This is a genomic window from Lysobacter sp. 2RAF19, assembly GCF_052115395.1.
Classification (GTDB): domain Bacteria; phylum Pseudomonadota; class Gammaproteobacteria; order Xanthomonadales; family Xanthomonadaceae; genus Noviluteimonas.
Genome location: NZ_JBFRGO010000001.1, coordinates 447850 through 676559, shown reverse-complemented (window position 1 = coordinate 676559; position 228710 = coordinate 447850). Strand labels below are relative to the sequence as shown.

Genomic DNA, 228710 nt, shown 5'->3' with positions numbered 1-228710 from the left:
TCGCGTCGAACTGACCCGCAAGCTCACCGCGCGCGGTGTCGAACGCGAAGACGCGGTCGCCGCCATCGACAAGCTCGAGGCGGCTGGCTGGCAAAACGACGCGCGTTTCGCCGAACTCCTGGTGCGCAGCCGTGCGGCCACCGGCTACGGGCCGGTCCGCATCCGCGCGGAGCTCGGCATGCATTCCCTGGGCCGCGAGGCCGTCGCCACCGCCATGGAAACGGCAGAGGTGGATTGGGAGGCGCACGCACGCGACCTCGTGCGCCGCCGCTTCGGCGAGGACCTCGCGGGCGACCGCGACCGCCAGCGCAAGGCGGCCGATTGGCTCCTGCGTCGAGGTTTCACCGGCGCGCACGTGCGCGCGGCCACGCGATTCGATCCTGAAGACTGAGGCGCGCCGGCGCGGTTGAATCCCCGGCGCACGGCCCATACGCCTGCGGACACTGCTGCGCACGGCCTGATACGCTTGGCGCCTTCGGGAGCGCCGCTTCCGCGAGCGCCGGTCCGGCCACGCGGGGGCAGGTGCGTCCGCCGGAAACGTCCCGGCCCCTTTCCCCCGGTTGCCTCATGAATTCGCCAAACGCCATCCGCACCACCGATCAGATCCGGTCCGATTTCCTCGCGTTCTTCCGCTCCAAGGGGCACACCGTCGTTCCGTCCAGCCCGCTGGTTCCGGGCAACGACCCCACGCTGCTGTTCACCAACGCGGGCATGGTGCAGTTCAAGGACGTCTTCCTCGGCGCTGAGAAGCGCAGCTACACGCGCGCGACCAGTTCGCAGCGCTGCGTGCGCGCCGGCGGCAAGCACAACGATCTCGACCAGGTCGGCTACACCGCGCGCCACCACACCTTCTTCGAAATGCTGGGCAACTTCAGCTTCGGCGATTACTTCAAGCGCGACGCGATCGCGTGGGCGTGGGAGTTGCTGACCCAGGTGTGGAAGCTGCCGCCCGAGCGCCTGCTCGTGACGATCTACCACACCGACGACGAAGCCTTCGACATCTGGAACACGGTCGTCGGCCTGCCGCCCGATCGCATCATCCGCATCGGCGACAACAAGGGCGCGCCTTACGCGTCGGACAACTTCTGGCAGATGGCCGACACCGGCCCCTGTGGCCCGTGCACGGAAATCTTCTACGACCACGGCGCGCACATCCCCGGTGGCCCGCCGGGTTCGCCCGATGAAGACGGCGATCGTTACATCGAAATCTGGAACAACGTTTTCATGCAGTTCGATCGCCAGCCCGACGGCACGCTCGTGCCACTGCCGGCGCCCTGCGTGGATACGGGCATGGGCCTGGAACGCCTCGCGGCCGTGTTGCAACACGTGCACAGCAACTACGAGATCGACCTGTTCCAGCACCTGATCCACGCCGCGGCGGAGATCACGCACACCGCCGATCTCGAACACAAGTCGCTGCGCGTGATCGCCGACCACATCCGCGCGTGCAGCTTCCTCATCGTCGACGGTGTGTTGCCTTCGAACGAAGGCCGCGGCTACGTGCTTCGCCGCATCATCCGTCGTGCCGTCCGCCATTTCTGGAAGCTCGGCGCGCTGCAGGCCGATGGCGCGTTCTGGCGCATGGTCGCGCCGTTGTGCGAAGCGATGGGCGCGGCGTATCCGGAACTGATCGCCAAGCGCGATCTGGTCGAACGCTCGCTCAAGGCCGAAGAAGCCGCGTTCGCGCAGACGCTCGATGCGGGCATGCAGCGCCTGGAGGGCTACCTGCATCAATCCGACGGCGCGCTCACGGGCGAACAGGTCTTCCAGTTGCACGACACCTACGGCTGCCCGCCGGATCTGATCGCCGACATCCTGCGCGAGAAGGGCATGACGCTGCCTGCGCAAACGACGGCCGAGTACGAACGCCTGATGGAGCAGCAGCGCGAACGCGCGCGCGCCGCGGGCAAGTTCGGCGGCGGCATCGCCTTGCCGGGCGAATTGATCGCGCAGCTCTCGCCGACGCAGTTCGAAGGCTACGACCACACCGAAGAAGACGGTCTTCTCGTGCAGGCCATCGTGCGCGACGGACGTCCGGTCGACGCGCTGCGCGCGGGCGAAGAAGCGGTGATCGTGCTCGATCGCACGCCGTTCTATGCCGAGAGCGGTGGCCAGGTTGGCGACACGGGCCAACTCGCGTCTGCGAACGCGCGCTTCGACGTGCGCGACACGCTCAAGCTCGCGGGCCAATTCCACGGCCACGTGGGCACGCTCTCCGCGGGCGAAGTGAAGGTCGGCGACCGCATCAGCGGCAGCATCGACACCCAGCGCCGCGCCGCCACCGTCCTCAACCACAGCGCGACGCACTTGCTGCACGCGGCGCTGCGCACCGTGCTCGGCACGCATGTCACGCAGAAGGGCTCGCTGGTCGCGCCCGATCGCCTGCGCTTCGACTTCTCGCATTTCCAGCCGGTCACCGCGCAGGAGCTGGCGACGATCGAGCGCATGGTCAACGCGGAAATCCGCGGCAACCACGCGGCCGACATCCACCACATGGGGATGCAGGAAGCGCTGGATTTCGGCGCGATGGCGCTGTTCGGCGAAAAATACGGCGAGCGCGTGCGCGTGCTGCGCATGGGCGAGACCTCCACCGAGTTGTGCGGCGGCACGCATGTCTCACGCACCGGCGACATCGGGCTGTTCAAGATCGTCTCCGAAGGGGGCGTGTCCGCCGGCGTTCGCCGCATCGAAGCGGTGACCGGGCAGGGGGCGCTCGACTACGTCACGGACGAGGAGCGCCGCTTGAACGACGCCGCCAGGCTGCTGGGTGGAAACGCCAGCGATGTGAACGAAAAACTCCGCGCACTGCTCGATCGGCAAAAGAAGCTGGAGCGCGAACTCGAACAAATGAAGGCGAAGGCCGCGTCGGGTGCGACGTCGGACCTCGCCGGCGGCGCCGTGGACGTGAACGGCACGCGCGTGCTCGCCGTGCGCCTGGAAGGCTTCGATGCCAAGGCGCTGCGCGATGCGATGGATCGTTTGAAACAACAGCTCGGCGACGCGGTGATCGTCCTGGCCGGTGCGAGCGAAGGCAAGGCCGCGCTGGTCGCGGGCGTGAGCGGTTCGGCGGCCGGAAAGGTCAAGGCCGGGGAACTGCTGGCGCATGTCGCGAGTCGTATCAACGGCAAGGGTGGTGGGCGTCCGGACCTCGCGCAGGGCGGGGGCGACGACGGCCCTGCATTGCAAGCGGCGTTGGAGGCGGTTCCGCAGTGGGTGGCCGAGCGCCTACACTGATTGAACGGGCCCCGGCGTCTGTTTCCGGGGTGCATGACGAGTTGCGGTTGTGGGTGAACGTGGCCCGCGACTATGATCGTTCAGCTTCGAGCACCAATGGATGTGCCCCTCCGCACGGTTTGTGCGGCGGGCTGGCCCAGCGGGATGGCCGCTGGCGAAGGAGACTCAACATGTTGATCCTCACCCGACGCGTCGGCGAAACACTCATGATCGGCGACTCGGTCACCGTCACGGTGCTGGGCGTCAAGGGCAACCAGGTCCGCATCGGCATTACTGCGCCGAAGGACGTCGCCGTGCATCGCGAAGAGATTTACCAGCGCATCCAGCGCGGCGAAGAACCGGGCGATCCGGGCAAGACGGGTTTGCCGGACGCAGGCTGAATCTGTAGACTTCGCCGCTCTCCGGAGACGTGCCCGAGAGGCCGAAGGGGCTCCCCTGCTAAGGGAGTATGGGGTCAAAAGCTCCATCGAGGGTTCGAATCCCTCCGTCTCCGCCAGTTGCAACGGGTCACGCGTTGCAACGATGGAAAAGAAAAAAATTCGTTGACGAAGCAGCGACACGTTCTTCATAATTCCGCTCCTGCGCCCGTAGCTCAGCTGGATAGAGCACCAGGCTACGAACTTGGTGGTCGGGAGTTCGAATCTCTCCGGGCGCGCCATCCAAATAAAAAGGCCGATGCTTGAACGCATCGGCCTTTTTATTTGCTGGCGCTAAAGCGCGTCATGCCAATTTCCCCGCGCTGTCGCGCGCGCCCTTTTACTAAAAGGGGGCTCTTCCACCAGAGGGATTCGTCGCGGGGCTTCGCTTCGCTCGCCTGCCACTATTCGTTGGGCTGCGCTGCTTCTGTGGGAGCGGTGGTTGCGTGTTTGCGCAGCAGCGTTGCTTCGCGGTGTGCGATGTAGACGTTCGCGCCGAAGATGATGCTTGCGCCCAGGACGGTGTAGCGGTCGAGGGCTTCGCCGAAGAGGAGCCAGCCGGCGACGGCAACCACCGGCAATTGCATGAAGCTGATGGGCGTCAGTGCGGAGACGTCGCCGAGTTTCAGGCCGCGGGTCCACAACAGGTGCGCGCTCGTGCCCAGGACGCCGGCGGCGGCGACCCACAGCCACGTGATGCCGTGCGGCCATTCCCACACGAACAAGGCCGGCAGCAGCGACATCGGCACCCACAGGCCCGTCGTGTACAGCACGATGCGGTCGGCCGGTTCGGTGCGCGAGAGTTGCTTGATCTGGATCGCCACCAGCGCGCTCAACACCGCCGCGCTCAGTGCGACCAGCGTGCCCAGGGTGAAGTTCGCGCTGCCGGGGCGCACGATGATGAGCACGCCGATGAAGCCGACCAGCACGGCCGCCCAGCGTCGTGCGCGCACGTGTTCGCCGAGCATCCACACGGCCGCGACGGTGACGAACAGCGGCGTGGAATACGACAGGGAAATCGCCTGCGCGAGCGGCAGGTGGCCGATGGCCCAGAAGCCACAGAACATGCCGAGTACGCCGATCACGCAGCGGAGGATGTAACGGGGGAATTGGGTCGTGCGCAGGATCTGCGTGCCGTGGCGCGCCAGCAGCGGCGTGGCCGCGAGCAGGCCGAAGAAGTTGCGGAAGAAGGCGATCTCGAAGGTGTGCAGCGTCTTCGAGGCCAAACGGATCGCCACCGCCATCAACCCGAAGAGCAGGGCGCTGCCGAGCATCAGCGAAGCCGCGCGCCAGTACCGTGCACCGTGATCGGCCTGGGCGGTCACCAACGTGCGCCGATGATGCGGGGTTCGGGTTCGATCGCCACGCCGAAGCGTTCTTCCACCGACGCGGCGATGCGCCGCGCCAGCGAGAGCAATTCGGCGCCGGTCGCGCGCCCATGGTTGACCAGCACCAGCGCATGCGACGGCGCCACGCCCGCATCGCCTTCGCGGAAGCCCTTCCATCCGCATTGATCGATCAGCCACGCGGCCGAGAGCTTGCGTGAGTCGTCGTCGGCGCCGCGGAACACCGGTGCGTGCGGATGCGCTTCGACAAGCGCTTCGGCCTGCACGAACGGCACGATCGGATTCTTGAAGAAACTGCCCGCGTTGCCGATCACCGCCGGATCCGGCAGCTTGCGGCGGCGAATGCGGCACACCGCTTCGGCGACTTGCGAGGCGCGCGGCGATTCGATGCCCATCGCGGCCAGTTCGTCGCCGACGCCCGCGTAGTCGACCCGCACGCGCGTGGCGCGCGAAAGGCGGAAGTCGACGGCGGTGACGACGTAACGCTCGGGGTCGTGCTTGAACACGCTGTCGCGGTAGGCGAATGCGCAGTCCGCCGCCGTGAGCGAGATCACGCCGCGCGTCGTGCGATCGAAGGCATGCACCGCGTGGATCGCCTCGCGCACTTCCACGCCGTACGCACCGATGTTCTGGATCGGCGCCGCGCCGACCGTGCCGGGAATGAGCGCCAGGTTTTCCAGCCCCGCCAGGCCGTGGCCCAGGGTCCACAAGACGAAGGCGTGCCATTCGACGCCGGCATCGGCGCGCACGATCGCGGTGTCTCCATCGTCCTCGACCAACGCGATCGATTGCGCCGTCAACGCAAGCACCACGCCTTCCGGATCGCCGGCGAACAACAGGTTGCTGCCGCCGCCGAGCACGAGCACCGGCCCGTCGCGCAACATCGCGTAGCCGAACAACTCGGGCAGGGCCTGCGTGTTCGCCACTTCGACCAGCATGGGCGCGCGCGCGGCGACGCCGAAGGTGTTGCGCGCACCGAGCTTCGCGTTCTCCACGATGCGGTACTGCGACGACAGGGACTCACCCATTCGGCGGCAGGTTCCCGCGGCTCGGTGCTTCCTTGCGCCGGCGCAGCGCATCGACGCACTCGCCGATCAACGCCGGCCCGCGATACACCAGGCCCGTGTACATCTGCACGAGCGAGGCGCCCGCGGCCTGCTTGGTCGCCGCATCGGCGCCCGAGAGGATGCCGCCCACGCCGATCATCGGAATGTGCTCGGGCAGGCGCGTGCGCAGGCGGCGCAGCACCAGCGTCGACTTGCCCATCAGCGGCTCGCCCGACAACCCGCCGGCTTCGTTCGAATGCCGCACGCCTTCCATGCCGAAACGGCCGACGGTCGTATTCGTCGCGATGACGCCGTCGACTTCCAGATCGGAGAGCACGCGACCGGCGGCATCGATGTCTTCGTCCGACAGGTCCGGCGCGATCTTGACCAGCATCGGCGCACGCCGCCCGTGCTGCGCGGCCAGGCGTTCCTGCGCTTCGCGCAGGGTGCCGATGAGGCGGCGCAGTTGTTGTTCTTCCTGCAACTCGCGCAGACCCGCGGTGTTGGGCGAGGAAATGTTGACCGTCACGTAATCGGCGACCGGATACACGCGCTCCAGGCAATACAGGTAATCGGTCTCCGCCGAGTCGTTCGGCGTGTCCTTGTTCTTGCCGATGTTGATGCCCAGCACGCCGCGCCGCCGCGCACGTTCGACATTCTTCACCAGCGCATCGACGCCGGTGTTGTTGAAGCCCAGGCGGTTGATCACCGCGCGCTGTTCCGGCAGGCGGAACATGCGCGGTTTCGGATTGCCTTCCTGCGCGCGCGGGGTGGTCGTGCCGATTTCGACGAAACCGAAGCCCAGCGCGAGCAGCGCATCGATGTGCTCGCCGTTCTTGTCCAGGCCCGCGGCCAGGCCGACGGGATTGGGGAACTGCAGCCCGAACACCTTCGTGGGCAGCGGCCTGGGCGCGCGCGACACCAGCGGATTGACGCCGCTGCGATACGCGGCCTCGAGCGCGGCGAGCGTCACGTCATGCGCGCGCTCGGCGCTCAGGCCGAAGAGGAAGGGGCGGGCGAGTCCGTACATCCGTGTCAGTGGCCCGTGGTCACAGGTCGAACTTGATGCCCTGCGCCAGCGGCAGCGCGTCGGAGTAGTTGATCGTGTTCGTCTGGCGGCGCATGTAGGCGCGCCACGCGTCCGAACCCGATTCGCGACCGCCGCCGGTTTCCTTCTCGCCACCGAACGCGCCGCCGATCTCCGCACCCGAGGTGCCGATGTTGACGTTGGCGATGCCGCAGTCCGAACCGGAGGCCGCGAGGAAGCCTTCGGCCGCCTTGAGGTCCTGGGTGAAGATCGCCGACGACAGGCCCTGCGGCACGGCGTTCTGCATCGCGATGGCCTGATCGAGCGTGGAGAACTTCATGACGTACAGGATCGGCGCGAACGTCTCGTGCTGCACGATCGGCGTGTCGTTGGTCAGGCCCGTGATGATCGTCGGCAGCACGAAGTTCCCCTTGCCTTCGATTGCGGAACCACCGGTCTCGACCTTGCCGCCGGCCGCCTTCGCCTTGGCGATGGAATCGAGGTAGGCCTCGACCGCATCGCGGCTGTTGAGGGGCCCCATCAGGTTGGCCGGATCGGTCGGATCGCCGATCTTCTTCTCCACCTGCTTGTACGCGGTGATCAGCTTCGACAGGACATCGTCGTGGATCGATTCGTGCACGATCAGGCGGCGCGTGGTCGTGCAACGCTGGCCCGCGGTGCCCACCGCGCCGAACACGATCGCGGGGATGGCGAGCTTCAGCTCCGCCGACTTGTCGACGATGATCGCGTTGTTGCCGCCCAGTTCCAGCAGGGAGCGGCCCATGCGCTGCGCGACGCGTTCGCCGACCATGCGGCCGACCTTGGTCGAACCGGTGAAGGAGATCAGCGGGATGCGCTTGTCGTCGACGAAGGCCGAGGCCAGGTCGCTGCCCGCATCGTTGAACAGGAAGAAGATGTCGGGGAAGCCGCCCTTCTTCAGCGCTTCGTTGCAGATCTTCATCGCGGCGATCGCAGACAACGGCGTCTTGGGCGAGGGCTTCCAGATCGCGACGTCGCCGCACACCGCTGCGATGAAGCTGTTCCAGGCCCACACCGCGACCGGGAAGTTGAAGGCGCTGATGATTCCCACGATGCCGATCGGATGCCACTGCTCGTACATGCGGTGGCCCGGGCGTTCGGAATGCATCGTCAGGCCGTAGAGCTGGCGCGAGAGGCCGACGGCGAATTCGCCGATGTCGATCATCTCCTGCACTTCGCCGTCGCCCTCGGGCTTGGACTTGCCCATCTCCAACGCGACCAGCGAGCCCAGCGCGTCCTTGTGCACGCGCAGCGCTTCGGCGCACAGGCGGATGGCTTCGCCGCGGCGCGGCGCCGGCGTGGTGCGCCACACCTTGAAGGCCTGCTGCGCACGCTCGACGATGGTGTCGTAGTCGGCCTGCGAGGTCGCATGGACCTTGGCCAGCACGCTGCCGTCGGTGGGGTTCACCGGTTCGATGACGCCCGCGTCCGTGGTCTTGGACCACTCGCCGTTGCCGAGGTAGGTGCCGGATTCGGTCTGGTTGAGGCCGAGCGCTTTGAGGACAGGATGCATCGCGAAACTCCAGAGGGGGGAACGGCCCCGACACGATTCGAACGTGCGACCTGTCCCTTAGGAGGGGACCGCTCTATCCAACTGAGCTACGGGGCCAAAAGGCTGCCGGATTATCGCAGAGGAAACGACCGCGCGGCCCACTACAGGTGGGTCAGCTGCCCCCGGCCGATCACGAATCCCGAGGGTTGGCCCGTCTTCGAGCCGCCCGGTGGCTCCATCGACACCGCGAGGGTCTGGTCGTCGCGCAACAAACGTGCGCGCAGGGCGTTCGGAACGGTCATCGATTGCAGCGGCGCGTCGTTGCCCACGCCCAGCGATTGCGCGGCGCCGTCGCTGGAGACCAGCCACACCTGCGGCACTTCGCCCGGCGACGGATCCTTGACCAGCGGCATCAGCACCAGCGTGCAGGCATCGTCGTCGACGGCGGCCATGTAGGTCGTGCGGCCCTTGCCGTCGCTCATCGTGGTCATCAGGCGCACCGGATGCGGCAGCGCCGAATGCACGGGCGCCGGCACGGCGGTGTCGGGCGTGCGGGGCAGGGCGACGAGCGCGATCACGCACGCGGTGGTCGCGGCCAGGCCGGCCATGCTCGCGCCGCGCCAGAACGCGATGCGATCCCACCAGTGCGTCTGTTCGACATCGGGCTTCGGTGGCGCGTCGATCCCCGAACGTACGCGCACGCGCGACCACAGAGACATCGGCGGCACCACCGGTTCGATTTCCTCCGCGAGCGGCGCCAGGCGCATGCGCCACGCATCGATCGCGCGCGCAAGCTCCGGTTCGCGCGCGATGCGCGCGGCGAAGGCCTCGCGCGCGGCGGTGTCCATCGTGCCGAGCACGTATTCGGCCGCGACGATGTCGTCGCCGCCCGGTCCGTAGATGTCGTCGATCGTGCTCATGATTCCAGACACGTGCGCAATTGGATCAGGCCGCGGCGGATCCAGCTCTTCACCGTGCCGATGGGGGTGTCGGTGCGGCGCGCGAGTTCCTCGTACGTCGCGCCTTCGAAGAAGGCCGTGCGGATCAGCGTGCGCCGCCGTGCTTCGAGTTGGTTGAGGCAGCGATCGAGCTGGCGCGTTTGTCCCGCGTGTTCGGCCAGCGCCGGTGCGGTGGGTGCGCTGTCGCTCACCTCGGAGGCGAATTCGATCGGCACCGTGTTGCGCGCCGTGCCATCGCTGCGCAGGCGATCGACCGCCTTGTTATGCGCGATCATCGCCAGCCACGAAATCGGGCTCGCGATCGACGCGTCGTATTGCGCGGCCTTGCGCCAGATCGCGGCGTAGGCTTCCTGCACCGCGTCTTCGGCTTCGTCGCGATCGGCCAACAGGCGCAGGCACACGCCGAACATCTTCGCGGAGGTCGCGTGGTACAGGCGCTCGAAGGCCTGCGCATCGCCCGCGGCGACGGCGGCGAGCAGCCGTTCCAGGCCGCTTCGGTCCATCGGTGGGTCTGCAGCAGCATTGCGAAGGGCGAGGGTGTCTTCCATGCACGGTTCCACGCGGGGGCGCGGGTCGATCCTACGCCCAACCCGGCAGATACGCGTCGAACCCGACAGCGGATGCAGTCAGCGCAGCAGCGCCTCGACGGTCGCGGCCGGATGCTTCATCCAGTGGTAGTGATCGGCACGCACGCCGGGCGCGGCGACCTCCAGTGCGGTGATCTCGCCGGGGGCTTCCGGCATTTTCGCGAGCAAGGCCTGCAGCGACGATGCCGGGGCGAGCCAGTCGTGCACCATCCGCACCGCGTGGATCGGCACGGTGACGCGACGCAGGGCGACTTCCAGGTCCACCGCCAGGTCCGCGGCGGCGTAGCGGCCGGTCAACCCGCTGCGCGACCAATCCGCCATCACGCCCCGCGCTTCCTGCCCACCGAACCCGAGCCGACGGCCCGGCAGTTTGCCCGCGACGCTGGCGATGCCGTTCAGCAGCCGATACGCCGTCGGCAACCACCAGCGCGAGCGCGGCGGGAATGCGCGCGAATCCGGCGTGCCACTGGCGACCAACCACACGGCCTGCGCGTTGCCCGGGACGAGGCCGGCGCGCACGCACGCCAGTTGCCCGCCGAGGCTGTGGCCGCCGACGATGCGCGCCATGTCGGGCAGCGCATGTTCGATGGCGGCTTCGCACGCGGGCAAATCGGTCATGAGCAATTCGCGATACCCCCAGGTCACGCTTCGCGACGCGCGCACGCTGCTGCTGCCGAGCCCGCGCCAATCGGCGGCGAACACCGCGATGCCGCGCGTCGCCAGCGCATCGGCGAAGGGCATGTAGTGCCGCGCGGCGATGCCCATGCCGCCCAGCCACAGCAGGCTCGCGCTCGGTTGGGATGGAATGCGCGCGGACAGGACGAAGCGATGGCCGTCCTTCGCGACGACGGGCACTTCCATCGATCGCACTGTCATTGCGCGGCCCCGAAATGATCGAGCACGACGATGTCGCTGCGCCCGGGGCGATAGCCGCCCGACAACGCGCGATGCACGTAATCGGAAGCGGCGATGCACGCAGCGCGCACGTCGTCGCCGAGCGCGATGCGCGCGGCGATCGCCGAAGCGAGCGTGCATCCGGTGCCATGCGCTTCGAGCGCGAGGCGCGGGTGGGTGATCGCGTGCGTCCCGGAGGCATCGACCAGGATGTCGACGACGTCGGCGCCACCGTGCAGGTGCCCACCCTTGAGCAACACCGCATCCGCGCCGCTTGCGCGCAGCGCGCTTGCGGCCTCGCGCATCGCTTCGATGGACTCGATCCGCGTGCCGAGCAGCAACTCCGCTTCGGGCAGGTTCGGCGTCGCGATCCTCGCGCGCGGCAGCAATCGCGTGCGCATCGCGTCCAGCGCGTCGTCCGCGAGCAACTTCGCGCCGCTGGTGGCCACCATCACCGGATCGAGCACGACCGGAACATCAGGGCGTTCGTCGAGCAACGCAGCGACGGCATCGATCACCTCCGCCGTCGCCAGCATCCCGAGCTTCACCACGCGCACGTCGAAATCGTCGAAACACGCCTGTACCTGCGCACGCAGGAAGGCGATGTCCGGCACGTGCACCGCGGTGACGCCGCGGGTGTGCTGCGCCGTCAACGCGGCGATGGCCGACAGGCCATGCACGCGATGCGCGGCAAAGGTCTTCAGGTCCGCCTGGATGCCGGCGCCACCGCCGGAATCGGATCCGGCGATGGTCAGCGCGGCGCGCGTGGTCACAGCACTTCGGACGCGTAGTCGGCCAGGCGCGAACGCTCGCCGCGACGCAGGGTCACGTGCGCGCTGTGCGACCAACCCTTGAAGCGATCCACCGCGTAGGTCAGGCCCGACGTGGTTTCGGTGAGATAGGGCGTGTCGATCTGTTCGACGTTGCCCAGGCACACGATCTTCGTCCCCGGGCCCGCGCGCGTGATCAGCGTCTTCATCTGCTTGGGCGTGAGGTTCTGCGCTTCGTCGAGAATGAGATAACGCGACAGGAACGTGCGGCCGCGCATGAAGTTCATCGAGCGGATCTTGATGCGCGAGGCGAGCAGGTCGTTGGTCGCCGCGCGGCCCCAGCTGCCGCCTTCCTGGTTGTGCGTGAGTACTTCCAGGTTGTCGGTGAGCGCGCCCATCCACGGCGTCATCTTTTCTTCCTCGGTGCCCGGCAGGAAGCCGATGTCCTCGCCGACGCTGACCGTCGCGCGGGTCATGATGATTTCGCGGTAACGCTGCTGGTCCATCGTCTGCGCCAGGCCCGCGGCGAGCGCGAGCAGCGTCTTGCCCGTGCCGGCGGTGCCCAGCAGCGAAACGAAATCGATGTCCGGGTCCATCAACGCGTTGAGCGCGAAGTTCTGCTCGCGATTGCGCGCGGCGATGCCCCACACCGCGTGCTGGGTGTGGCGGTAGTCGTCGACGATCTGCAGCACGACCTTGGCGTCGTTGACGCGCGCGACCTTCATCTCCGCTTCTTCTTCGCCCGGCAGGAAGAGGAATTGGTTGGGATACCAGTCGTCGTCGTCGCGGCGCGCGATCTCGTAGAAGGTGCGGCCCTTCTCCGTCCACGACTTGAGTTCCTTGCCGTGGATCGACCAGAAATCTTCCGGCAACTCGGTGGCGCCGGTGTAAAGCAGGCTGAAGTCGTCGAGCGCGCGGTCGTTCTCGTAGTCTTCCGAGTCGATGCCCGCGATCGCCGCCTTGATCCGCAGGTTGATGTCCTTGGAGATGAACACCACCGGCGTGCCCGGTTCCTCGTCCTTCAGCGCGAGGATGGCACCGAGGATGTGGTTGTCCGGAATCACCGCGCCGAAGCGCTTGCCCGCGTCGAAATTGGCGATCTGGAAGCGCAGGCGCCCGGCGGCTTCCTTCCCGCGCAGTTGCAGCCCGTTGGGGTTGGCCAGCGGAATGCCGGCGGCGATGTCCTTGACGCCCTGCGCTTCGATCAACTCGTTGAGGAAGCGGCTGACCTGGCGCGCGTTGCGCGAGGGCTCGGATGTGCCTTTCTTCGCGTTGTCGAGCTCCTCCATGACCTGCATCGGCAGGTACACGTCGTGCTCCTCGAACTTGAACAGCGCGGTCGGGTCGTGCATCAGCACGTTGGTATCGAGCACGTAGATCCGCGGGCTTCGGGTCATCAAGGCTTCCTGTGCGAGGTCAATGCATCGAGCACGGCCTGGGCGTGGCCGGGGACTTTCACGCCGCGCCAGCTTTGCGCGACGCGGGATTCTGGATCGATCAGGAACGTACTGCGTTCGATGCCGATGTACTTGCGGCCGTAAAGCTGTTTTTCCTTGATCACTTCGAACGCGTTGCACAGCGCTTCGTCGGGATCGCTCACCAGTTCGAACCCGAAGCCCTGCTTGTCGCAGAAGTTCTGGTGCGATCGCGCCGAGTCGCGCGAGACGCCGAGGACGTCGGCGCCGAGCTTGCGGAATTTCGGGAGGAGGGCGGCGAAGTCGCGGCCTTCGGTGGTGCAGCCGGGGGTGTTGTCCTTCGGGTAGAAGTACAGCACCAGCCAGCGGCCGGCATGGTCGGACAGCGTCGCTTCTCGCGTGCCGTCCTTGCCCGCGAGCGCCAGCGGCGCATCGAGGACCTTGCGGGGCAGCGGTTTGGCGGTCGCCATCAGAACTTCATCGGATCCATGATGGCGTCGAGGTTCAGGTGGTCGCAGAACTCGAGGAAGTCGTCGCGCAAGGCCGCGATGTGCATGTCCGACGGGATCCCGATGGTGACCTGCGCGGAGAACATGTCGGCGCCGGTCTGCATCGCACGGTAGCGCGAGCAGTGCAGGCTTTCGATGGTGATGCCCTGGCGGTCGAAGAAATCGGCCAGCTGGAAGAGGATGCCGGGCTTGTCGGCCGCCACCACTTCCACGATGTAGGGCAACAGGTTGGACTGCACCTGCTTGGGGCCGGTGCGATAGAACACCAGCTTCAGGCCTTCCTCGCGTTCGAGGCGGCCGAGCATGGTTTCGAGTTTGGCGACGGCATCCCACGACCCGGTGGCGAGCGCCGTGACCGAGACATCGCGCCCCACGGTACTCAGGCGCGCATCGACCAGATTGCAGCCGCTGTCGGAAATGCGGCGGGTGACCGCGAGCAGGGGCGACTGCGGGTGCGTCGTGTACGCGTTGATGAGCAGGTGGTTCTCGTTCGGCGCAGGACGGGTGGGGGTTTCGGTCAAGGCGGCCTTCCGAGGTCTGAACGAGTCCCCGAAAATCCTCCGGGGCCGCGGCCAGCATACTTGCCGCTGGTTTCACGCCGCAAGTAAGATCGCGACGGGCGGCGACGCTTCCGCTCATCCGTTGCCGTGCAAAACACGCGCAATGCCGGAGGATTTCCGGCATCTTTGTCCACTTCACCCAAGAGCCCACCGTCTTGCGACCGACCGGCAGCATCACTGCGCTCGCCACGCCCTTCACGGCGAAAGGCGAACTCGACCTCGACGCCTGGCGTCGCCTCATCGATCTCCAGCTCGCCGGCGGCACGCAAGCCGTGGTCGTGGCCGGTTCGACGGGCGAAGCGGCGGCGTTGTTCGACGTGGAATACGACGCATTGCTGCGCACCGCGGTGGAACGCATCGCCGGGCGCATTCCGGTGCTCGCCGGCACGGGCCAATCCAATACCGAGAAGACCATCGAAGCCACGCGCCGCGCGAAGGCGCTGGGCGCCGACGCCGCGCTGGTGGTGACGCCCCCCTACGTGCGCCCGACGCAGGCCGGCCTGGTCGCGCATTACCGCGCGGTCGCCGACGACGGCGCGCTGCCGATCGTCCTGTACAACGTGCCCGGGCGCACCGGCTGCGACATGCTGCCCGAGACCGTCGCCGCGCTCGCCGGCCATGCGCGCATCGTCGCGCTGAAGGAAGCGCGCAGCGATGTCGAACGCATGGAGGCGCTGCTGCCGTTGCGCAGCGCGTCCTTCGCGATCCTCAGCGGCGACGATCCCACCGCCTGCCGCGCGATGCTCGCCGGCGCCGATGGCGTGATTTCGGTCGCTTCCAACGTGTTGCCGGCCGCTTTCCGCCGCTTGTGCGACCTGGCGCGCAAGGGCGATCGCGACGGTGCGCAAGCGCTCGATGCGCGCCTGCGCGATGCCAACGATTTCCTCGGCGTGGAGCCCAATCCGATTCCCGTCAAGGCGCTGCTCGCGCACATGGGCATCGGCCACGGTCTGCGCCTTCCCTTGTTGCCTCTTTCCGCGACACATGCCGTGCGTACGCCGGTCGTCGCCGCGGCCATCCTCGAAATCGAAAACGCGATCCGCGACGCGCTCGCGGCCTGACAGGAGTTTTTCCAATGCGCCTTACCCCCATGTTCCTCCGTTCGGCCGTTGCCGCCGCGCTGCTCGTCGGCCTGCTCGGTGGCTGCCACTGGTTCAAGAAGGACAGCGAGCTGTACAAGGAAGATGTCGCCGCGCGTCCGCTCGAAGTGCCGCCCGACCTCGACAAGCCGGCCGTCGACGCCGCGATGAAGATGCCGCCGACCGCTTCGGCCGCGGCCGCCACGCCGGTCGCCGGCGCGGGCACCACGCCGCTGGGCTTCACCGTCGCCGGTGAGCGCGATGCGGTGTTCGCGAAGGTCGGCGACGCGCTCGGCGGCATCGCGGGCGCGACCATCGCCAGCCGCGCGCAGCTGCTGGGCACCTACGACGTCGACTTCGAAGGCGCGAAGTTCCTGATCCGCGTGACCAAGACCGACGCCGGCGTGTACGTCAGCGCGGTGGATCCGCGCGGCCTGCCCGCGACGGGCGAAGCGCCGGTGAAGCTGATGGCGTCCCTGAAGACCGCGCTCGGCGGCTGATCCAGGCGCCATCGCCGGAAACGAAACGGGCGCCCTGGGCGCCCGTTTTTTTTACTTCTCGAGAAGCGGCAACTTGTCCGGCTTGCCTTCCCAGTCCTTCGCATCGGCCGGTGCGTCCTTGCGCACCGTGATCACCGGCCAGCCCTTCGACAGTTCGGCGTTGAGCTGCACGAACTGCTCCTGGCCCGCGGGGACATCGTCCTCGGGGTAGATCGCGTTCACCGGGCACTCGGGCTCGCAGAGCGTGCAGTCGATGCACTCGTCGGGGTCGATCACCAGGAAGTTCGGGCCCTCGTGGAAGCAGTCGACGGGACACACCTCCACGCAGTCGGTGTATTTGCACTTGATGCAGTTTTCGGTGACGACGAAGGGCATGGGCGCAGGCAAAGGCGATTTCGGAGGCGGAAGTGTAGCGGCTGCGCACGCATGAGGGCGTCCGACGTACGGTCACCCCGCAGTGCACAACGGCGTTACTGTTGGGCTCGGCCTGGGGGGCAGGCCGACTACGCAAGGGGAAACACCATGAGTCATGAGCCCGGTTCACCGGATGCGTTCGCGCAGGCGATGCTCGAGCGTGCGCAGGATCCGTCCATCGCCGCCCGGCCCGAGAAGGGCATGCCGATGGAAATGCTCGCCGCCGCGCTCGTCGCGGTCGCGCTCGCCGGCCTGGCGTACGCACTGGCGACTTGATCGGCGCTGATCGCGCGGGCCTGGCCCGCGCGGTCGGACCCGAAGCTCCCACGAGGTGGGGGTAGGGGGACCGTTCCCTTCGTGTTTGGTACTCCCAACGGGATTCGAACCCGTGTGTCCACCTTGAGAGGGTGGTGTCCTAGGCCTCTAGACGATGGGAGCGTAGGGGGTGCGAGGGCGCCTTTCCGTGTGCAAACAAGGCCCTGCGCGAAGGCTTGCTACTATACGGGCCGCCGTGGCCCCAGGCAACGGAACGTCCTTCCACCGGCCCTGAATGTCTACCATCACCGTTTCTCCTCCCGCCGCCATCGCCGTGCATGCGCGCAGCATCGCGCGCGACGCGCATCCGATCTCGCGCAAGGACATCAGTCCCAACGCCCTGCGGGTGCTTTATCGCCTGCGTGAAGGCGGCTTCGGCGCCTATCTCGTCGGCGGCGCCGTGCGCGACCTGCTCGTCGGCGGGCATCCCAAAGACTTCGACGTGGCCACCTCGGCCACGCCCGAGCAGGTCAAGGCGCTGTTCCGCAATTGCCGCCTGATCGGCCGGCGCTTCCGGCTCGCGCACGTGGTCTACGGGCGCGAAATCATCGAAGTGGCGACCTTCCGCTCCAATGCCGACGACGGCAGCGGCGACCGCGAAACCCACGAAGGCGGGCGCCTGCTGCGCGACAACGTCTACGGCACGATCGAGGAAGACGCGATCCGCCGCGACTTCACCGCCAACGCCCTGTACTACGCGATCGAGGATTTCTCGGTGCGCGATTTCGTCGGCGGCTATGAAGACGTGCAGGCGCGCGTGCTGCGCCTGATCGGCGATCCGGAAACGCGTTATCGCGAAGACCCGGTGCGCATGCTGCGTGCGATCCGCCTGGCGGCGAAGCTCGATTTCACGATCGAAGAAAACACCGCCGCGCCGATTCCCGCGCTGGCGCCGCTGTTGCGCGAATCGGCGCCGGCGCGCCTGTTCGAAGAATCGCTGAAGATGTTCCTGTCGGGGCATGCGGTGGCGAGCTTCGAACGCCTCGAACAACACGGCCTGCTGCCGGTCTTCCTGCCCGAAACGGCGAAGGCGCTGGCGTCCAACCGCAGCGGCGCATTGCGTCGCATGCTGATCGAAGGCCTGCGCAGCACCGATATGCGCGTGGCCAACGACGAACCGGTCTCGCCCGCGTTCCTCTTCGCCGTGCTGCTGTGGCCGGCGTATTGCCGCGACCTGATGCAGTTGCAGGCGCAGGGTGTGCACGCGGCCGAAGCGCAGCGGCGCGCGGCCGATCGCGTCACCTTGCACCAACTCAACACCATCGCATTGCCGCGTCGCTTCTCGCTGCCGATGCAGGAAATCTGGATGCTGCAATCGCGTTTTTCGCAGCGCCAGCGCAAGCGCGTGTTCCGCCTGTTGTCGCATCCGCGCTTCCGCGCGGCATTCGATTTCCTGCAGTTGCGCCAGTTCGCATCGCCCGAACACGCCGAGGACATCGCGTTCTGGGCGGACGTGCAGACGCAGCCGGGCGAAATGGTCGCCGCGCAGCTGGAGGCCCAGGCCATCGAAGCGGCCGAAGGCGAGGCGCCGCGTCGCCGTCGCCGTCGCCGGCGTCCCACCAACGGCGGCGGCGCGGCCGAGTGATCGGCCGCGTGCAGGCGTGCGTCGGCCTCGGCGCCAACCTCGGTGATGCCCTTGCCGCCGTGCAGGGCGCATTGCAGGCGCTGGACGCTCTGCCCGACACCCGATTGCTGCACGCCTCGCGCCTGTACCGCACGCCGGCCTGGGGCAAGACCGACCAGCCGGCGTTCGTGAACGCGGCCGCCGTGCTCGAGACCACCCTGGATGCACGCGCCTTGCTCGATCAGATGCTCCAGATCGAACGCGATTGGGGACGCGACCGCGCCGGCGACGGCAGCGACCGCTGGGGCGCACGCACGCTCGACCTCGACCTGTTGCTCTACGGCGATGCGGTCATCGACGAACCCGGCCTGCGCGTGCCGCATCCGCATCTCCACGAACGCGCCTTCGCGCTGGTGCCGCTGGTCGAAATCGCGCCCGACATCGTGATCCCCGGCCACGGCCGAGCCGCCGACATCGTCGCGGCGATGGTCACGGGCGACATTCATGCCCTGTGACATTCATGCGACGTCCGCGCACCGGGCCGACGCGCTACGCTAGCCATATGTATACGAGCACCGACGCCAAGCCCTGGACCGTTCCCATGCTCGCCGACGCCAAGCGCGACGGCCGCAAGCTGGTCATGCTCACATGCTACGACGCCGGTTTCGCGCGCGTCATGGACGACAAGGGCGTGGACCTGGTGCTGGTCGGCGATTCGCTCGGCATGGTGGTGCAGGGCCACGACAGCACGCTGCCGGTCACCGTTGCCGACGTCGCCTATCACGTGGCCTGCGTCGGTCGCGGCTTGCAACGCGCGCTGCTGATCGCCGATCTGCCCTTCGGCGCCGACGCCACGCCCGAGCGCGCCCTGGATGCATCGCTGAAGTTGCTGCAGGCGGGCGCGGCGATGGTCAAGCTCGAAGGCGCCGACCACAAACTCGACGTCATCCGTTTCCTCGTCGATCGCGAGATCCCGGTTTGCGCGCACCTGGGCCTGACGCCGCAATCGGTGCTGCGCCTGGGCGGTTACAAGGTGCAGGGGCGCGAAGACAAGGCGGCGAAGAAGATCTGCGAAGACGCGCTGGCCGTCGCGAAAGCCGGCGCCGCGTTGCTCGTGCTCGAATGCGTTCCCTCGTCGCTGGCCGCCGCCATCACCGTCGCCAGCCCGATTCCCACCATCGGCATCGGCGCGGGCGCCGCGTGCGATGGCCAGGTGTTGGTGCTGCACGATCTGCTCGGCGTGAACACCGGGCATCGCCGTCCGAAATTCGTGAAGGACTTCCTCGCCCAGGGCGGTTCGATCGCCGGTGCGATCCAGGCCTTCGCCGACGACGTGCGCAGCGGCGCGTTCCCCGACGCCGCGCACGCCTACGAATGACGCTCGAGGTCGCCACCGGCCTCGACGAGCTGCGCGCGCACGTCGGTGAGTGGAAGCGCGCGGGCCTGCGCGTGGGTTTCGTGCCGACGCTCGGCAACCTGCATGCAGGCCACTATTCGCTCGTCGAACTTGCGCGCAGGCACGTCGATCGCGTGGTCGCGAGCGTGTTCGTCAATCCGACCCAGTTCGGGCCGAACGAAGACTTCGCGCGTTATCCGCGCACGCCCGACGCCGATGCCGCGGGCCTGGCGGCCGCCGGTTGCCATCTGTTGTGGATGCCCGAGGTGGCGACGATGTACCCCTACGGGTCGGACAACGCGGTGCGCATCCGCGTGCCCGGCGTGACCGAGGTGCTGGAAGGCGCGCATCGCCCGGGGCATTTCGATGGGGTGGCGACGGTGGTCTCGCGCCTGTTCCTGCAGGTGCAGCCGGACGTGGCCGTGTTCGGGCGCAAGGATTACCAGCAGCTCGCCGTGATCCGCTACCTGGCGCGCGACCTCGCGTTCCCGATCGAGGTGCTGGCCGCCGAGACGTTCCGCGAGTCCGACGGCCTGGCCATGAGCTCGCGCAACCAGTACCTGTCGGCGGAAGAACGGCCGGTGGCGGCGACCATCCACCGCACGCTGTTGCGCATGCGCGAGGCCACGCTGGCCGGAACACCGCGTTCCGCAGTCGAGGGGCAGGCGAGGGAGACGCTCACGGCGGCTGGCTTCGACGTCGACTACGCTGTCGTACGCACACCGGAACTGCTTGAACCACAAGACATTCCCGGTCCGCGCGTGGCGCTGGTCGCGGCCCGACTGGGCCGCACCCGCCTGATCGACAACCTCGAATTCTGAACGCAGGGCCCGTCGCCGGCCCCCTTTGTTGCGGCGCGGAAAACCCCTATCTAGACTGCGCACCTTTCCCGGGCCCCACGCCCGGCCTTCCCGCGGAGCCGTTCCATGCAGCTCAACCTGCTCAAAGCCAAGATCCACCGCGCCACGGTCACGCATGCCGAGCTGCATTACGAAGGCTCGTGCGCGATCGACGGCCGCCTGCTCGACATCAGCGGCATCCGCGAGTACGAACAGATCCACATCTACAACGTCAACAACGGCATGCGGTTCGTGACCTATGCCATCCGCGGCGAAGAAGGCTCGGGCGTGATCTCGGTCAACGGCGCGGCCGCGCACTGCGCCTCGCCGGGCGACCTGGTGATCATCTGCGCCTACGCGTCGATGGACGAAGCCGAAGCGGCGAAATACAAGCCGACCTGCGTCTACGTCGATCGCCACAACGCGCTGACGCACACCAATCACTCGATGCCGAAGCAGGCTGCGTGATACTGGGGCGCATGGACGCCAGCCCCTTCAAGCAGCACTTCCAGGCCCTGCGCGCGCACGCCGCGCGCCTGGGCGCCACGCCGATCCGGACGCTGGTGCAGGCGCCGGGCCGCGCCAGCGACCTGGCATTCCGCGTCGGTCCGGTCTATGCGAACTTCGCGCGCCAGCGGTACGACGCCGCGGCGATCGATGCGTTGTTCGAACTCGCCGATACGGCGCAATTCCCCGAACGCGTGCGCGACCTGTTCGACGGCAAGCGCGTGAATCCGACCGAAGACCGCGCCGCATTGCACACGGCCTTGCGCAGCGCATTGAGCGATGCGCCCATTGCGGTGGCCGCGCATGAACAAGCGCAGGCCGCGCTCGCGCGCATGCGCCGCGTGGTCGATCTGTTGCAGGACACGCCGGTCACCGACGTCGTCAGCATCGGCATCGGTGGATCGGATCTCGGTCCGCGCCTGGTCGTCGATGCCTTGTCGCCGCCGAAGCCCGGTCGCTTCCGCGTCCATTTCATTTCGAATGTCGACGGCGCCGCCGCACAGCGCGTGCTCGCCGGCCTCGATCCGAAGCGCACCGCGGCCATCATCGTTTCGAAAACCTTCGGCACGCAGGAAACGCTGCTCAACGGCGGCATCGTGCGCGAATGGCTCGGCGACGACACGCGCCTGCTCGCGGTCACCGCGAACGTCGCGCGTGCGGCAGAGTGGGGCATTCCCGAAGCACGCATCCTTCCGATGTGGGATTGGGTCGGCGGCCGATATTCCCTGTGGTCGGCGGTCGGCTTGCCGATCGGCCTGGCGCTGGGCATGCCGGCGTTCGAAGCGTTGCTTGCCGGCGCGGCGGAGATGGACGCGCACGTGTTGCAAGCCGCGCCGCGCGAAAACCTCGGTTATTGGCACGCCTTGACGGCGGTGTGGAATCGCAACGCGATGGGCTTGTCCTCGCACGGCGTGTTCCCGTACGACGATCGCCTGAAGCTGCTGCCGGCGCACCTGCAACAGGTGGTGATGGAAAGCCTGGGCAAGTCCGTGCGACTCGACGGCACGCCCGTCGCCGAGCGCACGGTGCCGGTGTGGTGGGGCGGTGCGGGCACCGATGTGCAGCACAGCTTTTTCCAGGCGCTGCACCAGGGCACCGACATCATTCCCGGCGATTTCGTCGGCACGCTCCAGGCCGACCACCCGCATCGCGAAAGCCACCGCGCCTTGTTCGCGAACCTGCTCGCGCAGACCGAAGCCTTCGCCAACGGGCAGGACAGTGAAGATCCGCATCGTCGCTACGCGGGCAATCGCCCGAGCACGATGGTGTTGCTCGATGCGCTGACGCCGCGTTCGCTCGGTGCGCTGATCGCGCTGTACGAGCACAGCGTCTACCTGCAATCGGTCGCGTGGAGCATCAACGCCTTCGATCAATTCGGCGTCGAATTGGGCAAGCAGGTCGCAAGCAGCCTGTTGCCGGCGATGCGCGGGCAGAAGGCGGAGATCGCCGATCCGGTGACGCAGGCCTTGCTGGACCAGATCCTGCGCGACTAATGCGCATGGCGCGCGAGCGCCCATTCCACGTGCTCGCGCACGACCGGATCGTCGATGTCCCTGCGCGCGTCCAATGCAGCCAACACCTGCGGCGTGGTCGGCGCATTGCCCAGGGCCACGGCGATGTTGCGTAGCCAACGCGAATAACCGCTGCGACGGATCGCCGAGCCTTCGGTGCGCCGGAGGAATTCGTCTTCCGTCCACGCGAACAGATCCGGCAAGGTCGCCGTATCCAGGTCGTTGCGTGCGCGGAAATCCGGTTCGTCGGTGCGCCGCGCGAACTTGTTCCAGGGGCAGATCAACTGACAGTCGTCGCAACCGAAGATGCGATTGCCCATCAGCGGGCGCAACTCGGGATCGATGCTGCCTTCGTGTTCGATCGTCAGATACGAGATGCAGCGCCGCGCATCCAGGCGATTGGGCGCGATGATCGCCTGCGTCGGGCAGATGTCGATGCAACGCGTGCACGTGCCGCAATGCGCGCTCGCAGGTTCGTCGACGGGCAAGGGAATGTCGACGAACACCTCGCCGAGGAAAAACCACGAGCCCGCGTCGCGATCGATCAGGCAGGTGTTCTTCCCGATCCACCCCAGTCCTGCGTTGCGCGCCAGCGCGCGTTCGAGCACCGGCGCCGAATCGACGAACACCCGATGTCCGAACGGGCCCACGAGCGCGGCGATGCGATCGGCCAGGGTCTGCAGCCGATTGCGCATCAGCTTGTGGTAATCGCGGCCCAGCGCGTAGCGCGCGACGTAGGCGCGCTCGCCATCGTCCAGCGTCTGCCACGCGAAGGCGTCGTCCTGCGCGTAATCCAGCCCGACCGAAATCACCCGCACGGTGCCCGGGACGAGTTCGCCGGGGCGCGACCGCTTGTCGCCGTGGCGCGCCATCCAGTCCATCGACCCGTACAGGCCCTGCATCAGCCAATCGCGCAGGTGGGCCTCGTCGGCGCCCAGCTCCACGCCCGCGATGCCCACGCGCTGGAAGCCCAGTTCGTTGGCCAGCACACGGATCTGCGCGGCCAGGACATTGCCCTCGGGTGCAGGATGCGACGGCGTTGGCGTCTGGGAGGCCATCTGCCAAGTATAGAATCCGACGATGCTTGCGACCCTTGCGCTGTACGACACGAAGGCCGCGCGCGCGCTCGATGCGCGCGCCACGGCCGAAATGGGCGGCGACGCCTTCGAACTGATGCGACGCGCGGGCCGCGCGGCCTGGCACTGCGCGCTGCGCCACTGGCCGCAGGCGCAACGCATCGTGGTGGTCTGCGGCCCGGGCAACAACGGTGGGGACGGGTACGTCCTCGCGCGTCTTGCGCTGGAAGCGGGCCGCAACGTGCGCGTGGTGCGCCTGCCGGAGCATTCGCCCACCACGCCGTCCGCGCAGCGGGCACGCGACGAATTCCGCGATCGCCAGGGCCGCGTCGAAGCCTTCGTCGACACGCTTCCGCCGGCCGACCTGATCGTCGACGCCTTGTTCGGCATCGGCCTGACGCGTGCGCCCGAGGGCGCCGCGAAGACGCTGATCGACGCGATCAACGCGCAGGGCGCGCCGCGTCTGTCGATCGACGTGCCCAGCGGCATCGACGCCGACACCGGCGGGATGCCCGGCGTGGCCGTCGCCGCCACGCGTACGCTGGAATTCATCGTGCCCAAGCCCGGCTTGCACACCGGCCCGGCGATGACGATGCGCGGCCGCCCGGAGCTGGCCGAACTGTCGATGCCGCCGCACATGTTCGATGGCATCCAACCCCATTCGGCCTTGTTGTTGCCCGAATCCCTGAAAGGCGCGCTGCGTCCGCGTGCCCGCGACGCGCACAAGGGCGATTCGGGGCGCGTGCTGTGCCTGGGCGGCGACCATGGCAGCGGGGGCGCGATCATGCTGTGCGCCGAAGCCGCGTTGCGCGCCGGTGCAGGGCTCGTGGATGTCGCCACGCGCGAGGAATACGTGGGTGCGTTGCTCGCACGCCGGCCCGAAGCGATGGCGCGCGCGGTGGAACGCAGCGAAGACCTCGCGGGCCAATTGGAACGCGCGGATATCGTCGCCGCCGGGCCCGGCTTGGGGCAGGGCATGTGGGGGCGCGTGTTGTTCGGTGCGGCGCTGGGGTCGGGCAAACCGCTCGTGCTCGATGCCGATGCGCTGAACCTGCTCGCCACGCGCGAATCCGTCGCATTGCCGCCGGGCACGATCCTCACGCCGCATCCGGGCGAAGCCGCGCGCCTGCTCGGTGTCGCGACGGCGGAAATCCAGAACGATCGCTACGGTGCGGCGAATGCGATCGCGGAAAAATTCAATGCCGTGGTCGTGTTGAAGGGCGCGGGCACCGTCGTGGTCGAACGCGGCCGGCGCACGGGCGTGATCGGCGCGGGCAATCCCGGCATGGCCGTCGGCGGCATGGGCGATTTGCTCACCGGCGTGATCGCGGCCTTGCGTGCGCAGGGCATGTCGGCCTTCGACGCTGCGTGCATCGGTGCATTGCTGCATGCCAGCGCCGGCGACGAAGCCGCACGCGATGGCGGCGAGCGCGGTTTGTTGCCGTCGGATTTGCTGCCGCGCCTGCGTCGCCTCGCCAATCCCGACGCCGTGCGTTGATGCGCGCCTTCCTGCCCACGCCCGACGATACCGATCGCATCGCCGCGGTTTTCGCGCGCACGCGTCCGCCGCGCGCGGTCGTGCATTTGCGCGGCGACCTGGGCGCGGGAAAATCCACGTTCGCGCGCGCGTTGTTGCGCACGCTCGGCGTGCGCGGTGCAATTCGCAGTCCGACCTACACGCTCGTGGAGCGTTATCCGCTCGACGAGGGTGGCGATGCCTTGCACCTGGACCTGTATCGCATCGGCGATCCGGGCGAACTCGAATTCCTCGGCCTCGACGCGGGCGAAGGCGCACTCTGGCTGGTGGAGTGGCCTGAGCGCGGAGGGCGGGCCCTGCCGCCGGCCGACCTGGACCTCCTGCTGGCCCTGGAAGGCGACGGGCGGTCGCTCGATGCCGTCGCGGGGTCCCCGGTGGGCGACGAGTGGTTGCGCCGTTTGGCCGGTTTACCCGACTTGCATGCGTTTGTTCCCCCTCGCTGAGAACAAACGACGGCAGGTGCCGGATAGTTAAGGGAAAAGTGGTTGCAAATCCTTGCGGCCGGTGCTTAACTCCCGGCCATGCGTATCAAGGGGGCCACCGTGCAGCAATGGGCACTCGGCGCAGCGCTGATCTTCGCGCTGTGCTGGAACATCGCGCGCGCCGGTGAAATCAAGGGCCTGACCATCGACGAAGGCGCCACCGGCACCCGCGCCGAACTGCTGCTCGATGGGCCCGCCAGCTACTCGACCCTGACCCTCGCCGGCCCCGACCGCCTGGTCGTGGACCTCCCGTCCTCCAAGCTCGGCCGCTTCGCGCTGCCCGAGGGCGCCGGCGTCGTGAAGTCGGTCCGCACCGGCCAGCCGGTGCCGGGCACGGTGCGCGTGGTGTTCGACCTGGCATCGCCCGTCGTCGGCCTGAAGCCCCGCATCGAAACCACCGACGGCGTCACCCGCCTGGTGCTCGAGTGGCCGGGCGACGGCAAGGCCGTGGCGGCGACCGCAGTCGCCGCTTCGCCTGCGCTGGTCTCGAAGCCCATGGTCGACGATCCCATCGGCGCCTTCGCCAACAAGCCCGAAGAACCCTCGCCGCAGGAAACCGCCGCGCGTTCGGCCGAAGCCACCTCGCGCCTGGTCGCCAGCTTGCCGAGCGGGCAGGTCGCGTCGATCAGGCCCGCGACTACGGTGCCGACCACCGCGTCGACGCAGCTTCCGAAATACACCGTCGTTCCCGCGCCGATCGCCTCGCCCACGCCGCCGCCGGGCGCGACCAAGTCGATGCAACAGTTGCGCGGCAGCGGCATGCGCGAGTTGGTCATTGCCATCGACGCCGGCCACGGCGGCCAGGATCCCGGTGCGCGCGGCGGCAAGGGCACGCGCGAGAAAGACGTGACGCTCGCGATCGCGCGCGAACTGGCGCGCCAGATCAACGCCACGCCCGGCCTGAAGGCCTACCTCACCCGCGACACCGACGTGTTCATCCCGCTGGCGCAGCGCTACCAGAAGGCGCGCGCGGCGAAGGCGGACATGTTCGTGTCGATCCACGCCGACGCCTTCAACAATCCCGATGCCAGCGGCTCGTCGGTGTTCGTGCTGTCCCAGCGCGGCGCCTCGTCGCAGGCCGCGCGCTGGCTGGCGAACCAGGAAAACGCAGCCGACCTGGTCGGCGGCGTGCGCCTGCAGGACAAGGACAACACGCTCGCCTCGGTCCTGCTGGACCTGTCGCAGAGCGCGACGATGAAAGCCTCCGAAGACATCGCCGGGCACGTGCTGGTCGGCCTGAAGAAACTGGGCCGCACGCACAAGGCCGGCGTTGAGCGCGCGAACTTCGTCGTGCTGCGCTCGCCCGACGTCCCCTCGATGCTGGTCGAAACCGCGTTCATCACCAATCCGGAAGAAGAACGCCGCCTCAACGACCCGCGCCACCAGGGCGAACTCGCGCGCGCGATCCTCGATGGGGTCAACACCTACTTCACCCGCCAGCCGCCGCCGGGAACGCTGTATGCCGCGCGTGCGGAGGCTGCGGAGAATCCCACGGCGAGCGCCGCCGGCAGCCGCTGACGGCGGGTATGATCGGCGCTGCTCTTCCGTGCAGCGCCGCGCAGTGCCCATCCGCCAACTTCCCGACACCCTGATCAACCAGATCGCCGCAGGCGAGGTCGTCGAACGGCCCGCGTCGGTGGTCAAGGAATTGGTGGAAAACGCGCTGGATGCCGGCGCCCGCCGCGTCGAAATCGACCTGGAAGAAGGCGGCATCCGCCTGATCCGCGTGCGCGACGACGGCGGCGGCATCGCACCGGAGGAACTCGCGCTCGCCGTGCAACGGCACGCGACCAGCAAGATCGCTTCGCTCGACGATCTGGAAGCCGTCGCCACGCTCGGTTTCCGTGGCGAAGCGCTGCCGTCGATCGCCTCGGTCAGCCGCTTCATGCTCGCCTCGCGACGCACCGACGCCGACCATGGCGCGGCCCTGCAGGTCGACGGCGGTCGCTTCGGCGACGTCGCACCGAAGGCGCATCCGCACGGCACGACCGTCGAGGTGCGCGACCTGTTCTACAACGTCCCCGCGCGTCGCAAGTTCCTGCGCGCCGAACGCACGGAGCTGGGCCACATCGAGGAGTGGTTGCGTTCGCTCGCGCTCGCGCGCCCCGATGTCGAACTGCGCGTCTCGCACAACGGCCGCCCCGCGCGTCGTTACCGCGGCGACGGCATGCTCGCGTCCACCGACCGCCTGTTCGAAACCCTGGGCGAAGAGTTCGCGAAGCATGCGCTGCGCGTCGAACACGCAGGCGCCGGCTTGCGCCTGCATGGCTGGATCGCGCAACCGGTGTACAACCGCGCGAGCGCCGACCAGCAGTATCTCTACGTCAATGGCCGCAGCGTGCGCGATCGCAACGTCGCGCACGCGGTGAAGCAGGCTTACGCCGACGTATTGTTCCATGGGCGCCAACCGGCGTACGTACTGTTCCTCGAGCTCGATCCGCGCACGGTCGACGTCAACGTGCATCCGGCCAAGCACGAAGTGCGTTTCCGCGAATCGCGCCTGGTGCACGACTTCGTCTATCGCACGCTGCATGCCGCGCTGGCCGAGACGCGCGCGGGTTTGACCGCGGAAACCGCGGCACCGGCCGTTTCCGAATCGGCATCGCGCACCTGGGTCGGCCCCTCGTGGACCGGCGCGGATCAGTCCGGCCTGTCGCTGCGCGTGGGCGATGCGCGCGCGGCGTACGCGGCGCTGTACGCGAACGACGAGGTCGCGCTCGCCCAAGCCCCGCGTTCGATGTCGATGCCCGACGCGCGCGACGACGCCGCGCCACCGCTCGGATTCGCCATCGCGCAACTCCATGGCATCTACATCCTCGCCGAGAACGCCGAGGGCCTGATCGTCGTCGACATGCACGCCGCGCACGAACGCATCGGCTACGAAAAGCTCAAGGGCGCGCACGACGGCGAAGGCCTGCGCACGCAACCGCTGCTGGTGCCGATGAATGTCGCGGTCTCCGAACGCGAGGCCGATGTCGCCGAACGCGAGGCGGGCACGCTCGCCGCGCTCGGTTTCGAACTCACGCGCAGCGGCCCCGGTTCGCTGTTGTTGCGCAGCGTACCGGCCCTGCTCGTCGACGGCGACGTGGAAGCCTTGCTGCGCGACGTGCTCGCCGACCTGCGCGAGCACGGGGAATCACGCCGCATCGCGGCCGCGCGCGACGAGCTGTTGTCGACGATGGCCTGCCACGGCGCCGTGCGCGCCAACCGTCGCCTCACCATCGCCGAGATGAACGCGCTGCTGCGCGAAATGGAAGCGACCGAACGTTCCGGCCAGTGCAACCACGGACGTCCCACGTGGACGCGTTTTGCATTGGCCGACATCGACAAATGGTTCCTGCGAGGGCGTTGAACATGGGGAAGGGGAAGCAATTCGCGTTGGCCCTGTTGGCCTGCACGCTCGTCCTGGGCGGCTGCGGCAAGGGCAACGACGAAGCCGCGGCGAAAGCGGCGGCACAAGCGCGCGCGCGTGCATTCGCCGCATCGGAAAAGCCGTGGCGCGATGCGCGCGTGGCCGAGTTGACGGCGCCCGATGGTTGGACGTCGGTCGTCGGCCTGCACTGGATCGACCCCGGCTCGCATTACGCCGGCACCGCGGGCAGCAACGGCCTGCGCATGACGATGGGCCCCGAACACCTGGGCATGTTCGTCCTCGGCGCCGATGGCCACGTCACCTTCGTGCCGGACAAGAGCGTGGCGGTGACGCTCGATGGCACGCCCTTCGTTGGCGCGACGGTGCTGAAGACCGATGCGGACGAGGGTGGCCCGGACAAGATCGGATTCGATGGCGGCAAGGGCGTGGCGACGATCATCAAGCGCGGCGATCGCGTCGCGCTGCGCGTCAAGCACAGCGACGCCGCCGCGCGCCTGCATTTCGCGGGCCTGCAGTTCTGGGCCGGTGGCCCCGAATGGAAGGTCGCCGGGCGCTTCGTCCCGCATCCGGCGGGTACGACCTTGCCGATCGTCAACATCGTCAACATGGTCGAACAAGTGCCCAATCCCGGCGCCGTGGAGTTCGTGCAGGGCGGCAAGACGCATCGCCTGGAACTGCTGGACCAGGGCGAGCCGACGCTCTTCCTCGTCTACGCCGATCGCACGAGCGGGCACGGCAGTTATCCGGCGGGGCGCTATCTCGATCTCGCGCGTCCCACCGCCAACCGGCAGATGACGATCGACTTCAATCGCGCAGAGAATCCGCCGTGCGCGTTCACCGCGTTCGCCACCTGTCCGTTGCCGCCGGTCACCAATCGCCTCGACCTGGCGGTCGAAGCCGGCGAACGCGTCTACGAAAAGCATTGACCAAAGGATCCTCCATGCGTCGCACCTGGCTGCTCGCCGCAACGCTCGCCTTCGTTTTCCCGTCGTTCGCCGCGGACAACATCGCGCCGGTGGCGAAGTCCTCGGCGCCGGTGCCCTTGTTGTGGAAGGTGTCCGACAAGGACAACACCGTGTACCTGCTCGGCTCCTTCCACATGCTGACGAAGGACGACTATCCCTTGTCGAAGGACATCGACGCGGCCTATGCCGACGCCGAAGAAGTGGTGTTCGAACTGGCGCCGGAGGAAATGTTGTCGAAAGACCTCGGCCTGGCGATGACGCAGGCCGCGCTGCGCACCGACGGCAGCAAGCTCGACGATGATCTTTCGCCCGCGTTGCGCGCGCGCCTGGCCACGTGGCTGCGCGAGAACGACCCCACGCTCCGGCAGATGGGCCTGCAGCCGGAGATGTTCCAGTTGGTCGATGCCTGGTACGCCAGCCTGCTGGTGACGATCGCCGAAGCGCGCACGGCGGGCTTCGATTCCGAACTCGGCCTCGACGCGCACCTGGGCAAGCAGGCCAAGGCCGACGGCAAGCGCATGCAGGGCCTGGAAGGTGGCATGAAGCAGCTGGCGATGTTCGAGAACATGGGCAAGGCCGAGCAATTGCAACTGATGGCCGAATCGCTCGACGAGAAAGAGGGTGGCCCCGAGGCACTGCGGGAACTGCACGTGCTGTGGCGCAGCGGCAATGTCGACAAGTTGTGGAACAAACTCGGCGTCGAATTCCGCGATGAATACCCGGGGCTCTACAAGACGATCAACAGCGATCGCAATGCGGCGTGGGTGCCGATGCTCCGCAAGCGCCTCGATACGCCGGGCACCGACGACACGCTCGTCGTGGTCGGCGCGCTGCACCTGCTCGGCAAGGACGGCGTGGTCGAACGCATGAAGGCGCAGGGCTACACGGTCGAGCGCGTTTGCTCGGCCTGCGCGAAGTGACCCGCATGGCCACGCTCACGCCCATGCTGCAGGTGCCCGACATCCGCGCGACGATCGCGTGGTACCTCTCGGTCGGGTTTACCTTGCTCGAGTCGGCGGAAGAAGAGGGCGAACTGACCTGGGCGCTGCTCGGCTACGGCGAGGGCCGCGTGATGTTCAACTGTGGCGGCCAAGCGAGCGATGCGCCGCGTCGCGACGCGGACCTGTACCTGCAGGTCGAAGACGTGGATGCGCTCTACGAATCGCTTCCCGGCGGCATCAACGTGTTCGAGGCGCCGCACGACACCTTTTACGGGATGCGCGAGTTCATCCTGCGCGACAACAACGGCTTCTGGTTGACCTTCGGCGAACCGATGCGCCGGCACTGAGCGATCGTCAGGGCGCGATCATCACGATGCAATCCACCGGGCATGCGGGAACGCAGAGTTCGCAACCGGTGCACAGCGGCTCGATGACGGTGTGCATGCGTTTGCTGCCGCCGACGATCGCATCGACCGGGCAGGCCTGGATGCACTTGGTGCAGCCGATGCAGTCGGGTTCGACAATGTAGGCGAGCAGCGGCGGCTTGTGTTCGCCGCGCGCGCGATCGAAGGGGACGGGCGCGACATCGAGGATCTTCGCGAGCGCACGTGCGCCGGCATCGCCGCCGGGCGGGCATCGTTCGACACCGGCTTCGCCGCGCGCCATCGCTTCGGCATAGGGCCGGCATCCGGCGAAGCCGCACTGGCCGCACTGCGTCTGCGGCAGGACGCGATCGAGACGTTCGACGAGATCGATCGCGGTCACCGGTCCCACATCACTTCACGGGCGAACCCGCGGGCGCGCCCGGTGCGTCGAGCAAGTGCAGGCCGCCGCCATCGGCACCGGCGGACAGGATCATCCCTTCGCTCACGCCGAAGCGCATCTTGCGCGGCGCGAGGTTGGCGATGAACACCACGTTGCGACCGACCAGCGCCGCCGGATCGGCGTAGGACGCGCGGATGCCGGAGAAGATCTGGCGCTTGCCCAGTTCGCCCGCGTCGAGTTCGAAGCGCAGCAACTTGTCGGAGCCTTCGACGAACTCGCAGGCCAGCACCCTCGCCACGCGCAGGTCGAGCTTGGCGAAGTCGTCGATGCCGATGTGCGCAGCGTCTGCGGCCACGGCCTTCGGCGCCTCGGGCTTGGCGGCGGCAACGGCGACGGGCTGCGGCGCGGTCGGCGCCATGGTGTCCTTGCTGGCTTCGGTCATTTGGTCGATGTGCTTGGGGTCGATGCGGGTGAAGAGGGGAACGTAAGCGTCGATGCGATGCGCGAGCAGCGGCTGCGCCAGGTCCTGCCAGCCTGCGACGGGCGCGCGCAGGAAGCCTTCGGCGCGCTGCGACAGCAAGGGCAGCACCGGCTTGAGCATCGCGGCGAGCACGCGGAACAGGTTCAGGCCCTGCGTGCACACGGCCTGCAGCTGCGCATCGGCGCCTTCCTGCTTGGCGAGCACCCAGGGCTTGGTTTCGTCGATGTAACGGTTCGCTTCGTCGGCAAGCGCCATCGCGTGGCGCAACACGGCGGCGGGCTGGTTGGCTTCGTACGCGGCGGCGACTTGCGGGATCGCGTCGACGAAGCGCGCGTACATCGCCGCATCCGGCAACGCATCGGCGAGCTGGCCGTCGAAACGCTTCTCGATGAAACCGGCGCAACGACTGGCCAGGTTCACGAACTTGCCCACCAGGTCGCTGTTCACGCGTGCGACGAAGTCGTGCAGGTTGAGGTCGAGGTCGTCGACACCGCCGCCGGATTTGGCCGCGAAGTAATAGCGCAGCGCTTCGGGTTCCAGGCCGGCGTCGAGATACGTGCGGGCCATGACGAAGGTGCCGCGCGACTTGGACATCTTCGCGCCATCGACGGTGAGGTAACCGTTGACGTGCAGCTTCGTCGGCGCGCGGAAGCCCGCGCCGTGCAACACCGCCGGCCAGAACAGGCCGTGGAAGTTGACGATGTCCTTGCCGATGAAGTGGTGCAGCTCCGCTTCGCTGTCGTGCGCGAGGTACTGCATGAAGTTCGCGCCGTCGCGTTCGCACAACACCTGCAGCGCCGAGAGATAACCGATCGGCGCGTCGAGCCACACGTAGAAATACTTGCCCGGATGCCCGGGAATTTCGAACCCGAAGTAGGGCGCATCGCGCGAGATGTCCCACGCGCGCAGGCCGCCTTCGGCGTCGAGCCATTCCAGCAGCTTGGCGCGCACGCCGGGGACCGCGACGTCGCTGTCCAGCCATTGGCGCAGGAAGTCGCTGAAGCGGCCGACTTCGAAGAAGAAGTGATCCGAATCGCGAAGTTCCGGCGTGGCGCCACTGAGCACCGAGCGCGGTTCCTTCAAATCGGTCGGCGCATACGTCGCGCCGCAGTTCTCGCAGTTGTCGCCGTACTGGTCGGGCGTGCCGCAATTCGGGCAGATGCCCTTGATGTAACGGTCGGGCAGGAACATGCCCTTCGCCGGATCGTAGAACTGCGCCACGCTGCGCCGCGCGATGTGGCCGCGTGCATCGAGCGCGGCGTAGATCGCTTCGGTCAGTTGGCGGTTGGCCGGCGAGTTGGTCGAATCGTAGTGGTCGAAGGCGACGTGGAAGGCGGCGAAGTCGCGCTCGTGCTGCGCCTGGATCGCGGCGATGAACGCCTCGGGCGTCGTGCCGGCCTTCTCCGCCGCGAGCATGATGGGCGTGCCGTGCGTGTCGTCGGCGCACACGAAGCGCACCGCGTCGCCGGCCATGCGGCGCGCGCGCACCCAGATGTCGCCCTGGATGTAGCCCACCAGGTGCCCGAGGTGGAGCGGGCCGTTGGCATAGGGCAGGGCGCAGGAGACGGCGACGTGGCGGGGCATGGCGCGTGTTTCGAACAGGGCCGGCGATTATGGCACGGACACGAAAAAGCCCGGCTTGCGCCGGGCTTTTGCGGCCGATCGCGTGGACGCGAACGTCAGTCGGTGCGTTCCCACTTGCCGGTGCGGCAGAACACGAACTTGCAGCCGGTGATTTCCAGGTGCTTGCCGTCGGCCGAGGCCTTGACGCTCTTGACCTTGAAGTGTTCGCCGGCAGAAGGCTTGAAGCCCTGGCCGCCGCCCCACACGCCATCGGTCTGCTTCACGTCCCAGAACACCAGCATGCCGGTGACCGGCTTGCCCTTGTCGGCGCCGTCGCACTTGTCGCAGGTGGCGTTGGGCTTGTTGAGGGTTTCGACGACCTTGGCCGCGATGCCGCCGTTCTTGGTGCGATACACCTCGGTGATCGACATGGCCTTGCCGGTCTCGTCGTCGAAGGTCTTCCACTTGCCGATGACCGGATCGGGCGTCTGGGCCGACGCGGCAAACACAGCGGCGAGCAGCGGCATCGCCAGCACGGACGCGAAGAACTTGGTGCGCATGGGTCCCCTCCCAGGGATCGTTGAACATGCCCGCACGAATCCGGCGGACTGGCGGCTTTATACCGCATCCGGGTGCGTACGGAATCCGGGGTCGCGCCGCGGTTCAGCCTACAATGCGCGCCTTCCCCCGCAGTGCCCGCCATGACCCCGCTCGAATCCCGGATCGCCGCCCTCCGCGACCCCGCCGCGGGCCTGACGCTCGCGCAAACCGGTGCGCGCATCCGCGCCGCCGTCAGCGACGGCCAGGCCGCCGTCGCCGTCACGCTGGGCTATCCGGCCGCGAGCTGGCACGAGGTGCTGCGCGCGCAGGTCGCCGAAGCGGTCGCGGCCGAAGGCCTGAAGCTCGCCAGCCTCGAACTGCAGACGCGCATCGACGCGCACGCGCCTCAAGGGACGCTCGCGCCGCTGGCGCGCATCCGCAACGTCATCGCGGTCGGCTCGGGCAAGGGCGGCGTGGGCAAGTCGACGACCACGGTGAACCTTGCGCTGGCGCTGGCCGGCGAAGGCGCGCGCGTGGGCGTGCTCGATGCCGACGTTTACGGCCCCAGCATCCCGACGATGCTCGGCCTCACCGGCCGGCCCGACAGCCCCGACGGCAAGGCGATCGAACCGATGCACGCCCACGGCGTGGAAGCGATGTCGATCGGCCTGATGGTCGAGCAGGACACGCCGATGATCTGGCGCGGCCCGATGGCCACCTCCGCGCTGACGCAGTTGCTCGAGCAGACGCTGTGGGGCGGCGAAGGCCAGCTCGATTATCTGTTCGTCGACCTGCCGCCGGGCACGGGCGACATCCAGCTCACGCTCGCGCAGAAGATCCCCGTCGCCGGCGCCGTGGTGGTCACCACGCCGCAGGACGTGGCGACGCTGGACGCGCGCAAGGCGCTGCGCATGTTCGAAAAAGTCGAAGTGCCGGTCCTTGGCCTGGTCGAGAACATGGCCGTGCATACCTGCTCCAACTGCGGCCACGTCGAACATGTGTTCGGCCATGGCGGCGGCGAGCGCATCGCCGCGCAGTACGGCACCCCCTTGCTCGGTTCGCTGCCGCTGGAAATCGGCATCCGCCAGCAGGGCGACGCCGGTACGCCGATCGTCGTCGCCGTCCCCGATTCGCCGGCGGCCGCGGCCTACCGCGCCGTCGCGCGCCGCATGGCGGCGGAACTGGCGAGCCGCCCGCGCGCGCCGGTGTCGCTGGGCGCGCAGCTGCTGTAGAACGCCCTACAATCCCGAAATATCGCCAACCCGCACGAGACCGCATGAGCATCAAGAGCGACCGCTGGATCCGCCGCATGGTCGAACAGCAGAAGATGATCGAGCCGTTCGAACCCGGTCAGGTCAAGCACGCCGCCGATGGCCACCGCATCGTCAGCTACGGCACCTCCAGCTATGGCTACGACGTGCGTTGCTCGCGCGAGTTCAAGGTCTTCACCAACATCAACTCCACGATCGTCGATCCCAAGCATTTCGACTCGGGCAGCTTCGTGGACATCGAATCGGACGTGTGCATCATCCCGCCCAATTCCTTCGCGCTGGCGCGCACCGTCGAATACTTCCGCATCCCGCGCGACACGCTCGTGGTGTGCCTGGGCAAGAGCACGTACGCGCGCTGCGGCATCATCGTCAACGTCACGCCGCTGGAACCGGAATGGGAAGGCCACGTGACGCTGGAATTCAGCAACACCACGCCGTTGCCGGCGCGCATCTACGCCAACGAGGGCGTGGCGCAGATGCTGTTCTTCCAGTCCGACGAAGTGTGCGAAACCTCGTACAAGGACCGCGGCGGCAAATACCAGGGGCAGACGGGGGTCACCCTGCCGCGGACGTAAGTTCCAACATCCACCAGGGGAAGGGGAAAACCGATGGACGACAATCCGTATCAGGCGCCCAGCGCCAACGTGGCAGAGCCTGTCGAAGAAGCACTCGCCAGTCGCGGTGAACGTTTCCTCGCGGCCTTCATCGACGGCATCATCCTGCTGGCGATCATGCTGCCGGTGATGTTCTCCACGGGCTACTTCACCCGGATCCAGGGGGGCGTTTCGCCGGGCATCTCGGTCCTGCTCGGCTATGCGTTCGCAGGCTTCCTCGTGTTCCTGATCGTGCAGGGCTGGCCGCTGTCGCAGACCGCGCAGACCTGGGGCAAGAAGATCATGAGCATCCGCATCGCGCTGCTCGATGGCACGCAGCCGGCCTTCGGTACGCTGATCCTCAAGCGTTACCTGCCGGTGCACGTCGCAGGTTCCATCCCGGTGCTCGGCACCGTGCTCACCCTGATCGACGTGTTGCTCATCTTCCGCGCCGACCGCCGCTGCGGCCACGACCTGATCGCGGGCACGCAGGTGTTGAAGGGTTGAAGATCCACATCCTCCGCCGCGTGCGCGGCGGAGGATGCATTCGCGATCAGGGCTTCTGGTAGGTCACGAAGAAGCCCTGCAGGTCGCCGTTCTCGATGTACGGCTCCACGCTCTGCACCTTGTAACCGCGCGTGGCGAAAGCCTGGTGCGCGCGGCTGAGCGCATTGGCCGCACCCTGGTTGCGGAACCCCCAGGTGGCATCGACCCAGATCGTCACTGCGATCAGGTTGTTCTTGACCGCTTCGTTCGCGACGTCGTCGGGCTTCTTGTCGAACAGCCCCGCTTGCGCAGGCAGGGCGAGGACGGCCAGCGCGGCGGCCAGGAACAACTTGCGCATTGCGAACTCCGGAGGGGTCAGGGACGTTCGCCGATTGTCGCGCGCAACAGCTGAATCCGCTCGATCAGCAACTCCGGTGCGTAGGGTTTCGCCGCCGCCATGCCCCAGACCGGGCGCGGCCAGGCGATGTCCTCGCGGTAGCGGGCGATGACGTGGATATGCAATTGCGGGACCAGGTTGCCGAGTGCGGCCACGTTGAGCTTGTGCGGACGGAACACCTGCAACGCACGGCACGCGCGATCGATCTCCTGGACCATCACCAGTTGCTGCGGCGGTGCCAGGTCGGTGACCTCGGTCGCTTCGGCGATGCGCGGGACGAGGATCAACCAGGGGTGGTTGGCATCGTCCATCAGGCGCACTTCGCACAGCGGCCAGTTCGCGACCGGATGCGTGTCGTCGGCCAGTTGCGGGTGCAGGTGCCAGGCGTCGAGGTTCATCGCAATTGCGCCTCGAGGAAATCGCAGGTGCGTCGCCAGGCGAGCTTCGCCGCGTCGGCGTCGTACACCTTCGGGTCCACGTCGCGGTTGAACGCATGGCCGGTGCCTTCGTAGACGAAGGTCTGCGCCTGCGGTTGCTTCTGCCGGTGCAGCGCGACGTCCTGCGGCGGAATGCTGTTGTCGTTCGCGCCGAAGTGGAACATCAGCGCGGCCCCGGCCTTCTCGTCGAGGAAAGGCACGCTGCGCGCGCCGTAGTAACCCACCGCGGGCAACGAAAGTCGTGTCGCGCACAGGAAGGCGAGGGTGCCGCCCCAGCAGAACCCGACCGCGCCCACGCGCAAGCCTTCCATCTGCAGTTTTTCGGCGGTCGCGTTGACCACATCCATCGCGCGCTCGGTGCCCAGCGCCGAAACCAGGGCGCGGGCGCGCTGGATGCCTGCATCGTCATAGTCCAGCTCGACCCCGTGCTCGACCGGATCGAACAGGGCCGGCGCGAGCGCCACGAAGCCGGCATCGGCCAGCCGGTCGGCGACGCTGCGGATGTGCGGGTTCACGCCGAAGATTTCCTGGATCACCACCACCGCGCCCTTCGAGGGGCCTGCCGGCTCGGCGCGCCAGCCGCGCACCGGCCCGTGCGGGGTCTCGATATCGATCCATCCGTGCATGGCGCGGGCCTCCTGGCGATGGGCACGGGGGCATCGTACTCCTTGGAAAATGGCTGAATCATCAAGCGCGGATCGATGGACAAGCGGCCGTAGGGACCCGCCCCGCCTCTATAATCCGCGACCTTCCGCAGCCCCCCGGTCCGCCCCGCGATGTCCACCGCCACCAAGCCCAAGTCCGCCAGCCAGGGAGGCAGGGTCGGGTTCGTCAGCCTCGGGTGCCCGAAGGCGCTCGTCGACTCCGAACGCATCCTCACCCAGCTCAAGGTGGAGGGCTACGACATCGTGCAGACCTACGACGATGCCGACATCGTCGTGGTGAACACCTGCGGCTTCATCGATTCGGCGGTGACCGAATCGCTCGAGGCCATCGGCGAAGCCATCGCGGAAAACGGCAAGGTCATCGTCACCGGCTGCCTGGGCAAGAAGCCCGAACAGATCCGCGAAGCGCACCCGGGCGTGCTGTCGATCAGCGGCCCGCAGGATTACAAATCGGTGATGGAAGCGGTGCATCTGGCGCTGCCGCCGTCGCACGATCCCTTCGTCGACCTGGTGCCCGATTACGGCCTGAAGCTCACGCCGAAGCATTACGCGTACCTCAAGATTTCCGAAGGCTGCAATCACCGCTGCACCTTCTGCATCATCCCCTCGATGCGCGGCGACCTGGTCTCGCGCCCCGTCGACGATGTATTGCGCGAAGCCGAAAAGCTCGCGATGGGCGGCGTGCGCGAGTTGCTCGTGATCTCGCAGGACACCTCGGCCTACGGCGTCGACGTGAAGTACGCCGAGCGCACCTGGCGCGGCAAGGCCTACCAGACGCGCATGAAGGCGCTCTGCGAAGGCCTGTCCGAGCTCGGCATCTGGACGCGCCTGCATTACGTGTATCCGTATCCGCACGTCGACGACATCATTCCGTTGATGGCCGACGGCAAGTTGCTGCCTTATCTCGACATTCCGTTCCAGCACGCCGCGCCGCGCATCCTCAAGCTGATGAAGCGCCCGGGTGCGGTGGAGAAGACGCTCGAGCGCGTGCACAAGTGGCGCGAGATCTGCCCGGAACTGGCGATCCGTTCGACCTTCATCGTCGGCTTTCCCGGCGAGACCGAAGCCGAATTCGAAACGCTGCTGGACTTCCTCGATGAAGCGCAGCTCGACCGCGTCGGCGCCTTCGCCTACTCGCCGGTCGACGGCGCGACGGCGAATGCGTTGCCCGATCCGGTGCCCGAAGACGTGAAGCAGGACCGCCTGGCGCGTTTCATGGAGCGGCAGGCCGCCATTTCCGCCTCGCGCCTGGAGGCGAAGATCGGGACGACGCAGCGCTGCATCGTCGATGCGATCGACGGCGACCTGGCGATCGCGCGCTCGCGTTTCGACGCGCCGGAAATCGACGGGCTCGTGCAGATCCAGGATGGTCGCGAAGCGGGCCTGAAGCCGGGCGATTTCGTCGACGTGGAGATCCTCGGCTCCGACGAACACGACCTCTACGGTGAAGTGAACTACGCCGAGGGTTAGTACGTCACCTCGACGATGAAATAGCGCGCGACGCCGCCCGGCAGCGTCGCTTCGAATTCATCGTCCACGCGTTTTTTCAACATCGCGCGCGCCAGCGGCGAATCCACGCTGATCCATCCCAGCTTCGCGTCGGTCTCGTCCGGACCGACGATGCGGTAGCGCTGCGTTTCGCCGGTGGTCGCATGTTCGATCTGCACCTGCGCGCCGAAGAACACCGCCTCGCGATCGGCCGGTGCGGTGTCGACCACCCGCAAGGACTCCAGCCGCTTGGACAGGTAGCGCACGCGCCGATCGATCTCGCCGAGCTGCTTCTTGCGATACGTGTATTCGGCGTTCTCGGAGCGATCGCCCTCGGCCGCGGCGGCGGCGAGGGCCTTCACCACTTCCGGCCGGCGCACGCGCCACAGGTCATCGAGTTCGGCCTTCAGGCGCGCATGGCCCTCGCGCGTGATCAGCGCGGTGGCTTTTTCCCCGGGTGGCCGCCAGCGTCCCATCGCGTTACGTCAGGCTCAGCGCCGCGTCGATCTTCTGCAACAGCGCCGGATCCTGCGTGCGCGTACGCGCGCGTTCCAGCAAGACCTTCGCTTCGGTCGGGCGGTTGAAGCGCTCCAACAGCAACATCGCCGCCGTGAGGCCCCACTGCGCCGACGCCGGATCGCCCGGATGCGCGTTGAACAGCGCATGGAGCGCGTCGACCGCCAGTTGCGCCTGACCGCCGAGACGGGCCTGTTCGGCCAGGCGTGCGCCGTGTTCGGGCAACAGCGTGACGAAGGCCGGATCGGCGTCGAGGCTTTCGCGCAACAAGGGCAGGGCCTTGCGGTCCTGCTTTTCCATCATCAGCTGATGCACGAACTGACGCGCGTGTTCCAGCACCACGCGGACATCGCCGGCCTGCTGCAACAGGCGGCGATACAGCTCGTGCACCTCGACCGAAACCGCGCGCGTGCGCACTTCGGTCCGCAACAGCGCGATCGCATCGGTAATGCGTCCTTCGCGGATCAGCGGCTCGGCCTGGGCGATCACCGGATCGGTGGCGCCGCCGCCGATGGCCGGTCGCGCGGCATCGGGTTGCAGCGTCGCGGGCGCGTATCCGAGTTCCTCGTGCGCCTGGAAGATCAGGTAGCCCATCAGGTGGAACGCACAGAACAAGCCCCAGAACCCCAGCACCGTCGCCAGCCAGTTCGCGACGAACGACGGCATGATATGGCCGAACCACGCGCCGGCCATCACCGCGCCCAACTGGATGACGAACAGCGCGCCGACGACGGCCAGGTACGGCCAGCCGATGCGCGCGACGACCGAAAACGACGTCGCCGGATTCAGGGCCGCCGACAGACTGCCGGTCATCGCCAGCGTCATCGTCAACGCCGGTTGCAGGAACACCAGCAAGGCCAGGCCGCCGACGATCAGCAACACGTGCTTGGTGAGGATCAACGCGAAGAAGAGCGCACCGAGCAGGATCTGCAGCGCGAGGAAACGCCACACCACGCCGTTGTCGACGGTGAGGATCACTTCCGGCGATTCCATGTCGCCGTCCGCCGAGCGCCGCAGGATCTCGAAGGCGTACTTGTAGGCGGCCAGCCACATCGCGATGCCGATCAGCCACCCGATGAAGGGGAGCACGCGCGCGAGCGCGAGCAACGCGAGCATCACCAGCGTGACGAATGCCGCGCCGCGGACCGGATACAACGCGATCGCGGAAATGCGTTGCCAGAACGGTTCCGGCGCTGCCGCGGCGCGGGGCGCCGTATTCATTGCGCGATGCCTGCGCGACGCAGTACCTGCGGGCCGTTCGCGGCCTTGAGGTGGTCGTTGTCGACCAGTTCGTACACGCGGTCGTCCTCGGACTTCGCGTTCGGGTCGAGGCGGATGTGGCGCGCGTCGGGTTCGAGCGACCACGTGCCCGTGCTCGCCTGTGCCGCATGCGAGTTCAAGGTGTACGTGCCGTCGGCGGCGAACGCCACGTCCATCCCCTCGCTGGTGAAGGTGCCGGCGAAGGCTTTCGCATCGAAGGTCGTGTGTTCGCCCGGTGCCGGCGATTCGGAGACGCCCATCGCGGGCGCGACGGTCGCCGGCGCCGGCGCCGGCGCCTGCAGCGTCGCGGGTGCGGCGAGGGTGGCGGCCGGAGCGATCGGCGCGGCTGGTTCGCGCTTGCACGCCGACAAGGCGAGCAGGGCGAGGACGGGCAGCAGGAGGCAGACGGACTTGCGCATTTCAATTCCCCCGAAAAAGTGGATCGTGCGTTGTCGTTCTTGTTTTCGAATCAGCGGCGCGAGCCGCCGAAGATGCTGCCCAATACGCCGCGCAAAATCTGCCGGCCGATCTGGCTGCCGACGGTGCGCGCGGTCTGCTTGGCCATGGTTTCGACCATGCCCTGTCGCCGCTTGGTGCCGAAGACAGCGTCCTTCACCGCCTGGCCGACGCCGGGTTCGTCGCGTTCGTCTTCCTCGCGCGACTTCGCCTTCGGTGCATCGACGCGCTCGGCGGCGGCCTGCGCGTGTGCGGCGAGTTTTTCCGCCGCCGACTCGCGGTCGATGCGCGTGTCGTACTTCGCGCCGACGGGGCTGCCCGCGCGCACCTGTGCGCGTTCGGCATCGGTGATCGCACCCATCCGGCAGTGCGGCGGCGCGATGAGCGTGCGTTCGACGGGCATCGGCACGGCGCGCGCACCGTCGTTGTCGTGCAGCGTGGAGACGAGCGCTTCGCCGACGCCGAGCGCGGAAATGGTCTTGCTCACGTCGAGATTCGGATTCGCCACGAAGGTTTCGGCGGCGGTGCGCACGGCCTTCTGGTCGCGCGGCGTGAACGCACGCAGCGCGTGCTGCACGCGGTTGCCGAGCTGGCCGAGGATCTGGTCGGGCACGTCGTCGGGGAACTGCGAGCAGAAATACACGCCCACGCCCTTGGAACGGATCAGGCGCACGACCTGTTCGACACGCTGTTGCAAGGCGGGCGGGGCGTCGTCGAACAGCAGGTGCGCTTCGTCGAAGACGAACACGAGCTTGGGTTTGTCCAGGTCGCCCACTTCCGGCAGCGTTTCGAACAATTCCGACAACAGCCACAACAGGAAGCTCGAATACAGCCGCGGCTTCAGCACGAGCTGCGAAGCGGCGAGGATGCCGATGACGCCGCGGCCGTCGGGCGTGGTGCGCATCAGGTCGGCCAGCTCCAGCGCCGGCTCGCCGAAGAATTGTTCGGCGCCGTCCTGTTCCAGACGCAGCAATGCGCGCTGGATGGCGCCGATCGATTGCGTGCTGACCAAGCCATAGGACGTGGAGATGTCCTTGCGCTCGTCGGCGACCACGCCGAGCAGGGCGCGCAGGTCTTCCAGGTCGAGCAACAACAGGCCGCGGTCGTCGGCCAGTTTGAAGACGATGTCGAGCACGCCCGACTGCGTGTCGTTGAGCTCCAGGATGCGCGCGAGCAGGGTGGGGCCCATTTCGCTGACGGTCGTGCGCACCGGGTGTCCGAGTTTCCCGAACAGATCCCAGAAGATGACCGGATTGGCGGCGGGCGCGTAATTCGCCACGCCGATCAGCGCCGCGCGATCGAGCACCTTCTGGTCCGGCATGCCGGCGACCGCGAGTCCGGCGACGTCGCCTTTGACGTCGGCGAGGAACACCGGCACGCCCAGCCGCGAGAAGCCTTCGGCGAGCGTCATCAGCGTCACCGTCTTACCGGTGCCGGTCGCGCCTGCAACCAGGCCGTGGCGGTTGCCGTACTTGGGCTCCAGCACCACCGCGCCACCCTGGGGCGTGGTGACCGACTTGCCGACGAGGATGGGATCCATGGGAGCGCCTGTTCAGAGTCGGTCGGTAGGTCGGGAGATTCTAGCCGTGCGTCGGCCACGCGAGGGCATTCCACCAACGGGTCCGCAGTTTCACATCGCCGATGGGTTGCAGTGCAGCACGCGCGCCGATACCTTCGACCGCACTTTCGTTCGTAAAGCCCCCATTTCGATGTCCGATCCGGTTTTCCCGCGCCTTGCCGCACTCTGCTTCGCCACCACGCTGGCGCTGGCCGCCGTCGTTTCGCCCGCGCATGCCGCATCCAAGCGGGACCAGGCCGCCGCCGAGGCGTTGAACGCGCGCATGGCCGCCGCCGAGCAGCGCTATCGCGCCGCGCTGGTGCGCATCGGCAACGCCGATCCGGGCGGCACGGCGGAAAGCGATGCCGCGCTGGAGGACATGGAGGATGTCATCGCCGCCTGCATGCAGCTCAAGGGCTGCTCGGTGCCGACGATGCTCGCCACCTACAAGCGCCTGCTGAAGTCCAAGGCCGACAGCGAAGCCCAGTCCGCCGACGACGACGTCGCCGCCGACGACGAGGGCGACGACCATGCGATTTCGTCGGTCGCCACCGACGTGCCGGAGGCCGCGCGCGCCGCGCAGCTGTTGTCGGACGACCACCGCTTCGACCAGATGGTGCAGTACAACCCGGCGGTGCAGGCCGGTATCCGCAAGTGGTTGACCGACATGCGTCCGGCGCTGATCGGCAGCTACGAGAATTACCAGTACATGCGCCACCTGATGTGGCCGGAGTTCCAGCGCGCGGGCCTGCCCGAGGCGTTGTTGTTCGGCATCATGGCGAAGGAATCCAACGGCAAGGTCCATGTCAGTTCGCGCGCGGGCGCGGCGGGGCCGATGCAGTTCATGTACAACACCGGCAAGCGCTTCGGCCTCGGGCCGGACGGCACGGGCTTCGACACGCGCTTCGATGCGCGTTCGTCCGCCGAAGCCAGCGCGGCCTATCTCAACGAGCGCATGTCCCAGCTCAATCGCAGCATCGAGCTGGCGCTGGCCGCCTACAACGGCGGCGAAGGCCGCGCGTTGCGCGTGTTCAACAGCGCGAACGGGCAGGGGTTCTGGGACGCGTCGGTCTACAACCAGTTCCCGGCCGAGACGCGCGATTACGTACCGATGGTGGTCGCCGCCGCGTGGTTGTTCCTGCATCCGAAGGAATACGGGCTGACGTTCCCGAAGGTCGATGCGAAGCCGGCGATGCTGAAGTTGACGCGCGCGGCGTCGATCTACGAGTTGACGATCTGCCTGGGCAACGGTGGGACGCGCGACGGGTACATGCGTGCGTTGCGCAATCTCAATCCGCGTTACGAGGCGGACAGTTGGTTGCCGGCGGGTGCCACGCTCAATGCGACGACGAAGATCGTCGGTCTGTACGGTCGTCATTGTGCGCAGGGGGCGCGTGCGGATCTGGCGCATCAGTTGGTCATGAGTGATGCGGCCTCGGCGGTGCGCGGTGCGGCCGCGGTGGCGAGCATCGACGACACGCCGCGTCCTACTCCGGTCGCTTCGGCCGAGACGCCCAAGCCGGCGAAGGCCGCGAAGTCGAGCAAGTACAAGGTGCGCGGGGGCGAGACGCTGACGGCGATCTCGAAGAAGTTCTCGTGCGACATGCGGGAGTTGGCGCACGCCAACAGCATCAAGGCGCCGCGGTATGCGATTCGGCCTGGACAGACGTTGAAGCTGGAAGGGTGTTCGGCCGACTGAGGTGGATTGCACCTCCCCTCCAGGGGAGGTCAAAAAGAAGCCCGCCGCATGGCGGGTTTCTTTTTGGGTGGGGTAGAGCGGGGTGCGCAGGATTGTCGTCGTGTTGGTGGGTGCTGCGACTCCATCCGGGCGCAGCGGCACGCCGCATTGAAGGCCACATTGCTCCGCAAGGGCGCACGCTCCGCAATGTGGCCTTCAACGCGACGACCGCTGCGCTGGCGGCTGGTGGTTTCGCGACAGCACTTGGGGAAGGTGCCCGTCGCGGGTTGATCGATGCGCGCCGACTGCCAGCACACCAGATGGACGGAACGTCGCCCACCTCGGCGCTCGCGCCGTCGCACATGGTCGCCTCTGGCAGGCGACGTTCCTCGCAGCGATCTGATCGGAAGGCGGATTGCACTTCCCCTCCAGGGGAGGTCAAAAAGAAGCCCGCCGCATGGCGGGTTTCTTTTTGGGTGGGGTAAAGCGGGGTGCGCAGGATTGTCGTCGGCTGTTTGGGTGCGCCTCCACCAGGTGGGCGCAGCGGCACGCCGCATTGAAGGCCACATTGCTCCGCAAGGGCGCACGCTCCGCAATGTGGCCTTCAACGCGACGACCGCTGCGCTGGGGGCTGGTGGTTTCGTGACAGCACCTGGGGAATGTGTCCGTCGTCGTTGATCGATGCGCGCCGACTGCCAGCACACCAGACGGACGGAACGTCGCCCACCTCGGCGCTCGCGCCGTCGCACATGGTCGCCTCTGGCAGGCGACGTTCCTCGCGGCGATCTGAGCGGAAAGCGGGGCCTCTCCCTCCGGGAGGGGCGTTGGGAGCGGGCTCGGGGTTGGAGCCGCCATCGATGGCGTTCTCAATGCAACTGGTTGCCTCGCAATCGGCATCAACGGCGCTTTTCGACGCCACGAGTTGCGTTCGAACGGGCATCGATGGGGTTCTCAACGCAACGAATTGCGTTGGCGCCGGAATCGATGGCGCTCCCAACGGCACGCGTTGGCCTGGAACGGGTATCGATTGCGCTTTTCGATGCCACGAGTTGCGTTCGAACTGGCGTCGATGGCGTTCTCAAGGCCCCGAGTTGCGTTGGACCTGGCATCGACGGCGTACTCAACGCCATGAGTTGCGTTGGCGACGGGACCGATGGCGTTTCCAACGCCTCAAGTTCTGTCCGCACGGCCAATAACCGTGATTCCGTTATGGCGGAAGACGTTCCAAGTGCATGCCCAGAACCCGCTGACCGCATTTGCGCCGCTGTCTCGTATGCGTTCGCATCTGGACAGGGCACGCTGGACACCGGAGATCAAAAACCTCCACATACACGCGATACGCCGCAAGGCAGTTGGCCGACGTGATCCACGTTGGGAGGGTGGCTAATACAAGACCCCGCAAGGGGAAATACCCACATCCGTGCGTGTACGGGTTTTTGCCTCCTGACACCCTCGCGCCACTGGGCGCGAGGGCACCCCGGATCATGGAGGTCCCAATGCGCCAGAAGAAGAGAACAAAACGCCCACCCGCGGTCTATGCGCTTCCCGAGAAAGCGCATCTCGAGTTAGTTGAACTGCGCGAACATATGCGCGTCATGGGGCGACTCGCAGAGCCCGGCACCGAGGCATCCAGCGGCTACGACAAACTGCTGCGCTCGCATTCGTTTGCATGGATCTTCAAGCGCATCGGCCGCGACATCACCCGCGTCCTCGATTCGACGTACTGGTCCGCCGAAGTGCAGAAGCGCGCGCGCTGAAGCGCCGGACCTACTCCCCCCAACGCCTCTCCGGGGAGGGAGAGGCCCCGCTTTCCCATCAGATCGCCGCGAGGAACGTCGCCTGCCAGAGGCGACCATGTGCGACGGCGCGAGCGCCGAGGTGGGCGACGTTCCGTCCGTCTGGAGTGCTGGCAGTCGGCGCGAATCGATCAAACCGCGACGGACACACGCATCAAGTGCTGTCGCGAAACCACCAATCGCGAGCGCAGCGGTGCGTCGTGTTGGAGGTCCTTTTGCGGAGCGTTGCTTTTCAGCGGAGTCAAAAGGACCTCCAACACGGCGTGCCGATGCGCCCATCTGGTGGCAACGCACCCAAAACCACAACGCTAAATCAGCGTAGCCAACCTCTCCCCCAACAACACAGCCCCCTGCGGCCGCAACCCAGGCGCCAACGCCGCCACACCCTTCGGCAACAACACGATCACCGTCGACCCGTAATTGAAACGCGCCATCTCCGCGAACCGCTCCAGAACGACCCCTTTCCCGCGCCAATCCTTGCGCACGATCGGCCCACCGTAAGGCGGAATCTCCACGCCACTCCACACCGTCTCCACCCCCGACACCAACAACGCCCCAACCATCACCAGCGTCATCGGCCCGAAGTCCGTCTCGAAATGACAGACCAACCGCTCATTGCGCGCGAACAACCGCGACACATTGCCGACCGCATCCACCCCGACACTGAACAACCGCCCCGGAATGTGGACCGTCTCCACCAACGTCCCCGTCCACGGCATGTGCACCCGGTGATAGTCGCGCGGCGACAGATACACCGTCGCGAACGCACCACCGACGAAAGCCTTCGCCTTCTCCGCATCGCCCAGCAACTGCGCCGTGCTGAACCCGTGGCCCTTCGCCTGGAAAATATGGCCCGGATCCTCGTGCTCGGCCTCGCCCGCGAACCCGATGTGCCCGCATTCGCTGATGCGCCCGTCGGCCGGCATCGCCAACGCGCGCGGATCGGCATCCGGCGTGCGCACACCCGGCCGCAATGCACGCGTGAAGAAGGCGTTGAACGACGCATAGCGCGTCGCGTCCGGTTCCATTGCTTCCGACAGATTCACGTCGAACTTGCGCACGACGGTGTCGATCAACCACTGCTTCGTGCGCGGATTCGTCGAATAGGCCAGCTTGCGCGCCAGCGACGAGACGAACCGGTGCGGCAGGACGTAGGTGAGGGCGGTGATGAGCTGCATCGGCCTACCGTGCCACGGCCGACGTGAGCATCCGGAAATCGGCGGCGATCTCCTGCGGCACCAGCGGCGGCGAAATGATGCCGGCCATGCGCCCCTTGGGGTCGAGCACGGCGAGGACGGCGCTGTGGTCGACGTTGTAGCGATCCTCCGGCTGGCCCGGCTCCGCCGGCACCTTCATGAAGACCAGCGACAGGCTGCGCGCGAAGCCTTCCAGCGCGGGCAGGTCGCCGGTGGCGGCGAGCGTGTCGCGATGGAAGGCGTGTGCGTACTCGCCGGTGCGGATGGCGGTGTCGCGCTCGGGGTCGACGGAGACGAACAGCACGCGCGGGCGCACCGAGTCGGGCATCGATTCCCACTGCTTCTGCGCCACGCCGAGCTCGGCCAGGGTGGTCGGGCACACGTCCGGGCAATGCGTGAAGCCGAGGAAGACGATCGTCCAATGCCCCTGCAGTTCGCCGGGCACCAGGCGCGTGCCGTCGGACTGCTGCAGCGAGAAGGCCGGCAGCGTGCGCGGCGCGGGGAACAGGCGCACGGCCTTGGTCTGCGGCAGCGCGGGGGCGGCGGGGCGGGTGAACCAGCGATGCCCGGCCCACAGGCCGATGGCGGCGGCCAGCGCGACCACGAGGATCCAGGCGGTGGTGCGGTTGAACATGCGTGGGCTTCCGTCGGGCGCCGCGAGGTGCGGCGCGAAGCGGTGGATGATACCGGGCGCGCTATCATGCACGGCCCCTTCGAACCGCGGCCTCGCCGCTGCGCCGCGCCCATGACCGACGAGTTGGCCACGATCATCGACCTGATCCGCTACGGCGCGAGCCGTTTCAACGCGGCCGGCCTGACCTTCGGGCACAGCTACGACAACGCGCTGGACGAGGCCACGCAGCTCACGCTGCATGCGCTGCACCTGCCGCACGACCTCAGCCCGGTGTACGGCAACGCGCGCATCACCGAAGCGGAGAAGGAAGAAGTCCTCGGCCTGTTCCTGCGCCGCATCGAAGAACGCATGCCGGCGGCCTATCTCACCGGCGAGGCGTGGTTCGCGGGCCTGAGTTTCAAGACCGATCGCCGTGCACTCGTGCCGCGTTCGCCCATCGCCGAGATGATCGAGCACGGCTTCCAGCCCTGGCTCGGCGATCGCGAAGTGCGCCGCGCGCTCGACCTGTGCACCGGTTCGGGCTGCATCGCCATCGCAATGGGCCACTACAACCCCGACTGGCACGTCGACGGCGCCGACATCTCCGACGACGCGCTGGCGCTGGCCAACGAAAACAAGGCGCGCCTGCACGCCGACAACGTCCGCCTGCTGAAGTCGGACTTGTTCTCCGGCCTGCAGGGCGAGCATTACGACCTGATCGTCACCAATCCGCCCTACGTCACCAACGACGAGACCGACGCGCTGCCGAAGGAATACGCCTACGAGCCCGACCTGGGCCTGCGCGCCGGCGACGACGGCCTGGATCTTGCGTTGCAGATCCTGCGCGATGCACCGCTGCACCTGGACCGCGACGGCCTGCTGGTCTGCGAAGTCGGCGAATCCGAAAAGGCGCTCTCGCAGCTGCTGCCCGAACTCCCGCTGGCCTGGGTGGAATTCAAGGTCGGGCAGATGGGCATCTTCGTCGCCGAATGCGCCGACCTGGTGCAGCACAACGCGCGCATCCGCGAACTCGCCGACCTGCGCCGCCCGAGCCGCTGATCTCGTGAACACCTTCGGCACGCTGCTGCGCGTCACCACCTTCGGGGAGTCGCACGGCCCGGCGATCGGCTGCGTGATCGACGGTTGTCCGCCGGGCATCTCGATCGCGCCGGAGGATTTCGTCGACGACCTGGCGCGCCGCGCGACCGGCCGCACGCGCCATACCTCGCAGCGCCACGAGTCCGACGTCGTCGACATCCTCAGCGGCGTCTACGAAGGCCGCACGACGGGCACGCCGATCGCGCTGGTGGTGCGCAACACCGACGCCAAGTCGAAGGATTACGACAACATCGCGCAAACCTTCCGCCCCGGGCATGCCGATTACACGTACTGGCAGAAATACGGGCATCGCGATCCGCGCGGTGGCGGTCGCTCGTCGGCGCGCGAAACCACGATGCGCGTGGCCGCCGGCGTGATCGCCAAGCGCTGGTTGCGCGACAAATTCGGCGTCCGCGTGCGCGGGCACCTGGCACAGATCGGCGATGTGGTGCCGCGCGGTTTCGATTGGGATGCCGTCGAAGGCAATCCGTTCTTCTGGCCCGATGGCGCGCAGGTCGTCGAACTCGAGACCTACATGGATGCCCTGCGCAAGTCCGGCGATTCGGTCGGCGCGCGCATCACCGTCGTCGCCGACGGCGTGCCGCCGGGGTGGGGCGAGCCGATCTACGGCAAGCTCGATGGCGAACTGGCCAGCGCGCTGATGTCGATCAACGCCGTCAAGGGCGTGGAAATCGGCGATGGTTTCGCGGTCGTCGCGCAGCACGGCAGCGAACATCGCGACGAGATCACGGCCGACGGCTTCCAGTCCAACCACGCCGGCGGGATCCTCGGCGGCATCTCGACGGGGCAGCAGGTCATCGTGTCGGCGGCGTTCAAGCCGACCTCCAGCCTGCGCTTGCCCGCGCGCAGCCTGGACCTGGACGGGCAGCCGGTCGAAGTCGTCACGCATGGTCGCCACGACCCCTGCGTCGGTATTCGCGCCACGCCCATCTGCGAAGCGATGGTGGCGCTGGTGTTGATGGACCAGGCGCTGCGCCATCGCGCGCAATGCGGCGACGTGGGCGACGTCACGCCGCGCATCAAACCGGGCAAGGCCAAACGCTGAGCCCGCTCCTGCTTTTTTCGAACCACGAATCACGAACCCGGATCACATGACGAACAACTCCCTCAAGGTCGCCATCGTCGGCGCCACCGGCGCCGTCGGCGAAACCATGCTGTCGATCCTGCACGAGCGCAATTTCCCCGTCGGCGAACTGATCGCGCTCGCCAGCGCGAAATCGGCGGGCTCGCGCGTCAAGTTCGGCCATCGCGACGTCGTGGTGCAGGACCTGGCGACCTTCGATCCGGCCGGCGTGGACATCGCGCTGTTCTCCGCGGGCGGTTCGACGTCGAAGGAATACGCGCCGAAGTTCGCCGCCGCCGGTGCGGTGGTGATCGACAACTCCTCGGCCTTCCGTTACGACGACGACGTGCCGCTGGTGGTGTCGGAAGTGAACCCCGAGCAGGTGCGCAACCGCCCGCGCGGCATCATCGCCAACCCCAATTGCTCGACGATGCAGATGCTCGTCGCGCTCGCGCCGATCCATCGCAAGGTGGGCATCGAACGCATCAACGTGGCGACCTATCAGTCGGTCTCCGGCGGCGGGCGTTCGGCGATGGAGGAACTGGGGCGCCAGACCGCGGGCATCCTCAACTTCCAGGACCCCGAACCGCAGCGCTTCCCGGTGCAGATCGCCTTCAACCTGATCCCGCACATCGACGAGTTCCAGCCCAACGGCTACACGAAGGAAGAGATGAAGCTGGTGTGGGAGACGCGCAAGATCCTCGGCGACGACAGCGTGCGCGTGAACCCGACCGCGGTGCGCGTGCCGGTGTTCTTCGGGCACTCCGAGGCGGTGAACGTCGAGACCCGCGAGAAGATCACGGCCGCCGAAGTGCGTGCGATGCTGCTGACCGCGCCGGGGGTCGAGGTCGTCGACCAACCCGTGCCGGGCGGCTACCCGACGCCGGTGACGCACGCCTCGGGCCGGGACCCGGTCTACGTCGGGCGGATCCGCGACGACGAATCGCACCCGCGCGCCGTCAATCTGTGGATCGTTTCGGACAATATCCGCAAGGGCGCCGCGCTGAACGCGGTGCAGATCGCCGAACTGGTCGCTGACGAGCGCTGATTGCGTTGTAAGGCAGGGAGGGCCGCGCCACGCATTGCCAGTCGCAAGCGTGCGCGGCTACAGTCTTCGCAGGCCTGAGGGGAGAAGGGCATGACACTTCGACGCATCGCGCTGGCGATCGCCCTGGCCATTGCGGCCGGGCCGGCCGCTGCGCTGGGCCTTGGCCAGATCCAGGTGAAATCCAGGGTCGACCAGCCGTTGCTGGCCGAAATCCCCATCGTGTCCAGCGATCCGGCCGAACTGGAGCAGCTCCAGGCGCGCCTGGCCTCGCCGGAAACCTTCCGCCGCATCGGCCTGGAACCGCCGAGCGGCGCCGCCGCCGACCTGCAGTTCTCCGTCGCGCTGGACGAGCGGGGCCGCCCCGTCATCCGCGTGACCAGCAACGCGCCGGTCAGCCAGCCGTTGGTGACCTTCCTGGTCGAAGTCGACTGGGGCAGCGGCCGCCTGGTCCGCGAATATTCGGCGCTGCTCGATACGCCGCGCACCGTGGCCGCGCCCGCGCAGCCGCCGATCCAGGCGCCGACCGTCGCGCCGTCGAACGTGATCGAGCGCCCGGTGGCCGCCGCGCCGCCGCCGCAAGCCGCGCCCGAACCGCCGCCGCCGGCCGAGCACGCGCCCGCCGAACCGGCGCCCGCCGACGCGAATGCCGTCGCGACCCAGCCCGAACCGAAACCCGAACCCGCGCCGGTCGCCGCACCCGCACAGGCGCCGGCGCCCACGCCGGCCGACCGCATCGCGGTGCGCGACGGGCAGACGCTCTCGGCGATCGCCGGCAAGGTCGGGCAGCGCGGTTACACGCTCGACCAGACCATGCTCGCCTTGTTGCGCGCCAACCCCGACGCCTTCATCCGCGGCAACGTGAACCTGTTGAAGGCCGGCGCGGTGCTTCGCGTGCCGCCCGCGCAGGATGCCGCGCAACTGGCCCCGGCCGAAGCCGCCGCCGTGGTGCGCGACCATCTCGAACAATGGCGCGCGCTGAACGCGCCCGCGCCGCAACCGGCGAACGTCGCGGCCGACGCCGCGCCGGCGAACACCGCGAAAACGGCGGGCACCCCGGCCAAGGGCGCGCCCACGCGCGTGGCCGGTGCACGCCTCGAAATCGTGCCGCCCGTCCAGGCCGGCGCGAAAACCCCGGGATCACGATCCGGCGCAAGCGCCGGAGGCGAGGGCGACATGCTGCGACAGCAGGAACTGAACCAGGCGAAGGAAGACCTCGCAGCGCGCGATGCCGAAGTGCAGGAGCTCAAGTCCCGCGTCGCGGAACTGGAGAAGCTGCAGAACGACCAGGCGGCGCTGATCGCGATGAAGGACAGCAAGCTCGCCGCGGCCGAACAACGCCTCGCGCAATCCAACGCCGCCGCGACGAAGGTGGCCACCACCGCCTCGACGACCACGCCGGCGCAACAACAACCCGCGCAACCGTCCACGCCCGCGTGGCTGTGGGGCGGCGCCGGCCTGGTCATCCTCGGCGTGCTCGCCTGGTTGTTCACCCGTCGTCGCACGTCCAGTGCGCAACCGCGCCGCGTGTACGACACCGAAGCGCTCGCGGCCGGCATTCCGACCTCCGATGACGTCGCGCCGCGCGCGCCTGCGTTCGAGAAGCCCTCCGAGCCCGAGCCGGCGCCGACCTTCTCCGAGCCGGCACCGCGCACGAAGGCGCCCGCGCCGCACTGGACCTCCGCGCCCGCGACGCTCGGCACCGCGCCGACGTGGCATGGCGGCGCGCAGGCCGACGACACCGCCGTCGCCGAACCGCAGACCGCCAAGCAGCAGCTCGAACTCGCGCGCGCCTACCTCGACATGGGCGACGACGACGCGGCGCGCGTGATCCTGCGCGACGTGCTCGACGGTCGCGATCCGGCCGCGCGCGACACCGCCGCGCGCATGCTGCGCGAGCTGTGATGCGCGCGCGCCTGTCCTGATGTCGGTCGCGTAGTGGCGCGTTTCGCGCTCGGCGTCGAATACGACGGCGGTCAATTCCTCGGCTGGCAACGATTGAGCAAGCCGGGCGTTGCCGGCGATGAAACCGTGCAGCAGGCGCTGGAAACCGCGCTGTCCTTCGTCGCGAATACGCAGATCGACACGATCTGCGCCGGACGCACCGATGCCGGCGTGCACGCGGCCTGCCAGGTCGTGCATTTCGAAACGGATGTGCAGCGTGCTCCTCGCGCCTGGATGCTCGGCGCGACATCGCGCTTGCCGCCCAGCGTGAGCGTGCGCTGGTGCGTGCCGGTGCCGGACGATTTCCACGCGCGCTTCTCCGCGGTCGCGCGGCGCTACCGCTATCGCATCCTCAACCGCGCCGTGCGCCCGGCGATGGGCCGGCAATACGTGACCTGGGAGCGCTTGCCGCTCGACGTGGCCGCGATGCACGCCGCGGCCCAGGCGCTGGTCGGCGAACACGATTTCAGCGCCTTCCGCACCGTCCACTGCCAGGCGCCCCATGCGCGGCGCGACCTGCAATCGATCGCCGTCGGGCAAGCGGGCGATGAGGTTTGGATCGATGTGAGGGCGAATGCATTCCTGCATCACATGGTCCGCAATATCGTCGGCTCCCTGACCCTGGTCGGACGCGGCGAACAGCCGCCGGCCTGGATCGCCGAGTTGCTGGCCGGACGCGACAGGACAGTCGCCGGTCCCACCGCGCCGCCCACCGGGCTGTGCTTCCTCGGTCCCGTGTATCCCGGCCTGTTCGGCCTGCCCGACGAGGTGAGCGCTTGAGCAAGACGTTGTTCCGCACGCGCATCAAGTTCTGCGGCATGACCCGCCCGGGAGACGTGCGCCTGGCCAGCGAGCTGGGCGTGGACGCGGTCGGCTTCGTGTTCGCCGAAGGCAGCCCGCGCCGCCTGCAGCCCGAGGAAGCCCGCGCGATGCGCAACGCGATGGAACCGCTGGTCGATGCGGTCGCGCTGTTCAAGGACAACACCGCCGACGAGGTCCGCGCCGTCATCAAGCAAGTGCGCCCGAGCCTGCTGCAGTTCCATGGGGCGGAAGACGACGCGTTCTGCAAGGGCTTCGGCGTGCCCTACATCAAGGGCATCCCGATGCGGGGCCTGGACCCGGCCCAGCGCGCCCAGCACGCCATCCAGTTGTTGACGCGGTTCCCCGGGGCCTCGGCGTTCCTGTTCGACGGCCATGCCGAGGGGCAGCAGGGCGGCACCGGCGAGGTCTTCGACTGGTCGACGGTGCCCACCGGGCTCGGCAAGCCCTTCGTCCTGGCCGGCGGATTGCGGCCGGACAACGTGTTCGATGCCGTGATTTCGACGCTGCCGTGGGGCGTGGACGTGGCTTCCGGGATCGAAAGCGCCCCCGGGATCAAGGACGGCGATAAGATGCGTCGTTTCGTCGAAGAAGTCCGTCGTGCCGACTGCCACCCAGACTGAGCCCGCATCCCCCGGCTCCGCGCTGATCGATTTCAGCAACACGCCCGATCCGACCGGCCATTTCGGCCGCTTCGGCGGTCGGTTCGTGGCCGAAACGCTGATCGGCCCCCTGGATGAACTGGCCGCCGCCTACGACGCGGCGCGCGTGGATCCGGCCTTCATCGCCGAATTCGAACACGACCTCAAGCATTACGTCGGCCGCCCGAGCCCGATCTACGAAGCCCGGCGCCTGTCGGAGGAAAACGGCGGCGCGCGCATCCTGCTCAAGCGCGAAGACCTGAACCACACCGGCGCGCACAAGATCAACAACACCATCGGCCAGGCCTTGCTGGCGCGCCGCATGGGCAAGCCGCGGATCATCGCCGAGACCGGCGCGGGGCAGCATGGCGTCGCTTCGGCGACGGTGGCCGCGCGGCTTGGCCTGGAATGCGTCGTGTACATGGGCGCGACCGACATCGAGCGCCAGAAGATCAACGTGTATCGCATGCAGTTGCTCGGCGCGAAGGTCGTGCCGGTGACGAGCGGTTCGCAAACGCTGAAGGACGCGCTCAACGAAGCGATGCGCGACTGGGTGACGAATGTCGCCGACACCTTCTACATCATCGGCACCGTCGCCGGTCCCGACCCGTATCCGCGCATGGTGCGCGATTTCAACGCCGTGGTCGGTCGCGAAGCGCGCGCGCAGATGCTCGCCGATTACGGTCGTTTGCCGGATGTGGTCACCGCGTGCGTCGGCGGCGGCAGCAATGCGATCGGCATCTTCCACGCCTTCCTCAACGACCGCGACGTGCGCATCGTCGGCGCCGAAGCGGCGGGCGAGGGCATCGAAACCGGCCACCACGCCGCGTCGCTCGCAGCCGGGCGCCCGGGCGTGCTGCACGGCAACCGCACCTACGTGCTGTGCGACGACGACGGCCAGATCATCGAGACGCATTCGGTGTCGGCGGGCCTTGATTATCCGGGCGTCGGCCCCGAACACGCATACCTGAAGGACACCGGTCGCGCGGAATACGTCGGCATCACCGACGATGAAGCGCTGTCGGCCTTCCACCAACTCGCGCGCACCGAGGGCATCCTCGCGGCGCTCGAATCCAGCCACGCCGTCGCGCAAGCCCTGAAGCTCGCGCGGGAAATGCCACGCGATGCGATCGTGCTGTGCAACCTGTCCGGCCGCGGCGACAAGGACGTGCACACCATCGCCGCGCGCGACGGTCTTACTTTCTGAACCTTGCCAGGAGCAAACACCCCATGACCGACGAAACCAACACCGACGCCCAGGCCCAGGCCGACGAGCAGCAGAACCAGCTCGACCCGGGTTTCTTCAAGGTGGTCAACGAATACCTCGAACTGACCAACAAGCAGTCGAAGGAACACGGCCTCAAGCGCATCAGCATGGCGTCGCTGTACGCCGCCGCGCGCTTCAACGTGCATACCTTCATGGGCGCCGCGGGCGCCAGCGTCGCCGACGAGCGCCAGGACTTCCTGAACTACATGACCAAGCTGTACCGCACGATGCTCAACGAGCATCTGGACGGCCTGGGCCAGGAGCGCGGCATCGACGTCGGCCCTTCGGAACTGCAGGCCGAACTCGCGCGCCAGGCCGCTGCCCGGGCCGCCGCACAGGACGCGTCTGCGCAGAACCAGCCGAGCGCGTGAGCCGGCTGCTCGACACGTTCGAAGCCCTGCGCGCGCGCGGGCGCAAGGCACTGGTGCCGTTCGTCACCGCGGGCGATCCCGCGCTCGAGGCGACGGTACCGGTGCTGCATGCGCTCGTCGCCGCGGGCGCGGACGTGCTCGAACTCGGCGTGCCGTTCTCCGACCCGATGGCGGACGGCCCCGTGATCCAACGCAGCTCCGAACGCGCGCTCGCGCGCGGTGCGGGGCTGTCGTACGTGTTCGAAACGGTGCGTGCATTCCGCAAGACCGACGCGACCACGCCGGTGGTCCTGATGGGATACCTCAATCCCGTCGAGATCCGCGGCGCCGAGCGCTTCGCAAGCGAGGCATCCAACGCGGGCGTCGACGGCGTGTTGCTCGTCGACCTCCCGCCCGAGGAAGCCGGCGATCTGCGCGCGGCCCTGGATGCGCACGGCGTCGCGCTCATCCTGCTGGCCTCGCCGACCACGCCCGAAGCGCGCCTGCGCCGCTTGTGCGACGACGCGCAGGGCTATCTGTATTTCGTGAGTTTCGCCGGCGTGACCGGCGCCGACCGGCTCGATGCGGGCGCTGCGTCCGAACGGCTGCACGCGCTGCGCGAGCAGGCGAAAGTGCCGGTGCTCGCCGGTTTCGGCATCAAGGACGCCGCATCGGCGGCCGCGATGGCCGAACACGCCGACGGCGTGGTGGTGGGCAGCGCGCTGGTCGCCGCGCTTGCCGGCGCCACCGATCCGCCGGCCGAAGCCACGCGTTTCCTGGCACCGCTGCGCGCCGCGCTGGACGCAATGCCCGGTGCGCGGGCCGCATAGTCCCTCGCATTGCCCTCGCGGGGCGCTGCGCTAGACTGCCGCGCCTGCGGGACCGCAAGTCCCCCATCCATCCCCAGCACCACAGAAACGGGAAGATCGCCACGTGTCCTGGCTGAAGAAATTGATGCCCTCGCGCATCCGCACCGAAGGCGGCAACAAGCGCTCCGTGCCGGAAGGCCTGTGGGAAAAGTGCGACAAGTGCGGCTCGGTGCTGTATCGCCCGGAGCTGGAGGAAAACCTCGAGGTGTGCCCCAAGTGCGGTCACCACATGGCGATCCGCGCGCGTGCGCGCCTGGCCTCCCTGTTCGATCCGGGCGCGGCGACGTTGGAGATCGGCGCCGAGCTGGGCCCGACCGACGTGCTGAAGTTCAAGGACCAGAAGAAATATTCCGACCGCATCAAGGCCGCGCAGAAGGCGACCGGCGAGCGCGATGCGCTCGTGGCGATGGAAGGCAAGCTCAAGGGGCGCGACCTGGTCGCCGCTTCGTTCGACTTCGCCTACATGGGCGGCTCGATGGGCTCGGTGGTCGGCGAGCGCTTCACCCGTGCGGCCGAACGCGCGCTGGCCCTGCGCGCGCCCTTCGTGTGCTTCTCCGCCAGCGGCGGCGCGCGCATGCAGGAAAGCCTGTTCTCGCTGATGCAGATGGCCAAGACCTCGGCCGCGCTCGCGCGCCTGCGCGATGCCGGCGTGCCGTACATCTCGGTGCTCACGCATCCGACCACCGGTGGCGTGTCGGCGTCCTTCGCGATGCTGGGCGACATCAACATCGCCGAACCGGGCGCGCTGATCGGCTTCGCCGGCCCGCGCGTGATCGAACAGACGGTGCGCGAGAAACTGCCCGAAGGCTTCCAGCGCCCGGAATTCCTGCTCGACCACGGCGCGATCGACCAGATCTGCGACCGACGCGAAATGCGCGACCGCATCGCGCACCTGGTCGCGATGCTGCAGAAGCAACCCGAACCGGCGAACGATCCGGAGACCATCGCTTGAGCCGCCGGTATTTCGGCACCGATGGCATCCGTGGCCGGGTGGGCGAGGGTGTGATCTCGGCGGACTTCGTGATGCGCCTGGGCAATGCCTACGGGCTGGCCCTGCGTGAATCGCAGCGCCTTTCGCATCGCGAATGGCGCAAGCCGGTGGTGATCATCGGCAAGGACACGCGCATTTCGAACTACATGTTCGAAGCCGCGCTGGAAGCCGGCCTGGTGGCCGCGGGCGTCGACGTGCAACTGATGGGCCCGATGCCCACGCCGGCCGTCGCGCACCTGACGCGCTCGTTGCGCGCCGATGGCGGCATCGTGATCTCCGCCTCGCACAACCCGCACCACGACAACGGCATCAAGTTCTTCTCGGCCGAGGGCGAAAAGCTCGACGACGCGACGGAGCTCGCGATCGAAGCCGCGCTCGACCAACCCTTCACCACCGTCCCGTCCGAACGCCTCGGCAAGGCGCTGCGCACGCGCGGCGCGGTCGAGCGTTACGTCGAGGCCTGCAAGAATTCCGTGCCCAAGGGCTTCGACCTGACCGGCGTGCGCATCGCGATGGATTGCGCCAACGGCGCGACCTACCAGATCGCGCCGCTGGTGTTGCGCGAACTCGGCGCGCGCGTGGATGCGATCGGCATCGATCCGAACGGCCTGAACATCAACGATGGCGTCGGTTCGACGCATCCCGAAGCGCTGGTCGCGCACCTGCACGCGACGAATGCCGATCTCGGCATCGCCTTCGATGGCGACGGCGATCGCGTGCTGTTCGTCGCCGACGACGGCACGGTGTGCGACGGCGACGACCTGCTGTACATCCTCGCCACCGATTGGCAGGACAGCGGCCGCCTGCGCGGCCCGATGGTCGGCACGCTGATGACCAACTACGGCCTGGAACGCGCGCTGGGCGAACGCGGCATCGCGTTCCTGCGCTCGAAGGTCGGCGACCGCTACGTGCACCAGATGCTGGTCGAACACGAAGGCGTGCTCGGTGGCGAAGCATCGGGCCATTTGCTGTGCCTGGACCGCGCCAGCACCGGCGACGGCATCGTCAGCGCGTTGCAGGTGCTCGAAGTGCTGCGCCGTCGCGGCCTCACGCTGCGCGAAGCGATCGCCGGCATGCGCAAGGTGCCGCAGAAGACGGTCAACGTGCAGCTCGCGCCGGGCGCCAAGCCGGTCGAGCATCCCTCGGTGCAGGCGGCGCTGGCCGATGCGCAATCGGCGGTCGCCGGTCGCGGTCGCGCGTTCCTGCGGCCCTCGGGCACCGAGCCGGTCGTGCGTGTGACGGTCGAAGCCGACGACGACGCCCTGATGCGCAACACCCTGGACAAACTGGCCGACGCCGTGCGCGCGGCCGCGCAGTAATCAACGAACGACAGATGACTTCCGAAATCCGTATTCCCACGCTCGACATCGCGCGCTTCACCCATCCGAAAAGCCCCGAAGACCGCGACGCATTCGTCGCGGAACTGGGCAACGCCTATCGCGAATGGGGCTTCGCCGGCATCCGTAACCACGGTATCCCGCAGGAGCTGATCGACCGCGCGTACGACTTGTTCCAGCGCTTCTTCGACTTGCCCGAAGACACCAAGCGCCAGTACCACGTCGCCGGTGGCGGCGGCGCGCGCGGGTATACGCCCTTCGGCGTGGAAACCGCGAAGGGCGCGCAGCACCACGATCTCAAGGAGTTCTGGCACATCGGCCGCGAGATCCCGCGCGACCATCATTGCGCCGACGTGATGCAGGCCAACCTGTGGCCGGATGAAATCCCGGAGTTCCGCGACGTCGGCTACGGCCTGTACCAGGCGCTCGACCAGCTCGGCGCGCAGGTGCTCGCGGCGCTCGCGCTGCACATCGGCTTGCCGGAAGACTATTTCGTCGACAAGACGCACTACGGCAATTCGATCCTGCGGCCGATCCACTATCCGCCGATCACCACGCACGACATCCCGAACGTGCGCGCCGGTGCGCATGAAGACATCAACCTGATCACGCTGCTGGTCGGCGCGAGTGCGGCCGGGCTGGAAGTGAAATCGCGCACGGGCGAGTGGGTGCCGTTCACCTCGGACGCCGACACCATCGTCGTCAACATCGGCGACATGCTGCAGCGCCTGACCAACCACGTGTATCCCTCGACGACGCATCGCGTGGTCAACCCGCCGGGCGAACTCGCGCGCCAGCCGCGCTACTCCACGCCCTTCTTCCTGCACCCGAATCCGGATTTCCTGATCGACGTGCTCGATTCGTGCGTGGGCGCCGACAATCCGTCGCGTTATCCCGAAGCGATCACCGCACAGGGCTATCTCGAAGAACGCCTGCGCGAGATCAAACTGAAATAAGCGCGTCGCCTACGCCTTCGCCATCCAGAAAAACACCGCCGCCATGCGCTTCTCCGCAAGCGTGCGGCCGTGATACGCCGTGGCGCTGTGCATCAGGTTCGCGCGATACAGCAGCAACCGATTGAAGCGATGCGCGACGGCGATGTCTTCGGCGAACGACTCCGGCGGCACGAAGCGCGTGCCCAGCGCCTGCACGAGCGTCTGGTGCGGCGGCATCACGATGTTCCCGCCGCGTTGCCCGCCGGCCAGGCGCTGGCGGTAGAAGGTCGTGCCGCAGTCGTCGGGGACGTTCGGGTTGAGATAGAGCACGGCGGCGAAACGGCACAGGGCGCGCGAGTCGGTGTGCGGCCGCGTCTCGCATTCCTCGGCGCCGACGACCTGGATGCAGTTGTGGTTGAGGTGCGCGCCGTCCGGTGCCGATTCGACCCAGAGCTTGTCGACGCCCGTGGCCTTGCGCACCAGGGTTTCGACGATCGCCAGCTCCTCCGGCGACAGGCCCGGCATCACGCGCATGCCCGGCCACGACTCGGGTTTGTGCGGATAGCCCTCGATCCAGTCGGTGCGCGCGAGCGTGCGGGTTCGCACGGCGTCGGGATCGGGCAGGACGTCGTCGAACACCCAGTAGTCGCGTCCCTGCGTGGGCTTGCGATAGGGCAGGACGGGGAGCGTCGGGCGTGCGGGCGGGCGGAGCATCGACATCGCCCGATCATAGCCTTGCCCCGGTTTGCGCTGCGATAGACTTGCGCGCTTGACGGTTCATTCCCGGAAGGCAGCACATGCGTCGCAAGATCGTGGCGGGCAACTGGAAACTGCATGGCGATCGCAACTTCGCCTGCGGGCTCGTGGAAGAGATCGCCAGCGTCGCGCCCGCGGCGGGCGTGGAGCGCGTGGTGCTGCCGCCGCTGCCCTACCTGGGCGAGTTGGTCGAACACTTCGGCGAGCGCGGGGTGTCGTTCGGGGCGCAGGACGTGAGCGTGAACGAGAAGGGCGCCTACACCGGCGAGGTCTCGGCCGCGATGCTGCTGGATGTCGGCGCCAAATACGGCCTGGTCGGGCATTCCGAGCGCCGGCAATACCACGGGGAATCCAGCGCCCTGGTCGCACAGAAGTTCTTCGCGGCCAAGCGGGCGGGGCTCATTCCGATCCTCTGCGTGGGCGAAACCCTCCGCGAGCGGGAAGCCGGCCAGACCGAATGGCGCATCGAAGAGCAGCTGGAGGCGGTGTTCGCCCTGGGCGGCAAAGAGGCCCTGGACGGCGCGGTCATCGCCTACGAGCCGGTCTGGGCGATCGGAACCGGCCGTACGGCCAGCCCGGAACAGGCGCAGGCGGTCCACGCCTTCATTCGTGGCGAGGTCGCTTCGCGCTCTGCTAACATTGCCGGCTTGCTGCCCATCCTCTACGGGGGCAGCGTGAAGCCCGACAACGCGAAGGCGCTGTTCTCGCAGCCCGACGTCGACGGCGGGCTGGTGGGCGGCGCCTCCCTCGTCGCCCGTGATTTCCTGGCCATCGCAGACGCGGCGGCCTGAGCCAAAGGCAGAGTTCCCTCCCGATGTTGATGACGATCCTCAACGTGCTGTACGTGCTCATCGCGGTCGCGATGATCGTGCTCATCCTGATGCAGCGCGGCGCGGGTGCGCAGGCCGGTTCCGGTTTCGGCGCGGGTGCGTCGGCGACGGTGTTCGGTTCGCGCGGCGCGGGCAACTTCCTGTCCAAGAGCACAAAGTGGCTCGCGATTTCCTTCTTCTGCATCGCCCTGTTCATGGGCTGGCACTTCACGCACAGCGTGAAGGCGCCGGCCGAAGCGCAGAAGGCGCAGGCGGACCTGGGCCTGATGTCGGGCGTGCCGTCGGCCCCGGCCGCGCAGCCGCCGGCCAACACGGCCGTGCCTGCCGCGCCTGCCGCCAACACGGCAGCGCCGACGGCGAACGGCGCAGTGCCCGCGGCACCGGCGGCGGCGACGACGAAATAACGGCGCGAGTCTTCGCACCACGATTGTTACGACATACAATGTCGAACTCCGCAGCGCGCGATGCGCGATGCGGGACCTGATTGCCCAGGTGGCGGAATTGGTAGACGCACTACCTTGAGGTGGTAGCGGCTTCGGTCGTGGGGGTTCGAGTCCCCCCTTGGGCACCAAACAAAACAACCCGCCTCGCGCGGGTTTTTTTGTACTCGAGAGTCCACAAGGCTGGTTGTCCTCGTGCGTGCCCCGTTACAATAGCCGGCTCGTGCGAGCCCCCTGCCCACGAGCGAATCCAGAGGTGCGAGCGTGCTGGCTGAATATCTGCCGACCCTGCTGTTCCTGATCGTCGCCCTTGGCATCGGTGTCGCCCTGATCGTCGTGGGCAACGTGCTCGGGCCCAAGCGCCCCAGCGCCGAAAAGCTTTCTCCTTACGAGTGCGGCTTCAACGCATTCGAAGACGCGCGCATGCAGTTCGACGTGCGTTATTACCTCATCGCGATCCTGTTCATCGTCTTCGACCTGGAAATCGCGTTCGTCTTCCCCTGGGCGCTCGTGTTCCGCGAGCTCGGCGTGTTCGGCCTGGTGGAGATGGGCGTGTTCCTCGCGCTGCTGGTGATCGGTTTCGTCTACGTCTGGAAGAAGGGCGCACTCGAATGGGAGTGATCCAAACTGTTTCGGGGTTGATGCACAACCCGCTGCCGGACGATCGCGTCGGCGACATCCTGCGCCCGGAAGGCGAGAACCCGTTGCTCGAGCAGGGCTTCGTCACCACGAGCTTCGACGCGCTGTGGAATTGGGCGCGCACCGGTTCGATGTGGCCGATGACCTTCGGCCTGGCGTGCTGCGCGGTGGAAATGATGCACGCCGGCGCCGCGCGCCTGGACCTGGACCGCTACGGCGTGGTGTTCCGTCCTTCGCCGCGCCAGTCCGACGTGATGATCGTGGCCGGCACGCTGGTCAACAAGATGGCGCCCGCGCTGCGCAAGGTCTACGACCAGATGCCCGACCCGAAGTGGGTCATCTCGATGGGCAGCTGCGCCAACGGCGGTGGTTACTACCACTATTCCTACGCCGTCGTGCGTGGTTGCGACCGCATCGTGCCGGTCGACATCTACGTGCCGGGTTGCCCGCCGACGGCCGAAGCGCTCGTCTACGGCATCCTGCAATTGCAGAAGAAGATCCGCCGCAACGAATCCTCGCCGTTCACCGGCCCGCGCACCGACATCGCCGGCAAGCAGGGCGCCACCGCATGAGCACCGCCTTCGTCGAGCGCCTGCGCGCGCACTTTTCCGACGCGCGCTTCGATGGCGCGGTGGTCAGCGTCGCCGCGCCGCGCAACGAAATCACGCTCGAAGTGCCGCCGACGGCATGGCACGCCGCGTGCACCGAGCTGCGCGACACCTTCGGCTTCGAACAGTGCATGGATGTGTGCGGCGTGGACTACCTCGGTTTCGGCAACGACGAGTGGGACACCACCGACGTTTCGTCCGAAGGCTTCAGCCGTGGCGTCGAAGGCCGCGGCCCGGGTCGCTTCAAGTGGGGCGAACAACCCAGCGGCCTGCAGGAAGAACCGGCGCCGAACCGCCGTTTCGCCGCCGTCGCGCACCTGATGTCGATGCAGCACAACCAGCGCCTGCGCGTGCGCACCTTCGCCGCCGACGACGCCTTGCCGGTCGTGCCTTCGATCGTCGACCTGTGGCCGGGCGTGAACTGGTTCGAACGCGAAGCCTTCGACATGTTCGGCATCCTGTTCGAAGGGCATCCGGACCTGCGCCGCATCCTCACCGACTACGGCTTCGTCGGTCATCCGTTCCGCAAGGATTTCCCGCTGATCGGCAACGTCGAAGTCCGTTACGACAACGAACGCCAGCGCGTGGTGTACGAGCCCGTGACGTCCGTCGAACCGCGCGTGGGCGTGCCGCGCGTGATCCGCGACGACGCGCGCTATGCCACCGCCGCCGGCGAAGAGAAGGAGGCGCGAAAGTGAGCGCCCAGATGCTGCCGTCCGTCACCAACACCTCGGGCCTGAACAACGCCGAGATCCGCAACTACACGCTCAACTTCGGCCCGCAGCACCCGGCCGCGCACGGCGTGCTTCGCCTGATCCTGGAAATGGATGGCGAAATCGTGCAGCGCGCCGATCCGCACATCGGCCTGCTGCATCGCGGCACCGAGAAGCTCGCCGAATCCAAGCCTTTCAACCAGTCGATCGGTTACATGGATCGCCTGGATTACGTCTCGATGATGTGCAACGAGCACGCCTACGTGCGCGGCATCGAAACGCTGCTGGGCATCGAGGCACCGGAACGCGCGCAGTGGATCCGGACGATGTTCGACGAGATCACGCGCATCCTGAACCACCTGATGTGGGTCGGTTCCAGCGCGCTCGACCTCGGCGCGATGGCGGTGTTCCTCTACGCATTCCGCGAACGCGAAGAGCTGATGGACGTCTACGAAGCGGTGTCGGGCGCGCGCATGCACGCCACGTACTACCGCCCCGGCGGCGTGTATCGCGACCTGCCGGACCACATGCCGAAGTACCGCGAGTCGCCGTGGCGAAAGGGCCAGAAGCTCAAGCGCTTCAACGAATGGCGCGAAGGCTCGCTGCTCGATTACCTGGATCGCTTCACCCAGGATTTCCCGAAGCGCGTCGACGAATACGAGACGCTGCTCACCGAGAACCGCATCTGGAAGCAGCGCACCGTCGGCATCGGCGTGGTGTCGCCGGAAGATGCGCTCGCGTGGGGCATGAGCGGCCCGATGGTCCGCGGTTCGGGCCTGGCATGGGACCTGCGCAAGAAGCAGCCCTACGCCAAGTACGCCGAAGTCGACTTCGACATTCCGCTCGGCACCAACGGCGACTGCTACGACCGTTACCTGGTGCGCGTGGCCGAAATGCGCCAGTCCAACCGCATCATCGCCCAGTGCGTGAAGTGGCTGCAGGCCAACCCTGGCCCGGTGATGCTGGACAACTACAAGGTCGCGCCTCCCTCCCGCGAGGAGATGAAGGACGACATGGAAGCCCTGATCCACCACTTCAAGCTGTTCACCGAAGGGTATTGCGTCCCGGCAGGGGAGACGTACTCGGCGGTGGAAGCACCGAAGGGCGAATTCGGCGTGTACCTGGTCAGCGACGGCGCCAACAAGCCGTTCCGCTGCAAGTTGCGCGCGCCGGGTTTCGCGCACCTCTCGTCGATGGACGCGGTGGTGCGTGGCCACATGCTGGCCGACGTCGTCGCGATGATCGGTACCTACGACGTGGTGTTCGGCGAGATCGACCGCTGATCGCACCGCGATCGGCAACACAGATGCGAGCAAGGCAGACCCGATGAGAGCGACCGGCAACTTCGAGAACGCGCGCAACGTCGATCCGCAGCAAGTGCTGTCGGACGCAACGCGTGCGCACATCGACCACTGGCTCACCAAGTTCCCGGCGGACCGCAAGCGGTCGGCCGTGCTGCAGGGGCTGCATGCCGCGCAGGAACAGAACGGCGGCTGGCTCACCGACGAGCTCATCGCCGCGGTGGCCAGGTACCTGTCGATCCCGCCGGTGTGGGCGTACGAAGTCGCCACGTTCTATTCGATGTTCGAGACCGAAAAGGTCGGCCGCAACAACGTCGCCTTCTGCACGAACATCAGCTGCTGGCTCAACGGCGCCGAAGACCTGGTTGCGCACGCAGAGAAGAAGCTCGGCTGCAAGCTCGGCGAAAGCACGAGCGACGGTCGCATCTTCCTCAAGCGCGAAGAAGAATGCCTGGCCGCGTGCTGCGGCGCGCCGATGATGGTGATCAACGGCCACTACCACGAGAAGCTCTCGACGCAGAAAGTCGACGAGCTCCTGGACGGCCTGGAGTAACGCATGGCAGGTCACGGTCACTACGCAGATCCCACCGGTCCCGTCGGCCCCGCGCCGCAGGAGCACAACGTCGTCTACACGACGCTGCACTTCGACAAGCCGTGGAGCTATGAAAACTATCTGAAGACCGGCGGTTACGCCGCGCTGCGCAAGATCCTCGAAGAGAAGATCGAGCCCGCTGCCGTGATCGAGATGGTCAAGGCCTCGGGCCTGCGCGGCCGTGGCGGCGCGGGCTTCCCGACCGGCCTGAAGTGGTCCTTCATGCCGAAGGGTCCGGGCATCAAGTACATCCTGTGCAACTCCGACGAATCCGAACCGGGCACGGCGAAGGACCGCGACATCCTGCGCTACAACCCGCACGCGGTGATCGAAGGCATGGCGATCGCCTGCTACGCCACCGGTTCGCCGGCCGCGTACAACTACCTGCGCGGTGAATTCCACCACGAGCCCTTCGAGCATCTGGAAGAGGCCACGCGCGAGGCTTACGCCAACGGCTGGCTCGGCAAGAACGTGCTCGGCAGCGGCGTGGACATCGACATGTACAACGTGCTCGGCGCCGGCGCGTACATCTGCGGCGAAGAAACCGCCTTGATGGAATCGCTCGAAGGCAAGAAGGGGCAGCCGCGCTACAAGCCGCCGTTCCCGGCCAACTTCGGCCTGTACGGCAAGCCGACCACGATCAACAACACCGAAACCTATGCGTCGGTGCCGGCGATCGTGCGCAACGGCGCGGAATGGTTCCTCAACCTGGGCAAGCCGAACAACGGTGGGCCGAAGGTGTTCTCGGTGTCGGGCCACGTGGCCAGGCCGGGCAACTACGAGATCCGCCTGGGCACGTCGTTCGCCGACCTGCTGCAGCTCGCCGGCGGCATGCGCGACGGGCGCAAGCTCAAGGCCGTGATCCCCGGCGGTTCGTCGATGAAGGTGTTGCCGGCCGACGCGATGATGGCCTGCACGATGGACTACGACTCGATCCAGAAGGCCGGTTCGGGCCTGGGCTCGGGTGCGGTCATCGTCATGGACGAAACCACCTGCATGGTGCGTGCGTGCCAGCGCATCGCGCGCTTCTACTTCAAGGAAAGCTGCGGCCAGTGCACGCCGTGCCGCGAAGGCACCGGCTGGATGTACCGCATGCTCACCCGCATCGTCGAAAAGCAGGCCACGCTCGACGACCTGCAGATGTTGCGCGCCGCCGCGGGCCAGATCGAAGGCCACACCATCTGCGCGTTCGGCGAAGCCGCCGCGTGGCCGGTGCAGGGCTTCCTGCACCACTTCTGGGACGAATTCGAATACGCGATCGTCAACGGGCGTTTCCTGGTCGACGACCAGCGCGCCGGCACGGTCGTCGCCAAGCAAGGTGTCGCCGCATGAGCGCTGTCGAAACCGACGTCACCAAACCCGTCGTGCCCGAAGGCCACGTCGCCATCGAGATCGACGGCGTCGCGATGACCGCGCCGAAGGGCTCGATGATCATCGCCGCCGCCGACAAGGCCGGCATTCCGATCCCGCGCTTCTGCTACCACGACAAGCTGAGCATCGCGGCCAACTGCCGCATGTGCCTGGTCGAAGTCGAGAAGATGCCGAAGCCGGCGCCGGCGTGCGCCACGCCGGTGATGGACGGCATGAAGATCGTCACGCGCAGCGAGAAGGCGTTGAAGTCGCAGCGCAACGTGATGGAATTCCTGCTGATCAACCACCCGCTGGATTGCCCGATCTGCGACCAGGGCGGCGAGTGCGAACTGCAGGATCTCTCGCTCGGTTACGGTCGTTCGGTTTCGCGTTTCTCCGAGCGCAAGCGCGTGGTCGCCGACGAAGACTTCGGTCCGCTCGTCGCCAGCGACATGACGCGCTGCATCCAGTGCACGCGTTGCGTGCGCTTCACCGCGGAAGTCGCCGGCACCTACGAGCTGGGCGGCATGATGCGCGGCGAAAACCTGCAGATCGGTACGTACGACGGCAAGCCGCTGACGACCGAGCTGTCGGGCAACGTCATCGACGTGTGCCCGGTCGGCGCGCTGACCAACAAGGTGTTCCGTTTCCGCGCGCGTCCGTGGGAGCTGGTGGCGCGCGAATCGCTCGGCTTCTCCGACGCGCTGGGCAGCAACCTGTTCCACCATGTGCGTCGTGGCGACGTGCTGCGTTCGGTGCCGCGCGACAACGAAGCGGTCAACGAATGCTGGCTGTCGGATCGCGACCGCTACGCGCACCAGGGCCTGTATTCGCAGGACCGTGCGGTGAAGCCGATGGTGCGCGACGGCAACGATTGGCGCGAAACCAGCTGGGAAGAAGCGCTGGCCAAGGCCGCGAAGATCCTGCGCGACAACGGCGGCGACCAGCTCGGCGTGCTCGTGCATCCGGCCACGTCGAACGAGGAGGGCGCCTTGCTCGCGCGCCTGTCCGACGGCCTGGGCACGGGCAACCTCGACCATCGCCTCGCGCAGCGCGACGTCTCCGACGGCGTGGTGTCCGAAGCCTTCGCGATGCCGGTCGCCGACATCGACAACGCCGACACCATCGTGATCGTCGGTTCGCACCTGCGCCACGAGTTGCCGCTGCTGCACCAGCGCGTGCGCAAGGCGCAGCGCAAGGGTGCGCGCGTGCACATGGTCAACCCGGTGGATTTCGACGTGGCGTTCGAAGTCGCTTCCAAGACCATCGTGCCGATGGCCGAGCTGCCGACGGCGCTGGCCGGCCTGGACATCGCGGGCGCACAGCGCGCCGTGGTGATCCTCGGTGGCGTCGCCGAACTGTCCGAACACGCCAGCGCGATCCGCGCGGCCGCGCGCGGGTTCGCTTCGGCGAACAACGCGCCGCTGTGCCGCATCCCGCAGGGCGCCAACGCACTCGGCCTGTCGCAACACGGCGTGCTGCCGGCGTCGCGCGGCACGCAGGCGATGCTCGCCGATGCGCGCAGCGCGTACGTGATCTACGGCATCGAACCGGGCCTCGACTTCGCCGACCAGGCGCTCGCGCTCAAGGCGCTGTCGGGCGCGCAGGTCGTCGCCTTCAGCCACTACGCGTGCGAATCCACGCGCGCGGTGGCCGACGTGATCCTCCCGATCGCGGCGCTGCCGGAAAACGAAGGCTCGCTGACCAACCTGGAAGGCCGCGTGCAGCACTTCGCCGCGGGCGGCAAGGCGCCGGGCGAAGCGCGTGCCGGTTGGCGCGTGTTGCGTGCGATCGGCGCCGACCTCGGCGTCGGCGGTTTCGACTTCACCGATTACGCGGGCATGCGCAAGGGCCTGTCGCTGCGCAACGTGGACGTGGCCAAGTCCGCCGCGCCGGCGCACGCCGCCGTGCATGGCGCCGGCCTGGCCATCGTCGCTTCGCAGGCGATCTATCGCAGCGACGCGACCGTGCGCCGCGCGGCCGCATTGCAGGCGCATCCGCTCACCCTCGGCGCGCGCATCGTGTTGCATCCGGCCGATGCCGGCGACGCGGGCGTGCACGCCGACGGCGTGGCGAAAGTGAAGAACGCCCTGGGCACGGCGACGCTGCCGGTCGCGATCAGCGACAAGGTCGCGCGCGGTTGCGCATGGGTGGAATCGGGGTATGGCGCGACCGCCGCGCTGCTCTCGGGCAACGTGGAGGTCAGCCGCGCATGATGTACGTCGACGCCTTCCGCGATTGGCTCGTGGCCTTCGGGCCGCTGGGCCTGCTCGCGTGGATCGTGCTGAAGATCCTGCTGATCGCCGTGCCGGTGATCATCAGCGTCGCCTTCTACGTGGTGTGGGAGCGCAAGCTGATCGGCTGGATGCACGTGCGCCACGGGCCGATGTACGTGGGCAAGGGCATCCTCCAGGCCTTCGCCGACGTCTTCAAGCTGCTGTTCAAGGAAGTGGTGCAGCCCACCGTGGCGCAGCCCTTCCTGTATCGCATCGCGCCGCTGATCACCCTGGTGCCTGCCTTCGCGGCGTGGGCGGTGGTGCCCTTCGATGCGAAGGTCGTGCTGTCCAATGCGAACGCGGGCCTGCTGTACCTGCTGGCGATGACCTCGCTGGGCGTGTACGGGATCATCCTCGCCGGCTGGGCGTCGAATTCGAAGTACGCCTTCCTCGGCGCGATGCGCGCCGCGGCGCAGGTGGTGTCGTATGAAATCGCGATGGGCTTCGCGCTGGTCGGCGTGCTGATCGCCGCCGGCAGCCTGAACCTGACGGACATCGTCATGGCGCAGGCGGGCGACGCGGGCCTGTTCGAATGGTTCATGTGGCCGCTGTTGCCGCTGTTCGTGATCTATTTCGTCTCGGGCGTGGCCGAAACCAACCGCGCGCCGTTCGACGTGGTGGAAGGCGAATCGGAAATCGTCGCCGGCCACATGGTCGAATACTCCGGTTCGCAGTTCGCGCTGTTCTTCCTGGCCGAATACGCGAACATGATCCTCGTCAGCTTCACGACGTCGATCTTCTTCCTCGGCGGCTGGCTCAGCCCGCTGCACGGGTTGGGGATCCCGTTGCTCTCCGTGGACGGCTGGTGGTGGCTGCTGGTGAAGGTGGTGTTCTTCGCGAGCTGCTTCATCTGGTTCCGCGCCTCGTTCCCGCGCTACCGCTACGACCAGATCATGCGACTGGGTTGGAAGGTCTTCATTCCGATCACGATCGCCTGGATCTTCGTCACCGCGTTGCTGGCGTACTTCAACGTGTTCACGCCGGGGCAGTGATGACTCGCTTGCTTTCCTATCTCAAGAGTTTGCTGCTGATCGAGCTGGCCCAGGGGCTGCTCCTCACCGGCAAGTATCTGTTCCGTCCGAAGTACACGCTGATGTACCCGATGGAAAAGACGCCGCAGTCGCCGCGCTTCCGTGGCCTGCACGCGCTGCGCCGCTATCCCAACGGGGAAGAGCGCTGCATCGCCTGCAAGCTGTGCGAGGCCGTGTGCCCGGCGCTGGCCATCACGATCGACTCCGAACAGCGCGAGGACGGCACGCGCCGCACCACGCGCTACGACATCGACCTGTTCAAGTGCATCTACTGCGGCTTCTGCGAGGAATCCTGCCCGGTCGATTCGATCGTCGAGACGCACATCCACGAATACCACTTCGACAAGCGCGGCCAGAACATCGTGACCAAGCCGCAGTTGCTGGCGATCGGCGACCGCCTCGAAGCCGAGATCGCCGCGCGCCGCGCGGCCGACGCACCGTATCGCTGAGGAACGCATGGATTTCCCGACCCTCACGTTCTACGCATTCGCCACGCTGGCCATCGCTTCGGCGATCGGCGTGATCAGCGTGCGCAACCCGGTGCAGGCAGCGTTGCTGCTGGTGCTGACCTTCTTCTCCGTCGCCTGCACGTGGATCCTGGCCGGTGCCGAGTTCCTGGGCATCGCGCTGATCCTGGTCTACGTCGGCGCGGTGATGGTGTTGTTCCTGTTCGTCGTGATGATGCTCGACATCGACGTGGCGCCTTTGCGCGAAGGCTTCGTGCGTTACCTGCCGATCGGGCTGATCGTGGCCGTCGTGATGCTGGTGGAGATCTGCCTGCTGATCGGCGTGAAGGTGCTCACGCAGACGCCGCTGGCGCCCGACGCCGCGGCCGCCGCCGACATCTCCAACACCACGTGGCTGGCGCGTGCGCTGTTCACGCAGTTCCTGCTGCCCTTCGAAGTGGCCGCGGTCATCCTGACCATCGCGGTCGTGGCGGCGGTGATGCTCACGCTGCGCCGCCGTGGCGGCGTCAAGCACCAGAACCCGGCCGACCAGGCGCGCGTGCGCGCTTCGGACCGCCTGCGCATGGTGAAAATGGACGCGACGCGGCCGGCCGCGACGCAGGAGGAGGGCACGCCATGATCGGAACGCTGTCGCTCGGGCATTTCCTCTTCCTCGGTGCCGCGCTGTTCTGCATCGCGGTGGCGGGCATCTTCCTCAACCGCAAAAACATCATCATCCTGCTGATGTCCATCGAGCTGATGCTGCTCGCGGTCAACATCAACTTCGTCGCGTTCTCGCGCGAGCTGGGCGATGCCGCGGGGCAGGTGTTCGTGTTCTTCATCCTGACGGTGGCCGCGGCCGAAGCCGCGATCGGCCTGGCCATCCTCGTCACGCTGTTCCGCAACCGGCGTTCGATCAACGTCGCCGAAATCGACTCCTTGAAGGGCTGACCGATGCCGCCCGTTGAATTCTCCCTCTCCAAGTCGATGCTCGTCGCGGTCGTCCTCGCGCCGCTGATCGGCGCGATCCTCGCCGGCCTGTTCGGCCGCCGCATCGGCCGTGCCGGCTCTCACACCGTGACCATCGCGGGCGTGGCGATCAGCTGCGCGCTGTCGATGTACGTGCTGTGGCAACTGGTGTGGCAGGGCGCCGCGCCGTTCAACCAGAACCTCTACACCTGGTTCGAGATCGGCGGCTACAACGCGCACGTCGGCTTCATGGTCGACAAGCTCACCGCGATGATGATGGTCGTGGTCACCTTCGTCTCGCTGCTCGTGCACGTCTACACGATCGGCTACATGTCCGAAGACCCGGGCTACCAGCGCTTCTTCAGCTACATCTCGTTGTTCACCTTCTCGATGCTCATGCTGGTGATGAGCAACAACTTCCTGCAGCTGTTCTTCGGCTGGGAAGCGGTGGGCCTTGTGTCGTACCTGCTGATCGGCTTCTGGTTCAAGCGCCCGTCGGCGATCTTCGCCAACCTCAAGGCCTTCCTGGTCAACCGCGTCGGCGACTTCGGCTTCCTGCTGGGCATCGCGGGCGTGTTGTACTGGTTCGGCACGCTGGATTACGCCACGGTGTTCGCCAACGCCGCCTCGACCATCGGCGCCGGCGAAGTCTTCGAATTCCTGCCCGGCCATGCCTGGTCGGTCGCGACCGTCATCTGCGTGTGCCTGTTCATCGGCGCGATGGGCAAGTCGGCGCAGGTACCGCTGCACGTGTGGCTGCCCGATTCGATGGAAGGCCCGACGCCGATCTCCGCGCTGATCCACGCGGCGACCATGGTGACCGCGGGCATCTTCATGGTGGCGCGCATGTCGCCGCTGTTTGAGCTCTCGCCCGCGGCGCTGGGCTTCGTGTTGTTCATCGGCGCGACGACCGCGTTCTGGACCGGCCTGATCGGCATGGTGCAGAACGACATCAAGCGCGTGGTGGCCTATTCCACGCTGTCGCAGCTGGGCTACATGACCGTCGCGCTCGGCGTGTCGGCGTACTCGGCGGGCGTCTACCACCTGATGACGCACGCGTTCTTCAAGGCGTTGCTGTTCCTCGGTGCCGGCTCGGTGATCATCGGCATGCACCACGAGCAGGACATGCGCCGGATGGGCGGCCTGAAGAAGTACATGCCCATCACGTACTGGACGATGGTGATCGGCACGCTGGCCCTGGTCGGCACGCCGTTCTTCAGCGGCTTCTATTCGAAGGACACCATCATCGAAGCGGCGGCCGAGCATGCGCACGAAGCGCACAACTGGGTCGCGACGTATGCCTACTGGGCCGTGTTGCTCGGTGCCTTCGTCACTTCGTTCTACAGCTTCCGCCTGCTGTACCTGACCTTCCACGGCAAGGAGCGCTTCCACGATCCGGTGCCGGACCACTACATCGCGCCCGAAGCGGATTCGAGCGAGCACGAAGATGCGATTTCGCACGCGCACGACGCGCACGATGCGCACGACGACGCGCACGGACACGACGACCACGCGCACACGCCGCACGAATCGCCGTGGGTGGTGACGCTGCCGCTGATCCTGCTGGCGATCCCGTCGATCCTCATCGGTTACTTCACCGCCGGCCCGATGTTGTTCGGCACCGACTGGCTCGGGCACGAAAAGATCGCGCCGTATTTCACCGGTGCCATCGAAGTGCTGCAGGAGCACGACGTGCTGGGCAAGCTGGCCGAGGAATGGCACGGCCCGCTGGCCTTCGCGCTGCACGGGTTCATGGCGCCGGCGTTCTGGCTCGCCTTCGGCGGCTTCCTGCTGGCGACGTTCCTCTATCTGTTCCGTCCGGAGTTGCCGGCCAAGATCGCGCACGCGCTGCGCTGGCCGGTCCGCGTGCTGGAGCGCAAGTACTTCATGGACGACCTGTGGATCGACGGCTTCGCCGGCGGCGGTCTCGCACTCGGCCAGGCTTCGCGCGCGGTCGACGCGAAACTGATCGACGGCGTCGCGGTGAACGGCAGCGCCCGCGTGGTCGGGCTGGTGTCGGGCATCGTGCGCCAGGTCCAGTCCGGTTACCTGTACCACTACGCCTTCGCGATGATCGTCGGTTTGATCGTGCTGCTGGCTGTGATCCAGAAGCTCTGGGTCTGACGACCCCGGGCCCACCAATTTTCATGGAATCGAACACGTGGCGAACGCGCCCCTGCTGAGTCTGTTGATCTGGCTGCCGATCCTCGGCGGCGCGCTCGCGCTGATGCTCGGGCAGCAACGCGCGCAAGCCGCGCGCTGGCTTGCGCTGGGTACGGCCCTGCTGTGCCTGGGGTTGTCGATCCCGCTGTTCAGCGGGTTCGACATGGCCAACGCGAGCATGCAGTTCGTCGAACAGCATGCGTGGATCCCGGCCTACGACATCCGTTATGCGCTCGGCGCAGACGGCATCTCGGTCGCACTGATCGGGCTGACGACGCTGACCACCGTGCTGGTGCTCATCGGCGCGTGGGGTTCGGTCGACGATCGCGTGAACCAGTACGTCTCGGCGTTCCTGATCCTGGAAGGCCTGATGATCGGCGTGTTCGCCGCGCTCGACGGCATGCTGTTCTACGTCTTCTTCGAGGCGATGCTCATCCCGATGTTCATCATCATCGGCGTGTGGGGCGGCCCGCGGCGCGTGTACGCGTCGATCAAGTTCTTCCTGTACACCTTCCTCGGGTCGGTGTTCATGCTGGTCGGCATCATCTACCTGTACCTCAAGGGCGGTAGCTGGCAGCTGGCGGACATGGCGGCGCTGCCGCTGACGATGCGCGAGCAGACCTGGTTGTTCTTCGCCTTCCTGGCCGCGTTCTCGGTGAAGGTGCCGATGTTCCCGGTGCATACCTGGTTGCCCGATGCGCACGTGGAAGCGCCGACCGGCGGCTCGGTGATCCTGGCCGCGATCATGCTGAAGATCGGCGGATACGGGTTCCTCCGTTTCACGCTGCCGATCGTGCCCGATGCGGGCCACGAGTTCGCGTGGGTGGTGATCGCGCTGTCGCTGATCGCGATCATCTACATCGGCCTGGTCGCGCTGGTGCAGGACGACATGAAGAAGCTGATCGCCTATTCGTCGATCTCGCACATGGGCTTCGTCACGCTGGGCACGTTCATCGCGTTTTCGCTGGTGCGCGACACCGGCAACCTCGACGCCGCGCGCCTGGGCCTGCAGGGCGGCATGGTGCAGATGATTTCGCACGGCTTCATTTCCGGCGCGATGTTCTCCTGCGTCGGCGTGCTCTACGACCGCATGCACACGCGCATGATCCGCGACTACGGCGGCGTGGCGAACACGATGCCGTGGTTCGCGATGTTCATGGTGCTGTTCGGCATGGCCAATTCGGGCTTGCCGGGCACCTCGGGCTTCATCGGCGAGTTCATGGTGATCCTCGCCAGCTTCCAGCAGCATCCGCTGCTCGCCTTCGGTGCGGCGACCACGCTGATCACCGGCGCGGCGTACACGTTGTGGCTGGTCAAGCGCGTGATCTTCGGCGAAGTGGCCAATGCGCACGTCGCCGAGCTGGAGGACATCAACATGCGCGAATGGATCGTACTCGGCACCTTCGCGATCGGCGTGCTGCTGCTCGGCGTGTATCCCAAGCCGCTGACCGACCTGATGGAGCCCTCCATCGCCCAGCTCGCGAGCCAGCTCGCGGCCAGCAAGCTTTGATCAGAGAGCCAGCATGACCCCGAATATGCCCACCGCCGCCGAACTGCTGCCGCTGCTGCCCGAACTGGTGCTGGTCGGCGCTGCCTTCGCGCTGCTGATGCTCGACCTGTTCCTCAACGAGCGCCAGCGCTGGATCACGCACGTGGCGAGCATCGCCGTGCTGGCCATCGTCGCCGGCATGATCGGCTTCGGCACGGGCGGGCAGGGCACGGTGCTCAACGGGATGTTCATCCGCGACATCGCGGCGGACGTCATGAAGTTCTTCACCTGCATCGTCGCGGCCCTGTCGCTGGTGTACATCTGGCCCTTCCTGCGCGAGCGCGGCCTGTACAAGGGTGAGGTGCCGATCCTGGTGCTGTTCGCCACCGCCGGCATGATGCTGATGGTGTCGGCGGGCAGCCTGGTGATGGTGTACCTGGGCCTGGAAATGCTGGCGCTGTGCCAGTACGCGCTGGTCGCGATCGATCGCGACAGCCCGCTCGCCTCCGAAGCGGCGATGAAGTATTTCGTCCTGGGTTCGCTGGCCTCGGGCATGCTGCTGTACGGCATGTCGCTGATGTACGGCGCGACCGGCACCCTCGACCTGATCGGCATCCGCGACGCGATGGGTTCGGCATCGCCCGGCCTGCTGCTGACGGGCATGGTGTTCATCGTTGCGGGCATCGCCTTCAAATTCGGTGCCGCGCCGTTCCACATGTGGCTGCCGGACGTCTACCACGGTGCGCCGACGCCCATCACCTTGTTCATCGGTTCGGCGCCGAAGATCGCCGCGTTCGGCATGGCCTACCGCCTGCTCGAACTCGGAGCCGGCCCGCTCGATGCGCAATGGCGCCTGCTGATCGCGGGGCTCGCGGTCGCCTCGCTGGCGATCGGCAACCTCATCGCGCTGGCGCAGAGCAACCTCAAGCGCATGCTCGCGTATTCGACGATTTCGCACGTCGGCTTCCTGTTCCTCGGCCTGGCCGGCGGCGGCCCGCAGGGCTTCGCTTCGGCGATGTTCTATGCGATCACCTACGCGATCATGTCGGCCGCCGCGTTCGGCGCGATCGTCGTGCTCTCGCGCAAGGGCTTCGAAGCCGACGAGATCGACGACTTCAAGGGCCTCAACGCGCGCAACCCGTGGATGGCCGGCCTGGTGCTCTGCGTGATGGCCTCGCTCGCGGGCATCCCGCCGTTCCTCGGCTTCTGGTCGAAGCTCGCCGTGCTGCGCGCCGCGTTGCAGGGCGGCATGTTGTGGCTGGCGATCGTGGGCATCGTGTTCGCCGTGATCGGCGCGTTCTACTACATCCGCGTGATCAAGGTGATGTACTTCGACGCACCGGTGGGCGAGGGCGTGCGCGAGCGCGAAGACCGCCCGCTCCGCGTGGTCTTCGGCGCCAACGCGCTCCTGCTGCTCGTGCTGGGCCTGTTCTGGAATCCGCTGATGGCGTGGTGCCTGGCGGCGTTCCGCTGAACCGAAGGAATCAATCGACAATCGCGGGTTGCATTCCCCGCATGGCTTCACCATAATGCGCGGCCTGATGCGGGGTGGAGCAGTCTGGCAGCTCGTCGGGCTCATAACCCGAAGGTCGCAGGTTCAAATCCTGCCCCCGCTACCAAACAACAACGGCGATCCGGAAACGGGTCGCCGTTTTTGTTTTTCGCATCAGTGCACGCCCGAGGCGATCCGCGTTGCGTCGAGCAACATGCGCGCCTGCTTGCACGCGCGATGGCTGCGCTGGTCCCACCAGCCCTTGCGAATGGCAGGCATCGATTCGTCCACCGATTCGGTTTCGTCGAGCACCCAGGCTTCGGCGATCAGCGGCCATGCGTCGCGCCACGCGTAATCGGGCAGGGCACGCGCGGCGCGCCTGCCGGTTTCGACGGCATGTGCGTATTTGGGTTCCATGCGGCCCATGCGCGAATTCAAGCGCGCACGCGGAATGGAGAGCGTGAAGAAACGACAGCAGCCGTGCGAGAAGCGTCTTTCAAGCAGTTTCCGAACCAGTTCCCGATCCGCGAATCGCGTGTCTTGCACGATGCGTGCACGACGCGTCGCCATGGAATGCGGTGTCTCCGATGGTTGACGAGATGTACTCCACGGGATACAGTGCATGCACGAGATCCGCACCACGACGGTGTTCGACGATTGGCTCGACGGTCTATCCGGCGACCGCGCATTGACCAAGGTGCTCGCGCGCATCGCGAACATGTCGGAAGGCAACTTCGGCGATTGCAAACCGGTGGGTGGCGGCGTCGTCGAATCGAGGGTCCACAGCGGGCCGGGATATCGGCTCTATTTCACGCAACAGGGCAGCACGGTCACCGTGTTGCTGATCGGCGGAGACAAATCGTCGCAGTCGCGCGACATCCTGCGTGCGCAGGCGATGGCCGCCGTGATCCACGGAACAAGGAGGATGCAATGACCAGCAACAGCCAAACGCTTCGCACCGCGCGTTTCGATGTCGGCCGCTACCTCGCAGGCGACGACGTCATGGCCAACTACCTCACCGATTGCTTCGAAGAAGGCGGCACCGCGCTCTTCCTCAAGGCGATCGGCGAAGTCGCCCGCGCACGCGGCATGAGCGAACTCGCCACGCGCACGGGGCTGACGCGCGCGAGCCTCTACAAGGCGCTCGCCGAAGATGGGAACCCCGCGTTCGACACGCTCGCGCGCGTGCTCGACACGCTCGGCTTCCGCCTGCAAATCGTCGCCAACGCGCCCGCGTCGTCGGGCGCTCGGGACAAGCGATCGGAGGCGGGGCGCGCGCGAGTCATGGAAGCGCCCGTGGCGTACGACACCCGCGCAACTGCAAGAACTGCGGCGACCAAGGCGAAGAAGGCGCGCAAAGCCGCTGCGAAAAAGCGCTGACGGCGGCGCGGCGCGGCCAGCGCCCGAAGCGCCCGCGTCCATGCCCGCATCCTGTTGCCCTTCGGGACGATGCACTTGGCGCATCGCACTCGATACATCTGCGGCATGCAAATCGATGCCGCCACTTCCGCTCTCTCCAACAGCGCCCGGCATGCCGGCGCCCGTCCCTTCGGTTTCCACGCGCCGCCCTGGGCGGAGTACGTTGGATGCGATTTCGACGGCATGGTCTGGGCCTTCCAGCACTGCCCGGTGGCCGACCCCCATACGCGCTCCTGGACCAGCGGTGCGATCACCGGCCGTTACGCCTTGCTGGGCTCGTGCCGGCAGGAAGTTCCGAACTGGCAGGAGGTGGTCCTTCGCCGCCACGGCGGGCTCTGGCGTTCGCTGCGCGCCGAGCTGGAGGAGGAGCGCGACGCGGATTTCCACAGCGCGACCTCGGGAACCCTCTGGGCCATCGCCTTGCTCTCGCTGCTGGTGATGGCGCTGATCGCCGTCGAATCGACCTTCTTCTGACTTTCCCGGGCGCCGGCTGAACCGGTGCGGCCGGCGGCCCGCGCGCCACGGCCGCTTGCGCTTGCCACCCCCGGCGTTCGGGCCTACACTGTGCGGCGTTCCAGGCGGCAGACCTCGTCTTCCGCAACCAGCGTCTCCGCTGGCGATCAAGGGCTCCTCGGAGCCTTTTTTCTTTCAGGGAGACCGCCGGGCTACTCGCTGGCTGCCCCGCATCGCGGGCGCGCCGCGCCGACATCCCAGTGGGGCCTGCATCCTTGCACGCTCCCGCTGCTGACAAGGGGCCCGACGGGCCCCTTGTTGTTTTCCGGCCCCGGCCGGACCCAGGGCAATTGGATTGCCGCGAGGATGGCCGCACTTTATGACCGACAAGGCGAACGAAATCTCGGCGCTGCTCGCCCCGACCGTAGCGTCGTTGGGCCTGGAGCTGCTGGGCGCCGAATACCTGCCTTCGCCGGGCGGGGCGGTGCTGCGCCTGTACATCGACGTGCCGCAGGCCGAGTCGGCCGAACGCAACGTGGGCATCGAGGAATGCGAAGCGGTGAGCCGCGAGGTGTCGGCGCAGCTGGATGTCGAGGACCCGATCAGCGGCAACTACACGCTGGAAGTGTCCTCGCCCGGCATCGACCGCCCGCTGTTCGCGCTCTCGCATTTCGCGCGCTTCGCCGGGCAGTCGGCGAAGGTCGGTTTGAAGCTTCCGCAGGAGGGCCGCCGTCGCCTGCAGGGCCGCATCGACAAGGTCGAAGGCGAGTCGATCGTCTTCGACGTCGACGGCCAGCCTGTCGAAGTGGCCTTCGACAACATCGACAAGGCCAAGCTCGTGCCCGACTGGGAAGCGCTGGGCATGGCGCCGAAGAAGCCCGGCAAGAAACAAGCGAACAAAGCGAACAGGAAGTAACGCGCATTGCGCGGGCTTCGATGAAAACGCTCCACAATTTCAACATTGACGCATAGAGACACACCAACATGTCGAAAGAACTCCTGCTTGTCGTCGACGCCGTCGCCAACGAAAAGGGCGTGCCGGAATCGGTGATCTTCGAGGCCATCGAGGCCGCGCTCGCGTCCGCCGCGAAAAAGCGCTACCACGACCAGGACGTGCTCGTGCGCGTGCAGATCGACCCGAAGGACGGCAACTACGAAACCTACCGCCGCTGGGAAGTGGTGGCCGACGACGTGGTCATGGAATCGCCCGATCGCCAGGTCCGCCTGATGGATGCGGTCGACGAAAGCGAAGGCGCCGAAGTCGGCGACTACATCGAAGAACAGATCGAAAATCCGGACTTCGGCCGCATCGCCGCGCAGGCCGCCAAGCAGGTCATCGTGCAGCGCGTGCGCGAAGCCGAGCGTGCGCAGGTCGTCGATGCGTGGAAGGATCGCGTGGGCGAGCTGGTCACCGGCATCGTCAAGCGCGCCGAGCGCGGCAACATCTTCGTCGACCTCGGCGGCAACGCCGAAGCCTTCATCCCGAAGGACAAGGGCATCCCGCGCGACGTGCTGCGCGCCGGCGACCGCGTCCGCGGCTACCTCTACGACGTGCGCAGCGAACCCCGCGGCCCGCAGCTGTTCATCAGCCGCGCCGCGCCGGAATTCATGATCGAGCTGTTCAAGCTCGAAGTGCCGGAAGTCGGCCAGGGCCTGGTCGAGATCAAGGCCTGCGCCCGCGACCCGGGCGATCGCGCCAAGATCGCCGTGCTCGCGCACGACCACCGCACCGATCCGATCGGCGCGTGCATCGGCATGCGCGGTTCGCGCGTGCAGGCCGTGTCCAACGAGCTCAACGGCGAGCGCGTGGACATCATCCTGTGGAGCGACAACAGCGCGCAGTTCGTCATCAACGCGATGGCGCCGGCCGAAGTGCAGTCGATCATCGTCGATGAAGAAAAGCATTCGATGGACCTGGCGGTGGCCGAAGACCGCCTCGCGCAGGCCATCGGCAAGGGCGGCCAGAACGTGCGCCTGGCCAGTCGCCTGACCGGCTGGCAGCTCAACGTGATGACGGCCGACCAGGTGCAGGCCAAGAGCGAAGCCGAGCAGACCAACGCGCGCCAGCTGTTCATGGACAAGCTGGAAGTCGACGAAGAGATCGCCGGCATCCTCGTGTCCGAAGGCTTCACCACGGTCGAGGAAATCGCGTACGTGCCGGTCGGCGAACTGCTGGCGGTCGAGGGCTTCGACGAGGACATCGTCGAGGAACTGCGTGCCCGTGCCCGCGATGCGCTGCTCAACGAAGCGCTCGCGGTCGAAGAGGAACTCGACGAACACCAGCCGGCGGAGGACCTGCTCACGCTGGCGGGCATGGACGAAGCCACGGCCTACGTGCTGGCCGCGCGCGGCATCCGCACGCGCGAGGACCTGGCCGAGATGGCGGTCGACGAGATCACCGACATCGAGGACATGGACGCCGAGCGCGCGGCCGCCCTGATCATGGAAGCGCGCAAGCACTGGTTCGAATGACGGCGCCGGGCCCTTGCGGGCCCACGCGCTAGAATCGCCCCCTTTCCAGCCCGGGGCTTGATTTCCCGGGCCACCAACGGACACCGAATGTCGCAGCAAACCACCATCCGCAAGCTGGCCGAACTGGTGAACACACCGGTCGAGAAACTGCTGGAGCAGCTGTCCGAGGCGGGCATGAGCTTCAACGGTCCCGACCAGGTCGTCACCAGCACCGAGAAGATGAAGCTCCTCGGTTTCCTCCGGCGCACGCACGGCAAGGGCGAGGCCCCTGCCGAGGAAGGCGACGCGTCGAAGAAGATCACGCTCAACCGCCGCAAGGTGCAGGAAGTGACGGTCGCCTCCGGCCGCACCAAGAGCACCGTGGCCGTCGAGGTCCGGCAGAAGCGCACCTACGCGCGGCCGGCAGACGGCGCCCCGGCGGTCGACAGCTCGCCCGCCGCGCAGGCCGCGATCGCCCAGGCCGATCCCGAGCGCGCCGAGATCCTGCGCAAGCTCGAGGAATCGCGCCAGCGCAACCTCAGCGAACAGCAGCGCCTCGCCGAGACCGACGCCAAGCGCAAGGCCGACCAGGATGAACGCCGCCGCCTCGAAGAGGAAGCCGCCGAGCGCGAACGCCAGGCTGCCGCCGCAGCCGCTGCCGCTGCCGCGGAAGCCGTCGTGGCCGAAGAATCGGCCAAGCCGAAGGCCGGCCACCATGGCAGCCACCATCCCAAGCCTGCCGCTCCGCGCGTCGACGACAAGGCCGCCGCGCACAAGGGCAAGGGCAACGCCGCTCCGAATCGCGGCTCGCACGCGATGGTCACGTCGATCGAAGACGACGACAACGCCGCGCGCTTCGCCGGCCAGCTGCACCTGAGCGCGCAGGAACGTGCGCGCCGCGGTGCCTCGCGTGGCCGTCCGAAGCAGCGCCGCTCGCTCGACCAGTCGCGCACCGGCACCGGCTTCACCCGTCCGACTGCGCCGATCGTGCGCGAAATCGCCATCGGCGACGCCATCACCGTGGGCGACCTCGCCCAGAAGCTCGCGCTCAAGGGCGGCGAGGTGGTGAAGCAGCTGTTCAAGATGGGCGTCATGGCGACGATCACGCAGACCATCGACCACGACACCGCGGTGCTGGTGACCGAAGAACTCGGCCACAAGGCCGTGCACGTGGATGCCGGCGACGTCGAAGACGTGTTGCTCGCGCACACCGAAGACCAGCAGGGCCTGCGTGAAGCGCGCCCGCCGGTGGTCACCATCATGGGTCACGTCGACCACGGCAAGACCTCGCTGCTCGACTACATCCGCCGCACGAAAGTGGCCGCGGGCGAAGCCGGCGGCATCACGCAGCACATCGGCGCCTACCACGTGCAAACCGCGCGCGGCACGATCAGCTTCCTCGACACCCCGGGCCACGCGGCGTTCACGCAGATGCGTGCGCGCGGCGCGAAGATCACCGACATCGTGGTCCTCGTGGTCGCGGCCGACGACGGCGTCATGCCGCAGACGATCGAAGCGGTGCAACACGCGAAGGCCGCGAACGTCCCGTTGATCGTCGCGGTCAACAAGGTCGACAAGCCCGGCGCCGATCCGCTGCGCATCAAGAACGACCTGCTCGCGCAGGGCATCGTGGCTGAAGAGTTCGGTGGCGATACGCAGATGGTCGAGCTCTCCGCCAAGACCGGCCAGGGCGTCGACGACCTGCTTGATGCGATTTCGCTGCAGGCCGAAGTGCTCCAGCTCACGGCCGTTCGCGAAGGCCGCGCCAGCGGCACGGTGATCGAATCCTCGCTCGACAAGGGCCGCGGCCCGGTCGCGACGGTGCTCGTGCAGCAGGGCACGCTCCGCAAGGGCGACTACCTGGTGTGCGGCATCCAGTACGGCCGCGTGCGCGCGCTGTTCGACGAAACGGGCAAGCAGGTGCCGGAAGCGGCGCCGTCGATCCCGGTGCAGGTGCTCGGCCTGTCGGGCGTGCCCGATGCCGGCGACGACTTCACCGTGGTCGAAGACGAACGCCTGGCCAAGGACGTCGCGCAGCAGCGCGACGCCAAGCGCCGCGAAACGCGCCTCGTCAGCCAGGCGGGCAACCGCATGGAAGACATCATGGCGCAGATGGGCGAGGGCGCTGCGCAGCAGACGCTCAACCTGCTGGTCAAGGCCGACGTCCAGGGTTCGGTGCAGGCCCTGCGCGAAGCGCTCACCGGCCTGTCCAACGCGCAGATCCGCATCAACGTGATCGGCGGCGGCGTGGGCGGCATCACCGAGTCCGACGCCACGCTGGCGGCGACCTCCAAGGCGACGGTCATCGGCTTCAACGTCCGTGCCGATGCCTCGGCGCGCAAGGTGATCGAATCCAACGGCGTCGACCTGCGTTACTTCTCGATCATCTACGACGTCATCGACCAGGTGAAGCAGATCGCCTCGGGCGTGCTCGGCAAGGAGATCCGCGAAGAGATCATCGGCATCGCGCAGGTGCGCGATGTGTTCCGCAGCTCCAAGTTCGGCGCGGTGGCCGGCTGCATGGTCATCGAGGGCGTGGTCAAGCGCTCCAAGCCGATCCGCGTGTTGCGCGACAACACCGTGGTCTTCGAAGGCGAACTGGAATCGCTGCGCCGCTTCAAGGAAAACGTCGACGAAGTGCGCAACGGCACCGAGTGCGGCATCGGCGTCAAGGCTTACAACGACGTCAAGGCCGGCGACCAGATCGAATGCTTCGAACGCATCGAGGTGCAGCGCACGCTGTAAGGCGTGCCTGCAGTCGCCATGGCGCAGAAAAGCTTCCATCGCACCGATCGCGTCGCTGCCCAGCTCCGTCGCGAGCTGGGCACGCTGGTCCACCACGCCGTGCGCGAGCACGGCCTGGGCTCGACCAGCGTCTCCGACGTGGAGGTCACGCGCGACATGGCGCACGCGAAAGTGTTCGTCACCGTCCTGCAGCCTGAAAAGGCGAAGGAAACGGTGAAGGCGCTGAAGGCGATCGCCCCGGAAATCCGGTACCAGCTGGGCCGCGCGATGAAGTTGCGCCACGTGCCCGAGTTGCATTTCCATTACGACGATTCGGTCGACAAGGGCGAGCGCATCGACCAGCTCCTGCGCGACGCCCCAACCACGGGCGACGAGGCCTGAGCCGCTTGAAGTCGCCGCCGGGTCCGAAGAAATCGTTTCGGAAGCTCGACGGAATCCTGTTGCTCGACAAGCCCCGGGGCCTGAGTTCCAACCAGGCCCTGCAGCGCGTGCGGCACCTGTTCAACGCCGACAAGGCCGGCCACACCGGCAGCCTGGATCCACTCGCCACCGGCTTGCTGCCGGTGTGCTTCGGCGAAGCGACCAAGATCGCCGGCGGCCTGCTGGGCGCGCGCAAGGCCTACGAGACCGTCGCGCACCTGGGCATCACCACCGATACCGACGACGCCGAAGGCCAGGCCCTGCGCGAGCGGCCGGTCCCCGACCTCACGATTGCGCAGCTCGACGCCGCGCTTCGCACGCTCACCGGCGCGCAGATGCAGCGCCCGCCGATCTATTCGGCGCTCAAGCGCGGCGGCGAGCCGCTCTACGCGCGGGCGCGCCGTGGCGAAGTGGTGGAAGTCGAGCCGCGCCCGGTCGACGTCCACGCCTTCGACCTGATTTCCTCCGCCGACCTGCTGCACGGCCAACTGCCGCTGCTGCGCCTGCACGTGGAATGCGGCTCGGGCACCTACGTGCGCAGCCTCGTGCGCGACCTGGGCGAAGCCCTCGGTTGCGGCGCCCACGTCGCGGAGCTGCGTCGCCTGTGGGTCGATCCCTTCCGCGACCCGCGCATGTGGACGCTCGAAGCCCTGCAGGAGCTCGCCGAGCGCGGCCAACGCATGCTCGATGCCTGCCTGCTGCCGATCGAAACCGGAATGGCCGCATGGCCGGGCCTGCGCGTCACGGACGCACAGGCCCATCGGCTCGCGCGTGGCCAGGCCGTCGAGGGCTTCCGTGCGATGCCCGGCAGCGTCGCGGTGTACGACGAGTCCGGACGGGCGCTGGGCCTGGGCGAACTCGATGGGGACGGGCGGCTGCGTCCGCAGCGCCTGTTCACATGGGCCGCGGCCCTCGGCCAACCCGCGGCGGGCGCGCCTAAACCCTTGTCCTGAAAGGCCCGCGAGGCTTACAATCCCGCGGCTATTCGATCCACCCGCAACACCACCATCGTCCCCACAACAGGCGGGCACGCGGTGCGCTCCGGTCGCGACATTCCGGGCGTTCCTGCAAGCCTCGCATCCAGGAGTTAGCAAGCAATGTCCATCGATTCCGCGAAAGTCATCAGCGAACACAAGCGCGGCGACAACGACACCGGTTCGCCGGAAGTCCAGGTCGCCCTGCTCACGGCCCGCATCGAGCAGCTCACGGGCCACTTCAAGACCCACAAGCAGGATCACCACAGCCGTCGTGGCCTGCTGATGATGGTCAATCGTCGTCGCAGCCTCCTCGACTACCTCAAGCGCAAGGACAACGAGCGCTACAAGGCCCTGATCGAGAAGCTCGGCCTGCGCCGATAAGCGATACCACAACCGCGGCGCAGCGATGCGCCGCGGTTTTGTTTTTGGCGCCGCCATGGCGCCAGCCGCAACCGGCAAGGGTCGGTTGAGGTCCATCCGCTAGCAACATCCAAGGAATACACCCGTGGCGAAAATCACCAAGACCTTCCAGTACGGCAAGCACGAGGTCACCCTCGAAACCGGCGAGATCGCGCGCCAGGCCTCCGGCGCCGTCGTCGTCAAGATCGATGGCACCGTACTGCTGGTCACCGCCGTCGCCGCCAAGTCGGCGCGCGAGGGGCAGGACTTCTTCCCGCTCACCGTCGACTACCAGGAAAAGTTCTACGCCGGCGGCCGCATCCCCGGTGGCTTCTTCAAGCGCGAAGGCCGCCAGACGGAGAAGGAAACGCTGATCTCGCGTCTCATCGACCGCCCGATCCGCCCGCTGTTCCCCGAGGAATACAAGAACGAAGTCCAGATCATCGCGACGGTGATGTCGCTGAATCCGGAAGTCGACGGCGACATCGCCGCGCTCATCGGCGCCTCGGCCGCGCTGTCGCTGGGCGGCACGCCGTTCCAGGGCCCGATCGGCGCCGCCAAGGTCGGTTACAAGAACGGCCAGTACATCCTCAATCCCTCGACGAGCGAGCTCGTCGATTCCGAACTCGAACTCGTCGTCGCCGGCACGTCCAACGCCGTGCTGATGGTGGAGTCCGAAGCGAAGGAACTCTCTGAAGACGTGATGCTCGGCGCGGTGATGTTCGGCCATCGCGAAATGCAGAAGGTCATCAACGCGATCAACGAGCTCACCGTCGAAGCCGGCACCAAGGCCTCGACGTGGACCGCGCCGGCCAAGAACGCCGCGCTGATCTCCGCGATCCAGGAAGCGTGCGGCACGCAGCTCTCGCAGGCCTACCAGATCCGCCACAAGGGCGAGCGCAAGGACGCGATCTCCGCGATCAAGAAGGACACGTGGACCGCGCTGACGGGCCGCGCCGAAGCCGAAGGCTGGCAGCAGGGCGATTTCGCGAAGGAATTCGGCGAACTCGAATACAACACCATGCGCAACTCGGTGCTGTCCTCGAAGGTCCGCATCGACGGCCGCGCGCTCGACACCGTCCGCCCGATCAACTCGCAGGTCGGCATCCTGCCGCGCACGCACGGCTCCTCGCTGTTCACCCGCGGCGAGACGCAGGCGATCGTGGTCGCCACGCTCGGCACCGCGCGCGACGGCCAGATCATCGATGCCGTCGCCGGCGAGTACAAGGAACACTTCCTGTTCCATTACAACTTCCCGCCTTACTCGGTCGGTGAAGCCGGCCGCATGATGGGCCCGAAGCGTCGCGAAATCGGCCACGGCCGCCTCGCCAAGCGCGGCGTGCTCGCCGTGATGCCGTCGATGGAAGAGTTCCCGTACACCATCCGCATCGTGTCGGAAATCACCGAATCCAACGGTTCCTCGTCGATGGCCTCGGTGTGCGGTTCCTCGCTCGCGCTGATGGACGCCGGCGTGCCGGTGAAGGCGCCGGTCGCGGGTATCGCGATGGGCCTGGTGAAGGAAGGCGAGCAGTACGTCGTCCTGTCCGACATCCTCGGTGACGAAGACCACCTCGGCGACATGGACTTCAAGGTCGCCGGTACGCAGAACGGTATTTCGGCGCTGCAGATGGACATCAAGATCCAGGGCATCACCGAAGAGATCATGAAGGTCGCGCTGGCGCAGGCGAAGGCCGGCCGCCTGCACATCCTCGGCGAGATGGCCAACGCCATCACCACGCCGCGCGGTGAGCTCTCGGAGTTCGCGCCGCGCCTGCTGACGATGAAGATCCATCCGGACAAGATCCGCGAAGTCATCGGCAAGGGCGGTTCGACGATCCAGGCGATCACGAAGGAAACCGGCACGCAGATCGACATCCAGGACGACGGCACGATCGTCATCGCATCGGTCAACGCCGCCGCCGCGCAGGCCGCCAAGTCGCGCATCGAGCAGATCACCTCCGACGTCGAGCCCGGTCGCATCTACGAGGGCAAGGTCGTCAAGCTGATGGACTTCGGTGCGTTCGTGACGATCCTGCCGGGCAAGGACGGCCTGGTCCATGTGTCGCAGATTTCCAACGAGCGCGTCGAGAAGGTCAGCGACAAGCTCAAGGAAGGCGACGTGGTGAAGGTCAAGGTCCTCGAAGTCGACAAGCAGGGCCGCATCCGCCTGTCGATGAAGGCCGTCGAAGAAGGCGAGGGCGTCACGGCCGAGTAATCGCCGCGCGCATCGCTGGAAAAGAAAACGGGCCCTTCGGGGCCCGTTTTCGTTGGTGCGTGGGCAGGCTTCACCCGCGGGCTTCGATCATCTTCCAGCCGTTGCCCGAGGGATCGCGAAAGCCCGCGTCGACGGCACCGTATTGTTCCGTGGGTTCCTGCGTGAATTCCACGCCCTTGTCGCGCATGCGCGCATGGGCCTTGCGGCAGTCGTCGACGACCAGCACCAGCGGCGGCATCGCGCCCTTCGCGACGATCTCGCGCACGCTTTGCGCCGTGGCTTCATCGAGCACCGGCGCCTGCGGTGCGAACAAGCCCAACTGGAACGACGGTTGCTCCGGATGCTGCACCGTCAGCCACCGATAATCGCCGTTGCGCGCATCGGTGTGCACGCGAAATCCGAGCTTGTCGACATAGAACTGCAGCGCTTCTTCCTGGTCGCGCACGTAAAGCCCAACGACTCCGACACCCTGGTTCATGTGACCTCCTTGGTAGGTGCGGCGATCCTACGGCCCGCCTCGCGGCGGCGCTTCTCCGAAACTGCGATCGTGAGCCCCGGCCGCTGCGCGGCCTTCAGATGACATACCGGCACCGCCTCCGGCGCATGCGACGCAGCCCGCTCCCGTAACCGCAGCGCCCCCGGGCTTTCCCCGGTGATGTCGCGGAACGTGCGCCCAAACGTCCCCAAGCTGCTCCACCCGGTCTGGAAGGCGATGTCGGTGATCGACAACTCCGTCTCGCGCAGCAACGCCGTTGCGCGCTCGATCCGTCGCGTCAGCAAATACCGATGCGGCGGGACCCCGAACGCTTCCTTGAACGACCGCGCGAAATGCGCCTCCGAAACCGCGCTGACCTGCGACAGCCGCTCCACCGGCCATTCCTCGTGCGAAGACGCGTCCATGCGGTCCTTCGCGCGCAACAGGCGGCGGAGCAGGTCGGGATCTTGGGGCGGGCGCAGCGGCATGGCTTCGGAGTTTATCGACAACGATCGGGACAGTGCGAAGCGCGCTTCGCACCGGCAAAACGAATGCCCGGGCGAATCCCCCAATCGAGAGCCAACGTTCGAAAGGTGATGCCCCAGCGTGAGTAGTTTCAAATTTTTTTCCCAAAAAAATTTGGAACTACTCACGTTCGGGCGACGCGCCAAGTGGTTTCGAGCAAGCGGTCAGTGCAACGCATCCAACCGAGCCAACAACAACCCAGGATCCACCGGCTTCACCAGATGCGCATCGAACCCACAAGCCGCCGACCGCAACCGATCCGCATCCGACCCCCACCCAGTCGTCGCCATCACCGCGATCTTGTCCCCATCCGGCATCGCCCGAATCTGCTGACACGTCTCATACCCATCCAACGTCGGCATCCCCAGATCCAGCAACACCACATCCGGCCGCCGCTCCGCGATCGCATCCAACGCCGCGCGACCGTCGTAGACCGTCCGCACATCGTGCCCCCGCATCTGCAGGAACAAGGCCATCGAATCGGCACTCTCGTGATTGTCGTCGGCCACCAGGATCGACATCGCATGCCGCTGCCGCACCACCGGCCACTCGCCCGTTTCCTCGATCCGCGAACCCGGCGCCAGAGGCAAACGCACGACGAACTCGCTCCCTTGCCCGAGCCCCGCGCTGCGCGCCTCCACCGTGCCGCCATGTTGCTCGACCAGGCTCTTCACCAGGGTCAGCCCGATCCCGAGCCCACCCTGCGAATGCGCGCGGCCATGCTCGCTCTGCGTGAACATGTCGAACACCTGCGTCAGCATCTCCGCCGCCAGCCCGATGCCATCGTCGCGAACACGCACCTCCACCATGTCGCCATCGCGCGCCGCGTGCAGCGTGATGTTGCCGCCGGCCGGCGTGTACTTCGCCGCGTTGTTGAGCAAATTGGTGAACACCTGCGCCAGCCGCATCGGATCGGCTTCGAGCGGCAGCGCCTCGGCGGTGGCTTCGACGTGGAAATGATGGTTCGCCTGTTCGAGCAGCGGCCGGCTGGTTTCGATGGCGCCTTCCAGGACATCGCGCATGGTCACGCGTTGCTTGCGCAATTCGATCTCGCCACGCGTGATGCGCGAGACCTCCATCAGGTCGTCGACCAGGCGGATCATGTGCGAGACCTGCCGCTCCATCATCCCGTGCAGTTTGTGCAGTTGCGCGTCTTCGCCTTCGGTCGCGCGCAGGATGTGCAGGCAATTGCGCAGGGGCGCGAGCGGGTTGCGCAGTTCGTGCGCGAGCGTGGCGAGGAATTCGTCCTTGCGGCGGTCGTTCGCGCGCAGGTCTTCCAGGGCCTGGCGGCGTTCGATCAGGTCGGCGGCCTGGCGCGCGAGGATGTCGAGCAGGCGCAGGTCGCGCTCGGCCGGCATGTGCGGGCGCGTCCAGTGCGTGGAAATCATGCCGACGATCTGCCCGTCGCGCGCGAACAGGGGCGTGCTCTGCACCGCGGCGATGCCCGTGCGGCGATAGCGGTCCAGGTCGGCCGAGCCTTCCATCGACGCCTTGTGCGCCACATCCTCCAGGACCATGCGTTGTCCGGCGCGCATCGCCTGCGCGCTGCAGCTCTGCGAGGCGGGGCCGGCGTCGATCCACGTCCACTCGGTCGTCGACTGCGGGGTGAAGCCGCGCGAGGCCAGCAATTCCAGCGCGCCGCCGTTGCCGCGTTCCGGATGCAGCCGCTGCAGCACGGCGAATTGCGAACGCATGATCGCCATCGCCGCGGAGACGATGCTTTCGTACAGCGCGTCTTCGCTTTCCTCGTGCACGAGTTCGGCGCTGATGCTCTGCAGCAACGTGGCATCGGCGAGTTCGGCATTCAGCCGCGCCTCGCTTTCGCGCACCGCGGCCTCGGCGCGGGCGCGCGCGATCGCGGCCCAGGTGCGCTCGGCGGTTTCTTCGATCAGCGCGATCTCGTCGCCGGCCCACAGCCGCGGCGTGGCCTGGTGCACGCTCAACAAAGCGGACAGGCGGGAACGCTTCACCAGCGGAACGCTGACGTGCGCGCGCACTTGCATGTGTTCGTAGGCATCGCGCTGCGGCTGTCCGAGCGTGCTGGAGGCATGTGCATCATCGAGCACCACCGTGCGGCCGGCGCGCAGGCGTTGGCCCGTCTCCTCGCCGAAGGCGGCGAGCGCATGGCCGTTTCCATTCGTCGGCACGCCTTCGAGGAAATGATCGGTGTGGACCTGCGCGATCTGACCGTCGTCCGACATTTCGGCGAACAGGGCGCGGTCCGCGCCGAGGTGTTCGCACAGCGCGGTCGCCGCCGTGCACTGGATCTGCGCCGGATCCGACAACGGCCGCAACAGATCGCTCAACGACACGCGGAACGCGGCGCGCGCCGCGGATCGGCGCATCAGGGCTTCGGCGCGCTTGCGTTCGGTGATGTCCAGCGCCATCGCGACCACGTAGCGGCGTCCATCTTTCAGCAGGCCGGGCGAGGAGGCATTGAGGCTCCACGTGCGCGGCTGGCCGTTGCGCGTGAGGATTTCGATGTCGGTCTGCACCATCGCATGGTCGGCGCCGAAGATGCGTTCGATCGCTTCGCGGAATTCGCCATCGCGGATGCCGTAGGCGCGACGCAACCATTCCTGCAGGACCGCCGGATCGTTCTTCGTGTAGCCGGTCAGCTCGGTCCAGTGGCGGCTGAGGTTGAGGATCTCGCCGTCCTCCGCGTGCAGGCACAGCGCGAGCGGCGCGTCCTCGACCGTGCGCCGCAACTGCGCTTCGTTTTCGCGCAGTCGGTCCATCGCGGCGCGGCGTTCGGTGTCGTCGAAGTTCACGCCCGTCATCGCCACCGCGCGTCCCTCGGTGTTGTAGACCGCGCGCCCGCGCGAAACGATCCAGTGCACGCTGCCGTCGGGCCACACCACGCGGAAGTCGGCGTCGTAGTCGGCGTGCGCGGTGATGGTTTGCGTCAGCGCCGCGCGCATCGCATCGCGGTCCTCGGGATGGATCAGCTCCTCGAAGGCGCGGTGGAAATTGAGGGTTTCGTGCGGCTGCAGGCCGAAGTTGGCCTTGCACTGGTCCGATGCCTGCGTTTCCAGAGTGAGCAGGTCCAGGTGCCAGGTGCCCAGGCGGCCGGTTTGCAGCGCCAGTTCGAGGCGATCGGCCTGGTCGCGCAAGGATTGTTCGAGGTGCTTGTGTTCGCCGATGTCGATGACGACGGCGACCAGGCCTTCGTATCGGCCATCCGGTCCGCGCATCGCACTCACGCTCGAGCTGCCCCACAAGGGCGTGCCATCCTTGCGGCGATAGCATTTCTCGATCGTGAGGCTCGGCATGCCGCCTTCCAGACGCCGCAGCGCCTCGTGCGTGCGGTCGAACGATTCGGGGTCGGTGATCTCCACCAGGTGCTTACCGATCAACTCCTCTTCGCGATACCCGAGCATCCGGCACCAGCACCGATTGACGTAGGTCATGCGTCCGTCGCTGTCGGCGACGAGGATGCCGGCGACGGTCTGGTGCAGGATCGTGCGAAGACGTCGCTCGCTGTCTTCGAGCTTGTCGGCGGCGTGCGCGCGTTCGATCCAGTCGGCGGCCTGGCGCGAGAGCAGGTCGAGCAGCAGCAAGTCGCGTTCGCCGGGCACGCCCTCGCGGTGGTGCGTGGTCAGCACGCCGAGGACGCGCCCGTCGCGCGCCAGCAAAGGCGCGGCCTGGATCGCGCGGATGCCGCTCGCGGCCAGGGCGCTGCGGGTGTCCGGGTCGAAGAAGGACGAGAGCACCACGTCGTCCACCATCAGCCGGCGCGCGGTGTGTGCGCACTCTTCGGCAAGTGCCCTGGCTTCGCTCGCGTGATGGAAGTCGGGGAAGCTGTCCTCGAAGCCATGGCTGGCGATCAGATCCAGCCCGCCGTCTTCGCGCACCATCCGCAGCTCGCCACTCTGCGCGCCGGCGACGAGCACCGCCGCGCCGAGGACGTCTTCGAGCAATTGATCTTCGTCTTCGTCATCGCGCACCAGGCGCGTGCTCAGTTTCTGCAGGCGGCGCAGGTGGTCGATCTCGGTTTCGTGCAACTGCAGCGCCGTGCGCAGCGCGTGCGGCCAGTTGGTCAGCGGCCCGAGCGGGGTCGCTGCCCAATCGAAGGCGTGCACGCGCCGCAGCCAGTTGCCTTCCCCGGCGGGTCGCTCGGCATCTGGTCCATGGGCGTCCATCGGGTTCGACGGTGAATCGCGGCTTCCTTCGTTACGAAGACCCTACTGCTTCGCAACGGAGGGAGATGTGGATGTCGGCCGCCTGATCAGTTCCAGGCCGGCGTAGGCGAGGGTGGCGACCATCAACGGTGCGAGGAAATAGCACGCGCGATACGCGATCAGCGCGCCGATCAACTGCGCCGGAGGCACGCGATCCCCAAGCACGGCGATGAAGACCGCTTCGGCGACGCCGATCCCTGCGGGAATGTGCGCGATCGCCGTGGCGACCGACGCAAGCAGCAATACCGCGATGACCTGCGCATCCCCCACATGGGGGAGGAAGCAGGCGACGGTGAGCCCCATCAGCGCCCAGTTCGTGGTCGCCATCGCGATCTGCAACAGCGCCAGGCGCGGTGTGGGAAACCGGAAGTGATGGCCGCGTACGTGGAAGATGCGTCCGTGCGTGGTGATGCACGCCACGACGTAGCCCACGGCGATGCCGAGCATCGCCACGCCCACCGCACGCAGGCCGGCACCGGTGCCCAATCCGAATGCATGCACGCGGAAATCGGCCGGCGGCACGATCGCACCGCTGGCGAACAACGCGCCTGCGAGTACGAAGTAGCCGATCCAGTTGGTGGCGATGCAGAACGCGATCACGCGCGTGATCCGTCCGAGCGGCACGCCCTCCCGCGCATACATGCGCAACCGGAATCCTGCGCCGCCCACTGCCGCGCCGATGTTCAACGCGAAGGTATAGGCGATGAAGGAGATCAACATGACGCGCCCGGTCGGTACCTCGTGCCCCGCGTAGCGGCGCGCCGCCAGGTCGTAGCCGGTGTAGAGCAGGAAGCTGGTGGCGGTGAGCGCGAGCGCGGTGGCGAGTGCGCGCGCATCGAGATTGCGCAGCACCACGCCGACCGCGCGCCAGTCGATCGATTGGGCCGCATGCCACAACAACCAGGCCACGCCGCACAGGAAGGCGACGAAGAGCACACGTTTGGCGCGCGCGAACCAGCGCCTGCGTCGCGTCACGGTGCGTCCACCGGCGCGGTGACGTGCACCAGTTGCGGCGTGTGCGCGGGCAACAGGCCCGCCCACCGCGGAAACCGGCGCAGCACATGGAACAACAGCGGCCGCGAGAGCCCGGTCCACCAGTTGCGTTTGCCGAGGGACGTGGCGTCGACCGTGTGGCATTGCCGTTGCCGCAATGCGTCCAGGCTTGCGCGCAGTTGCGCAGCGAAGGCTGCGTCGCGCACGAAGACGTTCGCTTCCAGATTCAAGGCCAGGCTCAGCGGATCGAGGTTGCTCGAACCGATGGTCGCCCACGTCCCGTCGATGATCGCGACCTTGCCGTGGAAAGGCCGCTCGCAATACTCGACGATGTCCACGTGCGCGCGCAGCAGATGGCGGTAGAGCGTGCGCGTGGCGGGGTGGGCGATGGGCGTGTCGGATTCGGCGGCGACGAGCAGGGTGACGTGCACGCCGCGGCGGGCGGCGCGGCGCAATTCGCGCAGGAAGCCCCAGCCGGGGAAGAAATACGCGTTGGCGATCAGGATCTCGTGCCTGGCTTCGCGGATCGCGCGCCGGTATTCGCGTTCGATCGAGGTGCGGCGTCGATGGTTGTCGCGCAGTTCGAACCGCACTTGCGCGTCGCCTGCGTGCGCTTGCGCCGGGTCGATCGCCGGATGCACCCAACGCTCGCCCGTGCCGTCTCCCGCGAGCGCGGCCTTCGCGAAGCTCAGGATGTCGCCGACGACCGGACCTTCGATCTCCACAGCGTAATCCTGCTTCCCTTCGGGATCGGTTTCCGCCAGATGGTCGACCGAATAGTTGATGCCGCCGATGAACGCGCGCGTGCCATCGACGATCAGCAGCTTGCGATGCAGGCGGCGGAACACGTTGACGCGCACGCCGAGCCAGCCCGGATGCGGATCGAACATATGCACGTGCACGCCGGCAGCCACCAGTTCGGAAAGGAAGGTCGGCGAGAAATCGGGCGAACCGTAACCATCGACGGTGATCTCCACGCGCACGCCGCGGTTCGCTGCCTGGATCAGCGCGCGTTGCAGGTCGTGGCCGATGCGATCCTCGAACAGGATGAAAGTCTCGACGATGACCTCGCGTTGCGCGGCGGCGATCGCCGCGAAGGCGCGCGGGAAAAACCCTTCGCCGTTCTCCAGCAGTTGCACGCGATTGCCGGGACGCCAGGGCCCCGGCGCGCGCGGCCTTCGCCACCCCAGGCTCACCAGGCCACCCGGGCCATCAATGGCACGTGGTCGGACAAGTGCGTCCAGGGTTTTCCGCCGAGGACTTTGACCTCGGTCGCGCGCGCGTTGCGCACATAGAGACGATCGACCGGCAACAGGGGCCAGCGCGCGGGGAATGTCCGCGCATGCTTGCCCTGCGAGGCGAGGAAGACTTCGGTGAGCCCGCAACTGTCGAGGACCGGATGGCCGCGGCCGCGCCAATCGTTGAAGTCGCCGGCGACGATCAGCGGCGCCGCGCGCGGGATCGCGTCGTGCACGATCTCGCAGAGCAGCCGCAGTTGCTTCTGCCGGTGCGCTTCGCGCAGGCCCAGGTGCACGCAGATCGCATGCAGGGAGAACGGGCCGTCGTCGACATGCAACTGGCAATGCAGCAGACCGCGTTCTTCGTGTCCGCTGATCGAGACGTCGCAATTGCGGAACGCGCGGATCGCGTACTTCGACAACAGCGCATTGCCGTGATGGCCATGCGGATAGACCGCGTTGCGCCCGTACGCCGAATGCGACCAGATCGAATCGGCGAGGAATTCGTATTGCGGCGTGTCCGGCCACTTCGCCTGCCGGCGCTTGTGCAATTCGTGCTCGCCGAGGACTTCCTGCAGGAACACCAGGTCGGCGCCCACCGTGCGCACCGCTTCGCGCAATTCGGGCAGCACGAAGCGGCGCCCGAACAAATCGAAGCCCATGTGGCAATTGAGGGTGAGGACGGTGACGGCCGGCACGAGGGATCGGGTTGAAGGAAGGTCCTGATTGTGGCGGCCGCGCCCGTGACGGTCGGGTCAGCCGAACAGATCGGTCTGCACGGTGGCCAGCCGGTCGGCGTCGATGAAGCCCGACAAGCCCACGCCGACGAGCCGATAACGCGTGCGTGAAGGCAGGTCCACGCGCTCACGCAGCGCGCACGCGATGTCGGCGACCGCTTCCAGCGACCCCGGCGGCTCGGGAGGCGTCAGGCTGCGCGTGAGGGTGCGGAAGTCGTCGGTCTTCAACTTGAGCACGACGGTGCGCGCGATGCGGCCGTGCGGCTGTGCGCGCTCGCGTTCGTAACCGCGCCAGGCTTTTTCGGCGAGGCGACGAATGTGGTCTTCCATCTCCGGCAGGCGCAGGTCGCGTTCGAACGTGTCTTCCGCGCTGATCTGCATCGTCGGGCGTTCGGATTGCACCGGGTGGTCGTCGATACCGTGCGCCAGTTCGTGCAGGCGCCGGCCCCATCGGCCGAAGCGTTGTTCGAGCGCCGCGGGGCCGAGGACGCGCAAGTCCATCACGGTCGACACACCGAGTTCGGCGAGTTTGGCTTCCATCACCTTGCCCACGCCCGGCAGCCGTCCGACGGGCAGGGGCGCGAGGAAGGCGTCGACCTGGTGCGGCCGGATCACGAACAGCCCGTCGGGCTTGTTCCAGTCCGATGCGATCTTCGCGAGGAACTTGTTCGATGCGACGCCCGCCGACGCCGTGAGTTCGGTCTCCTCGCGGATCTGCGCGCGGATCGCCTGCGCGGTTGCGGTCGCGCTCGGCAAGCCGGTGAAGGTGTGGGTGACGTCCAGGTAGGCCTCGTCGAGCGACAAGGGTTCGATCAGGTCGGTGTGGCGGCCGAAGATGTCGCGCACCTGCTTCGACACGGCCTTGTAGCGCACGAAATCCGGCGGCACGAACACGGCCTGCGGGCACAGGCGTTCGGCGCGCATCGCCGGCATCGCAGAACGCACGCCGAACTTGCGCGCCTCGTAACTGGCCGCGCACACCACCGAGCGCGCGCCCCGCCACGCGACGACCACCGGGCGGCCGCGCAGGGACGGATCGTCGCGCTGCTCGACCGACGCATAGAACGCGTCCATGTCGACGTGCAGGATCTTGCGCGGGACGGGGTCTTCGCTCACCGCCAGAACGGGATGAAGTCGGCGTCCGGCGCGGGGTCGTGACGGCCGTGTTGCGGCAGCGTGATGCCCAGAACATGGCGGCCCTGCGGCAGATGGCGCACATCGATCATGGCGACCATCGCAGGGCGATTGGTGCGCGCGTCTTCGCCGATGTCGAACACCGGTGCGATGAGCTTGCCGTCGAGCGTCACCGGACGCACGTGCTCGGCGTAGCACTTGATTTGCGCATCTTCGGGCAGCGTGCCGCAGCGCGCATCCAATGCCGGGCCGTCGCGATCGGGCACCCAGGGCACGATCAACTGCACGTAAGGGCCGATCACCACCATCGACTGGATGAAGGGCGTGATCGGGCTGCGCAGCGCGTCGCGGCGATCGTCGTAGTGCGAGGCGTCCACCGAGCGCGTCGGCAGTTCGTCTTCGTCGGGGAAGGAATCGTAGCTGCCGTAGGCATCGGGATTACGCGCGATGAAGTAGCTCGTCGACGCGGCGATCGTCGCGATCATGAAGATCGTGGCGATCAGCAGGATCGTCTTGCGCCGGCCCCGATGGCTCGCCAGCAACGCGAGCGCCGGGTTGTTCGCCATGCCCACGCCGATCCGGGAATAGAAGCCGAGCACGCCGCGCAGGACGCGCGTGCCGAATCGGCCGGGTTGCATGCGCTCGCCGAAGCGCCGGTCGACGGCGACCGCGAGCCCGTAGGGGACCATCGCGAACGCCGCCGTCCACATGATCCAGCGCGTATCGGCATGCACGCCCATGCGCGATTCCAGCAGCCACGAGACCGAGACCACCGAGCCGACGATCAGGGTGATCACGCACAGGATGGAGGCCAACACGACGCCCATCGCGAACACCATCGTCGCCTTGTTGTCCGCGCGATCGATCGCATCCTCCATGCGGCCCAGGCGCTTGCTTTCGAACTCGCGCGCGTTGGGCCCGAGGCGGAAGTTGTTCCAGTCCACGCCTTTGGGATAGATCGACCACATGCCGACCAGCGCGATCCAGCGCGCACGCAACAACAGGTGGATCACGAAGGTGACGGCCAGGATCAGCGCCGCGCTCTTGGCGTAGACGTAGATGACGAACAGCAGCTTGGCCCAGCGGTCGACCAGGCGCGGCGCCCAGTCGAGGATGTAGCCATCGAGCAGTTCGGGCAGTTGCAGCATCGCGAACACCGCGACGCCGGAGATCAGCAGTTCGACTTCCCACGTGGGCGTGGTGTGGCGGGGCAGCGTGGAGCCGCCGTCGTCGCGCGCGTCGTGTCCGGTCATGGCAAGCCCCTGCGGGAGTGCACGCAGGATGCCCGGAAACGATCCGTGCATAAAGCCGCGGCCCCGGGTTGGATCCGGGGCCGCGGGGTCACGCTGTGTACCTGCCTCGAATCAGGTCGGCGGAGGCAGGGAGAACTTGAACGGGCAGGGCGTGGGCTTGATCACCGTGACCGTGCCGCTGTTGATCTCCGTGATCCAGGCGAGCAGCTGCTCCTGCGCTGCGCGGTTGGGATCGCCCACGGGCGTGTTGCCGTCGGCAAGCAGGGCGGCATTGGCTTCGTTCAACAGCGCCGTGATCGACTCGTTCGCGGGCTTGTAGAAGTTCGCCCCGCCGACGTAGCCGGCGTCGAGGTTGAGCCGCAGGATCGCCAACTGGCGGGACAACGCATAGGCCATGTTGGTCGTGCTCGCGTTGTTGACCCAATTGACGAACGTCGTCCAGTTCTGCGCTTGCGTCGGCGTGGCCAGGTTGGTCGTCAGGTTCCAGTTGCTGCCGCTGGACGAACGCAGGTTCAACTGGTTGAGCGCGTTGAACTCGGGGTTCATCGTCGCGCCATCGTTGACCTTCGTCTGCCCGGCCGCGGTGATCCACCAGGACTTCGGCTTGCCGCCGCTCTTGCAGTCGCAGTAGTTGCCGAACTCCACGATGGTGGTCTGGCCCACGGTGAGGGTCAGGCCCGTGACCGGATTGGTCGGCGTGGCCGTCCCTGTTCCGTTGACGATGGAGGCGGACTGATGCCACGTGCCGCCGCCCAGGCCTTCGGTGACCGAGTAGGTCAGCGTCGGGTCCAGGCCGGTCACGCTCACGATGCCGTCGGGCGATTGCGTCAGCGCTGCGCCGGAGCCGCCGTTGCTGTCGCCGAGGGTCATCAACCACCCGAACAGCGGCACTTCATCCGCATCCCAGTCGCCGTTGCCGTTGGCGTCGTAGAACTTGTAGATGCTGATGTCGGCCGTCTCGGGTTGTTCGGCCGGCAGCTTGACGTGGAAGTTGTCGGTCTTGGTGTCGCTGGGCTTGAACGAGTTCCCGTTGGCCTCGTAGTCCGACTTGCGCGTGATCCAGACCTTGTAGACGCCACCGTTGTTCGGCGTGTTGTCGAAGGGTGCCAGTTGCACGCGGACGCCCGAGCAAGGCGGGTCGACCGTATCGACGGCGTGGTCGATCGCGGACTGGGCCACCCCGCCCACCACGGTGAACTCACGGTGGTCGATGGTGTCGCTACTCAGCAGCACCGTGCCGGACGGGTTGGTGACCTGGAAGACATAGGTGCCGTCGGGAATCGCCGCGGCATCGCAATTGGCATTGGTCGGCCCACCGTTGAGGTAGACGTCTTCCTTGGCGTCGTACTGGTTGACGTTGACGTTACCGTCGGTGTCCGTCGTGAAGATGGCGCCCTTGATCGCCGCGGCGAAGGCCGACGGTGCGAGGACGGCGGATAACAGGAAGACTGCGACGCGCTTTCGCGTGCGATGCGGATCGAGTGCCATGGTCGTGCCCCTACGGAGTGATCGCGACGGGAGTCGCAGCCAGTCGAACGGCACGATCGGCGCACGAAGGACGACCGTCCGTCGCGGTTTTCGGTGAATGGGGACGACCCTCAGGTTTGCGCGCCGGCCAGGCTCAGATGACGCAGCAATCGCGAGAGCGACACGACATCCTGGTGGTTGTGCGCAAGCACGCGGCGCAGCGTTTGCGCGCTTCCGCCGCGCAGGAACGACAACCATGCGGCCGGTGCTTCGGAACCGGGCAGGTCGTCTTCACGCACGATGCGGAGCACCTGGCGTTCGATCGTGGCCAGGCGGCAGTTTTCGTAGACGCCGCGATACCGACGACGCGTGGGATAGAGCAGGTCGACGTGGGCTAACCCGGCGAGGGGATTGCATTGGCGCGCGAGGCGATAACGCGTGGCGAGCAGGGGCGCGTCGTAGCACTTGCCGTTGTAGCTGACGAGCACCGTGTCGGGCGCGACCCACGCGCGGAACGCATCGAGCATCGCGGTCTCCGCCGCCATCGTGCGCATCGTGAGCTGGCGGATGCGCAGCGCGCCGTCGCACCAGTCGGCCGCGCCGATCATGAAGGCACGCGTGCCCGTGCCGCCGGCCAGGCCGGTGGTTTCGGTGTCGAAGAACAGCATGCGCGCGGGGTCGAGCGCGTCCTTCCGGTCGAAGGCGCCGCAGAACGCATCGGGGAGCGCATCGTCGGGGACGTGTTCTTCGCGCAGGTGCAGGCCGGGGGCGATTTCGATGCCGGGCAGGGTGCGGTCGACGGAAGGCGCGGGGCCGATCGGGGTCGGCGCGCGCACGCGCAGCAATCGCCGCAATTGTTCGATGGAAGCGTTGGCGTCGAGAACGCCACCCGAACCGCTCCCCGTGCGGGGAGTGGCTTGCGGTCGGGATGCGTCCGTTAGTGCCGGTTCGCGAGCTGCGATATCGCCACCGGCTTGGCGCTTGAGTCGTTGCAGCTTTTCGAGCGTGAGGCTCATGCCGCCTCCAGCGCGCCGAGCACGCGCAGCGCGAGCGCGCGTGGCGAATCGACGGTGGCTTCCTGCATTTCGAGGACGGGCCCGACACACGCGGGGCAGCCGGCCTTGCAATCGCAGCGTTCAATCAGTTCACGCGCGAGGACGACGAGCTCGTGCTGGCGACGCCACAGGGGTTCGCTCTGGCCCACGCCGCCGGGGTAGTTGTCGTAGAGATAGACCGTCGGCACGAAGCGATCGTGGACGTTCGGATCGGCGACGCTGCCATCGGTGCTGCGCAACTGCCCGCGCCCCCGGCCATCGGCGGTGGCGAACCACGCGCCGTCGCCGCTGCCGACGGCCTTCTGCAAATCGGCCGCATCGGCCATGACCGCGACCTTCGCGACGACATGCAATGCGTACGCCGCCCCCAGGAACCCGTCGAGCGCATCCTGCCGCGAGGCGAAACGCGCATCGAGGGTTTCCTGCGGCAACTGCCACCACAGCGCACTGGTGTGCATCTCCTGGTCGGGCAAGGTGACCGGCCCGTAGCCGATGTTCTCGTGCGTGTAGTAGCGGATCTTCTTGTAGCCGGCGACGCGACGCACGACGTGCACTTCACCGTGATGGCTCGTGCCCGCGCCCGCGATGCAGCCGTCGAAACGCTCGAGCACCTTGAGCTTGGTGTAGTCGATGGCGTCGGTGTAGTAATCCACGTGCGTGCGCGTGACGTAGGCCTTGCGGCCTTCCCAGTCGAGGCGTTCGACCTGGTAGGGCGTGGACTGCACCATGTGGATCGCGCCTTCGTACAACATCAACGGCGCGGAGGAATAATCGACTTCCGCGATGATCACCTGGCGCCCGTCGGTGCGATCGACGACGACGAAGTTGCCGTCGGCCACCGAACGCAGGCTCACTGCGTTGGCCGGATAACTGTCGGCGATCCATTCCCAGCGGCCGCCTTCGGCGTGCACGACGCCATCGGCCGCGAGCAGTTCCAGGTAAACCGCCGGATCGATCGGCCCGAAGCGTTCGCCTTCCAGGAAAGGCAGTTCGAACGCGGCGCAGCGAATGTGGTCGAGCAGGATCACCGGTTGGTCAGGCGCGATGCGTGCATGTTCCGGCGTGGAGGCCGAGAAGAATTCCGGATGGCGCACGACGTATTGGTCGAGCGGATCGGAACTCGCCACGAGCACGCCGACCGAGGCTTGCTGCCGGCGACCGGCGCGACCGAAGCGCTGCCACGTCGCAGCGACCGACCCGGGGTAACCGTTGAGGACGACGACATCGAGGCTGCCGATGTCGACGCCCAGTTCCAGCGCGGAAGTGGACACGATGCCATCGATGCGGCCTTCGCGCATGGCGCGTTCGGCTTCGCGGCGTTCGGTGGGCAGATAACCGCCGCGATAGGCGCGGATGCGCGCGGGCTTGCGGGGATCGTGATCGAAAACGTCTTTCAGATACTTGGTGAGCACCTCGACCATCGTGCGCGATTGCGCGAACACGAGCGTCTTGAGCCCGGCGCGGATCGCGGTGCGCGCGATCTTGTTGCTCTGCGAGCGGGCGGAAGCGCGCAGGCCCAGATCGGGATTGACCACGGGCGGGTTCCAGAGCAGCACGTGCTTGTCGCCGCTGGGCGCGCCGGAATCGGTGATTGCGGTGACGTCGCTTTCGATCAGCGTTTCGGCGTGGTCCTTCGGATTGCCGATCGTCGCCGAGCACAGGATGAATTGCGGGTTGGCGCCATAGAACGCGCAAACGCGGCGCAGCCGACGCAACACATTGGCCAGGTGCGAGCCGAAGACACCTCGGTAGCTGTGGATTTCATCGATGACGACGAACTGCAGGCCTTCGAAGAACTGCGCCCACTTGGTGTGGTGCGGCAGGATGCCCTGGTGGAGCATGTCGGGGTTGCTGACCACGATGTCGCCGTTGAGGCGAATGGCCTGGCGCTGGTCGCCAGGCGTGTCGCCGTCGAAGGTGGCGGTGCGCAAGCCGAGGTTGCCGGCGCGGTTGAGTTCGATGAGTTCGGCGACCTGGTCCTGTGCGAGGGCTTTGGTCGGGAAGAGGTAGAGCGCCTTGGCTTGTCTGGTCATCGCGGCGGCGACGACGGGCAGGGTGTAGCAGAGGGATTTGCCCGAAGCGGTCGGGGTTGCGATGACGAGGTGTTCTCCGCGTTGTGCGGCGTCCCATGCGTCGCGTTGGTGTGCGTAGAGGTTGGTGACGCCGCGGGTGCGCAGGGCGTTGGCCAGGGGTTCGGGGAGGGTGTCGGGGAGGTCGGCGTAGCGGCCTTCGCGGGCGGGGATCAGGAAGTGTCCGGTGATCAGTGCGGCGTGTTTGCCGGCGAGTTTGGTGGCGAGTACGCCGCCGTCGCGAATGCGCGGTGCGGGCGGTGCGGGGTGTTCGAACAGCGTCAGTGCCGACATCGAATGCGTCTCCTTGCGACGGTCGATGTTTTAGGCGGGTGTTGTCTCAAGGGGTGAGAAGGTGGAGCGGGGTGCGCTGAGTTGTCGTCGGGTTGGTGGGGTCGGCTCCACCAGATTGGCGCGGCGCGCCGCCGCATTGGAGGGCCTCATTGCTCCGCAAGAGCTCACGCTCCGCAATGAGGCCCTCCAACGCGACGACCACCGCGCATCAGGCGTCAGGTTGCGCTACAGCACTGTGGGGAATGGGGCGTCGCGAATTTAGGCCTGCGCGTGTACAGCCAGCACACCAGATGGGCCGGCGCCTTGCCCGTCGAGGACATCACGAATTGCGTGGGTGCTGGTCCTCGCAAGCGTGATGTCCTCTCTCGGGCATCGGCGCCTTCGCGGCGATCGGATAAGAGCGGCAGCGCTAGTGGACTGAGGCGTTCGCGCAAGCCGCAGAATTTCGACGGCGCCGCTCTTCGATCAAATCGCTGCGAGGAACGTCGCCTGCCAGAGGCGACCATGCGTGAAGACGCGAGCGCCGAGGTGGGCGACGTTCCGTCCGTCTGGAGTGTGGCAGTCGGCGCGCATCGATCAACGACGACGGACACATTCCCCAGGTGCTGTCGCGAAACCACCAGCCGCGAGCGCAGCGGTGCGTCGTGCTGGATGTCCTTTTGCGGAGCGTTTGCTTTTCAGCGCAGTCAAAAGGACATCCAGCACGGCGTGCCGATGCGCCCATCTGGTGGCAGCGCATCCAAAAGCACGACGCCAAACCAGCGTCGCCACCTTTACCCCACCCAAAAAGAAACCCGCCATTCGGCGGGCTTCTTTTTGACCTCCCCTGGAGGAGAGGTGACTTCATTCTTCAGATGCAGGCGCCGCCGGCATCTCGCCACCCAGCATCTGCTGGATCATCTCGGCGAGCTCCGATTCGCTGAAAGGCTTGGTGATGTAAGCCTTCGCCCCCTGCCGCATGCCCCACACACGATCGGTGTCCTGATCCTTCGTCGTCACCAACACGATCGGAATGTGCTTGGTCGTCGCCTCGCGCGTGATCGAACGCGTGGCCTGGAACCCGTTGAGGTTCGGCATCACCACGTCCATCAGGATCAGATCCGGCAACTCACGCTTGGCCGCCTCCACCCCCGCGGCGCCGTCCTCGGCCGTCAACGCCTCGTGGCCGAGCTTTTCGACGATGCGGCGAATGCCCATCAACTGGGAAGGCGAGTCGTCGACGATCAGGATGCGAGCCATGGGGGTCCCCGGAGATTCTCGGCGCATTCTAACGGGGCCGACCCGTCAGGCAAGCCGCACGACGTTGATTTCGATTACAGGCGCACCAGGGTGCGCCCGAGAGAGGCGCCCGCCAGCATCGTATCGAACACCACGGACAGCTCACCCAGTTCGACCTCCCGCGTGCAGATGCGCCCCAGGTCCGCCGGCTTCCAGCCGGAAGACAGGCGACGCCAGACCTCCTCGCGGAGATCGCGCGCCGTGCCCGCCGAGGCCACGCCCAACAGGGACACGCCGCGAATGATGAAGGGCATCACGGTTGCCTCCAGCGCGGGCGACGCGGCCAGGCCCGCGCTCGCGACGTTCCCGTAGGGCGCGGTCTGCGCGAGCAGGCTGGTGAGCATCGCGCCGCCGACATTGTCCAGGCCGCCGCCGAAACGCGCGGTTTCCATCGGTCGCGTCGTGGCGAGCGCATCGCGGCCTAGGACTTCGCTCGCCCCCAGGTCGCGCAGGTACGACGCCGCGTCGGGTTTGCCGCTGATCGCGTGGACGTCGTAACCGGCGCGCGAAAAGATCGCGATCGCCAACGAGCCGACGCCGCCCGTCGCACCCGTGACCGCGAGCGGCCCGAGCGCCGGCGTTTGCCGGTTGTCTTCCATGCGCAGCAACGCGAGCGCGGCGGTGAAACCCGCGGTACCCAGGATCATGCTCTCGCGCAGCGACAGGCCCTCGGGCAGCGCGATCGTCCACTGCGCGGGCAGGCGCACGTATTCGGAGTAACCGCCGTCGCGCGTTTCGCTCAGGCCGCTGCCGGTGGCGAGCACCGCGTCGCCTTCCTTGAAGCGCGAGTCGGTGGACGCGACCACGTGCCCCGCGACATCGATCCCGCCCACGAGCGGGAACTTGCGCAGGATCTTCCCCTTGCCCGTCCCCGCGAGTGCGTCCTTGTAATTGACCGACGAGAACGCGGTGCGAATCACGACTTCGCCGGGCGCGAGGGCGTCGAGCGCGATCTGTTCGATCCCGCCGCGATAGCCCGCGGCGTCGTCGTGGATGCGGAAGGCGTTGAACTTCGAGGGCACGGCGGTCATCAGCGAAGATCCTTTCGGCGTTTGTCGTCCATGTGTTTCGAAGCATGCGCCGGTTCGTAGGCGCGCATCCATGCGATCAGTGCGTCGAGGTCGTCGCCGTGCCACAGGTCGCGGCGTTGGTCTGCATGCAGGAAGCGCTCGGCGACCATGCGGTCCATCATCGCGGCGAGCGGTTCGTAGAAGCCTTCGACGTCGAGGAATGCGCAAGGTTTGTCGCCGAGGCCGAGCTGCCGCCAGGTGAGCATCTCGAACATCTCATCCAGCGTGCCGAAGCCGCCGGGCAGGGCGACGAAGGCATCGCTGAGGTCGAACATGCGCGCCTTGCGCTCGTGCATGTTGGCGACGACGTCCAGGCGCGTCAGGCCGCGATGCGCGACTTCCCAGCCGACGAGTTGTTCGGGGATCACGCCGATCACTTCGCCGCCGGCGGCGAGCGCGGCGTCGGCGACGACGCCCATCAGGCCGACGTTACCGCCGCCGTAAACCACCGCCAGGCCTTCGCGTGCCAGGCGCGTGCCCAGCGCCGTGGCTTTGTCTGCATATGCGGGGCGCGCGCCGTTGTTCGACCCGCAGTACACGCACACCGCGCGCATCAATCCGACTCCAGCAGCGCGATGCCGGACATGCGCAGTTGCGCTTCGCGCTGCTTCTGCGGCGAGATGTTCAGCAGGAAATTCCAGAAGGCCGCGCCCTTGGGCTTGCGATTCAGGCGCATCGCGTCGGTCCAGGTGGAATGCCATTCGCTTTCGCGCCAGCCGGCGTCCCTGAAGAACGCGGTGCCCTCGGCCGGGCCGAAACGGAAGGGTGCGTTGCCGCTCTTCAACGTCGGCGACCAGCGCTTTTCGAGGATCTTCAGCAGGCGCGGTGAAGCGAGGTCCATCAACCACCAGCGCGCACGCGCGACGTCGTGCAGGTCGTGCGCGAGTGCGGCGACGTCGCTGGCTTCCAGATAGATCAACAAGCCTTCGGTGATCGCGAACACCGGGCCTTCTTCGGCGGCCTTGGCGAAGACTTCGCGACGCGTGTTCGCATCGCGCAGATCGGCGGGGATGAATTCGAGCCGGCACTTCGGCGTTTCGCCGGCCATGCCGGTGCGGAAGTAATCGACCATCTCCGGCATGTCGACATGCAGCCAGCGCAGGTCGGAAGGGAGGTCGAGGCGATAGGGGCGTGCGTCGAGGCCGGCGGCGAGATTCAGGACCGTCTTCGCACCGCTGCGCACCAGGCGCAACACGATGTCGTCCATCACGCTGGTGCGAACGACCAGCGGCCAGCTCGTCTGCGATCCATCGGGCAGGGCTTCGACGATCGCCTGCCCACGTGCGCCGCCGAGGCGGCGCGCGTAGGGATCATGGAAGAGCGCATCGGCGCGCTCGGTTTCCATCGCGCGGTAGGTCGCGACCCAGAGCGCGGTATCGGAGACGTTGCGGATGGGGTTTGTATCGACCATCGCAACGCCTCCTTGTACGACTTAGTTCGCTTTATGAATCGCGCGCTTGTGAACTGCCATCGCCGCGTCGTGCACCGCTTCCGACAGCGTCGGATGCGCGTGGCAGATGCGGGCGAGGTCGTCGGCCGAACCGCTGAACTCCATCGCGAGCACGCCTTCGTGCACGAGCTCGGAGACATTCACGCCGACCAGGTGCATGCCGAGGATGCGGTCGGTTTCCGCGTGCGCGAGGATTTTCACGAAGCCCGCCGGTTCGGCCATCGCCACCGCGCGGCCCAGCGCCGCGAACGGGAAGCTGCCCGACTTGTACGGCGTGCCATCGGCCTTGAGCTGCTCTTCGGTCTTGCCGACCCAGGCGATTTCCGGCTCGGTGTAGATGACCCACGGAATCGTGTCGAGGTTGACGTGGCCCGGCAGGCCCGCGATCAACTCGGCCACCGCGATGCCTTCCTCGAAGCCCTTGTGCGCGAGCATCGGGCCGCGCACGCAATCGCCGACGGCCCACACGCCGTCCACGCCGGTGTGGCAGTGCTCGTCGACTTCGATCATGCCGCGCGCATCGAGCTTCACGCCCGTGCCTTCGGCGAGCAGGCCCTTGGTCGCGGCGCGACGGCCGACCGACACCAGCAGCTTGTCGACGGTGATCGTCTGTTCGCCCTTGGCGTCGGTGTAGGTGAGGACGACTTCGTTCTTCTTCACTTCGGCCTTCGACACCTTCGCGCCGAGGCGGATGTCCAGGCCCTGCTTCTTGAATTCGCGCGCGGCGGTCTTGGCGACTTCCGCATCGGCGGCGGCGAGGAAATCCGGCAGCGCTTCGAGGATGGTGACTTCCGAACCCAGGCGCTTCCACACCGAGCCCAGTTCCAGGCCGATCACGCCGGCGCCGATCACGCCCAGGCGCTTGGGCACTTCGGTGAAATCGAGCGCGCCGACGTTGTCGACGATCGTCTTGCCGTCGAACTTCGCGAAGGGCAGTTCGATCGAATCCGAACCCGCGGCGATGACGACGTTCGTGCCCTTGAGCTCGACGGTCGAACCATCGTGCTGCTTGACGGTGACGACGTTGCCCGGCTGCAGCTGGCCGAAACCGTAATACGGCGTGACCTTGTTCGCCTTGAACAACATCGCGATGCCGCCGGTGAACTGCTTCACGATCTTGTCCTTGCGACCGATCATCGTGCCGATGTCGATCGCCGGATTGGACGCGGTGATGCCGTGTTCGCCGAACAGGTGGGTGAGGTTCCAGTACTGGCGCGAGCTGTCCAGCAGCGCCTTGGACGGGATGCAGCCCACGCGCAGGCAGGTGCCGCCGAGGGCGGGCTTGCCGTCCTTGCCGAGCGCTGCGTCGATGCACGCGGTCTTCAGGCCGAGCTGCGCGGCGCGGATGGCGGCGTGGTAGCCCGCCGGGCCTGCGCCGATCACGATGACGTCGAAGTTCTCTGCCATGTCGATTACATCCCCAACAGCATGCGGTGCGGATTTTCGAGCTGGTTCTTGATGTCGACCAGGAAGAGCACCGCGTCCTTGCCGTCGATGATGCGGTGGTCGTAGCTCAGCGCGATGTACATCATCGGCGCGGCGACGACGGCGCCGTTCTCGACGATCGCGCGTTCCTTGATGGCGTGCATGCCGAGGATCGCGCTCTGCGGCGGGTTGACGATCGGCGTGGACATCAGCGAACCGAAGGTGCCGCCGTTGGTGATCGTGAACGTGCCGCCCTGCAGGTCTTCCAGCTTCAGGCCACCTTCGCGCGCGGCCTTCGCGTACGCCGCGATGCCCGCTTCGATTTCGGCGAAGCCCATGCGTTCGACGTTGCGCAGCACCGGCGTGACCAGGCCCTTCTCGGTCGACACCGCGATCGAGATGTCGGCGTAGCCGTGGTAGATCACGTCGTTGCCGTCGACCGACGCGTTGACGGCCGGGTGGCGCGCGAGCGCGTTGGCGGCGGCCTTGGCGAAGAAGCTCATGAAGCCGAGCTTGATGCCGTTGGCCTTCTCGAACTGTTCGCCCAGGTCCTTGCGCATCTGCATGACCTTCGCGAGGTTGACCTCGTTGAAGGAGGTCAGCATGGCGATGGAGTTCTTCGACTGCATCAGGCGCTCGGCGATGCGCGCGCGCATGCGCGTCATCGGCACGCGCTGTTCCGGGCGCGCGGAGGCGGCGACGGTGCCGCCGGCCTTCGCGTAGTTGACAAGGTCTTCCTTGGTCACCGCGCCGCGGCGGCCGGTGCCTTCGACCTGCGCCGGATCGATGCCTTCGGAGGCGGCGGTGAAGCGCGCGCCCGGCGGGAGTTCGCCGGTGGCGGCGGCCGGTGCCGGCGCGGCCTTCGCAGGCGCGGCGGGGGCGGCGGCAGCCTTCGGCGCTTCGGCCTTCGGGGCTTCGGCCTTCGGTGCTTCGGCCTTCGCCGGCGTGGCGGCGGCAGCGGCGCCTTCCTCGATCACGGCGATGACCTGTTGCGAGGTCACCGTCGCGCCTTCTTCGAACTTGATTTCCTTCAGCACGCCATCGACGGGCGAGGGGACTTCCAGCACGACCTTGTCGGTCTCCAGGTCCAGCAGGTTTTCGTCGCGCTTGACCGCCTCGCCGGCCTTCTTGTGCCAGCTGGCGATGGTCGCGTCGGAAACGGATTCGGGAAGGACCGGAACTTTGACTTCGATGGCCATATCAGGCGTCCTGGGTTCGATGAGGGGTGCGAGCGATCATTCCGGGCACGCGTCGCCATGCACGGGATTGACCAGTGCATCGGCGACGAGCGCGGTCTGCTCGGCGACGTGTTCGGCAAGATGGCCCGCCGCGGGCGAGGGCGAGCGCAGGCGGCCGGCGTAATTGAGCGTCTGCTTGGGCTGCAGGCAGAAACGCAGGTGGTGCTGGATCTGGTACCACGCACCCTGGTTCTGCGGCTCTTCCTGGCACCACACCACTTCGGTGGCCGACGGGAAGCGTTGCAGTTCGGCGGCCAGTTGCGCGCGCGGGAAGGGATACAACTGTTCGACGCGCACGATCGCCACGTCGGTGATCGCGCGCTTCTGCGCTTCTTCGATCAGGTCGTAATACACCTTGCCGCCGCACACGACGACGCGCTTGACCTTCTTCAGGTCGGCGGCCTTGGACGGGATGTTGCTGGCGGGAATGAGTTCCTGGAACTTGCCGTTCGCCAGTTCGTCCAGCGAGGACACCGCGAGCTTGTGGCGCAGCAGCGACTTGGGCGTCATGACCACGAGCGGCTTGCGCGTATCCATGCGCTGCTGGCGGCGGATCATGTGGAAAGCCTGCGCCGGCGTGGTCGGCGTGCAGACGACCATGTTGTCGAGCGCGCACAACTGCAGGAAGCGTTCCAGGCGCGCGGAGCTGTGCTCCGGCCCCTGGCCTTCGTAGCCATGCGGCAGGAACAGCGCAAGACCGCAGAGGCGGCCCCACTTGGCTTCGCCCGAGGACAGGAACTGGTCAATGACCACCTGCGCGCCGTTGGCGAAGTCGCCGAACTGCGCTTCCCAGATGTCCAGCGTCATGGGATCGGCGGTGGCGTAGCCGTATTCGAACGCCATCACCGCTTCCTCGCTGAGCAGCGAGTCGATGATCGCGACGTCCTTCTTGTCCGCGACCAGTTCGCGCAGCGGCAGGTAATAGGCGTCGGTGTTCTGGTCGTGCAGGATCGCGTGGCGGTGGAAGAACGTGCCGCGGCCGCAGTCCTGGCCGACCAGGCGCAGCTTGTTGCCTTCGGTGAGCAGCGTGGCGTAGGCGAGGTTTTCCGCGAAACCCCAGTCGCCCGGGAGTTCGCCGGCCGCCATCTTGCGGCGGTCTTCGTAGATCTTCGCAACGCGCGGATGCAGCTTGACCGTGTCGGGGATCGTGTTGATCTGCGCGGCGAGCTTGTCGATCTGCTTGCGCGCCACCTTCGTGTCGACCGGGTCGGACAGCTTGCCCTTGAAGCGCGACCAATCGACGGCGAACTCGTCGCTGGTGACCTCGACCACTTCGGTGGTGACTTCGCCGGCATCAAGCTTGTTGCGATACGCGTCGACCAGCGCCTGCGACTGATCGGCCTTGATGTCGCCCGCGGCGTCCAGGCGCGCGGCGTAGAGCTCGCGCGTAGTCTTCATCGCGCGGATCTTCTGGTACATCAGCGGCTGCGTGGCGGCCGGTTCGTCGGCTTCGTTGTGGCCGTGGCGGCGATAGCAGACCAGGTCGACCACGACATCCTTGAGGAAGCGCTGGCGGAAGTCGTAGGCAAGCTCGGCGACGAAGGCGACGGCTTCGGGGTCGTCGCCGTTCACGTGCAGCACCGGCGCGCCGACCATCTTGGCCACGTCCGTGCAGTACAACGTCGAGCGCGCGTCTTCGGCGGCGCTGGTGGTGAAACCGACCTGGTTGTTGATGACGATGTGCAGCGTGCCGCCGACGTTGAAGCCGCGGGCCTGCGACATCTGGAACAGTTCCATCACCACGCCCTGGCCGGCGAACGCGGCGTCGCCGTGCATCAGGATCGGCAGGACGGACTTGCGCTCGGTGTCCTTGCGGCGCATCTGGCGCGAACGCACCGAACCGACGACCACCGGATCCACGATTTCCAGGTGCGAGGGATTGAACGCGAGGGCCAGGTGCACCGGGCCGCCGGAGGAGGCGACGTCGGCGGAGAAGCCCATGTGGTACTTCACGTCGCCCGAGTGCGCGCGGTCGTCGTGTTCGAACTTGCCTTCGAATTCGTCGAACAGCTTGCGCGGCGGCTTGCCGAGCGTGTTGACCAGCACGTTGAGGCGGCCGCGGTGGGCCATGCCCATCACGACTTCGCGCACGCCGTCCCCGCCGCCGCGACGGATGATCACGTCGAGCATCGGGATCAGGCTGTCGCCGCCTTCCAGCGAGAAGCGCTTCTGGCCGACGTACTTGGTGTGGAGATAACGCTCCAGGCCTTCGGCGGCGGTGAGGCGCTCCAGGATCCGGGCCTTCTGCTCGGGCGTGCGGCCGTAGTTGCCGCCCGCGGTTTCCAGGCGTTCCTGCATCCAGCGACGTTGTTCGACGTCGGTGATGTGCATGTATTCCACGCCGATCGGGCCGGTGTAGGTGGACTTGAGCACGCCGACGATGTCGCGCAACTTCATGCGCGGCTTGCCGGCCAGGCCGCCGGTGGAGAACTCGGCGTCGAGGTCGCCTTCGGACAGGTGGTGGAAGCCCAGCGCCAGGTCGGGCGCATCGGGTTTCACGGCCATGCCGAGGGGATCGAGGTTGGCCTGCAGGTGGCCGCGCGAGCGGTAGGCGGTGATCAGGCGGCCGACCGAGCGCTCGCGGGCATCGCCCGCGCCGGTGGCGGCGGGTGCGTCGAGCAGGCCGCGCGCGGCGCGACGACCGGCTTCGGCGACCTGTTCCATCACCACGCTGTGGGGGACGTCACCGGCTTCGCGGCCCTTGAGGCCGTCGAAATACGATTTCCATTTCGGCCCGACCGACTCGGGGGAGACCAGGTACTGCTCGTACAGGTCCTCGAGATAGGCGGCGTTGGCGCCGAGTTGGGAGGACTGCGCAAACTGCTTCAGGAGACTGTCCACAATGCGGTCGGGAAGCTCTTCGATGGGGGCAAGCGGGCGCGCGCTCAAGTCCGATCAGGCGAACGAGGCGCGAAAGGCCGGGAATTATAGCCCTGCGAAACAGAGCCCTGCACCCAAATGAACACGATGGGACGCGTCAGATGCCCAATGCGCGGTACTCGCTCACCGGTCGCGCGCGTTCCCACACCGCCATGAACGCCCCGCGCAACTGCCGCGCGCGGCCCGGCGCATGGAGATCGGCCTCGCCGTCGAAGCGGTGGCCCAGGGCGCGGAAGTAATAACCGCCGAGGTCGTTGGCCAGGTAGGCGGAGGGGTAGGCCTTGTCGACCGGATCGTCGACTTCGCGGAACAGGAAGACGCTGGGCAGGCGCTGGGCCAGCGCGAGCAGCGGCGCGTGCCCGCGTTGCGGGGCGGCCGCATCCTGCAGCAGCACCCGCAGCTCGTTGCCGCGCCCGGCGGTGCCGAAGCGGCGCAGCGCGTCGATCACCGGCGGCGCATCGAACAGGCCCGGGTCCAGGTCGCGGGAGTAGAGCCACAGGCTGCGGCGGGCGTCGCGCACGATGTCCACGATGGTCTCGATCGCCGCATCGCGATGTTCCACCGCCGCCGGGCCGCCGAGCATGCGGCGCATGGATTGATGCTCGATGCCCGCTTCCCAGAAGCGCTCGCCGTAGGGCAGGAAGCCGTGGCGGAGGTAGAAGGGGATCGCCGGGGTCTGCGCGTGGAGGGAAATCTCGCGCCACCCGCGCTGCCTGGCCTGCTCGATCAGCGCCAGCAGCATCGCATCGCCCACGCCCTTGCCGCGCCATTCGCGCAGGACCGCCATGCGGCCGATCTTGTGCTCCGGCGTCAGGCGGCCGGTGCCGATGGGCGTGCCGTCGAGCGCGCGCGCGAGCACGTGCACACAGTGCGGGTCGAGTTCATCCCATTCCAGCTCGAGCGGGACCTGCTGCTCTTCGACGAACACGATTTCGCGCACCGCGCGCAGCTGGTTGAGGGCCGCTTCGTACTCGACGGCCTCGATACGGAAGGGTTGGCTGGGCTCGCTGTCCATGGCGGTCACTCGTCCTCGTCGATCAGCATCCGGTAGTGCCCTGCTTCCACCAACGCAAAGACCGCATCGCGTCCGGCCTGCGAGAGGGACGTGTACTGCCGGCCTTCCAGCGCGTCGGCGCCGGCCAATGTCTTCGCGTCCTTCACGGGCATCGCGAAGGCCAGGCCGCTGACGAACAGATGCGCGCCCTTGCCGGCGCGGCGCCACACCGCGCGGGACCACGGATGGCGCGACAGGCGTGCGCCCTGGCCCAGGTCCCACTCCAGTTCGATGCGCGAGGGCGTGGCGTCGGGCGGCTGCACTTCGCCGGCGGCGCGGTAGAGCGTGGCGAAACGCGCGAACCAATCGCCCAGGCGCTCGGGGTCGTTCATGCGCAGGGCATTGAGCGCGGCGACGGCGCGGTCCATCGCGGCGGCGTCGATTTCGTTCGGATCCGACGGGACGGCGAGGTCGGGATCGGCGTAGCGCAGCGATTCGTCGGCGTCGGCGGCGAGCGTGTCGACGAAATCGCCGAGCAACTCGGCCGTGGACGGCGCGCGCATGCCGATGGAGAAGGTCAGGCACGGATCCTCGGCCACGCCGTGGTGCGGTACGCCGGGCGGGAGGTAGAGCATGTCGCCGGGCGCGAGGATCCAGTCGTGCGTCGGGTTGAAATCGCGCAGCAACTTCAGTTCGACATCGTCGCGGAACGCGATGTCGGGTTTGTCGCCCGCATCGATCTGCCAGCGGCGATGGCCATGCGCCTGCAGCAGGAACACGTCGTACTGGTCGACGTGCGCGCCGACCGAGCCGCCGGTGGCCGCAAAGGACACCATGATGTCGTCGATACGCCAGCGCGGCAGGAAGCCGAAGGCCGGCAGCAAGGCCGCGACATCGGCGTCCCACTTGTCGACGTCCTGCACCAGCAAGGTCCAATCGTGATCGCCCAGTTGCGGGAACAATTCTTCGTCGAAGGGCCCGTGCCGCACCATCCACGAATCGCCGGCGCGGTCGTGCGCGATCAGCCGCGACAACGCCGCTTCTTCGCACGCCAGGCCCGCGAGGTCTTCCGGTGCGATCGGCGAGACGAAACCGGGAAACGCATTGCGGATGAGCAAGGGGCGTTTTTGCCAGTAATCGCGCAGGAACACCTCGGGCGGCATGCCCAGCGGCGGCTGATGCGTCCCATCAACTTCCAACGGCCGCACTCCCTCCCCTGTTTTGACAGGGGAGGGTCGGGGAGGGGTGCTCTTCGTGCGTTTCATTGCGTAGCGATCTCGTCGTAACCGCGGCCGAGGAATTGCAGCAGGCACCAACCGTGACCCCACGGATCGGCCAGTTGCACGATGCGTCCCCAACCGGCTTCGCGCACCGCGCCTTCCTGCACCGCGCCGGCGGCCACCGCGCGGATCAGTGCAGCGTCGAGGTCGTCGACCACCACGTCGACATGCACCGGCGTCCAGTGCCGCAGATAGTCGCGCGCCGCGGCACCGGCGCCGATCGTGCCGGCCGCCTTGTGGAGCAGGTAGATCGGGACGTCGCCACCGAGCAGTTCCAATGCGTCGTGGCCGAAACTGCGGCCGCGGCGCAGGCCGAAGGCTTCGCCATAGAACCGCTCGGCCGTGGCGATCTCGGGGACGTCGATGTTGACCAGCATCCGCATCGCGCCACCTCCCTTGTCGTCGATCAGATGTCCTTCGCCAGGCGTTGCGCCAGACCGATGTAGGTCGCGGGCGTCAGTTGCGCCAGACGCTCGCGAGCATCCTCCGGCAGGTCGAGCGAGGCGATGAAGGTCTTCATCGACTCGGCCGTGATGCCCTGGCCGCGCGTGAGCGCCTTGAGTTGTTCGTACGGATTGGGCAAGCCGTGGCGGCGCATCACCGTCTGCACGGCTTCGGCGAGCACTTCCCACGCGGCGTCGAGGTCGGCGGCCAGGCGGTCGGGATTCGTGCTGAGCTTGTTCAGGCCGCGCAGCAGTGCGTCGAAGCCGATCAGCGAATGGCCGAAGGCGGTGCCGAGCGCGCGCAATACCGTCGAATCGGTGAGGTCGCGCTGCCAGCGGCTGATCGGGAGCTTCGCCGCGAAGTGCTCGAACAGCGCATTGGCGATGCCGAAGTTGCCTTCGGCGTTTTCGAAGTCGATCGGGTTGACCTTGTGCGGCATCGTCGAGCTGCCCACTTCGCCGGCCTTCACCGCCTGTTTGAAGTAACCCAGCGAGATGTAGCCCCAGATGTCGCGGCACAGGTCGATGGCGATGGTGTCGATGCGCTTGCACGCATCGCACAGTTCGGCGACGCCGTCGTGCGGCTCGATCTGCGTGGTGTAGGGCTGGAAGTCCAGGCCGAGCGAGGCGACGAAGCCCTGCGCGAGCTTCGGCCAGTCGACTTCCGGATACGCGCTGACGTGTGCGTTGTAGTTGCCGACCGCGCCGTTGATCTTGCCCGGCATCGGCAGTGCGGCCAGCACGCTGCGCTGGCGGTCCAGGCGCGCGAGGACGTTCGCGATTTCCTTGCCCACCGTCGTCGGCGAAGCGGTCTGGCCGTGCGTGCGCGAGAGCATCGGCAGCGCGGCGTGCTCGTGCGCCATCGTGCGCAGCTTGCCGATCAACGCGTCGAGCTTGGGCAGCAGCACCGTGTCGCGCGCTTCGCGCAACATCAGGGCGTAGGAGAGGTTGTTGATGTCTTCGCTCGTGCAGGCGAAGTGGACGAACTCCAGCGCGGGGCCGAGGGCGGCATCGTCCTTCAGCGTTTCCTTGATGAAGTATTCGACCGCTTTGACATCGTGGTTGGTCGTGCGCTCGATTTCCTTGACGCGCGCGGCGTTGGCCACGGAGAAGTCGTCGGCCAGGGCCTGCAGGCGTTTGCGCGCGGTGGCGTCGAAGGCGGGCAGTTCCACGACGCCGGCTTCGTCGCCCAGCGCGAGCAGCCACTGCACTTCCACGCGCACGCGCGCCTTGATCAGACCGTACTCGGAGAAGATCGGGCGCAGCGCGTCGACCTTGCCCGCATAGCGGCCGTCGAGCGGGGACAGGGCGAGCAGCGGGGCGTCGGTCATCGAGGCGGTTTCGGGGCCAGGGAGCGCGCAAGTTTAAACGCTTGCGGGCGTATGCTCCCGCCGACCGCCCCCAGGAGCCCGAGATGGCGACGCGAAACACCCGATCGGCAGGCAAGCGCGGCGAGCGCATCGAACACGACAGCATGGGCGAACTCCGCGTTCCCGCCGACGCGCTGTGGGGCGCGCAGACCCAGCGCGCGGTGCAGAACTTCCCGATTTCGGGGCGCCCGATGCCACGCGGGTTCATCCGCGCACTCGGGCTCATCAAGGCCGCGGCCGCCGACGTCAACGCCGGGCTCGGCCTGCTGCCCAAGCGCCAGGCCGCGGCGATCCGCGCGGCGGCGCTCGCGGTGGCCGACGGCACGTGGGACGCGCATTTCCCGATCGACGTCTACCAGACCGGCTCGGGCACCTCGAGCAACATGAACGCCAACGAGGTGATCGCCGCGCTCGCCTCGCAGGCCGGCAAGGCCGTGCATCCCAACGACGACGTGAACCTCGGCCAGAGTTCGAACGACGTCATCCCCACGGCGATCCGCGTTTCCGCGCAACTGGCCGTGATCGACGACCTGCTGCCGGCGCTCGACCACCTGCGGCGCACGATCGAACGCAAGGGCCGCGCGAACGGCAAGGTCGTCAAGACCGGGCGCACGCACCTGATGGATGCGATGCCGCTGACCTTCGAACAGGAATTCGGTGCGTGGGCGGCGCAGTTGGCCTCGGCGCGCGAACGCCTGGTCGACGCCGGCAAACGCGTGCGACGCCTGCCGATCGGCGGCACCGCGATCGGCACGGGCATCAACGCCGATCCGCGCTTCGGCAAGCGCATGGCGAAGGCCTTGTCCGACTTGTCGGGGACGCGCTTCGAATCGGCGGCCGACAAGTTCGAAGGCATCGCCTCGCAGGACGACGCGGTCGAACTCTCCGGCCAGCTCAACACACTCGCCGTCGCGCTGATGAAGATCGCCAACGACCTGCGCTGGATGAACGCCGGTCCGCTCGCGGGCCTGGGCGAAATCGAATTGCCTGCGCTCCAACCCGGCAGTTCGATCATGCCGGGCAAGGTCAATCCGGTGATTCCCGAAGCCACGTGCATGGTGTGCGCGCAGGTGATGGGGCAGCACGCGACGGTGTCGATCGCCGGTGCGTCGGGCAACTTCCAGCTCAACGTGATGTTGCCGCTGATCGGCGCGAACCTGCTCGATTCGATCCGCCTGCTGTCGAGCGTGATGCGCCTGCTGGCCGATTCGGCGATCGACGGGCTCAAGGTGCGCAAGGACAAGGTCGACGAAGCGCTGGGTCGCAATCCCATCCTGGTGACGGCGCTCAACCCGGTGATCGGTTACGAGAAAGCCGCGGCGATCGCCAAGCGTGCGTATGCGGAGAAGCGTCCGGTATTCGATGTCGCGCTGGAAATGAGTGGTTTGCCGGCGGCGAAACTCAAGGCGTTGCTCGATCCGGCGGCGCTGACCAGGGGCGGCATCGGCGCCGGCGGCGCGGGCGGCGGCGGCTAAAAAAAAATGCCCCGGCGCGAGCCGGGGCGAGTGGGGGTGCAGCATCCTTTCCAGGGATCAGTTGTCGTCGCGCCAGCGGCGCAGGCGGATGGCCGCGACGATCATGGCGATGCCGACCGCGGCGCCGATCCACATCTGCAGCGTTCCGAACACCGAGTACATGCTCTGGATGTGCGACAGCGCGTCGAAGTCGGCCGGGTTGTCGATGTGCATGTTCTGCGCCGTCATCCACATGCCCGGGAAGACCGAAGTCAGCGAGCGAAGCACGATGTGCTGCCAGAACCAGCCGGTGTCGAGGTTGAAGAGGTTCATCACGTCGAACCAGGCCACGAAGATGCCGGCGAACACGGGGATCATCACCGCCCACAGGAAGGGCTTGGAGCGTGCCCACGCCGAGCAGAGCATCAGCCAGCCGACGGTCGGCAGGGCCCACACCGCGTACACCGGGATCGCGGCGACCAGCGTGCCGGCGACCTGCAGCGGATGGCCCATGCCCCAGTAGAAGGTGAAGGGGTTGAGGCCGTGCATCGGCATGACCAGCGTGACGACCAGGCCGAAGGCGAACATCGTGGCGATGGCGACGCCCGTGGCGATCACCGGTGCGACGACAAGCGCGCTGGCGGCCTTCGACAACACGGTGTCGCGATCGGACACCGGCAGCGATTTCCAGAACAGCACGCTGCGGTCCTTGCGCTCGTCGTACAGCGCGCCGAGACAGTAGAAGAACACCACGAAGCCCAGCACGATGAAGGGCCACAGCGAGGAGACGAGCAGCGAGGCATCGACTGCCTTGCTCCACTGTTCCAGGTCGCCCGCGCTCATCTTGTCGGTCAGGTGCGCGAAGTTCAGTCCGTTGATGTGGATGCTGTCGCCGTTGAGCTTGCCCGCGGCCAGCGCCTTGCGTGCGCCGACTTCGGCTACGAGCAGCGCCATCAGCGCGAGCACGACCGAAATGCCGCCGGCCCAGATCGGCGCCCAGAAGAACCCGCCCTTGTGCTCCCAGAACTCGCGGCGCAGCAGCAGCTTCAGCTTGTGGGTGGGGTGGGGCGCGGCCACGGGTGCGCGGCGCGGTTCGCCATCAAAGGTGGATGCGTTCATGCGTAGGTGCCCTTCATGGTGGCGACGAACAGGTCGGCGAGGCCCGGCGTGCGGGTTTCGCCCAGGCCGGCGAGGCGGTTTTGTTCGACGCCGTCGAACAACATCACCGTCTTGCCGAACGGCAGGCTGCGCTCGTCGATCGGGCGCAGGGTGCGTGCTTCCTCGGTGCGATCGGCGTTGACGAGCACTTCCACGTAACGCTCGCCCACCGCTTCCATCGGCGCGGACAACACGATCTTGCCGTCGCGGATGAACATCACGTCGGTGAGGATGTGTTCGATCTCCTCGACCTGGTGGGTGGTGATCACGATGGTCTTGTTCTCGTCGAAGTAGTCCTCCAGCAGGCGCTGGTAGAACTGCTTGCGATACAGGATGTCCAGGCCGAGCGTGGGCTCGTCGAGCACCAGCAGCTTGGCGTCGATCGCCATCACCAGGGCCAGGTGCAACTGCACGATCATGCCCTTGGACAGCTCGCGCACCTTCATGTTCGGCTTGAGCTGGGTGTTGGCGAGGAAGCGTTCGCAGCGTGCGCGGTCGAAGCGCGGATGCACGCCTGCGACGAACTCGATGGCTTCGCGCACGCGGATCCAGCGCGGCAGCACCGCGACATCGGCGATGAAGCACACATCGTTCATCAGCGCGTCGCGTTCGGTGCGCGGGTCGCGGCCGAGGACGCGCAGGTCGCCTTCGAACGGGATCAGGCCGAGCAGCGCCTTGAGCGCGGTGGTCTTGCCGGCGCCGTTGGGGCCGATGAGACCGACGATGCGGCCCTGCGGGATCTCGAACGCGGTGTTGTCCAGCGCGACCTTGTTCTTGTAGGCCTTGCGCAGGTTGCGTGCGCTGACGACGGACTGGGTTTCGACGGCGACGTTCATGCCTGGCCTCCGTTCGGGGCGGCGTTGCGCAACAGGCGATCCAGCGAGAGGCCCAGGCGCTGGATGCGTTCGAGCACCAGCGGCCATTCCTCGCGCAGGAAGCGCTCGCGCTCGCTGCCAAGCAGTTTTTCCGACGCACCTTCCGTGACGTACATGCCGAGACCCCTGCGTTTTTCGACGATGGCTTCGTCCGCGAGCTCCTGGTAGGCGCGCGAGACGGTGATTGGATTGAGTTGGTATTCGGCGGCCACCTGGCGCACCGAGGGCAGTGCGTCTCCCGGCTTCAGGATCCCGTCGAGCAGCATCGCCACGACGCGTTCCTTCAGCTGGCGGTAGATGGGAGCGCCGTCGCTCCATTCGATTGCGGTCATTGGCTCAGCCTCGCGGCGCAAAGGAGAAGAAGGGCATCGCGACCGACTGTCGGCCGAACGTCCGCTTGGGGGTGGGTTTGGCCTGCTCGGCGTCGGCCTGTTCGACCGCGGCCATCGTGTCCGGGTTTTCCATCCCGTCCATCGCGGCGGCGAGCGCGGCGAGCGTCGCGGCTTCGGCCACGAAACCGAAGACTTCGCCGACCGCCTGGCCGTCGTCCTTCGTTTTCGCAAGATTGGCTTGCAGCTGCTGGGCGCGCGCTTCGATGCGCTTGGCCGCAGCGGCGGCGTGGCGGCCTTCGGCGACGATCTTCGCCAGCTTCGCGTCGGCCGGCGCGTGGATCGCGGCCGGTTGCACGACGGGGGCGAGGACGTTTTCGCCGGCCGAGGGGGCGGGATTGGCCGCCATCAGGCTCAGCACGAGGAGCCCCGAGGTCGCGAACAGCGCGGTGACCGTGTTGTGGAGCTTGCGGTTCATGGTGGGCGTCCTGCTCTGGGTGATCGGTGTTGTAGGCAACTATAACACCACCATTCCCCCGGTCAACAAGCAATCGACCCAACTAAAGGCATAGGCCGACGACCGGCAGGGGCCGTGGGGCTGAACCATTGCCTTTGGGGTAGGTTTGCCGTGAAGACCCGCGGGCGCCGACAATGCGCGGCCGCCCGGCGCGCCCAGGGCGCGCGTCCCCCGGCACCACACGACAGGAGTTCCACCGGATGAAGGGTTTCGTGCGCGGCATCGCCGCGTTGCTGGCACTGATCGCACTGTCGGCGCATGCGCAGGACAAGACGAAGCTGGTCACCGAGCGCGACAAGGTGAGCTACATGGTCGGCATGGACATCGCCGAATCCAATGCGCCCATCGGTCCGGACGTGGACATCGCCGCGTTCGATCGCGCGCTGCGCAACGCGATGGCCGGCAAGCCCGCGTTGATCGACGAAGCCACCGCGCGCAAGACCGGTGAACAACTCATGGCGCGCGTCACCGCGCGCAAGCAGCCCGACGCCAAGCTTCCCGATGTTTCCAGGACCGACGTCGGCCTGCTCGTCGGCATCGAATGGGGCCGCCGCCTGGCGCCGTTCCAGGACGAGATCGACATCCCCGTCCTGTTGCAGGCCATGCGCACCGCGTTCTCGGGCGGCAAGCCGCTGATGAGCGCCGAAGAGGCGACCATCGTCCGCCAGGACTTCGACACCAAGCTCAATTCGCTCGCCGTGGCGCGTTCGCAGCAGGGCGCGACCGACAACCAGAAGGCCGGCGCCGATTTCCTCGCGAAGAACAAGACGCAAAAGGGCGTGTTCACGACGAAATCCGGCCTGCAATACATGATCCTGCGCCAGGGCGCGGGCCAGCGCCCGATGCCGGGCGACCGCGTGCGCGTGCTTTATCGCGGCACCTTGCTGGACGGCACCGAATTCGACAGCACGAGCGACGGCCAGCCGCGCACGTTCTCGCTTGCGCAGGTCATCCCCGGCTGGAGCGAAGGCCTGGCGATGATGCCGGTCGGCGGCAAGTACCGGTTCTGGATCCCCGGCGAGCTCGGCTACGGCGCAGCCGGCATGCCCGATGGCAACATCGGCCCGAACGCGACGCTCGTGTTCGATGTCGAACTGCTCGGCGTCGAATGACCCTTTCGATTTCTCCGCTTTTCCTTTTTTCCTTTCCCCGATCGATTTCCAGGAGCGCCCAACGATGAAGCTGTCCATGCGCCACGCACTCGTCCTCACCGCCGCCGCCGCCGCGGCCTTCGCCGCCGGCTGCAAACCGCCGGAAAAGACCGACGCCAACGCCCCCGCCGCCGCCTCCACGGGTGCCAAGAGCGCGCAGATCGCCGGCCTGCCCACCGAAAAGGACCGCGTGAGCTACATGGTCGGCATGGCGCTGGGCAAGCAGCTGGAGCCGATCAAGGATGAAGTCGACTTCGACGTCATCTCCAAGGCGGTCAAGTCCACGCTCAAGGGCGAGAAGCTGCTGATGACCGAAGACCAGGCGCGCCAGACCAGCGAAGCCTTCGGCGAGAAGATGCAGCAGAAGGCGGTGGCCAAGGCCGAAGCCGACGCCAAGAACAACCTCGAAGCCGGCAAGAAGTTCCTCGCCGACAACGCGAAGAAGCCGGGCGTGCAGACCACGGCCTCCGGCCTGCAGTACCAGGTCGTGACCGAAGGCAAGGGCCCGAAGCCGAAGGCCGGCGACGTCGTCCGCGTCCATTACAAGGGCACCACGCTCGACGGCAAGACCTTCGACAGCTCCTACGATCGCGGCCAGCCGGTCGTCTTCCCGCTCGACCAGGTCGTGCCGGGCTGGCAGGAAGGCATCCAGCTGATGCCGGTGGGCAGCAAGTTCAAGCTGTGGATCCCGGGCAACCTGGGCTACGGCGAGAAGGGCACGCCGGGCGGCCCGATCGGCCCGAACGCCACGCTGGTGTTCGACGTCGAACTGCTCGACATCGTGCAGCCGCCGAAGCAGTAAAGCGCCTGCAATGACGTGGTCACGCCGCGGTTTCACCGCGGCGTGACGATGGCGGCTGCGACCATGCCGCCCATTCAAGCTCATCAGGGAATTCCATGCGCGTCACCATCTTCGGTACCGGCTACGTCGGACTCGTCACCGGAACCTGCCTGGCGGAAGTCGGGCACGACGTGGTTTGCGTCGACATCGACCAGGCCAAGGTCGAGGGCCTCAACCGGGGCGTGATCCCGATCTACGAGCCGGGCCTGGAGCCGATGGTGAAGGCCAACCACGCCTCCGGCCGCCTGAACTTCACGACCGATGCCGCCGCCGCGATCGAACACGGCGACATCGTCTTCATCGCCGTCGGCACGCCGCCGGACGAAGACGGCAGCGCCGATCTCAAGTACGTCCTCGCCGTGGCACGCACCATCGGCCAGCACGTGCAGCGCGCGGTGGTGGTGGTGAACAAGTCGACCGTGCCGGTGGGCACCGCCGACAAGGTGCGCGCGGCGATCGCGCAGGAACTGGTCAACCGCCGCACGACGCTCGTCTTCGACGTCGTGAGCAATCCCGAATTCCTCAAGGAAGGCGACGCGGTCAACGACTGCATGCGCCCCGACCGCATCGTCGTCGGCACCGACAGCGCGCAGGCGCTGGAAAAACTCAAGCGCCTGTACGCCCCGTTCAATCGCAACCACGAGCGCATCGTGGCGATGGACGTGCGTTCGGCCGAGCTGACCAAGTACGCGGCCAACGCGATGCTGGCCACCAAGATTTCCTTCATGAACGAGATCGCGTGCATCGCCGAGCAGGTGGGCGCCGACATCGAACACGTGCGACAGGGCATCGGTTCGGACCCGCGCATCGGCTGGCATTTCATCTATCCCGGCGCCGGCTACGGCGGCTCGTGCTTCCCCAAGGACGTGCAGGCGCTGGCCTGGACCGCGCAACAGTACGGCTGCAATCCGCGCCTGCTCGATGCGGTGGAGGCGGTCAACGCCGCGCAGAAGCAGCACCTGTTCGAATTGATGCAACGCCATTTCCCCGACGGCGTGGCCGGCAAGACGGTCGCCGTGTGGGGCCTGGCGTTCAAGCCGAACACCGACGACATGCGCGCCGCTTCCAGCCGCACGCTGCTCGCGCAATTGTGGGAAGCCGGCGCGCGCGTGCGCGCCTTCGACCCCGAAGCCACGCAGGAAGCGCGCCGCATCTTCGGCAATCGCGACGACCTGCATCTGTGCGCGACGGCGAACGAAGCGCTGCACGAGGCCGATGCGCTCGTCGTCGTCACCGAGTGGAAACAGTTCCGCAGCCCCGATTTCGGCAAGCTGGCGAAGACGTTGAAGGACAAGGTCGTCTTCGACGGCCGCAACCTCTACAACCCCGAGGACGTCGAAGCCGCGGGCCTGCAGTACTACGGCATCGGGCGCGGTCGTTCCCTGCGCACCGAAGCGAAGGCCTGATTGCGATGACCCAGGGCGATGCGCTCGAAGCGCGCGTGGTGGAACTGGAAACGCGCATCGCCTTCCTGGAGGGCGCGCTCGGCGAAATGAGCGACGCTCTCGCGGCTGCCCGCATCGAAGCCAGCCGCAACGCCGAGTTGTTCCGACGCGTGCTCGAGGAAATGAAATCCTCGCGCACCAGCCAGATGGCCGATCCGGCGGACGAACCGCCGCCGCCCCACTATTGACGCGTCCGGGCTGCATCGCCGCGCGCGATGCGGCATATTTGGCGCCGTCCAACCGCACGTCCCCCACGCAGTCCCGAAATGAGCGAAACCCTGCGCGACCAGCTGCTCGGCCTGGGCTTCAAGCCCGCGCCGAAACCCGAGCGTCCCAAGCCCACGCCGCAAGCCGGCCAGACCAAGCCTGCGCACGGTGCGAAGCCGGGGCAGGGCGGCAGGCCCGCGCATGGCAAGCCGGCACAGGGACAAGGCCGTCCCCGGCACGGCAAGCCGGCGCAAGCCGATGCACGGCCCGCGCACGGCAAGCCGCGCACGCGCGAAGACATCGACCTTGCGAAGGCCTACGCGATCCGCGCGCAACGCGAGAAGGACGAGCGCATCGAGGCAGAGCGCCAGAAACAGGAAGCTGCGCGCCAGCGTCGCGAAGCGAAGGCCGCGCTGGCCGCGTTCCTCCAGGACAAGGCGCTCAACGTGGCCGACGCGGAAATCGCGCGTCACTTCGAATACGGCGGCAAGATCAAGCGCATCTACGTGACCGAAGCGCAATTGAAGGCGCTCAACGCCGGCGAACTCGGCGTGGTGCAGAACGATGGCCGTTATGTACTCGTCGATGCCGCGACGCTCGCGCAGGCGGAAAGCATCTTCGCGCCGGCCGTCGCGTTGAAGGTCGATCCCAACGCGCCCGCCAAGGACGATCCCTACGCCGATCCGCAATACCAGGTACCCGACGACCTGGTCTGGTAACGCCATGGCCGGTGCCCGCGCCCGTGGGCGTTGGCCCACGGCGTGGGCATCCGCGGACCGCTACGCACCGAACTGATCGTCGGGGTCACGAGCCATCGTGACCTGGACCCCGCGCAATTGCCGCAGCTGCGCGCGCAGGTGCGCGAGGCGCTCGCGGTCTTGCGCGAGCGCTATCCCGACCTCGCCCTCGTCGTGGTCTCCGCGCTCGCCGAAGGCGGCGACCGGCTCGTCGCGGAAATCGCACTGGATGCCGGCGCGCGCCTGGTCGTGCCCTTGCCGCTGCCGATCGACCTATATCGCGACGACTTCACCAACGCGCAATCGCACCACGATTTCGCGCGCCTGCTCGTCGACGCCGAAACGGTGCCGCTGAAACTGGTCGAGCCCGATCTGGATGTGTTGCGCAACACCGGGCCGGCGCGCGATAGACAGTACCTGCATGCAGGATTGTTCGTCGCCAATCATTGCCACGTGTTGTTCGCCCTGTGGGACGGGCGCGAAGAAGTCGGCATGGGCGGCACCGCGCAGATCGTGCGGTATTACCTCGGCGGCCCCGTGCCGGGTGCGCGACGCGCGACGGACAATCTTCGGCAAATGCTCGCCGGCGACGACGACAGCCTCGTGCTGCATTTCCACGTGCGGCGCAATGGCGGTGCAGCGCACGCCACTTCCGCCAAACGGCATCGTGCCCATCCGCCTGAACTGCCGGCGCGCCGCGGTCGCCGGAAGTCCCTGCCGGCCGGCGAGACCTGGGAACCGACGTGGCGGACCAGCGCAGGCCAGCGTGCGTTTTCCGCCGGGCCACCGCCGGAATACGACCGCATTTTCCGGCGCATGCAGGCCTTCGAGATTGATCGCAACACGCTCGACCCCCATGCGCTACCCGCGGCGAGCGAGGATCCGGCCGAACGCACATGGCGCGAAGCCGACGCACTCGCCGTGCGCTTCCAGCGCCGCACGCAGTGGGCGATGCGCGCGATCCATTTCCTCGCCGTCGCGATGGGCCTGTCGCTGCTGCTGTATTCCGATCTCGGTGCGCCGGACTGGATGCTGTGGGTGTTCCTGGGCTTGTTCGCGGTCGGCCTGGGCATCGCGCTCGCCGCGCACCGATGGGACTGGCATCGCAAGTACATCGACTATCGCGCGCTGGCCGAGGGCCTGCGCGTGCAGACCTTCTGGCGCCGCGCGGGCCTGACGATCACCGGCGATGCGGAATTCGCGCACGACAACTTCATGCAGAAGCAGGACGTGGAACTGGGCTGGATCCGCAACGTCATGCGCCAGGTGGGCCTGGCGCGCACGACGCCCTCGCAGGATGCCGCGGATGCGGCGCAAGCGGTCGCGGAAGTCATCGACGCCTGGGTCGGGCGCCCCGGGCAATCCGGGCAACTGGCGTACTACGAGCGCAAGTCGGTCTTGCGCGAACGCCACCATGTCCGCACGCGCGCACTCGGCGCTGCGTGCCTGTGGGCCGGCATCGGCATCAGCCTGATGCTCGCGCTGTTCCATCGGGGGTTCAGCGACGACACGCGCAGTCTGCTGGTGACGCTGATGGGCGCGCTTTCCCTGATCGCCGCAGTGCGCGAGGCCTATGCGTATCGCAAGGCCGACAAGGAACTGGTGAAGCAATACCGCTTCATGCATCGCATCTACCGCAACGCGCGCCTGGCGCTCGATGCGGCGGCGGGCACGCAGGAGAAACGCGAAATCCTGCGCGCCCTGGGCGAAGCGGCGCTGGCCGAGCACGCCGAGTGGGCGTTGATGCATCGCGATCGCCCGATCGAACACGGGCGGCCGTAATCGACCGTCGTTCGCGCGCGTTTCCTGCACGCAGGCGAGTCGGTTCCGCACGACAGACCACTTCCCTCCGATCGAACATCCGCACTCCCCGAGCGGAGTTTCGTATGCGCATCGTCCGTTGGCTGTTCGCGCTCTGCCTGTTGTTGGCGACCGCGGCATGCCTGGGCGGATGCGCGTCGTCGGCGCGTTCGCTTCCGCAGGAAGGCGGGCTGATCGCGGCGAGCGCGCTCGAGCAATGCAGTTTCGAGGCGGTGTTCGAGCCGGGCAACCCGTTCCAGCAACTGATGGACATCATCCTCGACTGAGCGTGCTACTCGGGGTCGTAGTCCAGGTTCGACGCCAACCAACGTTCCGCCTGTGCGAGCGAAACGCCCTTTCGCTTCGCGTAATCGGCGACCTGTTCGCGCGACAGGCGCCCGACCACGAAATACTGGCTGCGCGGATGGCTGAAGTAATAACCGGACACCGCCGATGCCGGATACATCGCGAAACTTTCCGTCAGCCGCACGCCCGCGTTCTTCTCCGCATCGAGCAGCGCGAACAGCGTGGCCTTCTCGCTGTGCTCCGGGCACGCCGGATAACCGGGCGCCGGGCGAATGCCGACGTACTTCTCGTCGATCAATGCCGCGTTGTCGAGCGTTTCGTCGCCTGCATAGCCCCAGGTTTCGCGCCGCACCTGTGCGTGCATGCGTTCGGCCAGCGCTTCGGCCAGGCGATCGGCGAGCGACTTGAGCAGGATCGCGCGATAGTCGTCGTGGTCGGCTTCGAAGCGCGCGACATGCGGCTCGATGCCGAGCCCGGCCGTCACCGCGAATCCGCCGATCCAGTCCTGCTTTCCCGAACTTTCGGGCGCAATGAAATCCGCGAGGCAGAAATCCGGGCGATCGGCCGGCTTCTCCACCTGCTGGCGCAGGAAGTGCAGCGTGGTGCCGTTCGCAAGCTTCACGTCATCGCCGACCGACTGTGCCGGCCAGAACCCGACGACAGCTTTGGCCTGCAACCACTTCTCCGCGACGATCTGCTTCAGCATCGCCTGCGCGTCGGCGAACAACTCGCGCGCCTGCGCGCCGACGACGGCGTCGTCGAGGATCGCCGGATACTTGCCCGCCAGCTCCCAGGTATTGAAGAACGGCGACCAGTCGATGTACGGCACCAGATCCGCGAGCGGCACGTCGTCGTACACCGTGACGCCGGGCTGGCGCGGGGCAGGGGGCGTGTAATCGTCCCAACCGCCGTCGAATTTTTGCGCACGCGCTTTGTCCAGCGACACCAGCCGCTTGGCGTCGCCGCGGTTGCGGTGGCGCTCGCGGATCTCCGCGTAGTCGGCATCGTTGGCCGCGACGAAAGCCGCGCGCAGATCGCCCGACACCAGCGACTGCGCGACACCCACCGCGCGCGAGGCATCCTTCACCCACACGGTCGGCGACTTGTACTGCGGGTCGATCTTCAGCGCGGTGTGCGCGCGCGAGGTCGTCGCGCCGCCGATCAGCAGGGGCAGTTCGAAGCCCTGGCGCTGCATTTCCGCGGCGACGTGGCGCATTTCTTCCAGCGACGGCGTGATCAGGCCGGACAGGCCGATGATGTCGGCGTTCTCGGCCTTCGCGCGGTCCAGGATCACCTGCGCGGGCACCATCACGCCCAAGTCGATGACCTCGAAGTTGTTGCAGGCCAGCACCACGCCGACGATGTTCTTGCCGATGTCGTGCACGTCGCCCTTGACCGTGGCCATGACGATCTTGCCGTTGTTCTTGCCCGCATCGCCCGTGCGCAGCTTTTCGGCTTCGATGTAGGGCAGCAGCCAGGCGACCGCCTTCTTCATCACGCGTGCGGACTTCACCACCTGCGGCAGGAACATCTTGCCCGCGCCGAACAGATCGCCGACCACGTTCATGCCCGCCATCAGCGGGCCTTCGATCACGTCCAGCGGGCGCGTGGCCTGCAGGCGCGCTTCTTCGGTATCGGTGTCGATGTACGCATCGATGCCGTGCACCAGCGAATGCGCCAGGCGATCGCCCACCGGCTTGTCGCGCCAGCGCAGGTCTTCGACTTTCTTCTCGCCTTTCTTGCCCTTGAAGCGTTCGGCGATCTCGAGCAGGCGCTCGGTGCCGTCGCTGCGGCGATTGAGCACGACGTCCTCGACGCGCTCGCGCAGCTCTGCGTCGATCTCGTCGTAGAGCGGCAACGCACCGGCGTTGACGATGCCCATGTCCATGCCCGCGGCGATGGCGTGGTAGAGGAACACTACGTGGATCGCCTGGCGCACGGCTTCGTTGCCGCGGAAGGAGAAGGACACGTTCGACACGCCGCCGGAGATGTGCGACAGCGGGAAGCGCTTGCGTAGTTCGCGTGCGGCTTCGATGAAGTTGACCGCGTAGTTGTCGTGTTCCTCGATGCCGGTGGCGATCGCGAACACGTTCGGGTCGAAGATGATGTCTTCCGGCGGGAAGCCGACTTGCGTGGTCAGCAGCTCGTATGCGCGCGAACTGATCCCGACCTTGCGTTCGATCGTGTCGGCCTGGCCCTGTTCGTCGAAGGCCATCACCACGACCGCCGCACCGTAGCGGCGCACCAGCCGCGCCTGGCGCATGAACTCGGCTTCGCCTTCCTTCATCGAGATCGAGTTGACAATCCCCTTGCCCTGCAGGCATTTGAGGCCCGCTTCGATCACCGACCACTTGGAGCTGTCGACCATGACCGGCACGCGCGCGATGTCCGGCTCGGCGGCGATGAGGTTGAGGTAGGTCGTCATCGCCAGCTCCGAATCGAGCAGGCCTTCATCCATGTTGACGTCGAGCACCTGCGCGCCGTTCTCGACCTGCTGGCGCGCGACGACGACCGCTTCGTCGTAGCGGCCTTCGAGGATCAGCTTCTTGAACTGCGCCGAGCCGGTGACGTTGGTGCGTTCGCCGACATTGACGAAGTTGCTCTGCGGCGTGATCTGCAGCGGCTCCAGGCCGCTGAGCCGGGTGTAGCGGGGCAATGCGTTGTTCATGCGGCTTCGGCGTTCGCGGATTCGGACAGGCGCGGCAGGGCGCGGGGCGGCAGACCGGCGACGGCCGCGCCGATGGCGCGGATGTGGTCGGGCGTCGTGCCGCAGCAGCCGCCGACGAAGTTGAGCAGTCCGCTGGCCGCGAACTCGCGCAGCGTGCCGGCCATGTCCTCCGGCGTTTCGTCGTAGCCGCCGAAGGCGTTGGGCAGGCCCGCATTGGGGTGCGTGCTGACGAACGCGTCGGCGACCTGCGCCAGCACGTCCACGTGCGCGCGCAGGTCCTTCGCGCCGAGCGCGCAATTCAGGCCGATCGACAAGGGCCGCGCGTGCCGCAGCGAATACCAGAACGCTTCGGCGGTCTGCCCGGAGAGCGTGCGGCCCGAGGCGTCGGTGATCGTGCCGGAGATCATCAGCGGCAGGCGCACGCCGAGTTCTTCGAAGACATCCTCGATGGCGAACACCGCGGATTTCGCATTGAGCGTGTCGAAGATGGTTTCGACCATCAGCACGTCGGCGCCGCCTTCGATCAGGCCGCGGGTGGCTTCGCGATAGGCTTCGGCCAATTCGTCGAAGGAAATCGCGCGGAAACCCGGGCGGTTCACGTCGGGGCTCAGCGATGCGGTGCGGCTGGTCGGGCCGAGCACGCCGATGACGAAGCGCGGCTTCGACGGATCGGCGGCCTCGGCGGCGTCGCATGCGGCGCGGGCGAGCTTCGCCGATTCGCGGTTCAACTCGCGCACCAGATGCTGCAATCGATAGTCGGCGAGCGAGACCGAAGTCGAGTTGAACGTGTTGGTCTCGACCATGTCGGCGCCGGCGGACAGATACGCGGCGTGGATGTCGCGGATGATCTCCGGGCGCGTGAGCGTCAGCAGGTCGTTGTTGCCTTTCTGGTCATGCGCCTCGCAGCCGCAGCCCGCGCCGTGCGCATGGCCGTCGGTGGAGAACAGCGCGTCGTAGCCGTGTGCGAATCGTTCGCCGCGGTAATCGGCTTCGGCCAGTTCGTGTTGCTGGATCATCGTGCCCATCGCACCGTCGATCACCAGGATCCGTTGCGCGAGCGCCGCTTCCAGCGCGGCCACGCGCGCGGGGACTTTCCAGGGCAGGGTCTTCGGATCGGTCACGGTTTGACTCCCAGCAACGACAGCACTTCGAAATGGGGTGGGCGGCGTTCGCGCGTCACGGTGCCGGCATTGGTGATGCCCAACCCCGCCTTTTCGGCGAAGCGGCGCAGCTCCTTTTCCGTGAAACCCAGGTTGGCGTGGCCGTAGGCCTCCACCACCGCCTTGTGTTCGTGGCGCGCCAGGCTCGACAGCAACAGGCGCCCGCCGCGGCGCAGGACGCGCGCGGCTTCGGCCACCGCCTGCGCGGGCTTGGCCGCATAGGTGAGGGCGTGCATCAGCACGACAAGGTCGAAGCTCGCGTCGGGGAAGGGCAGCGCATGCATGTCGCCCTGGCGGACTTCGACGTTGGCATAGGGCTTGAGGCGTTCGCTCGCCGCCGACACCACGCGCGGACTCGCATCGATGCACACGTAGCGCCGTGCGTGCGGCGCGAGCAGTTCGGCGAGCACGCCGTCGCCGGAGGCGATGTCGAGCACGTCGCCGGGACTCAGCAGCGGGAGCGCGGTGCGCGCGAGCGCTTCCCACGTGCGGCCGGGCGAATAGTGGCGTTCCATGTCGCCGGCCACCGAATCGGCCCAGTTCTGGTCGGCCGCGCGCGTGGCGAGCACGGCGGGCACGCGTTCGGCGTCCTGGCGGAGCAGGGGATCGTCGCTCCCGCTGCGCAGGGCTTCCCACAAGGACCGCTGCGCCGAATCCAGGCTGTCCTCTTCGAACCGGTAGTAGGCGCTCACGCCGGCGCGGCGGTCGCGCACCAGGCCGGCTTCCTTCAGCTTGGCCAGGTGCGTGGACACGCGCGGCTGCGCCAACCGGGTGATCGCCGAAAGCTCGGCGACGGTGAGTTCCTCGCGCTCGAGCAGCGCCAGCAGGCGCACGCGCGTGGCGTCGGCGAGCACCTTCAGGCGGATCGACCAGCCTTCCAGATCCATGCGCGGCATTTATCCGTCAATCAAGATATAGCGATAAGTCTGGCCCTTTGGTCCCATGGGGGTCAAGCGGCGCGCGTGCGCGGCTACAATTCCGCTTCTTCATCCCCGCCCGGAGTGCGCCAAGTGGATTTCCGCTTCACCGAAGAGCAGTTGATGATCCAGGACGTCGCGCGCCGCATCGCGCGCGAGAAGATCGCGCCGACCGCCGAGCACTTCGACCGCAGTGGCGAGTTCCCCCTCGAAAACATCCGCACGCTCGGCGAAAACGGCCTGATGGGGATCGAGGTGCCGACCGAATACGGCGGCGCGGGGCTGGACCCGATGGGCTACGTGCTGGCGATGGTCGAGATCGCCGCGGCCGACGCCGCGCACTCCACCATCATGTCGGTCAACAACTCGCTGTTCTGCAACGGCATCCTGACCAACGGCACCGAAGCGCAGAAGCAGAAGTACGTGCGCGCGATCGCCGAGGGCGCGGAAATCGGCGCCTTCGCGCTGACCGAACCGCAGTCCGGCTCCGACGCCACGGCCATGCGCTGCCGCGCGGTGAAGCAGGCCGACGGGCGCTTCATCATCAACGGCAAGAAGAGCTGGATCACCTCCGGCCCGGTCGCCAAGTACATCGTCCTCTTCGCGATGACCGATCCGGACAAGGCCGCGCGCGGCATCACCGCCTTCCTCGTGGACACCGACAAGCCCGGCTTCAGCCGCGGCAAGACCGAACCCAAGCTCGGCATCCGCGCCTCGGCCACCTGCGAAATCGAATTCGAAGACTACGTCGCCGAAGCCGACGAAGTGCTGGGCGATGAAGGTCACGGTTTCAAGATCGCGATGGGCGTGCTCGACGCCGGCCGCATCGGCATCGCCTCGCAGGCCATCGGCATCGGCCGCGCGGCGTACGAGGCCTCGCTGGCCTACGTGCGCGAGCGCAAGGCCTTCGGCGCGCCGATCGGGACGTTCCAGATGACGCAGGCGAAGATCGCCGACATGAAGTGCAAACTCGATGCGTCCCTGCTGCTCACGCTGCGCGCGGCGTGGTTGAAGGGACAGGGCCAGAAATTCACCACGGAGGCCGCGATCGCGAAGTTGACCGCCTCAGAGGCTGCGATGTGGATCGCCCACCAGGCCGTGCAGATCCACGCCGGGATGGGCTATTCGAAGGAAATGCCGATCGAGCGTTATTTCCGCGACGCGAAGATCACCGAGATCTACGAGGGCACCAGCGAAATCCAGCGCCTGGTCATCGCCCGCCACGAAACCGGCCTGCGCTGAGCGCACGCCTGCAAGGACTGACATCGCCCCCATGAGCACGCGTCCGAAATCCGTCAAGGCCGCTCCGAAGAAAGCGACCGCAAGCTCCTCCAGCAAATCCGCCGCCGCGCAAGCCTCGCCCGCGCGCTTCGACCTGGCGCCCATCCTCGAAGCCCTGCGCAAGCGCGTGCCCAAGTCGCGCGCCGCCGAGGCCGACGCCTTCGCGCGCAGCTTCTACAAGCGCATGACGCGCGACGAATACGTCGAGCACGGTGCCGAAGGCTGGGCCGCGCTGGCCGCGGGCATGCTGGACTTCGCCGCCACGCGCAAGGCGAAGAAGGCCAACGTCCGCCTCTTCAACGCGACCGCGAAGGAACACGGTTGGGAATCGCCGCACACCGTGCTGCAGATCCTCAACGACGACATGCCCTTCCTCGTCGACTCGGTGACCATGGCGCTGGCCGACATGGGCATCAACGTCCACGTGCTCGGCCACCCGGTGGTTGCGCTCACGCGCGACAAGGCCGGCAAGCTCGCCAGCGTGGGCGAGGGCACCAACGAGTCCTTCATCCACATCGAGATCGACCGCCAACCACCCGAGGCGATGGCGAAGATCGAAAAGCGCGTGCGCAGCGTGCTCGAAGACGTGCGCGTGAGCGTGGCCGACTGGGACGCGATGCGCGCGCGCATGCTCGCCGTCGCCGAAGAGCTGCCTTCCCACAACATCCCCGTGTCCGATGCCGGCCGCGCCGAGGCGCAGGAATTCCTGCGCTGGGCCGCCGACAACCACTTCACCTTCCTGGGCTATCGCGAATACACCGTCGAGCGCCAGGGCAAGGAAGACATGCTCGTCGCCCACCCGGACACGGGTTTGGGCCTGCTGCGCAATGCCGACGGCGGCAAGCCGCGCCCGCTCACTTCTCTGGCGGCGCATTACATGCCGCAGTCCGGTGCGGTCGACGCGCTGATCCTCACCAAGACCAACGCGCGCGCCACCGTGCATCGCCCCGGTTACATGGATTACATCGGCGTGTTGTCCTTCGATGCCAAGGGCAAGCCGATCCGCGAGCAGCGTTTCCTGGGCCTGTACACCTCCAGCGCGTACAACCGCCGCCCGTGGGACATCCCGCTGGTGCGCGAACGCTACGAACACGTGATGCGCGAATCGGGCCTGCGCCCGGCCAGCCACAGCGGCAAGGCCTTGCGCCACATCATCGAAACGCTGCCGCGCGATGAGTTGTTCCAGTCCTCGGAAGCCGAACTGGCCGAAACCGCCAGCGGCATCCTCGGCCTGCAGGAACGCGTGCGCAGCAAGCTGTTCCTGCGCCGCGACCGTTACGGGCGTTTCTATTCGGTGCTCGTCTACGTGCCGCGCGATCGCCACGACACGCGCATGCGCCACCGCATCGAAGCGATGCTCAAGCGCGAGCTCGACGGCGAGCACGTCGACACCAACGTGCACATCGGCGAATCGGCGCTCGCGCAGTTGCACCTGATCGTGCGTCCGCGCGCCGGCTCGCAGGTGCAGGCCGACGAAGGCAAGCTCGACGCCGAACTGGCGACGATCGTCCGCGACTGGCAGGACGCGCTGTCCGAGGAACTGGGCAAGCGCCACGGCGAGGAAGCGGGCCTGCGCATGGCCACGCGCTTCGGTCGTGCATTGCCGGCCGGTTACATCGAAGACGTCAGCCCGGCGGTCGCCGCCACCGACGTCGAACACCTTTCGCAGCTCTCCGGCGCCGACGACCTGCGCCTGTCGCTGTATCGCTCGCGCCGCGACGGCACGCTGCGCTTCAAGTTCTATCGCCTGAAGGACGACATCCCGCTGTCCGATGCGCTCCCGATGATGGAGAACATGGGCCTGCGCGTGATCTCCGAGCACCCGTACCGCATCGTGTCCAACGGCGATGTCGCCTACATCCAGGACTTCGAGGTCGAGTCCACGCAGGGCGAGATCGACATCGATCGCCTCGACGAGAATTTCGAGGAAGCCTTCGCGCGCATCTGGCGCGGCGAAGCGGAAAACGACGGCTTCAACCGCCTGGTGCTGACCGCCGGCCTGTCGTGGCGCCAGGTCTCGATGCTGCGCGGCTACTGCAAGTACATCCTGCAGACCGGCGTGCCGTTCTCGCAGAGCTACGTCGAAGCGACCTTCTCCCGCTATCCCTTGCTGGTGCGCCTGCTCGTCGAACTGTTCGAAGCGCGCTTCGATCCGTGCACGGGCAGCGAATCCAAGGCGGCGATCAAGCAGGGCATGGAGCGCTTCAGCGTGCAGATGCGCGCACTGATCGGCGGCGACACGGCCGCGCGGACCGCGGTGCAGCCGGCGATCGACGCACGCGCCGGCACGCGCGACCAGCAGGTCGAGGCGACGCGCGCGGCGCTGAAGGGCCTGTTCGATCGCGTCGCGAGCCTGGACGACGACCGCATCCTGCGCAGCTTCATGGGCGTCATCGACGCCACGCTGCGCACGAGTTACTACATCCAGTACAAGGACGGCAAGCGCAAGGACGGCGGCCCGGCCGACTACATCAGCTTCAAGTTCGATTCGGCGAAGGTGCCCGACCTGCCGAAGCCGCGCCCGTATCGCGAAATCTTCGTGTATGGCCCGCGCGTGGAAGGCGTGCACCTGCGCTTCGGTCCGGTGGCGCGCGGTGGTTTGCGCTGGTCGGATCGCCGCGAGGACTTCCGTACCGAAGTGCTCGGCCTGGTGAAGGCGCAGATGGTGAAGAACACCGTCATCGTGCCGGTGGGTTCCAAGGGCGGCTTCTACTGCAAGCAGGCGCCGGATGCGGCGACCAACCGCGACGCATGGTTCGCCGAAGGCGTGGCCTGCTACCAGCGCTTCATCAACGGCTTGCTCGACATCACCGACAACCTCTCGCCGGAAGGCAAGACGATCCACCCCGACAACGTGGTGCGCCACGATGCGGAAGACCCGTACCTGGTCGTCGCCGCGGACAAGGGCACGGCCACGTTCTCCGACATCGCCAACGCCATCGCGCGTGCGCACGGCTTCTGGCTGGACGATGCCTTCGCCTCGGGTGGTTCGGTGGGCTACGACCACAAGGCGATGGGCATCACGGCCCGCGGTGCGTGGGAATCGGTCAAGCGCCACTTCCGTTCGATGGGTCGCGACAGCCAGGCGCAGGACTTCACGTGCGTCGGCATCGGCGACATGAGCGGCGACGTGTTCGGCAACGGCATGCTGCTGTCGAAGAAGATCCGCCTGGTGGCCGCGTTCGACCACCGCCACATCTTCCTGGACCCCAATCCGGATGCGGCGCGCACGTTCAAGGAACGCGAGCGCATGTTCAAGCTGCCGCGCTCGAGCTGGGACGATTACGACAAGGCGCTGATCAGCAAGGGCGGCGGCGTGTTCCCGCGCAGCGCGAAGTCGATTCCGCTGTCGCCGGAAATCAAGGCCGTGCTCGGCATCGAATCCGACGCCAACGCGATGAGCCCGACGGAGTTGATGTCGGCCATCCTGCGTTCGCCGGTCGACCTGCTGTGGAACGGCGGCATCGGCACCTACGTGAAGTCTTCGCGCGAAACCAACGCCGACGTCGGCGACCGCGCGAACAACGGCCTGCGCGTCAACGGCGCCGACCTGCGCTGCAAGGTGGTGGGCGAGGGCGGCAACCTCGGCCTGACCCAACTGGGCCGCGTGGAAGCGGCGCAACACGGCGTGCTGCTCAATACCGACTTCATCGACAACTCCGCGGGCGTGGACACCTCCGACCACGAGGTGAACATCAAGATCCTGCTCAACGCGCAGGTGCAGAAGAAGAAGCTCAGCTTCGATGCGCGCAACACGCTGCTGGCCTCGATGACCGACGAAGTCGCGCAGCTGGTGCTCAACGACAACTATCGCCAGAACCAGGCGATCAGCCTGATGGAGCGCATGAGCCTGTCGCGCATGGGCTCCAAGCAGCACTTCATGCGCACGCTGGAAGCGCAGGGCCTGCTCGATCGCCAGATCGAATTCCTGCCGACCGACAAGGAGATCGCCGAACGCAAGGCGCGCGGCCAGGGGCTGACGCGCCCGGAGCTGTCGGTGCTGCTGTCGTATTCGAAGATCGTGTTGTTCCAGCAGTTGCTCAACTCCGACGTGCCGGAAGATGCGTACCTGTCGAAGGAACTGATCCGTTACTTCCCGAAGCCCTTGCAGGACAAGTACGCGAAGGGCATGCAGGAACATCGCCTCAAGCGCGAGATCATCGCCACGGTGGTGACCAACTCGATGGTCAACCGCATGGGCGCGACGTTCACGCTGCGCATGCAGGAAGACAGCGGGCGCTCGCCGTCGGAAGTGGCGAAGGCCTTCACGATCACGCGCGAAACGCTCGACATCCGCGAGCTGTGGGCGCAGATCGATGCGCTCGACGGCAAGGTCGCCGAATCGGTGCAGATCGACGCCCTGCAGGTGATCTGGACGCTGCAGCGCCAGTTCACGCGCTGGCTGCTCGCGCGGCCGGGTGCGATTCCCGACATCGCGACGGCCGTGGAGCGTTTCCACGACGGCTTCCGCGACATCCGCGCGGGCGAGCGCATCCTGCCCGATTCGCAGCGCCCGGCCTACGTCGCGAGCATCCAGGATTGGAATGCGAAGGGCTTGTCGCCGGCGCTGTCCGAACAGCTCGCCGCGTTGCCGTATCTCGAACCGTGCCCCGACATCCTCGAGCTGGCGAAGGATCGCAAGGCGCGTCCGACGGACGTCGCGAAGGTCCACTTCCGCCTCGGCGATGCCTTGCGCGTGCCGTGGTTGCAGAAGCAGATCGACGCGCTCGCGGTCGAAGGCCGCTGGCATGCGGTCGCGCGTGGTGCGTTGCGCGAAGAGCTCGGCGCGCAGCAGCGCCTGCTCGTGGGCCAGGCGCTGGCGATGCCGGGCAACGATGCCGATGCGAAGGTCAAGGCATGGCTCAACCGCGACGACAGCTCGCTGCGCTTCACGCTGACGATGCTCGAAGAAATCGCGGCGCAGAAGACGCTGGACTACCCGACCGCCTCGGTCGCGGTGCAGCGTCTGTCGCAGCTCGCCTCGCGCGGGTGATGCGCAATGGCGCCGGGGCCGATGGCCCCGGCGTTTCGCCGGGCGGGTTATCCTCGCCCGCATGACACCGAACAACAGCCTGCCCGCCGCGCCGCGCCTGTCGTTCCTCGCCAGTCCGGCCGAAGAAGCCCAGAAGGCGCTCGCCGCGCTGGTCCAGGCGCACGGGCAATGCGACCCCGACGCAGCCGACGTGCTCGTCGCCCTCGGCGGCGACGGTTTCATGCTGCAGACGCTCCATCGCCACGGCGGCCTGGGCAAGCCGGTCTTCGGCATGAAGCTGGGCACCGTCGGCTTCCTGATGAACCACCATCGCGATGAACCGGCGATCGGCCAGGCGCTGATCCAACGCATCGCATCGGCCGAGCCGGCGGTGCTGCGGCCGCTGGAAATGGTGGCGCAGACCGAGTCGGGCGCGAGCGTGGGTTCGCTCGCCTACAACGAAGTCTCGCTGCTGCGGCAAACGCGCCAGGCCGCGCACGTCGCGATCGACCTCAACGGCAAGACGCGCCTGGAGGAGTTGATCTGCGACGGCGTGCTGGTCGCCACCTCCGCGGGCAGCACGGCCTACAACTATTCCGCGCACGGCCCGATCCTGCCGCTGGGGTCGCGCCTGATCGCGCTGACGCCGCTGGCGCCCTTCCGTCCGCGTCGCTGGCGCGGTGCGTTGCTCAAGGCCGACACCGAGGTGCGCTTCCGCGTGCTCGATCCCTACAAGCGCCCGGTCAGCGTCACCGCCGATTCGCACGAAGTGCGCGACGTCGTCGAAGTCACCATCCGCGAGTCCGGCGAGCGCACCGTCACCTTGCTGTTCGATCCGGAGCACAACCTCGAAGAGCGGATCCTCAGCGAACAGTTCGTGGTGTGAGATGAGCGACACGCTGCATCCGCCGCTGACCGTCGCGATCACCTCGCGTGCCCTGTTCGACCTCGAACACAGCCATCAATTGTGGGAACGCGAAGGCATCGCCGCCTACCAGGCCCATCAACGCGAGAACGAAGACGCACCGCTCGCGCCGGGCATCGCGTTCCCGCTGGTGCGCAAGCTGCTCGCCTTGAACGAAGGCGCCGATGCGCCGCGCGTCGAAGTGATCCTGCTCTCGCGCAATTCCTCCGATACCGGACTGCGGATCTTCAACTCGATCCACCACCACGGGCTCGACATCTCGCGCGCGACCTTCACTTCCGGCGCGCCGACGTGGCCCTACATCCGGCCCTTCGGTGCGCACCTGTTCCTGTCGGCGAATCCCGAAAGCGTGCGGCGCGCCCTCGAACACGGTGTCGCCGCCGCCACGATCCTCCCGGCGAAGGCGGCCACGCAGACGCACGGGCAACTGCGCATCGCCTTCGACGGCGACGCGGTGATCTTCGGCGATGAATCCGAGCGCGTGTCGCAGGAGCAGGGCCTGGCCGCCTTCCACGATCACGAAACCACCAATGCGCACGAGCCCCTGTCGGGCGGCCCGTTCCGCGGCTTCCTCGACGCCCTGCATCGGTTGCAGGCGGCGTTCCCCGCCGGCGATGCGGCGCCGATCCGCACCGCGCTGGTCACCGCCCGCAGCGCGCCGGCACACGAGCGCGTGATCCGCACCCTGCGCGAATGGGACGTCCGCCTCGACGAGGCCCTGTTCCTCGGCGGCCGGGCGAAGGGGCCGTTCCTGGAGACCTTCGGCGCGGACATCTTCTTCGACGACTCGCTGCACAACATCGACTCGGCGCGGCGGCACGTGGCCGCCGGGCACGTGCCGCACGGGGTCTCCAACGAGCCGGCGAAGGCGGGCTGAACCGGCCGCCTTTTTCGTTCACACTGGGGGCGTGAGGGTCGGCTAGGCTGCGCCGATGGGGAATGTCGACCGGGGGGACGACATGCGGTCAGGGGCGTGCGGGTTTCTATGCCTGGGTTTGCTGGTGCTCTCGTCCTGGACGCGGGCCGCGACGCTGTCGGTGGAGGTCACCGATCGCGGAGGCAAGCCCGTGGCCGATGCGGTGGTCACCGTGCTCGGCGCCGGGCCGCGGGTAGCGCCTGTCGCGCACATCGTCGACCAGAAGAACCTGACCTTCCTGCCGTACGTCGAGGTCTTCCACCCCGGCGACAGCCTGGTGTTCCGCAACAGCGACGGCACGCGGCACCACGTCTATTCGTTCTCGCCGGCCAAGCAATTCGAAATGGTCGTCGATGCCAACGGGCGTTCGGCGCCGCTGGTGCTCGACAAGACCGGCGTGGTCGCGGTGGGCTGCAACATCCACGACGGCATGATCAGTTACCTCTACATCACCGATGCGCCGTACGCCGCGCGCACCGATGCCACCGGGCGCGTGTCCTTCGAGGGATTGCCGGCCGGGCCCTTCGAAGTCCGCGTCTGGCAACCGCGCCTGCCGGCCGGCCGGCCCGACCTGCGCCAGCAATCGATCGTGCTCGCCGCGCAGGAATCCAGGAACGTCGCCTTCCCGTTGACGCTGCGGCCCGATTCGCGGCGCCAGTTCGATCGCGAGCACACGCATTACTGACGCCATGAACTTCCGCGTCCGCCTCGCCTCGTTCTTCGTCGCCGCGCTGGTGCTGGTGCAGGGTTTCACCGCGGTGTTCGTCTACCGCGTGACGCGCGCGGAGTTGATCGGGGAAGGGCAGCGGCAACTGGATGTCGCCTCGCGCGCATTCGCCGGCCAGCTGGACGAACTCTCCAATCGCGTCGCGGCCAGCGTGCAGGTGCTCGCGCTGGATTTCGCATTGCGCTCGGCGATCGCGCAGCGCGACCACGCCACGGTCGTCTCCGCGTTGCGCAACCACGGCAAGCGCGTGGGGGCGACGCGGATGTTGCTGGTCGACGTCGAAGGGCGCGTGGAAGCCGACACCGAAGGCAAGTTCGCGCCGGGCGCCGCGTTTCCGTTCTCCGACCTGACCGAGCACGCGCTCGAAGCGCCCGCCTCGGCGATCGCGGCGTGGGATGGACGCGCGTATTGGGTCGTCGTCGTGCCGGTCTCGGCGCCCGACCTGGTCGGTTTCATCGCCGCGGCCATTCCCGTCGACAACCACTTGCTCGAACGCCTGCAACGCCAGTCGGCGCTTCCCAAGCGCATCGAACTGGCAACGCGCGGCGCCGATACACGCTGGCGCATCCTCGCCCAGGCGGGCGGCGACGCGAATGTGGACGTGACGCCGGCGCTCGCGGCGCAAGTCCCGGCGCTCGCCACGCGCCCGGTGTTGATCGACGTCGACGGGCGCGACTACGTCGCGCAGGCCGTGTCCCTGTCGCACTCCAAGCGCAGCGCGCCGGTGGTCGCGGTCCTGGGCTATTCGGTCGATGCCGCGCTGGAACCGTATCGTTCGGTCGGTTCGGCCTGGGCGGTGCTGCTCGGACTCGGCCTGCTCGTCGGCCTGATGGTGGCCTTCCTGATCGCGCGCAGCGTCTCGCGCCCGGTGGAGGCACTGGCCGATGCCGCGCGACGCATCGCCGACGGCGACGCCGCTTTCCTGCCGCCCGCACATGCGACGCGGCGCGACGAACTGGGGCAACTGGCCGGCGCGTTCTCGCACATGGTGCAGACCCTGCGCGAACGCGAAGCCCGCATCCGCCACCAGGCCGGTCATGACCTCGTCACCGGCCTGCCCAACCGCATGGCCGCCGAGACGGCGATCGGCGGCGCACTGGAAGCCCATCCGTCGGCGCGCGCGGCCCTGCTCATGATCGGCATGGCGCGCCTGCCGGACATCATCAACACGATGGGCCACGTCGTCAGCGATCGCCTGATGGCCGACGCGGCGCAGCGCATCGCGCCGATCGCGGGCGATGGCCTGGTCGCACGCGCGACCGACGATGAATTCTCGGTCTTCCTCCCGTCGGCCACGCGCAGCCAGGCGGTCAACGCCGCCCTGCGTTTCGTCGAAGCGCTGTCCGAGCCGTATCGCGAAGCGGAGTTCACGCTCGATCTCTCGCCCGCGGTCGGCATTGCGCTTTCCCCCATGCACGGCGGTGAGGCGAGCACCTTGCTGCGTCGCGCCGAAGTCGCCTTGCTTGGCGCGATGGGCACGGAAGAACCGGTCGCGGTCTACGACCCGTCGACGGATCCGCATCGCCCCGAACGCCTTTCGCTCATGAGCGACCTGCGCAAGGTGCTCGAAGGTGCGCCGGGCGCGCACGGCGAACTGGAACTGGTCTATCAGCCCAAGCTGCACTTGCCGACGGGCCGCATCGACGGCGCAGAAGGCCTGCTGCGCTGGCGGCATCCGGTCGCCGGCCCGCTCGCGCCCGACGCGTTCATCGCGCTCGCCGAAGAAACCGGCAACATCCGCCGCCTTACGCGCTGGGTGCTCGGTGCGGGCATCGAAGAGGCGGGCCGCTGGCAGGCGGCGGGCGAGGACCTGCGCATCGCGCTCAACGTGTCGGCGCGCGATCTTGACGACGTCGACCTGCCGCGCCGCGTGGCCGGCCTGCTCGCCGCGCATGGTGTTTCGCCCTCGCGCGTCATCCTCGAAATCACCGAGAGCGCCATCATGGGCAAACCGGAGACCGCCATCGCCGTCTTGCGGCGCCTGGCGGAGCAGGGGATCGCGCTGGCCATCGACGATTTCGGCGTCGGCCAATCCTCGTTCGCGTACCTGCGGCGCTTGCCCGTGCGCGAACTCAAGATCGATCGCACGTTCATCGCGCATCTGTCCGAATCGCGCGAGGACCGCGCGATCGTGCGGTCCATCGTCGACCTCGGGCACGACCTGGGCTATCGCGTGACGGCCGAAGGCGTCGAGGATGCGCGGACGATCGAGATGCTGCGCGAGATGCACTGCGATCACGCGCAGGGTTACCAGGTGGGGCGCCCCTTGTCGGCGCAAGCCTTCCTTGCGTTGGTGTCCTCGCGAACCGGAGTCGAGGCGTGAAGCGCGCGGCACTGCTCGCCATCGCCACCTGGGGGTTCATCGCGCAGGCGCAGGCCGTGGAAGTGCGCGGCTTCGTCGAAGCGCGCGCGACCACGACGCCCGACGAACGCGCGTGGCGCGACGGCGGCCTGGGCAAGACGCGTTTCGGCGACGGCGACGATGCGCTGGGTGGCAACGCCGCGCTCAACGTGAGTTGGCAGGCGAGCGATGCATTCCTCCTGTCGGCGTCCGGCCAATATGTCCCCGACCTGAAACCCGACACCGACCTGCTCGATGCCTGGGTGCGTTGGCGGCCGGTTTCGACCTCGCCCTGGCGCTTCTCCGCCGCCGCCGGCATGTTCTTCGCGCCGATCTCGATGGAGAACGACGGCGTGGGTTGGACGAGCCCGTGGACGATCACGCCTTCGGCGATCGACACGTGGGTCGGCGAGGAATTGCGCGTGTTCGGCAGCGAGTTGCGGCTCGAACATCGCGGCGAGGAAGCGACGTGGAGCGCACGCGCGGCCTTGTTCGGTCGCAACGATCCGGCCGGCGAACTCCTCGCTTCGCGCGGCTGGGCGATGGGCGACCTCACCTCGGGCCTGGATGCGAGCGTGCGCCAACCCGATGTCTACGCCGACATGGTGTACACGTCGGTCCCGATGCGTTTCAAACCCTTCACCGAGATCGACAATCGCCTCGGCTTTTACGTCGCGGTCGATCGCGAAGCCGGGGAAGACCGCGCGCGCGTGCTGTACTACGACAATCGCACCGACCCGAGCCTGGAGACCGATTACGGTGCGCGCGAGGTGTACGGGTGGCACACGCGGTTCTTGGCGGCCGGTGCGCAACAGCGCATCGGACAATGGTTGTTCGTCGGCCAGTTGATGACGGGCACCACGCGCATCGCGCCAGATCCTTCGATGGTGTTCGACACCGATTTCAACGCCGGCTACGTGCTCGCCACGCGTGCGTTCGGCGCATGGGAATCCGCGCTGCGCGTGGATCTGTTCCAGGCCGCGCAGGCGATGAACGGCACGCCGGCCTTCCTCGGCGAACATGGCAACGGGATCACGGCCGCGCTCAACTGGCGCCCGAGCGACCGCATCCGCCTCATCGGCGAGGTGCTGCGCATCGACAGTGCACGCAACCAACGTCAGTTGGAAGGACTGGATCCGCGCCAGATCGACGTGCAGGCGCAACTCGCGGTGCGGTTCTATTTCTGAGGGGTTTGCCCGAGCGGTAGCCGGATGTCCGCCAGGCGCCAGCGCAAGCCGTCGCGCTTGAGGACGAAGACGACGGGCTTGCCTTGTTCGTCGCGGATCGTCGCGGTGAAGCGCGATGCCGATTCGTAACGCATGGTCGCGTTGTCGAGCGGCTTGGACGGCGGCGTCGCCGGCAAGGGGTCGCCCTGCGCATCGAGCGGCGGACGCTCGAAACTTTCCTTCGAGTTGTTCCACAGGCGCCGGCCCTGCATCACGCCACTGAGCCCGCCGGGGTTGACCATCCCGTCGACCAGCCCGTTCACCACACCGGTGGCCATCGTCAGCGCGATCGCGCCGAAGGGATTGGTCTGCACGTCGGGCCCGGCCTGGCGGATCATCTCGTCGACCATCTGCGCCTTGAGGCTGGCGCGCACCGCGGGGAAGTCGACCTGTTCGGCGAGTTCACCTGCGTCTTCGGCCTGCACGGCGTGCTGGATCGCGCGGATCGTCATGTACGGCCCGGCGGCGACCCACGCGAGCACCAGGACGATGGCGGCGAGCGCGAGCGCGATCCACTTCTTCATGCCTCAATACTCCAGGTCGAGCGCAGCACAAAGATAGTCGACGAACGGGCCCAGCGCGGCGAGATCCGTGGCCAGCGTCTGCCGCAGGCGCGGCCCGAGCATCGTCGCATCGTCGATCCCGCGTTCGGCGACGAAGTTGCGGCGGCGCAGGTCGTCGAGATACGGAAAGTCCTCGGGAAACCCCTTCGGCGTGCGCACCAGCATTTCGCTGTCGTCCAGGTCGAAGCGCTTGCGGAAGGCCGTGCCATGCGCGGCGGCTTTCCAGCCCGAGGGGTTGTCGACGATGAACTGGCGGATCTGGCGTTGCACCGGCGTCGGCGAATGCCAGACGCCCGCGCCGACGAAACAGCGCCCCGGTTGCAGGTGGAAGTAGAACAAGGGCGCTTCGACCTGCCGCCCGCGCGCATGCATCAGCCGCGCGCCTTGCCAGGTCTTGTACGGCGTCTTGTCGTTCGCGAAACGCGTGTCCCGCTGGATGCGATACAGCGAACCGCCGACCGGCCTGGGGTCGACGCGATACTGCGCGCTGAGTTCGGCGACGACCGGCTCCAGGTCGTGCAGCAACCGTTGGAACGGCGCGCGCACGTGCGTGTCGTATTCGGCCTTGTGCGCGAGGAACCACGCGCGTTCGTTGTGCCGCGCGAGCCCGCGCAGGAACTTGAAACTGGCTTCGGTGAAATAGGTGCTCATGACAGTTCGGCGGCGCGCTGCCGCCCCCAGTCCTCCAGGGCGTCGAGGAGGGCGAGTTTCGCCCCGTGCCCCGCATGCGCGGCGCGAAACGCGGCGATCTCGGCGAAGAAGCTGTCGAAGCTGTATTCGGACAGGCCCGCGTCGCGGGTCAGGCGCGCGCGACGGTAGTCGTCCCAGCGCGCGCGATCGGCCGCGTCCAGGGTCTCGGGGTAATTGCGCGCACGGTAGCGGAACAGCAATTCATCCAGCCGCGCATCCTTGAAGTCGAACGCGTGCGAAGCCAGCGCATTGGGCGGCAGCGAGCGCACGGTGGCGAACTTGCGCTTGTCGCCGTCGCCGAGGAAGCCGTCGTAGATCGACCCATCCACGTCGCCGCGTGCCTCGCGCGCACGCGTCGTCGAATACACGCGCCGCACTTTCTCCGCGAGTTCCGGGCCCGCATCGCGCAACTGTTGCGCGCGCGCCTCGCTCTTCGCGCGGTCGATCGACAGGCGCGCGAAGTCGGCCTCGCGCAGATGTTCCCATTGCACGACGATCGGACAACGGTTGACGTGGATTTCCTTCAACGCGACGCGTACCGCGCCTTCGGGCAGGTCGGCCGACGGCGTGTACAGGTGATCGGCGATATCTTCGGGCGACAGCGTCAGCAGCGCTTCGGGGTCCTGGTCCAGGTCGAAGACGATGACGCGGCTGTCGATCTGCGGATGCCGCGCGACGGGCACGACCGGCGCGCTGCTCATGCGCGCGGCGGGGAAACGTTGCGAGACGTGCAGCACCGGTTGCATGCGGACCGGATCGACGAGCTGCGCGACGTAACGCTTGTCGCGCAGGCGCAGCGCGTAGTCCCACAGTCTTGGCTGGGCTTGCTTGAGCTTGCGCGCCAGCGCGACCAACGCGAGAACGTCGGACAGCGCTTCATGCGCTTCGCCTTCGCGCACGTCGTTGGCAACGGCCAGATGCTCCAGGCGAAACGAAGCGCCACCGTCGTCGCGCAAAGGCCACGCAATGCCTTCTGGCCGCAACGCATAGGCCATGCGAAGAACATCCAGCAGATCCCAACGTGAATTACCGTTGCGCCATTCGCGTTCGTAGGGATCGTAGAAGTTGCGGAAGAACCCGCAGCGCACGAACTCGTCGTCGAAGCGCAGGGAGTTGTAGCCGAGCGTGCAGGTCTCCGGCCGCGCCATCTCCTCGAAGATGCGCGCGAAGGCAGCGGGCTCGTTCATGCCTTCGGCCAGCGCGCGTTGCGGCGTGATCCCGGTGATCAGCGTCGCGGCGGGCGAGGGCAGCAGGTCGTCGGCCGGTTGGACGAACAGGCTGACCGGCGGTTCGATCGCGTTGAGGTCGGCGTCGGTGCGCAAGGCCGCGAACTGCGCGATGCGCGTGCGGCGCGGATCGCCGCCGAAGGTTTCCAGGTCGTAGAACAGGAAGCTGCCCGCCACGCGCCCTCAGCCTTCGACCGGCAGGGGGGGGAGGCGATGCTCGACTTGCGCATCGAGCCAGGCGCGGTCGATGCCGTCGAGCGAAGCGTGGCCCTTCGTCGCTTCCACGAGCAACGCGCGCTGGATGCGGCCGCGTTCGAAGGCGACGGCATAAGGCAGGCGACGGAAGGTCACCATCGCGTAGCGCGGAACGAAGCGCGTCGGGTGGCGTTGCGCGAGTTCCCGTTCCAGGTCGCGCTGCAGGAGGAAATCCTGCTCGTCCACGCGCGCGCGCATCTCCAGGTAATTCTCCAGCGCCATGGCCTGGATCGCGCGGGCGTCTGGCAGGCGCTGCGCTTCGAATGCGGCGAAGGCCTGCGCGAGATCCGGCGTGTTTTCCAGATGATCGGCGAGCGCGACGCAATCTTCGAACGCGCAATTCATGCCTTGCCCGTGGAAGGGCACCATCGCGTGGGCCGCATCGCCGAGCAGCACCGCGCGGCCATCCAGGTGCCAGCGATCCAGGTACAAGGTCGACAATTGGCCGATCGGGTTGTGCTCGAACGCACTTTCCAGATCCGGGATCAGGGGCACCGCATCGGCGAAGTCGCGCTCGAAGAAGGCGCGCGCATCGGCGCCGGTAAGGACGGTCCGGAAACTCGGATCGCCTTCCAGCGGCAGGAACAGGGTGACGGTGAAGGTGCGCTCGTCGTTCGGCAACGCGATGCACATGTAATGGCCGCGCGGCCAGATGTGCAGGGCATTGGCTTCGATGCGGAAGTCGCCGTCGGGTGCGGGCGGAATCTCGAGTTCCTTGTAGCCGTGGCCGAGCGATTCGATGCGCTCGCCGAGGCTTTCGCGCTTTTGCATCGCCGCGCGCAGCGCCGACCCTGCGCCATCGGCGCCGAGCAACGCGGTAAACGTGTGTTCGGTGCGTTGCCCGGTGTTGTCGTCGACGAAGCTCGCACGCAGCGCGTCGAAGTCCACCGCGTCCAGGCGCTGGTCGAAATGCAGGCGCGCGCCCGCGCGCTGCGCGGCGTCGAGCAAGGTGATGTTGAGTTCGCCGCGGCTCACCGACCAGATGACTTCCGAGTCGTCCTTGCCGTAGCGCAACAACTGCTGGCCACCGTCGGCCGAATGCACCATGCGCCCACGCATCATGACCGCCTTGTCGAGCACCGCACCATCGGCGCCCGCGGCGCGCAGTGCATGCAGGCCGCGTTCGGCGAGTGCCAGGTTGATCGAGCGTCCGCCCGCGTAGCCCTTCAGGCGCGGATCGCCGCGACGTTCGAACACGTCGACCGACCAGCCGCGTTGTGCGAGCAGGGTGGCGAGCAGGCCGCCGGCGAGGCCCGCGCCGACGATGGTGAGGTGGCGATTCATGGTGCCCAATGGTGCCAGTGTGTCCGCGCGCCCGCCATCGCCGTCCGGCGCCGCACTTTCCAGATGCACCTCACGCGGGGGTGCGTTGCAGACTGCGGGCGTCGTAAAGCGGGAGATCTCCCATGCATGTCGCCACCGAAGACCAGATGCTCGACCTCACGCGCACGATGCTCGGGATGGCCGCGGAAAAGTTGTCCGAAAACCGGTTCGAGGTATTCGGCCTGTGCGTGAAACTGGATGGCGACCTGGCCCACGTCGTCTCCCTGGACGAGGACGAAGCCACGATCGACGGCATCGCGGCCACCTGCAAGCGCGTGCAGTCCGCGTGCCTGGCCTTCGGCATCTTCGCGATGGTGGAAATCCAGGGGCAGCCGGACAAGTGCCTTTTCACCATGGCCATCGAAAAGCGTTGCGGGGGCGCGGTGTGCTCCTTCGGCCTCATCGCGCGCGGGCCGGACGGCCTGTACGACGTCGAAGCCGGCTACCACGTGCCGTCCACGCCCGGGTTGTTCGTGATGGTCCGCCACTGAGCGCGCGTCAGCGTTCGCGCCAACGCGCCACTTCCGTCGCGAAGCGCAGGATGTCTGCGCGCGTGTTGTACAGCGGTGCAGGCGAGATGCGGATGACATCCGGCTCGCGCCAATCGCCGACCACGCCCCGCGTGGCGAGGAATTCGAAGAGGTCGCGCCCTGCCGCACGCCCCGACATCCCGCGGCCCTGCAGCACGCGAAGCGACAACTGCGCGCCACGGCGCTCGCTTTCGCGCGGGGTGACGATCTGCAAAGTGTCGGACAAGCGCGCGCGGATCAGCGCTTCGAGATAACCGGTCAATTCGAGCGAACGCGCGCGCAGCCGGTCCATGCCCGCGCGCGCGAACACATCCAGCGATGCGCGCAAGGGTGCCAGGCCCAGGATCGGCGGGTTGCTCAACTGCCAGCCATCGGCGCCCGGCGTCGGCACGAAGCGGCCGTCCATGCGGAAGCGCGAAGCCTGGTCGTGCCCCCACCAACCGGCGAAACGCGGGCGCGTGGTGTTCGCATGGCGCGCATGCACGAAGCAGCCGGCGACCGCGCCGGGGCCGGAATTCATGTACTTGTAGTGGCACCACACGGCGAAGTCGGCATCGCTGTCGTGCAAGGCGACCGGCAGGTTGCCGACGGCATGCGCGAGATCGAAACCGACGATCGCACCGGCGGCGTGGCCCAGGCGCGCGATTTCCTTCAGGTCGAAGGCTTGCCCGGTGCGGTATTGCACGCCGGGCCAGACGACCGCCGCCAGGCGCGGGCCGTGTTGTGAGATCGCGCGTTCGATGGCGGCCATCGAGAACGTGCCGTCGGCTTCATCGGGTTGGAGTTCGATCAGGTCGGTCGCCGGATCGAAGCCGTGGAAGCGCACCTGCGACTCCAGTGCATGTCGATCCGACGGAAAGGCGCCGGCTTCCATCAGGATCGCCGGCCGCTCGCGCGTCGGGCGATAGAAGCTCACCAACATCAGGTGCAGGTTGGCCGTCAGCGTGTTCATCGCGACGACTTCGACGGGCTCGGCACCGACCACGCCCGCGAGCGCATCGCGCACCAAGCCGTGGTAGGGCATCCAGGGCGCGGGCTCGAGGAAGTGGCCTTCGACCGCTTCGTTCGCCCACTTGTCGAGCACTTCCTCGACCATCGCGCGCGCGCCCCTGGGCTGCAGGCCGAGCGAGTTGCCGCAGAAATAGGCTTGCGGTGCGCCGTCGTGGACGGGGATGTGGAAGTCGTTGCGGAATTCGCGCAGCGGGTCGGCGGCGTCGAGCGCGGCGATGCGGTCAACGTCGAACAGGGCGTCTGTCATGTGGAATGCGTCAGGCGATCTGGAAACGCGAGGCGTGCAGCCCCAGCCATTCCAGCGCGGTGCCGTGGTAAAGGCGGGCCTGCTCGGTGGGCGTCAGGTCGAGCGCGGCGATGCCGGCGCCCGGTTCCTGCTCGCCGAGCGGGAAGGGGTAGTCGGTGCCGAGCATGATGCGTTCGGCGCCGCAGGTATCGATCAGGTATTGCAGCGCACGCGGATCGGCGACCCACGAATCGAAGTACATGCGCGCCAGATATTCGCGCGGATTGCGGAAGTTGTCGGTGGCCACCAGGTCGGGCCGCATGTTGAACCCGTGTTCGATGCGGCCGATCGTGTAGGGGAAGCTGCCGCCGCCGTGCGCCATGCAGATGCGCAGGTTGGGCAGGCGTTCGAGCACGCCGCCGAACACCAGGCAACAGGCGGCGCGCGATTGTTCGGCCGGCATGCCGACCAGCCACGGCAGCCAGTACTTGGGCATCGATTCGGCGCCCATCATGTCCCACGGATGCACGAGGATCGCCGCGCCCAGTTCGCTGGCCGCTTCGAAGAATTCGAACAGCTCCGGGGCGTCGAGGTTCCAGTCGTTGACGTGCGAACCGATCTGCACGCCCTGCAGGTCCAGCTGGTCCATGCAGCGCTCGAGCTCGCGCACGGCCAGCGACGGCGATTGCAGCGGCACCGTGCCGATACCGGCGTAATGCTTCGGATACGCGCGGCAGGCTTCGGCGGTGTGGTCGTTGAGGGCCTGGTGCAACTCGAGCGCGTGGTGCGGCTTGGCCCAGTAACTGAACATCACCGGCACCGTGCTGATCACCTGCACCTGCACGCCGAAGCGTGCGTAGTCGTCCAGGCGGATCTTCGGATCCCAGGTCTTGGGCCAGATCTCGCGGAAGAACTTGCCGTCCTTGTAGATGCGGTGCCGCCCGTCGTCGCCGTGGTGGATGACCGGGAAGCGCAGGTCGCCGTACTTGGCGGACAGGTCGGGCCAATCGCGCGGCAGGAAGTGGGCGTGGGTGTCGATCTTGAGCATCCCACAAGCTTACCGGAGGCGCTGCATCGGGCGCAGTCCCGAGGGCATACTTCGCCCTCATGGACGAGTCTGTGCGCGCGAACTGGAAATGGTGTGCCGTTGTGCTGGTGGCGCTGGCATCGCCCGCGCACGCGGCCGTGATCGCCACCGCCACCGGCAAGGACGGCGCGTCGATCCGGCTCACCGACGAAATGCCGGCCTCCTGCAACCAGGCGAGTTTCCACGGCGGCGCCCGCATCCAGCGCGCGGGCAAGGTACAGAACGGGTGCTGGGCCTTCGACTGGAAGACACGCGTGTTCCTCGTGGTCCCGCTCAAGCCGCGGACAGTGACCGAAGGCGTGGTCCAGGGCGTGACGCGCATGCTGGATGGCGAAAGCGCCGCGGCCATGCGCGAGTTCCAGTCGCGCGACACGCTCGACCAGGCCAATGCAATGCGCATGCGCGCGAACGACTTCAAGTGGATTGGCAAGAAAGTCGGGCAATAGCCAATCGATTCAATCGCTTGGCGCGCCTATTTCCTGCGAAGCATCACGCCCCGCGCAGGGGAATCCGGCGGAACAGCACCGTTTCGTTTCGCTCGCCTGGTGCCAGCGTGACGCAATCGCGCCACCTCGCCGTGTTGGGGAAGGCCGCCCGCATCGCCGCCTCGAGTGCCTGGAATCCCGCGCGCGTTTCACCGACGACGATGCAACGCTCGCCGACGGAAAACGCGAGATAGGCTTCGTTGGCGCAGACGTGATCGCACATCCATGCGCGGATCTCACACACCGTCTGCCAGGCGACGAACAACGCGCCGCAGGAGAACCCGTGCGGCGTCACCGTGACCGGCGAATCGACCGCGGTCCTGCGCGTGTTGAGGGTGTGGATCGTGCCCATCGTTGCCTTCCGATCGTCTTCCCGCAACAAGACGGAAGCGGCGGCCACAAGCGGACAAGCGCTTGCGTGGGAGGTGGCGAAAGGGTGTGCTAGCATTGCTGGCATTGCGATCATTGCCTGCGGGGTTGCCACGATGAGCACACTCACCATTCGGAACCTGCCCGACGACGTGAAGTCGCGTCTGCGCCTGTCGGCGGCGGCCAACGGGCATTCGATGGAAGAAGAAGCCCGCGCCATCCTGCGGCGTGCGCTGACCACCAGGCAGGCAAGTCGCGGCGGGTTGGGTCAACGGATTCATGCCCGATTCGCGAAGTTGGGCGGCGTCGAACTGGAAACACCCAAGCGCACCGAGCGCGCGCGTGCGCCACGCTTGCGGACATGATCGCCCTCGACACGAACGTCGTTTCCGAATTGATGCGCGCAACCCCGGACGAGCGCGTGCTGCGTTGGGTCGATGCGCAAGCACCGGATTCGCTGGCCGTGACGGCGGTGACCGTCGCCGAGTTGCTGTACGGCATCGCGCGCCTTCCGGCGGGGCGCAAGCGCAAGCAACTCGAGGCCGCGGTGGCGCAGACGCTGGAAGAGGATTTCACGATCCTTCCCTTCGATGAGGTCGCGGCCGTCGACTACGCAACCATCGCCGCCTCGCAGGACCTGCGCGGGCGCACGGTCGCGATGGCCGACGCGATGATCGCGGCGACGTGCCTGTCGGCCGGCGCGGTGCTCGTGACGCGGAACACGCGGGATTTCGTGGACCTGGGAATCGACCTCATCGATCCCTGGCGTTGACGTACCGATGAGCTTGGCGGGATTGCCGCCCGCGGGCGTTTCCGGCGTTCGTGAATGCCATGAACCTCCAGGACATCGGCAACCTCGCGCAGGCCGTCGGCGCCGCGACGGTGGTGGGCGGCACGATCTTCGCGCTGGTGCAGTTCTTCGAATACAAGCGACAGCGCCAGGACGCCGCCATCGCCGAAGTCATGCGTACCTTCATCAGCGCCGAACTCGCGCGTGCCCTGACCATCCTGATGGCGATGCCCGATGGCGTGTCGGTCGAGCGCCTGCGCGAGGGCGGGTTCGAAGCCGAATACGCGGGCGTGCTGGTCTGCACGACGTTCGAGACCCTCGGCGTGCTGGTCTACAAACGCATCGTGCCGTTCCGCCTGGTGGTGGAACTGGCGGGCGGCATCATCGTGGTGATGTGGCGCAAGCTCGGGCCATGGTTGATCCACACCCGCGAACTCCAGCAGCAGCCCTCGTGGGCCGAGTGGTTCGATTGGCTTGCGCAAAAGTGCGAGCGTTACAAGGACGAGCGCACGCCGGCCTACATCCGCCATGCCGACTGGATGCCGCCACGTCGTTGATTCGCGCATTCAGGTCTGCGATGGGGGAAAACCCTTCCCCTTTTCCCGCGGCTCTGCTGTCCGGGGTGCCCGGGGCCCCTCGTTGAACATGACGGACACACGCGCATCACCGTGCGTTAGCACACGACGCTAACGCGTCGGCGCACAGGATGCGCCCGAGACGCCAGGACAGTTGTGGCCGCGAGTCCATTCGGCCGCTGAATGGCGCGAGGAAGGGACATGGACAAGCATCGCAGCGTTGTTGCGTTCTTCCTGATGTGCGGCACGGGCGCGTTGCTCGCGGCTGCCGGCGACACATTGACCACGCCGGACAACGGCATCACCGCGGACTTTGCGTTCCGCCCGTCGATTCCCTTCCAGTCGCTCAAGCAAGTGCCGACCTGGGAAGAGATCTCGCGCATCCTGGATTCGCCCGATGCCATCGCGGCGTGTCCGCTCGATGCCACGGGGCAACCGATGCTCGGCAACGCGCAGGGCTATCCGGCGCGGTGTGCGACCGTCCCGCGTCGACGTTCCTACCTGCCGCCGGGCTGCACCTACGATCCCACGACCGGTTTGCCGCCGTGCAACGATGCGCTGCTGCCGCGCCTGATCGTCCACGCACCCAACTACAACCCGGTCACCGGCGAGCAGACGCGCATTCTCGATCCTGCCTTCCCGGGCGTTGCGAGTTTCGCCAGCCGCGGTCCGGTGTCCTCGGGCGCCTCGCGTCTTCCGAACGGCCTGCGGCCCGTGCTCGATTACAACAGTCCGATCCGCAACGACGGCGGCGACCCCGGCGAACCCAACGGCTACTCGCAGCCCGGCGTGTGCGGCAACGACCCGCTCGCCGGATTCACCGAAACGCGCGCGGCCTGCGCGGGCAACACCGGTCGACTGATCGATCCCTCGCGCCTGGCCAACGGGCAACCGCGCGGCATCGTCGCGCGCTTGCGCAAACCGACGGTCGGGCAGAACTATCTCGTCAATTCCGATTCGGCGCTCGCAGGACGCCAACAGTTGCTCGCGCCCTCCAACCCCGGCGATTACGTGCGCAATCCGGCGATCGCGACGGTGCTGGGCAAAGCCTTGTTCTGGGACATGCAGTTGGGCAGCGACGGCGTGCAGGCCTGCGGTTCGTGCCATTTCAACGCAGGCACCGACAACCGCATCCGCAATTCGATCAACCCCAATCACCTGGGCGGCGACACGCGCCTGGAAATCTTCCGCAACCGCCACCTGGATACCGACGAAACCGCGGCCGACCAGGACGTCAACCGCGACCTGGCCACGGTCGACTGGCCGACGCATCGCCTGGCCAACCAGGGCATTCCCGGCGAACCGCTGATCAACCCGCGCAACAACCTGCGCGACACCAACGACATCATCGGTTCGATGGGCGTGCGCCTGCGCGGCTTCACCGACATCCAGGTGCCGGGCACCGCGTCCTTCGCCGCGGCGAACAACGGCGTCAGCGCATTGCTTCCGGAAATCGGCACGGTCATCACCGACGAGATTCCGCTGTATCGCAACAAGCGGCGCGTGGAGCCGCGCAATACGCCGTCGATGATCAATGCGGCGTTCTACTACGACAATTTCTGGGATGGCCGCGCAAGCCACGACTTCAACGGCGGCAGCGTGTTCGGCGCAGCCGATCCGCAGTCGCATGTGTTCGTCGATTCCGGCGGCACCCTGCAACCCACGCGCCAACTGATCCGCTTCTCGTCGGTCGCCTCGCAGATCGTCGGGCCCGCGTTGTCGGATTTCGAGATGTCCTATCGCGGCCGCAGTTGGCCGAAGATCGGCAAGAAGCTGCTGCAGGGCAACGGCACCGCCGCGCTTCCCAATGTCACGCCGTTGGCCAATCAACTCGTCTCGCCCAGCGACAGCGTCCTCGGGCCATTCTCCAACCAGGGCGGTTCGCGCTGCGCCACGCTCGGGCGTGCGACGGCCGTAGGACGTCCGGGCCTGTGCACCACGTATCGCGAATTGGTGCAGGGCGCGTTCTTCCCGGCCTTGTGGCAGAACAACGCGCAACACTTGAACGGAACGGTGCGTCGATGCACCAGCGCGAACAACGGCGTGGTGACGCCGGCCGGATGCGATCCCTTCGACGGCTTCGTGCTCGCCGTCGCCGCCGGTGCGTCGGCGCCGACCAACCGCATGCAGTTCAGCCAGATGGAGGCGAATTTCCCGCTGTTCGCCGGATTGGCGATGCAGGCCTACATCGAGATCCTGATCTCCGACGACACGCCGTTCGATCGCTTCCTCGACCGCAATCCGCAGGCCTTCGTGGCGTTCACGCAGAACATGTCCAATTGCGTCAACACCGGCGGCCGCCAACCGTGCGTCACGGTGACCGAAGGGTTCACGCGCGCGGTGCCCGCCGATCCGCGCGACGACCGCCTGCGTGGCGTCGACATTTTCTTCGGCACCAACCTCAGTGGCCGCAATCCGAATTTCCAGAACGCGCGCTGCGGCAACTGCCATGCCGGCGGACTGATGAGTTCGAACAGTTGGCTGAGCACGAGCCGCCTGACGATGCAGGACTTCGTTCCTGAGTTCTCCACGCCCGGCACCAAGCTCGCACGGCGCCCGATGGGCATGCCGCGGTTGGTCTCCGGCTTCCTGCTCGAATCGCTGGTCAACGGGAATGCGGGCAATGCGCTGCGTCGCGATTTCATCAGCCCGCGCTTCGGCCTGGATGCCAATGGCCAATCGCGGCCGGCGGGTGCGGCGTTCTTCGATACGGGGATGTACAACATCGGCGTGCGGCCGAGCGACGAAGACGCGCTGCGCGGCGGCAACGACCCCTGGGGTTGGCCGCTGTCCCTGATCGCGTTGCAATTGAAGAACCTCGGTGGCCCGGACATGATTCCCGGCACGCGCCTGCCGACCTTCAATCCGAATGCGACCGCCGATTGCTCGCCGCGTTGCACGACCGGCGGCTTGTTCGCGCGCACGGCGCAGGACCAGAACATCAACCCGGGCTTCAGCTCGCGCGTGATGGTGCCGCGCCTGCCGGGCACGCTGTGGCCGTGGATTCCGCCCTTCATGATGGGCAAGGCGCATCCGGTGTTCGACGAGGTCGACAACGGGCTCAACACCGTCACCACGGTGCCGTTGCAGGATGGTTTCCTGGACGTGCGCGGTCCGTTCAATCCGCGCGCGCGCCTCAACCAGCAGACCAATGCGGCCGACGGTGCGTTGGCGGGGACCTTCCCCAACGTCAATCGCATCGGCGGCAATGGCGGGGTGAAGGTGCCTTCGTTGCGCAACATCGAACTGACCGGCCCGTACTTCCACAACGGCGGCAAGGTGACGTTCCGCCAGGTGATCAACTTCTATGCGCACGGCGGCGATTTCCCGGTGACCAATGCGCCGGACAAGGACGCGCACATCGTCGACCTGGACCACGAAGTCCCGATCGTGCTGAGCCCGAACGAGCGCAATGCGATGGCCGCCTTCCTGCTGTCGTTGACCGACGAGCGCGTCGCGCACGAGCAGGCGCCGTTCGACCGGCCCGAGCTGTTCGTCCCGGTCGATGGCCGCGCACCGGACAACACCGGCGGGCGCTCGCGGATCATCACGCAGTCGGGCGCGACCAGTGCCTGCGGCCTGGCGATCTGCTTCCGCCGCCTGGCCCCGACGGGCGCGGCGGGCCATGCCAACCGCGTGCCCGCGTTCCTCAACGTGCAGCGCGTGCCGACGCCTGGCGTGAACAACGACATCTTCGACCAGTAGCGCGAGGACGCGATGCGCAACGCGGGTCGGGTGATCGTCGGGGTGGTGCTTTTGGTGGCGGCGTACGCCCTGTGGAACGCGCGGCATGCGCGCGTTCCGGAGGTCGTACCGGTCCGGCAGGCGACCGTTGAAGCGCCGAGCGCGCCGAGCGAGGCATCGCGAGTTCCGGCGCAACCGAAACAACGCATGGTCGTCGCCTTCAAGATCGACCCCGACCTGATGCGCGGCAGTTTCCTCGGCGATCGCTGGGTGTCGCCGCCGACCTTCGAGTTCGCGCAGCCGGGCAGGGAATACACCACGCACGCCAAGTTGCAGGAGATCGGCGAGGACGGCACGCGCACCGATCTCACCGGCGATTGGTCGACGAGCGCACCGGAGATGATCGCCATCAGCCACGATCCCGCGGGGCAGGTGACCATCGTCGTGCGCCAGGCGGGCGAGGGGCAGCTGATCGCCGCCGCCGGTGGACAGCGCAAGGTGTTGCAGGTGCGCGCCACGCGCACCGCCGACGCGATGGAGGTCGCGTTCGTGCAATAGCTTGCGCGCCGATGCCGGGCCGTGGCCCAATCGGCGGAACAAGGGGATAGGGGCTGCATCGATGGCAACACGCATGACTTCGCCGCTCGCCGGCATCCGGTGGCTGCGCGACGCCATCAATCTGGGTGGGCGCAATCCACGCACATTGCTGTTGGCCGCGGCGCTGGTGCTGGTGTGCGGGCTCGTGCCGAGTCTGTTCACGACGGCGCTGCAGTTCCTGTTCCCCAACAACCCGGCGATGTTCATCGTCGCGATGGTGCTGTCGATCCTGTTCGGCCTGGCGCTCTCGCCGATCTTCGCCGGCTTCCTGCAGGTGATCCACGCGATCGAAACCGGCCAGCCGACGCGGGCGCGTGCGATCTTCGCGCCGTATCGCACCGGCGTGTGGAAGCCCGTCATCGGATTTTCGTTGCTGCTGTGGGGCGTGTATGCGTGCGCCTTCGGCTTGGTCGTCCTGGCCGCGGGCGCGGATGGGCGTGCGCTCTATGCGGACATGTGGACGGCGGCGACCACGCACGTTCCGATGGCGCCGCACGCCGAGGTCCCGCCGGGGCTGCTGCGCGCGTTCGCCGTTGCCTGCATCTGCGTGCCCATCATCGCCGGGTGCTGGGTCATCGGCTACGGGCAGGTGGCGATCGGGCGGCAGCGGGTGGTCGCATCCTTCGTCGATGGCCTGACGGGGACGCTGAAGAACATCCCGTCGATGATCGTGCTGCTGATCGCCTGGTTTCTCCTGGGCATCGTGCTGCTGATCGTCTTCCTGATCGTCGCCGCCATCCTCGGCCTGGTCGCGAAGCTGGTCGCCGCGTGGCTGGCCGTGGTGCTGCTCGTGCCGCTGTACATCGCGCTGCTGCTCGGCTTGTACATCGTCGGGGGCGGCGTGGCCTACGCGATGTGGCGCGAGATCTGCGCGCCCTGACGCCCGCTCAGGTGTCGGGCATCACGTAGCGGTCGGGCGCCGGATTCAGGTGCCCGCACTGCTTGCAGGTGCGGTGTTCGCGCGAGGAATAGAAGCGATCGAACACCGGCGGGAAGTCCAGCTCGATATTCCCGAGCTTGAAGAACTCCTCGTACAACTTCGCGTTGCACTGCTCGCAGAACCACAGCAGGCCGTCCAGTTCGTGCGGCAGGCGCTTGCGTTCGATGACCAGGCCGACCGAATCGGGCATGCGCTGCGGCGAGTGCGGCACGCGCGGTGGCAAGAGGAAGGTCTGGCCGGCGCGGATCGGGATGTCGCGCACGGCGCCGTCCTCCTGGATGCGCAGCACCATTTCGCCTTCGAGTTGGTAGAACCACTCGGCGCCTTCGTCCCAGTGGTAATCGGTGCGCGCATTCGGCCCGCCGACGACCATGACGATGAAATCGCCGTCGTACACGCACTTGTTGCCGACCGGCGGCTTGAGCAGGTGGCGGTGTTCCTCGATCCAGGCTTGCAGGTCGAGCGGTGCGGGCAACATGGTCAATCCTCCGCGCGGCGCAACGCGGCGACGCACTTGAGTTCGATCGCGATCGGCGTGGGCAGCGCGGTGATGCCGAGCGTCGTGCGGCAGGGCGCGGACGCCGGATCGGCGAAATGTTCGGCCCACACGGCGTTGTAGGCTTTGAAGTCGCGCGCCATGTCGGTGAGATAGACGGTCACGTCGACGAGATCTTCCCAGCGCGCCCCGCTTTCGGTGAGCACCGCGCGCACGTTGGCGAACACCGCGCGCGCCTGCGCTTCGATGTCGTATTTGCGCAGGCGGCCATCGGCGAAATACTCGTTGCCGGAAATCTCGTTGGTCGCCGGGTCGCGCGGGCCGATCCCCGAGAGGAACAGCAGGTCGCCGACGCGGCGCGCGTGCGGATACACGCCGACGGGTTTGGGCGCGGAGCTGGCCTGGATGACGTCGCTCATTCGCGGACCTTCGACTTGCGCGTGCGTTCGATCGCCGCATCGTAGGAGGCCTGCAACTCGTCTGCGGACGACACGCCCAGCCCGAGATCGTTGACGCGTCCATCCAGCAGCGAGTAGCACCAGCCGTGCACGCTGAGCGTCTGCCCGCGCGCCCAGGCGTCCTGCACGATCGTGGTCTGGCACACGTTGACCACTTGTTCGATCACGTTGAGTTCGCACAGGCGGGCGTGGCGCATCGACTCGGTGTCCACTTCCTCCAGCAAGGCCGCGTGCTTGTTCGCGACATCGCCGACATGGCGCAGCCAGTTGTCCGCCAGGCCCACGCGCTTGCCGGTCATGCTCGCGTGCACGCCGCTGCAGCCGTAGTGCCCGGTGACCAGGATGTGCTCGACCTTCAGCAGGTCGACCGCGAACTGGATGACCGACAGGCAGTTGAGGTCGGCATGCACCACGACGTTGGCGATGTTGCGGTGGACGAAGACTTCGCCCGGATCCAGCCGCATGATCTGGTTGGCCGGCACGCGCGAATCCGAACAGCCGATCCACAGGTACTTGGGCGATTGCTGGCTGGACAGGCGCTTGAAGAAGCCGGGGTCTTCGCGGCGGACCTGTTCGGCCCATTCGCGGTTGTTCTGCAGCAGGTCGTCGAGACGTCGGCTCACAGCGCGATTCCTACGTTGCGTGGATCGGTGAAGAAACGCATCGCTTCCATTCCTCCCTCGCGGCCCAGGCCCGATTGGCCCATGCCGCCGAACGGCGTGCGCAAATCGCGCATCAGCCAGGTGTTGATCCAGACCATGCCCACGCGCAGGCGCGCGGCGACGCGGTGGGCGCGATTGAGGTCGCGCGTCCACACCGACGCCGACAAGCCATAGTCGCCGACATTCGCACGATGCAACGCTTCTTCATCGTCTTCGAAGGATTGCAGCGTGGCGACGGGCCCGAAGATTTCATCGCGATTGGTCGCGCAGTCCGGCCCCAGCCCATCGATGACCGTCGGCGCGACGAACCAGCCCGGGCGCTTGATCACATCGCCGCCGCAGCGCACCTGGCCGCCTTCGCTGCGCGCGCGCGCGATGGCGGCGACGACCTTGTCGAAGTGCGCCTTCGAAACCAGCGGGCCAAGGTCGGTGTCCGGGTCGATCGGATCGCCGACGCGCAAGGCGAGCACGCGTTCGACGAAGGCATCGCGGAACTCGGCGTAGATGCGGCGCTCCACGAGCACGCGCGATCCGCACAGGCAGATCTGGCCGCTGTTCTGGAACGCCGAGCGCACGATGGTGTCCAGGTGGCGCTCCCAGTCGCTGTCGGCGAAGACGAGCGTGGGGTTCTTGCCGCCCAGTTCCAGCGAGACTTTCTTGAGCAGTGGCGCGGCGAGCGTCGCGATGCGCTTGCCGACCGCGGTGCTGCCCGTGAAGGAGATCGCCTTCGTGCGCACGTCGAGCACGAGCGGTTCGCCGACGTCGGGCCCCAGGCCATGCACGATGTTGAGCACGCCTTTCGGGAATCCGATTTCCGCCGCCAGTTCGGCGAGCATCGTCGCCGTGTGCGGCGTGACTTCCGAGGGTTTGGCGACCACCGTGTTGCCCGCGGCCAGCGCAGGCGCGATCTTCCAGGTGAACAGATACAGCGGCAGGTTCCAGGGCGAGATCGTGCCGACGATCCCGAGTGGCTGGCGCAAGGTGTAATTCAGGCCGGCCTGGCCGTGGTGCGATTCGCTCGAGAACTGCGTGGCCGCGTGCGCGAAGAAGCGCAGGTTGCTGATCGCGCGCGGGATCTCGACCTCGCGCGCCAGGCGCAGCGGTTTGCCGCCGTCTCGCGACTCGGCGTGCGCGAAATCGTCCAGCCGCGCTTCGATCGCATCGGCGAGGCGTTCCATCCAGCGCGCGCGTTCGCTGTTCGGCAAGGCCGACCACGCGGGGAACGCACGTTCGGCGGCCGACAATGCGGCGTCCACGTCGCGCGCATCGCCGGCGGCGACTTGCGCGAAGGGCTGGGCGGTGGCGGGATCGAACACGTCGAGCCAGCGGCCACTGGCCGCTTCGCGCGCTTGCCCGTCGATCCAGTGCATCAATCGCATGGCGGGAAGCTTACAGCGACTTCGTGCGCCCGCCGTCGACCGGCAGGTTCACGCCGTTGATGTACCCCGCCGCGGGCGCGCACAGGAAGGCGATGACCGCGCCCAGTTCGGCCGCATCGGCGAAGCGCGCCGCGGGGACGGTGGCGAGCATGCCCCTGGCGATCGCCTCCTCGGTTTGGCCGGTGGCTTTCGCGCGGTCGCCGAGGATCTGGTCCAGGCGCTGCGTGCGCGTGTAACCGGGCAGCACGTTGTTGACGGTGATGCCGTCGCCGCCGATTTCGGTCGCGAGCGTCTTGGACCAGTTCGCCACCGCGCCGCGGATCGTGTTCGAAACGCCCAAGCCCGCGATGGGTTCCTTCACGGACGTGGAAATGACGTTGACGATGCGCCCGAAGCGCGCGGCGCGCATGCCGGGCAACACGGCCTGCACGAGCGCCTGGTTGGCGAGCAGGTGTTGGCGGAAGGCACGTTCGAACGCATCGCTCTGCGCGGTATTCAACTGGCCGCCCGGCGGGCCGCCGGTGTTGTTGACCAGGATGTGCACGGGTTTGCCGGCGCACAGTGCCTGCGCTTGCGCATGCAGGCGGTCGGTTTCGAGCACGTCGGCGGAAATCCAGCCGTGCTGCTGGCCGTCCTTGCGCGGCAATTCGTTCGCCAGCGTTTCGAGTACGTCGGCGCGGCGCGCGAGCAGGGTGACATCGGCGCCGAGCAGGGCCAGTTCGCGCGCGGCGGCGCGGCCGATGCCTTCGGAAGCGCCGCACACGAGTGCGTGCTTGCCGGTGAGATCAAGATCCATGCGGTTCTCCGGCGCGCGAGGCGACGAGCGCCTCGTGCATCCAATGGGCGACGGCGCGTGCGTCGTCGGTGTGCTGTGCGGCGAGCTTGCCGATGGCTGCTTCGCGATTGGCGTCGGGATGGTTCTGGTTGAGCTTGGCTTTCAGTTCGACGCGTTGCACGTGCAGCCGGAATCCCACGATGCCGCGCAATTGCGAGCGGTGCGCCTCGTCGTCGACATAGCGCCAGTCTTCGCCGGCCTGCGCTTCGAAATGCGCGCTGAGGTCGGCGACGATCGCGGCGAGGTCGTTGGTATCGGTGAGGCGTTCGAGCGTCCCGTGCAAATGCGCGACGACGTAGTTCCAGGTCGGCACGCGCGCTTGCGCGAGCTTGTCGGGATACCACGACGGCGAGATGTAGGCGTGCGGGCCATGTACGATCGCCAGCGCGGGGCCGGTGTGCGCCGACTGCGGATTCGGTTTCGCCCAGTGGCCGCGCAGGCGAAGTCGATCGCCGTCGCGTTCGAGCAGGACCGGCAGGTGGCTGATGCACGGCGCGCCGTCGACGACGGTGACCAGGGTGACGAAGGGATCGGCCGCGAGCAGCGCGTCGAGCGCGGCAGGGTCGTTCGAGGCGTAGGCGCGGGGGATGTACATCGGACGTCAGTGGCGCGGCGGGAGTTGCAGGACCATGGCGGCGCGCAAGGCTTCATCCGAATCGGCGTGCGGCGGGGCGACTTCGGTCAGGTCGAAGCCACGGTCGGCCGCGTCTTCGTAATCCAGGCCGTCGTACTCGACGAATTCGGCATCCATCAACGCCGCGCGTGCGGTGTCTTCGCTGTCGTAGGCCAGCGTGTTGCCGTCGCTGTCGAACACTTCGGCCGTGCCTGCTTCGCGCAGGCGCAAGCGCGCCCATACGATCGTGCGGCCGAGCGTGGCCAGCCACCAGGAGGTCGGTTCGGTGCCTTCGTCCATGCGTTCCTCAGCCATATGCTTCCGCCCAGAGCCACAGCATGCCGGCCAGCGCGAGCCCGGCGATGATCACGATCAGCGAGATGCGTGCCGGTGTCGCCAGCCCGCTGAGATTGCGATCGCGCGCATCGTAATAACCGCCGCGCAACAGCCACGCGAGCGCGGCAGGCTTGAGGAACGCACCGGCGCCCAGCAGCGCGGACACCTCCGGATTGCGGTCGCGGATGTGCACGAGCGCGAGCGGCCAGAAAATCACGAAGGCCGTGGCGCCGGCGATGGCCAGCGCGAGGAAGAGCAGGGCGAAAAATAGGATCATTCAGGAGCCGGGATTATCCAATCGAATCAGAACTCCGCATGGCCCGGCGTGCGCGGGTAGGGGATCGCGTCGCGGATGTTCGACAGGCCGCAGACGTACACGACCAGGCGCTCGAAGCCCAGGCCGAAGCCCGCGTGCGGCACGGTGCCGTAACGACGGAAATCGCGATACCACTGATAATGCGCCGGATCCAGGCCGAACTGCGCGATGCGCGCGTCGAGCACGTCCAGGCGTTCCTCGCGCTGCGAGCCGCCGATGATTTCGCCGATGCCCGGCGCGAGCACGTCCATCGCCGCGACCGTCTTGCCGTCGTCGTTCAGGCGCATGTAGAAGGACTTGATGTGCTCGGGGTAGTTCATCACCACCACCGGGCGGCCGACGTGCTGCTCGGTGAGCCAGCGTTCGTGTTCGGTCTGCAGGTCCAGGCCCCATTCGACCGGGAAGTCGAACTTCACCTTCGAGGCCTGCAGCAGCTTGATCGCGTCGGTGTATTCGATGCGTTCGAACGGCGCGTTGACGAACATCTCCAGGCGCGAGACCGCATCCTTCTGCACGCGTTCGGCGATGAAGGCCATGTCGTCGGCGCGTTCGGCGAGCACGGCGCGGAACAGATACTTGAGGAAGTCTTCGGCCAGGCGGGCGTCGGTGTCCAGGTCGGCGAAGGCGATCTCCGGCTCGATCATCCAGAACTCGGCCAGGTGCCGCGTGGTGTTGCTGTTCTCCGCGCGGAACGTCGGGCCGAAGGTGTAGACCTTGCTCAGCGCAAGGCAGAACGCTTCGACGTTGAGCTGGCCGGAAACCGTAAGGAAGGTTTCCTTGCCGAAGAAGTCGCGCGAGAAATCCACCGCGCCGGCGGCATCGCGCGGCAGGTTGGCCATGTCGAGCGTGGAGACGCGGAACATCTGGCCGGCGCCTTCGGCGTCGGAGGTCGTCACGATCGGCGTGTTGACCCAGTAGAAGCCCTGCTCGTGGAAGAAGCGGTGCACCGCCTGCGCCAGGCAATGGCGGATGCGCGTGACCGCGCCGAACAGGTTGGTGCGCGGGCGCAGGTGGGCGACTTCGCGCAGGAATTCCAGCGAATGCGGCTTGGGCTGGATCGGATAGGTTTCCGGATCCTCGACCCAGCCCACGACCTCCAGGTGCGTGGCCTGGATTTCGTAGGACTGGCCCTTGCCCTGCGAGGGCACGAGCGTGCCGCGCGCGACCACGGCGCAGCCGGCGGACAGATGGCGGACTTCGTTCTCGTAATTGGCCAGCGCGTCGGTGGCGACCACCTGGATCGGCGCGAAGCACGAGCCGTCGCTGACGTGGACGAAACTGAGGGCGGCGGTCGCGTCGCGCCGGGTGCGTACCCAGCCGCGGACCGTGACTTCGCCGCCGGCGGGCATCTTGCCCGAGAGCGCGTGTTCGACGCTGACCACCGTCATGCCTTGAATCCTCGAGAGAGCGGGCTCACTTCCTGAACCGACAAGTGTATCCGGACACGCAGCGCTGGTCCGCCCCCACTACAATGTCGCCACCCACCGGAGTCCTGCATGCCCGTTCTTCTCGCACCTGCCGCCCTCGACCGCATCCGCGGTTACCTGCAAGACGCGCCCGGCGCGCTCGGGCTGCGTTTCGGCGTGAAGAAGACCGGCTGTTCGGGCTGGGGCTACCTGGCCGACATGGCCCGGGAGGAGCGCCCCGGGGATACCGTGTTCGAACAGGACGGCGTGCGGATCTACGTCGATGCCGAGAGCCTGGAACTGGTCGAGGGCACCCGGATCGACTTCGTGAAGCAGGGCCTCAACGAGCAGTTCGTGTTCGAGAACCCCAACGTGACCGCCGAATGCGGCTGCGGGGAAAGCTTCACGACCAAGGCCGACGCCGCCTGAGCGATCCCGGATGCGGGGCGGGCTTGTGCTAACTGCCTGATTCCCCCATAATTTCGCGCCCCGCGGAACGCCCGCGGGTTTCTTGCTCCACCGGGTGGCTGTACGCGTACCTCTCCCCGGGGGGCTGTCCGGCCTGTTCTGACAGGCCACATCCTCAAGGAACCACCATGCGTCATTACGAAGTCGTGTTCCTGGTCCATCCGGACCAGAGCGAGCAGGTGCCCGCCATGATCGAGCGCTACAAGTCGCTCATCGAAAACGGCAAGGGCACCATCCACCGTCTCGAAGACTGGGGCCGCCGCCAGCTGGCGTACCCGATCGCCAACCTGGTCAAGGCGCACTACGTGCTGCTGAACATCGAAGCCGACCAGGCCGTGCTCAACGAACTCGTCGACACCTTCCGCTTCAACGACGCGGTGCTGCGCCACCTGGTCATGAAGCGCGACGACGCGGTCAGCGAGCAGTCGCTGATCATGAAGAACAAGGACGAGAAGGGCGACAAGCCCGAGCGTGGCGAACGTCGCCGCCGCGATGACGACGGTGCCGTGGGTGCCGCCGACAACGACGACGCCGCCGAAGCCGCCTAAGGAGCACACCCATGTCCAAGTTCTTCCGCCGCCGCAAGTTCTGCAAGTTCACCGCCGAGGGTGTCAAGGAGATCGATTACAAGGATCTCAACACGCTCCGCCAGTACCTCACCGAGACGGGCAAGATCGTGCCGAGCCGCATCACGGGCACGAAGTCGAAGTACCAGCGCCAGCTGCAGTCGGCCGTGAAGCGTGCGCGCTTCCTCGCGCTGATCCCGTACACCGACAACCACAACGCGTAAGGAGGAATAGACAATGGAACTGATCCTCCTGCAGAAGGTGACCAACCTCGGTGGCCTCGGCGACAAGGTCAAGGTCAAGCCGGGTTACGGCCGCAACTTCCTCGTGCCGCAGGGCAAGGCCGTGCCGGCCACCGCCGCCAACGTCGCCGAGTTCGAAGCCAAGCGCGCCGAGTACGAAGCCAAGGCCAAGGCCGCCCTCGATGGCGCCGAAGGCCGCAAGGCACGCCTGGAAGGCACCTCGGTCACCATCGCCGCCAACGCGTCGACCGAAGGCAAGCTCTACGGTTCGGTCGGCCCGCGCGACATCGCCGATGCCCTGACCGCCGCCGGGACCCCGGTGGAGAAGTCGGAAGTGGTGATGGGCGAAGGCCCGCTGCGCAACATCGGCGAATACGACGTCCTCGTGCACCTGCACGCCGACATCGAGACGACCGTCAAGGTCATCGTCGTCGCCGAAGCCGCGTAATCCGGAATCGCAAGAAATGAAGCGGGCGCCCCTGGGGCGCCCGTTTTTTTTGTGTCGCGTCCGGTGAGATTGGATTGCGGTGCGATTTGCACCGGTTATCCACAGAGTTGTCTGCAACGCACGTCGCCTGTTGGCGACTAGGATCGCCCGTCGGGGCAGGGGAGATGGAAGACTAATGAGCGTGCGCCAAGGGATGCGTTCGGATGCCGCGTTTGCGACGCGCAACGACCACAGGGTCGAGCAGTTGCGTGTACCGCCGCAATCGGTGGAAGCCGAACAGGCCGTCCTCGGCGGATTGATGCTCGCTCCCGACGCGTACGACCGCGTCGCCGACCTGCTCGTCGAGCCCGACTTCTATCGCCGCGACCACCAGTTGATCTGGCGCGCGATCCGCGAGCTGGCCGAACGCAACAAGCCCTACGACGCGGTGACGCTCGGCGAATGGTTCGAGTCGATGGGCCTGGCCGAACAGGTCGCCGGCGGCGCGTACCTGATCGAACTGGCCAGCACCACGCCCTCGGCCGCCAACATCAAGGCCTACGCCGAGATCGTGCGCGACAAGGCGGTGCTGCGCCAGCTGATCGACGTCGGCACCGAGATCGTCAACGACGGCTTCATGCCCGAAGGGCGCGACAGCGCCGAGCTGCTGGCGAAGGCCGAGCAGGACGTGTTCGCCATCGCCGAAGCCGGCGCGCGTGGCCGCACCGATTTCACCCCGGTCAACAAGGCGCTGTCCGAAGCCTTCGACGTGCTGCAGAAGCGCTACGAATCCGGCGGCAGCATCACCGGCCTTCCGACCGGCTACACCGAATTCGACGAAATGACCGCCGGCCTGCAGCCGACCGACCTGGTGATCCTCGCCGCGCGTCCGGCGATGGGCAAGACCACGCTCGCGCTCAACATGGCCGAGTACGCGGCGCTGAAGACCAAGAAGGCCGTGGCGGTCTTCTCGATGGAAATGTCGGCCTCGCAGCTCGCGCTGCGCCTGATCTCCTCGGTGGGCCGCGTCAACGCCACGCGCTTGCGCACCGGCCAGCTCGAGGACGAGGACTGGAGCCGCGTCACCGGCGCGATCCGCCAGTTGCGCGAGGCCAAGGTGTTCATCGACGACACGCCCGCGCTCTCGCCCGACATCCTGCGCGCCAAGGCCCGCCGCCTGAAGCGCGAGCACGACCTGGGCCTGATCGTCATCGACTACCTGCAGCTGATGGCCGTGCCCGGCAACAGCGAGAACCGCGCGACGGAAATCTCGGAGATCTCGCGTTCGCTCAAGGGCCTGGCCAAGGAGCTCAACGTCCCGGTGATCGCGCTCTCGCAGCTCAACCGCTCGCTGGAAACGCGCACCGACAAACGCCCGGTGATGGCCGACCTTCGCGAATCCGGCGCCATCGAGCAGGACGCCGACGTGATCGTCTTCATCTACCGCGACGACTACTACAACAAGGAAAACTCGCCGGACAAGGGCCTGGCCGAAGTGATCATCGGCAAGCAGCGTAACGGCCCCACCGGCTCGATCAAGCTGAAGTTCTTCGGCGAATACACGCGGTTCGACAACCTGTCCCACGACTCGGTGGGCAGCTTCGAATAAGCGCGGGTGCGTCCTTTTCCAACGTCACGGGAGGATCGGCGATGGCGCATGTGTACACGGTGGAATTCCGGTATCCGCCGCAGGCAGGCGAGCAGGGCGCCGACGCCGGCATTCGCAAACACATCCTCGCCGACGACCGCTACGAGGCCGTGCAACTCGCCCGCCAGCTGCTGCGGCTGCAGGACCGGCACATCGATGCCGAGCGCATCGATCTGTTCCAGGTGGTCCGCCGGCCGTCGTGACCTTTAGACTTGCCGCATGGCAAGACCGACTTCCGCGACGATCCACACCGACGCCCTCCGCCACAACCTCTCGCAGGTCCGCGCCCGCGCGCCGCGCAGCCGCGTGATGGCAGTGGTCAAGGCCGATGGTTACGGCCATGGCCTGGAACGCGTCGCGCGCGCGCTGCAGGGCGCCGATGCCTTCGGCGTGGCGGCATTGAGCGACGCCGAACGCCTGCGCGCAGCGGGGCTCTCGCAACCGATCGTGCTGTTGTCGGGCTTCGATGCGGCCGACGATCTTCCCCAATTGCGCCGCCTCAATGTCGAAACCGTCGTGCACCACGCCACGCAACTGGCGATGCTCGAACAGGCGCCCGACGGCGATCCGATCCGCTGCTGGCTCAAGGTCGACAGCGGCATGCATCGGCTGGGCTTCGCGCCCGAAGCGGTGCGCGATGCGTATGCGCGCATGCGGGCGATGCCCGCGGTCGCCGACGGCATCGTGCTGATGAACCATTTCGCCAGTTCCGACGAATTCCCCGATGCACCGGGCGACGGCGCGCAGACGCGCGCGCAGATGCGTGTGTTCGACGAAGCCACCGCGGGCCTTGCCGGTGCGCGTTCGCTCGCCAATTCCGCGGCCGTGCTCGGCTGGCCCGATGCGCACGCCGACTGGGTGCGGCCGGGCGGCGCGTTGTACGGCATCTCCGTCGTCGACGGCACGACCGGCGCGGATTTCGACCTGCGCCCGGCGATGACCCTCGGCACGCGCCTGATCGCGGTCAATCGTGTGCGCAAGGGCGAACGCATCGGCTACTCGGCCACGTGGACCTGCCCGGAAGACATGCCCATCGGCGTGGCCGCGATCGGCTACGGCGACGGCTATCCGCGCCACACACCCTCGGGGACGCACGTGTTGCTGGACGGGCGCCCGGCGCCCATCGTCGGTCGCGTTTCGATGGACCTGATGACGCTCGACTTGCGCGGCCACCCCGAAGCCAAGCCTGGCGACCCGGTGATCCTGTGGGGCGATGGCTTGCCCGTGGAAACCATCGCCGCGGCCGCCGACACCATCGGCTACGAGCTGGTGTGCTCGATCACGCGCCGCGTGCGCTTCGTCGAAGCCTGACCGCAACCAGCGCGCGGATGCGCGTATCCGATACGGGTCGCCGTTCCGGAGGCCCGCCGTGGGCACTTATCGTTTCGCGTTGCAGGCGCGCGGCCTAGTCGCATTGATCGCGCTCGCCTGGCTCGCCTCCTTCGCGCATGAGTTCACGCACCACGCCAGCGGCGCATGGCTGTGCGGCGCGCCTGGCCGCATGAGTCTGTCCTTGTTCGCGCTCGACCCGGCGTGCGGCGCGCGTTGGCCGTGGACGACGGCGGCCGGTCCGGCGTTGAGTTACGCCCTGATGTGGCTCGGCATGGCGTGGGTCGTGCGCGCGATGCGGCGCCGAACCGATCCGTGGTGGGGCTTCGCGCTGGTGATCGCGAACAAGGCGTTCCTGCGCCTGTTCACCGCGGCGATGGGCGGCGGCGACGAAGGCGTGCTGTGGGACCTGGCCGCGCCCGACGCGGGGCGATGGATCGCGGTGGCGACGGTGCTCGCGCTTGGCCTGCCGCCGATGTGGGCGTGCTGGCGTGCGCTGGATGCGCGGCATCGTGGCCGCGTATTCGTCGGCGCCTTTTTGTTGCCGATGCTTCCGTTGCTCCCGGTCCCCTTCGTCGATCGCTTGGTCTACGGCGAATGGATCGACGGCGCGTCGATGCTCCCGGCCGCATTCGGGGTGCCGTGGTCGGTCTGGGGCATCGAAGCCGGCGTGCTCGCGCTGCTGCTGTCGGCACGCCGCGCATTGCCACGCGCGAGGGCGGCGCAGGCCTTCGCGCGTTGACCGTGTCGCGCCGGGCGTGATTCACTCCCGGGCAATCCCGGAGAGGAATGCCGCATGGCCACGAAGGCCCGCCGCAAGCGCGAAACGCGCGAACCGATGTCGCGGGTCGACACCGCGTGGTTGCGCATGGAGCGCGGCACCAATCCGATGATGATCACCGGCGTACTGATGTTCGCCGAGCCGATGTCGCTCAAGGCGCTGAAGCAGGTGATCAAGACGCGCTTCCTCGACTACGCGCGTTTCCGCCAGAAGCCCGTCGAAACCCCCGCGGGCGCGTACTGGCAGGACGACGAACACTTCGATCTGGACTGGCACGTGCAACTGGCCGCACTGCCCGGCAAGGGCGGCAAGCGCACGCTCGAGCGCTATGTGAGCCAGCTTGCGTCCACGCCGCTGGATGCGAGTCGCCCGCTGTGGCAATTCCATCTCGTGGAAACCTACGACGGCGGCTCCGCGCTCGTCGCGCGCATCCACCACAGTTACGCCGACGGCATGGCGCTGGTGCAGGTGCTGCTCTCGCTCACCGATACCTCGCCCACGCCGACGAAGGGCAGCGACCTGGACAAGGCGTGGTTGAAGGAGCAGGGCGCACCGGTCGCGCACCGCGTCGGCGCGGCGCAACGCGCGATGAAACTCGGCGGAAAAATGCTCGGGCAGGGCATGGCGATCTATCGCGATCCTTCGCTCGGCGCATTGCTCGCGAAGGAAGGCAGCGAGATCGCGCGCGAGTTGCTGCAGGCGCTCGCCTTACCCGACGATCCGCCCTCGCTGCTGCGCGGCGATCTGGGCACTACCAAGCGTGTGGCATGGGCCGAGCCGCTCGACCTCGACGAGGTCAAGGCCGTCGGCCGCGCGACCGGTTTCACCGTCAACGACGTGTTGATGGCGGCGGCCGCCGGTGCATTGCGCAGCTACATGCTCGAACGCGGTGCGGACATCGACGGCATCACGTTGCGGGCGACCGTGCCGGTGAACCTGCGTCCGCTCGAACACGCGAAGAAACTCGGCAACCACTTCGGCCTGGTGTTCCTCGACCTGCCGGTAGGCGAAGCCAACCCGCTGCGTCGCCTGGAATACGTCGGCGAATGCATGCACCAGTTGAAAGCCTCGCGGCAGGCGATCGTCGCCTTCGGGCTGCTGGCCGCGCTCGGCGTCGCGCCGCCGGCGGTCCAATCGCTCGCGCTGGAGCTCCTGAGCCGGAAGGCGACGACCGTCGCGACCAACGTGCCCGGCCCGCAGCAACCGCTGTATTTCGCCGGCTGCACCGTGCGCGAGATGATGTTCTGGGTGCCGCAGAGCGGCTCCATCGGCGTCGGCATTTCGATCCTCAGTTACAACGGCCGCGTGCATTTCGGTTTGATCGCCGACGCGAAGTTGATCCCCGACCCCGATGCGGTGATCCGCCGCTTCGGTCCGGAATTCGACAAGTTGTTGTACCTGGCCTTGATGGGCGATTGGGAACGCGAACTGGATTCGGTCGCCGCCGAAGCGTTGATGGCCTGACTGTTTCTTGAACGCGCATGCGGGCTCCTCACCCGTTGCGCACGTAGCTCTGCTTAGCTTGGCGCCCGTATTCAGCGGACGTCCCCCAAGCAAGGAGCTGCACAGAATGAAGATTTCGATGATCGCCGGTTTCGTGGCCGCAGGCCTCGCGTTGACCGCCTCCGGTTGCGCTTCCTACACCGGCCAGACCAATGCCCCCGACGATCCGAACCGCACGCAGCGTGGCGCGTTGATCGGCGCCGCGATCGGCGTGGCGGCGGGTTTGCTCACCGGCGATGACGCCGTCGAACGCCGCCAGCATGCGCTCGTCGGCGCGGGCGTCGGTGCGTTGGCTGGTGGCGCAGTGGGCGCTTACCAGGACAAGCAGGAAGCCGCGTTGCGCCGCGACATGGCCGGCACCGGCGTGGACGTCGTGCGCCAGGGCGACAACATCACGCTTAACATGCCCAGCGGCATCACCTTCGACTTCAACAGCGCGACGCTCAAGCCGGAATTCGGCGGCGTGCTCGACAAGGTGTCGCAGACGCTGACGCAATACAACAAGACGGTCGTGGAAATCGCCGGCCATACCGACAGTGTCGGCACCGACCAGTACAACCAGGCCCTTTCGGAACGTCGCGCGAATTCGGTCGCCGGTTACCTGGGTTCGCACGGCGTGCTGCAGCAGCGCATGATCGTTGTCGGCGCGGGCGAAACGCGTCCGATCGCGAGCAACGACACCGAATCGGGCCGCGCGCAGAACCGCCGCGTGGAGATCACGCTGGTCCCGGTGGAGCAGCAGTCGGGCGGTTGATCGCCTGGAACGTTGCGAAAAAGGCCGCCGAAAGGCGGCCTTTTTCCTGATGCATGCTCACTCGAAAAAGCGCGCAGTGAAATCCTGCTCCGCCATCGGCTTGCCGAGCAGATAGCCCTGCATCGCATCGCAGCGCAACAGGCGCAGCAGCTTGGCCTGGTCCTCTTCCTCCACGCCCTCGGCGACCACCTGCAAGGACAGCGAGTGGGCGAGGGTGATGATGTTGGTCACCAGGCCCATCGTTTCGGGCGACTGCGTCAGCAGCGCGATGAAACTGCGGTCGATCTTGATCTCGTCGGCCGGCAGCCGCGCGAGATAGTTGAGCGAGGAATAGCCCGTGCCGAAATCGTCGATGGCCACGCGGCATCCCAGTTCGCGCAGGCGGTCGAGCAGGTGCGTGCTGCGGTCGACATCGTCCATCAGCAGGCTTTCGGTGACTTCGATGTCGATGGCCTGTTCGGCCGAATGCGGGCCGAGGATGGCGGCATAGGCTTCGAGGAAATCGGCGCTGCGCAATTCGCGCGCCGAGAGGTTCACCGCGATGCGGATGCTCGGATGGTGTTGTCGCCAGCGCGCGGCGGTGGCGATCGCGCGCCTGAGCACCCAACGCCCGACCGGTACGATCAACCCGGTTTCCTCGAGCACCGGGATGAAATCGGCCGGGCCGATGATCGTGCCATCGGGAAGTCGCCAGCGCAGCAGCGCTTCGGCACCGAGCAGGCGTTGCGTCGCGGTGTTGAACTTCGGTTGGAACCACAGGGTGAACTGATCGGCCTCGATCGCGTTGCGTAAATCGCGTTCGAGTTCGAGCCGGCGCGCCGCGCGACCGCGCAGGTCTTCGGTGAAGGGCAGCACGCGCGCGCGACGCTTCTTCGCCTCGGCCAGTGCGGCCAGTGCGCTGCGTTCGAGCGATTCGCCGTCCTGCCCGTGCAAGGGCGACAGCGCCAGGCCCGCCGACATCGTGACGTACACCGATTCGCCGTCGACGACGACGGGTTGTTGGCTCAGTTCATGCAGGAAGCGATCCAGGCGCGCGGCGGCGGCCTGCAGATCGTCGCGATCGGCGGGCCAGGCCACGGTGAACTTGTCCGATTCGGGATGTGCGACCAGCGCCGAGGCATCGATGCGCGCGATCGATTCCCCGACTTGCTTCAACAAGGCATCGCCGTAGTCGCGCCCGCGCGATTCGTTGATGCGCCCGATGCCCTGCACGTCGAGCACGGCGACGGCGAGCGGCCCGGATGCGCGCAGCATGCCCGGCAGGCGTTCGCGCAGTTCCGCACGGTTGGGCAGGCCGGTGACGGGGTTGTGGTAGGCGAGGAATTCGAGCCGCTCGCTCTTGTCGAGGAATTCGGCGGCGTGGGCGATGTCGCCCGCCAGGCGCGCGAGCAACGCGGTCTCTTCCGCGTCGGTGCGTTGCGCGAGTTCGGAGAACAACAACATCACGCCCCACGCCGGGTTCCCGAGCGGAAGCGCGATTTCCGAACACACACCCGCCGCCAGCATGGTCTTGCGCAGTGGCTCGGGCAGGCGCGGATCGCTCAGGTCCTGTATCGCGACCGTCTGGCCTTCGCGCATCGCGCGCACGCCGGGATACTCGGCGCGCTGATGGCCTTGATCCGCCAGCGAAATGCGGTTTTCGTGGGCGATCGCCGCCACCGCTTCGGGCGCGCCGCAACGCGCGACGAAGCGCAGGTGGCCGTCGGCGCGTTCGACGATGAAGGCCGCGCGGAACCCGCCCTCGTCCACCGAGATCTCGCACGCGCGATCCAGCAATTGCCGCCGATCGGTGGCACGCAAGACCTGCGCGCCGAATGCGCCGAGCACCGAGTGGATGCGCACGAGCTTGCGGATCTTCCGGTCCTGCGCGATGCGCTGCGTGTCGTCGCGATGCGTGCCGCGGAAGCCCAGCACGGTCACGCCGTCGGCGTGGACCGAACGCGCGTTGCTGATCAGCACGCGTTCGCTGCCGTCGCGATGCAGGAAGGTCATGTTGCGACGCCGCCAGCGCCCCGATCCGACCAGGTAGTGCGGAATCAACGCCTCCACCGCGGCGCGCGTCGCAGGCGCCATCAGGGTGAGCATGTTGCGCCCGATCAATTCCTGCGCCGAGTACCCGAGGATGTCGCGCACCGCCTCGTTGCTGTAGACGATCACGCCCTCGCAGTCGATTTCCCAGATCCAGTCCAGGCTCGATTCGACGATGCTGCGGAAGCGCTCCTCGCTTTCGCGCAAGGCTGCGGAGATGCGGACGCGTTCGGCGCGCTCGTCGGCGGCGCGGATCGCGCGGTCCATCGCCGACGGCAGCCGGCGCAGGTTGTCCTTCAACACATAGTCGTCGGCGCCGAACTTCAATGCCTCGATCGCGTGCTCCTCGCCGATCGTTCCGGAGACGAACAGGAACGGCGTGTCGTGCGCGAGGTCCTTGGCGATCTTCAGTGCATCCTGGCCGCTGAAGGCGGGCAGGGCGAAGTCGCTGAGGATGATGTCGGGCGTGCGATCGGCCAGTGCATCGCGCAGGGCCGCGGCATTCGTCACGCGGCGGTGCCGGATCGGAACGCCGAGATCGCGCATGGCGCGCAGGATCAGCTCGGCGTCGGCCGGCGAGTCCTCGACCATCAGGACTTCGAGCGGGCGCGTCCTCCGGTCCATCAGTCCGGCACCTGGTTGTTCCCCCGGCGCGCACCATCGCGATGCGTTGAAGCCACCTTCCTGCCGAGGCAGTCAAGATCGCGTGGAGCGAATGCGGCTCAACGGGAGAACGATGGTTAACAAACGGAATCGGTCGCCCGTGAAACAACGACGGGCCGCGCGAGGCGGCCCGTCGGCGTCACATGCGTGAGGATCGCGCTTCTCAGTAGACCTGCACGCGCTTGTCGGGCGCCAGGTACATCTTGCCGTCCTTCACGTCGAAGGCCTGGTACCACGGATCCAGGTTGCGCACCGTCAGCGCGCGGTAACGCGCAGGCGCATGGCCATCGCCGATGATCTGGGCGCGCAGCGCGGCATCGCGCGTCTTCGCACGCCAGGCTTGCGCGAAGGCGAGGAAGAAACGCTGGTCGCCGGTGAGCCCGTCGATCACCGGCGCTTCCTGGCCGTTGAGCGACTTGCGATACGCGGCGTAGGCAGCGCCCAGGCCCGCGACGTCGGCGATGTTTTCGCCGAGCACCTGGTTGCCGTTCAGATGCACGCCCGGCAGCGGTTCGTACGCATCGTACTGTGCGGCGAGCGCGGCGGCCGCCTTCTTGAAGTGGTCCATGTCCTCCTTGGTCCACCAGTTGCGCAGCGTGCCGTCGGCGTCGAATTCGGCGCCCGTGTTGTCGAAGCTGTGGCTGATCTCGTGACCGATCACCGCGCCGATCGAACCATAGTTGGCGGCGGCGTCGGCCTTCGGCGAGAAGAACGGCGCTTCGAGGATCGCGGCGGGGAAGTTCAGCGCGTTCTGCAAGGGCAGGTTCACCGCGTTGACCGTCTGCGGCGTCATCCACCATTCGCGGCGATCCAGCGGCTTGCCGAGCTTGGAGAGCTGGTGCTGGTATTCGAACTTCTCCGCGCGCAGGTAGTTGCCCAGCGCATCATCGGGCTTGATTTCCAGCGAACCGAAATCGCGCCAGGTTTCCGGATAGCCGACCGCCACCTGCATCTGCTTGACCTTGGTGCGCGCCTTTTCCTTCGTCGCCGGCTGCATCCAGTCCAGCTTGGTCAGGCGATCGTCGAAGGCGGCGACGATGTTCTTCACCATGTCCTCGACCTGCGCCTTTGACGAGGCCGGGAAATATTCCTTCACGTACAGCTGGCCGACCGCGTCGCCGAGCGCGTTGCTCGTCGAACCGATGCCGCGCTTCCAGCGATCGGTCTGCTTCTCGGTGCCGGACAACTGGCGACCGTAGAAGTCGAACGCCGCCTGCGCATACGCCTTCGGCAACAGGCCCGCGCCGTGGTTGATGGTGTGGAAGCGCAGGTAATCCTTCCAGGTCTGCAGCGGCTCGCTCTTCACCAGCGCGGAGAGCTTGGTGATCGCGCCAGGTTGCCAGGCGAGCACGATCGGCTGGCCCGACAGGCCGGCCGCGTCGAAGAACGCGGCCCAGTCGATGCCCGGCGCGCGCTTGGCGTAATCGGCCATCGGCCAGGGATTGTTGGCCTTGTGCACGTCGCTGCTTTCCACGACGTCGGCGTGCGCGTTGGCGATCTTGGTTTCCAGGTCGAAGATGGCCTTCGCCTTGGCCTTGGCATCCGGCGTGCCCGAAGCGGTGAGGATCGTTTCGATGTAGGCCAGGTAGGCGGTGCGTTTGTCGCCCATGTCCTTGGCGAGGTAGTACTCGCGATTGGGCATGCCCAGGCCGCCCTGCATCAGGTAGGGCACTTGCGTGCCGGCCTTGTCGAGCGGTTGCGAGACGAAGACGCCGAACAGGTGTTCGGTATCGAAGTTGGTGGAGTTCAGCGGATCGGTGTCGGCGCGGACCTGGCCGCCGAGCGCGGTCGAAAGCGCCTTGGTGTCGGCGATGGCATCGATGGCCTTCAGATCCGGTTCGATGGCCTGCAGGCCGCGCTTCTCGATCGTCGCCTCGTCCATGTAGGCGGCGTAGTAGTCGGCGATCCTGCGGGCGTCGCTGCCGGCGGCGGGGTTGGACTTGCCCGCGTTCTGGATCAGGTCGCGCGTGCGCTTTTCGGAGAGTTCGTAAACGTAGAAGCCGGTGCCGATGCTCGCGCGGTCGCCGGGGATTTCGGTCTTCTTGCGCCACGCACCGTTGGCGTATTCCTCGAAGTCGTCGCCGGGCTTGACCGACTTGTCGATGCCGGCAAGGTCGATGCCGATGGTGGGGGCCGCGTTCGCGGTGGCGGTGCTTGCCGCTGCAGGTTGCGTGCCCGCCTTGTCGGCCGGCGGTTGCGCGTTGCAACCGACGATCAGGGCGGTGGTCAGGATCCAGCCGATGCGGTGCTGCATGGGGCGGGGCTCTCCGGTCGAAGGGACGCCATCATGGCGCCCGAAGCCCGCAACGGCGCATATACCGAAGGTCATGGGGGCCGGTGATTTCCTGAATGCGCAAGGCGTGAAGACAACCGCGACCTCACGCGAATGAACGTCACCTGACCTTTGCAGTAAGCCCCCTACGCTGCGGTACCCACAGCCCCTTCCCCCGACCGTGGACCACTCGCAAGACCCGCCGCAGGATGCGGCCACCGCGCGCCTTGAGCGCGAACTGAAGACCTGCCGGCAGCAAAGCCGGTTCGCGGTCGCGGCCTTGCGTGCCATTTCCGACGCAGTGGTGATCATCGACCTCGACGGGAAGATCACCTTGCTCAACCCGGTCGCCGCCCACCTCACCGGCTGGACCGAACCCGAATCCCTCGAGCGCCCGCTCGGCGATGTGGTGCGATTCGTGGATGAGCACGGCAATGGCATGGATCCGCTGTCGCCCGAATCGGACTGGCACTTCACGATGCTGCGGCGCCGCGACGGCCACGTGGTCCTGGTCGATGGGAATGTCTCGCCGATCGTCGATGAGCAGCGCCAGGTACTCGGTTCGGTGGTGACCTTCCGCAACGTCACCGCCGCCAAGCGACTCACCGACGAGCTCACCCACCAGGCGCACCACGATCCGCTGACCGGCCTGCCGAACCGCCGCGCCTTCGAATCGCGCCTGCGCCGTGCCGTGCAGAGCGCGAAGGAAAACGGCTCGCGCCACGCGCTGCTGTACTTCGACCTGGATCACTTCAAGCCGGTCAACGACACCGCCGGCCACGCCGCCGGCGATGAACTGCTGCGCCAGCTCGCCAAGCTGCTGCGCAGCCAGTTGCGCGAATCCGATGCGCTCGCGCGCCTGGGCGGCGACGAGTTCGCCATCCTGCTCGAAGACGCCGCGGCCGAGCAGGCCAGCTACGTCGCGGAAAAAGTGCGGCGTGCGATCGCCGCCTATCCCTTCGAATGGCAGGGCGAGGTCTTCCGCATCGGCGCGAGCATCGGGCAACTGGAATTCGCCGACGCCAAGCTCAGCGCCTACGAGCTGCTCTATCGCGCCGACGAGATGTGCTATCTCGCCAAGTCGCGCGGGCGCGATCGCATCGTCGCCTTCTCGCGCGAACGCAACCGCGGGCCGCAGGAGCCGATCCCCAAGGGCGTCTCGGCGCTGCGCAGCAATCGCCAGCGTATCCGTCGCCCGCGCTCCCCCGCGCACCCCTGAGCGCCGTTAGAATGCGCGCCGTGATGCGTGCACCTGCCTTTCACCGCCTGATGCACCGCCTCGCGCTGGTGGCGACCTTCGCGTTGCTGCTGGTGCCGGTGGCCGGGCGCATCAGCCAGGCGCACCACGCCGCGCAAGCGCATCACGTCCACGCAATGTCGGCGATGGCCGGCGCGATGCACCACGCGGCGCCGAGCGTGCCGGCCGCGCCGCACCACGGCGACGGCGATTGCGATTACTGCCCGCTGCTGCAATCGATGGTGGGTGCGAAGGCGCCCGTCCTCGTGGGCGTGGCCGCGCTCGCGCCGGTCGCGCCGGCGCAGGTCGATGCGGCGGCGCCCCCGCATTTCCGCCATCCCAACGGCCTGGGATCGCGCGGGCCGCCCGACTTCTCCTGATACCACGCACACCTTCGATCGCGCGTCCGCCACCGGCGGGACGCGCCGTTCCTGCTGTTCAGGAGAGCACCCGATGTCCGTTCCGTTTTCCGCGCGACGCGCGGCGCCTTGTGGCGTCGCGCTCGCGTCCACGCTCCTGCTTGCCTGCGCACCGGCGCAGGCGGGCGAACCGGTCGTGCCGCAACGCACGCCCGAACAACTCGATGCCGTGACCGTGCTGGGCACGCGCCCGATCCGCACCGTCGACGATCTGTCCGCCGCGCGCCGCAAGGCCAACGAACGCGCCGGCGGCACCGCGGTCATCGACGGCGAGTCTTACCGCGACCGACGCGCCGGCACGCTCGTCGACGCATTGGGCTTCGCGCCAGGCGTGTTCGTGCAACCGCGCTTCGGCGCCGATGAAGCGCGCGTTTCGATCCGCGGCTCGGGCCTGCAACGCACCTTCCACGGCCGCGGCCTGGTGGTGTTGCAGGACGGCACGCCGATCAACCTGGCCGACGGCAGTTTCGACATGCAGGCCATCGAACCGCTCGCCGCGCGCTACATCACCGTGTATCGCGGCGGCAACGCGCTCGAATACGGCGCGGCGACGCTCGGCGGCGCGATCGACTTCGTTTCGCCGACCGGCTACGACGCCCCGCCATTCACCGCACGCGTGGAAGGCGGCGCATTCGACTTCCGTCGCGGCCAGCTCGCGGCGGCCGGCGTCGACGGCCGCGCCGACGGTTACGCGACGCTGACCGGCACCTCGCAGGATGGCTATCGCGAACACGCGGTGCAGGAAACCTATCGCTTCTTCGGCAACGCCGGGTATCGCTTCAGCGACACGCTCGACGGTCGCCTGTACTTCACCAACGTCGACACGCGCTCGCAGTTGCCCGGCAACTTGACCTTCGCCGAATTCGAACGCGACCCCACGCTGGCCGCGCCGGCCAACGTGGCGATGGACCAACGGCGCGACTTCACCCTGGAACGCCTCGCCGGCAAGCTGGCCTGGTCGCCGGATGCGGACGACCAGGTCGCCTTGTCGCTGTCGGTGGCCGACAAGCGATTGCACCATCCGATCTTCCAGGTGCTCGAACAGGACTCGCGCGACGTGGGCGTCGACCTGCGCTGGCGGCATGCATCGGAGTGGGGCGGACACGCGGCCACGCTGATCGCAGGCTTGCGCACGATCAATGGATCGCTGCAGGACGATCGCTTCGTCAATGTCGCGGGAAGCGCGGGCGCGCCGACGAACGCGTTCGACCAGCATGCACGCGACAGCGTTGCGTATGTCGAACAGCAGCTCGCCGTCGATCCGCGCTGGACCGTATCGCTGGGTGCGCAGGTGCTGCACGCCGTGCGGCGTTCGAACGACCAGCTGATCGCCGACGGTCGCGACGAGAGTTTCGAGTCGACGTATTCGGGCGTGAGCCCGAAGCTCGGCGTGCGTGCCCAGTTGGGCGCGCATGCGCAGGTCTTCGCGAACATCAGCCGCAGTCTGGAGCCGCCGAGTTTCGGCGAACTCACCGGCGGCCCGGGCGTCACGCAGGTCGACATGCAGAAGGCGACGACGCTCGAAGTCGGCACGCGCCTGGAGCAGGCGCAGGGTTGGTTGGACGTGGCGCTGTATCGCGCGCGTGTCGACGACGAGCTGCTCGCGCTCAACGATGCGAACGGCAATCCGCTCGGCACGACCAACGCCGGGCGCACCGTGCACCAGGGCGTCGAGTTGGGCGGCGCATGGGATTGGACGCCGCGGTGGCGCACGAGCCTGCAGTACCTGTTCAACGATTTCCGCTTCGACGGCGATGCGCGCTACGGCGACAACGCGCTGGCCGGCGTGCCGCGGCAGCAGGTGCGTGCGGAAGTACGCTACGCGCCGGTCGCGCGTTTCCACATCGTGCCGGGCGTGGAGTGGAACGACGCGACCTGGATCGACCACGCCAATTCGCTGCGTGCCAAAGGCGCGACGGTCTGGAACCTGCGCATCGGCGGCGATCTCGGTGCGCGCTGGACCTGGTTCGCCGACTTGCGCAACGCGTTCGACAAACGTTGGATCGCCGGCACGAACGTGATCGCCGACGCGCGCGGCATCGATGGCCGCCACGTGCTGCCGGGCGACGGCCGTGGTTTGTACGCGGGCGTCGAATTGCGACTCTGACATCGCGGTCGGCGACGTCCGCACGCGGGATCGACCGTGCACGGAAGAGGAGGTTCTCCTCTTTCGCTGCACGCCGCCTCCTGCGTAACGTGGGTCCATGGTCGACGGCATCGACGGCGGATTCGCCGAACTGACACGTTGGTTGGAAGACGACGCGGCGCGCACGCGTCGCATCCTGGCGGCGTTCCACCGCACGACGGTGCGCGAGCTGCTCGCCCTGGAACATGCCGCCGCCGGTGGCGAATGGGCCGAGGTGCGTCGACTGGCCGGTCGGATTTCGATGGGCTGCGTGCATGTCGGCGAAGGCCGCGCGGCCACGTGCCTGGCGCCCTTGCTCGAAGCGCAGCACGACTTCAGCCTCAAGGCGTTGTACTTCGCCTGGTATGCGCCGCGGCGCGGCGGCCTGTTGCGCCTGGTGGACCGCGCGGCATCGGTGGCGATGGGGGAAGCGTTCGCCTAGGCTGTGGCGATGGAAGCGCTGCCTTCGCTGGATGCCGCCAGCCCCGATGCGCCGCTGTGGATCGCCCATCGCGGGGCGGCCGCGCTCGCACCGGAAAACACGCTCGAAGCGTATCGCGCCGCCTGGGCGAGCGGCTTGCGCGTGCTCGAGCAGGATGTGCGCGTGCTGGCCGACGGCACGTTGGTGGTGATGCACGATGCGACGGTCGACCGCACGACGCTGGGCAACGGGTCGGTCGCGCAATTCGATGTCGCGACCTTTCGCCGTTTGCGCGCGCGTCCGTTTCCCGGGTTTCCTGCGACTGTCGCGCCGCCGGTGTTGGCGGACGTGCTGGCTGAATTCGGCGGCCGCGCGATCTTCGTGCCCGAAGCGAAGGCGCCGGGCAGTGGCGCGGCATTGGTCGAAGCGCTGCGGGACGCAGCGATTCAGCCCACGCAGGCGCTCGTGCAAGCCTTCGCACTCGAGGATCTGTTGCCAGCGGTGGCTGCCGGTTATCCGGCGATGTTCCTCACCGCGCGCGACGACGGGCTGCAAGCCGCACGCGATGCGGGCGTGCGTTGGGCGGGGCTGGATCGGCGTGCGGATCCCGCGGTGTTCGCTGCATGGCGTGATGCGGGGTTTCGCGTCGTCGCCTATACGGTCAACGATCGCGCCGAACGCGATCGCCTGCTTGCGCTCGGTGTGTGCGGCTTCTTCTCCGACGACCCGGTCGCGGTGAGGGCCTGAGCCTCACTCCTTGTCGGGACTGATCCGCAGGCCGGTGGTGTTGCGTTGAATGAGGACCTGGAAATCCGGCGTGCCGCGGCGCGCTTTCACCAGCACGTCTTCGCCGTCGTCGACTTCGGATTTGTACAGCGCGTCGCCGAACTGTTTGCGGATCGCCTCGACCACCATCTTCGCGGCGCGGTTTTCGCCCGTGCCCTTTGGAATCGCGACGATCACGTGTGCCGCTTCGGCGCCGTGCGGGGTCAGCACGAGTTCGATTTCGCCGTCGGTCTTCGCGCTGCCGCTGAATTGCAGGCGCCACTTGTTCGATTCGGAGGCCGCCGCGGGGAGGGCGAGGGCGAGTGCGACGACGACAGCCAGCGTGCGGAGACGGAGCGAGGTGTCCATGGGGCACGGTTTCGCGACGAAGGGGTGCTCATCTGGGAACAGCCGCGGTTAAGCGGGCGTGACCGGAGCGGGTTGGCGCGCGTGCTGGCAAAATCGGCCGACCCCGGGGGAGAGCGCGGCACGTGAACATCGAAGTCCGTCAGGCCCGCGAAGGCGACAGCGCCGCGATCGCGGCCTTGTACAACCATTACGTCGCCATGCCGGGCGTGACCTTCGAATTCGATCCGGTGGCGCCCGAAGAGATCGCACGGCGCATCGGCGAGGTGCAGGGCGCCGAACTGCCGTGGCTCGTCGCGATGCACGGCGAGGACCTGGTCGGCTACGCATACGCCATGCCGTGGAAGGGCAGCCGCAAGGCCTATCGTTTTTCAGTGGAGTCCACGGTGTACATCGACGCCGCGCGCGCCGGCCAGGGCATCGGCGTGGCCTTGTATTCGGCGTTGATCGCGGCCCTGCGCGAACGCGGGATCCATGCGGTCATCGGCGGCATCCTGCTGCCCAATCCGGCCAGCATCGCGCTGCATGAGCGGCTGGGGTTCCGCAAGGTCGCGCAGTTCGATGAGGTCGGCTTCAAGCAGGGGGCCTGGCTCGACGTCGGCTACTGGCAATTGTTGTTGGGCCCCATCGACCCCATCTAGCGCCGGCACCTGAAGGAGGAATGCAAGATGACCACCGAAACCGCGATCCTGGCAGGCGGCTGCTTCTGGGGAATGCAGGACCTGATCCGGCGCCAGCCGGGCATCGTGTCCACGCGCGTGGGCTACAGCGGCGGCGACGTGCCCAACGCCACCTACCGCAACCACGGCACGCACGCCGAGGCGATCGAGATCACCTTCGATCCCGAAAAGACGAGCTACCGCAACATCCTGGAGTTCTTCTTCCAGATCCACGACCCGAGCACGATGAACCGGCAGGGCAACGATGTCGGCAGCAGTTACCGCTCGGCGATCTTCTACCGCGACGCGCAGCAGAAGGCGGTTGCCGAAGACACCATCGCCGACGTCGACGCCTCGGGCCTGTGGCCGGGCAAGGTGGTGACCGAAGTCTCGCCGGCCGGCCCGTTCTGGGAAGCCGAACCCGAGCACCAGGATTACCTGCAGCACTATCCGACCGGCTACACCTGCCACGTCATCCGCCCGGAGTGGAAGCTGCCCAGGCGCGCGTGAAGCGGCGGGGACTTACGCCCGCCCGATACCAAGGTGCAATCGCCCCCACGCGGCGACTCTGCTGTGATCGATGGACTTTCCCCCACGAAAGGTCCTGAGTCATGGCACAGCATGCTGAAACCACGAATGCCGGTTCGCCCACCGGCATTCGCCCCTTCCATTTCAAGGCGTCGGATACCGACCTTGCCGACCTCAAGCGCCGCATCAAGTCCACGCGCTGGCCGGAGAAGGAAACCGTCGACGACGACACGCAGGGCGTGCAACTGGCGACGATGCAGGCGCTGGCGAAGTATTGGGCCGACAGTTACGACTGGCGCAAGATCGAAGCGCGCCTGGAGTCGTTCCCGCAATTCATCACCAACATCGACGGGCTCGACATCCACTTCATCCACGTGAAGTCCAAGCACGCCAACGCGCTGCCCATCATCATCACGCACGGTTGGCCCGGTTCGATCGTCGAACAGATCAAGATCATCGAGCCGCTGACCGATCCGACCGCGCACGGCGGCTCGGCCGACGATGCATTCCACGTCGTGATTCCGTCGATCCCCGGCTACGGCTTCTCCGAACGGCCGAGCAAGGCCGGCTGGGATCCGGCGCACATCGCGATGGCCTGGGACGTGTTGATGAAACGCCTGGGCTACGACAAGTACGTTGCGCAAGGCGGCGATTGGGGTGCGCTGATCACCGACTTCATGGGCGCGCAGGCGCCCGCGGGATTGCTCGGCATCCACTCGAACATGCCCGGCATCCTGCCGCCCGAGATTTCAGGCGCGCTCGCGACCGGCGGTGCACCGCCGGCGAACATGTCCGATGACGAACAGGCGGCCTGGGACCGCTTGCACTTCATGTACACCAAGGGCATCGGCTACGCCTTCCAGATGGGCCTGCGGCCGCAGACGCTGTACGGGCAAGCCGATTCGCCCATCGGCCTGGCCGCGTATTTCCTCGACCACGATCAACGCAGCTATCGACTGATCGCGCGCGTGTTCGATGGACAAAGCGAGGGCCTGAGCCGCGACGATGTCCTGGACAACATCACGATCACGTGGCTGACGAACACCTTCGTGTCCGGCGCGAAGCTCTACTGGGAAAACAAGTCCGGCTTCTTCGACATCAAGCACGTCAAGGTGCCCACCGCCATCACCGTGTTCCCCGACGAGCTGTATCCCACGCCGCGTAGTTGGGCGGAGAAGGCTTATCCGAAACTGATCCATTACAACCGCGTACCCAAGGGCGGGCATTTCGCCGCCTGGGAACAACCGCAATCCTTCGTCGAGGAAGTGCGTGCGGGTCTGCGCTCCCTGCGGAGCTGAGCCTCAGCCGAAGGTGAAGGAGAACAAGGCAACGCCCCGATCGAAGAACAGGATCTCCACGGTCCTGTCTTCGATCGGCGTGGTTTGCCGGATCAGTTGATACATGCGGTATTCGGACACGGTGCCGGCGCCGTCGGCATCGATGTCCGTGCCGTGCGCATCGCCCGGCGGCTTGCCGTCGAGGGTCACGCGGATGCGGACCGGGCCTTCCATCGCCGAGCCCATCACCGCGTGCATGTCGCGTGCGTGGAAGCGGAATTGCACGCTGTCCTTGCCGGCATTGGCGCGTGCGGCGTCCTCGTCCATGGTCCAGTCGCCGATCAGCGCCCATTGGTTCTGATGCAGGCGCGTGGGCGCGGTGTACACGTGGCGTTGCGAGGCGACGATGCCGCCGGGCGATGCGAAGCGCCCGGTGCGCGTGGCGCTGGCGTAGGTTTCCGGCGTTCGCAGGTGCGTCCAATCCGCGGCGGCTTCGGTGCCTGTGCCGATGCTGGGCGTGATCGGCGGAAGCGTCTTCGCGCCCGCTTCCTTCAGCAGATCGCGCAGGACGCCTTCGGCCTTGTCGTAGTCGGTTTCGCCGAATTGCGTATGCCGGATGCGGCCGAGCGCGTCGATGAAAATACAGCGCGGGCCAGTACTGGTTGCCGAAGGCGTTCCAGATCGCGTGGCGGCTGTCGATCGCGACCGGATAGGGCAGGTCCAACGCGGCGGTGAAATGCTTGACGCGTGCAGGGTCCTGTTCGAATTCGAATTCCGGCGAATGCACGCCGATGACGACCAGGCCCGCGTCCTTGTACTTCGTGGCCCAGGTGCGCAGCCACGGCGCCGTGCGCATCCAGTTGATGCACGTATAGGTCCAGAAATCCACGAGCACCACCTTGCCGCGCAGCGATTGCACGTCGAGCGGCGGCGAATTGATCCAGCCGGTTGCTCCGTCGAGTGGAGGCATCTTGCGTTCGAAAACCGAGGGCAGGGCGGGCGAACGGCCGCTGCCTTCGCACGAGGCGCCGGACAGCGCGACGGCCAGGGCGGCCACGGAGGAGGCGAGCAGCGCGCGGAACATCTTCATGACATCGGGCAAACTCAGCACGGCGCGCGCGTGTTGTCGATTGGACGAACGTATCGGCCGCTGCGGGTTGGCACGAAAATAGATGTGCAGACATCGCCCGTTGCGGTCATCCTCTTCGCTACCGTGCGTCTCCGGGTGACCGATGTCGCAACAGACCGACTGTGACCAGCGCAGCTGCGCGGTCGTGCTTGTGCTGGATGGCGATGCCGCCGTGCGCGAGCGTCTGTCTGCATGGGTTCGTGCGATGGATTGGCGTGTCGAGTGCTTCGCCACGGCGCGGGATTTCCTCGCACACCCGCGATCGGGCGCGCCAGGTTGCCTGCTGCTGGAACTGGCCTTGCCCGACATCGATGGCCTGGCCCTGCAGGGCTACATCGCGCACGAACGCACGACGCTGCCGATCATCTTCATGACCTCCCACGCCGACGTGCCCACCAGCGTGCGTGCGATGAAAGCCGGCGCCTTCGAATTCATGCTCAAGCCGCTTGCGAGGCAGTCGCTGGTTTCCGTCATCGGCGAGGCGATCGCGTCCAGCAGGCAGGCGATACAGCGTGCCGCGATCGCACATGCGTTGGGCGTTCGCTACGCGACACTGACACCGCGCGAGCGCGACGTGCTGCGCGGCGTGGCGACGGGCCTGTTGAACAAGCAGGTCGCCGCCGAACTGGGCATCAGCGAAATCACGGTCAAGGCGCATCGTGGCCGCGTGATGCGCAAGATGCAGGCGCATTCATTGGCCGAACTGGTGGGCCTGGTCGGCGCGTTGGGCACGAGCAACACGACCATGCGAACTTCGATCACTCGGTGATTTGGAGCGCTTCAACAACGACAAGGCCCGCGCGATGCGGGCCTTGCGTTGTCCGGGATGCGATCAAAGATCGATGCGCAGCACTTCACCCACGCCGGGCAGCGGCGGGCCGAAGCCGACGTGCGAGACGTAGAGGTTGCCGTCCGGTCCCATCGTCATGGCGGTCGGCAAGGTCAGGCCGCTGACGATCGTTTCCGGGCCACCGCCGGGGCGGATCCGGACGATGCTGCCCGCGCCGGGGGTCGGCCCCGGATTGCCCGTCGTGTTCTGCAGGATGTAGAGGTTGTCGCGCGCATCGAACGCGAGGCCCAGGATGGTCGTTCCTTGCGCGACCACTTGCAGGCGCGTGGGATTCGACAACAGCCGCCACACGCGCGAGGAGCCATCGACGATCGGGAACGTGCCGAGGTTGCCGATGTAGAAGTTCGCGCCGTGATGCGCGAGCGCGGTCGGCACGGCGTGCCCGACGCGCGCGGAGATGTCGATCACGCGCTGGATCTGGCCGGTGGTTGGCGAGACGCGCACGAGTTCGCCATGGTTGGGTTCCACCGCGTACAACCAGCCGCCATTGGCGACCATGCTGTACCACGTGCCGTCGGGTTCGAAGTCGTCTTCTTCGATGACCGCGGTGGGATGGGTTTTCTGATACGCGCTGAGGTTGGCGACGATCGAGGGCGTGCCGCCCGCGCCGATGCGCACGATGGCGTTGTCGCGATTGGCCACGCCATGCGAGCAACCGCCGCCACCGATCAACGCATACAAGCGTCCGTTGACGAAGGCGACATCGGCCACGCCGCTGACGAGCGAACCCAGGTCGGGGCTCGTCGTGCTGGTGGGCACGTTGGTGGTCACCGTGGTGCGATGGCCGCTGCTGTCGATGCGCGAGATGCGCCCGCCGGTGCTGCTGCCCAGATACGGGCCGACCGGCGAGACGACCTGGTCGCATTGCTTCGGCGTCGTCGAATGGCTGCCGCCGATGCCGCCTTCGGCGACATAGAGATTGCCGTCGGGGCCGAACTTCAAGCCGCGCGGATTGTTCAGGCCAGTGGCGAAGACCGACACGCCGACCGGCTGCGCGGCCTCGACGCGCACCAGTTCGGCAGCGCGCAACAACGGATCTCTCGCCTGGCCGGCGCTTGCGGAAAATGTGGCGACTGCGATTGCCATCGCAAGCACGCAGACTCGCAAGGAAGAGCTGTACTTCATGGGGAATCTCCTGGCGGAAGTTGTCCGCACAAGAGCCAACGCGAATGCGATCCCCATCGGACAGGGGACACCCGAGCGGGGAATCAATTCATTCGGTCATCGAATACGGCTGCGCCGCCCCCGGGCCCGGCCACGCCTTGTTGGGTTCGGCCTGCATCGTGAAGCGCAACTCCCCGCCGGCGACGATGTCTTCGTGGCGCAGGAAGGCGCGGTTCAGCGGCTTTCCGTCGAGCGTGGCGCTGGCGATGTAGGGATGCGCGTCGTCCAATCCGTCGGCGATCACGGTGAAGCGCTTGCCGTTGGGCAATGCGAGCGTTGCGCGCGGCAGGAAGGGGCGGCCGATGATGTATTCGTTGCTGCCCGGCGCGATCGGATAGAACCCCAGTGCGGTGAACACGTACCACGCCGACATCTGGCCCAGATCGTCGTTGCCCGACAAGCCATCGGGCCGCGGCGAATACTGGCTCGCCATGATCGGCCCCAGGCGCTGCTGCGTGCGCCAGGGTTGGCCGGCCGCGGCGTACAGATAAGCGACATGGTGGCTCGGCTCGTTGCCGTGCGCGTACCAGCCGATCAGGCCGGTGATGTCCTCCATGTGCGCGAAGGTTTTCGGATCGACCTTCGCGTCGAACACCGCATCCAGCTTCGCCAGCAACTTGTCGGTGCCGCCGTGCGCCTGCGCGAGGCCCGCCACGTCCTGCGGCACGTACCAGGAGTATTGCCACGCGTTGCCTTCGGTGTAATCGGAACCGTAACCGCTGGCGGTCGCATCGAAAGGTTCGCGGAAGCTGCCATCGCGTTTGCGCGCACGCATGAAGCCGGTGGCGGGATCGAAGGCGTGGCGCCAATTGCCCGCGCGCTGCCGGAATCGATTCGCGAGGTCCTTGCGCCCCATCGCTTCGGCCATGCGCGCGATGGTCCAATCGTCGAAGGCGTATTCGAGTGTCTTCGACGCGGCTTCATCTTCCTCGTCGATCGGCACGTAGCCCAGTTCCATGTATTGCGCGAGCCCGTCGTAGGGCCCGTAGCTGGCGCTGGCCACCATCGCCTTCAGCGCGGCATCGGTGTCGTAGCCGCGGATGCCTTTCATGTAGGCGTCGGCGATCACCGGCACGGCGTGGTAACCGATCATGCACCACGTCTCCTGGCCATGGAACGCCCAGATCGGCAGTACGCCGTAGGGGCTCGCGCTTTGCGCGGCCAGCAGCGAACGGATGAAGTCGTTGTTGCGCTGCGCCGGTTGCACCAGCGTGAGCAGCGGATGCAACGCGCGATACGTATCCCACAGCGAGAAGGTCGAGTAATTCGTGAATCCGTTTGCTTGGTGCACGGCGTTGTCGGGCCCGCGATATCGGCCATCGCTGTCCATGAACAGGCTCGGGCCCATGAAGGCGTGATACAGCGCGGTGTAGAAGCTGGTGCGCATCGGCGCGGGCGCATCGATGTCGATCGCGCCGAGCGCCTGCATCCACTGCGACTTCGCGTCCGCGCGCACGCGGTCGAAATCCCAATCCTTCATTTCGGCGTCGAGATTGGCGCGCGCACTGTCTTCGCCGACCGGCGAGATCGCGACCTTCACCACCAGCTGCTGCCCGGGCGCGTCGGCGAAGTCGAGTGCGCCGACCAATTGGCGGCCTTCGATCTGCGCACGCTGGCGCGGATCGTCCTTGCCCGGCGGCGGGAAGCCCTTGTAGGGCACGTCGCTTTCCGTGTCGTGGAATTGGTGTCCGCTGACCGGCCGCGAGAAACGCATCGCGAAATACAACTGTCGACCGGGCGCCCAGCCCCGTGTTTCGCGAAAGCCGGTGAGCGTGCCATCGGGATGCAAGCGCAGGCGCGACCACAGCACCTTGCCCGGATAGTCGTAGAGGCTGGTGCGCAGATCGACGAGCACGTGTGCGGGCTTGCCCTTCGGAAAGGTGTAGCGATGCACGCCCACGCGCGGACCGGCCGTGAGTTCGGCACGGATGCCGTAGTCGGCCAGCGTCACCGCGTAGTAACCGGGCTGCGCGACTTCCCCTTCGTGCGAGAAACGCGAGGTGTAGCCGCTGCCGGGTTTGTCGACATCGCCGCGTTCGAGTTTGACCTCGCCCGCGATCGGCATCACGAGCACGTCGCCCAGGTCCGAATGGCCCGTGCCGGAGAAATGCGTGTGCGAGAACCCGACGATGGTGCGGTCGTCGTAGCGATAGCCGGCCGCCCAGCCGTAGGCATCCTTGCGCGGCCGGATCTGCGTATCCGGGCTGAGCTGGATCATCCCGAAGGGCACGACCGCGCCGGGGAAGGTGTGGCCTTCGCCGCCGGTGCCGATGAAGGGATCCACCGCGGCCCAGGCTTGCGCGCCCCGTGCGGCCGACGCGGCCAGGGCTTGGCCCGTCATCGCGCTGCACGCCGCCGCGGCCAGCAAGAGGCCGGCTGCCTTCACCCGTTTCGTCATCTGCGCACCCGTTTTGGATCGGTCCAAGTGGCGAAAACTAGCATTGTTCGCGGACCGGGCATGCTGCACTGCGACATGCGCTTTGGCGCCGACTGTGGTGTGTTTAGATCGGTCTAATCGTTTTATTGAGAACCGATGCCCCTGCGCGTTGCGGCCGCGATGGTCTTGTTGGCGATCTCGACGGCCTCGCCGGCGGCGATGGGGCGCGCGCCCAACCTGGAAGCCGAGGTCAACACCTTCATCGGCACCCAGGACGAGGGCAATACCTTCCCCGGCGCTTCGGCGCCCTTCGGCCTGATCCAGGTCTCGCCGGTCGGTGCGCATTACGCGGGTTGGCGCTACGACGACCCGAAGATCCGCGGTTTCGGACACGCCTTCATTTCCGGCGCCGGGTGCTGGGAGCAGGGCGGGCAAGTCACCGTTCTCCCTGTGACCGGCCCCTTGAATTCGTTCGACTATCGCGAATACGCATCGGGCTATTCGCACACGGGCGAAGTCGGCCAAGCCGGTTATTACCGGGTGCGGCTCACCGATCACGGCGGCATCGACGCCGAGACCACGGCCCTGACGCGTGCGGCCGCCGAGCGTTACACCTTCGACGCGCGCCAGGACACCGGCCACGTGCTGGTGAACCTGGGCCAGGCGAACGAAAAGCACGAGGTGGTGGGCAGCGTCGTGCACGTGGTCGGCGACCGCGCCATCGAAGGCAAGCTGGTGACGAAGAGTTTCTGCGGCGGCACGCAGTACACGACGTGGTTCCGCCTGGAATTCGACCGGCCCTTCCAATCCTTCGGCACCTGGGACAAGGACGGCGACGCGCCGGGCGCGCGCGCGAGCATGGGCGCGCAATGGGAAGTGGCCAATGGCGCGTGGGTGACGTTCGATCTGCGCGCTTCGCGCAGCGTGACCGTGACCAGTGCGATCTCGCATGTCGACGCCGACGGCGCGCGCCGCAACCTCGAGGCCGAAGGCAAGCGCGATGGCCGGCTCCTGGGCTTCGACGTCATGCGCGCGGCCGCGCAGGCGCAATGGCGCAAGGAACTGTCGTCGGTGCGCGTCGACGGCGGCAGCCGCGATGATCGAACGGTGTTCTACACCGCGCTGTATCACGCATTGCTGCAACCGCTGACGGGCAACGACGCCGATGGCCGCTACCGCGGCTACGACGAGCAGATCCACGTCGCCAGCGGATGGACCTATTACGAATATTTTTCGCTGTGGGATACCTACCGCGCGCAAAACCAGTTGCTGGCGATGCTGCGGCCGCAGCGGGCGCGCGACATCGGGCGCTCGATGCTGGCGATCCACGCGCAGATGGGATGGCTGCCGCGTTGGGGCTATGCCAACTTCGACACCAACATCATGACGGGCGATCCGGTCACGCCGTTCCTGGTCGATCTGTGGAAATACGGCGCGCTCGCGGGGAACGAACGACAGGCATGGCAAGCCCTGTGGCAGAACGCGAACGGCCGCCCGCCTGCGATGTCGCGTGCGCAGGGCCGTGCGGGGAACGACACCTACCTCGTGCGCGGTTTCGTTCCCTACGATCGCGCGTCTCCGTCGAAGGGCATGGACGTGGACCCGCACCACGGTGGTTCGGCCACGCTCGAATATGCACTGGCCGATTGCGCACTCGCGCAGATGGCTACGGCGCTGGGTGAAGACACCGCCGCCGCGACGCTGCGCGGACGCGGCGGCAACTGGCGCAAGGTCTGGGATGACACCGTGGTGGATGCGCAGACCGGCTTTCGCGGCTTCCCGCGCCCGCGCGTCGAAGACGGCGCGTGGTACGCCACCCCGCGCGGCGAATACAACCCACGTTCGCAACACGGCTTCCACGAAGGCACTGCGTGGCAATACCAATGGCTGGTGCAACAGGACGTCCCCGGCCTGATCGCGGCCATGGGCGGAACCGAACAGACGGGCAAGCGCCTCGATGCGTTTTTCGCCTATGACGCGTTGTTGGCCGATCCGGCGAAGGCCGCGCGCAAGCAGTGGGTCGTCGGCTCGTACGATTACTACAACCAGTTCCGCTACAACCCGAACAACGAGCCCGACCTCCACGCGCCGTGGATGTACACCCTGATCGGACAGCCGGCGAAGACCGCCGTGATCCTGCGCGCCGCGCAATCCTTGTTCACCAATGCGCCCAACGGTGTCACGGGGAACGACGATCTCGGCACGATGTCCGCGTGGTCCCTGTTCAGCGCGATCGGGCTGTATCCGGCGATGCCGGGCACGGGGCGTCTGATCGTGCATCCGCCGCGCTTCGAACGCGTCGCGCTGGATCTGGGCGCCGGGAAAACCTTGCGCATCGAGGCGCCCGGGGCGGGCAGGGCGCCGGTGCAGTACATCCAGGCGGTGACGTTCGACGGCGTGGCTTCGCCGAATGTCTGGCTCGATTGGGACCGCGTACGCGAAGGCGGGACCTTGCGCTTCACACTCGGCGATACGCCGGGGACGTGGGGCACCGCGCCCGGCGACTTGCCGCCGCCAGCGTGCGAGGCGCAAACGCAATGACCCGACAGAAGCCCGTCACCGTCAACGACATCGCGCGCGCCTGCGATGTCTCGCGCGCGACCGTGTCGCTCGTGTTGCGCCGCAGTCCGCTGGTCAACGTCGATACGCGCGCACGCGTGGAGGCCGAACTCAAGCGCCAGCACTACGTGTACAACCGCGCCGCGGCGAACCTGCGGCGACGGACCTCCTCCAGCGTGGCCCTGGTGATCAACGATCTGTCCAATCCGTTCTTCGCCGAGTTCGCCGCGGGCGTGGACGAAGCGCTGGGCGCCGAAGGTTTCGTCACCTTGCTGGGCAGCACGAACGAATCTCCCGAGCGCCAGCAGGCGGTCCTGGATTCGTTGCTGGAGCACGGGCCGGCGGGGATCATCCTGTCGCCGGCCGAGCACAGCGACGGCGAGGCGGTGCGTCGCCTGATCGGCATCACGCCGGCGCTCGTGTTCAATCGCGCGCTTGCGGGCGGCGATTGGGATTTCCTCGCACTGGAGAATGAACGCGGCGCACGCCTGGCTACCGAGCATCTGTTGTCCCTGGGCCATCGACGCATCGCCTTCTTCGGTGGGCACGGGGACTCCAGTTCGTGCCGACAACGCCGGCAGGGCTACATCGCGGCGCTGTCTGCCGCGGGCATCGCACCGGATGCGAACTGGCTCGTCGAATGCGCGCCCACGCGCGTGGCCGCCGCGCACGCAACGCACGCGCTCTTCGAACGCGATCGGTCGTTCACCGCCGCGGTTTGCTACAACGACAACGTCGCCCTCGGGTTGATGCTCGGCCTGCAAGCGCGCGGCACGCGCCCGGGCATCGATTTCGCGATCACCGGCTTCGACGATATTCCCGAAGCCGCGCTGTCCACGCCGCCCCTCACCACGCTGTCGGTCGATCCGCGCGCGCGCGGCCGCCAGGCCGCCGAACTGCTGCTGCAGCGCGTGCGGTCGCCCGATGCCGCGCCCTGCCACCGGGTGGCCCCCGTCAAGCTCGTCGTGCGCGGCAGCAGCGGCGGGTCGCCCACGCAAACCGCTTCGAACAAGGATTCCGCATGAGCACTCCGTTGGTCGCCTCGCGCGCCGCACCCGCCACCAACACGCGCGTCGCGCTGGTGGCGATGACGGCGATCTTCTTCATGTGGGGCTTCATCACCGAGCTTAACGGCGTGCTGATTCCGCACCTGCAGGCGGTGTTCGAACTGACGCACGCGCGATCGATGCTGCTGGATTCGGCATTTTTCGGTGCGTACTTCGTGATGGCGGTGCCCGCGGGCAAGGTGGTGGGCAGGCTCGGATTCAAGATGGGGATCGTGGTCGGCCTGCTCGTCGCAGGCGCGGGCGCGCTGTTGATCCTTCCCGCGGCGCAGATCGGGTCGTTCGAACTGTTCCTGCCGGCATTGTTCATTCTTGCCACCGGCATCGTGCTGTTGCAGGTCTCCGCCAATCCCTACGTCAGCCTGCTCGGTGCACCGGAGCGCGCGGCGAGCCGGCTCAACTTCGCGCAGGCCGTGAATTCGCTGGGGCATACCGTCGGTCCGTACGTGGCGGGCGTGCTCATCTTCAGCACGACGCTGCTCAGTGCCGAGCAACTTGCGGCGCTGCCGGCCTCCGAACGCGCGTCGACGGTCGAACCCTTGTACGTGGGCGTGGCGGTGGCGCTGCTCCTGCTCGCGCTGGCGGTCTATCTGTTCCGCATGCCGGCCTTGACCGAAGCCACCGAGCGGGCCGATGTCCGGCACCACACCTTCGCCGAATTGCTCGCGCTGCCGCACGTGCGCTGGGGCGTGCTCGCGATCTTCTTCTACGTGGGCGTCGAAGTGACTGTCGCGCACTTCATGGTGACCTACGTTTCGCGGCCCGAGATCGGCAACATGTCGCCGGAAGCCGCATCGGCCTATCTGTCCTTCTATCACCTGGCCGCGATGATCGGGCGCTTCATCGGCGCGCTGCTGTTGCTGCGGGCCAATCCGCGCCGCATGTTGCCCGCGGCCGCCGCGATCAACATCGGCCTGCTGCTGGTGACGATGAACACGACGGGGAACGTCGCGACCTGGAGCGTGGTGGCGGTGGGCCTGTTCAATTCGATCATGTTCCCGACGATTTTCACCCTGGCCATCGAACGCTTGGGACCGATGACGGAAAAAGCGGCGAGCCTGCTGGTCATGGCCATCGTCGGCGGCGCGGTGATTCCGCCGCTGCAAGGGCTTTTGGTCGACGCGCTCCAGGCCGGGCAGGGCGAAACGCGTGCGCTGCAGTACGCGTTCGTCGTGTCGGCGCTGTGTTACGCCTACATCGTGTGGTACGGCGTGCGCGGTTCGCATGTGCGGATGGCGGAGCGCGCATGAAGGTCGTCTGTTTCGGCGAAGCGCTGATCGATTTCCTCGCCCAGCCCGCCACGCCGGGCGCGCCGCGCGCGTTCCTGCAATTCGCCGGCGGCGCGCCGGCCAATGTCGCGGTCGCGGCCGCGCGGCTGGGGGCGAAGGCGCAGTTCGTGGGGATGCTCGGCACCGACATGTTCGGCGACTTCCTGCTCGACAGTCTGCGCGATGCCGGCGTGGACACCGCGCACATCGTCCGCACCGACGCAGCACGCACCGCACTGGCCTTCGTGCAACTGGACGCGGACGGCGAGCGCCACTTCAATTTCTATCGCCCGCCCGCCGCGGACCTGTTGTTCCGCGACCTGCATTTCCACGAAGACGCGTTCAAGGGCGCCGCCGTCTTCCATGCGTGCTCCAACAGCCTGACCGAACCGGGCATCGCACAGGCCACGCTTCAGGGCATGGCGCGGGCACGCGCCGCGGGCGCGGTCGTCAGCATCGATCTCAATCTGCGCCCGGCCTTGTGGCCGGAGAAAGCGGAGCCGCGGCCGCAACTGTGGAACGCGTTGATGGAAGCGGACCTGGTGAAGCTCGCGCGCAACGAACTGGAGTACCTCGCCGCCACCATGCCCGGCGGCGAAGCCGCAGTCGTCGAGCGCCTCCTCGAAGGCCATGCGCGGCTGATCGTCGTGACCGACGGTGCGGCCGACCTGCATTGGCGCACGCGGGAGGGCAGTGGCCAGGTCCCCGCGTTGCGCGTGCGTGCCGTGGACACGACGGCGGCGGGCGACGCGTTCGTCGGCGGCGTGTTGTTCCGCCTGGCGCAACTGGGCGTCGACGGCGCGAAGTTCCCGCGGTTCGCCGCCGACCCCGCGGGCATCGCCGAAACGCTGCGCTTCGGCGCGGCCGTCGGCGCGCTGGCGGTGACGCGCCAGGGCGCATTCGCCGCGATGCCCACGCTCGACGACGTCATCGCCATCCTTGGAAGCCAGAATGTCGACCCCTGACTTGCCCGATTTCCGATCGCCCGAATTCCTGCGCGCGCACATCGCGCGCACGATGGCGTTCTACCACCCGCGCTGCATCGATCCGGCGGGCGGGTTCTTCCACTACTTCAAGGACGACGGCACGGTGTACGACCGCAGCCATCGGCACCTGGTGAGCAGCACGCGCTTCGTCTTCAACTACGCGATGGCCGCGAACGAGTTCGCCGAGGACACCGCGTTGCGCGCGCAGTATCTCGATGCCGTGCGCCATGGCCTGGCGTACCTGCGACAGGTGCATCGCAATCCGACCACGGGCGGATATGCGTGGACGCTCCGCGATGGCACGGTCGAAGACGCGACCAATCACTGCTACGGCGTCGCCTTCGTGCTGTTGGCCTACGCCACCGCGCGCAAGGCCGGCATCGAAGACACCGCGGGCTGTATGGACGAAACCTGGGCGCTGCTCGAAACGCGCTTCTGGGATGCCGATGCCGGCCTGTACCGCGACGAAGCCGATGCCGACTGGCACTTCAGCGATTACCGCGGCCAGAACGCCAACATGCACATGTGCGAAGCGATGCTCGCTGCCTACGAGGCGAGTGGCCAGGCGCGTTATCTCGATCGCGCGACGATGCTCGCCGACAACATGACGCGACGCCAGGCCGCGAAGGCCGACGGCCTGGTGTGGGAACACTACGACCGCGACTGGAACATCGACTGGGACTACCACCGCGACGATCCGAAACACTTGTTCCGTCCCTGGGGCTTGCAGCCCGGTCATCAGACCGAATGGGCGAAGCTGCTCGTCATTCTCGACGGACACCTGCGTGCCCGTGGCACGCCGGTCGAATGGCCGGTGCCCACGGCGCGACACTTGTTCGACACCGCGATCGCCCGCGCCTGGGATCCGGAATTCGGCGGCCTGTGCTACGGCTTCGCACCCGACGGCAGCGTCTGCGACGACGACAAGTATTTCTGGGTGCAGGCCGAGTCCATCGCGGCGGCGGCGCGTCTGGGTGCGTGGGACTGGTACGACAAGCTGTGGGCCTATGCGTGGCGGCATTTCGTCGACCATGAACACGGCGGCTGGTACCGCATTCTCGATCGCCGCAACCGCAAGTACAGCGACGAGAAGAGCCCCGCCGGCAAGACCGATTACCACACGATGGGTGCATGCCACGACGTGCTGCACCTGTTGCGCCAACATTCCGCCTGAGGCGACCACCATGTCGAAATCGCGAGCGTTGTTGTTGTCCCTTCTTTTCGTTCCGATGCTCGGCCTCGCCGCGGAAAAGCCCGCCGCGAAGTCCGCCGTTGCGGACACCGTCGACGATGCCGAAGCCGCGCGCCTGGCCGCGAGTGTCAAGACCGAATTCCTGCATGCATGGGGTGGTTACAAGCGATACGCTTGGGGCCACGATGCGCTCAAGCCGCTGAGCAAGGCGCCGCAGGACTGGTATGCGCAGTCGCTGTTGATGACGCCGGTCGATGCGCTCGACACGATGCTGCTCATGGGCCTGGACGATGAGGCGAAGGACGCGCGCGAGCTGATCGCCACGCAGCTCTCGTTCGACAAGGACCTGGAGGTCAAACACTTCGAAGTCGTGATCCGCCTGCTCGGCGGTTTGCTCTCGGCCTACCAGCTCACCGGCGACGAACGCCTGCTCAAGCAGGCCGAAGATCTCGGCAAACGTTTGCTGCCGGCCTTCGATACGCCGACCGGTTTGCCGTACGTCAACGTCAACCTGCGCACCGGCAAGGGGCAGGGCACCGACAGCAATCCGGCCGAAGCCGGCACGCTGCTGCTCGAATACGGCACGCTGAGCAAACTCACCGGCAATCCGGTGTACTACGACAAGGCCAAGCGCGCACTCGTCGAAACGTACAAGCGTCGATCGAAACTCGATTTGGTCGGCGAGCGCTTCGATGCCGTCACCGGCAAATGGACGAACACCAGCAGCCACATCGGCGCGCGCATCGACTCGTACTACGAGTACCTCTACAAGTGCTGGAAGCTGTTCGACGACAAGGAGTGCCTGGCGATGTGGACGCCGAGTGTCGCGGCGGCCAACAAGTGGCTTGCCGAAGACGTCGACGGTGCCCTCTGGTACGGCCAGGTGGAGATGAAGACCGGCAAACGCACGGGCCACGAATATGGCGCGCTCGATGCGTTCTATCCGGGCCTGCTCGCGTATTCGGGCGACATCGATCGCGCGCGTCGGCTGCAGGCATCGTCCTTCGCGATGTGGAACCTGCACGGCATCGAGCCCGAGGCTTACGACTACCGCAAGCGCGCGATCACCGCGCCGGGCTATCCGCTGCGCCCGGAAATCGTCGAATCCACCTGGTACCTGTATCGCCTCACCGGCGACCCGCAGTACCGCGTGATGGGACGCAAACTGTTCGAAGACTTCGTGCGCCACTGCCGCACCGAGGCCGGCTACGCCGCCATCGACGACGTGACGACGATGAAGCAGGCCGACGACATGGAAAGCTTTGTGCTGGCCGAAACCTTCAAGTATTTCTACTTGCTGTTCGCGCCGCCTCAGACGCTCGACCTCGACAAGGTGGTGCTGAATACCGAGGCGCATCCGTTGCGGCGCGTCCAACCATGAGGCCGGGCCAGGCGCGGAAGCAGGCCTCCAGCGTCGCGCGAACAGAGCAATAGCCGCATTACTGCCGATCGGTCAACAGCGCGTTGCCGGCCCGGGGTCTGCCGAATCCGTTTGGAGAGGCACACCATGCCGACACGATTCGTGAACGACGGAGGTGATGCATGCAATCCCGGACCGACGACCGCGCCGCGCCCTTGCCGACCCGCGTGCTGGCAGGCGTGACCGTGCCGGACACGCCCTTGGTGAACAGCGCGATCGAGTTCGCACGCACCCATTGCGAGCCCTACCTGTTCAACCACGTGATGCGTTCCTGGCTCTTCGCCACGCTCCTCGCGCAACAGAAAGGCGAGGCGTACGACGCCGAAGTCGTGGCCATCTCGGCCTTGCTGCACGACCTCGGATTGACCGACTCGATCACCGGTCCGTTGCGCTTCGAAGTGGAAGGCGCCAACGCGGCGCGGACATTCGTTCGTGGCCTGGGCGTCGACGAGCGCCGCGCGCAGCTCATCTGGGACAGCATCGCGCTGAACTCCACGCCCTCGATCTGCCTGCACAAGGAAGCCGAAGCGGCGATTTGCACGCTCGGCGTCGCGCTGGACTGGGGTGGTTGGGGTTACGACAACCTGCCGGCCGAGCGGATCGCTTCGATCGTGGCCGAATTCCCGCGGCTCGCGATGAAGGATCGTTTTACGAAGGCGGTGTGCGGCCTGTGCGAGCGTCGCGCGGACACCACCTACGACAATTTCGCGCGCGACTTCGGCGAACGCTTCGTCGCGGGGTATCGCGCGCCGTCGATGGTCGACGCGTTGATGGCGGCGCCCTTCGAGGAGTAGGGCCTCGACTTCGCGGCGAAAAAATAAAAAACCCCTGAAGAATCAGGGGTTGTTTATTTGGTGGAGGTGGGGGGAATTGAACCCCCGTCCGAAGGCGCTTTAGGGCAATTCGATGAGTGTCCGCAGCCGACCGCCGACGTTCGCACAAATGCGCAAAAACACCTAGAAAAAAGCGTTTAAACGCATTGCGATCGTGCGCCGAAGATCGCTAGTGTTCGCCCCCGTATATCCGTACCATATCCGTACGGACCGACAGGGGGCACGAATGGCGCGCTACGAGATCGACAAGGCTACGGTTCGCAACAAGCTGGTGCCGCGCAGAGAGCCGTACTGGGGCACCCCCGTGGAGCGAGGCTTGTACGTCGGATTTCGCCGCCTCGCGCAGGGCGGGAACTGGATTGCTCGCTATCACTCCGACGAACGAAGCCATGTCTATCAGACGCTAGGTCCAGTCACATCGGAAAACGACTACGAAAGCGCCGCGGTCGACGCGAAGCGCTGGCGCCGAACAGTAGATGCCGGCGTGCAGACCGATCGAATCCTGACTGTTGCCGACGTTTGCCGCGACTACACCGACGCGCTCGCAAAAGATGGGCGCGAGCGGGCGAGCATCGACTCTCGCAAGCGTTTCGACCGCATCGTGCACGATGACCCGCTCGGGAAAGTTCGCGCCGACAAGCTGACGCAACGCCACTTGGAAGCGTGGATGGCACGAATGGAGGCCGGCAAGATGACTGGCCGGAAAAGTGGGCTGCCGTCCCGCGCCACGTTCAACCGGAACCTGACATCGCTCAAAGCCGCGTTGAATCGCGCCGTGAGTCGCCGCGAGATTCCGCAGGAACGCGCGATCGAATGGGGCGCGATCAAACCGCACAAGGGCGCTGACGCGCGCCGGGAACGGTATTTGGATAAGCCGCAGCGGCGCGCGTTGCTCGACACTATGGAGCGCGACCTGCGCGACCTAGCCGAATGCGTCGCATTGACGGGCTGCCGTCCTGGCGACCCGGCTGCCATGCTGCGCAAAGACTGGGATGGGCGAACTGGGTTGGCGACGTTCCGCACGAAGACGGGGGCACGCGCCATCCCGGTTTCGCCGGCGACCCGCGCGCTGTTTGATCGCTTGGCAGAATCCAAGCTGCCGGGTGCGCGAATGTTCACCAACGGCGGCGAGGACTGGACTCCGCAGGCGTGGGCGCCGCTGGTGAAGGCTGCTGCGGCGAAGGCGGAACTACCGTCGGACGTCGTGCTGTACACCCTGCGCCATAGCTGGATCACCGACGCGATCATTGGCGGAATGGACCCTGTCACGGTCGCGAGGCTTACCGGCACGTCATTGGAAATGATTTCCAAGCATTACGGGCACCTCGCGCAGGACGCTGCCCGCGACAAGCTGGCGCAAATCAATTTCCTGTAGCGTTTAAACGCTGCGGACATTCCTGCAATGACATAGGGCGCGACCCCAACGAGAACATAGAACCAGCCAGTACACTAATTCGTAGGCCGTCACGCTTGAACCCGCTCACGCAGGACGGCGAAGGGCCGCCGAAGGGCTGCAGATCAGCAGCGATCAGTCAGCCGCGAAGGCGACTCGAACCTCGCGCCGGCCTACCGCATCGGCAAGACCAGCCGGGTCGGCCACAACACCGATTCGCGTATACGAATAGGCCGAGTCGAAGGTCTTGTAGAAAACGACGAGCGTGTCCTGGCCATACAGCATGAGGTCGCCATTGCGGATGGTGCCTGGGCGGCGAGCATCTGTAGGCAACTGGATCGGCAGTTTGGAGTGCTTTTCGTTGCCGTTGAGGTCGCTCATTTCAAGCGCGAGCGGCAACAACTGCGCAAACTGCTTGGCGGCCGCGTTGTCAGCTAAGGTGACACCAAAACGATGCTTGCCGACGGTCATCCACATGTGTGCCTCCTTCGAATTTGACGCGACGGAAGTGTCAGGCGCGACTGCCGCACGGAGATCCCTAGGCTCGGCAGCCTCGCATCCGCCGAGCGACAGCACGCCCAGTATCAGTAGCGCTGATGCCGCGCCGGTGAAAAGTCGGTAGCTCATGGCGAGTCGGCTTTTTGATTTTTGTCTGCGCGAGCAGTTTGGCGTGTCAGAACCGCCGCTGCCAGCAACACCGCCGCGGCCGCAATAAAAGTGCTTTGATAGCCCTGCGCGTCGAACAATAGACCGCCAACCGTCGAGCCCAAACCGATTGCAAGTTGGACTACCGCGACCATCAGCCCGCCGCCCGCCTCGGCGTCGTCCGGCATCGCTTCGGCGATCCAACTCCACCAGCCCACGGGGGCCGCAGTGGCCAGCAAACCCCAGAGCCCAAACAATACCGCCACCGCGCCAGTCCAAGCGCCCATCGGGATCAGGATCATGGCGATCGCCGCCATCAACACAGGGATGACGAACAGCGTTCGATATAGGTTCTTGCCCAAGAAGCGACCAATGAGCACGGTTCCAATGAAGCCTGCGATGCCAATGATCAGCAAGATTAGCGACAAAGTTGAGACATTGGTGCGCGTTACGGTTTCCAGGAATGGCCGCACATAGGTGAACAGTGCGAACTGACCCATGAAGAACGCACCACACGCCGCCATTCCAAGTGCAACCGTGCGCCGCTTAACGAGGCGGAACACGCGGCCTAAACCAACGGCGGGCTCGGCAGCCATGTTCGGCAAGCTCACCCATTGCCAGACGAAGGCAATGATGGCGATGGGCACCAGGCAATAGAAGGCACCGCGCCAACCGACGATCGCGCCCAGGAAGCTTCCAAGCGGTGCCGCAATCACCGTCGCCAAAGCATTGCCGCCGTTAAAAATAGCCAACGCGCGGGGCACTTGCTCGCGAGGCACCAACCGCATGGCCGTTGCCGCTGACAGCGACCAAAAGCCACCGATGACCACGCCAATCAGTGCGCGACCGACCATGTAGACGAAGTAGTTCGATGCCAACCCGACAACCACGCCCGACACCGCCATCAAGGCGGTCAGCATGAGCAACACATTCTTGCGGTTCATGCTGCCAGCAAGTGTCGAGATCGAAAGGCTGGTGAGCACCGCGAACGCGCCGGAGATCGCGATACCGTAGCCCGCCAATCCTTCGCTAACGCGCAGATCCGCGGCCATGGGCGTCAGGAGACTGACGGGCATGAACTCGGACGCGATCAGCGTGAACACGCACAGCGTCATGGCAAACACGCCAGCCCAATGGGCGGGACGCGCGGTGGATTCTTGTTCTGTGCGCGCGTCTGCGTTGATGGGAGTAGTCATAATTTCCATGTGCGTAACTGACTCAGTTGCGCAGGACGATCAGTCCTGTCCGATTTGCGCCATTTGTTTGACGTCCATGCGCCCGCCGTAGATTTCGAGCCGTGCCATGCCGGTCTCGATCTCGTGCAGTTCGTCAGCGGTGAGCTGGATGCCGGTAGCGCCGTTGTTTTCGCGCAGGTGATCGAGGTTGCCAGTGCCAGGGATGGGCACGATCCAAGGCTTTTTCGACATCAACCACGCGAGCGTGATCTGCGCAGGTGTCGCGCTCTTCTTGGCACCAAACGATCTGAGGAACTCGGTGATTGGCTGATTATTCTTCACGACCATCGGAGAAAAGCGCGGGAATGTTGCGCGCAGGTCAACCTTGGGGTCCATGGTGGCTTGGACATCGGTCTGCATTGTGCCGGGCAGGAAACCCTGGCCAAGCGGCCCCCACGGAACGAAGCCGATACCCAGCTCCTCGCATGTCTGCAAAACGCCATTGCGTTCAACGCTGCGCTCGATTAGCGAGTATTCGGATTGAATTGCGGCGACAGGCTGGACCGCGTGCGCTCGACGAATGGTCCTGGCACTGGGCTCCGACAAGCCAAAGTGCAGCACCTTGCCTTGCTCGATTAGGTCCCTAACCGTTCCCGCGACATCCTCGATCGGCACCGTGAGGTCAACGCGGTGCTGGTAGTAAAGGTCGATGCGGTCGGTCTTCAACCGCTTCAACGATTCCTCGACCACGCGGCGGATGCGGTCGGGGCGACTGTCCAGACCATTGGTGCCATCGATAGCGAAGCCGAATTTGGTTGCAATGTTGACTTGGTCGCGCACGGGCGCAAGGGCTTCCCCAACAAGCTCCTCGTTTACGTAAGGGCCGTAGACCTCGGCCGTGTCGAAGAACCGCACGCCTTGTTCGAATGCGGCGCGAATGACGCGAATGCCTTGCTCGCGATCAACGCCTGGGCCGTAATGGCCGCCGCTGAGCCCCATGTTCCCAAAACCAATTTCGGAAACTTCAAGATTGCCCAGCTTTCGCATTTTCATCGTATTGACTCCTCTCACGGTCCCGCGGTTGGAAGACTGCGCTGCGGCAGGCATCCATGGCGCGACACCAGCAGATAGAACACCCGCGGCGGCGGTGCCGGCCGCCATCAGGAACTGACGGCGGTCCGTCGACACAGGCCTTTCAGTGGGATATGTGGCAGTCACTTCGCGGCCAAGCTCTGCTGGAAAAACGTCGTCAGCTTGTCGAAGGGAATGAGGTCGACGCGATCGTAGAGATCCACGTGACCGGCGCCCTTGACCCAGTAAAGCTCCTTGGGCTGGCCAGCCAACTTGTAGGCGCGCTCGCTGAATTCTTTCGAGTGCGCCTGGTCGCCACTGATGAACAACATCGGACGCGGCGCGATGGTTTCCATGTCATTGAACGGGTAGAAGTTCATGAACTTGGTGTTGCTCGAAAGCGTGGGGTGCGTCGTTAGCTCGGGCGAGGAGCTGGTCGGCGTGAACTCACCGCGCGGCGTGCGGTAGAAGTCATAGAACTCACGCTGGATGGGGTGGGTGTTCGCATCCAGCTGATGGACCGTGCCCCCGGTGTATTTCGTGGCGCCACCCGCGGCTTCGACCCAGCGCTGCTCTGCTGCTTCGGCGATGATCGCCTTGCGCTGCTGCACCGTCTGGGAGTGGTTCAAGGCGTCGCGGCTGGCCGCGCCCATGTCATACATGCTGACCGTGGCAATAGCTTTCATGCGGGGGTCGATCTTGGCCGCACTGATCACGAAGCTGCCGCTGCCGCAGATGCCAAGGACACCGATACGCTCGCGATCGACGAGCGGTTGCGTGCCGAGGTAATCCACCGCCGCACTGAACGCCTCGGAGTAGATGTCGGGGGCTACGACATTGCGAGGCTGGCCGTCGCTCTCGCCCCAGAACGACTGGTCGATTGCCAAGGTGACGAACCCCTGTTCCGCAAGCTTCTGCGCATACAGGTTGGAGCTTTGCTCCTTCACCGCGCCCATCGGGTGCCCAACGATGATGGCCGGCAGCTTGGCGTTGCGGTCGGCATTCTTGGGAACGAAGAGGTTGCCAACAACCTTCATCTTGTATTGGTTGTTGAATGCCACCTTCTGAGTGGTGACTTGAGTGCTGGTGTAGAAATTGCTTGCGCCGTTGGACATGTCGGCTCCGGTTGCAATGAGGGGGCTGAGCAAGAGCGCTAGTAGCGCCACGGTCTTTTTCATGGGGTCGCTCCACTTTGAGGTGAGAGGCTCGCAGCGCTAGTAGCCGCCTGCGTGTCGTTCAGTGTTGCGTTGTCGATAACAAAGCGATATTTGACGTCGCCTTGCAGCATTCGCTCGTAGGCTTCGTTGACTTGATCCGCACGGATCAACTCGATGTCGGCAACGACGCCATGTTTGGCGCAGAAATCGAGCATTTCCTGGGTTTCGGCGATGCCGCCGATCATCGAACCGGCAAGCGTCCGGCGCTTCATGATCAGATTGAAGACAGCCGGGGAGGGGTGTGGCGTGGAGGGCGCGCCCACCAGCACCATCGCACCATCGCGTTTGAGCAGGACGAGGAACGCATCCAGGTCATGGGGCGCAGCAACGGTATCGATGATCAAATCGAAGCTGTTGGCGTGCGCGAAGAGTTCTGCCGCGTTGCGGGACACAACGACCTCGTTCGCGCCAAGCGACAAGGCGGCGTCGCGCTTGGACGCAGAAGTGGTGAACGCTACGACTGTCGCGCCCATCGCGTGGGCAAGCTTCACGCCCATATGTCCCAAGCCACCAATGCCCACCACGCCAACTTTCTTGCCGGGCGCTGCGTTCCAGTGCCGAAGCGGCGAATACATGGTGATGCCCGCGCACAGCAAGGGCGCCACGGCTGCCAATTGCGCATTGGGGTGGCGGATGCGCAGCACGAAGCGTTCGTGCACGACGATTTGCTCCGAGTAGCCGCCCATGGTCCAGCCCGGCGCGTCGCTCGTTGGCGCGTTATAAGTGCCGATCATGCGATCGCAGTAGTTCTCCAAGCCCGACGCGCACGCATCGCACTCCTTGCAGCTGTCGACGATGCAGCCGACGCCCACAAGATCGCCAGCGCTAAAGTTCGCCACCTCTGTGCCTACCGCCAACACGCGGCCGACGACTTCGTGGCCAGGGACACACGGAAAGTGCGTGCCGGCCCATTCGCCGCGCACCTGGTGCAGATCGGAATGGCAAACGCCACAGAACAAGATGTCGATTTGCACGTCGCGGGGACCAATGGCCCGACGGGCGATCTCGATCGATTCCAAGGGCTTGTCACCGGCATATGCGCCGTAAGCTTTGACGGACATGGGGGGGAGGGTCCGATTGGGAAGGTGGGCATTCTCCGCGCGAAGCACCTCGCTGATAAGGTGATGAATGCTTGTAGGCCCTATTAGCTCAACTAATGAATAGACGTGCCAGACTCGCCCCATGGCCCGACGCAACCTCAACGATTTGCTCGCCTTCGTAACCGTGGCCCGCGAAGGGAGCTTTACCCGTGCAGCCGCCGTTCTCGGCGTCACGCAGTCCGCCCTTAGCCAAGCCATTAAGGCGCTGGAAGCACGGCTGGATATCCGCCTGCTCACGCGCACGACCCGGAGCGTGTCCCCAACGCCTGCAGGCGAGCGCTTGCTGTTGGCGATCGGACACCGATTCGACGAGATCGAATTGGAGCTCGACGCACTGACGGCGCTGCGCGACAAGCCCGCTGGTTCAGTGCGCATTACCTGCGGCGACCATGTACTGCGGACGATCCTGCTACCCAAGCTGCTGCCGGTGATGCACAACTATCCGGATGTGCGGATCGAATTCGATGTCAGCTACGGCTTTCGCGACATCGTGGCCGATCGCTTTGACGCGGGCGTTCGGCTAGGCGAGAGCATCGACAAGGACATGATCGCCATGCCGATCAGCTCGAAGCTGCGCATGGCTGCGGTGGCATCGCCGGACTATTTTGCCAAGCATCCGGTGCCGAAAATCCCCGACGATCTAACTAACCACAACTGCATCAACATCCGCTTCCCCACGCAGGGCGGACTGTATGTGTGGGAGTTCGAACGCCGGAACCGCGAAGTGAACGTGCGCGTGGAAGGCCAGGCGATTTTCAACACGACGCCGCACATCGTCGTGGCGGCGCTCGAAGGGCTCGGTGTCGCATATCTTCCCGAGGAAGAATTCGCGCCCCACATCGAGGAAGGCCGCCTGGTGCGCGTGTTACAGGATTGGTGTCCGCCGTTTTCGGGCTATCACCTCTACTACCCAAGCCGTCGCCAGCACTCCCCGGCGTTCTCGCTCGTCGTCGACGCACTGCGATACAGGGAGGCCTGAGCCATGCGTCTTCATCAACGAGGGTTACTCAGTATTCTCCTGCTAATTGCACTTGCCACCGCAACGCATGTGGCGACCTCAACGTCGCTGTCGGCGTACTCAAACTCCCCGCAGTACGTCGACGGTCGCTTCCGCAACCTTGATCCTGATCGGCAACCGGCGCCAAACACGCCCGAGGTCGGCTGGTGGGATGTCTTTTTCAACAAGCCAGAAAACACAATTCCTGCCGCTCCTATCCAGGTGCGATCCATCACCCGCGGTGAACTCGATAGCGCCCCCGAGCGAAGTGCCTATCGGCTGGGGCACTCCACGCTGCTCTTGAAACTCAGGGGACAGTGGTGGCTCACCGACCCAGTGTTCTCAGACCGCGCCTCGCCAGTGCAATGGGCCGGTCCAAGTCGCTTCCACGCCCCGCCTATTGCGCTGGATGCGCTGCCGACAATCCGTGGCGTCTTGATCTCGCATGATCATTACGATCACCTGGACAGTGCGGCAGTGCGGGCACTTAGCGACAGAGGCACACGGTTCTATGTGCCCTTGGGCGTAGGCGACCGGCTGCGATCCTGGGGCGTTCCTGCAAGCCAAGTTCAGGAATTCGACTGGTGGCAAAGCACCGAAGTCGGCGGCCTGCGTATTACCTCCACACCAGCCCAGCACTTCTCTGGTCGTACGCTGTCAGATCGGAACAAGACGCTATGGACTTCGTGGGTTGTTGAAGACGGCCCGTTTCGAATGTTTTTCAGCGGGGACACTGGCTATTTCTCCGGCTTCAAGGCGATTGGTGAGCGGCTTGGTCCATTTGCCGTCACCTTCATCGAAACCGGGGCCTACAACGCAAACTGGCCGAATGTGCACATGCAGCCGGAGGAAACGGTGGAGGCGCATAAAGACCTGCGCGGTGAGTGGCTCGTTCCCATCCACAACGGAACATTCAGCCTGGCGATGCATGCGTGGGACGAGCCACTTGAACGCGTAACGGCAATCGCGCGGGCACGGGGCGTGCGCATCACGACACCGGCGTTTGGTGAGCGCGTTGAGTTGCAATCTCCGCACGCAGCCAACACCTGGTGGCGCCCGAAACGAGTGCCTGCGGAGACCGCGGTGCGCGCTGATGGGTCGGCGTCTACGGCGGCGCAACGATCGTGGGCGTCCAATTAACTCCATTGCAGATGGGCAACGCCATGACATTTCGTCAAACATCTCTCGCCCTGCTGATTGCGCTGCCGCTTACGGCACTCGCGCTGTCACCCGATTTACCGCGAAAGGAGACCGAACAAATGCACATCGATCGCAACGGCTCCCTGCCTTCCACCAAAGGACCGCCCGAATTCTTCACCGGCAATGTGCGCATCGACATGCAGTTTCAGCGCGGCGGGGATGCGCGGGTGGCAGGTGCCATCGTCACGTTCGAGCCCGGCGCGCGGTCCGCTTGGCACACGCACCCGCTGGGCCAGACCTTGATCGTTACTTCGGGCAAGGGCTGGACGCAGTGCCAAGACGGTCCAATTGTCGAGATCAACGCCGGCGACATCATCTGGTGCCCTCCTGGCCATAAGCATTGGCATGGGGCAACACCTACGACCGCCATGACCCACATCGCGATCCAAGAAGCACTGGATGGGAAAGTCGTTGAGTGGATGGAAAAGGTCACCGACGCACAATACAACGCAGGCCCGAGCGGTCCGTAGGCCTGTAGCCGTCGCTCACGCAGGCCTATCAGCCGGCGTGATAACAGCTTCACATTGCCCCACCGGCTGAGCTATGCCATTCCGGAGGATGGAACAAATGGATGAGAACGCGCCGTGGAAAGTGAATGTCACTCGGCGACGAGTGCTGATTGCGGGAGCGACCTCCGCCGCCGCCACGGCATTGCCGACTGTCGGATCACTTGCCGGGGAAGCTACATCTTCCACGCCGGGGAAGGCGCCGGTGATGACAAAACTCACGCTGACGGTCAATAACAAGCAGCACGCACTCGAACTCGACACGCGCACAACGCTGCTCGACGCATTGCGCGAACACCTGCACCTGACTGGCACCAAGAAGGGCTGCGACCACGGGCAGTGCGGTGCATGCACCGTCATCGTCGAGGGGCGCCGCATCAACTCCTGTCTGACGCTTGCGGTTATGCACGACGGCCAGCGGGTAACCACGATCGAAGGGCTCGGCACCCCCGACCGGCTACATCCGATGCAAGCAGCGTTCGTCAAGCATGATAGCTACCAGTGTGGCTACTGCACGCCGGGCCAAATCTGTTCCGCGGTTGCGGTGCTCGACGAGATCAAGGCCGGCATTCCAAGTCACGTTACCGAAGACCTCACCGCGCGCCCGAGGCTGAGCGCGGCGGAGGTTCGGGAACGCATGAGCGGAAATATCTGCCGATGCGGTGCTTACTCCAACATCGTCGATGCCATCGACGACGTGGCGGGGGGGCTCGCATGAAGGCCTTTTCGACTACGAGCGCGCGCGTACTCCTGCCGAGGCTGCGGCGGCGGTCGCGCGCACCCCGGATGCAAAGTTCATCGCAGGCGGAACCAACCTGCTTGATCTGATGAAGCTTGAAATCGAGACTCCATCTCGCCTGGTCGATGTAAACGGATTGGGCATGGACGAGATTTCGGAGACGGACGACGGGGGGTTGCGCGTTGGGGCACTCGTGCGAAACACAGACCTCGCCGCCGACCGCCGCGTGCGTCGCGACTATCCGGTGCTGTCGCGCGCACTTCTCGCAGGCGCTTCCGGGCAGCTTCGCAACCGTGCTACGACGGCGGGCAACCTTTTGCAACGCACGCGTTGCCCATATTTCTACGACACGAACCAGCCCTGCAACAAACGCCGGCCCGGAAGCGGGTGCGCCGCGATCGGGGGGTTCAGTCGCCACAACGCCATTCTCGGCGGAAGCGAAGCGTGTATCGCCACGCATCCAAGCGACATGGCAGTAGCTATGCGCGTTTTGGATGTGACCGTCGAGACTGTAAAAGCAGATGGCCAAACCCGCATCATTCCGTTTGCCGAGCTGCACCGGTTGCCTGGCAGCACGCCGCAGATCGAACACACGCTGCGGGCCGGCGAGCTGATCACGGCCGTTGAGTTGCCGAAGCCCGTCGGCGGACGTCAGGTCTATGCCAAGATCCGCGACCGCTCTTCGTACGCCTTCGCGCTGGTATCGGTCGCAGCAATCATTCAGCACGACGGCAGTGGCCGTGTAGCGCTTGGCGGCGTGGCGCATAAGCCTTGGCGTATTGACGATGCCGATGCAGCGTTGCCCCGCGGCGCAAAGGCTGCCGCAGCCGCGCTGCTTGATGGCGCCAGGACCACGCACGACAACGCCTTCAAAAAGCCGCTGGTCGAACGCACAATCGCCGCGGTCTTGGTGGACGCAGGGAGGCCGGCATGAAATTCGATAAGCCTGCAACGACAAATCCTATCGATCAGGGCAAGGTCGTCGGCAAGCCAACCCAGCGCATTGACGGCCCGCTGAAAACCACCGGTACCGCGCCCTATGCCTACGAGCGCCATGACGTCGCGCCTAACCAAGCCTACGGATACATCGTCGGCGCCGGCATAGGAAAGGGGAAGATCGCCCTGCTTGACGACGGCGCCGCGCGCAAGGCGCCTGGCGTGCTGGCAATCGTTACCGCAAAGAATTCGGGCAAGCTTGGCAAGGGCGATTTCAATACGGCCAAGCTCCTGGGTGGTCCGGAAATCGACCACTACCACCAAGCCATCGCGATCGTGGTGGCAGAGACCTTCGAACAGGCACGCGCTGCGGCAAACCTAATTCGTGTGGACTACACGCGAGGCAAGGGGCGGTTCGATCTCGCAGCCGCCAAGGGCTCGGCGCAACGACCAAAAACAAAGGACGGCCAGTCAGATCCAGATTCGGATTCAGCCGTTGGGGATTTCGCGGGGGCCTTCGCTTCCGCGACGGTGCAATTGGACGCGACCTACACGACCCCTGACCAATCCCACATCATGATGGAGCCGCACGCCACCATCGCCTCGTGGGAAGGGGACAAGCTCACCGCTTGGACTTCAAACCAGATGGTCAATTGGAGCCGCGGCGACATTGCCAAGACGCTAGGCATCCCCAAGGAAAAGGTGCGTCTGGATTCGCCTTACATTGGCGGCGGGTTTGGCGGCAAGCTGTTCATTCGCTCCGACATCCTTCTGGCCGCGCTCGGTTCGAAGGCGGCCAGGCGACCGGTGAAGGTTGCGCTGCAACGACCGCTGATCGCGAACAACACGACCCACCGCCCGGCGACGATTCAGCGCATCCGCTTGGGGGCCACGAAGGACGGCAAGCTCACCGCTATCGGTCACGAGAGCTGGAACGGCGACCTGCCGGACGGCGGCTTGGAAGTTGCGGTTCAACAGACGCGTTTGTTCTACGCAGGCGAAAACCGCATGACAAAAATGCGGTTGGCCGTGCTCGACCTGCCAGAAGGCAATGCGATGCGCGCGCCGGGCGAAGCGCCGGGCCTGATGGCGCTTGAAATGGCCATGGATGAAATGGCCGAAAAGCTTGGAATGGACCCAGTCGAGTTTCGTGTCAAAAACGACACTCAGGTGGATCCAGAGAAACCAGAGCGACCGTTCTCGCAACGGCGCTACGTCGAAACGCTGCGCAAGGGGGCCGAGCGCTTCGGCTGGAATAAGCGCTCCGCGACACCCGGCACGGTGCGGGATGGTCGGTGGTTGGTCGGTGTGGGCGTTGCCGGCGCATTCCGCAACAACTTGCTACAAAAATCTGGTGCAAGAGTCCGTCTGGATAAGCGCGGGATTGTGACGGTGGAAACCGACATGACGGACATTGGCACCGGGACTTACACCATCATCGGCCAGACGGCAGCGGAGATGATGGGAGTGCCGTTGGATCGCGTGGTCGTGCGTTTGGGCGATTCGAACTTTCCCATTTCCGCCGGTTCTGGTGGACAGTGGGGGGCGAACAACTCCACTTCTGGTGTGTTTGCGGCGAGCATGAAACTGCGCGAAACCATTGCGCAGAAGCTCGGCTTTGATGCGAACTCGGCCGAGTTCGTGGACGGATACGTAGTTTCCGGAGATCGGCGCGTGGCGCTGTCTGACGCGACCCAGGACGGCGAACTCGTTGGGGAAGATTCGATCGAATACGGCGATCTGGATAAGAAGTTCCAACAGTCGACCTTTGGTGCGCATTTCGTCGAGGTCGGCGTTGATCGTGTAACAGGAGAGGTGCGCGTTCGCCGCATGCTCGCCGTCTGCGCGGCCGGTCGTATCCTCAATCCAATATCGGCACGCAGCCAGGTGATTGGCGCGATGACCATGGGAGTGGGCGCGGCCCTTATGGAGCACCTCGTGGTAGATAAACGCCTTGGGTTCTTCGTCAACCACGACATGGCGAGCTATGAAGTCCCGGTGCATGCTGATATCCCGCACCAGGAAGTCATATTTATTGATGAAACAGATCCCATCTCCTCGCCGATGAAAGCAAAGGGCGTCGGCGAGCTTGGCATATGTGGCGTAGGCGCCGCCGTAGCCAACGCCATCTACAACGCCACGGGTGCTCGGGTGCGGGACTATCCGATCACGCTCGACAAGTTGCTCGACCACTTGCCTGTCGTCGGCTAGGGCCCTGAAATGCTTCTGCGCGAGCCGTCGACCGACATTGATGCGCGCGCCAGCTCGCTTGAAGCAATGCAGCGCGCGCCGTTTCTTGCTGCCGGCAATCCGCGCCCCGTTTTGGTTGCCGCGCGCCAACCCACCGAAGATGGGGTTCTCGCTGTGGTTCTGGAAACCGAAGGATCGACCTACGTTCACGCCGGGGCGATGGCCTACTTCGATGCGCAATGCCAGGTGGGTTGGTTGAGTGGGGGTTGCCTAGAACCCGCGATCGCGCAAGAAGCTGCACGATCGGCCGCAACAGCCACGGTTGGTTGGATGGAGGTCGACACTCGCGGCGACGAGGACTTGCTGTCGGGTTCGGCGATCGGATGTCGTGGTCGCCTACGTCTTGCGTTGCTGCCGCTGAAAGCGCTCGGGAACCTGCTGCAGGTGATTGATGCCTGGCTCGAGGGCAGCTCACTCACCCTCGACTTGGAAGAGGAGGGCGGGGTGCGACTGGCCTCGGCCGAGTGCGTAGCAAATACGAAGTTGCCCGCAGAGGCGGTCCCTTGGCACGGCTCCAGCTCATGGTCGATCGAGGTCCGCCGGCTGCCCACGGTACTGCTATTCGGTGCGGGGCCAGAGGCGTCAGCGTTGCTTCGCTTGCTCCATGAACTTGGTTGGCACACGACGTTGGTGGAGCGGCGTGAGCGCTGGAAGCGACCCGGAGCTCCCGTTGATGTCCATATCGAGGCGACTCCTTCGTCAGTGCAAGCTGACGTGGATGTGGCACTCGTAATGCATCACCACTTCGAGCTCGATCGCGAAGCCTTGGAAGCACTATCGCGTTCTACAGTTTCATTTATTGGGCTGCTCGGTCCGAAAAGCCGACGCGATGACTTGTTCAAGCTACTCACGCCGCAGCAACGCGTTGCGATCGCACCCCGACTGCATTCGCCGGTTGGGCTGCCCCTAGGAGGTCAAGGGCCAGAGGCGATCGCGCTGAGCGTCGCCTCGCAGTTGCAGGCTTGGCGATCAACGATTTCTCCGCGATGAACACACATGCCGCGATCCTGCTGGCGGCGGGGGGGAGCACGCGCTTGGGTCAAGCAAAGCAACTTCTACGGAGAGGCGGCGAGACGCTGGTGCATCGCGCTACCCGCTTGGCGCTGGGCACTTCACCTGCGCGAATGCTCGTCGTCGTGGGAGCAGATGCTGAACGCGTTGAAGGCGAGTTGCAGTCCGAATGCGAAATCCTTCGCAATCATCACTGGCAAGAGGGCTTGGCCAGCAGCCTAAAGGTTGCGGCCGATGCGCTTTCCGAGTTCTATGGGCCAGTGCTAATCCTCGCTTGCGATCAGCCGGCGCTCGAACTCGAACACCTCGTCTCTTTGCTTGCTGGGGCTCGCTGCTCCCGATCGGGCGCGGCGGCCACGTTGCATGGGGGGTTGCCAGGCATTCCCGCCGTCGTCCCTGGACGATGGCTTGCAGAAGCTCCCTTGGGCGGAGAGGTGGGGTTTGCGAACAAATTACGTGCGCTGCCGGCAGCGGCTCTGTTCGTGCTCGACGAGGCGGTGTTGGAAGCCGACCTGGATACGCCCAATGATGTCGAATACGCTGTCGCGGCGGGGTGGGTAGAGCGCATTTGAGTTGTCTTAAACATTGGACGGGCATTTTTTCCTCTATTGTGCGCCGCGCTATTTCAGTGATTTCCTAAGAACGCCGGCGCACGCTGGTAAACAACTTTGGGGGTCACGTGGTTGATAAAGAACTGGTTCCAGAATACGGGCCGCTCGTGGCAACTTGTGCCGCATATGGAATTCGGCGATCTGCGGCATTCGAGCTCGTAAGGGAAGTTGGCAATGATCGATAAACACTACGACCATCTGGCGCAAATCGCGGCACGTGAGCTACCTGCATCGGTTGCTTTTGCATGAAGGTTTCAACTAAGCGCGGGGGAGGACGGCCGCCTCTTCGTGCGTTTGTCAGGCCGGAGCACGCCGAGCGCTTTGGAACCACCAATTTCGAGCGCACTAGACATCTCGAAGCTGTCGTGAGGGTTAAGCAACTGCAGGCCGCTGGAGAGAAGCATGACATCGCATTGGTGATCGTTGCCGAGGCTATGGGAACCGGGGTTCGGCAGCTCCAACGTTGGCATTCGCGATTCGAAGTGATTGCGAGCAGCGAAGCCCGACGAGAACGGCAGTCGGCAGCGGCTGTGGTCGAGGGTGTGCGGCTACTTCGCGCCTGGTCGGCATTGCCAATTGCACTGCAGCGAGTGGCCGAGGAACATCGAACGTCCGGCGAGGCAATTGTCGCCGCTGTAGAAGAGCAGTTTGAAGCTGCTCAGGCCCTGCATATCTCAATGCCCAAGTGGTTGAGTCGGGAATCAACCCGACAAAAACTCGCAGAACTATTCCGGGCTACTTAGTCCGGCCGCCAGGATTCCGTCGCCCGCTAAACATCGGCGAATACGGAGGAATCCAATGACTACCAACCGAACCCCGGAATACGCGCCCTTCATCCCGAAGGCGCGCGAATACGGTATTGCAAGGTCTAAGGCGATCGAGCTTGCAAACGCAGGGTTGCTCGACACATTTCTAATTGGTCGGCGCCGCTTTGTCTTTCTCGATTCGCTCCGCACGCTGCCGGAGCGCTTGGCGAAGATGCAGGCTAGTACGAAATGAAATACCGCAGCCCCAACATCTGGAATTGGGGGTGCCGCCCACGCGCGGCGTGCCATCGCCACTACCTTTTCCGGCGGTTTTCCCCGCGTTTCGGACTAGGAGTCGCGCCCGTCGGTTTTCAGCTCTTCGGTGGTTCCGAGGTGGGATTGTGAATCGCGAGACCGAGGCTCCTATCGCTAATCTTGTCCGTGTCGATGTGCACGACCTGACAAGCGCGGAGCCGCCTTCTGCCGAATACGTGGTCGATGGCCTCATCCCAGTCGCTGTAGTGCTGCTCGGCGGCCACGGCGGTGCGGGGAAGTCCATCTTGGCGCTGATCATTGCAGCGCACGTCGCCGCCGGAGTGCCATTTGCCGGTCGTCGGGTTCGTCGTGGGCGAGTAGTGTTTGCCTCGCTAGAAGATCCCTCCTCAGTTGTCCGTTGGCGATTGCACAAGATTGTTCAAGCCTACGGCCTCGACCCCCATGCCGTGGCTGCCTTCTTAGTCATCCTCGACGGCTCCGGCGGGGATGCGACGCTCGCAGCCGAGCGCCTGGACGCTGGCGCGCGCTGGATCGTGCCGACGGCCACGATGGCCGAACTCCGAGAGGCGGCTGGTGGTGCGGTATTGGTCATCATTGATAACGCCTCCGACGCCTTTGACGGCAACGAAAACGATCGGCGTCAAGTGCGCGCTTTTCTTCGATTGCTGGCCGGCTTGGGGCGTGAGGTAGGGGCAGCGATGCTTTTGCTGGCGCATATCGACAAGGCGGCTGCGCGATCTGGGCCAGCGGGCAACTCATATTCCGGATCGACCGCGTGGCACAACTCAGCGCGCGCTCGCTTCGCGCTGGGCAAGGACAGCGGTGCGATCGTACTCGCGATGGAGAAGAACAACCTTGGACCGATTGCAGCGCCATTGACTTTCAGGTGGAACGACCACGGCGTTCTTGTTCCGACGACGGCCGCCGAACTTGTCACGGCCATCTCAAATGATCCTAACATCGCCGCGGACAACGGCGACGTGCTCGCGTGTCTGCGAGCGGCGACCTGCGACGTTCCGACGGCCACGATGGGCGCATTCACTGCCTTCCACGCGCTGAAACATCGTCCCGATATGCCGTCGTGGGCGCTGAAGGGAGCCGACGGCAAGGCCAGGTTTGCTCGAGCGCTAGTGCGTTTGGAGCGCGTCGGCCGTATCCGGAGGCAGGAATATCAGACTCGTCATCGACACCGATCAGAGCGATGGGTTGTGGCCGAGGAGCGCGGGCAATGAGCGTTTGCGCTAGAACTGCAGCCAGCGCGTGGGCTCTCGACTGCGCGCTCAAAGGCGCGCGCGCTCATCCCCCATACCCCCTGCACTTGAGCGCGCGCAGGTCGCGCTCATCGCGGAACTGTTCGCAACTCGACTTGGGCGCACTTGAGCGCAAGCACCGGCGCTGGCGGCGACAAACGTCGAACCGAGCTGTTGGGCGGCATCGGCAAAAGGAAGTACGGGTCCTTCCTCCGAGTTGGCTCGCACGGGGGACGGCGACTGCCGGACCTGACCACATTCAATGTGACAACCGAGTTGTCAGTTGTCAGTTAAAACTGCGAGGAACACGTATGAAAGAAGACCTGTCAGAAAAGTTTGCCCAATTGGTTCGCGGCCGTGCGATCAAAATGGAGGAGCGGCGAGCCAGAGCCAAGCTAAAACAAGACGCCGATCGTCGATTCTCTCAAGCGTTTGTCGTGGCTGTGGAAAGTGTCGTTATTCCCGCGATTGAACGCGCAACCCGGCATATGCGAACTGTCGACACGAGCATCACAGTGGAACACTCGTTTTCGGCCCAGACCAAACTGCTCATCAACTTTACGTTCGTCGATGACGCAAGGGCGGCAGATGCTCTTTTCTCAAGACCGCACGTCACAATCGAGCGCGACGAGGAACTGCGGCGAGTGCGGATTTCAACGAGTCGCCCATCCGGCTGGATTAACGAAGTCGAGACGTCCAGCCTGCCTCTCCATCGTGTGACCGAGACCCTTGTGGCGGAACTGCTGGTCCACGTGGTTGCCGGCTTTTACGAGTAGCGGTGCGCCATCCTATTGCCAGGCCGGCTAGAACGGGCTTTGGCAGGGTCTGGGCCCCCAACGGCCGTCCCAGGGGCTCAGAACTGTTAAATTCTGTTCTGTTGACCCATTTGGGGCGGGGACGGGGTGGAATGGAAGACAGCCGAGTGGGGATTCTCGTCGGCCGAGAGATTCGGGAACACCTCGATCGGGCCGAGCTCGTAACAGTAGGGGTGAAAAAAAGGGCAAAGTCCTCCTCGAGGGCCGCGGAGGCATCGGTCAAGCGAAAGCCTGTCCAAAGCGACTGGGCCAGCAGATCCAGCCGATATACACCCTTGTCGGGCGCGATCAGTCAATCGGTTCGCCGAGAACTCCCTGGGCAACCCCGCGCAGCCTCGGCGTGGAGGTATGGATGCCCCAAGTTGCGAATTGATGCCAGGGGCGACTCACACGGCAAGACGAGTTTTCCGGAGCCGACGCGCCGGCGGCGCGACGTCTGCCGTCCGCCGAAAAATGTACTTCTGCTCAATGCTACGTATCGACGCTCGCACGCGCCATTACTGGCGGTCCTCCCGGGGGAGGGGAGCACCGAACTACGTCGAAAGCGGCACACGATATTTCAAGAAAAGCACAGAACACCCCAAAGGTGTAGATCCCGCACCTCGGCAAGTGCACCGGGCACCCTTTCCAGCCAGTTCAGCGCCTCGGCCCGACAACTGGCGAATTTTAACGTTGCAGGAACCATTGCATGACCAGCACTCAACAACGCGCCGCCCTGCAACGCCAGATCTGGCAGATCGCCAATGATGTGCGCGGTGCCGTCGACGGCTGGGATTTCAAACAGTACGTTCTTGGCACGCTGTTCTATCGCTTCATCAGCGAGAACTTTGCCAGCTATATCGAAGGTGGGGACGAAAGTATTCGCTACGCCGGACTGGGCGACGACGTCATTACGCCCGAAATCAAGGACGATGCTGTCAAGACAAAAGGGTATTTCATTTACCCCAGCCAGCTTTTCGCCAACGTGGTCGCCAAGGCCCACAACAACGAGAAATTGAATACTGACTTGGCCGCCATATTTGCCGCCATCGAAAGCTCTGCCAACGGCTACCCCTCCGAGCACGACATCAAGGGACTGTTTGCCGACTTCGACACCACCAGCAACCGTCTTGGCAACACCGTCAAGGACAAGAACGCCCGTCTGGCCCGTGTGCTCAAGGGCGTAGAAGGCTTGGATTTCGGCCACTTCGACGCCGCCCATATCGATCTGTTTGGTGATGCTTATGAGTTCCTGATCTCGAACTACGCGGCCAATGCGGGCAAGTCTGGCGGCGAATTCTTCACCCCGCAGCATGTGTCCAAGCTGATTGCCCGATTGGCCATGCACAAGCAGACGAGCGTCAACAAGATCTACGACCCGGCATGTGGCTCCGGCTCGCTGCTACTACAGGCCAAGAAGCATTTTGACGCACACATCATCGAGGATGGATTTTTCGGTCAGGAGATCAACCACACCACGTACAACTTGGCGCGGATGAACATGTTCCTGCACAACATTAACTATGACAAGTTCAACGTCCAGCTGGGTAATACCTTGACCGATCCGCACTTCGGCGGCGACAAACCGTTCGATGCGATCGTCTCCAACCCGCCGTACTCGGTGAAATGGATCGGCAGCGACGACCCCACTCTGATTAACGACGAGCGCTTCGCTCCGGCAGGCGTGCTAGCGCCGAAGTCGAAGGCCGACTTTGCGTTCGTGTTGCACGCGCTTTCCTATCTCTCTAGCAAGGGCCGTGCTGCCATCGTCTGCTTTCCCGGCATCTTCTACCGCGGTGGCGCGGAGCAGAAAATCCGCCAGTACCTGGTCGACAACAACTACGTCGAAACGGTGATTTCGCTGGCACCCAACCTGTTCTATGGAACCGGCATCGCTGTGAACATTCTGGTGCTGGCGAAGAACAAGACTGACACGCGCACCCAGTTTATTGACGCAAGCAATCTATTCAAGAAGGAAACCAACAATAACGTGCTGCTCGACGACCACATCGAGCAAATTATGCGGGCCTTTGACAGCAAGGTTGATGTAGACCACTTCTCGCAATCTGTGCTGGTCGAACGAATTGCCGCCAACGACTACAACCTCACGGTCAGCAGTTATCTGGAAGCGAAGGAGACCCGCGACGTCGTTAACATTGTTCAACTCAACGCCGAGTTGAAAGATACAGTCGCCAGTATCGACAGACTCCGTAAGCAGACCGATGCCCTGGTCGCTGATATTGAGGGCGCGGAGTCCAGGGTATGAGCAGGGTGAACCGTCTGGGCACGCTACTAGATGGCATGGCGGTGGAGTGGAAGCCGCTGGGGGAACTGGCCACATTGGTTCGCGGCAATGGGCTTCAGAAAAAGGACTTCACCGAAACGGGCGTACCCGCCATTCACTATGGCCAGATATACACCTATTACGGCCTATCAACAGAAAAAACCAAGTCATTTGTGTCACCGGAACTGGCCAAGCAGCTTCGCAAGGTTGATAAGGGCGATGTCGTAATCACCAATACGAGCGAAAACATCGACGATGTCGGGAAGGCCTTGGTGTATCTCGGCGAGCGGCAGGCCGTCACTGGCGGCCATGCAACCATCGTGAAGCCCGGCAATGTTCTATTGGGGAAGTACTTTGCCTATTTCACGCAAACGGACACGTTTGCTAAGGACAAAAGGAAGTTCGCGAAGGGGATCAAGGTGATTGATGTATCAGCTACGGATCTGGCGAAGATACGAGTCCCCATCCCATGTCCAGACCTGCCCTCCAAGTCACTCGCAATCCAAACGGAGATCGTCCGGATTCTGGACGCTTTCGCGGAGCTGACCGCCGAGCTAACCACCGAGCTCAATGCCGAGCTCAAAGCCCGCACTAGGCAATACCGGCACTACTGCGATCAGCTACTGAGCTTCGATGATCCGCACGTCACATGGAAACCGCTCGGCCAACTGGCTGAAATTTACGGTGGCCTGAACGGAAAAACGAAGTCGGATTTCACGGACGGCAACGCGAAGTACGTTTCTTACAAGAATATATTCGCCAATCACGCTGTTGATTTCAGTGCTCTTGGGCACGTCAAGGTCTCTGGTGCCGAGAAGCAAAACGACGTTCGCTACGGCGACGTCCTGTTCACCGCATCCTCGGAGACCCCTGAGGACGCGGGGATGTCTTCAGCTGTCACGGCGCGCCCTACGGAGAAGGTCTATCTCAATAGTTTTTCATTCGGCGTTAGATTTAACAGTGACGTATCGATAACCCCGGAATTCTCTAAGCACCTTTTCCGTAGCAGCCATATGCGAGCTCAGATTGCAAAAACAGCGAGTGGGGTCACACGTTTCAATATTTCCAAAGAACGTTTCAAGAAAATTCTAGTTCCCGTTCCGTCATTAGCGGAGCAGGGCCGTATTGCCGAGATCCTTGACGAATTCGACACTCTCACCAAGTCAATCAGCGAAAAATTGCCGCGGGAAGTCGAGTTGCGCCATATGCAGTACGCATACTACCGCGACCATCTTCTGAGCTTCCCTCAATTGGAAGCGGTGGGGCGCTGAGATGGGGAAGACGCTGACCGACATCTCTCAGCACGTTAAAGACGCAAATAAGAAGGTGCAGCTGATCTATGCTTTTAACGGCACCGGAAAAACGCGTCTGTCGCGTGAATTCAAGCGGCTCATCGCACCCAGGGTCGAGGGGGGTGGGAGTGGGGAGTCGGAAGATCAGCCCGAGCTGACGCGTAGCAAGATTCTGTACTACAACGCCTTTACCGAGGACCTGTTTTATTGGGACAACGATTTGGCTCTTGATGCCGAGCCCAAGCTGAAGATCCAGCCCAACTCATTTACTGATTGGTTGCTCACGCTGCTCAAGGATCTCGGGCAGGACGGAAACATCGTCAAATATTTTCAGCGGTATGCCAACGACAAACTGATGCCGCATTTTAGCGAGGACCTGGCCGAGGTCACCTTCTCGCTTGAACGCGGCGACGACAATCGGTCTCACAACCTCAAGATTTCAAAGGCCGAAGAAAGCAACTTCATCTGGAGCGTCTTCTATGCGCTGCTGGATCAAGTCATCAGTACGCTCAACGTCGCTGAGGAAGAGAGTCGTGAGACCCGAGAGTTCGATCGGCTCCAGTATGTCTTCATCGACGACCCCGTTAGCTCGCTGGACGACAACCACCTGATCGAGCTAGCTGTGAATCTCGCTGGGCTGATTAAGAGCAGCGAATCTGAGCTCAAGTTTGTCATCACCACTCACAACCCCCTCTTCTACAACGTGCTCCACAACGAGCTCGGTCTGAGTGCGAGTGGCAAGAAAGAAGGCTGTTACCTCCTGGAGCGGCTCGAGGACGGTACCTACTTCCTTAATGTCAAATATGGTGACTCCAACAGGAGCTTTTCCTATCACCTGTATCTCAAGAAGGCTCTGGAGGAGGCGATTGCCGCCGACGATGTTCAACGCTACCACTTCACCCTGTTGCGCAACTTATACGAAAAGACTGCAAGTTTTCTGGGATACCAGAGGTGGTCGGAACTGCTTCCTGACGACCGGCAAACTTATTTGAACCGCATTATCCAGTTCACCAGCCACAGCACCCTCTCCAATGACACGGTCACCGAGCCAACGCCACAGGAGAAACAGATTGTCAGCTTTCTGCTTAATCACTTGACCGGCAACTACGGCTACCTTCAGCAACAGGAAGTTCTAAATGGCTGATTACCTCAGGTCCATTGCCGAGTCGAATACCTTCATCGTTCTGGACAAGTACACCCGGGAATGGAAGGCCGCGGAAAGCTATCAGAGCGAAGACGCTCTAGAACGCGAGTTCATCCAAGACTTGGTCCATCAGGGCTACGAGTTCTTGCCCGCCCTGAACACGCCCGACGCTTTGCTGGCGAATGTGCGGGTCCAGTTGCAGGCACTCAACCAAGTGCAGTTCTCGGACGGCGAGTGGCGGCGCTTTGTTGAAACCTATCTGGACAGGCCCAGCGAGGGCATTGCCGAGAAGACACGTAAGCTCCACGACGACTACATTCATGACTTTGTTTTTGACGACGGGCACATTCAAAACATCTATCTGCTAGACAAGAAGCGTATCGCTCGCAACAAGGTGCAAGTGATCAAGCAGTTCGAGCAGACTGGTGGTCATGCCAACCGTTACGACGTGACGGTGCTAGTGAACGGCTTGCCGCTGGTGCAGGTTGAGCTCAAGAAGCGCGGCGTCGCCATCCGCGAGGCCTTCAATCAGCTCCATCGCTACAGCAAGGAGAGCTTTAACAGCGATCACTCGTTGTACAAGTTTCTGCAGCTCTTCGTGATCTCCAACGGCACCGACACTCGTTACTTCGCAAATACCACGAGGCGCGACAAGAACAGCTTCGATTTCACCATGAATTGGGCGAAGTCGGACAACGGCTTGATCAAAGACCTGAAAGACTTCACGGCGACATTCTTCCAGAAGCACACTTTTCTCAATGTGCTGCTGCACTACTCGGTGTTTGACGTCAGCAATACCCTACTGGTGATGCGGCCCTACCAGATCGCCGCGACCGAACGCATCTTGTGGAAGATCAAGAGCGCGCACGAAGCCAAGAGCTGGAGCAATCCGGAAGGTGGCGGCTACGTCTGGCACACCACAGGCTCGGGCAAGACTCTGACCAGCTTCAAAGCAGCACGCCTGGCGACCGAGCTTGAGTTCATCGACAAGGTGTTCTTCGTGGTGGACCGCAAGGATCTGGACTACCAGACCATGAAGGAATACCAACGGTTCTCGCCCGATAGCGTCAACGGCTCGGATAGCACGGCCGGTCTTAAGCGCAACTTGAGTAAGGACGACAACAAGATCGTCGTCACAACGATTCAAAAGCTAAACAATTTGATGAAGAGCGAAGGCGACCTGCCCATTTACGGCAAGCAGGTCGTTTTCATTTTTGATGAGTGTCACCGCAGCCAGTTCGGTGAGGCTCAAAAAAACCTGAAGAAGAAGTTCAAAAAGTTTTATCAGTTTGGCTTTACTGGCACTCCGATATTTCCGAAGAACGCCTTGGGCGCGGAAACCACCGCTAGCGTGTTTGGTCGTCAACTGCATTCTTACGTGATCACCGATGCCATTCGTGATGAAAAGGTGCTCAAGTTCAAGGTGGATTACAACGACGTGCGCCCGCAGTTCAAGGCTATCGAATCCGAGCAAGACGAAGTAACGCTCAGCGCCGCCGAAAATAAGCAGGCCTTGTTGCATCCCGACCGCATCCGGGAAGTCACTCGGTACATTTTGAACAACTTTCGCCAGAAGACCCACCGTCTGCAGGCCGGCGCGGTCGGTTTCAATGCCATGTTCGCGGTAAGCAGCGTTGATGCCGCGAAGCTGTATTACGAGGCGTTCAAGACGCTGCAGAAGGAGAGCGCAAAGCCCTTGAAGGTGGCGACAATCTTCTCCTTCGCTGCCAATGAGGAGCAGGACGCCATCGGGGAGATTCAGGACGAAAGTTTCGATGTTTCGGCTATGAACAGCAGTGCCAAGGAATTCCTAAGCGCGGCCATCGCCGACTACAACTCACTGTTCAAGACGAACTTCAGCGTGGACAGCGACGGATTCCAGAATTACTACCGCGACCTGGCCAAACAAGTGAAGGCTAAGGAGGTAGATCTTCTGATCGTCGTGGGTATGTTCCTGACCGGCTTCGACGCTCCGATGCTCAACACTTTGTTTGTCGACAAGAACCTGCGCTTCCACGGTTTGATGCAGGCGTACTCGCGTACAAACCGCATTTTTGACGCCACCAAGACCTTCGGAAACATTGTCACCTTCCGAGACTTGGAGAAGGCGACCGTCGATGCCATCACCCTGTTCGGCGACAACAACACGAAGAACGTCGTCCTAGAGAAGAGCTACCGGGAGTACATGGAGGGCTTCACCGACGTGCTGACTGGTGAGGCGCGGCGAGGCTTCGTAGAAGTGGTGAGGGAATTAGAGCAGCGTTTCCCCGATCCCGCCGCCATTGAAAAAGAGGTCGACAAGAAGGTCTTCGCGAAGCTGTTTGGCGAATACCTACGCGTTGAGAACGTGCTGCAGAACTATGATGAGTTTGCCAGCCTAAAGGCCTTGCAAAACGTAGATATAAGCGATCCCGTAGCTGTGGAAAGCTTCAAGGCTAGCCATTATTTGACTGACGAGAGCTTGGCTGCGCTGCAGGCGATCAAGCTACCAACCGAGCGGAAACTCCAAGACTATCGGTCCACTTACAACGACATTCGCGACTGGCTGCGCCGCGAAAAAGCCGCCGCGGACAAAGGTCAATCCACAATCGACTGGGATGACGTGGTCTTTGAAGTCGACTTGCTCAAGTCGCAAGAGATCAACCTAGATTACATCTTGGAGCTGATCTTCGAGCACAACAAAAAGAATCGGAGCAAAGCCAACCTGGTCGATGAGGTTCGCAGAGTAATCCGCGCCAGCGTAGGCAACCGTGCCAAGGAGACCCTGCTTGTCGATTTCATTAACGCCACTGACTTGGACCAGATTGGCGACAAGGCCAGTGTGATCGAAGCCTTTTTTAGCTTTGCCCAAGCGGAGCAACGACGTGAAGCACAGGAGTTGATCACTGCTGAAGACCTGAATGCCGAGGCAGCCCGGCGTTACATCGCCACCTCGCTCAAGCGGGAATTCGCAAGCGAAAGTGGCACCGAGCTAAATGCCGTCCTGCCCAAGATGAGCCCGTTGAACCCGCACTATCTAGTCAAGAAGCAGAGCGTGTTCCGAGCGATTGCCGCCTTCGTTGAGAAGTTCAAAGGCGTGGGCGGCCAGATCTAACGTGACGCTGCCTCAACTACTAGTCGAGTGCAGTCCGAAGTGCGCCGCCGCCTCTAACATCCTCGTGCGAGGTCGCTCGAAAGGTTCCCAACGTTCCAAGGACGAAGTAATCGGCTCCACTTGATAGCCCATCTTTCTTGGGCACGGAGTACGCCTTGGTCCGAGGACTTGCTAATCGAAATAGCGGTCGCACGGAAGAGCGCATGCGACAGCTGAAATTTGACGGCATCCGTACTGGAGTCCGTACATCCTCTAACTTCGCAGCAAAATAAAAGAAAAACCCCTGATAAATCAGGGGTTTAATTGGTGGAGGTGGGGGGAATTGAACCCCCGTCCGAAGGCACTCCATCCCCGGCACTACATGCTTAGCTCGCCGTTCGTTCTCGGCCTGCGGCAACACGACGTGCGAGGCACACCGCAGGACACACCCGCTTTAGGTTAAGTCAGAGCTGACGGGTCGCCACTCCAACCGATCCTGTGATGATGACCCTACATCCACGAGCACAGGCACAAGTGGGTTCGGGGCTAGGCCTTAAGCGGCCAGAGCGTAGACGTCGTCGTTCGCGTCTAGGTTTTTGCAGCTGGATTAACGAGGAAAGCTACCCCCTCGGCATGCGCCAAGCGATTTCGCGACCCCCGTCGAAGCCAGTGCACCCCCGGGAGACATCAAACACGCTGACCCGACCAGTATAGGGGCGATATGGGGCAGGGCAAGGCGTGATGGGTTTCGACGCGCCCGGGGTTCATTGCCGCTTATGCTGGGGCCATGGTGTCCGCGCCGCGTTCCCCCACCGCGCCAGACGCACCGCGTGCCACGCCCGGTTTCGCCGGGTTCGCGCTCGCGGTGCTCGTGCTGATCGCCACCGTGGCGCTGGTCCTCACGGCGTGGCGTGCCGCGC

At 66.2% G+C, this 228710-nt stretch carries 211 protein-coding genes, 6 tRNA genes, 1 other RNA gene and 4 pseudogenes (2 of these 222 only partly in view); 135 read left to right on the top strand and 87 right to left on the bottom strand.

Annotation, left to right across the window (positions count from 1 at the left end; all coding sequences use genetic code 11):
- From recX to AB4059_RS03370, 5 genes are all read left to right on the top strand, one after another.
- Positions 1-391 carry the 3' portion of a recombination regulator RecX gene (gene recX, locus AB4059_RS03390; RefSeq protein ID WP_498976580.1) on the top strand. The gene continues 122 nt to the left of window position 1, outside the view, so the window shows 391 of its 513 coding nt (coding positions 123-513); the start codon falls outside the window, past its left edge; it ends in the stop codon at positions 389-391.
- A 176-nt stretch (positions 392-567) separates the two neighbouring features.
- On the top strand, positions 568-3234 hold the full coding sequence (gene alaS / locus AB4059_RS03385; RefSeq protein ID WP_498976578.1) for an alanine--tRNA ligase: 2667 nt from the start codon (positions 568-570) through the stop codon (positions 3232-3234).
- 170 nt (positions 3235-3404) lie between these two features.
- The gene (csrA, locus tag AB4059_RS03380) at positions 3405-3614 is read left to right on the top strand and encodes a carbon storage regulator CsrA (RefSeq protein ID WP_498961840.1); all 210 of its coding nucleotides are present in this window, start codon (positions 3405-3407) and stop codon (positions 3612-3614) included.
- 23 nt (positions 3615-3637) lie between these two features.
- Positions 3638-3730: transfer RNA gene (locus AB4059_RS03375), tRNA-Ser, on the top strand.
- 85 nt (positions 3731-3815) lie between these two features.
- A tRNA-Arg gene (locus AB4059_RS03370) sits at positions 3816-3892 on the top strand.
- A gap of 162 nt (positions 3893-4054) precedes the next feature.
- Here the strand turns inward: AB4059_RS03370 and AB4059_RS03365 are convergent.
- The 12 genes from AB4059_RS03365 to AB4059_RS03310 all read right to left on the bottom strand — a co-directional run bounded on the left by AB4059_RS03365 (position 4055) and on the right by AB4059_RS03310 (position 14255).
- On the bottom strand, positions 4055-4924 hold the full coding sequence (locus AB4059_RS03365) for a DMT family transporter (protein WP_498977820.1): 870 nt from the start codon (positions 4922-4924) through the stop codon (positions 4055-4057).
- A 47-nt stretch (positions 4925-4971) separates the two neighbouring features.
- Positions 4972-6024, bottom strand: a complete 1053-nt coding sequence (gene murB, locus AB4059_RS03360; RefSeq protein WP_498976576.1) for a UDP-N-acetylmuramate dehydrogenase — start codon at positions 6022-6024, stop codon at positions 4972-4974.
- Positions 6017-7072 (bottom strand): quinone-dependent dihydroorotate dehydrogenase, encoded by a 1056-nt coding sequence (locus tag AB4059_RS03355; protein ID WP_498976574.1) that lies wholly within the window; start codon positions 7070-7072, stop codon positions 6017-6019. Before AB4059_RS03355 ends, murB begins: the two co-directional genes overlap by 8 nt.
- 19 nt (positions 7073-7091) lie before the next feature.
- Positions 7092-8621, bottom strand: coding sequence for an L-piperidine-6-carboxylate dehydrogenase (gene amaB / locus AB4059_RS03350; RefSeq protein ID WP_498976572.1), 1530 nt, complete (start codon positions 8619-8621; stop codon positions 7092-7094).
- Positions 8622-8643: 22 nt separating this feature from the next.
- Positions 8644-8717: transfer RNA gene (locus tag AB4059_RS03345), tRNA-Arg, on the bottom strand.
- A gap of 44 nt (positions 8718-8761) precedes the next feature.
- Entirely contained in the window at positions 8762-9520 is a 759-nt protein-coding gene (locus tag AB4059_RS03340) for an anti-sigma factor (protein ID WP_498976570.1), read from the bottom strand.
- Entirely contained in the window at positions 9517-10107 is a 591-nt protein-coding gene (locus AB4059_RS03335; protein ID WP_498976568.1) for a sigma-70 family RNA polymerase sigma factor, read from the bottom strand. The genes AB4059_RS03340 and AB4059_RS03335 overlap by 4 nt, the downstream gene beginning before the upstream one ends.
- Positions 10108-10185: 78 nt before the next feature.
- On the bottom strand, positions 10186-11022 hold the full coding sequence (locus AB4059_RS03330; RefSeq protein WP_498976566.1) for an alpha/beta hydrolase family protein: 837 nt from the start codon (positions 11020-11022) through the stop codon (positions 10186-10188).
- A complete protein-coding gene (gene thiD, locus AB4059_RS03325) occupies positions 11019-11813 on the bottom strand; it encodes a bifunctional hydroxymethylpyrimidine kinase/phosphomethylpyrimidine kinase (protein ID WP_498976564.1) in 795 nt (264 codons plus the stop codon). Before thiD ends, AB4059_RS03330 begins: the two co-directional genes overlap by 4 nt.
- Positions 11810-13207: a PhoH family protein gene (locus AB4059_RS03320; RefSeq protein ID WP_498976562.1), complete on the bottom strand. Its 1398-nt coding sequence runs from the start codon at positions 13205-13207 to the stop codon at positions 11810-11812. The genes thiD and AB4059_RS03320 overlap by 4 nt, the downstream gene beginning before the upstream one ends.
- The gene (locus AB4059_RS03315; RefSeq protein ID WP_498976560.1) at positions 13207-13695 is read right to left on the bottom strand and encodes a peroxiredoxin; all 489 of its coding nucleotides are present in this window, start codon (positions 13693-13695) and stop codon (positions 13207-13209) included. The genes AB4059_RS03320 and AB4059_RS03315 overlap by 1 nt, the downstream gene beginning before the upstream one ends.
- Entirely contained in the window at positions 13695-14255 is a 561-nt protein-coding gene (locus AB4059_RS03310) for a glycine cleavage system transcriptional repressor (protein WP_156642655.1), read from the bottom strand. The genes AB4059_RS03315 and AB4059_RS03310 overlap by 1 nt, the downstream gene beginning before the upstream one ends.
- A gap of 194 nt (positions 14256-14449) precedes the next feature.
- Here AB4059_RS03310 and dapA point away from each other — a divergent pair, with 194 nt between their 5' ends.
- Entirely contained in the window at positions 14450-15355 is a 906-nt protein-coding gene (gene dapA / locus AB4059_RS03305) for a 4-hydroxy-tetrahydrodipicolinate synthase (protein ID WP_498976558.1), read from the top strand.
- 14 nt (positions 15356-15369) lie between these two features.
- A complete protein-coding gene (locus AB4059_RS03300) occupies positions 15370-15873 on the top strand; it encodes a hypothetical protein (RefSeq protein WP_498976555.1) in 504 nt (167 codons plus the stop codon).
- Between the two features lie 51 nt (positions 15874-15924).
- Here AB4059_RS03300 and fdxA read toward each other — a convergent pair whose 3' ends face one another.
- Positions 15925-16248 carry a ferredoxin FdxA gene (gene fdxA, locus AB4059_RS03295; protein WP_498976553.1) on the bottom strand — a complete coding sequence of 108 codons (324 nt, stop codon included), beginning with the start codon at positions 16246-16248 and terminating at the stop codon, positions 15925-15927.
- Positions 16249-16395: 147 nt separating this feature from the next.
- On the opposite strand from fdxA, the gene AB4059_RS03290 reads away from it, so the two are divergent.
- On the top strand, positions 16396-16563 hold the full coding sequence (locus AB4059_RS03290; protein ID WP_498976551.1) for a hypothetical protein: 168 nt from the start codon (positions 16396-16398) through the stop codon (positions 16561-16563).
- Positions 16564-16649: 86 nt separating this feature from the next.
- Here AB4059_RS03290 and AB4059_RS03285 read toward each other — a convergent pair.
- A tRNA-Glu gene (locus tag AB4059_RS03285) sits at positions 16650-16725 on the bottom strand.
- Between the two features lie 160 nt (positions 16726-16885).
- Here AB4059_RS03285 and pcnB point away from each other — a divergent pair.
- The 6 genes and pseudogenes from pcnB to pgi all read left to right on the top strand — a co-directional run.
- Positions 16886-18187 (top strand): annotated as a pseudogene (gene pcnB, locus AB4059_RS03280) (polynucleotide adenylyltransferase PcnB); the annotation flags it as partial.
- A complete protein-coding gene (gene folK, locus AB4059_RS03275; RefSeq protein ID WP_498976549.1) occupies positions 18184-18681 on the top strand; it encodes a 2-amino-4-hydroxy-6-hydroxymethyldihydropteridine diphosphokinase in 498 nt (165 codons plus the stop codon). The pseudogene pcnB and the gene folK, both read left to right, overlap by 4 nt.
- Positions 18682-18728: 47 nt before the next feature.
- On the top strand, positions 18729-19544 hold the full coding sequence (gene panB / locus AB4059_RS03270; protein WP_498976547.1) for a 3-methyl-2-oxobutanoate hydroxymethyltransferase: 816 nt from the start codon (positions 18729-18731) through the stop codon (positions 19542-19544).
- Positions 19541-20383 (top strand): pantoate--beta-alanine ligase, encoded by an 843-nt coding sequence (gene panC / locus AB4059_RS03265; protein ID WP_498976545.1) that lies wholly within the window; start codon positions 19541-19543, stop codon positions 20381-20383. Before panB ends, panC begins: the two co-directional genes overlap by 4 nt.
- A gap of 105 nt (positions 20384-20488) precedes the next feature.
- Positions 20489-20869, top strand: a complete 381-nt coding sequence (gene panD / locus AB4059_RS03260) for an aspartate 1-decarboxylase (protein ID WP_498976543.1) — start codon at positions 20489-20491, stop codon at positions 20867-20869.
- 11 nt (positions 20870-20880) lie between these two features.
- A complete protein-coding gene (gene pgi, locus AB4059_RS03255; protein ID WP_498976541.1) occupies positions 20881-22401 on the top strand; it encodes a glucose-6-phosphate isomerase in 1521 nt (506 codons plus the stop codon).
- Here pgi and queG read toward each other — a convergent pair.
- Positions 22398-23477 carry a tRNA epoxyqueuosine(34) reductase QueG gene (gene queG, locus AB4059_RS03250; protein ID WP_498976539.1) on the bottom strand — a complete coding sequence of 360 codons (1080 nt, stop codon included), beginning with the start codon at positions 23475-23477 and terminating at the stop codon, positions 22398-22400. The two genes, pgi and queG, sit on opposite strands and share 4 nt — an antisense overlap.
- Positions 23478-23499: 22 nt before the next feature.
- Between queG and AB4059_RS03245 the strand changes: the two genes are divergently transcribed.
- The 8 genes and pseudogenes from AB4059_RS03245 (at position 23500) to AB4059_RS03210 (ending at position 31140) form a co-directional block, all read left to right on the top strand.
- Positions 23500-24993 carry an NAD(P)H-hydrate dehydratase gene (locus tag AB4059_RS03245; RefSeq protein WP_498976537.1) on the top strand — a complete coding sequence of 498 codons (1494 nt, stop codon included), beginning with the start codon at positions 23500-23502 and terminating at the stop codon, positions 24991-24993.
- Entirely contained in the window at positions 24990-25475 is a 486-nt protein-coding gene (gene tsaE, locus AB4059_RS03240) for a tRNA (adenosine(37)-N6)-threonylcarbamoyltransferase complex ATPase subunit type 1 TsaE (protein WP_498976535.1), read from the top strand. Before AB4059_RS03245 ends, tsaE begins: the two co-directional genes overlap by 4 nt.
- Positions 25476-25553: 78 nt before the next feature.
- Positions 25554-27032, top strand: a complete 1479-nt coding sequence (locus AB4059_RS03235; RefSeq protein WP_498976533.1) for an N-acetylmuramoyl-L-alanine amidase — start codon at positions 25554-25556, stop codon at positions 27030-27032.
- A gap of 43 nt (positions 27033-27075) precedes the next feature.
- Positions 27076-28219 (top strand): annotated as a pseudogene (gene mutL / locus AB4059_RS03230) (DNA mismatch repair endonuclease MutL); the annotation flags it as partial.
- Between the two features lie 53 nt (positions 28220-28272).
- Positions 28273-28866 (top strand): annotated as a pseudogene (locus AB4059_RS03225) (DNA mismatch repair MutL family protein); the annotation flags it as partial.
- The gene (locus tag AB4059_RS03220) at positions 28863-29813 is read left to right on the top strand and encodes a DUF1684 domain-containing protein (protein ID WP_498976531.1); all 951 of its coding nucleotides are present in this window, start codon (positions 28863-28865) and stop codon (positions 29811-29813) included. The pseudogene AB4059_RS03225 and the gene AB4059_RS03220, both read left to right, overlap by 4 nt.
- Before the next feature lie 14 nt (positions 29814-29827).
- Positions 29828-30772 (top strand): TraB/GumN family protein, encoded by a 945-nt coding sequence (locus AB4059_RS03215; RefSeq protein WP_498976530.1) that lies wholly within the window; start codon positions 29828-29830, stop codon positions 30770-30772.
- 5 nt (positions 30773-30777) lie between these two features.
- Complete coding sequence (locus AB4059_RS03210) at positions 30778-31140, top strand: VOC family protein (RefSeq protein ID WP_498976529.1); 363 nt, start codon at positions 30778-30780, stop codon at positions 31138-31140.
- A 7-nt stretch (positions 31141-31147) separates the two neighbouring features.
- Here AB4059_RS03210 and rnfB read toward each other — a convergent pair whose 3' ends face one another.
- The 3 genes from rnfB to AB4059_RS03195 form a co-directional block, all read right to left on the bottom strand.
- Positions 31148-31558 (bottom strand): Rnf electron transport complex subunit RnfB, encoded by a 411-nt coding sequence (gene rnfB, locus AB4059_RS03205; RefSeq protein ID WP_498976528.1) that lies wholly within the window; start codon positions 31556-31558, stop codon positions 31148-31150.
- A gap of 10 nt (positions 31559-31568) precedes the next feature.
- Positions 31569-33623: a methionine--tRNA ligase gene (gene metG, locus AB4059_RS03200; protein WP_498976527.1), complete on the bottom strand. Its 2055-nt coding sequence runs from the start codon at positions 33621-33623 to the stop codon at positions 31569-31571.
- A 95-nt stretch (positions 33624-33718) separates the two neighbouring features.
- Entirely contained in the window at positions 33719-34162 is a 444-nt protein-coding gene (locus AB4059_RS03195; RefSeq protein ID WP_498961897.1) for a DUF2147 domain-containing protein, read from the bottom strand.
- A 141-nt stretch (positions 34163-34303) separates the two neighbouring features.
- Here AB4059_RS03195 and apbC point away from each other — a divergent pair, with 141 nt between their 5' ends.
- From apbC to AB4059_RS03180, 3 genes are read left to right on the top strand one after another with little or no spacing between them, the layout of a single operon-like run.
- Positions 34304-35374, top strand: a complete 1071-nt coding sequence (apbC, locus tag AB4059_RS03190; RefSeq protein ID WP_498976526.1) for an iron-sulfur cluster carrier protein ApbC — start codon at positions 34304-34306, stop codon at positions 35372-35374.
- Between the two features lie 44 nt (positions 35375-35418).
- Positions 35419-35988 carry a dCTP deaminase gene (dcd, locus tag AB4059_RS03185; protein WP_036166972.1) on the top strand — a complete coding sequence of 190 codons (570 nt, stop codon included), beginning with the start codon at positions 35419-35421 and terminating at the stop codon, positions 35986-35988.
- 33 nt (positions 35989-36021) lie between these two features.
- Positions 36022-36513 (top strand): RDD family protein, encoded by a 492-nt coding sequence (locus AB4059_RS03180; RefSeq protein ID WP_498976525.1) that lies wholly within the window; start codon positions 36022-36024, stop codon positions 36511-36513.
- 46 nt (positions 36514-36559) lie between these two features.
- On the opposite strand, the gene AB4059_RS03175 is transcribed toward AB4059_RS03180, so the two are convergent.
- From AB4059_RS03175 to AB4059_RS03165, 3 genes are read right to left on the bottom strand one after another with little or no spacing between them, the layout of a single operon-like run.
- Positions 36560-36850, bottom strand: coding sequence for a hypothetical protein (locus AB4059_RS03175; protein ID WP_498976523.1), 291 nt, complete (start codon positions 36848-36850; stop codon positions 36560-36562).
- A 17-nt stretch (positions 36851-36867) separates the two neighbouring features.
- On the bottom strand, positions 36868-37287 hold the full coding sequence (locus AB4059_RS03170; RefSeq protein ID WP_498976522.1) for an HIT domain-containing protein: 420 nt from the start codon (positions 37285-37287) through the stop codon (positions 36868-36870).
- Positions 37284-37952: a dienelactone hydrolase family protein gene (locus AB4059_RS03165; protein WP_498976521.1), complete on the bottom strand. Its 669-nt coding sequence runs from the start codon at positions 37950-37952 to the stop codon at positions 37284-37286. Before AB4059_RS03165 ends, AB4059_RS03170 begins: the two co-directional genes overlap by 4 nt.
- A 150-nt stretch (positions 37953-38102) precedes the next feature.
- On the opposite strand from AB4059_RS03165, the gene rimO reads away from it, so the two are divergent.
- Positions 38103-39461 (top strand): 30S ribosomal protein S12 methylthiotransferase RimO, encoded by a 1359-nt coding sequence (rimO, locus tag AB4059_RS03160; RefSeq protein ID WP_498976520.1) that lies wholly within the window; start codon positions 38103-38105, stop codon positions 39459-39461.
- Here the strand turns inward: rimO and greB are convergent.
- From greB to AB4059_RS03140, 4 genes are read right to left on the bottom strand one after another with little or no spacing between them, the layout of a single operon-like run.
- Complete coding sequence (gene greB / locus AB4059_RS03155; RefSeq protein ID WP_498976519.1) at positions 39458-39955, bottom strand: transcription elongation factor GreB; 498 nt, start codon at positions 39953-39955, stop codon at positions 39458-39460. The two genes, rimO and greB, sit on opposite strands and share 4 nt — an antisense overlap.
- Before the next feature lie 4 nt (positions 39956-39959).
- Positions 39960-41216, bottom strand: coding sequence for a hypothetical protein (locus tag AB4059_RS03150; protein WP_498976518.1), 1257 nt, complete (start codon positions 41214-41216; stop codon positions 39960-39962).
- Positions 41213-41674, bottom strand: a complete 462-nt coding sequence (locus tag AB4059_RS03145; RefSeq protein WP_498976517.1) for a hypothetical protein — start codon at positions 41672-41674, stop codon at positions 41213-41215. Before AB4059_RS03145 ends, AB4059_RS03150 begins: the two co-directional genes overlap by 4 nt.
- 50 nt (positions 41675-41724) lie before the next feature.
- Positions 41725-43251 carry a helicase HerA-like domain-containing protein gene (locus AB4059_RS03140; protein WP_498976516.1) on the bottom strand — a complete coding sequence of 509 codons (1527 nt, stop codon included), beginning with the start codon at positions 43249-43251 and terminating at the stop codon, positions 41725-41727.
- 169 nt (positions 43252-43420) lie between these two features.
- Between AB4059_RS03140 and AB4059_RS03135 the strand changes: the two genes are divergently transcribed.
- Together AB4059_RS03135 and AB4059_RS03130 are read left to right on the top strand one after the other, a co-directional pair.
- Positions 43421-44968 carry a transglycosylase SLT domain-containing protein gene (locus tag AB4059_RS03135; RefSeq protein WP_498976515.1) on the top strand — a complete coding sequence of 516 codons (1548 nt, stop codon included), beginning with the start codon at positions 43421-43423 and terminating at the stop codon, positions 44966-44968.
- Between the two features lie 1475 nt (positions 44969-46443).
- Positions 46444-46704, top strand: coding sequence for an XAC0095 family protein (locus tag AB4059_RS03130; RefSeq protein WP_498976514.1), 261 nt, complete (start codon positions 46444-46446; stop codon positions 46702-46704).
- Between the two features lie 347 nt (positions 46705-47051).
- Here the strand turns inward: AB4059_RS03130 and asd are convergent, their stop codons facing one another.
- Together asd and AB4059_RS03120 are read right to left on the bottom strand one after the other, a co-directional pair.
- The gene (gene asd, locus AB4059_RS03125; RefSeq protein ID WP_498976513.1) at positions 47052-47921 is read right to left on the bottom strand and encodes an archaetidylserine decarboxylase; all 870 of its coding nucleotides are present in this window, start codon (positions 47919-47921) and stop codon (positions 47052-47054) included.
- A 4-nt stretch (positions 47922-47925) separates the two neighbouring features.
- Positions 47926-48573 carry an SCO family protein gene (locus tag AB4059_RS03120; protein ID WP_498976512.1) on the bottom strand — a complete coding sequence of 216 codons (648 nt, stop codon included), beginning with the start codon at positions 48571-48573 and terminating at the stop codon, positions 47926-47928.
- A 66-nt stretch (positions 48574-48639) separates the two neighbouring features.
- Here AB4059_RS03120 and prmB point away from each other — a divergent pair, with 66 nt between their 5' ends.
- The 12 genes from prmB to AB4059_RS03060 all read left to right on the top strand — a co-directional run bounded on the left by prmB (position 48640) and on the right by AB4059_RS03060 (position 60953).
- Positions 48640-49611 (top strand): 50S ribosomal protein L3 N(5)-glutamine methyltransferase, encoded by a 972-nt coding sequence (gene prmB, locus AB4059_RS03115; RefSeq protein ID WP_498976511.1) that lies wholly within the window; start codon positions 48640-48642, stop codon positions 49609-49611.
- A gap of 4 nt (positions 49612-49615) precedes the next feature.
- Entirely contained in the window at positions 49616-50716 is a 1101-nt protein-coding gene (gene aroC, locus AB4059_RS03110; RefSeq protein ID WP_498976510.1) for a chorismate synthase, read from the top strand.
- Positions 50717-50762: 46 nt separating this feature from the next.
- Positions 50763-51782 (top strand): aspartate-semialdehyde dehydrogenase, encoded by a 1020-nt coding sequence (locus AB4059_RS03105; protein WP_498976509.1) that lies wholly within the window; start codon positions 50763-50765, stop codon positions 51780-51782.
- A 90-nt stretch (positions 51783-51872) separates the two neighbouring features.
- The gene (locus AB4059_RS03100; protein ID WP_498976508.1) at positions 51873-53684 is read left to right on the top strand and encodes a motility hub landmark protein FimV; all 1812 of its coding nucleotides are present in this window, start codon (positions 51873-51875) and stop codon (positions 53682-53684) included.
- 33 nt (positions 53685-53717) lie between these two features.
- A complete protein-coding gene (gene truA / locus AB4059_RS03095; protein ID WP_498976506.1) occupies positions 53718-54503 on the top strand; it encodes a tRNA pseudouridine(38-40) synthase TruA in 786 nt (261 codons plus the stop codon).
- Entirely contained in the window at positions 54500-55165 is a 666-nt protein-coding gene (locus AB4059_RS03090) for a phosphoribosylanthranilate isomerase (RefSeq protein ID WP_498976504.1), read from the top strand. Before truA ends, AB4059_RS03090 begins: the two co-directional genes overlap by 4 nt.
- 22 nt (positions 55166-55187) lie before the next feature.
- Entirely contained in the window at positions 55188-56390 is a 1203-nt protein-coding gene (gene trpB, locus AB4059_RS03085) for a tryptophan synthase subunit beta (RefSeq protein WP_498977818.1), read from the top strand.
- Positions 56391-56413: 23 nt separating this feature from the next.
- Positions 56414-56821, top strand: a complete 408-nt coding sequence (locus AB4059_RS03080; protein WP_498976502.1) for a DUF3144 domain-containing protein — start codon at positions 56414-56416, stop codon at positions 56819-56821.
- Positions 56818-57630 (top strand): tryptophan synthase subunit alpha, encoded by an 813-nt coding sequence (trpA, locus tag AB4059_RS03075; protein ID WP_498976500.1) that lies wholly within the window; start codon positions 56818-56820, stop codon positions 57628-57630. Before AB4059_RS03080 ends, trpA begins: the two co-directional genes overlap by 4 nt.
- 103 nt (positions 57631-57733) lie before the next feature.
- On the top strand, positions 57734-58621 hold the full coding sequence (accD, locus tag AB4059_RS03070; protein ID WP_498976498.1) for an acetyl-CoA carboxylase, carboxyltransferase subunit beta: 888 nt from the start codon (positions 57734-57736) through the stop codon (positions 58619-58621).
- Positions 58618-59979 (top strand): phosphoglucosamine mutase, encoded by a 1362-nt coding sequence (gene glmM / locus AB4059_RS03065; protein ID WP_498976495.1) that lies wholly within the window; start codon positions 58618-58620, stop codon positions 59977-59979. The genes accD and glmM overlap by 4 nt, the downstream gene beginning before the upstream one ends.
- Before the next feature lie 14 nt (positions 59980-59993).
- A complete protein-coding gene (locus tag AB4059_RS03060; protein ID WP_498976493.1) occupies positions 59994-60953 on the top strand; it encodes an isopenicillin N synthase family dioxygenase in 960 nt (319 codons plus the stop codon).
- A gap of 9 nt (positions 60954-60962) precedes the next feature.
- On the opposite strand, the gene AB4059_RS03055 is transcribed toward AB4059_RS03060, so the two are convergent.
- Positions 60963-61652 carry a DUF6445 family protein gene (locus AB4059_RS03055; RefSeq protein WP_498976491.1) on the bottom strand — a complete coding sequence of 230 codons (690 nt, stop codon included), beginning with the start codon at positions 61650-61652 and terminating at the stop codon, positions 60963-60965.
- A 77-nt stretch (positions 61653-61729) separates the two neighbouring features.
- Here AB4059_RS03055 and tpiA point away from each other — a divergent pair, with 77 nt between their 5' ends.
- From tpiA to AB4059_RS02965, 18 genes are all read left to right on the top strand, one after another.
- Entirely contained in the window at positions 61730-62479 is a 750-nt protein-coding gene (gene tpiA, locus AB4059_RS03050) for a triose-phosphate isomerase (protein WP_498976489.1), read from the top strand.
- Between the two features lie 23 nt (positions 62480-62502).
- On the top strand, positions 62503-62922 hold the full coding sequence (secG, locus tag AB4059_RS03045; RefSeq protein WP_498976487.1) for a preprotein translocase subunit SecG: 420 nt from the start codon (positions 62503-62505) through the stop codon (positions 62920-62922).
- An 82-nt stretch (positions 62923-63004) separates the two neighbouring features.
- Positions 63005-63089 (top strand) — tRNA-Leu (locus tag AB4059_RS03040).
- Between the two features lie 133 nt (positions 63090-63222).
- The gene (locus tag AB4059_RS03035) at positions 63223-63579 is read left to right on the top strand and encodes an NADH-quinone oxidoreductase subunit A (RefSeq protein WP_498964227.1); all 357 of its coding nucleotides are present in this window, start codon (positions 63223-63225) and stop codon (positions 63577-63579) included.
- The gene (locus tag AB4059_RS03030; protein WP_498964229.1) at positions 63570-64169 is read left to right on the top strand and encodes a NuoB/complex I 20 kDa subunit family protein; all 600 of its coding nucleotides are present in this window, start codon (positions 63570-63572) and stop codon (positions 64167-64169) included. Before AB4059_RS03035 ends, AB4059_RS03030 begins: the two co-directional genes overlap by 10 nt.
- Positions 64166-64903 (top strand): NADH-quinone oxidoreductase subunit C, encoded by a 738-nt coding sequence (locus AB4059_RS03025; RefSeq protein ID WP_498976485.1) that lies wholly within the window; start codon positions 64166-64168, stop codon positions 64901-64903. Before AB4059_RS03030 ends, AB4059_RS03025 begins: the two co-directional genes overlap by 4 nt.
- Positions 64904-64911: 8 nt before the next feature.
- Positions 64912-66201, top strand: coding sequence for an NADH-quinone oxidoreductase subunit D (locus tag AB4059_RS03020; protein ID WP_498977816.1), 1290 nt, complete (start codon positions 64912-64914; stop codon positions 66199-66201).
- Positions 66202-66244: 43 nt separating this feature from the next.
- Positions 66245-66772 (top strand): NADH-quinone oxidoreductase subunit NuoE, encoded by a 528-nt coding sequence (nuoE, locus tag AB4059_RS03015; protein ID WP_498976483.1) that lies wholly within the window; start codon positions 66245-66247, stop codon positions 66770-66772.
- Positions 66773-66775: 3 nt separating this feature from the next.
- Complete coding sequence (gene nuoF / locus AB4059_RS03010; protein WP_498976481.1) at positions 66776-68143, top strand: NADH-quinone oxidoreductase subunit NuoF; 1368 nt, start codon at positions 66776-66778, stop codon at positions 68141-68143.
- Positions 68140-70377 carry an NADH-quinone oxidoreductase subunit NuoG gene (gene nuoG / locus AB4059_RS03005; RefSeq protein ID WP_498976479.1) on the top strand — a complete coding sequence of 746 codons (2238 nt, stop codon included), beginning with the start codon at positions 68140-68142 and terminating at the stop codon, positions 70375-70377. Before nuoF ends, nuoG begins: the two co-directional genes overlap by 4 nt.
- On the top strand, positions 70374-71429 hold the full coding sequence (nuoH, locus tag AB4059_RS03000) for an NADH-quinone oxidoreductase subunit NuoH (RefSeq protein WP_498976476.1): 1056 nt from the start codon (positions 70374-70376) through the stop codon (positions 71427-71429). Before nuoG ends, nuoH begins: the two co-directional genes overlap by 4 nt.
- Positions 71429-71917, top strand: a complete 489-nt coding sequence (gene nuoI / locus AB4059_RS02995; protein ID WP_498976474.1) for an NADH-quinone oxidoreductase subunit NuoI — start codon at positions 71429-71431, stop codon at positions 71915-71917. Before nuoH ends, nuoI begins: the two co-directional genes overlap by 1 nt.
- A gap of 7 nt (positions 71918-71924) precedes the next feature.
- Positions 71925-72554, top strand: coding sequence for an NADH-quinone oxidoreductase subunit J (locus AB4059_RS02990; protein ID WP_498976472.1), 630 nt, complete (start codon positions 71925-71927; stop codon positions 72552-72554).
- On the top strand, positions 72551-72865 hold the full coding sequence (nuoK, locus tag AB4059_RS02985; protein ID WP_498964246.1) for an NADH-quinone oxidoreductase subunit NuoK: 315 nt from the start codon (positions 72551-72553) through the stop codon (positions 72863-72865). The genes AB4059_RS02990 and nuoK overlap by 4 nt, the downstream gene beginning before the upstream one ends.
- Positions 72866-72868: 3 nt before the next feature.
- Entirely contained in the window at positions 72869-75007 is a 2139-nt protein-coding gene (nuoL, locus tag AB4059_RS02980) for an NADH-quinone oxidoreductase subunit L (protein WP_498976470.1), read from the top strand.
- A 37-nt stretch (positions 75008-75044) separates the two neighbouring features.
- Positions 75045-76556, top strand: a complete 1512-nt coding sequence (locus AB4059_RS02975) for an NADH-quinone oxidoreductase subunit M (RefSeq protein ID WP_498976468.1) — start codon at positions 75045-75047, stop codon at positions 76554-76556.
- 13 nt (positions 76557-76569) lie between these two features.
- Complete coding sequence (nuoN, locus tag AB4059_RS02970) at positions 76570-78009, top strand: NADH-quinone oxidoreductase subunit NuoN (RefSeq protein WP_498976466.1); 1440 nt, start codon at positions 76570-76572, stop codon at positions 78007-78009.
- A 68-nt stretch (positions 78010-78077) separates the two neighbouring features.
- Positions 78078-78154: transfer RNA gene (locus AB4059_RS02965), tRNA-Met, on the top strand.
- A gap of 47 nt (positions 78155-78201) precedes the next feature.
- On the opposite strand, the gene AB4059_RS02960 is transcribed toward AB4059_RS02965, so the two are convergent.
- Entirely contained in the window at positions 78202-78453 is a 252-nt protein-coding gene (locus AB4059_RS02960) for a hypothetical protein (protein ID WP_498976464.1), read from the bottom strand.
- Between the two features lie 196 nt (positions 78454-78649).
- Here AB4059_RS02960 and AB4059_RS02955 point away from each other — a divergent pair, with 196 nt between their 5' ends.
- The 10 genes from AB4059_RS02955 to pnp all read left to right on the top strand — a co-directional run bounded on the left by AB4059_RS02955 (position 78650) and on the right by pnp (position 89106).
- Complete coding sequence (locus AB4059_RS02955; RefSeq protein ID WP_498976462.1) at positions 78650-78961, top strand: type II toxin-antitoxin system RelE/ParE family toxin; 312 nt, start codon at positions 78650-78652, stop codon at positions 78959-78961.
- On the top strand, positions 78958-79407 hold the full coding sequence (locus AB4059_RS02950; RefSeq protein ID WP_498976460.1) for an addiction module antidote protein: 450 nt from the start codon (positions 78958-78960) through the stop codon (positions 79405-79407). The genes AB4059_RS02955 and AB4059_RS02950 overlap by 4 nt, the downstream gene beginning before the upstream one ends.
- 105 nt (positions 79408-79512) lie before the next feature.
- A complete protein-coding gene (locus AB4059_RS02945; RefSeq protein ID WP_498976458.1) occupies positions 79513-79920 on the top strand; it encodes a hypothetical protein in 408 nt (135 codons plus the stop codon).
- 358 nt (positions 79921-80278) lie between these two features.
- On the top strand, positions 80279-80815 hold the full coding sequence (gene rimP / locus AB4059_RS02940) for a ribosome maturation factor RimP (RefSeq protein WP_498976455.1): 537 nt from the start codon (positions 80279-80281) through the stop codon (positions 80813-80815).
- A 68-nt stretch (positions 80816-80883) separates the two neighbouring features.
- Positions 80884-82371 carry a transcription termination factor NusA gene (gene nusA, locus AB4059_RS02935; RefSeq protein ID WP_498976453.1) on the top strand — a complete coding sequence of 496 codons (1488 nt, stop codon included), beginning with the start codon at positions 80884-80886 and terminating at the stop codon, positions 82369-82371.
- An 87-nt stretch (positions 82372-82458) separates the two neighbouring features.
- A complete protein-coding gene (infB, locus tag AB4059_RS02930; RefSeq protein WP_498976451.1) occupies positions 82459-85095 on the top strand; it encodes a translation initiation factor IF-2 in 2637 nt (878 codons plus the stop codon).
- Positions 85096-85113: 18 nt separating this feature from the next.
- Positions 85114-85476: a 30S ribosome-binding factor RbfA gene (gene rbfA, locus AB4059_RS02925; protein ID WP_498976449.1), complete on the top strand. Its 363-nt coding sequence runs from the start codon at positions 85114-85116 to the stop codon at positions 85474-85476.
- A 5-nt stretch (positions 85477-85481) separates the two neighbouring features.
- Positions 85482-86468, top strand: a complete 987-nt coding sequence (truB, locus tag AB4059_RS02920; RefSeq protein WP_498976447.1) for a tRNA pseudouridine(55) synthase TruB — start codon at positions 85482-85484, stop codon at positions 86466-86468.
- Between the two features lie 144 nt (positions 86469-86612).
- The gene (gene rpsO / locus AB4059_RS02915) at positions 86613-86873 is read left to right on the top strand and encodes a 30S ribosomal protein S15 (protein WP_232897984.1); all 261 of its coding nucleotides are present in this window, start codon (positions 86613-86615) and stop codon (positions 86871-86873) included.
- A 124-nt stretch (positions 86874-86997) separates the two neighbouring features.
- The gene (gene pnp / locus AB4059_RS02910; protein WP_498976445.1) at positions 86998-89106 is read left to right on the top strand and encodes a polyribonucleotide nucleotidyltransferase; all 2109 of its coding nucleotides are present in this window, start codon (positions 86998-87000) and stop codon (positions 89104-89106) included.
- 70 nt (positions 89107-89176) lie between these two features.
- Here the strand turns inward: pnp and AB4059_RS02905 are convergent, their stop codons facing one another.
- The 22 genes from AB4059_RS02905 to purB form a co-directional block, all read right to left on the bottom strand.
- Entirely contained in the window at positions 89177-89584 is a 408-nt protein-coding gene (locus AB4059_RS02905; RefSeq protein ID WP_498976443.1) for a VOC family protein, read from the bottom strand.
- On the bottom strand, positions 89581-90069 hold the full coding sequence (locus AB4059_RS02900) for a helix-turn-helix transcriptional regulator (protein WP_498976441.1): 489 nt from the start codon (positions 90067-90069) through the stop codon (positions 89581-89583). Before AB4059_RS02900 ends, AB4059_RS02905 begins: the two co-directional genes overlap by 4 nt.
- A 201-nt stretch (positions 90070-90270) precedes the next feature.
- Entirely contained in the window at positions 90271-94188 is a 3918-nt protein-coding gene (locus AB4059_RS02895; protein WP_498976439.1) for a PAS domain S-box protein, read from the bottom strand.
- Between the two features lie 102 nt (positions 94189-94290).
- Positions 94291-95262, bottom strand: a complete 972-nt coding sequence (locus AB4059_RS02890) for a lysylphosphatidylglycerol synthase transmembrane domain-containing protein (RefSeq protein ID WP_498976437.1) — start codon at positions 95260-95262, stop codon at positions 94291-94293.
- The gene (gene clsB / locus AB4059_RS02885; protein ID WP_498976435.1) at positions 95259-96419 is read right to left on the bottom strand and encodes a cardiolipin synthase ClsB; all 1161 of its coding nucleotides are present in this window, start codon (positions 96417-96419) and stop codon (positions 95259-95261) included. The genes AB4059_RS02890 and clsB overlap by 4 nt, the downstream gene beginning before the upstream one ends.
- Positions 96420-96472: 53 nt before the next feature.
- Positions 96473-97216 carry an endonuclease/exonuclease/phosphatase family protein gene (locus AB4059_RS02880; RefSeq protein WP_498976433.1) on the bottom strand — a complete coding sequence of 248 codons (744 nt, stop codon included), beginning with the start codon at positions 97214-97216 and terminating at the stop codon, positions 96473-96475.
- 57 nt (positions 97217-97273) lie between these two features.
- Positions 97274-98371, bottom strand: coding sequence for a DNA polymerase IV (gene dinB, locus AB4059_RS02875; protein ID WP_498976431.1), 1098 nt, complete (start codon positions 98369-98371; stop codon positions 97274-97276).
- Entirely contained in the window at positions 98368-99642 is a 1275-nt protein-coding gene (locus AB4059_RS02870; protein ID WP_498976429.1) for a hypothetical protein, read from the bottom strand. The genes dinB and AB4059_RS02870 overlap by 4 nt, the downstream gene beginning before the upstream one ends.
- A 111-nt stretch (positions 99643-99753) precedes the next feature.
- Positions 99754-101130, bottom strand: coding sequence for a hypothetical protein (locus AB4059_RS02865; protein ID WP_498976427.1), 1377 nt, complete (start codon positions 101128-101130; stop codon positions 99754-99756).
- A 110-nt stretch (positions 101131-101240) separates the two neighbouring features.
- The gene (locus AB4059_RS02860) at positions 101241-102125 is read right to left on the bottom strand and encodes a ribonuclease H-like domain-containing protein (protein WP_498976425.1); all 885 of its coding nucleotides are present in this window, start codon (positions 102123-102125) and stop codon (positions 101241-101243) included.
- The gene (locus tag AB4059_RS02855; protein WP_498976423.1) at positions 102122-104527 is read right to left on the bottom strand and encodes a DEAD/DEAH box helicase; all 2406 of its coding nucleotides are present in this window, start codon (positions 104525-104527) and stop codon (positions 102122-102124) included. Before AB4059_RS02855 ends, AB4059_RS02860 begins: the two co-directional genes overlap by 4 nt.
- A gap of 843 nt (positions 104528-105370) precedes the next feature.
- Entirely contained in the window at positions 105371-105766 is a 396-nt protein-coding gene (gene pilH / locus AB4059_RS02850; protein ID WP_498961953.1) for a twitching motility response regulator PilH, read from the bottom strand.
- Positions 105767-105840: 74 nt separating this feature from the next.
- Positions 105841-106836, bottom strand: coding sequence for a YhdH/YhfP family quinone oxidoreductase (locus AB4059_RS02845; RefSeq protein WP_498976421.1), 996 nt, complete (start codon positions 106834-106836; stop codon positions 105841-105843).
- On the bottom strand, positions 106836-107429 hold the full coding sequence (locus AB4059_RS02840) for an LOG family protein (RefSeq protein WP_498976419.1): 594 nt from the start codon (positions 107427-107429) through the stop codon (positions 106836-106838). Before AB4059_RS02840 ends, AB4059_RS02845 begins: the two co-directional genes overlap by 1 nt.
- Complete coding sequence (locus tag AB4059_RS02835) at positions 107429-108286, bottom strand: class I SAM-dependent methyltransferase (RefSeq protein ID WP_498976417.1); 858 nt, start codon at positions 108284-108286, stop codon at positions 107429-107431. Before AB4059_RS02835 ends, AB4059_RS02840 begins: the two co-directional genes overlap by 1 nt.
- A gap of 21 nt (positions 108287-108307) precedes the next feature.
- The gene (gene lpdA, locus AB4059_RS02830) at positions 108308-109732 is read right to left on the bottom strand and encodes a dihydrolipoyl dehydrogenase (RefSeq protein ID WP_498976415.1); all 1425 of its coding nucleotides are present in this window, start codon (positions 109730-109732) and stop codon (positions 108308-108310) included.
- Between the two features lie 5 nt (positions 109733-109737).
- Positions 109738-110949, bottom strand: a complete 1212-nt coding sequence (gene sucB, locus AB4059_RS02825) for a dihydrolipoyllysine-residue succinyltransferase (protein WP_498976413.1) — start codon at positions 110947-110949, stop codon at positions 109738-109740.
- A gap of 36 nt (positions 110950-110985) precedes the next feature.
- Complete coding sequence (locus tag AB4059_RS02820; protein ID WP_498976411.1) at positions 110986-113829, bottom strand: 2-oxoglutarate dehydrogenase E1 component; 2844 nt, start codon at positions 113827-113829, stop codon at positions 110986-110988.
- Positions 113830-113965: 136 nt separating this feature from the next.
- Positions 113966-114883: a GNAT family N-acetyltransferase gene (locus AB4059_RS02815; protein WP_498976409.1), complete on the bottom strand. Its 918-nt coding sequence runs from the start codon at positions 114881-114883 to the stop codon at positions 113966-113968.
- Positions 114884-114888: 5 nt separating this feature from the next.
- Positions 114889-116025, bottom strand: coding sequence for a JmjC domain-containing protein (locus AB4059_RS02810; RefSeq protein ID WP_498976407.1), 1137 nt, complete (start codon positions 116023-116025; stop codon positions 114889-114891).
- A 98-nt stretch (positions 116026-116123) separates the two neighbouring features.
- The gene (locus AB4059_RS02805; protein WP_498961967.1) at positions 116124-116525 is read right to left on the bottom strand and encodes a VOC family protein; all 402 of its coding nucleotides are present in this window, start codon (positions 116523-116525) and stop codon (positions 116124-116126) included.
- 23 nt (positions 116526-116548) lie between these two features.
- Complete coding sequence (gene purB, locus AB4059_RS02800; protein ID WP_498976405.1) at positions 116549-117916, bottom strand: adenylosuccinate lyase; 1368 nt, start codon at positions 117914-117916, stop codon at positions 116549-116551.
- Between the two features lie 83 nt (positions 117917-117999).
- On the opposite strand from purB, the gene AB4059_RS02795 reads away from it, so the two are divergent.
- A complete protein-coding gene (locus AB4059_RS02795; RefSeq protein WP_498976403.1) occupies positions 118000-119430 on the top strand; it encodes a class II fumarate hydratase in 1431 nt (476 codons plus the stop codon).
- Between the two features lie 57 nt (positions 119431-119487).
- Here the strand turns inward: AB4059_RS02795 and AB4059_RS02790 are convergent, their stop codons facing one another.
- The 4 genes from AB4059_RS02790 to AB4059_RS02775 are packed head-to-tail and all read right to left on the bottom strand — an operon-like array spanning position 119488 to position 122249.
- A complete protein-coding gene (locus tag AB4059_RS02790; protein WP_498976401.1) occupies positions 119488-120528 on the bottom strand; it encodes a hypothetical protein in 1041 nt (346 codons plus the stop codon).
- Complete coding sequence (locus tag AB4059_RS02785; protein WP_498976399.1) at positions 120525-121403, bottom strand: ABC transporter ATP-binding protein; 879 nt, start codon at positions 121401-121403, stop codon at positions 120525-120527. Before AB4059_RS02785 ends, AB4059_RS02790 begins: the two co-directional genes overlap by 4 nt.
- The gene (locus AB4059_RS02780) at positions 121400-121774 is read right to left on the bottom strand and encodes a GntR family transcriptional regulator (RefSeq protein WP_498961977.1); all 375 of its coding nucleotides are present in this window, start codon (positions 121772-121774) and stop codon (positions 121400-121402) included. The genes AB4059_RS02785 and AB4059_RS02780 overlap by 4 nt, the downstream gene beginning before the upstream one ends.
- 4 nt (positions 121775-121778) lie before the next feature.
- Positions 121779-122249: a hypothetical protein gene (locus AB4059_RS02775; RefSeq protein ID WP_498976397.1), complete on the bottom strand. Its 471-nt coding sequence runs from the start codon at positions 122247-122249 to the stop codon at positions 121779-121781.
- 239 nt (positions 122250-122488) lie between these two features.
- On the opposite strand from AB4059_RS02775, the gene AB4059_RS02770 reads away from it, so the two are divergent.
- The 7 genes from AB4059_RS02770 (at position 122489) to AB4059_RS02740 (ending at position 128756) form a co-directional block, all read left to right on the top strand.
- Positions 122489-123400, top strand: coding sequence for an FKBP-type peptidyl-prolyl cis-trans isomerase (locus AB4059_RS02770; RefSeq protein WP_498976395.1), 912 nt, complete (start codon positions 122489-122491; stop codon positions 123398-123400).
- A gap of 64 nt (positions 123401-123464) precedes the next feature.
- The gene (bamJ, locus tag AB4059_RS02765) at positions 123465-124241 is read left to right on the top strand and encodes a BamJ family beta-barrel-assembly machinery protein (RefSeq protein ID WP_498961983.1); all 777 of its coding nucleotides are present in this window, start codon (positions 123465-123467) and stop codon (positions 124239-124241) included.
- Positions 124242-124336: 95 nt separating this feature from the next.
- The gene (locus AB4059_RS02760) at positions 124337-125686 is read left to right on the top strand and encodes a UDP-glucose dehydrogenase family protein (protein ID WP_498976393.1); all 1350 of its coding nucleotides are present in this window, start codon (positions 124337-124339) and stop codon (positions 125684-125686) included.
- Positions 125687-125691: 5 nt separating this feature from the next.
- The gene (locus AB4059_RS02755; RefSeq protein WP_498961987.1) at positions 125692-125913 is read left to right on the top strand and encodes a SlyX family protein; all 222 of its coding nucleotides are present in this window, start codon (positions 125692-125694) and stop codon (positions 125911-125913) included.
- Between the two features lie 78 nt (positions 125914-125991).
- Positions 125992-126651 carry a DUF2058 domain-containing protein gene (locus AB4059_RS02750; protein WP_498976391.1) on the top strand — a complete coding sequence of 220 codons (660 nt, stop codon included), beginning with the start codon at positions 125992-125994 and terminating at the stop codon, positions 126649-126651.
- 42 nt (positions 126652-126693) lie between these two features.
- Positions 126694-128451, top strand: a complete 1758-nt coding sequence (locus tag AB4059_RS02745; protein ID WP_498976389.1) for a hypothetical protein — start codon at positions 126694-126696, stop codon at positions 128449-128451.
- 104 nt (positions 128452-128555) lie between these two features.
- The gene (locus AB4059_RS02740; protein WP_498976387.1) at positions 128556-128756 is read left to right on the top strand and encodes a hypothetical protein; all 201 of its coding nucleotides are present in this window, start codon (positions 128556-128558) and stop codon (positions 128754-128756) included.
- A 5-nt stretch (positions 128757-128761) separates the two neighbouring features.
- Here the strand turns inward: AB4059_RS02740 and metH are convergent, their stop codons facing one another.
- The 3 genes from metH to AB4059_RS02725 are packed head-to-tail and all read right to left on the bottom strand — an operon-like array spanning position 128762 to position 133490.
- Positions 128762-131443, bottom strand: a complete 2682-nt coding sequence (gene metH / locus AB4059_RS02735; RefSeq protein WP_498976384.1) for a methionine synthase — start codon at positions 131441-131443, stop codon at positions 128762-128764.
- Positions 131440-132564 (bottom strand): homocysteine S-methyltransferase family protein, encoded by a 1125-nt coding sequence (locus tag AB4059_RS02730; RefSeq protein ID WP_498976382.1) that lies wholly within the window; start codon positions 132562-132564, stop codon positions 131440-131442. The genes metH and AB4059_RS02730 overlap by 4 nt, the downstream gene beginning before the upstream one ends.
- A complete protein-coding gene (locus AB4059_RS02725) occupies positions 132561-133490 on the bottom strand; it encodes an ArsR/SmtB family transcription factor (protein WP_498977814.1) in 930 nt (309 codons plus the stop codon). Before AB4059_RS02725 ends, AB4059_RS02730 begins: the two co-directional genes overlap by 4 nt.
- Positions 133491-133604: 114 nt before the next feature.
- Here AB4059_RS02725 and AB4059_RS02720 point away from each other — a divergent pair, with 114 nt between their 5' ends.
- The 7 genes from AB4059_RS02720 (at position 133605) to AB4059_RS02690 (ending at position 145869) form a co-directional block, all read left to right on the top strand.
- Positions 133605-134762: an acyl-CoA dehydrogenase family protein gene (locus AB4059_RS02720; RefSeq protein ID WP_498976380.1), complete on the top strand. Its 1158-nt coding sequence runs from the start codon at positions 133605-133607 to the stop codon at positions 134760-134762.
- A gap of 31 nt (positions 134763-134793) precedes the next feature.
- Complete coding sequence (locus AB4059_RS02715; RefSeq protein ID WP_498976378.1) at positions 134794-139794, top strand: NAD-glutamate dehydrogenase; 5001 nt, start codon at positions 134794-134796, stop codon at positions 139792-139794.
- Positions 139795-139873: 79 nt separating this feature from the next.
- Positions 139874-140659 (top strand): NAD kinase, encoded by a 786-nt coding sequence (locus tag AB4059_RS02710; protein WP_498977812.1) that lies wholly within the window; start codon positions 139874-139876, stop codon positions 140657-140659.
- Between the two features lies 1 nt (position 140660).
- On the top strand, positions 140661-141575 hold the full coding sequence (locus AB4059_RS02705; protein ID WP_498976376.1) for a 5'-nucleotidase: 915 nt from the start codon (positions 140661-140663) through the stop codon (positions 141573-141575).
- 124 nt (positions 141576-141699) lie between these two features.
- The gene (locus AB4059_RS02700; protein ID WP_498976374.1) at positions 141700-142299 is read left to right on the top strand and encodes a carboxypeptidase regulatory-like domain-containing protein; all 600 of its coding nucleotides are present in this window, start codon (positions 141700-141702) and stop codon (positions 142297-142299) included.
- A 4-nt stretch (positions 142300-142303) separates the two neighbouring features.
- Complete coding sequence (locus AB4059_RS02695; protein ID WP_498976372.1) at positions 142304-144664, top strand: putative bifunctional diguanylate cyclase/phosphodiesterase; 2361 nt, start codon at positions 142304-142306, stop codon at positions 144662-144664.
- Positions 144661-145869, top strand: a complete 1209-nt coding sequence (locus tag AB4059_RS02690) for a porin (RefSeq protein WP_498976370.1) — start codon at positions 144661-144663, stop codon at positions 145867-145869. Before AB4059_RS02695 ends, AB4059_RS02690 begins: the two co-directional genes overlap by 4 nt.
- On the opposite strand, the gene AB4059_RS02685 is transcribed toward AB4059_RS02690, so the two are convergent.
- The 4 genes from AB4059_RS02685 to AB4059_RS02670 are packed head-to-tail and all read right to left on the bottom strand — an operon-like array spanning position 145860 to position 149926.
- Positions 145860-146432: a DUF2939 domain-containing protein gene (locus tag AB4059_RS02685; RefSeq protein WP_498976368.1), complete on the bottom strand. Its 573-nt coding sequence runs from the start codon at positions 146430-146432 to the stop codon at positions 145860-145862. The genes AB4059_RS02690 and AB4059_RS02685 overlap by 10 nt on opposite strands.
- Before the next feature lie 3 nt (positions 146433-146435).
- Positions 146436-147122, bottom strand: coding sequence for a DUF2461 domain-containing protein (locus AB4059_RS02680; RefSeq protein WP_498976366.1), 687 nt, complete (start codon positions 147120-147122; stop codon positions 146436-146438).
- Positions 147119-148564, bottom strand: coding sequence for an exodeoxyribonuclease I (gene sbcB / locus AB4059_RS02675; RefSeq protein ID WP_498976364.1), 1446 nt, complete (start codon positions 148562-148564; stop codon positions 147119-147121). The genes AB4059_RS02680 and sbcB overlap by 4 nt, the downstream gene beginning before the upstream one ends.
- A 6-nt stretch (positions 148565-148570) precedes the next feature.
- Positions 148571-149926, bottom strand: a complete 1356-nt coding sequence (locus tag AB4059_RS02670) for an FAD-dependent oxidoreductase (RefSeq protein WP_498976362.1) — start codon at positions 149924-149926, stop codon at positions 148571-148573.
- Positions 149927-150048: 122 nt separating this feature from the next.
- Here AB4059_RS02670 and AB4059_RS02665 point away from each other — a divergent pair, with 122 nt between their 5' ends.
- Entirely contained in the window at positions 150049-150456 is a 408-nt protein-coding gene (locus AB4059_RS02665) for a hypothetical protein (RefSeq protein WP_498976360.1), read from the top strand.
- A 7-nt stretch (positions 150457-150463) separates the two neighbouring features.
- Here the strand turns inward: AB4059_RS02665 and kynU are convergent, their stop codons facing one another.
- Together kynU and AB4059_RS02655 are read right to left on the bottom strand one after the other, a co-directional pair.
- Complete coding sequence (kynU, locus tag AB4059_RS02660) at positions 150464-151753, bottom strand: kynureninase (RefSeq protein WP_498976358.1); 1290 nt, start codon at positions 151751-151753, stop codon at positions 150464-150466.
- Between the two features lie 10 nt (positions 151754-151763).
- Positions 151764-152780, bottom strand: coding sequence for an amidohydrolase family protein (locus AB4059_RS02655; protein ID WP_498976356.1), 1017 nt, complete (start codon positions 152778-152780; stop codon positions 151764-151766).
- Between the two features lie 59 nt (positions 152781-152839).
- Here AB4059_RS02655 and AB4059_RS02650 point away from each other — a divergent pair, with 59 nt between their 5' ends.
- Positions 152840-153265 (top strand): hypothetical protein, encoded by a 426-nt coding sequence (locus AB4059_RS02650; protein WP_498976354.1) that lies wholly within the window; start codon positions 152840-152842, stop codon positions 153263-153265.
- Between the two features lie 43 nt (positions 153266-153308).
- On the opposite strand, the gene AB4059_RS02645 is transcribed toward AB4059_RS02650, so the two are convergent.
- On the bottom strand, positions 153309-153656 hold the full coding sequence (locus AB4059_RS02645; protein ID WP_498976352.1) for a hypothetical protein: 348 nt from the start codon (positions 153654-153656) through the stop codon (positions 153309-153311).
- Between AB4059_RS02645 and AB4059_RS02640 the strand changes: the two genes are divergently transcribed.
- The 6 genes from AB4059_RS02640 (at position 153649) to AB4059_RS02615 (ending at position 160199) form a co-directional block, all read left to right on the top strand.
- Positions 153649-154038, top strand: coding sequence for a FitA-like ribbon-helix-helix domain-containing protein (locus AB4059_RS02640; protein ID WP_498976350.1), 390 nt, complete (start codon positions 153649-153651; stop codon positions 154036-154038). The two genes, AB4059_RS02645 and AB4059_RS02640, sit on opposite strands and share 8 nt — an antisense overlap.
- Positions 154035-154445 (top strand): type II toxin-antitoxin system VapC family toxin, encoded by a 411-nt coding sequence (locus tag AB4059_RS02635; RefSeq protein WP_498976348.1) that lies wholly within the window; start codon positions 154035-154037, stop codon positions 154443-154445. The genes AB4059_RS02640 and AB4059_RS02635 overlap by 4 nt, the downstream gene beginning before the upstream one ends.
- A gap of 59 nt (positions 154446-154504) precedes the next feature.
- On the top strand, positions 154505-155020 hold the full coding sequence (locus AB4059_RS02630; protein WP_498976346.1) for a DUF4760 domain-containing protein: 516 nt from the start codon (positions 154505-154507) through the stop codon (positions 155018-155020).
- A gap of 219 nt (positions 155021-155239) precedes the next feature.
- Positions 155240-158743, top strand: a complete 3504-nt coding sequence (locus AB4059_RS02625) for a hypothetical protein (protein WP_498976344.1) — start codon at positions 155240-155242, stop codon at positions 158741-158743.
- 186 nt (positions 158744-158929) lie between these two features.
- Complete coding sequence (locus tag AB4059_RS02620) at positions 158930-159280, top strand: hypothetical protein (RefSeq protein ID WP_498976342.1); 351 nt, start codon at positions 158930-158932, stop codon at positions 159278-159280.
- Positions 159281-159353: 73 nt separating this feature from the next.
- The gene (locus AB4059_RS02615) at positions 159354-160199 is read left to right on the top strand and encodes a hypothetical protein (protein WP_498976340.1); all 846 of its coding nucleotides are present in this window, start codon (positions 159354-159356) and stop codon (positions 160197-160199) included.
- A gap of 7 nt (positions 160200-160206) precedes the next feature.
- Here AB4059_RS02615 and AB4059_RS02610 read toward each other — a convergent pair whose 3' ends face one another.
- Genes AB4059_RS02610 through asnS form a run of 9 tightly spaced genes read right to left on the bottom strand, consistent with a single transcriptional unit; the run spans position 160207 to position 166742 of the window.
- Complete coding sequence (locus AB4059_RS02610) at positions 160207-160737, bottom strand: 3-hydroxyanthranilate 3,4-dioxygenase (RefSeq protein ID WP_498976338.1); 531 nt, start codon at positions 160735-160737, stop codon at positions 160207-160209.
- Positions 160738-160739: 2 nt separating this feature from the next.
- Entirely contained in the window at positions 160740-161174 is a 435-nt protein-coding gene (locus AB4059_RS02605) for a RidA family protein (RefSeq protein WP_498976336.1), read from the bottom strand.
- On the bottom strand, positions 161171-161836 hold the full coding sequence (gene can / locus AB4059_RS02600) for a carbonate dehydratase (RefSeq protein WP_498962041.1): 666 nt from the start codon (positions 161834-161836) through the stop codon (positions 161171-161173). The genes AB4059_RS02605 and can overlap by 4 nt, the downstream gene beginning before the upstream one ends.
- The gene (locus AB4059_RS02595; RefSeq protein ID WP_498976334.1) at positions 161833-163254 is read right to left on the bottom strand and encodes an aldehyde dehydrogenase; all 1422 of its coding nucleotides are present in this window, start codon (positions 163252-163254) and stop codon (positions 161833-161835) included. The genes can and AB4059_RS02595 overlap by 4 nt, the downstream gene beginning before the upstream one ends.
- Positions 163255-163264: 10 nt before the next feature.
- Positions 163265-164050 (bottom strand): SDR family oxidoreductase, encoded by a 786-nt coding sequence (locus AB4059_RS02590; RefSeq protein WP_498976332.1) that lies wholly within the window; start codon positions 164048-164050, stop codon positions 163265-163267.
- The gene (locus tag AB4059_RS02585; RefSeq protein ID WP_498976330.1) at positions 164040-164684 is read right to left on the bottom strand and encodes an FMN-binding negative transcriptional regulator; all 645 of its coding nucleotides are present in this window, start codon (positions 164682-164684) and stop codon (positions 164040-164042) included. Before AB4059_RS02585 ends, AB4059_RS02590 begins: the two co-directional genes overlap by 11 nt.
- Positions 164685-164690: 6 nt before the next feature.
- Positions 164691-165017: a hypothetical protein gene (locus tag AB4059_RS02580; RefSeq protein ID WP_498976329.1), complete on the bottom strand. Its 327-nt coding sequence runs from the start codon at positions 165015-165017 to the stop codon at positions 164691-164693.
- Positions 165010-165315: a hypothetical protein gene (locus tag AB4059_RS02575; protein WP_498976327.1), complete on the bottom strand. Its 306-nt coding sequence runs from the start codon at positions 165313-165315 to the stop codon at positions 165010-165012. Before AB4059_RS02575 ends, AB4059_RS02580 begins: the two co-directional genes overlap by 8 nt.
- A 26-nt stretch (positions 165316-165341) precedes the next feature.
- Positions 165342-166742 carry an asparagine--tRNA ligase gene (asnS, locus tag AB4059_RS02570; protein ID WP_498976325.1) on the bottom strand — a complete coding sequence of 467 codons (1401 nt, stop codon included), beginning with the start codon at positions 166740-166742 and terminating at the stop codon, positions 165342-165344.
- A gap of 108 nt (positions 166743-166850) precedes the next feature.
- On the opposite strand from asnS, the gene AB4059_RS02565 reads away from it, so the two are divergent.
- The 10 genes from AB4059_RS02565 (at position 166851) to AB4059_RS02520 (ending at position 174478) form a co-directional block, all read left to right on the top strand.
- The gene (locus AB4059_RS02565; protein ID WP_498976323.1) at positions 166851-167189 is read left to right on the top strand and encodes a HesB/IscA family protein; all 339 of its coding nucleotides are present in this window, start codon (positions 166851-166853) and stop codon (positions 167187-167189) included.
- A gap of 167 nt (positions 167190-167356) precedes the next feature.
- Positions 167357-167776: a 30S ribosomal protein S6 gene (gene rpsF / locus AB4059_RS02560; RefSeq protein WP_498962057.1), complete on the top strand. Its 420-nt coding sequence runs from the start codon at positions 167357-167359 to the stop codon at positions 167774-167776.
- 11 nt (positions 167777-167787) lie between these two features.
- Positions 167788-168018, top strand: coding sequence for a 30S ribosomal protein S18 (gene rpsR / locus AB4059_RS02555; RefSeq protein ID WP_036164458.1), 231 nt, complete (start codon positions 167788-167790; stop codon positions 168016-168018).
- Between the two features lie 13 nt (positions 168019-168031).
- Complete coding sequence (rplI, locus tag AB4059_RS02550; protein ID WP_498976321.1) at positions 168032-168484, top strand: 50S ribosomal protein L9; 453 nt, start codon at positions 168032-168034, stop codon at positions 168482-168484.
- A gap of 175 nt (positions 168485-168659) precedes the next feature.
- Positions 168660-170072 (top strand): replicative DNA helicase, encoded by a 1413-nt coding sequence (locus AB4059_RS02545; RefSeq protein ID WP_498962063.1) that lies wholly within the window; start codon positions 168660-168662, stop codon positions 170070-170072.
- 41 nt (positions 170073-170113) lie between these two features.
- Positions 170114-170314 (top strand): hypothetical protein, encoded by a 201-nt coding sequence (locus AB4059_RS02540; protein WP_498976319.1) that lies wholly within the window; start codon positions 170114-170116, stop codon positions 170312-170314.
- 16 nt (positions 170315-170330) lie between these two features.
- On the top strand, positions 170331-171422 hold the full coding sequence (alr, locus tag AB4059_RS02535; RefSeq protein ID WP_498976317.1) for an alanine racemase: 1092 nt from the start codon (positions 170331-170333) through the stop codon (positions 171420-171422).
- A 58-nt stretch (positions 171423-171480) separates the two neighbouring features.
- Positions 171481-172182 (top strand): hypothetical protein, encoded by a 702-nt coding sequence (locus AB4059_RS02530; RefSeq protein ID WP_498976315.1) that lies wholly within the window; start codon positions 171481-171483, stop codon positions 172180-172182.
- Positions 172183-172236: 54 nt separating this feature from the next.
- Positions 172237-173685, top strand: a complete 1449-nt coding sequence (locus AB4059_RS02525; RefSeq protein ID WP_498976313.1) for a WS/DGAT/MGAT family O-acyltransferase — start codon at positions 172237-172239, stop codon at positions 173683-173685.
- A gap of 106 nt (positions 173686-173791) precedes the next feature.
- Positions 173792-174478 (top strand): YiaD family glycine zipper/OmpA-like lipoprotein, encoded by a 687-nt coding sequence (locus AB4059_RS02520; RefSeq protein ID WP_498976311.1) that lies wholly within the window; start codon positions 173792-173794, stop codon positions 174476-174478.
- Positions 174479-174535: 57 nt separating this feature from the next.
- Here the strand turns inward: AB4059_RS02520 and AB4059_RS02515 are convergent, their stop codons facing one another.
- Both AB4059_RS02515 and AB4059_RS02510 read right to left on the bottom strand, forming a co-directional pair.
- Positions 174536-177130, bottom strand: a complete 2595-nt coding sequence (locus tag AB4059_RS02515; protein WP_498976309.1) for a sensor domain-containing protein — start codon at positions 177128-177130, stop codon at positions 174536-174538.
- 202 nt (positions 177131-177332) lie between these two features.
- The gene (locus tag AB4059_RS02510; protein WP_498976307.1) at positions 177333-179423 is read right to left on the bottom strand and encodes a M13 family metallopeptidase; all 2091 of its coding nucleotides are present in this window, start codon (positions 179421-179423) and stop codon (positions 177333-177335) included.
- 199 nt (positions 179424-179622) lie between these two features.
- Here AB4059_RS02510 and AB4059_RS02505 point away from each other — a divergent pair, with 199 nt between their 5' ends.
- The 5 genes from AB4059_RS02505 (at position 179623) to AB4059_RS02485 (ending at position 184390) form a co-directional block, all read left to right on the top strand.
- Positions 179623-180660 carry a diguanylate cyclase gene (locus tag AB4059_RS02505; RefSeq protein WP_498976305.1) on the top strand — a complete coding sequence of 346 codons (1038 nt, stop codon included), beginning with the start codon at positions 179623-179625 and terminating at the stop codon, positions 180658-180660.
- Positions 180661-180683: 23 nt separating this feature from the next.
- Complete coding sequence (locus AB4059_RS02500; protein WP_498976303.1) at positions 180684-181058, top strand: DUF2946 family protein; 375 nt, start codon at positions 180684-180686, stop codon at positions 181056-181058.
- 73 nt (positions 181059-181131) lie between these two features.
- Positions 181132-183204 carry a TonB-dependent receptor family protein gene (locus AB4059_RS02495; protein WP_498976301.1) on the top strand — a complete coding sequence of 691 codons (2073 nt, stop codon included), beginning with the start codon at positions 181132-181134 and terminating at the stop codon, positions 183202-183204.
- A 97-nt stretch (positions 183205-183301) separates the two neighbouring features.
- Positions 183302-183664: a hypothetical protein gene (locus AB4059_RS02490; RefSeq protein ID WP_498976299.1), complete on the top strand. Its 363-nt coding sequence runs from the start codon at positions 183302-183304 to the stop codon at positions 183662-183664.
- A gap of 9 nt (positions 183665-183673) precedes the next feature.
- Positions 183674-184390 carry a glycerophosphodiester phosphodiesterase gene (locus AB4059_RS02485; RefSeq protein WP_498976297.1) on the top strand — a complete coding sequence of 239 codons (717 nt, stop codon included), beginning with the start codon at positions 183674-183676 and terminating at the stop codon, positions 184388-184390.
- 3 nt (positions 184391-184393) lie between these two features.
- On the opposite strand, the gene AB4059_RS02480 is transcribed toward AB4059_RS02485, so the two are convergent.
- A complete protein-coding gene (locus tag AB4059_RS02480; RefSeq protein WP_498976295.1) occupies positions 184394-184777 on the bottom strand; it encodes a hypothetical protein in 384 nt (127 codons plus the stop codon).
- A gap of 122 nt (positions 184778-184899) precedes the next feature.
- Here AB4059_RS02480 and AB4059_RS02475 point away from each other — a divergent pair, with 122 nt between their 5' ends.
- From AB4059_RS02475 to AB4059_RS02465, 3 genes are all read left to right on the top strand, one after another.
- Positions 184900-185415 (top strand): GNAT family N-acetyltransferase, encoded by a 516-nt coding sequence (locus AB4059_RS02475; protein WP_498976293.1) that lies wholly within the window; start codon positions 184900-184902, stop codon positions 185413-185415.
- 27 nt (positions 185416-185442) lie between these two features.
- Positions 185443-185943 (top strand): peptide-methionine (S)-S-oxide reductase MsrA, encoded by a 501-nt coding sequence (gene msrA, locus AB4059_RS02470; protein ID WP_498976291.1) that lies wholly within the window; start codon positions 185443-185445, stop codon positions 185941-185943.
- Between the two features lie 101 nt (positions 185944-186044).
- Complete coding sequence (locus AB4059_RS02465; protein WP_498976288.1) at positions 186045-187259, top strand: epoxide hydrolase family protein; 1215 nt, start codon at positions 186045-186047, stop codon at positions 187257-187259.
- A gap of 3 nt (positions 187260-187262) precedes the next feature.
- Here AB4059_RS02465 and AB4059_RS02460 read toward each other — a convergent pair whose 3' ends face one another.
- The gene (locus tag AB4059_RS02460; protein WP_498977810.1) at positions 187263-187709 is read right to left on the bottom strand and encodes a hypothetical protein; all 447 of its coding nucleotides are present in this window, start codon (positions 187707-187709) and stop codon (positions 187263-187265) included.
- 199 nt (positions 187710-187908) lie between these two features.
- Positions 187909-188208 (bottom strand): annotated as a pseudogene (locus AB4059_RS02455) (redoxin domain-containing protein); the annotation flags it as partial.
- A 262-nt stretch (positions 188209-188470) separates the two neighbouring features.
- On the opposite strand from AB4059_RS02455, the gene AB4059_RS02450 reads away from it, so the two are divergent.
- Entirely contained in the window at positions 188471-189136 is a 666-nt protein-coding gene (locus tag AB4059_RS02450; protein ID WP_498976286.1) for a response regulator transcription factor, read from the top strand.
- A 63-nt stretch (positions 189137-189199) separates the two neighbouring features.
- Here AB4059_RS02450 and AB4059_RS02445 read toward each other — a convergent pair whose 3' ends face one another.
- Both AB4059_RS02445 and AB4059_RS02440 read right to left on the bottom strand, forming a co-directional pair.
- Positions 189200-190303 (bottom strand): ScyD/ScyE family protein, encoded by a 1104-nt coding sequence (locus tag AB4059_RS02445; RefSeq protein ID WP_498976284.1) that lies wholly within the window; start codon positions 190301-190303, stop codon positions 189200-189202.
- A 127-nt stretch (positions 190304-190430) separates the two neighbouring features.
- Positions 190431-192779 (bottom strand): GH92 family glycosyl hydrolase, encoded by a 2349-nt coding sequence (locus AB4059_RS02440; protein WP_498976282.1) that lies wholly within the window; start codon positions 192777-192779, stop codon positions 190431-190433.
- Positions 192780-192914: 135 nt separating this feature from the next.
- On the opposite strand from AB4059_RS02440, the gene AB4059_RS02435 reads away from it, so the two are divergent.
- The 8 genes from AB4059_RS02435 to AB4059_RS02400 all read left to right on the top strand — a co-directional run bounded on the left by AB4059_RS02435 (position 192915) and on the right by AB4059_RS02400 (position 203455).
- A complete protein-coding gene (locus tag AB4059_RS02435; protein ID WP_498976280.1) occupies positions 192915-195299 on the top strand; it encodes a GH92 family glycosyl hydrolase in 2385 nt (794 codons plus the stop codon).
- On the top strand, positions 195296-196342 hold the full coding sequence (locus tag AB4059_RS02430; RefSeq protein WP_498976278.1) for a LacI family DNA-binding transcriptional regulator: 1047 nt from the start codon (positions 195296-195298) through the stop codon (positions 196340-196342). Before AB4059_RS02435 ends, AB4059_RS02430 begins: the two co-directional genes overlap by 4 nt.
- 8 nt (positions 196343-196350) lie before the next feature.
- Positions 196351-197631, top strand: coding sequence for a sugar MFS transporter (locus tag AB4059_RS02425; RefSeq protein ID WP_498977808.1), 1281 nt, complete (start codon positions 196351-196353; stop codon positions 197629-197631).
- Positions 197628-198614, top strand: coding sequence for a carbohydrate kinase family protein (locus AB4059_RS02420; protein WP_498976276.1), 987 nt, complete (start codon positions 197628-197630; stop codon positions 198612-198614). The genes AB4059_RS02425 and AB4059_RS02420 overlap by 4 nt, the downstream gene beginning before the upstream one ends.
- The gene (locus AB4059_RS02415; RefSeq protein ID WP_498976274.1) at positions 198601-199809 is read left to right on the top strand and encodes an AGE family epimerase/isomerase; all 1209 of its coding nucleotides are present in this window, start codon (positions 198601-198603) and stop codon (positions 199807-199809) included. Before AB4059_RS02420 ends, AB4059_RS02415 begins: the two co-directional genes overlap by 14 nt.
- A 10-nt stretch (positions 199810-199819) precedes the next feature.
- Positions 199820-201208 (top strand): glycoside hydrolase family 47 protein, encoded by a 1389-nt coding sequence (locus AB4059_RS02410; protein ID WP_498976272.1) that lies wholly within the window; start codon positions 199820-199822, stop codon positions 201206-201208.
- A 161-nt stretch (positions 201209-201369) separates the two neighbouring features.
- Positions 201370-202041 carry a hypothetical protein gene (locus AB4059_RS02405; protein ID WP_498976270.1) on the top strand — a complete coding sequence of 224 codons (672 nt, stop codon included), beginning with the start codon at positions 201370-201372 and terminating at the stop codon, positions 202039-202041.
- Positions 202042-202306: 265 nt separating this feature from the next.
- Positions 202307-203455 (top strand): tyrosine-type recombinase/integrase, encoded by a 1149-nt coding sequence (locus AB4059_RS02400; RefSeq protein WP_498976268.1) that lies wholly within the window; start codon positions 202307-202309, stop codon positions 203453-203455.
- 153 nt (positions 203456-203608) lie between these two features.
- On the opposite strand, the gene AB4059_RS02395 is transcribed toward AB4059_RS02400, so the two are convergent.
- From AB4059_RS02395 to AB4059_RS02375, 5 genes are all read right to left on the bottom strand, one after another.
- The gene (locus AB4059_RS02395) at positions 203609-203950 is read right to left on the bottom strand and encodes a cyclophilin-like fold protein (protein WP_498976266.1); all 342 of its coding nucleotides are present in this window, start codon (positions 203948-203950) and stop codon (positions 203609-203611) included.
- A 146-nt stretch (positions 203951-204096) separates the two neighbouring features.
- On the bottom strand, positions 204097-205323 hold the full coding sequence (locus AB4059_RS02390; RefSeq protein WP_498976264.1) for an MFS transporter: 1227 nt from the start codon (positions 205321-205323) through the stop codon (positions 204097-204099).
- 30 nt (positions 205324-205353) lie between these two features.
- Positions 205354-206346 carry an aldo/keto reductase gene (locus AB4059_RS02385; protein WP_498977806.1) on the bottom strand — a complete coding sequence of 331 codons (993 nt, stop codon included), beginning with the start codon at positions 206344-206346 and terminating at the stop codon, positions 205354-205356.
- A 161-nt stretch (positions 206347-206507) separates the two neighbouring features.
- The gene (locus tag AB4059_RS02380; protein WP_498976262.1) at positions 206508-207542 is read right to left on the bottom strand and encodes an alpha/beta hydrolase; all 1035 of its coding nucleotides are present in this window, start codon (positions 207540-207542) and stop codon (positions 206508-206510) included.
- Positions 207539-208642, bottom strand: coding sequence for an NAD(P)-dependent alcohol dehydrogenase (locus AB4059_RS02375; protein WP_498976260.1), 1104 nt, complete (start codon positions 208640-208642; stop codon positions 207539-207541). The genes AB4059_RS02380 and AB4059_RS02375 overlap by 4 nt, the downstream gene beginning before the upstream one ends.
- A gap of 121 nt (positions 208643-208763) precedes the next feature.
- On the opposite strand from AB4059_RS02375, the gene AB4059_RS02370 reads away from it, so the two are divergent.
- The 16 genes from AB4059_RS02370 to AB4059_RS02295 all read left to right on the top strand — a co-directional run bounded on the left by AB4059_RS02370 (position 208764) and on the right by AB4059_RS02295 (position 227811).
- The gene (locus tag AB4059_RS02370) at positions 208764-209660 is read left to right on the top strand and encodes a LysR family transcriptional regulator (RefSeq protein ID WP_498976258.1); all 897 of its coding nucleotides are present in this window, start codon (positions 208764-208766) and stop codon (positions 209658-209660) included.
- A gap of 3 nt (positions 209661-209663) precedes the next feature.
- Positions 209664-210818: an MBL fold metallo-hydrolase gene (locus tag AB4059_RS02365; RefSeq protein WP_498976256.1), complete on the top strand. Its 1155-nt coding sequence runs from the start codon at positions 209664-209666 to the stop codon at positions 210816-210818.
- Between the two features lie 23 nt (positions 210819-210841).
- Positions 210842-211348 (top strand): (R)-mandelonitrile lyase, encoded by a 507-nt coding sequence (locus tag AB4059_RS02360; protein WP_498977804.1) that lies wholly within the window; start codon positions 210842-210844, stop codon positions 211346-211348.
- 73 nt (positions 211349-211421) lie between these two features.
- Positions 211422-212102, top strand: a complete 681-nt coding sequence (gene paoA, locus AB4059_RS02355) for an aldehyde dehydrogenase iron-sulfur subunit PaoA (RefSeq protein WP_498976254.1) — start codon at positions 211422-211424, stop codon at positions 212100-212102.
- Entirely contained in the window at positions 212068-213057 is a 990-nt protein-coding gene (locus AB4059_RS02350) for an FAD binding domain-containing protein (protein WP_498976252.1), read from the top strand. The genes paoA and AB4059_RS02350 overlap by 35 nt, the downstream gene beginning before the upstream one ends.
- Positions 213054-215270 carry an aldehyde oxidoreductase molybdenum-binding subunit PaoC gene (gene paoC, locus AB4059_RS02345; protein WP_498976250.1) on the top strand — a complete coding sequence of 739 codons (2217 nt, stop codon included), beginning with the start codon at positions 213054-213056 and terminating at the stop codon, positions 215268-215270. The genes AB4059_RS02350 and paoC overlap by 4 nt, the downstream gene beginning before the upstream one ends.
- A 9-nt stretch (positions 215271-215279) precedes the next feature.
- Entirely contained in the window at positions 215280-216299 is a 1020-nt protein-coding gene (locus AB4059_RS02340) for an XdhC family protein (protein ID WP_498976248.1), read from the top strand.
- A complete protein-coding gene (locus AB4059_RS02335) occupies positions 216272-216892 on the top strand; it encodes a nucleotidyltransferase family protein (protein ID WP_498976246.1) in 621 nt (206 codons plus the stop codon). The genes AB4059_RS02340 and AB4059_RS02335 overlap by 28 nt, the downstream gene beginning before the upstream one ends.
- A 284-nt stretch (positions 216893-217176) precedes the next feature.
- On the top strand, positions 217177-217674 hold the full coding sequence (locus tag AB4059_RS02330; protein WP_498976244.1) for a hypothetical protein: 498 nt from the start codon (positions 217177-217179) through the stop codon (positions 217672-217674).
- 55 nt (positions 217675-217729) lie between these two features.
- Complete coding sequence (locus AB4059_RS02325; RefSeq protein WP_498976242.1) at positions 217730-217930, top strand: hypothetical protein; 201 nt, start codon at positions 217730-217732, stop codon at positions 217928-217930.
- A 148-nt stretch (positions 217931-218078) separates the two neighbouring features.
- Positions 218079-219185 carry an AAA family ATPase gene (locus AB4059_RS02320; protein ID WP_498976240.1) on the top strand — a complete coding sequence of 369 codons (1107 nt, stop codon included), beginning with the start codon at positions 218079-218081 and terminating at the stop codon, positions 219183-219185.
- A gap of 329 nt (positions 219186-219514) precedes the next feature.
- A complete protein-coding gene (locus AB4059_RS02315) occupies positions 219515-219979 on the top strand; it encodes a hypothetical protein (protein WP_498976238.1) in 465 nt (154 codons plus the stop codon).
- 727 nt (positions 219980-220706) lie between these two features.
- The gene (locus tag AB4059_RS02310; protein WP_498976236.1) at positions 220707-222263 is read left to right on the top strand and encodes a type I restriction-modification system subunit M; all 1557 of its coding nucleotides are present in this window, start codon (positions 220707-220709) and stop codon (positions 222261-222263) included.
- Positions 222260-223552 (top strand): restriction endonuclease subunit S, encoded by a 1293-nt coding sequence (locus tag AB4059_RS02305; RefSeq protein ID WP_498976234.1) that lies wholly within the window; start codon positions 222260-222262, stop codon positions 223550-223552. The genes AB4059_RS02310 and AB4059_RS02305 overlap by 4 nt, the downstream gene beginning before the upstream one ends.
- A 1-nt stretch (position 223553) precedes the next feature.
- Positions 223554-224717 carry an AAA family ATPase gene (locus tag AB4059_RS02300; RefSeq protein ID WP_498976232.1) on the top strand — a complete coding sequence of 388 codons (1164 nt, stop codon included), beginning with the start codon at positions 223554-223556 and terminating at the stop codon, positions 224715-224717.
- Positions 224710-227811: a type I restriction endonuclease subunit R gene (locus tag AB4059_RS02295; RefSeq protein WP_498976230.1), complete on the top strand. Its 3102-nt coding sequence runs from the start codon at positions 224710-224712 to the stop codon at positions 227809-227811. Before AB4059_RS02300 ends, AB4059_RS02295 begins: the two co-directional genes overlap by 8 nt.
- A 304-nt stretch (positions 227812-228115) precedes the next feature.
- Here AB4059_RS02295 and ssrA read toward each other — a convergent pair.
- Positions 228116-228469, bottom strand: a transfer-messenger RNA (tmRNA) gene (gene ssrA, locus AB4059_RS02290).
- A 108-nt stretch (positions 228470-228577) separates the two neighbouring features.
- On the opposite strand from ssrA, the gene AB4059_RS02285 reads away from it, so the two are divergent.
- Positions 228578-228710, top strand: the 5' end (the start) of a protein-coding gene (locus AB4059_RS02285) for a CHASE domain-containing protein (RefSeq protein WP_498976228.1). It continues 1697 nt past the right edge of the window; the window shows 133 of its 1830 coding nt (coding positions 1-133); the start codon lies at positions 228578-228580; its stop codon lies beyond the right edge, outside the window.

Excerpts from the sequence above, each read along its gene's own strand:
- AB4059_RS03195 (WP_498961897.1), bottom strand. The coding sequence starts at position 34,162 with ATGCGCACCAAGTTCTTCGCGTCCGTGCTGGCGATGCCGCTGCTCGCC.
- AB4059_RS02420 (WP_498976276.1), top strand. The coding sequence starts at position 197,628 with ATGAAGGTCGTCTGTTTCGGCGAAGCGCTGATCGATTTCCTCGCCCAG.
- AB4059_RS02400 (WP_498976268.1), top strand. The coding sequence starts at position 202,307 with ATGGCGCGCTACGAGATCGACAAGGCTACGGTTCGCAACAAGCTGGTG.
- rbfA (WP_498976449.1), top strand. The coding sequence starts at position 85,114 with ATGGCGCAGAAAAGCTTCCATCGCACCGATCGCGTCGCTGCCCAGCTC.
- AB4059_RS02725 (WP_498977814.1), bottom strand. The coding sequence starts at position 133,490 with ATGGATCTGGAAGGCTGGTCGATCCGCCTGAAGGTGCTCGCCGACGCC.
- AB4059_RS02840 (WP_498976419.1), bottom strand. The coding sequence starts at position 107,429 with ATGCGCGCGGTGTGCGTGTACTGCGGGTCGAACAACGGCGCGCGCCCC.
- AB4059_RS02815 (WP_498976409.1), bottom strand. The coding sequence starts at position 114,883 with ATGGACAGCGAGCCCAGCCAACCCTTCCGTATCGAGGCCGTCGAGTAC.
- AB4059_RS03150 (WP_498976518.1), bottom strand. The coding sequence starts at position 41,216 with ATGAATACGGCGCCCCGCGCCGCGGCAGCGCCGGAACCGTTCTGGCAA.
- AB4059_RS02775 (WP_498976397.1), bottom strand. The coding sequence starts at position 122,249 with ATGAACCGCAAGCTCCACAACACGGTCACCGCGCTGTTCGCGACCTCG.
- AB4059_RS02680 (WP_498976366.1), bottom strand. The coding sequence starts at position 147,122 with ATGAGCACCTATTTCACCGAAGCCAGTTTCAAGTTCCTGCGCGGGCTC.
- AB4059_RS02485 (WP_498976297.1), top strand. The coding sequence starts at position 183,674 with ATGGAAGCGCTGCCTTCGCTGGATGCCGCCAGCCCCGATGCGCCGCTG.
- AB4059_RS02325 (WP_498976242.1), top strand. The coding sequence starts at position 217,730 with ATGACTACCAACCGAACCCCGGAATACGCGCCCTTCATCCCGAAGGCG.
- AB4059_RS03105 (WP_498976509.1), top strand. The coding sequence starts at position 50,763 with ATGACGAACAACTCCCTCAAGGTCGCCATCGTCGGCGCCACCGGCGCC.
- AB4059_RS03135 (WP_498976515.1), top strand. The coding sequence starts at position 43,421 with ATGTCCGATCCGGTTTTCCCGCGCCTTGCCGCACTCTGCTTCGCCACC.
- AB4059_RS03025 (WP_498976485.1), top strand. The coding sequence starts at position 64,166 with ATGAGCACCGCCTTCGTCGAGCGCCTGCGCGCGCACTTTTCCGACGCG.
- AB4059_RS02360 (WP_498977804.1), top strand. The coding sequence starts at position 210,842 with ATGACATTTCGTCAAACATCTCTCGCCCTGCTGATTGCGCTGCCGCTT.
- metH (WP_498976384.1), bottom strand. The coding sequence starts at position 131,443 with ATGAACAACGCATTGCCCCGCTACACCCGGCTCAGCGGCCTGGAGCCG.
- AB4059_RS03235 (WP_498976533.1), top strand. The coding sequence starts at position 25,554 with ATGCGTATCAAGGGGGCCACCGTGCAGCAATGGGCACTCGGCGCAGCG.
- AB4059_RS02755 (WP_498961987.1), top strand. The coding sequence starts at position 125,692 with ATGACCCAGGGCGATGCGCTCGAAGCGCGCGTGGTGGAACTGGAAACG.
- AB4059_RS02665 (WP_498976360.1), top strand. The coding sequence starts at position 150,049 with ATGCATGTCGCCACCGAAGACCAGATGCTCGACCTCACGCGCACGATG.
- AB4059_RS02945 (WP_498976458.1), top strand. The coding sequence starts at position 79,513 with ATGCAAATCGATGCCGCCACTTCCGCTCTCTCCAACAGCGCCCGGCAT.
- tpiA (WP_498976489.1), top strand. The coding sequence starts at position 61,730 with ATGCGTCGCAAGATCGTGGCGGGCAACTGGAAACTGCATGGCGATCGC.
- asd (WP_498976513.1), bottom strand. The coding sequence starts at position 47,921 with ATGCAGCTCATCACCGCCCTCACCTACGTCCTGCCGCACCGGTTCGTC.
- AB4059_RS03215 (WP_498976530.1), top strand. The coding sequence starts at position 29,828 with ATGCGTCGCACCTGGCTGCTCGCCGCAACGCTCGCCTTCGTTTTCCCG.
- AB4059_RS03210 (WP_498976529.1), top strand. The coding sequence starts at position 30,778 with ATGGCCACGCTCACGCCCATGCTGCAGGTGCCCGACATCCGCGCGACG.
- AB4059_RS02605 (WP_498976336.1), bottom strand. The coding sequence starts at position 161,174 with ATGAGCGACGTCATCCAGGCCAGCTCCGCGCCCAAACCCGTCGGCGTG.
- AB4059_RS02565 (WP_498976323.1), top strand. The coding sequence starts at position 166,851 with ATGCCCGTTCTTCTCGCACCTGCCGCCCTCGACCGCATCCGCGGTTAC.
- AB4059_RS02760 (WP_498976393.1), top strand. The coding sequence starts at position 124,337 with ATGCGCGTCACCATCTTCGGTACCGGCTACGTCGGACTCGTCACCGGA.
- AB4059_RS02595 (WP_498976334.1), bottom strand. The coding sequence starts at position 163,254 with ATGCGATTGATGCACTGGATCGACGGGCAAGCGCGCGAAGCGGCCAGT.
- kynU (WP_498976358.1), bottom strand. The coding sequence starts at position 151,753 with ATGACAGACGCCCTGTTCGACGTTGACCGCATCGCCGCGCTCGACGCC.
- AB4059_RS02415 (WP_498976274.1), top strand. The coding sequence starts at position 198,601 with ATGTCGACCCCTGACTTGCCCGATTTCCGATCGCCCGAATTCCTGCGC.
- AB4059_RS02740 (WP_498976387.1), top strand. The coding sequence starts at position 128,556 with ATGCGCATCGTCCGTTGGCTGTTCGCGCTCTGCCTGTTGTTGGCGACC.
- AB4059_RS02330 (WP_498976244.1), top strand. The coding sequence starts at position 217,177 with ATGAAGGTTTCAACTAAGCGCGGGGGAGGACGGCCGCCTCTTCGTGCG.
- AB4059_RS03320 (WP_498976562.1), bottom strand. The coding sequence starts at position 13,207 with ATGACCCGAAGCCCGCGGATCTACGTGCTCGATACCAACGTGCTGATG.
- AB4059_RS02650 (WP_498976354.1), top strand. The coding sequence starts at position 152,840 with ATGGACGAGTCTGTGCGCGCGAACTGGAAATGGTGTGCCGTTGTGCTG.
- csrA (WP_498961840.1), top strand. The coding sequence starts at position 3,405 with ATGTTGATCCTCACCCGACGCGTCGGCGAAACACTCATGATCGGCGAC.
- metG (WP_498976527.1), bottom strand. The coding sequence starts at position 33,623 with ATGCCCCGCCACGTCGCCGTCTCCTGCGCCCTGCCCTATGCCAACGGC.
- alaS (WP_498976578.1), top strand. The coding sequence starts at position 568 with ATGAATTCGCCAAACGCCATCCGCACCACCGATCAGATCCGGTCCGAT.
- AB4059_RS02295 (WP_498976230.1), top strand. The coding sequence starts at position 224,710 with ATGGCTGATTACCTCAGGTCCATTGCCGAGTCGAATACCTTCATCGTT.
- rpsF (WP_498962057.1), top strand. The coding sequence starts at position 167,357 with ATGCGTCATTACGAAGTCGTGTTCCTGGTCCATCCGGACCAGAGCGAG.
- pgi (WP_498976541.1), top strand. The coding sequence starts at position 20,881 with ATGGACGCCAGCCCCTTCAAGCAGCACTTCCAGGCCCTGCGCGCGCAC.
- AB4059_RS03055 (WP_498976491.1), bottom strand. The coding sequence starts at position 61,652 with ATGTCGATGCTCCGCCCGCCCGCACGCCCGACGCTCCCCGTCCTGCCC.
- AB4059_RS02350 (WP_498976252.1), top strand. The coding sequence starts at position 212,068 with ATGCCATCGACGACGTGGCGGGGGGGCTCGCATGAAGGCCTTTTCGAC.
- AB4059_RS02340 (WP_498976248.1), top strand. The coding sequence starts at position 215,280 with ATGCTTCTGCGCGAGCCGTCGACCGACATTGATGCGCGCGCCAGCTCG.
- AB4059_RS02695 (WP_498976372.1), top strand. The coding sequence starts at position 142,304 with ATGAACTTCCGCGTCCGCCTCGCCTCGTTCTTCGTCGCCGCGCTGGTG.
- AB4059_RS02715 (WP_498976378.1), top strand. The coding sequence starts at position 134,794 with ATGAGCACGCGTCCGAAATCCGTCAAGGCCGCTCCGAAGAAAGCGACC.
- msrA (WP_498976291.1), top strand. The coding sequence starts at position 185,443 with ATGACCACCGAAACCGCGATCCTGGCAGGCGGCTGCTTCTGGGGAATG.
- AB4059_RS02450 (WP_498976286.1), top strand. The coding sequence starts at position 188,471 with ATGTCGCAACAGACCGACTGTGACCAGCGCAGCTGCGCGGTCGTGCTT.
- rpsR (WP_036164458.1), top strand. The coding sequence starts at position 167,788 with ATGTCCAAGTTCTTCCGCCGCCGCAAGTTCTGCAAGTTCACCGCCGAG.
- AB4059_RS02585 (WP_498976330.1), bottom strand. The coding sequence starts at position 164,684 with ATGTACATCCCCCGCGCCTACGCCTCGAACGACCCTGCCGCGCTCGAC.
- paoA (WP_498976254.1), top strand. The coding sequence starts at position 211,422 with ATGCCATTCCGGAGGATGGAACAAATGGATGAGAACGCGCCGTGGAAA.
- AB4059_RS02315 (WP_498976238.1), top strand. The coding sequence starts at position 219,515 with ATGAAAGAAGACCTGTCAGAAAAGTTTGCCCAATTGGTTCGCGGCCGT.
- AB4059_RS03335 (WP_498976568.1), bottom strand. The coding sequence starts at position 10,107 with ATGGAAGACACCCTCGCCCTTCGCAATGCTGCTGCAGACCCACCGATG.
- AB4059_RS02440 (WP_498976282.1), bottom strand. The coding sequence starts at position 192,779 with ATGACGAAACGGGTGAAGGCAGCCGGCCTCTTGCTGGCCGCGGCGGCG.
- AB4059_RS02375 (WP_498976260.1), bottom strand. The coding sequence starts at position 208,642 with ATGTCCGTCAAAGCTTACGGCGCATATGCCGGTGACAAGCCCTTGGAA.
- AB4059_RS03340 (WP_498976570.1), bottom strand. The coding sequence starts at position 9,520 with ATGAGCACGATCGACGACATCTACGGACCGGGCGGCGACGACATCGTC.
- AB4059_RS02395 (WP_498976266.1), bottom strand. The coding sequence starts at position 203,950 with ATGTGGATGACCGTCGGCAAGCATCGTTTTGGTGTCACCTTAGCTGAC.
- AB4059_RS02990 (WP_498976472.1), top strand. The coding sequence starts at position 71,925 with ATGGATTTCCCGACCCTCACGTTCTACGCATTCGCCACGCTGGCCATC.
- fdxA (WP_498976553.1), bottom strand. The coding sequence starts at position 16,248 with ATGCCCTTCGTCGTCACCGAAAACTGCATCAAGTGCAAATACACCGAC.
- AB4059_RS03080 (WP_498976502.1), top strand. The coding sequence starts at position 56,414 with ATGACCGACGAAACCAACACCGACGCCCAGGCCCAGGCCGACGAGCAG.
- nuoE (WP_498976483.1), top strand. The coding sequence starts at position 66,245 with ATGAGAGCGACCGGCAACTTCGAGAACGCGCGCAACGTCGATCCGCAG.
- AB4059_RS02580 (WP_498976329.1), bottom strand. The coding sequence starts at position 165,017 with ATGGCTGAGGAACGCATGGACGAAGGCACCGAACCGACCTCCTGGTGG.
- AB4059_RS03170 (WP_498976522.1), bottom strand. The coding sequence starts at position 37,287 with ATGAACCTCGACGCCTGGCACCTGCACCCGCAACTGGCCGACGACACG.
- AB4059_RS03300 (WP_498976555.1), top strand. The coding sequence starts at position 15,370 with ATGCGCCTTACCCCCATGTTCCTCCGTTCGGCCGTTGCCGCCGCGCTG.
- AB4059_RS03245 (WP_498976537.1), top strand. The coding sequence starts at position 23,500 with ATGCTTGCGACCCTTGCGCTGTACGACACGAAGGCCGCGCGCGCGCTC.
- nuoI (WP_498976474.1), top strand. The coding sequence starts at position 71,429 with ATGACTCGCTTGCTTTCCTATCTCAAGAGTTTGCTGCTGATCGAGCTG.
- AB4059_RS02630 (WP_498976346.1), top strand. The coding sequence starts at position 154,505 with ATGAACCTCCAGGACATCGGCAACCTCGCGCAGGCCGTCGGCGCCGCG.
- AB4059_RS02445 (WP_498976284.1), bottom strand. The coding sequence starts at position 190,303 with ATGGCAATCGCAGTCGCCACATTTTCCGCAAGCGCCGGCCAGGCGAGA.
- AB4059_RS02960 (WP_498976464.1), bottom strand. The coding sequence starts at position 78,453 with ATGGGCCGCATGGAACCCAAATACGCACATGCCGTCGAAACCGGCAGG.
- AB4059_RS02405 (WP_498976270.1), top strand. The coding sequence starts at position 201,370 with ATGCAATCCCGGACCGACGACCGCGCCGCGCCCTTGCCGACCCGCGTG.
- AB4059_RS02785 (WP_498976399.1), bottom strand. The coding sequence starts at position 121,403 with ATGAACGTCGCCGTCGAAACCCAGTCCGTCGTCAGCGCACGCAACCTG.
- AB4059_RS02855 (WP_498976423.1), bottom strand. The coding sequence starts at position 104,527 with ATGTCGGCACTGACGCTGTTCGAACACCCCGCACCGCCCGCACCGCGC.
- AB4059_RS02305 (WP_498976234.1), top strand. The coding sequence starts at position 222,260 with ATGAGCAGGGTGAACCGTCTGGGCACGCTACTAGATGGCATGGCGGTG.
- AB4059_RS02435 (WP_498976280.1), top strand. The coding sequence starts at position 192,915 with ATGCCCCTGCGCGTTGCGGCCGCGATGGTCTTGTTGGCGATCTCGACG.
- AB4059_RS03315 (WP_498976560.1), bottom strand. The coding sequence starts at position 13,695 with ATGGCGACCGCCAAACCGCTGCCCCGCAAGGTCCTCGATGCGCCGCTG.
- AB4059_RS02645 (WP_498976352.1), bottom strand. The coding sequence starts at position 153,656 with ATGGGCACGATCCACACCCTCAACACGCGCAGGACCGCGGTCGATTCG.
- AB4059_RS02540 (WP_498976319.1), top strand. The coding sequence starts at position 170,114 with ATGGCGCATGTGTACACGGTGGAATTCCGGTATCCGCCGCAGGCAGGC.
- AB4059_RS02495 (WP_498976301.1), top strand. The coding sequence starts at position 181,132 with ATGTCCGTTCCGTTTTCCGCGCGACGCGCGGCGCCTTGTGGCGTCGCG.
- rplI (WP_498976321.1), top strand. The coding sequence starts at position 168,032 with ATGGAACTGATCCTCCTGCAGAAGGTGACCAACCTCGGTGGCCTCGGC.
- AB4059_RS03355 (WP_498976574.1), bottom strand. The coding sequence starts at position 7,072 with ATGTACGGACTCGCCCGCCCCTTCCTCTTCGGCCTGAGCGCCGAGCGC.
- AB4059_RS02620 (WP_498976342.1), top strand. The coding sequence starts at position 158,930 with ATGGTCGTCGCCTTCAAGATCGACCCCGACCTGATGCGCGGCAGTTTC.
- AB4059_RS02510 (WP_498976307.1), bottom strand. The coding sequence starts at position 179,423 with ATGCAGCACCGCATCGGCTGGATCCTGACCACCGCCCTGATCGTCGGT.
- AB4059_RS02390 (WP_498976264.1), bottom strand. The coding sequence starts at position 205,323 with ATGGAAATTATGACTACTCCCATCAACGCAGACGCGCGCACAGAACAA.
- alr (WP_498976317.1), top strand. The coding sequence starts at position 170,331 with ATGGCAAGACCGACTTCCGCGACGATCCACACCGACGCCCTCCGCCAC.
- pilH (WP_498961953.1), bottom strand. The coding sequence starts at position 105,766 with ATGGCTCGCATCCTGATCGTCGACGACTCGCCTTCCCAGTTGATGGGC.
- AB4059_RS02670 (WP_498976362.1), bottom strand. The coding sequence starts at position 149,926 with ATGAATCGCCACCTCACCATCGTCGGCGCGGGCCTCGCCGGCGGCCTG.
- AB4059_RS03145 (WP_498976517.1), bottom strand. The coding sequence starts at position 41,674 with ATGCGCAAGTCCGTCTGCCTCCTGCTGCCCGTCCTCGCCCTGCTCGCC.
- AB4059_RS03165 (WP_498976521.1), bottom strand. The coding sequence starts at position 37,952 with ATGCACGGATGGATCGATATCGAGACCCCGCACGGGCCGGTGCGCGGC.
- AB4059_RS03060 (WP_498976493.1), top strand. The coding sequence starts at position 59,994 with ATGACTTCCGAAATCCGTATTCCCACGCTCGACATCGCGCGCTTCACC.
- AB4059_RS02370 (WP_498976258.1), top strand. The coding sequence starts at position 208,764 with ATGGCCCGACGCAACCTCAACGATTTGCTCGCCTTCGTAACCGTGGCC.
- dcd (WP_036166972.1), top strand. The coding sequence starts at position 35,419 with ATGAGCATCAAGAGCGACCGCTGGATCCGCCGCATGGTCGAACAGCAG.
- AB4059_RS02790 (WP_498976401.1), bottom strand. The coding sequence starts at position 120,528 with ATGAACGCATCCACCTTTGATGGCGAACCGCGCCGCGCACCCGTGGCC.
- AB4059_RS03140 (WP_498976516.1), bottom strand. The coding sequence starts at position 43,251 with ATGGATCCCATCCTCGTCGGCAAGTCGGTCACCACGCCCCAGGGTGGC.
- AB4059_RS02750 (WP_498976391.1), top strand. The coding sequence starts at position 125,992 with ATGAGCGAAACCCTGCGCGACCAGCTGCTCGGCCTGGGCTTCAAGCCC.
- murB (WP_498976576.1), bottom strand. The coding sequence starts at position 6,024 with ATGGGTGAGTCCCTGTCGTCGCAGTACCGCATCGTGGAGAACGCGAAG.
- AB4059_RS03120 (WP_498976512.1), bottom strand. The coding sequence starts at position 48,573 with ATGTTCAACCGCACCACCGCCTGGATCCTCGTGGTCGCGCTGGCCGCC.
- sucB (WP_498976413.1), bottom strand. The coding sequence starts at position 110,949 with ATGGCCATCGAAGTCAAAGTTCCGGTCCTTCCCGAATCCGTTTCCGAC.
- infB (WP_498976451.1), top strand. The coding sequence starts at position 82,459 with ATGTCGCAGCAAACCACCATCCGCAAGCTGGCCGAACTGGTGAACACA.
- AB4059_RS03030 (WP_498964229.1), top strand. The coding sequence starts at position 63,570 with ATGGGAGTGATCCAAACTGTTTCGGGGTTGATGCACAACCCGCTGCCG.
- AB4059_RS02795 (WP_498976403.1), top strand. The coding sequence starts at position 118,000 with ATGGCGACGCGAAACACCCGATCGGCAGGCAAGCGCGGCGAGCGCATC.
- AB4059_RS02805 (WP_498961967.1), bottom strand. The coding sequence starts at position 116,525 with ATGCGGATGCTGGTCAACATCGACGTCCCCGAGATCGCCACGGCCGAG.
- AB4059_RS02810 (WP_498976407.1), bottom strand. The coding sequence starts at position 116,025 with ATGCCGCCCGAGGTGTTCCTGCGCGATTACTGGCAAAAACGCCCCTTG.
- purB (WP_498976405.1), bottom strand. The coding sequence starts at position 117,916 with ATGACCGACGCCCCGCTGCTCGCCCTGTCCCCGCTCGACGGCCGCTAT.
- nuoH (WP_498976476.1), top strand. The coding sequence starts at position 70,374 with ATGATGTACGTCGACGCCTTCCGCGATTGGCTCGTGGCCTTCGGGCCG.
- AB4059_RS02905 (WP_498976443.1), bottom strand. The coding sequence starts at position 89,584 with ATGAACCAGGGTGTCGGAGTCGTTGGGCTTTACGTGCGCGACCAGGAA.
- AB4059_RS02845 (WP_498976421.1), bottom strand. The coding sequence starts at position 106,836 with ATGACCGCCGTGCCCTCGAAGTTCAACGCCTTCCGCATCCACGACGAC.
- AB4059_RS02545 (WP_498962063.1), top strand. The coding sequence starts at position 168,660 with ATGAGCGTGCGCCAAGGGATGCGTTCGGATGCCGCGTTTGCGACGCGC.
- AB4059_RS03130 (WP_498976514.1), top strand. The coding sequence starts at position 46,444 with ATGCGCCAGAAGAAGAGAACAAAACGCCCACCCGCGGTCTATGCGCTT.
- AB4059_RS02635 (WP_498976348.1), top strand. The coding sequence starts at position 154,035 with ATGATCGCCCTCGACACGAACGTCGTTTCCGAATTGATGCGCGCAACC.
- nuoF (WP_498976481.1), top strand. The coding sequence starts at position 66,776 with ATGGCAGGTCACGGTCACTACGCAGATCCCACCGGTCCCGTCGGCCCC.
- AB4059_RS02515 (WP_498976309.1), bottom strand. The coding sequence starts at position 177,130 with ATGGACCGGAGGACGCGCCCGCTCGAAGTCCTGATGGTCGAGGACTCG.
- AB4059_RS03290 (WP_498976551.1), top strand. The coding sequence starts at position 16,396 with ATGAGTCATGAGCCCGGTTCACCGGATGCGTTCGCGCAGGCGATGCTC.
- AB4059_RS02310 (WP_498976236.1), top strand. The coding sequence starts at position 220,707 with ATGACCAGCACTCAACAACGCGCCGCCCTGCAACGCCAGATCTGGCAG.
- AB4059_RS03365 (WP_498977820.1), bottom strand. The coding sequence starts at position 4,924 with ATGCTCGGCAGCGCCCTGCTCTTCGGGTTGATGGCGGTGGCGATCCGT.
- AB4059_RS02900 (WP_498976441.1), bottom strand. The coding sequence starts at position 90,069 with ATGCCGCTGCGCCCGCCCCAAGATCCCGACCTGCTCCGCCGCCTGTTG.
- AB4059_RS02615 (WP_498976340.1), top strand. The coding sequence starts at position 159,354 with ATGACTTCGCCGCTCGCCGGCATCCGGTGGCTGCGCGACGCCATCAAT.
- AB4059_RS02480 (WP_498976295.1), bottom strand. The coding sequence starts at position 184,777 with ATGGACACCTCGCTCCGTCTCCGCACGCTGGCTGTCGTCGTCGCACTC.
- panC (WP_498976545.1), top strand. The coding sequence starts at position 19,541 with ATGACGCTCGAGGTCGCCACCGGCCTCGACGAGCTGCGCGCGCACGTC.
- AB4059_RS03180 (WP_498976525.1), top strand. The coding sequence starts at position 36,022 with ATGGACGACAATCCGTATCAGGCGCCCAGCGCCAACGTGGCAGAGCCT.
- bamJ (WP_498961983.1), top strand. The coding sequence starts at position 123,465 with ATGAAGCTGTCCATGCGCCACGCACTCGTCCTCACCGCCGCCGCCGCC.
- AB4059_RS02590 (WP_498976332.1), bottom strand. The coding sequence starts at position 164,050 with ATGGATCTTGATCTCACCGGCAAGCACGCACTCGTGTGCGGCGCTTCC.
- AB4059_RS02380 (WP_498976262.1), bottom strand. The coding sequence starts at position 207,542 with ATGAAAAAGACCGTGGCGCTACTAGCGCTCTTGCTCAGCCCCCTCATT.
- lpdA (WP_498976415.1), bottom strand. The coding sequence starts at position 109,732 with ATGGCAGAGAACTTCGACGTCATCGTGATCGGCGCAGGCCCGGCGGGC.
- AB4059_RS02365 (WP_498976256.1), top strand. The coding sequence starts at position 209,664 with ATGCGTCTTCATCAACGAGGGTTACTCAGTATTCTCCTGCTAATTGCA.
- AB4059_RS02300 (WP_498976232.1), top strand. The coding sequence starts at position 223,554 with ATGGGGAAGACGCTGACCGACATCTCTCAGCACGTTAAAGACGCAAAT.
- AB4059_RS02860 (WP_498976425.1), bottom strand. The coding sequence starts at position 102,125 with ATGAGCCTCACGCTCGAAAAGCTGCAACGACTCAAGCGCCAAGCCGGT.
- panB (WP_498976547.1), top strand. The coding sequence starts at position 18,729 with ATGTATACGAGCACCGACGCCAAGCCCTGGACCGTTCCCATGCTCGCC.
- nuoL (WP_498976470.1), top strand. The coding sequence starts at position 72,869 with ATGCCGCCCGTTGAATTCTCCCTCTCCAAGTCGATGCTCGTCGCGGTC.
- AB4059_RS03020 (WP_498977816.1), top strand. The coding sequence starts at position 64,912 with ATGCTGCCGTCCGTCACCAACACCTCGGGCCTGAACAACGCCGAGATC.
- queG (WP_498976539.1), bottom strand. The coding sequence starts at position 23,477 with ATGGCCTCCCAGACGCCAACGCCGTCGCATCCTGCACCCGAGGGCAAT.
- AB4059_RS02410 (WP_498976272.1), top strand. The coding sequence starts at position 199,820 with ATGTCGAAATCGCGAGCGTTGTTGTTGTCCCTTCTTTTCGTTCCGATG.
- AB4059_RS02525 (WP_498976313.1), top strand. The coding sequence starts at position 172,237 with ATGGCCACGAAGGCCCGCCGCAAGCGCGAAACGCGCGAACCGATGTCG.
- rimP (WP_498976455.1), top strand. The coding sequence starts at position 80,279 with ATGACCGACAAGGCGAACGAAATCTCGGCGCTGCTCGCCCCGACCGTA.
- AB4059_RS02625 (WP_498976344.1), top strand. The coding sequence starts at position 155,240 with ATGGACAAGCATCGCAGCGTTGTTGCGTTCTTCCTGATGTGCGGCACG.
- AB4059_RS02780 (WP_498961977.1), bottom strand. The coding sequence starts at position 121,774 with ATGACCGCAATCGAATGGAGCGACGGCGCTCCCATCTACCGCCAGCTG.
- prmB (WP_498976511.1), top strand. The coding sequence starts at position 48,640 with ATGCACGGCCCCTTCGAACCGCGGCCTCGCCGCTGCGCCGCGCCCATG.
- secG (WP_498976487.1), top strand. The coding sequence starts at position 62,503 with ATGTTGATGACGATCCTCAACGTGCTGTACGTGCTCATCGCGGTCGCG.
- AB4059_RS02465 (WP_498976288.1), top strand. The coding sequence starts at position 186,045 with ATGGCACAGCATGCTGAAACCACGAATGCCGGTTCGCCCACCGGCATT.
- apbC (WP_498976526.1), top strand. The coding sequence starts at position 34,304 with ATGACCCCGCTCGAATCCCGGATCGCCGCCCTCCGCGACCCCGCCGCG.
- AB4059_RS03330 (WP_498976566.1), bottom strand. The coding sequence starts at position 11,022 with ATGACAGTGCGATCGATGGAAGTGCCCGTCGTCGCGAAGGACGGCCAT.
- panD (WP_498976543.1), top strand. The coding sequence starts at position 20,489 with ATGCAGCTCAACCTGCTCAAAGCCAAGATCCACCGCGCCACGGTCACG.
- AB4059_RS02955 (WP_498976462.1), top strand. The coding sequence starts at position 78,650 with ATGCACGAGATCCGCACCACGACGGTGTTCGACGATTGGCTCGACGGT.
- AB4059_RS02430 (WP_498976278.1), top strand. The coding sequence starts at position 195,296 with ATGACCCGACAGAAGCCCGTCACCGTCAACGACATCGCGCGCGCCTGC.
- AB4059_RS02520 (WP_498976311.1), top strand. The coding sequence starts at position 173,792 with ATGAAGATTTCGATGATCGCCGGTTTCGTGGCCGCAGGCCTCGCGTTG.
- AB4059_RS02865 (WP_498976427.1), bottom strand. The coding sequence starts at position 101,130 with ATGGCACTCGATCCGCATCGCACGCGAAAGCGCGTCGCAGTCTTCCTG.
- AB4059_RS02950 (WP_498976460.1), top strand. The coding sequence starts at position 78,958 with ATGACCAGCAACAGCCAAACGCTTCGCACCGCGCGTTTCGATGTCGGC.
- AB4059_RS02835 (WP_498976417.1), bottom strand. The coding sequence starts at position 108,286 with ATGGTCGATACAAACCCCATCCGCAACGTCTCCGATACCGCGCTCTGG.
- rimO (WP_498976520.1), top strand. The coding sequence starts at position 38,103 with ATGTCCACCGCCACCAAGCCCAAGTCCGCCAGCCAGGGAGGCAGGGTC.
- AB4059_RS03100 (WP_498976508.1), top strand. The coding sequence starts at position 51,873 with ATGACACTTCGACGCATCGCGCTGGCGATCGCCCTGGCCATTGCGGCC.
- paoC (WP_498976250.1), top strand. The coding sequence starts at position 213,054 with ATGAAATTCGATAAGCCTGCAACGACAAATCCTATCGATCAGGGCAAG.
- AB4059_RS02655 (WP_498976356.1), bottom strand. The coding sequence starts at position 152,780 with ATGCTCAAGATCGACACCCACGCCCACTTCCTGCCGCGCGATTGGCCC.
- AB4059_RS02870 (WP_498976429.1), bottom strand. The coding sequence starts at position 99,642 with ATGACCGGACACGACGCGCGCGACGACGGCGGCTCCACGCTGCCCCGC.
- nusA (WP_498976453.1), top strand. The coding sequence starts at position 80,884 with ATGTCGAAAGAACTCCTGCTTGTCGTCGACGCCGTCGCCAACGAAAAG.
- asnS (WP_498976325.1), bottom strand. The coding sequence starts at position 166,742 with ATGACGGTGGTCAGCGTCGAACACGCGCTCTCGGGCAAGATGCCCGCC.
- nuoK (WP_498964246.1), top strand. The coding sequence starts at position 72,551 with ATGATCGGAACGCTGTCGCTCGGGCATTTCCTCTTCCTCGGTGCCGCG.
- AB4059_RS02770 (WP_498976395.1), top strand. The coding sequence starts at position 122,489 with ATGAAGGGTTTCGTGCGCGGCATCGCCGCGTTGCTGGCACTGATCGCA.
- AB4059_RS02490 (WP_498976299.1), top strand. The coding sequence starts at position 183,302 with ATGGTCGACGGCATCGACGGCGGATTCGCCGAACTGACACGTTGGTTG.
- nuoN (WP_498976466.1), top strand. The coding sequence starts at position 76,570 with ATGACCCCGAATATGCCCACCGCCGCCGAACTGCTGCCGCTGCTGCCC.
- greB (WP_498976519.1), bottom strand. The coding sequence starts at position 39,955 with ATGGGACGCTGGCGGCCACCCGGGGAAAAAGCCACCGCGCTGATCACG.
- rpsO (WP_232897984.1), top strand. The coding sequence starts at position 86,613 with ATGTCCATCGATTCCGCGAAAGTCATCAGCGAACACAAGCGCGGCGAC.
- AB4059_RS02500 (WP_498976303.1), top strand. The coding sequence starts at position 180,684 with ATGCGTGCACCTGCCTTTCACCGCCTGATGCACCGCCTCGCGCTGGTG.
- AB4059_RS02610 (WP_498976338.1), bottom strand. The coding sequence starts at position 160,737 with ATGTTGCCCGCACCGCTCGACCTGCAAGCCTGGATCGAGGAACACCGC.
- AB4059_RS02575 (WP_498976327.1), bottom strand. The coding sequence starts at position 165,315 with ATGATCCTATTTTTCGCCCTGCTCTTCCTCGCGCTGGCCATCGCCGGC.
- AB4059_RS02685 (WP_498976368.1), bottom strand. The coding sequence starts at position 146,432 with ATGAAGAAGTGGATCGCGCTCGCGCTCGCCGCCATCGTCCTGGTGCTC.
- amaB (WP_498976572.1), bottom strand. The coding sequence starts at position 8,621 with ATGCATCCTGTCCTCAAAGCGCTCGGCCTCAACCAGACCGAATCCGGC.
- AB4059_RS02705 (WP_498976376.1), top strand. The coding sequence starts at position 140,661 with ATGAGCGACACGCTGCATCCGCCGCTGACCGTCGCGATCACCTCGCGT.
- AB4059_RS03175 (WP_498976523.1), bottom strand. The coding sequence starts at position 36,850 with ATGCGCAAGTTGTTCCTGGCCGCCGCGCTGGCCGTCCTCGCCCTGCCT.
- nuoG (WP_498976479.1), top strand. The coding sequence starts at position 68,140 with ATGAGCGCTGTCGAAACCGACGTCACCAAACCCGTCGTGCCCGAAGGC.
- AB4059_RS02385 (WP_498977806.1), bottom strand. The coding sequence starts at position 206,346 with ATGAAAATGCGAAAGCTGGGCAATCTTGAAGTTTCCGAAATTGGTTTT.